Source organism: Enterococcus sp. DIV0561 (genome assembly GCF_050539875.1).
In the GTDB taxonomy this organism is placed as follows: Bacteria; Bacillota; Bacilli; order Lactobacillales; family Enterococcaceae; genus Enterococcus; species Enterococcus faecalis.
The window spans coordinates 2231273-2461958 of record NZ_CP172927.1; the positions used below are offsets into that span (position 1 = coordinate 2231273).

At 37.9% G+C, this 230686-nt stretch carries 225 protein-coding genes, 1 tRNA gene, 3 rRNA genes, 1 pseudogene, 2 riboswitches and 1 other annotated feature (2 of these 233 cut by a window edge); of the genes and pseudogenes, 52 read left to right on the forward strand and 178 right to left on the reverse strand.

The window, feature by feature from the left end:
- The 13 genes from IGM13_RS10655 to groES form a co-directional block, all read right to left on the reverse strand.
- Positions 1-204 carry the 5' portion of an alpha/beta hydrolase gene (locus IGM13_RS10655; RefSeq protein WP_002382646.1) on the reverse strand. It extends 570 nt beyond the left edge of the window, so only the first 204 of its 774 coding nucleotides appear in the window; the start codon lies at positions 202-204; its stop codon lies off the left edge, out of view.
- A gap of 145 nt (positions 205-349) precedes the next feature.
- On the reverse strand, positions 350-586 hold the full coding sequence (secG, locus tag IGM13_RS10660) for a preprotein translocase subunit SecG (RefSeq protein ID WP_002356546.1): 237 nt from the start codon (positions 584-586) through the stop codon (positions 350-352).
- Positions 587-753: 167 nt separating this feature from the next.
- Positions 754-1029 carry a GNAT family N-acetyltransferase gene (locus IGM13_RS10665; protein WP_002356545.1) on the reverse strand — a complete coding sequence of 92 codons (276 nt, stop codon included), beginning with the start codon at positions 1027-1029 and terminating at the stop codon, positions 754-756.
- Positions 1019-1303: a (4Fe-4S)-binding protein gene (locus IGM13_RS10670; RefSeq protein WP_002382645.1), complete on the reverse strand. Its 285-nt coding sequence runs from the start codon at positions 1301-1303 to the stop codon at positions 1019-1021. Before IGM13_RS10670 ends, IGM13_RS10665 begins: the two co-directional genes overlap by 11 nt.
- A gap of 91 nt (positions 1304-1394) precedes the next feature.
- Positions 1395-3224 carry a heavy metal translocating P-type ATPase gene (locus IGM13_RS10675; protein WP_002367160.1) on the reverse strand — a complete coding sequence of 610 codons (1830 nt, stop codon included), beginning with the start codon at positions 3222-3224 and terminating at the stop codon, positions 1395-1397.
- A 323-nt stretch (positions 3225-3547) separates the two neighbouring features.
- On the reverse strand, positions 3548-4375 hold the full coding sequence (nadE, locus tag IGM13_RS10680; RefSeq protein WP_002367161.1) for an ammonia-dependent NAD(+) synthetase: 828 nt from the start codon (positions 4373-4375) through the stop codon (positions 3548-3550).
- A 2-nt stretch (positions 4376-4377) separates the two neighbouring features.
- Positions 4378-5862 (reverse strand): nicotinate phosphoribosyltransferase, encoded by a 1485-nt coding sequence (locus IGM13_RS10685; RefSeq protein ID WP_002356538.1) that lies wholly within the window; start codon positions 5860-5862, stop codon positions 4378-4380.
- A gap of 77 nt (positions 5863-5939) precedes the next feature.
- Positions 5940-6350, reverse strand: a complete 411-nt coding sequence (locus IGM13_RS10690; RefSeq protein WP_002367164.1) for a GtrA family protein — start codon at positions 6348-6350, stop codon at positions 5940-5942.
- 219 nt (positions 6351-6569) lie between these two features.
- Positions 6570-8117, reverse strand: a complete 1548-nt coding sequence (locus IGM13_RS10695; RefSeq protein ID WP_002419478.1) for a glucosaminidase domain-containing protein — start codon at positions 8115-8117, stop codon at positions 6570-6572.
- 16 nt (positions 8118-8133) lie between these two features.
- The gene (locus tag IGM13_RS10700; RefSeq protein WP_002419477.1) at positions 8134-8844 is read right to left on the reverse strand and encodes a hypothetical protein; all 711 of its coding nucleotides are present in this window, start codon (positions 8842-8844) and stop codon (positions 8134-8136) included.
- A 23-nt stretch (positions 8845-8867) separates the two neighbouring features.
- Entirely contained in the window at positions 8868-9587 is a 720-nt protein-coding gene (locus IGM13_RS10705) for a response regulator transcription factor (protein ID WP_002419476.1), read from the reverse strand.
- A 303-nt stretch (positions 9588-9890) separates the two neighbouring features.
- Entirely contained in the window at positions 9891-11516 is a 1626-nt protein-coding gene (gene groL / locus IGM13_RS10710) for a chaperonin GroEL (RefSeq protein WP_002362559.1), read from the reverse strand.
- A gap of 57 nt (positions 11517-11573) precedes the next feature.
- A complete protein-coding gene (gene groES, locus IGM13_RS10715; protein WP_002356531.1) occupies positions 11574-11858 on the reverse strand; it encodes a co-chaperone GroES in 285 nt (94 codons plus the stop codon).
- A 232-nt stretch (positions 11859-12090) separates the two neighbouring features.
- Between groES and IGM13_RS10720 the strand changes: the two genes are divergently transcribed.
- Complete coding sequence (locus IGM13_RS10720) at positions 12091-12267, forward strand: hypothetical protein (RefSeq protein WP_002356530.1); 177 nt, start codon at positions 12091-12093, stop codon at positions 12265-12267.
- A gap of 18 nt (positions 12268-12285) precedes the next feature.
- On the forward strand, positions 12286-12939 hold the full coding sequence (locus IGM13_RS10725; protein WP_002356529.1) for a CPBP family intramembrane glutamic endopeptidase: 654 nt from the start codon (positions 12286-12288) through the stop codon (positions 12937-12939).
- A gap of 42 nt (positions 12940-12981) precedes the next feature.
- On the opposite strand, the gene IGM13_RS10730 is transcribed toward IGM13_RS10725, so the two are convergent.
- Positions 12982-13632 (reverse strand): redox-sensing transcriptional repressor Rex, encoded by a 651-nt coding sequence (locus IGM13_RS10730; protein WP_002356528.1) that lies wholly within the window; start codon positions 13630-13632, stop codon positions 12982-12984.
- Positions 13633-13845: 213 nt separating this feature from the next.
- Between IGM13_RS10730 and abc-f the strand changes: the two genes are divergently transcribed.
- From abc-f to IGM13_RS10750, 4 genes are all read left to right on the forward strand, one after another.
- Positions 13846-15792 (forward strand): ribosomal protection-like ABC-F family protein, encoded by a 1947-nt coding sequence (gene abc-f, locus IGM13_RS10735; RefSeq protein WP_002367169.1) that lies wholly within the window; start codon positions 13846-13848, stop codon positions 15790-15792.
- 14 nt (positions 15793-15806) lie between these two features.
- Positions 15807-16439 carry a GntR family transcriptional regulator gene (locus tag IGM13_RS10740; protein WP_002356525.1) on the forward strand — a complete coding sequence of 211 codons (633 nt, stop codon included), beginning with the start codon at positions 15807-15809 and terminating at the stop codon, positions 16437-16439.
- Positions 16440-16638: 199 nt separating this feature from the next.
- On the forward strand, positions 16639-17829 hold the full coding sequence (locus IGM13_RS10745) for a quaternary amine ABC transporter ATP-binding protein (RefSeq protein ID WP_002388977.1): 1191 nt from the start codon (positions 16639-16641) through the stop codon (positions 17827-17829).
- On the forward strand, positions 17822-19531 hold the full coding sequence (locus IGM13_RS10750; protein WP_002419475.1) for an ABC transporter permease/substrate binding protein: 1710 nt from the start codon (positions 17822-17824) through the stop codon (positions 19529-19531). Before IGM13_RS10745 ends, IGM13_RS10750 begins: the two co-directional genes overlap by 8 nt.
- A 282-nt stretch (positions 19532-19813) precedes the next feature.
- Here IGM13_RS10750 and IGM13_RS10755 read toward each other — a convergent pair whose 3' ends face one another.
- From IGM13_RS10755 to IGM13_RS10805, 11 genes are all read right to left on the reverse strand, one after another.
- The gene (locus IGM13_RS10755; protein WP_002419474.1) at positions 19814-20548 is read right to left on the reverse strand and encodes a YcjF family protein; all 735 of its coding nucleotides are present in this window, start codon (positions 20546-20548) and stop codon (positions 19814-19816) included.
- A 119-nt stretch (positions 20549-20667) separates the two neighbouring features.
- On the reverse strand, positions 20668-21570 hold the full coding sequence (locus IGM13_RS10760; RefSeq protein ID WP_010715400.1) for a diacylglycerol/lipid kinase family protein: 903 nt from the start codon (positions 21568-21570) through the stop codon (positions 20668-20670).
- Positions 21571-21692: 122 nt separating this feature from the next.
- A complete protein-coding gene (locus tag IGM13_RS10765) occupies positions 21693-22706 on the reverse strand; it encodes a CdaR family transcriptional regulator (protein WP_002419473.1) in 1014 nt (337 codons plus the stop codon).
- A gap of 141 nt (positions 22707-22847) precedes the next feature.
- On the reverse strand, positions 22848-23996 hold the full coding sequence (locus IGM13_RS10770; RefSeq protein ID WP_002419472.1) for a glycerate kinase: 1149 nt from the start codon (positions 23994-23996) through the stop codon (positions 22848-22850).
- Between the two features lie 21 nt (positions 23997-24017).
- Positions 24018-25310, reverse strand: a complete 1293-nt coding sequence (locus IGM13_RS10775) for a GntP family permease (protein WP_002359581.1) — start codon at positions 25308-25310, stop codon at positions 24018-24020.
- Positions 25311-25419: 109 nt separating this feature from the next.
- On the reverse strand, positions 25420-26103 hold the full coding sequence (locus tag IGM13_RS10780) for a TVP38/TMEM64 family protein (protein ID WP_002419471.1): 684 nt from the start codon (positions 26101-26103) through the stop codon (positions 25420-25422).
- 149 nt (positions 26104-26252) lie between these two features.
- Positions 26253-27326, reverse strand: coding sequence for an ABC transporter substrate-binding protein (locus IGM13_RS10785; protein ID WP_002359578.1), 1074 nt, complete (start codon positions 27324-27326; stop codon positions 26253-26255).
- Positions 27323-28159: an ABC transporter permease gene (locus IGM13_RS10790; RefSeq protein ID WP_002356512.1), complete on the reverse strand. Its 837-nt coding sequence runs from the start codon at positions 28157-28159 to the stop codon at positions 27323-27325. Before IGM13_RS10790 ends, IGM13_RS10785 begins: the two co-directional genes overlap by 4 nt.
- Complete coding sequence (locus tag IGM13_RS10795; RefSeq protein WP_002356510.1) at positions 28159-28965, reverse strand: ABC transporter permease; 807 nt, start codon at positions 28963-28965, stop codon at positions 28159-28161. The genes IGM13_RS10790 and IGM13_RS10795 overlap by 1 nt, the downstream gene beginning before the upstream one ends.
- An 18-nt stretch (positions 28966-28983) precedes the next feature.
- Positions 28984-30069, reverse strand: a complete 1086-nt coding sequence (locus tag IGM13_RS10800) for an ABC transporter ATP-binding protein (protein ID WP_002356508.1) — start codon at positions 30067-30069, stop codon at positions 28984-28986.
- Positions 30070-30094: 25 nt separating this feature from the next.
- On the reverse strand, positions 30095-30637 hold the full coding sequence (locus tag IGM13_RS10805; protein ID WP_002356507.1) for a helix-turn-helix domain-containing protein: 543 nt from the start codon (positions 30635-30637) through the stop codon (positions 30095-30097).
- 263 nt (positions 30638-30900) lie between these two features.
- On the opposite strand from IGM13_RS10805, the gene IGM13_RS10810 reads away from it, so the two are divergent.
- From IGM13_RS10810 to IGM13_RS10825, 4 genes are read left to right on the forward strand one after another with little or no spacing between them, the layout of a single operon-like run.
- The gene (locus tag IGM13_RS10810) at positions 30901-31893 is read left to right on the forward strand and encodes a YhdH/YhfP family quinone oxidoreductase (RefSeq protein WP_002419469.1); all 993 of its coding nucleotides are present in this window, start codon (positions 30901-30903) and stop codon (positions 31891-31893) included.
- A gap of 15 nt (positions 31894-31908) precedes the next feature.
- A complete protein-coding gene (coaB, locus tag IGM13_RS10815; protein WP_002382627.1) occupies positions 31909-32682 on the forward strand; it encodes a phosphopantothenate--cysteine ligase in 774 nt (257 codons plus the stop codon).
- Positions 32679-33233, forward strand: a complete 555-nt coding sequence (coaC, locus tag IGM13_RS10820) for a phosphopantothenoylcysteine decarboxylase (protein ID WP_002359573.1) — start codon at positions 32679-32681, stop codon at positions 33231-33233. The genes coaB and coaC overlap by 4 nt, the downstream gene beginning before the upstream one ends.
- Positions 33234-33236: 3 nt before the next feature.
- Complete coding sequence (locus IGM13_RS10825; RefSeq protein WP_002356501.1) at positions 33237-33872, forward strand: ECF transporter S component; 636 nt, start codon at positions 33237-33239, stop codon at positions 33870-33872.
- A 55-nt stretch (positions 33873-33927) separates the two neighbouring features.
- Here IGM13_RS10825 and IGM13_RS10830 read toward each other — a convergent pair whose 3' ends face one another.
- Together IGM13_RS10830 and IGM13_RS10835 are read right to left on the reverse strand one after the other, a co-directional pair.
- On the reverse strand, positions 33928-35133 hold the full coding sequence (locus IGM13_RS10830; RefSeq protein ID WP_002419468.1) for an aminoacyltransferase: 1206 nt from the start codon (positions 35131-35133) through the stop codon (positions 33928-33930).
- Positions 35134-35370: 237 nt separating this feature from the next.
- Positions 35371-35877, reverse strand: a complete 507-nt coding sequence (locus IGM13_RS10835) for a QueT transporter family protein (RefSeq protein WP_002356499.1) — start codon at positions 35875-35877, stop codon at positions 35371-35373.
- A gap of 262 nt (positions 35878-36139) precedes the next feature.
- On the opposite strand from IGM13_RS10835, the gene IGM13_RS10840 reads away from it, so the two are divergent.
- A complete protein-coding gene (locus tag IGM13_RS10840) occupies positions 36140-37099 on the forward strand; it encodes a diacylglycerol/lipid kinase family protein (RefSeq protein WP_002419467.1) in 960 nt (319 codons plus the stop codon).
- 66 nt (positions 37100-37165) lie between these two features.
- Here IGM13_RS10840 and recD2 read toward each other — a convergent pair whose 3' ends face one another.
- The 4 genes from recD2 to IGM13_RS10860 form a co-directional block, all read right to left on the reverse strand.
- The gene (gene recD2 / locus IGM13_RS10845) at positions 37166-39775 is read right to left on the reverse strand and encodes an SF1B family DNA helicase RecD2 (protein ID WP_002419466.1); all 2610 of its coding nucleotides are present in this window, start codon (positions 39773-39775) and stop codon (positions 37166-37168) included.
- A 26-nt stretch (positions 39776-39801) separates the two neighbouring features.
- Positions 39802-40446 carry a histidine phosphatase family protein gene (locus tag IGM13_RS10850; protein ID WP_002419465.1) on the reverse strand — a complete coding sequence of 215 codons (645 nt, stop codon included), beginning with the start codon at positions 40444-40446 and terminating at the stop codon, positions 39802-39804.
- 217 nt (positions 40447-40663) lie between these two features.
- Positions 40664-41170, reverse strand: coding sequence for a tRNA (uridine(34)/cytosine(34)/5-carboxymethylaminomethyluridine(34)-2'-O)-methyltransferase TrmL (trmL, locus tag IGM13_RS10855; RefSeq protein ID WP_002356493.1), 507 nt, complete (start codon positions 41168-41170; stop codon positions 40664-40666).
- Between the two features lie 312 nt (positions 41171-41482).
- The gene (locus tag IGM13_RS10860) at positions 41483-42328 is read right to left on the reverse strand and encodes a methyltransferase domain-containing protein (protein ID WP_002419464.1); all 846 of its coding nucleotides are present in this window, start codon (positions 42326-42328) and stop codon (positions 41483-41485) included.
- A 129-nt stretch (positions 42329-42457) separates the two neighbouring features.
- On the opposite strand from IGM13_RS10860, the gene cutC reads away from it, so the two are divergent.
- Positions 42458-43087 carry a copper homeostasis protein CutC gene (gene cutC, locus IGM13_RS10865; protein ID WP_002359565.1) on the forward strand — a complete coding sequence of 210 codons (630 nt, stop codon included), beginning with the start codon at positions 42458-42460 and terminating at the stop codon, positions 43085-43087.
- Positions 43088-43204: 117 nt separating this feature from the next.
- Here cutC and mgtE read toward each other — a convergent pair whose 3' ends face one another.
- From mgtE to IGM13_RS10885, 4 genes are read right to left on the reverse strand one after another with little or no spacing between them, the layout of a single operon-like run.
- Positions 43205-44566: a magnesium transporter gene (gene mgtE, locus IGM13_RS10870; RefSeq protein ID WP_002362548.1), complete on the reverse strand. Its 1362-nt coding sequence runs from the start codon at positions 44564-44566 to the stop codon at positions 43205-43207.
- A gap of 30 nt (positions 44567-44596) precedes the next feature.
- Entirely contained in the window at positions 44597-45490 is an 894-nt protein-coding gene (locus tag IGM13_RS10875; protein WP_002362281.1) for an RluA family pseudouridine synthase, read from the reverse strand.
- Positions 45491-45497: 7 nt separating this feature from the next.
- Entirely contained in the window at positions 45498-46295 is a 798-nt protein-coding gene (locus IGM13_RS10880) for an NAD kinase (protein WP_002356486.1), read from the reverse strand.
- Positions 46296-46307: 12 nt separating this feature from the next.
- Complete coding sequence (locus tag IGM13_RS10885; protein ID WP_002356484.1) at positions 46308-46982, reverse strand: GTP pyrophosphokinase; 675 nt, start codon at positions 46980-46982, stop codon at positions 46308-46310.
- Positions 46983-47178: 196 nt separating this feature from the next.
- Between IGM13_RS10885 and IGM13_RS10890 the strand changes: the two genes are divergently transcribed.
- Positions 47179-47757: a CYTH domain-containing protein gene (locus IGM13_RS10890; RefSeq protein WP_002356483.1), complete on the forward strand. Its 579-nt coding sequence runs from the start codon at positions 47179-47181 to the stop codon at positions 47755-47757.
- A 63-nt stretch (positions 47758-47820) separates the two neighbouring features.
- On the forward strand, positions 47821-48480 hold the full coding sequence (locus IGM13_RS10895) for a ClpXP adapter SpxH family protein (protein ID WP_002356482.1): 660 nt from the start codon (positions 47821-47823) through the stop codon (positions 48478-48480).
- Positions 48481-48571: 91 nt separating this feature from the next.
- Here IGM13_RS10895 and pepF read toward each other — a convergent pair whose 3' ends face one another.
- The 4 genes from pepF to spxA all read right to left on the reverse strand — a co-directional run bounded on the left by pepF (position 48572) and on the right by spxA (position 53101).
- Entirely contained in the window at positions 48572-50383 is a 1812-nt protein-coding gene (gene pepF, locus IGM13_RS10900) for an oligoendopeptidase F (protein ID WP_002419462.1), read from the reverse strand.
- Between the two features lie 47 nt (positions 50384-50430).
- A complete protein-coding gene (locus tag IGM13_RS10905) occupies positions 50431-51609 on the reverse strand; it encodes a competence protein CoiA (RefSeq protein ID WP_002419461.1) in 1179 nt (392 codons plus the stop codon).
- Positions 51610-51697: 88 nt separating this feature from the next.
- A complete protein-coding gene (locus IGM13_RS10910) occupies positions 51698-52360 on the reverse strand; it encodes an adaptor protein MecA (protein ID WP_002356478.1) in 663 nt (220 codons plus the stop codon).
- Between the two features lie 342 nt (positions 52361-52702).
- A complete protein-coding gene (gene spxA, locus IGM13_RS10915; RefSeq protein ID WP_002356477.1) occupies positions 52703-53101 on the reverse strand; it encodes a transcriptional regulator SpxA in 399 nt (132 codons plus the stop codon).
- Between the two features lie 359 nt (positions 53102-53460).
- Between spxA and trpS the strand changes: the two genes are divergently transcribed.
- A complete protein-coding gene (gene trpS / locus IGM13_RS10920) occupies positions 53461-54471 on the forward strand; it encodes a tryptophan--tRNA ligase (RefSeq protein WP_080348959.1) in 1011 nt (336 codons plus the stop codon).
- A gap of 43 nt (positions 54472-54514) precedes the next feature.
- On the opposite strand, the gene IGM13_RS10925 is transcribed toward trpS, so the two are convergent.
- Entirely contained in the window at positions 54515-56230 is a 1716-nt protein-coding gene (locus IGM13_RS10925; protein WP_002416861.1) for an ABC transporter ATP-binding protein, read from the reverse strand.
- A 327-nt stretch (positions 56231-56557) separates the two neighbouring features.
- On the opposite strand from IGM13_RS10925, the gene IGM13_RS10930 reads away from it, so the two are divergent.
- Positions 56558-57271 (forward strand): HAD family hydrolase, encoded by a 714-nt coding sequence (locus IGM13_RS10930; protein WP_002356474.1) that lies wholly within the window; start codon positions 56558-56560, stop codon positions 57269-57271.
- Between the two features lie 52 nt (positions 57272-57323).
- Here IGM13_RS10930 and IGM13_RS10935 read toward each other — a convergent pair whose 3' ends face one another.
- The 4 genes from IGM13_RS10935 to IGM13_RS10950 are packed head-to-tail and all read right to left on the reverse strand — an operon-like array spanning position 57324 to position 65629.
- Positions 57324-60521, reverse strand: a complete 3198-nt coding sequence (locus IGM13_RS10935) for a DEAD/DEAH box helicase (protein WP_048945234.1) — start codon at positions 60519-60521, stop codon at positions 57324-57326.
- 19 nt (positions 60522-60540) lie between these two features.
- A complete protein-coding gene (locus tag IGM13_RS10940) occupies positions 60541-63678 on the reverse strand; it encodes an SbcC/MukB-like Walker B domain-containing protein (protein WP_002419458.1) in 3138 nt (1045 codons plus the stop codon).
- A 4-nt stretch (positions 63679-63682) separates the two neighbouring features.
- Complete coding sequence (locus IGM13_RS10945) at positions 63683-64951, reverse strand: exonuclease SbcCD subunit D (protein ID WP_002382530.1); 1269 nt, start codon at positions 64949-64951, stop codon at positions 63683-63685.
- Between the two features lie 51 nt (positions 64952-65002).
- Positions 65003-65629, reverse strand: coding sequence for a lysophospholipid acyltransferase family protein (locus IGM13_RS10950; protein ID WP_002367188.1), 627 nt, complete (start codon positions 65627-65629; stop codon positions 65003-65005).
- Between the two features lie 188 nt (positions 65630-65817).
- On the opposite strand from IGM13_RS10950, the gene IGM13_RS10955 reads away from it, so the two are divergent.
- Complete coding sequence (locus IGM13_RS10955) at positions 65818-66552, forward strand: tRNA1(Val) (adenine(37)-N6)-methyltransferase (protein ID WP_002356457.1); 735 nt, start codon at positions 65818-65820, stop codon at positions 66550-66552.
- Entirely contained in the window at positions 66542-66808 is a 267-nt protein-coding gene (locus tag IGM13_RS10960) for a GIY-YIG nuclease family protein (protein WP_002356455.1), read from the forward strand. Before IGM13_RS10955 ends, IGM13_RS10960 begins: the two co-directional genes overlap by 11 nt.
- Before the next feature lie 67 nt (positions 66809-66875).
- Here IGM13_RS10960 and IGM13_RS10965 read toward each other — a convergent pair whose 3' ends face one another.
- The 3 genes from IGM13_RS10965 to IGM13_RS10975 are packed head-to-tail and all read right to left on the reverse strand — an operon-like array spanning position 66876 to position 68464.
- Positions 66876-67571, reverse strand: coding sequence for a 5'-methylthioadenosine/adenosylhomocysteine nucleosidase (locus tag IGM13_RS10965; protein ID WP_002356454.1), 696 nt, complete (start codon positions 67569-67571; stop codon positions 66876-66878).
- 15 nt (positions 67572-67586) lie between these two features.
- Complete coding sequence (gene macP, locus IGM13_RS10970) at positions 67587-67883, reverse strand: cell wall synthase accessory phosphoprotein MacP (protein WP_002356451.1); 297 nt, start codon at positions 67881-67883, stop codon at positions 67587-67589.
- Entirely contained in the window at positions 67880-68464 is a 585-nt protein-coding gene (locus tag IGM13_RS10975) for an NUDIX domain-containing protein (RefSeq protein ID WP_002367189.1), read from the reverse strand. Before IGM13_RS10975 ends, macP begins: the two co-directional genes overlap by 4 nt.
- 401 nt (positions 68465-68865) lie before the next feature.
- On the opposite strand from IGM13_RS10975, the gene IGM13_RS10980 reads away from it, so the two are divergent.
- From IGM13_RS10980 to IGM13_RS10995, 4 genes are all read left to right on the forward strand, one after another.
- Positions 68866-69546 carry a 5-bromo-4-chloroindolyl phosphate hydrolysis family protein gene (locus IGM13_RS10980; RefSeq protein WP_002356448.1) on the forward strand — a complete coding sequence of 227 codons (681 nt, stop codon included), beginning with the start codon at positions 68866-68868 and terminating at the stop codon, positions 69544-69546.
- 19 nt (positions 69547-69565) lie between these two features.
- The gene (locus IGM13_RS10985) at positions 69566-70753 is read left to right on the forward strand and encodes a toxic anion resistance protein (RefSeq protein ID WP_002356447.1); all 1188 of its coding nucleotides are present in this window, start codon (positions 69566-69568) and stop codon (positions 70751-70753) included.
- 144 nt (positions 70754-70897) lie between these two features.
- Positions 70898-71737, forward strand: coding sequence for an NUDIX domain-containing protein (locus tag IGM13_RS10990; RefSeq protein WP_002384084.1), 840 nt, complete (start codon positions 70898-70900; stop codon positions 71735-71737).
- 16 nt (positions 71738-71753) lie between these two features.
- Entirely contained in the window at positions 71754-72278 is a 525-nt protein-coding gene (locus tag IGM13_RS10995) for a GNAT family N-acetyltransferase (protein WP_002419457.1), read from the forward strand.
- Between the two features lie 44 nt (positions 72279-72322).
- Here the strand turns inward: IGM13_RS10995 and IGM13_RS11000 are convergent, their stop codons facing one another.
- The 4 genes from IGM13_RS11000 to recX all read right to left on the reverse strand — a co-directional run bounded on the left by IGM13_RS11000 (position 72323) and on the right by recX (position 76225).
- Positions 72323-72808 carry a hypothetical protein gene (locus tag IGM13_RS11000; RefSeq protein WP_002356444.1) on the reverse strand — a complete coding sequence of 162 codons (486 nt, stop codon included), beginning with the start codon at positions 72806-72808 and terminating at the stop codon, positions 72323-72325.
- Between the two features lie 137 nt (positions 72809-72945).
- Positions 72946-74070, reverse strand: a complete 1125-nt coding sequence (locus IGM13_RS11005) for an LCP family protein (protein WP_002368824.1) — start codon at positions 74068-74070, stop codon at positions 72946-72948.
- Between the two features lie 180 nt (positions 74071-74250).
- Positions 74251-75435: an A/G-specific adenine glycosylase gene (gene mutY / locus IGM13_RS11010; protein ID WP_002419455.1), complete on the reverse strand. Its 1185-nt coding sequence runs from the start codon at positions 75433-75435 to the stop codon at positions 74251-74253.
- Entirely contained in the window at positions 75425-76225 is an 801-nt protein-coding gene (recX, locus tag IGM13_RS11015) for a recombination regulator RecX (RefSeq protein ID WP_002367194.1), read from the reverse strand. The genes mutY and recX overlap by 11 nt, the downstream gene beginning before the upstream one ends.
- A gap of 131 nt (positions 76226-76356) precedes the next feature.
- Between recX and rlmD the strand changes: the two genes are divergently transcribed.
- On the forward strand, positions 76357-77727 hold the full coding sequence (rlmD, locus tag IGM13_RS11020; protein WP_002382523.1) for a 23S rRNA (uracil(1939)-C(5))-methyltransferase RlmD: 1371 nt from the start codon (positions 76357-76359) through the stop codon (positions 77725-77727).
- A gap of 421 nt (positions 77728-78148) precedes the next feature.
- Here the strand turns inward: rlmD and IGM13_RS11025 are convergent, their stop codons facing one another.
- The 3 genes from IGM13_RS11025 to IGM13_RS11035 all read right to left on the reverse strand — a co-directional run bounded on the left by IGM13_RS11025 (position 78149) and on the right by IGM13_RS11035 (position 83132).
- On the reverse strand, positions 78149-78397 hold the full coding sequence (locus tag IGM13_RS11025; protein WP_002356434.1) for a GlsB/YeaQ/YmgE family stress response membrane protein: 249 nt from the start codon (positions 78395-78397) through the stop codon (positions 78149-78151).
- A gap of 180 nt (positions 78398-78577) precedes the next feature.
- On the reverse strand, positions 78578-81700 hold the full coding sequence (gene ebgA, locus IGM13_RS11030; RefSeq protein ID WP_002419262.1) for a beta-galactosidase subunit alpha: 3123 nt from the start codon (positions 81698-81700) through the stop codon (positions 78578-78580).
- Positions 81633-83132, reverse strand: coding sequence for an amino acid permease (locus IGM13_RS11035; RefSeq protein WP_002359464.1), 1500 nt, complete (start codon positions 83130-83132; stop codon positions 81633-81635). Before IGM13_RS11035 ends, ebgA begins: the two co-directional genes overlap by 68 nt.
- 148 nt (positions 83133-83280) lie before the next feature.
- On the opposite strand from IGM13_RS11035, the gene IGM13_RS11040 reads away from it, so the two are divergent.
- Positions 83281-84111 carry an AraC family transcriptional regulator gene (locus tag IGM13_RS11040; protein ID WP_002356429.1) on the forward strand — a complete coding sequence of 277 codons (831 nt, stop codon included), beginning with the start codon at positions 83281-83283 and terminating at the stop codon, positions 84109-84111.
- Positions 84112-84158: 47 nt separating this feature from the next.
- Here IGM13_RS11040 and rplL read toward each other — a convergent pair whose 3' ends face one another.
- The 5 genes from rplL to lsa(A) form a co-directional block, all read right to left on the reverse strand.
- Complete coding sequence (rplL, locus tag IGM13_RS11045) at positions 84159-84527, reverse strand: 50S ribosomal protein L7/L12 (protein ID WP_002382519.1); 369 nt, start codon at positions 84525-84527, stop codon at positions 84159-84161.
- Positions 84528-84589: 62 nt separating this feature from the next.
- Entirely contained in the window at positions 84590-85090 is a 501-nt protein-coding gene (gene rplJ, locus IGM13_RS11050) for a 50S ribosomal protein L10 (protein ID WP_002382518.1), read from the reverse strand.
- Between the two features lie 129 nt (positions 85091-85219).
- Positions 85220-85349: a sequence feature (ribosomal protein L10 leader region), on the reverse strand.
- Positions 85350-85411: 62 nt separating this feature from the next.
- Positions 85412-86101 (reverse strand): 50S ribosomal protein L1, encoded by a 690-nt coding sequence (gene rplA, locus IGM13_RS11055; RefSeq protein ID WP_002356425.1) that lies wholly within the window; start codon positions 86099-86101, stop codon positions 85412-85414.
- A 111-nt stretch (positions 86102-86212) separates the two neighbouring features.
- Positions 86213-86635: a 50S ribosomal protein L11 gene (rplK, locus tag IGM13_RS11060; RefSeq protein ID WP_002356424.1), complete on the reverse strand. Its 423-nt coding sequence runs from the start codon at positions 86633-86635 to the stop codon at positions 86213-86215.
- A 122-nt stretch (positions 86636-86757) separates the two neighbouring features.
- Positions 86758-88254, reverse strand: coding sequence for an ABC-F type ribosomal protection protein Lsa(A) (gene lsa(A) / locus IGM13_RS11065; protein WP_002419263.1), 1497 nt, complete (start codon positions 88252-88254; stop codon positions 86758-86760).
- Between the two features lie 375 nt (positions 88255-88629).
- On the opposite strand from lsa(A), the gene sdaAB reads away from it, so the two are divergent.
- Both sdaAB and sdaAA read left to right on the forward strand, forming a co-directional pair.
- The gene (sdaAB, locus tag IGM13_RS11070; RefSeq protein WP_002414070.1) at positions 88630-89298 is read left to right on the forward strand and encodes an L-serine ammonia-lyase, iron-sulfur-dependent subunit beta; all 669 of its coding nucleotides are present in this window, start codon (positions 88630-88632) and stop codon (positions 89296-89298) included.
- 22 nt (positions 89299-89320) lie between these two features.
- Complete coding sequence (gene sdaAA, locus IGM13_RS11075; protein ID WP_002419264.1) at positions 89321-90193, forward strand: L-serine ammonia-lyase, iron-sulfur-dependent, subunit alpha; 873 nt, start codon at positions 89321-89323, stop codon at positions 90191-90193.
- A gap of 63 nt (positions 90194-90256) precedes the next feature.
- On the opposite strand, the gene IGM13_RS11080 is transcribed toward sdaAA, so the two are convergent.
- Genes IGM13_RS11080 through IGM13_RS11090 form a run of 3 tightly spaced genes read right to left on the reverse strand, consistent with a single transcriptional unit; the run spans position 90257 to position 93844 of the window.
- A complete protein-coding gene (locus IGM13_RS11080; RefSeq protein ID WP_002419265.1) occupies positions 90257-91102 on the reverse strand; it encodes a M55 family metallopeptidase in 846 nt (281 codons plus the stop codon).
- Positions 91099-92202: a M42 family metallopeptidase gene (locus IGM13_RS11085; protein WP_002356417.1), complete on the reverse strand. Its 1104-nt coding sequence runs from the start codon at positions 92200-92202 to the stop codon at positions 91099-91101. Before IGM13_RS11085 ends, IGM13_RS11080 begins: the two co-directional genes overlap by 4 nt.
- 13 nt (positions 92203-92215) lie before the next feature.
- Positions 92216-93844: a peptide ABC transporter substrate-binding protein gene (locus IGM13_RS11090; protein WP_002419266.1), complete on the reverse strand. Its 1629-nt coding sequence runs from the start codon at positions 93842-93844 to the stop codon at positions 92216-92218.
- Between the two features lie 77 nt (positions 93845-93921).
- On the opposite strand from IGM13_RS11090, the gene IGM13_RS11095 reads away from it, so the two are divergent.
- Positions 93922-94644, forward strand: a complete 723-nt coding sequence (locus IGM13_RS11095; protein ID WP_002407921.1) for a MurR/RpiR family transcriptional regulator — start codon at positions 93922-93924, stop codon at positions 94642-94644.
- 92 nt (positions 94645-94736) lie between these two features.
- On the opposite strand, the gene IGM13_RS11100 is transcribed toward IGM13_RS11095, so the two are convergent.
- From IGM13_RS11100 to rpmG (IGM13_RS11115), 4 genes are all read right to left on the reverse strand, one after another.
- Positions 94737-95624, reverse strand: a complete 888-nt coding sequence (locus tag IGM13_RS11100) for an alpha/beta hydrolase (protein WP_002419267.1) — start codon at positions 95622-95624, stop codon at positions 94737-94739.
- Positions 95625-95734: 110 nt separating this feature from the next.
- On the reverse strand, positions 95735-96280 hold the full coding sequence (nusG, locus tag IGM13_RS11105) for a transcription termination/antitermination protein NusG (protein ID WP_002384070.1): 546 nt from the start codon (positions 96278-96280) through the stop codon (positions 95735-95737).
- Positions 96281-96404: 124 nt separating this feature from the next.
- Positions 96405-96575 (reverse strand): preprotein translocase subunit SecE, encoded by a 171-nt coding sequence (gene secE, locus IGM13_RS11110; RefSeq protein ID WP_002356409.1) that lies wholly within the window; start codon positions 96573-96575, stop codon positions 96405-96407.
- A gap of 20 nt (positions 96576-96595) precedes the next feature.
- Positions 96596-96748 carry a 50S ribosomal protein L33 gene (gene rpmG / locus IGM13_RS11115; protein ID WP_002356408.1) on the reverse strand — a complete coding sequence of 51 codons (153 nt, stop codon included), beginning with the start codon at positions 96746-96748 and terminating at the stop codon, positions 96596-96598.
- A gap of 285 nt (positions 96749-97033) precedes the next feature.
- Here rpmG (IGM13_RS11115) and cbpA point away from each other — a divergent pair, with 285 nt between their 5' ends.
- Positions 97034-97672: a cyclic di-AMP binding protein CbpA gene (cbpA, locus tag IGM13_RS11120; RefSeq protein ID WP_002365057.1), complete on the forward strand. Its 639-nt coding sequence runs from the start codon at positions 97034-97036 to the stop codon at positions 97670-97672.
- A 73-nt stretch (positions 97673-97745) separates the two neighbouring features.
- On the opposite strand, the gene murB is transcribed toward cbpA, so the two are convergent.
- A complete protein-coding gene (gene murB, locus IGM13_RS11125; RefSeq protein WP_002419268.1) occupies positions 97746-98633 on the reverse strand; it encodes a UDP-N-acetylmuramate dehydrogenase in 888 nt (295 codons plus the stop codon).
- A gap of 86 nt (positions 98634-98719) precedes the next feature.
- The gene (locus tag IGM13_RS11130) at positions 98720-99634 is read right to left on the reverse strand and encodes a Gfo/Idh/MocA family protein (RefSeq protein WP_002419269.1); all 915 of its coding nucleotides are present in this window, start codon (positions 99632-99634) and stop codon (positions 98720-98722) included.
- A 206-nt stretch (positions 99635-99840) separates the two neighbouring features.
- On the opposite strand from IGM13_RS11130, the gene IGM13_RS11135 reads away from it, so the two are divergent.
- From IGM13_RS11135 to IGM13_RS11145, 3 genes are all read left to right on the forward strand, one after another.
- Entirely contained in the window at positions 99841-100596 is a 756-nt protein-coding gene (locus IGM13_RS11135) for an exodeoxyribonuclease III (protein ID WP_002419270.1), read from the forward strand.
- A 33-nt stretch (positions 100597-100629) separates the two neighbouring features.
- Positions 100630-101163, forward strand: coding sequence for a 3'-5' exonuclease (locus tag IGM13_RS11140; protein WP_010713133.1), 534 nt, complete (start codon positions 100630-100632; stop codon positions 101161-101163).
- Positions 101164-101283: 120 nt separating this feature from the next.
- The gene (locus IGM13_RS11145) at positions 101284-101874 is read left to right on the forward strand and encodes a hypothetical protein (protein WP_002419271.1); all 591 of its coding nucleotides are present in this window, start codon (positions 101284-101286) and stop codon (positions 101872-101874) included.
- Positions 101875-101973: 99 nt separating this feature from the next.
- Here IGM13_RS11145 and IGM13_RS11150 read toward each other — a convergent pair whose 3' ends face one another.
- From IGM13_RS11150 to IGM13_RS11215, 14 genes are all read right to left on the reverse strand, one after another.
- Positions 101974-103656, reverse strand: a complete 1683-nt coding sequence (locus IGM13_RS11150; protein WP_010827704.1) for an FAD-dependent oxidoreductase — start codon at positions 103654-103656, stop codon at positions 101974-101976.
- A 96-nt stretch (positions 103657-103752) separates the two neighbouring features.
- Entirely contained in the window at positions 103753-104316 is a 564-nt protein-coding gene (gene ahpC, locus IGM13_RS11155) for an alkyl hydroperoxide reductase subunit C (RefSeq protein ID WP_002367212.1), read from the reverse strand.
- 240 nt (positions 104317-104556) lie between these two features.
- Positions 104557-105246, reverse strand: coding sequence for an O-methyltransferase (locus IGM13_RS11160; protein ID WP_002381418.1), 690 nt, complete (start codon positions 105244-105246; stop codon positions 104557-104559).
- Positions 105247-105858: 612 nt separating this feature from the next.
- The gene (locus tag IGM13_RS11165; RefSeq protein ID WP_002356394.1) at positions 105859-106863 is read right to left on the reverse strand and encodes a lipoate--protein ligase; all 1005 of its coding nucleotides are present in this window, start codon (positions 106861-106863) and stop codon (positions 105859-105861) included.
- 32 nt (positions 106864-106895) lie between these two features.
- Positions 106896-107636, reverse strand: a complete 741-nt coding sequence (locus IGM13_RS11170) for an MBL fold metallo-hydrolase (RefSeq protein ID WP_002356393.1) — start codon at positions 107634-107636, stop codon at positions 106896-106898.
- 145 nt (positions 107637-107781) lie between these two features.
- Positions 107782-108573, reverse strand: a complete 792-nt coding sequence (locus tag IGM13_RS11175; protein WP_002381417.1) for a DUF975 family protein — start codon at positions 108571-108573, stop codon at positions 107782-107784.
- Between the two features lie 20 nt (positions 108574-108593).
- Positions 108594-109676 carry a M42 family metallopeptidase gene (locus IGM13_RS11180; RefSeq protein ID WP_002367214.1) on the reverse strand — a complete coding sequence of 361 codons (1083 nt, stop codon included), beginning with the start codon at positions 109674-109676 and terminating at the stop codon, positions 108594-108596.
- 212 nt (positions 109677-109888) lie between these two features.
- Complete coding sequence (dltD, locus tag IGM13_RS11185) at positions 109889-111163, reverse strand: D-alanyl-lipoteichoic acid biosynthesis protein DltD (RefSeq protein ID WP_002419273.1); 1275 nt, start codon at positions 111161-111163, stop codon at positions 109889-109891.
- On the reverse strand, positions 111163-111399 hold the full coding sequence (dltC, locus tag IGM13_RS11190) for a D-alanine--poly(phosphoribitol) ligase subunit DltC (RefSeq protein WP_002356389.1): 237 nt from the start codon (positions 111397-111399) through the stop codon (positions 111163-111165). The genes dltD and dltC overlap by 1 nt, the downstream gene beginning before the upstream one ends.
- A 32-nt stretch (positions 111400-111431) precedes the next feature.
- Positions 111432-112637, reverse strand: coding sequence for a D-alanyl-lipoteichoic acid biosynthesis protein DltB (gene dltB / locus IGM13_RS11195; RefSeq protein WP_002419274.1), 1206 nt, complete (start codon positions 112635-112637; stop codon positions 111432-111434).
- On the reverse strand, positions 112634-114154 hold the full coding sequence (dltA, locus tag IGM13_RS11200; protein WP_002419275.1) for a D-alanine--poly(phosphoribitol) ligase subunit DltA: 1521 nt from the start codon (positions 114152-114154) through the stop codon (positions 112634-112636). Before dltA ends, dltB begins: the two co-directional genes overlap by 4 nt.
- Before the next feature lie 14 nt (positions 114155-114168).
- Positions 114169-114318, reverse strand: a complete 150-nt coding sequence (locus IGM13_RS11205; RefSeq protein WP_002356384.1) for a teichoic acid D-Ala incorporation-associated protein DltX — start codon at positions 114316-114318, stop codon at positions 114169-114171.
- Between the two features lie 203 nt (positions 114319-114521).
- A complete protein-coding gene (locus IGM13_RS11210; RefSeq protein ID WP_002419276.1) occupies positions 114522-116618 on the reverse strand; it encodes an FtsX-like permease family protein in 2097 nt (698 codons plus the stop codon).
- Positions 116608-117375: an ABC transporter ATP-binding protein gene (locus IGM13_RS11215; RefSeq protein ID WP_002419277.1), complete on the reverse strand. Its 768-nt coding sequence runs from the start codon at positions 117373-117375 to the stop codon at positions 116608-116610. Before IGM13_RS11215 ends, IGM13_RS11210 begins: the two co-directional genes overlap by 11 nt.
- Positions 117376-117780: 405 nt before the next feature.
- Between IGM13_RS11215 and nrdD the strand changes: the two genes are divergently transcribed.
- Both nrdD and nrdG read left to right on the forward strand, forming a co-directional pair.
- Complete coding sequence (gene nrdD, locus IGM13_RS11220; protein WP_002382497.1) at positions 117781-119964, forward strand: anaerobic ribonucleoside-triphosphate reductase; 2184 nt, start codon at positions 117781-117783, stop codon at positions 119962-119964.
- A 32-nt stretch (positions 119965-119996) separates the two neighbouring features.
- Positions 119997-120593, forward strand: coding sequence for an anaerobic ribonucleoside-triphosphate reductase activating protein (gene nrdG / locus IGM13_RS11225; RefSeq protein WP_002419279.1), 597 nt, complete (start codon positions 119997-119999; stop codon positions 120591-120593).
- Between the two features lie 44 nt (positions 120594-120637).
- On the opposite strand, the gene dinB is transcribed toward nrdG, so the two are convergent.
- From dinB to IGM13_RS11295, 14 genes are all read right to left on the reverse strand, one after another.
- Positions 120638-121753, reverse strand: a complete 1116-nt coding sequence (gene dinB / locus IGM13_RS11230; RefSeq protein ID WP_023894966.1) for a DNA polymerase IV — start codon at positions 121751-121753, stop codon at positions 120638-120640.
- A gap of 128 nt (positions 121754-121881) precedes the next feature.
- Positions 121882-122640 carry an ABC transporter permease gene (locus IGM13_RS11235; protein WP_002356377.1) on the reverse strand — a complete coding sequence of 253 codons (759 nt, stop codon included), beginning with the start codon at positions 122638-122640 and terminating at the stop codon, positions 121882-121884.
- Positions 122624-123286 carry an ABC transporter ATP-binding protein gene (locus tag IGM13_RS11240; protein WP_002356375.1) on the reverse strand — a complete coding sequence of 221 codons (663 nt, stop codon included), beginning with the start codon at positions 123284-123286 and terminating at the stop codon, positions 122624-122626. The genes IGM13_RS11235 and IGM13_RS11240 overlap by 17 nt, the downstream gene beginning before the upstream one ends.
- Positions 123287-123300: 14 nt before the next feature.
- Positions 123301-124173: a 16S rRNA (cytidine(1402)-2'-O)-methyltransferase gene (gene rsmI / locus IGM13_RS11245; RefSeq protein ID WP_002359438.1), complete on the reverse strand. Its 873-nt coding sequence runs from the start codon at positions 124171-124173 to the stop codon at positions 123301-123303.
- 111 nt (positions 124174-124284) lie between these two features.
- The gene (locus IGM13_RS11250) at positions 124285-124632 is read right to left on the reverse strand and encodes a DNA replication initiation control protein YabA (protein ID WP_002356372.1); all 348 of its coding nucleotides are present in this window, start codon (positions 124630-124632) and stop codon (positions 124285-124287) included.
- Positions 124625-125464 carry a PSP1 domain-containing protein gene (locus IGM13_RS11255; protein WP_002356371.1) on the reverse strand — a complete coding sequence of 280 codons (840 nt, stop codon included), beginning with the start codon at positions 125462-125464 and terminating at the stop codon, positions 124625-124627. The genes IGM13_RS11250 and IGM13_RS11255 overlap by 8 nt, the downstream gene beginning before the upstream one ends.
- Before the next feature lie 116 nt (positions 125465-125580).
- Complete coding sequence (holB, locus tag IGM13_RS11260; RefSeq protein WP_002419280.1) at positions 125581-126531, reverse strand: DNA polymerase III subunit delta'; 951 nt, start codon at positions 126529-126531, stop codon at positions 125581-125583.
- Position 126532: 1 nt separating this feature from the next.
- On the reverse strand, positions 126533-126862 hold the full coding sequence (locus IGM13_RS11265) for a cyclic-di-AMP receptor (RefSeq protein WP_002356367.1): 330 nt from the start codon (positions 126860-126862) through the stop codon (positions 126533-126535).
- Positions 126863-126881: 19 nt separating this feature from the next.
- Positions 126882-127520, reverse strand: a complete 639-nt coding sequence (gene tmk / locus IGM13_RS11270; protein ID WP_002356366.1) for a dTMP kinase — start codon at positions 127518-127520, stop codon at positions 126882-126884.
- Between the two features lie 208 nt (positions 127521-127728).
- Complete coding sequence (recR, locus tag IGM13_RS11275; RefSeq protein WP_002356363.1) at positions 127729-128325, reverse strand: recombination mediator RecR; 597 nt, start codon at positions 128323-128325, stop codon at positions 127729-127731.
- Positions 128326-128500: 175 nt separating this feature from the next.
- Entirely contained in the window at positions 128501-129163 is a 663-nt protein-coding gene (gene tenA / locus IGM13_RS11280; RefSeq protein ID WP_002362330.1) for a thiaminase II, read from the reverse strand.
- A gap of 11 nt (positions 129164-129174) precedes the next feature.
- Entirely contained in the window at positions 129175-129828 is a 654-nt protein-coding gene (locus IGM13_RS11285) for a CbiQ family ECF transporter T component (protein WP_002419281.1), read from the reverse strand.
- Positions 129819-131177: an ABC transporter ATP-binding protein gene (locus IGM13_RS11290; protein ID WP_002419282.1), complete on the reverse strand. Its 1359-nt coding sequence runs from the start codon at positions 131175-131177 to the stop codon at positions 129819-129821. Before IGM13_RS11290 ends, IGM13_RS11285 begins: the two co-directional genes overlap by 10 nt.
- Positions 131174-131737, reverse strand: a complete 564-nt coding sequence (locus IGM13_RS11295) for an ECF transporter S component (RefSeq protein ID WP_002419283.1) — start codon at positions 131735-131737, stop codon at positions 131174-131176. Before IGM13_RS11295 ends, IGM13_RS11290 begins: the two co-directional genes overlap by 4 nt.
- Positions 131738-131841: 104 nt before the next feature.
- Positions 131842-131932: riboswitch (TPP riboswitch) on the reverse strand.
- Positions 131933-132110: 178 nt separating this feature from the next.
- Between IGM13_RS11295 and IGM13_RS11300 the strand changes: the two genes are divergently transcribed.
- Both IGM13_RS11300 and IGM13_RS11305 read left to right on the forward strand, forming a co-directional pair.
- The gene (locus IGM13_RS11300; RefSeq protein ID WP_002419284.1) at positions 132111-132896 is read left to right on the forward strand and encodes a TraX family protein; all 786 of its coding nucleotides are present in this window, start codon (positions 132111-132113) and stop codon (positions 132894-132896) included.
- A 163-nt stretch (positions 132897-133059) separates the two neighbouring features.
- Entirely contained in the window at positions 133060-134421 is a 1362-nt protein-coding gene (locus IGM13_RS11305; RefSeq protein WP_002419285.1) for an MFS transporter, read from the forward strand.
- A 68-nt stretch (positions 134422-134489) separates the two neighbouring features.
- On the opposite strand, the gene IGM13_RS11310 is transcribed toward IGM13_RS11305, so the two are convergent.
- The gene (locus IGM13_RS11310) at positions 134490-135662 is read right to left on the reverse strand and encodes an MFS transporter (protein ID WP_025188634.1); all 1173 of its coding nucleotides are present in this window, start codon (positions 135660-135662) and stop codon (positions 134490-134492) included.
- A gap of 144 nt (positions 135663-135806) precedes the next feature.
- On the opposite strand from IGM13_RS11310, the gene IGM13_RS11315 reads away from it, so the two are divergent.
- Positions 135807-136163: a winged helix-turn-helix transcriptional regulator gene (locus IGM13_RS11315; RefSeq protein ID WP_002356348.1), complete on the forward strand. Its 357-nt coding sequence runs from the start codon at positions 135807-135809 to the stop codon at positions 136161-136163.
- A gap of 92 nt (positions 136164-136255) precedes the next feature.
- On the opposite strand, the gene thiD is transcribed toward IGM13_RS11315, so the two are convergent.
- The 8 genes from thiD to galE form a co-directional block, all read right to left on the reverse strand.
- Positions 136256-137086: a bifunctional hydroxymethylpyrimidine kinase/phosphomethylpyrimidine kinase gene (gene thiD / locus IGM13_RS11320; protein WP_002419287.1), complete on the reverse strand. Its 831-nt coding sequence runs from the start codon at positions 137084-137086 to the stop codon at positions 136256-136258.
- The gene (gene thiE, locus IGM13_RS11325) at positions 137083-137718 is read right to left on the reverse strand and encodes a thiamine phosphate synthase (protein WP_002419288.1); all 636 of its coding nucleotides are present in this window, start codon (positions 137716-137718) and stop codon (positions 137083-137085) included. Before thiE ends, thiD begins: the two co-directional genes overlap by 4 nt.
- A complete protein-coding gene (locus IGM13_RS11330) occupies positions 137715-138533 on the reverse strand; it encodes a hydroxyethylthiazole kinase (RefSeq protein WP_002397896.1) in 819 nt (272 codons plus the stop codon). The genes thiE and IGM13_RS11330 overlap by 4 nt, the downstream gene beginning before the upstream one ends.
- A complete protein-coding gene (thiW, locus tag IGM13_RS11335) occupies positions 138517-139005 on the reverse strand; it encodes an energy coupling factor transporter S component ThiW (protein ID WP_002356342.1) in 489 nt (162 codons plus the stop codon). Before thiW ends, IGM13_RS11330 begins: the two co-directional genes overlap by 17 nt.
- Positions 139006-139145: 140 nt before the next feature.
- Positions 139146-139234, reverse strand: a riboswitch (TPP riboswitch).
- Positions 139235-139381: 147 nt separating this feature from the next.
- The gene (locus tag IGM13_RS11340; protein WP_002419289.1) at positions 139382-139696 is read right to left on the reverse strand and encodes a YbaB/EbfC family nucleoid-associated protein; all 315 of its coding nucleotides are present in this window, start codon (positions 139694-139696) and stop codon (positions 139382-139384) included.
- Positions 139697-139716: 20 nt separating this feature from the next.
- On the reverse strand, positions 139717-141477 hold the full coding sequence (gene dnaX / locus IGM13_RS11345) for a DNA polymerase III subunit gamma/tau (RefSeq protein ID WP_002419290.1): 1761 nt from the start codon (positions 141475-141477) through the stop codon (positions 139717-139719).
- 71 nt (positions 141478-141548) lie between these two features.
- On the reverse strand, positions 141549-142799 hold the full coding sequence (locus IGM13_RS11350; protein ID WP_002419291.1) for a UDP-glucose--hexose-1-phosphate uridylyltransferase: 1251 nt from the start codon (positions 142797-142799) through the stop codon (positions 141549-141551).
- Entirely contained in the window at positions 142780-143772 is a 993-nt protein-coding gene (galE, locus tag IGM13_RS11355; RefSeq protein ID WP_002388439.1) for a UDP-glucose 4-epimerase GalE, read from the reverse strand. Before galE ends, IGM13_RS11350 begins: the two co-directional genes overlap by 20 nt.
- Before the next feature lie 267 nt (positions 143773-144039).
- On the opposite strand from galE, the gene IGM13_RS11360 reads away from it, so the two are divergent.
- Complete coding sequence (locus tag IGM13_RS11360) at positions 144040-144207, forward strand: DUF3042 family protein (RefSeq protein WP_002356337.1); 168 nt, start codon at positions 144040-144042, stop codon at positions 144205-144207.
- A gap of 162 nt (positions 144208-144369) precedes the next feature.
- Here the strand turns inward: IGM13_RS11360 and IGM13_RS11365 are convergent, their stop codons facing one another.
- The 8 genes from IGM13_RS11365 to IGM13_RS11400 all read right to left on the reverse strand — a co-directional run bounded on the left by IGM13_RS11365 (position 144370) and on the right by IGM13_RS11400 (position 150437).
- On the reverse strand, positions 144370-146208 hold the full coding sequence (locus IGM13_RS11365) for an FAD/NAD(P)-binding protein (RefSeq protein ID WP_002419127.1): 1839 nt from the start codon (positions 146206-146208) through the stop codon (positions 144370-144372).
- Positions 146209-146221: 13 nt separating this feature from the next.
- The gene (locus IGM13_RS11370; RefSeq protein ID WP_002362343.1) at positions 146222-146572 is read right to left on the reverse strand and encodes a DUF488 domain-containing protein; all 351 of its coding nucleotides are present in this window, start codon (positions 146570-146572) and stop codon (positions 146222-146224) included.
- A gap of 121 nt (positions 146573-146693) precedes the next feature.
- On the reverse strand, positions 146694-147092 hold the full coding sequence (locus IGM13_RS11375; protein ID WP_002356334.1) for a rhodanese-like domain-containing protein: 399 nt from the start codon (positions 147090-147092) through the stop codon (positions 146694-146696).
- A 15-nt stretch (positions 147093-147107) separates the two neighbouring features.
- Positions 147108-148079 (reverse strand): ROK family glucokinase, encoded by a 972-nt coding sequence (locus IGM13_RS11380; protein WP_002356333.1) that lies wholly within the window; start codon positions 148077-148079, stop codon positions 147108-147110.
- Entirely contained in the window at positions 148080-148298 is a 219-nt protein-coding gene (locus tag IGM13_RS11385; RefSeq protein WP_002356332.1) for a YqgQ family protein, read from the reverse strand.
- A gap of 17 nt (positions 148299-148315) precedes the next feature.
- Complete coding sequence (locus IGM13_RS11390; RefSeq protein WP_002362481.1) at positions 148316-149026, reverse strand: rhomboid family intramembrane serine protease; 711 nt, start codon at positions 149024-149026, stop codon at positions 148316-148318.
- A gap of 10 nt (positions 149027-149036) precedes the next feature.
- Positions 149037-149579 (reverse strand): 5-formyltetrahydrofolate cyclo-ligase, encoded by a 543-nt coding sequence (locus IGM13_RS11395; protein ID WP_002382474.1) that lies wholly within the window; start codon positions 149577-149579, stop codon positions 149037-149039.
- Positions 149580-149666: 87 nt separating this feature from the next.
- On the reverse strand, positions 149667-150437 hold the full coding sequence (locus IGM13_RS11400) for an alpha/beta fold hydrolase (RefSeq protein WP_002356329.1): 771 nt from the start codon (positions 150435-150437) through the stop codon (positions 149667-149669).
- A gap of 165 nt (positions 150438-150602) precedes the next feature.
- Here IGM13_RS11400 and IGM13_RS11405 point away from each other — a divergent pair, with 165 nt between their 5' ends.
- The 3 genes from IGM13_RS11405 to IGM13_RS11415 all read left to right on the forward strand — a co-directional run bounded on the left by IGM13_RS11405 (position 150603) and on the right by IGM13_RS11415 (position 153907).
- Positions 150603-151178, forward strand: coding sequence for a DUF805 domain-containing protein (locus IGM13_RS11405; protein ID WP_002379789.1), 576 nt, complete (start codon positions 150603-150605; stop codon positions 151176-151178).
- Positions 151179-151268: 90 nt separating this feature from the next.
- Positions 151269-152822, forward strand: a complete 1554-nt coding sequence (locus IGM13_RS11410) for a membrane protein (RefSeq protein WP_002419128.1) — start codon at positions 151269-151271, stop codon at positions 152820-152822.
- Positions 152823-153175: 353 nt separating this feature from the next.
- Complete coding sequence (locus IGM13_RS11415; RefSeq protein WP_411860152.1) at positions 153176-153907, forward strand: DUF4950 domain-containing protein; 732 nt, start codon at positions 153176-153178, stop codon at positions 153905-153907.
- 277 nt (positions 153908-154184) lie between these two features.
- Here the strand turns inward: IGM13_RS11415 and IGM13_RS11420 are convergent, their stop codons facing one another.
- Entirely contained in the window at positions 154185-155249 is a 1065-nt protein-coding gene (locus IGM13_RS11420; RefSeq protein WP_002419130.1) for an FUSC family protein, read from the reverse strand.
- Between the two features lie 372 nt (positions 155250-155621).
- On the opposite strand from IGM13_RS11420, the gene IGM13_RS11425 reads away from it, so the two are divergent.
- On the forward strand, positions 155622-156137 hold the full coding sequence (locus IGM13_RS11425; protein ID WP_086269696.1) for a hypothetical protein: 516 nt from the start codon (positions 155622-155624) through the stop codon (positions 156135-156137).
- A gap of 211 nt (positions 156138-156348) precedes the next feature.
- On the opposite strand, the gene rpmG (IGM13_RS11430) is transcribed toward IGM13_RS11425, so the two are convergent.
- The 6 genes from rpmG (IGM13_RS11430) to IGM13_RS11455 all read right to left on the reverse strand — a co-directional run bounded on the left by rpmG (IGM13_RS11430) (position 156349) and on the right by IGM13_RS11455 (position 164060).
- Positions 156349-156498, reverse strand: coding sequence for a 50S ribosomal protein L33 (rpmG, locus tag IGM13_RS11430; RefSeq protein ID WP_002356321.1), 150 nt, complete (start codon positions 156496-156498; stop codon positions 156349-156351).
- Between the two features lie 125 nt (positions 156499-156623).
- Complete coding sequence (locus IGM13_RS11435) at positions 156624-158762, reverse strand: penicillin-binding transpeptidase domain-containing protein (RefSeq protein WP_025188628.1); 2139 nt, start codon at positions 158760-158762, stop codon at positions 156624-156626.
- A 164-nt stretch (positions 158763-158926) separates the two neighbouring features.
- Complete coding sequence (thrS, locus tag IGM13_RS11440; protein WP_002359397.1) at positions 158927-160864, reverse strand: threonine--tRNA ligase; 1938 nt, start codon at positions 160862-160864, stop codon at positions 158927-158929.
- 396 nt (positions 160865-161260) lie between these two features.
- Positions 161261-161440, reverse strand: a complete 180-nt coding sequence (locus IGM13_RS11445) for a 2-hydroxymuconate tautomerase (RefSeq protein WP_002356318.1) — start codon at positions 161438-161440, stop codon at positions 161261-161263.
- Positions 161441-161604: 164 nt separating this feature from the next.
- The gene (locus IGM13_RS11450) at positions 161605-163050 is read right to left on the reverse strand and encodes a L,D-transpeptidase family protein (RefSeq protein ID WP_002382467.1); all 1446 of its coding nucleotides are present in this window, start codon (positions 163048-163050) and stop codon (positions 161605-161607) included.
- A 146-nt stretch (positions 163051-163196) separates the two neighbouring features.
- Complete coding sequence (locus IGM13_RS11455; protein WP_002419136.1) at positions 163197-164060, reverse strand: aminoglycoside 6-adenylyltransferase; 864 nt, start codon at positions 164058-164060, stop codon at positions 163197-163199.
- 121 nt (positions 164061-164181) lie between these two features.
- Here IGM13_RS11455 and IGM13_RS11460 point away from each other — a divergent pair, with 121 nt between their 5' ends.
- The gene (locus IGM13_RS11460) at positions 164182-164763 is read left to right on the forward strand and encodes a YdcF family protein (RefSeq protein WP_002419137.1); all 582 of its coding nucleotides are present in this window, start codon (positions 164182-164184) and stop codon (positions 164761-164763) included.
- Between the two features lie 157 nt (positions 164764-164920).
- A complete protein-coding gene (locus IGM13_RS11465) occupies positions 164921-165865 on the forward strand; it encodes an endo-beta-N-acetylglucosaminidase (RefSeq protein WP_002382461.1) in 945 nt (314 codons plus the stop codon).
- A 427-nt stretch (positions 165866-166292) separates the two neighbouring features.
- Here the strand turns inward: IGM13_RS11465 and IGM13_RS11470 are convergent, their stop codons facing one another.
- From IGM13_RS11470 to IGM13_RS11630, 33 genes are all read right to left on the reverse strand, one after another.
- Positions 166293-167123 carry a DUF6287 domain-containing protein gene (locus tag IGM13_RS11470; protein WP_002419950.1) on the reverse strand — a complete coding sequence of 277 codons (831 nt, stop codon included), beginning with the start codon at positions 167121-167123 and terminating at the stop codon, positions 166293-166295.
- A 424-nt stretch (positions 167124-167547) separates the two neighbouring features.
- Positions 167548-168267, reverse strand: a complete 720-nt coding sequence (locus tag IGM13_RS11475) for a YebC/PmpR family DNA-binding transcriptional regulator (protein WP_002356305.1) — start codon at positions 168265-168267, stop codon at positions 167548-167550.
- An 86-nt stretch (positions 168268-168353) separates the two neighbouring features.
- Entirely contained in the window at positions 168354-169541 is a 1188-nt protein-coding gene (locus IGM13_RS11480) for a nucleotidyltransferase (RefSeq protein ID WP_002419391.1), read from the reverse strand.
- 80 nt (positions 169542-169621) lie between these two features.
- A complete protein-coding gene (locus tag IGM13_RS11485; protein ID WP_002356302.1) occupies positions 169622-170362 on the reverse strand; it encodes a class I SAM-dependent DNA methyltransferase in 741 nt (246 codons plus the stop codon).
- A gap of 1 nt (position 170363) precedes the next feature.
- Positions 170364-170702, reverse strand: a complete 339-nt coding sequence (gene rsfS / locus IGM13_RS11490; protein ID WP_033072556.1) for a ribosome silencing factor — start codon at positions 170700-170702, stop codon at positions 170364-170366.
- 46 nt (positions 170703-170748) lie between these two features.
- Positions 170749-171339 (reverse strand): bis(5'-nucleosyl)-tetraphosphatase (symmetrical) YqeK, encoded by a 591-nt coding sequence (gene yqeK / locus IGM13_RS11495; protein ID WP_002356300.1) that lies wholly within the window; start codon positions 171337-171339, stop codon positions 170749-170751.
- Complete coding sequence (locus IGM13_RS11500; RefSeq protein WP_002365150.1) at positions 171317-171976, reverse strand: nicotinate-nucleotide adenylyltransferase; 660 nt, start codon at positions 171974-171976, stop codon at positions 171317-171319. The genes yqeK and IGM13_RS11500 overlap by 23 nt, the downstream gene beginning before the upstream one ends.
- A 17-nt stretch (positions 171977-171993) precedes the next feature.
- Positions 171994-172305 carry a ribosome assembly RNA-binding protein YhbY gene (gene yhbY / locus IGM13_RS11505; protein ID WP_002376442.1) on the reverse strand — a complete coding sequence of 104 codons (312 nt, stop codon included), beginning with the start codon at positions 172303-172305 and terminating at the stop codon, positions 171994-171996.
- A gap of 23 nt (positions 172306-172328) precedes the next feature.
- Positions 172329-173438, reverse strand: a complete 1110-nt coding sequence (yqeH, locus tag IGM13_RS11510) for a ribosome biogenesis GTPase YqeH (RefSeq protein WP_002381381.1) — start codon at positions 173436-173438, stop codon at positions 172329-172331.
- Positions 173435-173962: a YqeG family HAD IIIA-type phosphatase gene (locus IGM13_RS11515; RefSeq protein ID WP_002356296.1), complete on the reverse strand. Its 528-nt coding sequence runs from the start codon at positions 173960-173962 to the stop codon at positions 173435-173437. Before IGM13_RS11515 ends, yqeH begins: the two co-directional genes overlap by 4 nt.
- 221 nt (positions 173963-174183) lie before the next feature.
- The gene (locus IGM13_RS11520) at positions 174184-174972 is read right to left on the reverse strand and encodes an acetyl-CoA carboxylase carboxyl transferase subunit alpha (RefSeq protein ID WP_002362363.1); all 789 of its coding nucleotides are present in this window, start codon (positions 174970-174972) and stop codon (positions 174184-174186) included.
- Between the two features lies 1 nt (position 174973).
- Positions 174974-175840 (reverse strand): acetyl-CoA carboxylase, carboxyltransferase subunit beta, encoded by an 867-nt coding sequence (gene accD, locus IGM13_RS11525; RefSeq protein ID WP_002356293.1) that lies wholly within the window; start codon positions 175838-175840, stop codon positions 174974-174976.
- Between the two features lie 94 nt (positions 175841-175934).
- Positions 175935-177305: an acetyl-CoA carboxylase biotin carboxylase subunit gene (locus IGM13_RS11530; RefSeq protein ID WP_002367303.1), complete on the reverse strand. Its 1371-nt coding sequence runs from the start codon at positions 177303-177305 to the stop codon at positions 175935-175937.
- Between the two features lie 7 nt (positions 177306-177312).
- On the reverse strand, positions 177313-177738 hold the full coding sequence (gene fabZ / locus IGM13_RS11535; RefSeq protein ID WP_002356286.1) for a 3-hydroxyacyl-ACP dehydratase FabZ: 426 nt from the start codon (positions 177736-177738) through the stop codon (positions 177313-177315).
- 3 nt (positions 177739-177741) lie between these two features.
- On the reverse strand, positions 177742-178230 hold the full coding sequence (gene accB, locus IGM13_RS11540) for an acetyl-CoA carboxylase biotin carboxyl carrier protein (protein WP_002419392.1): 489 nt from the start codon (positions 178228-178230) through the stop codon (positions 177742-177744).
- Between the two features lies 1 nt (position 178231).
- Positions 178232-179467 (reverse strand): beta-ketoacyl-ACP synthase II, encoded by a 1236-nt coding sequence (gene fabF / locus IGM13_RS11545; protein ID WP_002382453.1) that lies wholly within the window; start codon positions 179465-179467, stop codon positions 178232-178234.
- Between the two features lie 18 nt (positions 179468-179485).
- A complete protein-coding gene (fabG, locus tag IGM13_RS11550; RefSeq protein WP_002356283.1) occupies positions 179486-180223 on the reverse strand; it encodes a 3-oxoacyl-[acyl-carrier-protein] reductase in 738 nt (245 codons plus the stop codon).
- Positions 180224-180226: 3 nt separating this feature from the next.
- Positions 180227-181156 carry an ACP S-malonyltransferase gene (gene fabD / locus IGM13_RS11555; RefSeq protein ID WP_002419393.1) on the reverse strand — a complete coding sequence of 310 codons (930 nt, stop codon included), beginning with the start codon at positions 181154-181156 and terminating at the stop codon, positions 180227-180229.
- Positions 181157-181188: 32 nt separating this feature from the next.
- Positions 181189-182145, reverse strand: coding sequence for an enoyl-[acyl-carrier-protein] reductase FabK (fabK, locus tag IGM13_RS11560; RefSeq protein ID WP_002356279.1), 957 nt, complete (start codon positions 182143-182145; stop codon positions 181189-181191).
- A 136-nt stretch (positions 182146-182281) separates the two neighbouring features.
- Positions 182282-182509 carry an acyl carrier protein gene (locus IGM13_RS11565; RefSeq protein ID WP_002356278.1) on the reverse strand — a complete coding sequence of 76 codons (228 nt, stop codon included), beginning with the start codon at positions 182507-182509 and terminating at the stop codon, positions 182282-182284.
- 52 nt (positions 182510-182561) lie between these two features.
- Positions 182562-183527, reverse strand: coding sequence for a beta-ketoacyl-ACP synthase III (locus IGM13_RS11570; RefSeq protein WP_002362374.1), 966 nt, complete (start codon positions 183525-183527; stop codon positions 182562-182564).
- A gap of 15 nt (positions 183528-183542) precedes the next feature.
- Positions 183543-183983 (reverse strand): fatty acid biosynthesis transcriptional regulator FabT, encoded by a 441-nt coding sequence (gene fabT / locus IGM13_RS11575; RefSeq protein ID WP_002362455.1) that lies wholly within the window; start codon positions 183981-183983, stop codon positions 183543-183545.
- 389 nt (positions 183984-184372) lie between these two features.
- Positions 184373-184603 (reverse strand): YkuJ family protein, encoded by a 231-nt coding sequence (locus tag IGM13_RS11580; protein ID WP_002379802.1) that lies wholly within the window; start codon positions 184601-184603, stop codon positions 184373-184375.
- 100 nt (positions 184604-184703) lie between these two features.
- A complete protein-coding gene (locus IGM13_RS11585) occupies positions 184704-185594 on the reverse strand; it encodes an NAD(P)-dependent oxidoreductase (RefSeq protein ID WP_002359377.1) in 891 nt (296 codons plus the stop codon).
- 72 nt (positions 185595-185666) lie between these two features.
- The gene (bgsB, locus tag IGM13_RS11590) at positions 185667-186890 is read right to left on the reverse strand and encodes a cell wall glycolipid biosynthesis glucosyltransferase BgsB (RefSeq protein WP_002389260.1); all 1224 of its coding nucleotides are present in this window, start codon (positions 186888-186890) and stop codon (positions 185667-185669) included.
- A 46-nt stretch (positions 186891-186936) separates the two neighbouring features.
- Positions 186937-187941: a cell wall glycolipid biosynthesis glucosyltransferase BgsA gene (gene bgsA, locus IGM13_RS11595; RefSeq protein WP_002416427.1), complete on the reverse strand. Its 1005-nt coding sequence runs from the start codon at positions 187939-187941 to the stop codon at positions 186937-186939.
- A 192-nt stretch (positions 187942-188133) separates the two neighbouring features.
- A tRNA-Asn gene (locus IGM13_RS11600) sits at positions 188134-188207 on the reverse strand.
- A 6-nt stretch (positions 188208-188213) separates the two neighbouring features.
- A 5S ribosomal RNA gene (rrf, locus tag IGM13_RS11605) occupies positions 188214-188329 on the reverse strand.
- Positions 188330-188425: 96 nt separating this feature from the next.
- Positions 188426-191338: ribosomal RNA gene (locus tag IGM13_RS11610) — 23S ribosomal RNA — on the reverse strand.
- 226 nt (positions 191339-191564) lie between these two features.
- A 16S ribosomal RNA gene (locus IGM13_RS11615) occupies positions 191565-193125 on the reverse strand.
- The 16S, 23S and 5S rRNA genes sit together here with 1 tRNA gene alongside, the layout of an rRNA operon.
- A 434-nt stretch (positions 193126-193559) precedes the next feature.
- Positions 193560-193808: a hypothetical protein gene (locus IGM13_RS11620; RefSeq protein ID WP_002415841.1), complete on the reverse strand. Its 249-nt coding sequence runs from the start codon at positions 193806-193808 to the stop codon at positions 193560-193562.
- Positions 193792-194163, reverse strand: coding sequence for a hypothetical protein (locus IGM13_RS11625; RefSeq protein ID WP_002385270.1), 372 nt, complete (start codon positions 194161-194163; stop codon positions 193792-193794). The genes IGM13_RS11620 and IGM13_RS11625 overlap by 17 nt, the downstream gene beginning before the upstream one ends.
- A gap of 64 nt (positions 194164-194227) precedes the next feature.
- Positions 194228-194596, reverse strand: a complete 369-nt coding sequence (locus tag IGM13_RS11630; protein ID WP_002365178.1) for a CvfD/Ygs/GSP13 family RNA-binding post-transcriptional regulator — start codon at positions 194594-194596, stop codon at positions 194228-194230.
- A gap of 183 nt (positions 194597-194779) precedes the next feature.
- Here IGM13_RS11630 and IGM13_RS11635 point away from each other — a divergent pair, with 183 nt between their 5' ends.
- The gene (locus IGM13_RS11635) at positions 194780-195946 is read left to right on the forward strand and encodes a MalY/PatB family protein (RefSeq protein WP_002419151.1); all 1167 of its coding nucleotides are present in this window, start codon (positions 194780-194782) and stop codon (positions 195944-195946) included.
- A 33-nt stretch (positions 195947-195979) separates the two neighbouring features.
- Here IGM13_RS11635 and IGM13_RS11640 read toward each other — a convergent pair whose 3' ends face one another.
- Both IGM13_RS11640 and IGM13_RS11645 read right to left on the reverse strand, forming a co-directional pair.
- Positions 195980-196186, reverse strand: coding sequence for a DUF3955 domain-containing protein (locus tag IGM13_RS11640; RefSeq protein ID WP_002355151.1), 207 nt, complete (start codon positions 196184-196186; stop codon positions 195980-195982).
- A gap of 164 nt (positions 196187-196350) precedes the next feature.
- Positions 196351-196941, reverse strand: coding sequence for a peptidylprolyl isomerase (locus tag IGM13_RS11645; RefSeq protein WP_002361120.1), 591 nt, complete (start codon positions 196939-196941; stop codon positions 196351-196353).
- Positions 196942-197145: 204 nt separating this feature from the next.
- Between IGM13_RS11645 and IGM13_RS11650 the strand changes: the two genes are divergently transcribed.
- Both IGM13_RS11650 and IGM13_RS11655 read left to right on the forward strand, forming a co-directional pair.
- Entirely contained in the window at positions 197146-198156 is a 1011-nt protein-coding gene (locus IGM13_RS11650) for an NAD(P)/FAD-dependent oxidoreductase (protein WP_002419150.1), read from the forward strand.
- Positions 198157-198304: 148 nt separating this feature from the next.
- On the forward strand, positions 198305-199267 hold the full coding sequence (locus IGM13_RS11655; RefSeq protein WP_033591561.1) for a phosphoglycerate dehydrogenase: 963 nt from the start codon (positions 198305-198307) through the stop codon (positions 199265-199267).
- A gap of 64 nt (positions 199268-199331) precedes the next feature.
- Here IGM13_RS11655 and IGM13_RS11660 read toward each other — a convergent pair whose 3' ends face one another.
- The 19 genes from IGM13_RS11660 to efrA all read right to left on the reverse strand — a co-directional run bounded on the left by IGM13_RS11660 (position 199332) and on the right by efrA (position 219897).
- Positions 199332-200885: a bifunctional metallophosphatase/5'-nucleotidase gene (locus tag IGM13_RS11660; protein ID WP_002419148.1), complete on the reverse strand. Its 1554-nt coding sequence runs from the start codon at positions 200883-200885 to the stop codon at positions 199332-199334.
- Between the two features lie 97 nt (positions 200886-200982).
- The gene (locus tag IGM13_RS11665) at positions 200983-202263 is read right to left on the reverse strand and encodes an extracellular solute-binding protein (protein WP_002359172.1); all 1281 of its coding nucleotides are present in this window, start codon (positions 202261-202263) and stop codon (positions 200983-200985) included.
- 23 nt (positions 202264-202286) lie between these two features.
- Positions 202287-203576: an MBL fold metallo-hydrolase gene (locus IGM13_RS11670; RefSeq protein ID WP_002359171.1), complete on the reverse strand. Its 1290-nt coding sequence runs from the start codon at positions 203574-203576 to the stop codon at positions 202287-202289.
- A complete protein-coding gene (locus IGM13_RS11675) occupies positions 203560-204378 on the reverse strand; it encodes a carbohydrate ABC transporter permease (protein ID WP_002355144.1) in 819 nt (272 codons plus the stop codon). The genes IGM13_RS11670 and IGM13_RS11675 overlap by 17 nt, the downstream gene beginning before the upstream one ends.
- Before the next feature lie 4 nt (positions 204379-204382).
- A complete protein-coding gene (locus IGM13_RS11680) occupies positions 204383-205258 on the reverse strand; it encodes a carbohydrate ABC transporter permease (RefSeq protein ID WP_002355143.1) in 876 nt (291 codons plus the stop codon).
- Complete coding sequence (locus IGM13_RS11685) at positions 205258-206391, reverse strand: ABC transporter ATP-binding protein (protein WP_002385276.1); 1134 nt, start codon at positions 206389-206391, stop codon at positions 205258-205260. The genes IGM13_RS11680 and IGM13_RS11685 overlap by 1 nt, the downstream gene beginning before the upstream one ends.
- A gap of 146 nt (positions 206392-206537) precedes the next feature.
- On the reverse strand, positions 206538-207476 hold the full coding sequence (locus IGM13_RS11690; protein ID WP_002355141.1) for a glycosyltransferase family 2 protein: 939 nt from the start codon (positions 207474-207476) through the stop codon (positions 206538-206540).
- Between the two features lie 203 nt (positions 207477-207679).
- Positions 207680-208009: a HesB/YadR/YfhF family protein gene (locus IGM13_RS11695; RefSeq protein ID WP_002355140.1), complete on the reverse strand. Its 330-nt coding sequence runs from the start codon at positions 208007-208009 to the stop codon at positions 207680-207682.
- A 54-nt stretch (positions 208010-208063) separates the two neighbouring features.
- Positions 208064-208729: a potassium channel family protein gene (locus tag IGM13_RS11700; protein ID WP_002355139.1), complete on the reverse strand. Its 666-nt coding sequence runs from the start codon at positions 208727-208729 to the stop codon at positions 208064-208066.
- A gap of 103 nt (positions 208730-208832) precedes the next feature.
- Positions 208833-209465, reverse strand: coding sequence for a response regulator (locus tag IGM13_RS11705; protein ID WP_002355137.1), 633 nt, complete (start codon positions 209463-209465; stop codon positions 208833-208835).
- Positions 209440-210543, reverse strand: coding sequence for a sensor histidine kinase (locus tag IGM13_RS11710; protein WP_002419147.1), 1104 nt, complete (start codon positions 210541-210543; stop codon positions 209440-209442). The genes IGM13_RS11705 and IGM13_RS11710 overlap by 26 nt, the downstream gene beginning before the upstream one ends.
- Entirely contained in the window at positions 210540-211271 is a 732-nt protein-coding gene (liaF, locus tag IGM13_RS11715; protein ID WP_002381168.1) for a cell wall-active antibiotics response protein LiaF, read from the reverse strand. Before liaF ends, IGM13_RS11710 begins: the two co-directional genes overlap by 4 nt.
- 150 nt (positions 211272-211421) lie before the next feature.
- Positions 211422-211901 carry a transcription elongation factor GreA gene (gene greA, locus IGM13_RS11720; RefSeq protein WP_002355133.1) on the reverse strand — a complete coding sequence of 160 codons (480 nt, stop codon included), beginning with the start codon at positions 211899-211901 and terminating at the stop codon, positions 211422-211424.
- A 260-nt stretch (positions 211902-212161) separates the two neighbouring features.
- On the reverse strand, positions 212162-213547 hold the full coding sequence (gene mltG / locus IGM13_RS11725) for an endolytic transglycosylase MltG (protein WP_002419146.1): 1386 nt from the start codon (positions 213545-213547) through the stop codon (positions 212162-212164).
- A 207-nt stretch (positions 213548-213754) separates the two neighbouring features.
- Positions 213755-214432 (reverse strand): HAD family hydrolase, encoded by a 678-nt coding sequence (locus tag IGM13_RS11730; protein ID WP_002415851.1) that lies wholly within the window; start codon positions 214430-214432, stop codon positions 213755-213757.
- Positions 214433-214504: 72 nt separating this feature from the next.
- Positions 214505-215656, reverse strand: a complete 1152-nt coding sequence (gene wecB, locus IGM13_RS11735) for a non-hydrolyzing UDP-N-acetylglucosamine 2-epimerase (RefSeq protein ID WP_002415852.1) — start codon at positions 215654-215656, stop codon at positions 214505-214507.
- A 13-nt stretch (positions 215657-215669) separates the two neighbouring features.
- Entirely contained in the window at positions 215670-216161 is a 492-nt protein-coding gene (locus IGM13_RS11740) for a gamma carbonic anhydrase family protein (protein WP_002415854.1), read from the reverse strand.
- Positions 216162-216403: 242 nt separating this feature from the next.
- Positions 216404-218173, reverse strand: coding sequence for a multidrug efflux ABC transporter subunit EfrB (gene efrB / locus IGM13_RS11745; protein WP_002419145.1), 1770 nt, complete (start codon positions 218171-218173; stop codon positions 216404-216406).
- On the reverse strand, positions 218170-219897 hold the full coding sequence (gene efrA, locus IGM13_RS11750) for a multidrug efflux ABC transporter subunit EfrA (RefSeq protein ID WP_010707113.1): 1728 nt from the start codon (positions 219895-219897) through the stop codon (positions 218170-218172). Before efrA ends, efrB begins: the two co-directional genes overlap by 4 nt.
- Positions 219898-220125: 228 nt before the next feature.
- Between efrA and IGM13_RS11755 the strand changes: the two genes are divergently transcribed.
- The 3 genes from IGM13_RS11755 to rnjA all read left to right on the forward strand — a co-directional run bounded on the left by IGM13_RS11755 (position 220126) and on the right by rnjA (position 222716).
- Positions 220126-220512, forward strand: a complete 387-nt coding sequence (locus IGM13_RS11755; protein ID WP_002355126.1) for a YbaN family protein — start codon at positions 220126-220128, stop codon at positions 220510-220512.
- A 304-nt stretch (positions 220513-220816) separates the two neighbouring features.
- A complete protein-coding gene (locus IGM13_RS11760) occupies positions 220817-221029 on the forward strand; it encodes a DNA-directed RNA polymerase subunit epsilon (RefSeq protein ID WP_002355123.1) in 213 nt (70 codons plus the stop codon).
- Position 221030: 1 nt separating this feature from the next.
- The gene (gene rnjA, locus IGM13_RS11765) at positions 221031-222716 is read left to right on the forward strand and encodes a ribonuclease J1 (protein ID WP_002355122.1); all 1686 of its coding nucleotides are present in this window, start codon (positions 221031-221033) and stop codon (positions 222714-222716) included.
- 105 nt (positions 222717-222821) lie between these two features.
- Here rnjA and IGM13_RS11770 read toward each other — a convergent pair whose 3' ends face one another.
- From IGM13_RS11770 to IGM13_RS11785, 4 genes are all read right to left on the reverse strand, one after another.
- Positions 222822-223022, reverse strand: coding sequence for a cold-shock protein (locus IGM13_RS11770; protein ID WP_002355121.1), 201 nt, complete (start codon positions 223020-223022; stop codon positions 222822-222824).
- A gap of 153 nt (positions 223023-223175) precedes the next feature.
- A complete protein-coding gene (gene radC, locus IGM13_RS11775) occupies positions 223176-223874 on the reverse strand; it encodes a RadC family protein (RefSeq protein WP_002419144.1) in 699 nt (232 codons plus the stop codon).
- 56 nt (positions 223875-223930) lie between these two features.
- Positions 223931-224590, reverse strand: a complete 660-nt coding sequence (locus IGM13_RS11780) for an HAD family hydrolase (protein WP_002385286.1) — start codon at positions 224588-224590, stop codon at positions 223931-223933.
- On the reverse strand, positions 224574-225896 hold the full coding sequence (locus IGM13_RS11785; protein ID WP_002419143.1) for a bifunctional folylpolyglutamate synthase/dihydrofolate synthase: 1323 nt from the start codon (positions 225894-225896) through the stop codon (positions 224574-224576). The genes IGM13_RS11780 and IGM13_RS11785 overlap by 17 nt, the downstream gene beginning before the upstream one ends.
- Before the next feature lie 248 nt (positions 225897-226144).
- Between IGM13_RS11785 and IGM13_RS11790 the strand changes: the two genes are divergently transcribed.
- The 3 genes and pseudogenes from IGM13_RS11790 to IGM13_RS11800 form a co-directional block, all read left to right on the forward strand.
- The gene (locus IGM13_RS11790; RefSeq protein WP_002419142.1) at positions 226145-228709 is read left to right on the forward strand and encodes a YfhO family protein; all 2565 of its coding nucleotides are present in this window, start codon (positions 226145-226147) and stop codon (positions 228707-228709) included.
- Positions 228702-229301 carry a TVP38/TMEM64 family protein gene (locus tag IGM13_RS11795; protein ID WP_002355114.1) on the forward strand — a complete coding sequence of 200 codons (600 nt, stop codon included), beginning with the start codon at positions 228702-228704 and terminating at the stop codon, positions 229299-229301. The genes IGM13_RS11790 and IGM13_RS11795 overlap by 8 nt, the downstream gene beginning before the upstream one ends.
- Before the next feature lie 73 nt (positions 229302-229374).
- Positions 229375-230686, forward strand: a pseudogene (locus tag IGM13_RS11800) (IS3 family transposase) (it continues 91 nt past the right edge of the window).

A 230686-nucleotide genomic window follows, 5' to 3' on the forward strand; every position in this document is an offset into this window, starting at 1 on the left:
ATCTAAAATATCTTCAGGAACTAGCGTGCCATGTCCTGAAAAATTAGGCGAATAGACAGTATAATTTTCTTTTTCTAAACGTCTGCTTAACATCCGTACATCATTACTGCTGCCAGAATAAGCGTGTAATAAAAGGACCGCCCGTTTTCCTTTTTCTGAAAATAACGGCTTCGGTAAATTGATTTTTTTTGCCACTTCGCTCACCTCAGCTTCATTCTATCATATTCTCAAAAGAAAACCTTCCGAAATGATAAGTTTCAAAGACTTTTTCAGAAAGAAAAAGAACAGAAAAATAAGTGTCCGCACTCATCTCTCTGTTCTAAACTTGTCATTTTAAAAGATTACGTACTTATTTTGAAGATAAGAACGCCAAAACAAATAATAAAATCATCCAAATTGCGCCAAGAACTGCTGTTGAGCGTTGCATAACAGCTTCAAAGCCGCGCGCTTTTTGCTTCCCAAATAATTTATCTGCACCGCCAGTGAAGGCACTTGCTGCACTGTTTTGTTTGCTTGGTTGCATCATAACAGTAATGACGATTAAAACAGATAAAATGATGACCAACGTTAAGATTAGATTATACATGCGTTAATTCTCCTTTTTATACAAATATGCGAAATTCATCTACTTTAATGTAGCATATTTTATCTGTAAACACCAGTGAAATTTAATGTCTTTCCTTATTTGTCTCTAATAGCAACAGCCGCAAGTAGGAATCAGATTTCTACTTGCGGCTGTTGCTAACTTATTTTTTATTTTCTCAATACGTCTCCGTATTCAGGTTTAGTATCAAATTCTTTTTTGGCAAATGGACATAGCGGAATAATTTTTTTATGCTCTTTTCTCGCTTTTTCAACACCGGCTAAAACAAGTTTTTCAGCTAATTTTTGTCCACGATAAGTTGGATCAACAAACGTATGATCAATAATCATCATGCTTTCGCCAGCATCTGACCAAGTCATTTCACCAATTTCTTGGTTTTCATCGTTATATAGAGCAAAACGATTGTTTTCTTCTTTAATTTGCATATTCGTTCCCTGCTTTCCGAATATATTTTAGAGCACCACTTGGACATGAATCTACCACAATCATGTCATTTTCAACACTTCCGTTATCTGGAATAATCCATGGTTTCCGACCAACTTCAAAGACTTCTGGATTTCCGCGAACACAATTACCAATATGTTCACAAATATCTTTATTATAAAAGATATCAATTCCTTCCCCAGTATATTTACGGTAGCCTTCTTTTAATAGTTGTTCTTCCGTGACTGGTTGCCCATCTATTTGGTTTCCTTCCATTGCACAATCTCTCCCCTGTAACTTATTAATATTAAAAACGTACCTTTATTTTACCACTAAGCTGGACATTCAGGCAATTAATTGTTCCACCTTACTTGCCAATTCGACGAGCTCGCAAAGCAGATAAGATTGACACAGTGTCCACAACTTCTTGTAGCATAGCCCCGATTAGCGCCGGAATGATCCCGGTACTAGCAATTAACATTAGTAAAACGCAGATAAAAATTCCGATTAATACAGATTGTTTGGCAATTTTCATGGTATCTTGGGCAATTTCGACCGCTTGGCTGACTTTACTTAAGTCATCTTTTAAAATAACAACGTCAGCAGTTTCACTAGCCGCAGTAGCTCCATGAGCGCCCATAGCAATACCTACGTCTGCAGCGGCAAGCGAAGGTGCATCATTTACACCATCTCCTACCATGATGACTGGATGGTTTTCTTTGGGCAATTCTTTTAGAATAGTTAATTTATCTTGTGGTAAACATTCCCCATGTACTTCGGTAATTCCTACTTCTGCAGCAATCGTTTCTGCGACGGATTCTTGATCCCCCGTCAGCATTAAAATTCGTTGAAGATGTAATTGGTGTAATTTTTCCATAGTCTCTTTTGCTTCTGGGCGTACAGTGTCTGTAAAAGTAATTCGGCCTAAATATGTGCCATTACGTGAAATATGAATAGTCGTTTTATCAATTTTTTCAGTTGCTTGAGACTCTTGTGTCACAAAATTCTTTTTACCTACCCGTATCTCAGCACCATCCACAAATGCCTTCACGCCAGCACCAGAAACTTCCGCTAGATCTGTAATATTTTTTAATGGAACATCTTGCTTTCTGGCATAAGCAACAATTGATCTAGCTAAAATATGACTTGATTCTTGTTCCACGCTTGCTGCCAATCCCACTAATTCAGCAGCAGTTATTTCAGCATTGATTGGTTGGACTTGATCAACAGAAAGTTGTCCTTGCGTAATCGTGCCTGTTTTATCAAACGCAATCGTTTTTGCAGAAGCTAATTTTTCGACCATCGTTCCCGATTTAATAACGACCCCATGACGACTTGAACGACCCATCCCTGCCACTAAAGCAATTGGGGCAGATAGAATTAAAGGACACGGCGAAGCAACAACTAAAACTTCCGCAAAACGTGTCGGACTTTTTGAAACAAACCAAGCAACACCTGCAATTAGGTAGGCAACTAGTGTAAAAGGTACCGCATAGCGGTCTGCTAAACGTACAAAATGAGCTGGACGTGCCGCAGATTCTTTCACTAAGTTCACAATCGTTTGATATTGACTGTCGGCTACAGTTTTTTCAGCAACCATTTTCAAAGAGCCATCACCATTCACGGAACCCGACATTAATTCATCACCAGGATTTTTTTCAATTGGTTTTGATTCTCCTGTTAATGAAGATTCATCGACTGTTGATGTCCCGGTTTTTACCAAGCCATCAACTGGAACTAGTTCCCCTGGTTTTACTACTAATTCATCGCCAACATTGATTTCCTCAACAGAAACATCTTCTAAATTTTCGCCATTCAAGCGATGAGCTTTTTGTGGCGAGTTATCCAATAATGACTTCAGCTCTTGGTTAGCTTTTCCAGCGGCATAGTCTTCTAATGAATCACCACCAGTCAACATAATTAAAATCATCAAACTGGCCCAGTATTCTCCCACAGCTAAGGTCGCGACGATAGCGGTAATCGCTAAAATATCGACACCATATTTTCCTTCACGTAAGGTTTGAATCATTTCCCAGAACATCATTAACGCCATTACAGAACCTGTTATTAAAATAATGCCATACGCCCAATTCGGCTGATGTAAAATAAATTCAAATAATAATGCCAAAACTCCTGTTATAATTGTAATCCCCAATTTTGTTACATGCTTCATCTCTTTTTCTCTCCTATCATTCACTTTACATTATTGAGCGTACCTTTTCTGTTTTGAAAAAGAAAGTGAAAACGCCTAAATGAAAACGACTTTCATTATCATAGAATAGAGGTCGGGACAGAACCGTTTAGCTCCGAGAAATAAGAAGAAATTTCCGAAAATTGCTCTTTAATTTTTAGAGAATTTCGGCTTATTTCCGAAGGAGTTGGTTCTGTTTCCGCCGTTTATCAGGTTTTGATCCTGGAGCAAAAATCCAAAGTGATTTTTGTTCTAGGCTTGTTTACTTTCTAAAAAGTAGTTATGTAAAAAAACACAGACCATCGTTCATTCGCCGATGGTCTGTGTTTTTATTTCCAAAAATCATCAAAAATTGTAATGGGTAAATGCCGTTTGTGTTGTCCTTTTTTATACCAGTTTTCAATTGTTTGTTGATCTGCTTCCGAGACTTTTTTGCCTTCCAAATAGTCATCAATGGCATCATACGTGACACCTAAGGCAACTTCATCTGCAACTAACGGTTTGTCATCTTCTAGATCAGCTGTTGGTATTTTTAGATACAAAGCTTCTGGTGCCCCAAGTTCTTTCAGCAAAGCTTTTCCTTGGCGCTTATTTAAACGAAATAACGGTAAAATATCCGCTCCGCCATCGCCATATTTGGTGAAGAAAGCTGTCACATTTTCGGCTGCGTGGTCTGTGCCAATTACTGCGCCAGCATTTTCGCCAGCTACTGCATATTGTGTAATCATACGTTGACGTGCTTTCATGTTCCCTTTATTAAAATCGCTAATTTGAACACCAGCGTTTTCTAGCGAACCAACCATTGCATCCACTGCTGGTTTAATATCCACTCGTAAAGAAACATCTGGCTGGATAAAGGCAAGCGCGGCTTGTGCATCAGCTTCATCTGCTTGCTCACCGTAAGGAAGGCGAATCGCAATAAATTGATACGACATATCTCCTGTTTCTTCGCGCATTTCGGTCATCGCTAATTGTGCTAAGCGTCCAGCTAATGTTGAATCTTGTCCGCCACTAATTCCCAAGACAAAGGTTTTTAAAAAAGGATGTTTAGTTAAATAAGCTTTCAGAAAATCAATACTTTTACGAACTTCTTCTTTTGGATCAATTGTCGGTAAAACACCTAACTCTTGAATGATTTTTTCTTGAAGTGTTGTCATTTCTAGGCCTCCTTATTCACCGTTTCCGTTAAATGTTTAACGTCTTTACGCACTTTTTCCAATAAATTCATTTTGTGGTTCCAACAATCTGTTGAAAGGTCCACTGGATATTTTTGCGGATTCAAGTCCCGCTTGTATTCTTCCCAAAGTGAATCTAAATTTTCTTTTGCATATTGTTTAATTTCATCTAAAGTTGGTAATTCGTACACACGTTTTCCTTCAACGAAAATATCTTGGAGTACTGGCCGTGCTTCAAAATCACGGACATACTTATTAATAAAGGTATGAACGGGATGGAACATATAAATTTCTTCTTCTTGGCGAGGATCTTCGTTCCAAAGTGTCACATAGTCCCCTTCTGACTTTTTATCAGATTTACGTGTAATACGCCAAACTTGTTTTTTTCCTGGTGTTGTCACTTTTTCAGCATTGCTAGATAGTTTAATGGTATCTTTCATTTGACCATCTTCACCTTCAATTGAAACTAATTTAAACACCGCTCCTAAAGCCGGTTGATCATAGGCCGTAATCAGCTTGGTACCCACGCCCCATACATCAATTTTTGATTTTTGCATTTTTAGATTCAAAATCGTATTTTCATCTAAATCATTCGATGCATAAATTTTTGCTTCAGTAAAGCCAGCTTCGTCCAGTTGTTCACGAACTCGTTTAGAAATATAAGCCATATCGCCACTATCAATCCGCACACCTAGGAAATTAATTTTATCCCCCATTTCTCGAGCTACTCGAATTGCGCTTGGCACTCCCGCTTTCAAAGTATCATACGTATCAACAAGGAAAACGCAATCCCGATGTGTTTTGGCATACGCCATGAATGCTTCATAATCATTTCCATACGACTGAACCAATGAATGGGCATGAGTCCCACTAACCGGAATACCAAAAATTTTACCAGCACGAACATTACTTGTCGCGTCCGCCCCACCAATATAGGCGGCTCTTGTGCCCCAAATGGCAGCATCTAATTCTTGTGCCCGGCGTGTTCCAAATTCCAATAAAGGATCATCGCCAATCACAGATTTAATTCGAGCCGCTTTTGTCGCAATTAATGTTTGGAAATTCACCATATTTAGCAAGGCAGTTTCTACCAATTGACATTGTGCCAAAGGACCTTCAATTTGAATTAACGGTTCGTTATTAAAAACCAAATCCCCTTCTAAAGCAGAGCGTACAGTACATTTAAATTCAAAATTTGCTAAATACGTCAAGAAATCTTCTGGATATTCTTCAACTTCTCGGAGATATGCAATATCAGATTCTGTGAACGTTAAATTTTCGAGATAATTGACTAAACGTTCTAAACCTGCAAAAATTGCGTAGCCATGATTAAAAGGCATCTCTCTAAAGTAACATTCAAAAACAGCATGTAAATCTGCTCTCCCTAATTCCCAGTATGTTTGCATCATATTGATTTGATACATATCTGTATGCAATGTCAAACTATCATCTGCATATGTATAGTCCATCGTTTTCTACCTCTATTCTTTGTATTAAAAACTTGTTTATATTATAACAAAAAAATTTTTTTTAGCCTAAAATCTGCTTAGACCTCTTTTTCTTTAAAAATGAAAAATTTACTGAAGAAATAATTTAAAATCACTACTACAACTTGTGTAATCATTTTCGCCCAAAACGATGAAAAATGAATGCCATCAATTAGGAGAATCATTAAACCCATATCAGCCACAAAAGATAAAATTCGGTACCAATAAAATAAGCCCATTTCTTTAAAAAAACCAGCTATGCTTTCATGCTTACTTGCGAATACCCAATATTTATTCGTGAAAAAGGCAAATAGAACAGATAAAAACCAACTAATTGCGTTACTTATCTTGTAATCCAGCCCTAACACGTTTTGACAAACAAAAAACACAACTAAGTTGACGACCGTCGTTGCACCACCAAAAAATAAATAAGCCAGTACTTCTCGGTATTTACGAAATAATTCTTTCAATTTTCACGCATCCTTTCAACTAATCATTTTATCAAACTTCGGCAAGAAAACCTATCTATTTTGTGTAAAGACACAATTCTCTTGCTAATTTTACTATTTATTAAGGTATTTATGAAAAACAATAGTAAGAGAAGAGGAGAAGTTCATCCATGGATGAACTTCTCCTCTTCTCTTCGTCTAATAATATATGACTCCATCGACCAATAAGTTAAATCAGCATTAGTCCTTTAGCTTAGGAAGTGCTATCGTTTGTCCTTCGGTTAATACAGAATACGTTAAGTCATTTTCCTGCTTGAGTGCGTTTAAGGAATAGCCCGTTTTTTTAGCAATTTTTGCGAGTGTCTCTCCTCTTTTTACTTCATAATACTCAGTAGACTCTGTTTTTGAGTCATTCGCTGTACCATTTGATTGCTCTGCTGTTTCCAAAGCATTAGTCACCGATTTACTGATTATTAGTGATTGAAGTAACGCTTGTTCTTTCGGTTCTAGAGAAGTCGCCGCTGTATGCTGAGGAATCGTGATTTTTTGGCCAATATAAAACATTTCTTGAATCTTTAAATTTTGTTTTAAAATGGCTGTTGCTGACACACCAAACGTCTGGCTAATGGTGGCGAGAGAATCTCCTTTGCTTACTTCATAGATGACTGCTTCTTTTTTTAGCTGTTCTTTGACTGCTTCCTTATCAAACGAAGGTTTCTTTTCTTCTGCCAAATTAGTCACTACTGGTTTCTTCTTTTCTTGATCGTATTCAGTTAATTGATAGGTTTCAATCAACGCGTTTAATTTTTTATCGTAATATGTATCCGTTGCATAACGACCTGTTAAAAATTTTGTTGCCTGCTGATAATTCGTCGTGTTTGCTTTCAAAACGCCGTGATAAAAAGTTGGATTACCCGCCAGCCCATTGATGATTAATTTACTATAGTCTGTTAATGACTCTTTATAGGAAGGATACTGACGAAAATCGGCATGAATGGTGGTCATCTTCCCTTTACCATCATCTTCTTGTGTGGGAAAGCTGACACTTTGACCTTGATAAGCGCCTTTAATGCCAAACAAATTATAATTAGGCGGCGCGGCTAACGCACTATTGCCCGAGCCACTTTCTAAAATAGCTTGAGCTATCATGACAGAAGCGTATAGATCATGCCACTGACCAATAACTCGTGCTTCTTCACCGATTTTTCTAATAAACTCAGAAGTAGAAGTATTCTCTTGGACAACAAAATTTGCCTCGGCTTGTTGTTGAATTCCTGCTTGCTTTTCCTTTTCTTGACTATTGTCTATCTCTGAATGTACCAACGGCTCTTTGGTCTTTTCAGTTAATGTAGAATTTTGTGGTTCCTGATTATGAGGCGGCTTTTCAGTGAGTGCTTTACGCTCTTCAGACGCTGGTTGCTCACTTTGTAACGATTCGGTTGGTTTAGTACTAGCAATTGGCTTTTCTTGTGGCGGTAAACTATTTTCAGATTCTGAAGGTTCCATATTATTTTCCTGATGGTCACCGCTGTCATTTTGTATTGAACTTTCTTGTTGTTCAGACGAACTTATTACTGTTTCGTTCAGCGTTGAAGAAGTAAGAGTTCCTTGGTCTTGATTGACTTGGTCCGCTCTTTTTTCTTCCAGTACTAGCTGTCGGCTTTCGTGACTCGTTTCGGTCTCCTCTTGAGCGATTAATGGTTCCGAATTGTAGTAACTGGCACCCGCATAAGTCCCTAAGACTCCAAGACATACCAACTTCAAATATCTTGCCTTTCTTTTTTTCATCGCATTTCTCCTTCATTTACCTCTTTATTTCTGCTAATAATTGCTCTATCTGTTGGTACATTCCTGTTGATTCATTCTTGATGGTTAGCATTTGTTCACAATAAGCTTGGTACTCTCTTGCCACTTGCTTCATGCGTGTTAAAGTTGCTAAACGTTGTTCCATCTCTTCATGAACTGTTGCAACTTGTTGGTTAGCTTGGGCAATTGTTTCTTTTGCTTGACGTTTGGCTTCTAATAAGACTTCGCCAATTTCTTTTTGAGAAAGCGTAACGGCTGTGTCTAAGTTCTCTTCGCTAGTCTGTTTCTGTTGTATCTTTGCTTCAGACAATTGTTTCTGTAAAGAAGTGATAGTTGCTTCTTTATCACTTAACGTTTCTTTAACATCTTTAAGTTGAACATCTTTTTCGACTACTTGTTTTTGTAATGCTTCCACTTCATTGGTTTGCATTAATAATTGCTCCGTTAGTTTTTTTATGGATTGCTGATATATTTGATTTTCTTCTTCTAGTTTTTCAGCAAAAGAAAACGATTCTTCCGACAGTTCAGTCGGCACTTCTTGCTTGACCTGCTTAACTTTTGCAGCTTGCTCTTTTGCATAAACGACCTCGTCATCAAAGATTGCTTCCTCTGTTACCTTCGGTTGTGCTTTCCCCGATTGTTCATTTTCAAAATCCGGCATCTTCTCATACTCCTCATCTTCATTGTTTTTAGTCAAAAATTGCCACATTTGTTTCTCCTCCTTCGTACCTTTTACACCGTTAACATATAGCCTTTTGAGCGAATTGTTTTGATATATTGTGGTTTGTTCACATCTTGTTCAATTTTTTTACGCAAATGGAAAATCACATTAGCGACACGATATTTTCGTTCATTCGCACTATCTTTCCAGACATTTTTATAGAGTTCTTCATATGTAATTGTTTGTCCTGCGTGTTTGTATAAATACTCTATTGTGAAAAATTCCAATTTTGTTAAAAGAATTTCTTCTCCACTTCCCAAGCAAACACTCAAATTTGGCGCAATTAAATACAATCTCTCAGAAAGATTCTTAGTAACGGTTTGTTCCTCGTTTGCACTAACTAATTTAGGATAAAAACGTCTTTTTACACGTTGCAATAAATTACTCATGCTTAACACGCATTCTTGGCGATCATAAGAATGATCAAAAACGCCATCTGCGCCTAATTGTAAATAAATAATTCGATTGACTTTACTAATTGCTTCTGTCCGAGAAAATAACCAAATTGGCAAGTCTGACTGCTTGCGAATTGTCATTAATAACTCACAACAAGTATTTACTTGCTGGTGATCAGTAACTTCAATCACTAATCCATCAATATGGTGCAAATGAAGAAGTATATTTGTTCCTTGGATGATCTGACATTCTACTTGATTACTAACAAACCAATTTTGACAGTATTCTTTTGTTTCAATTGTCAAAGGGACGACACCAATTGTATATTTTTCCATTTTTTTACCTCAATCTTCCTAATATTCTCCTTCAAAATATAATAATTTTTATTTATATTCTATTAATAAATAAAAATCACCAACTACTAATTTTTCAAAAAATGATTGTTATTACTAAATTTTATCGAATAAAAACAAGGCTGTCTAGCTAAAACGAAGCCTTTAAATTATCATCTTTTTTGTTAAATGAGTAAATATTTGAGAAAACACTACAAGCAAAGATATTATTCAGATTATTTATTCTTTATGTAAAAAAAAGCTTACGATTTTTCAATCGTAAGCTTTTAGAATACTTTTTTATTTTTACATCATACCGCCCATGCCCATTGATGGATCCATCATAGGAGCTGGTGCAGCTGGTTCTGGTTTGTCTGCAACAACTGCTTCGGTTGTTAATAATAAAGCTGACACAGAAGCTGCATTTTGTAATGCAGAACGAGTTACTTTTGTTGGGTCAACAATACCGGCTTCAACCATGTTTACCCATTCACCGTTAGCTGCATTGAATCCGATACCTAAGTCAACATTTTTTAGTTTGTCAACAATCACTGATCCTTCATAACCAGCATTTTCAGCGATTTGACGGATTGGTTCTTCTAATGCACGAACGACAATCTTGATCCCTGTTGCCACATCGCCTTCAGCTTCCAACGCAGCGACTTTACCAATTACATTGACAAGTGCGGTACCACCACCTGAAACCATACCTTCTTCTACAGCGGCACGTGTTGCGTTTAACGCATCTTCAATTCGTAATTTTAATTCTTTTAATTCTGTTTCAGTTGCAGCACCGACTTTAACGACAGCAACCCCACCAGCTAATTTAGCTAAACGTTCTTGTAATTTTTCACGATCAAAATCAGACGTTGTTTCGCCGATTTGGTTTTTAATTAAATGAACGCGGGCATCAATGGCTTCTTTTGAGCCAGCACCTTCAACAATTGTTGTGTTATCTTTGTCGACAACTACTTTGCTAGCATTTCCTAAGTTTTCAATGGTTGTGTCTTTTAACTCTAACCCTAAGTCGTCAGTGATTACTGTACCACCTGTTAAAATAGCAATATCTTCAAGCATCGCTTTGCGGCGGTCACCAAATCCTGGCGCTTTTACTGCGACAACATTAAATGTACCACGGATTTTGTTCAACACTAATGTTGGTAGAGCTTCTCCATCAACATCATCCGCAATAATCAATAGTGGACGGCTTTGTTGTAGAATTTGTTCTAATAAAGGTAAGATATCTTGAATATTTGAGATTTTTTTGTCGGTAATTAAGATATATGGATTTTCTAAAACAGCTTCCATTTTATCGTTGTCAGTAACCATGTATTGAGATAAATAACCGCGGTCGAATTGCATTCCTTCAACCACATCTAATTCTGTTTCAATCCCTTTTGATTCTTCAATGGTAATTACGCCATCGTTACCAACTTTTTCCATTGCATCAGCAATTAATTGGCCGACTTTTTCAGAGCCTGATGAAACAGCAGCGACCTGTGCAATCGCTTCTTTTGAATCAACTACAGATGAAATATTGTGTAATTCTTCTACTGCTGTTTTTGTTGCTAATTCAATCCCACGACGAATACCTAATGGGTTAGCTCCAGCAGTTACGTTTTTTAAGCCTTCACGAACAATGGCTTGTGTCAAAACAGTCGCTGTTGTTGTTCCGTCACCAGCAATATCATTCGTTTTAGAAGCAACTTCTGAAACTAATTTTGCGCCCATGTTTTCAAAATGATCTTCTAATTCAATTTCCTTAGCAATTGTTACCCCATCGTTAGTAATTAATGGTGAACCAAATGATTTTTCTAAAACAACGTTACGACCTTTAGGGCCTAATGTCACTTTCACTGTATCTGCTAATACATCTACTCCGCGTAGCATTGCTGCACGTGCATCTTCTGCAAATTTAATCTCTTTTGCCATGATTTCTTCACCTCATAATTTTTTTCTTCTATTATATTATTCTGTAAAAGTTGTTTATTATTCAACAGTGGCAATAATGTCTTTGGCTGATACAATTAAGTATTCTACGCCTTCGTATTTCACTTCTGTTCCTGAATATTTTTCAAACATTACTGTGTCACCAATTTTTACTTCCATCGGAACTTTTGTGCCATTTTCAAGCACACGACCTTCACCTACTGCGATAACTTCACCTGTTTGTGGTTTTTCTTTTGCAACGGATGCAAGAACAATTCCTCCAACAGTTTTTTCTTCTTCTTTCGCGACTCTAATTACGACGCGATCGCCTAATGGTTTTAACACAATAAATCCCTCCAAATAAAAAGTTTTCGCTTATTTTAGCACTCGATACACAAGAGTGCTAACTCACACTATTTATAATACTCATTTCACTCTAAAAATGCAAGTCTTTTCTCTCTTTTTCTTGTCAATTATAAGATACGCATTTTTTATTGCGTATTCTTTTTTCATGGAATGTTTTTCCAATCCTTTAATTCATGGTAAAATAAATTGACTACGATTGGAGGCGAATAAAATGAAACAACGTTTACTTACAGCACTAATAGCAACATTCGTTTATTTTGTGATAGCGAATTTAGGAAATCTTGTTTTCAGTGTCACAGAAGGAATTGTTTCGACACTTTGGGAATCTCTTTTCTTTTTCTTATTCGTTTTTCTTTTATTAGGATATCGCAATAATCGTAAAAAATAATTATAGAAAGGATTAACCATGACCTTAAGAAAATCAAGTTTATTTATTTTAGTCACATACATTATCGCTTTTTTCGGGCCGTTACTTTTTTCGGGTATTTCTCCCAATGCAGCGATTAATGTGACAACTGCTCTCTACATTATTGGTGCCCTTGTAATGATTGGCATCTTTTTAAAAACAACAGAACCTTCTCCTTTAGAGGAAACAGCAACCTTGAAATCACCTATTTTTATTTTTTTACTAGGTGTTAGTGGGATTTTCATTGCCATGCTGATTCAAGGCGTTACTTTCGCCATTGAAGTAGCCATCACAGGAGAACAAGCTACTTCTCAAAATACACAAGCTATTGTAGCGGTGATTTTGGCAAATCCTTTATTTATTTTGGCAACTACTATCGGTGGCCCGATTATGGAAGAATTCGTCTTTCGTTATGCATTTATCCATTTAATCCAGCCTTTTACAAATTTCTGGATTGCGGCTACTGTTAGTTCGGCGATTTTTTCACTCGCACATGCCGATGGTCACTTTTTTGTTTATTTCTTTATGGGATTTTTCTTTGCTCTTTTGTACAAGCAAACTGGAAAAATTTGGACCTCAATTATTGCCCATTGTGGCATGAATACGATTGTGATTATTGTTCAATTACTTTTGCATAATGGTGCAATTCAATAAGAAAAGGGCCTTCGTCTAAACGACTAGGCCCTTTTCTTTTGCTTATTCTTCTTCGTCAATCAATTCGTTGTCATGATGTAAGAAATAAATTAATGTTTGTAATTCGTTGGTTAAGTCAACATTTTGAATTAATACTTCAGGTGGCGCTACTAAACGCGCAGCTGTAAAGTTTAGAATTCCTTTAACCCCTGCTTCGGCAAGTTTGTTTACAACTTCTTGCGCTTTGCGAGCTGGAATAGTTAAAATAGCTACTTCGATTTGTTGAACACGAATTTGTTCCATCATATCTTCCATTGGATAAACCGGAATACCGTCAACAATGCGTCCCACAATATCTTCATTCACATCAAATGCGCAACTTACACGAATACTGTTGCTTTGATGGAATTTGTACTTTAATAAAGCACTTCCTAAATTACCAACCCCGATTAATGCGACATTGGTTAACTCATCTTCATTCAATGTTTTTGCAAAAAAGTTCATTAAGTTTTCAACATCATAGCCGTACCCACGTTTACCTAATTCACCAAAATATGAAAAGTCACGACGAATAGTCGCACTGTCTACTTGTACCGCTTCACTTAATTCAGTTGATGAGACTTTATTTTTTCCTGTATCATGTAACATTCTTAAGTAGCGATAATATAAAGGAAGGCGTCGCGCCGTTGCTTTTGGAATAACTTGATCTTTCACAATTGGACCTCCAATACTTTCACTTAAATCTTATCCATTAACATAATAGCAGTTTTTCACAATAAAAAGCAATTCTATGGCTCAAAAATAGCATTTTTCTTCAAAAGTTTGTGATAAAAGGTATAAACCTTCACAAAGCATTTTTTGATACGTGCTATTTTAGCAGATTTTATGCTACACTAAGGGCAATGAATTTAGAAATGAGGACTACTGATGATTTTATTACAAGCAAATCAAGTTGCCCGGCATTTTGGCTCGGAAACATTGTTTGAAAACATACATTTAGAAATTGCAACAAAAAGTCGGATTGCCTTAGTTGGTCGTAATGGTGCTGGAAAATCGACTTTTTTAAAAATCATTGCAGGCATTGATGCTCCCGATAGCGGAACCATTGCCAAAAATAAAACTGCTACGTTAGGTTATTTAGCTCAAAATACCGGCTTAGAATCAGATAAAACCGTTTGGGAAGAAATGACAAAAGCCTTTGCTGACATCCTAGAAATGGAACAGCGTATGCGAGAATTAGAAACCAAAATTAGTGAAATGGAGCCAACCACTTCCGTTTATGAAGGAATTTTAAAAGAGTACGATCAATTGCAACATACGTTTTCTGAAAAAAATGGCTACGGCTATGAAAATGAAATTCGTTCAGTCCTTCACGGCTTTGGCTTTGATGAATCCTTTTACACGAAAGATATTCAAACCTTATCTGGTGGTCAAAAAACCCGACTTGCATTAGCGAGAATGCTTTTACAAAAACCAGACATTTTAATTCTGGACGAGCCTACAAACCACTTAGATATCGAGACGCTTTCTTGGCTGGAATCTTATTTGCCAAGTTATGCCGGCGCACTATTGATTGTTTCCCACGATCGTTATTTTTTAGATAAGGTAGTTAATGAAGTTTATGAACTGAGCCGCAAAAAAATGACTCACTACAAAGGAAACTATTCCAAATACTTGGAGTTAAAAGCAGAACAATTAGCCAGTGAATGGAAAGCGTATGAAAAGCAACAAGAAGAGATCAATAAGTTAGAAGATTTCGTTGCCAAAAATCTGGTTCGTGCATCTACAACGAAACGTGCGCAAAGTCGCCGAAAAGTATTAGAAAAAATGGATCGTTTAGACCGACCTCAAGGAGATGAAAAATCGGCGCATTTTCTTTTCGATAGTGAAAAAGTCTCGGGAAATGTTGTTTTACAAGTCGAAGATGCCGCCATTGGTTACGACCAAGAACATGTTTTATCCGAACCTATTCACTTGGATATTCGTCGCAAAGAAGCCATTGCCTTAGTCGGACCGAACGGAATTGGTAAATCCACTCTCTTGAAATCAATTATTGACCGCATTCCTTTCATTAAAGGAAGTAAAACTTTTGGCACCAATGTTTCTGTAGGTTACTATGACCAAGAGCAAGCCAATTTACATGGCAATAAAACGGTCTTAGCGGAATTATGGGATGAACACCCAACCACACCTGAAAAAGAGATTCGAAGTATTTTAGGCGGCTTTCTCTTCAGTGGAGATGATGTTGAAAAAACGATTCCTTTATTAAGCGGTGGTGAAAAAGCACGTGTGGCATTAGCAAAATTAGCGATGGATCGTGACAATTTCTTGATTCTCGATGAGCCAACCAACCACTTGGATATTGATAATAAAGAAGTTTTAGAAAATGCGCTGATTGATTATGAAGGAACCATCCTCTTCGTTTCCCATGACCGTTACTTTATCAATCGAATTGCAACAAAAGTTGTTGAGCTTTCTGAAAAAGGCAGCAAACTTTATTTAGGCGACTATGATTATTATTTAGAAAAGAAACAAGAGGAAGAAGAAATCGCTGCCCTCTTAGCTAATGAAGAAGCGGCGAAAAAAACCGAACCAGTTACAGCCAAAAATACCTTTTATCAAAACAAGGAGCAACAAAAATTACTCCGTACTTTGCAGAGAAAAATAACACAAGTCGAAGAAAATCTTGCTCAGTTAGATACGACAATTGCACAATTAGAAGCACAAATGAGTCAACCAGACATTCTAGAAAATCATGTTGAATTGCTGGCTTTAAACCAACAATTAGATGACGCTCGTCAGCAACAAGATGAACTACTTGAGCAATGGGAAAATTTCAGTTTAGAATTAGAAGAAATGGAAAATAACAATTAACGGAGGGATTCACTATGGCTTCCAAAAAAATCAGTTTAACGAAGCCCAAATATCAACAAATCGCCGTTGATGTTGCGGAAAAAATTGCAGAAGGCAAATTACATGTTGGAGATAAAATCCATGCCCGTTCCACCCTAGCTAACCAATACCAAGTGTCGCCAGAAACAGCCCGCAAAGCCATTATCGTTTTAGTTGATTTAGAAATCGTTAAAGCCAAACACGGCAGCGGCTTCTATGTGGCATCAAAAGAAAAAGCGCAGGACTTTGTGACACAATATCAAGACGTTCAAACGATTGCTGAAATTAAAGAAGAATTGCTAGATAGCGTAGCGAAACAAAAAGAAGAACTTACTCATTTTTCTAGCATTCTAGATACTCTTGTTGAACAAACAAAGCGTTTTGATTCTTTCAATCCAATGAATCCTTATTCATTAGTTTTAACAGAAGAAGCTGCTTATCTTGAGGCGACGATTAGCGAAATGAATTTTTGGCAAAACACTTCGGCAACGATTATCGCCATCAAACACAAAGAAGAACTTCTGGTCTCACCTGGTCCATATGCAAAGATTTCGTTGAACGACACACTTTATTTTGTTGGACATGACGAATCAACGTTACAACGAGTCCAAAATTTCTTTTATCCTTAAACAAAAAAGTGACTACTTATCTTGCGGTAAATAGTCACTTTTTTTATTTATTATTTCTATTTTTCATAAAAAACCACTATAAAACCTAGTTAAAATACTGTTTTTCTTCATTTTCAGAAAGATTTTCATCTAATTTGACAAAGTGACAACTTTATAGTAGTCTGATGTAGTCACTTTTTTAATGAGGAGGAACAATGATTTGCCAAAAGTAAAAGTAAATCACCTTACCAAAATCTTTGGTAAGAAAACCAAACCGGCACTTGAAATGATTCGTGCCAACAAAAGCAAAACAGAAATTTTAGAAAAAACGGGTGCCACAGTCGGTGTTTATGATGTAAATTTCGAAGTTGAAGAAGGCGAAATTTTCGTTATTATGGGGTTATCAGGAAGTGGGAAATCAACATTAATTCGTTTATTAAATCGTTTGATTGAACCAACTTCAGGAAATATTTATATTGATGGACAAGATATTTCTTCTTTAGATAAAGAAGGATTACGTGAAGTACGTCGAAATAAAATGAGCATGGTTTTCCAAAACTTTGGTCTTTTCCCCCATCGAACTATCTTAGAAAATACGGAATATGGTTTAGAAATTCGTGGTGTTCCTAAAGAAGAACGCCAAGCAAAAGCTGAAAAAGCCTTAGAAAATTCTAGCTTAATTGCTTTCAAAGACCAATTACCAAGTCAATTATCTGGTGGGATGCAACAACGTGTCGGCCTTGCTCGTGCCTTGGCTAACGATCCAGAAATTTTATTAATGGACGAAGCGTTCTCTGCTCTTGATCCGTTAATTCGTCGTGAAATGCAAGACGAACTATTAGATTTACAAGAAAATGTCAAAAAAACCATTATCTTTATCACACATGATTTGAATGAAGCTTTACGAATCGGCGACCGGATCGCCTTGATGAAAGATGGTCAAATTATGCAAATTGGGACTGGAGAAGAAATTTTAACCAACCCAGCCAATGAATATGTGCGAACCTTCGTGGAAGATGTGGATCGTTCAAAAGTCTTAACTGCCCAAAATATTATGGTACCTGCTTTAACTACTAACATTGAAATTGATGGCCCAACTGTTGCTTTAAAACGGATGCGTCAAGAAGAAGTGAGTATGTTACTTGCCGTGGATAAAAAACGCCAACTAAAAGGCGTGGTACGCGCAGAAAAAGCTTTAGAAGCGCGTAAAAACGGGACTTCTCTTGTAGAATGTGTGGATCCAGAAATTCAAACAATCGACAAAGATATGTTAGTGAATGATATTTTCCCACTGATTTATGATGCACAAACGCCTCTTGCCGTGACTGATAACGGCAAACTATTAGGCGTGGTCATACGTGGTAGCGTACTTGAAGCACTTGCAGAAACAGAGGTGAACGAACATGAATAAGTATCAATTACCTGTCGCGTCTTGGGTTGAAAGTTTTACTGATTGGTTAACTTCAACATTTGCTGGATTATTCAGCTTTTTACAAACAATTGGTCAAAGTGTAATGGACAACATTACTGCCTTACTAACAGCCGTACCACCACTTGTGCTGATCGTGCTATTAACGATTGCTGCTTTCTTTATTTCTAATAAAAAAATCGGCTTAAGTTTATTCACGTTTATCGGCTTAATGTTTATCTATAACCAAAACTTATGGAACGATTTAATGAGTACCGTTACGTTAGTTTTACTTTCTAGTGTTATTTCCATTATCATTGGTGTGCCACTGGGGATTTTAATGGCGAAAAGCGAAAAAGCCAAAAGTATCATTACACCGATTTTGGACTTCATGCAAACAATGCCTGGTTTCGTTTACTTGATTCCAGCCGTTGCATTCTTCGGAATTGGTATGGTTCCTGGGGTCTTCGCCTCTGTTATCTTCGCTTTACCACCAACCGTGCGCTTTACGAATTTAGGAATTCGACAAGTACCAAATGAACTTGTTGAAGCAGCTGATTCTTACGGTAGTACTGGCTGGCAAAAATTATTCAAATTAGAATTACCTTTAGCCAAAAACACGATTATGGCTGGTGTTAACCAAACAACCATGCTAGCTCTATCAATGGTAGTTATTGCTTCAATGATTGGTGCGCCTGGATTAGGACGTGGCGTCCTTTCTGCTTTACAACGTGCGCAAGTCGGGAACGGTTTCGTAAATGGTGTGGCTTTAGTTATTTTAGCGATTATCATTGACCGTTTTACTCAACATTTAAATAATAAAAAAGCAGCCCCTAAAGCAGCTGGTGCCACCTCTAAAAAGAAAAAATACGGGATTATTGCAACGGTTGTTGTAATTGTCGCTGGCTTAGTTGGTGCTTCAATTTTTACAACAACAAATGATAAGCAAATTTCCCTTTCTTATGTGGAATGGGATACCGAAGTAGCCTCCACACATGTGGTTGCCGAAGTCTTAAAAGATATGGGATATGATGTTAAAACGACTCCTTTAGATAACGCAATTATGTGGGAATCTGTAGCTAAAGGTGAAACAGATGCCATGGTTGGTGCGTGGCTACCAGGAACTCACGCAGAGCAATATAAACAATATAAAGATAAATTAGACGACCTTGGTGAAAACCTTAAAGGCGCGAAGCTAGGAATTGTCGTCCCTTCTTATATGGATGTTGATTCTATCGAAGATTTATCTGATCAAGCTGGGAAAAAGATTACTGGAATTGAACCTGGGGCTGGTGTTGTTGCAGCAGCAGAGAAAACTAAAGAAGCTTATCCTAATTTGAAAGATTGGTCTGTTGAAACTTCTTCATCAGGTGCCATGACTGTCGCCTTAGGACAAGCAATTAAAAACAACGAAGACATCGTTATTACTGGCTGGTCTCCTCACTGGATGTTTGCAAAATATGATTTAAAATATTTAGCTGATCCAAAAGGCACTATGGGCGGCGAAGAAGCGATTCACACAATGGCTCGCCAAGGCCTAAAAGAAGATCAACCAGAAGCTTACAAAGTGTTAGATAATTTCCATTGGACAACTAAGGATATGGAATCTGTCATGTTAGAAATTAACGAAGGCAAAGACCCACAAGAAGCTGCACGTGATTGGGTTGATTCACATAAAGACCAAGTAGCAGAATGGAAAAAATAATTCTTAACAAATGACTTCCCCATCTGTTAAAAGAGGGCGTTGAACAAATTGTTCAACGCCCTCTTTTTTCGCAAAAAAACCACTCAGTTGGGTAGACTGAGTGGAAAGGAGTTATTTTTACTTGAGGAGTAAAAATGAAAAGTGTTTATGTTGGGTGTTTTGTTGGTATGCTTATATATTAACGAGAACCTGTGAATAATTTGTGACGAAAACCTTGGAAATTTGCTACGAATTACTTAAAAAAGTTTAAATGTGTCTCATCCTAGTTAATCGATACAGTAATTATTTCTTTTTAGTATTTTGGATGGCTTTAAATAATGTTGAAAATTGTCCTTTGAAAGACATCACATCATCAAAGATATCAATACCATCGTTTAACATTTTGACGGTCACCCAGCCAAGCGCTTCCGTAATTGCTACCGCAACTGAAGCATTGACCATGCCACCAGTCACAGTTCCGACAACAGGAATCACTTTTAGAATATTCCCGACTGCGCTCTTACCTAAACTAACCACTACTAATTCTTTGGTTAAACTTTTCCCTAAGCTTTCAGACCAAGACTGACCAAAAATTTTATGCAGCCGTGACATCATAGTTAATTGAACAGGTACCAGTAAAAAAGCATCCGAAAATGGAATTGGCGAAAACCCAATAATTGCTGCTGACAATGCAGCAAAATGAATCGTTTGATGACTTTTCTTTTTCACGTCAGGTGAAACACCAGCCAAAAATTCATCAAATACTTTGTCGAGTTGTGTTTGACTGTTCGTCACTAATTGTTCTGCTTTACCTTTAGAAGTTGCGAAAGCATTCATTATGGCCGTAGACGTTTTTTGTGGAAATTTTTTCAAGACATCTTGAAAAAAAGAACGAAATTCTGGGTCTTCGATTTCTTCATTCAATTGCTTAGTTTCTTGTTCTGCTAATTCTTGTTTTTCAATCTCTTCAAAAAGTTCTTGTTTCTTTTTGTTTTTATGTTTTTTTCTTCTCATCTCATTAACTCCTTTATCTATCAATATGTAGAAACAAAGTATAGCATATCCCCTGATTGATTCTCTTTTAGATGATTTGAAAAGCCAGAACTTATCTGTTTTTTAAACAAATAGAAATGTTCCAGCTTTTCTCAAAAAATCAGCTATTTTGTTTGTTCTTCACCGCAATACACCGTCAAGTGTTTAGGCAAAATTTTCAGCGTAATTGGCAAAGCAGCTCCTTCATCACCATCCACATTAGTGGTTAATTCTTCTTGGTTTTCTAAGGAGATTGTTCCTTCTTTAAAGGTTAGGTAAGCTAAATTATCAGTGGACTGATCGACTCCTTTTAACAAATCTGGAACGGCTTTTACTGCATCCCACAATGATTGATCTTTTAAATAAACTAAATGAAGTTTGCCATCATCCACTTGGGCCTCTGGTAATAATGTTTCAAACCCACCGATTGAATTCGTTAAACCAACTAAAACGGTACTACTTTCAATGGTTTGTTCTTTTTGATCCAAGCTTAAATGAAAAGGATACGTTTGAGCATTCGCTAAATGTTTGGCACCTGAAATAAAATAAGCGAGTTTTCCTAACTTCGTTTTTTGTTCAACGTCCACGTCGTTAATTGACTCTGGAATCGTCCCAATCGCAACGACATTCATAAAGTAGTCGTCATTGATTTTCCCCACATCTAAAGCACTGGTTTTTTCTAAATCTAATTGTTGAATCGCTTCTTCAGGATCCATCGGTAAATTCAAGGCTCGCGCTAAATCGTTCACCGTTCCTAAAGGAAAAAAGCCAAATTTAGGGCGGTATGCTTGCTCTGCCAACCCGCTAATTCCTTCATTAACGGTTCCATCTCCCCCCATTACGAAAACACTGTCGAAGTGACTTTCCGCAGCTTCACGGGCAAATTGTTCTGCATCGCCGCCTTTTTCTGTTTGTTTCACTACAACTTCATCAAATAACTGCTTTAATTTTTCTTCTGCTAACGTTTCAAATTCTTTGGCTTTTTCACCACCAGAACTGGGGTTAACAATTAAAACTGCTTTTTTCACTGGCACCACTCCTCATTGATATCTAAATCGTTTGATTCCTTACAATTATTATAAAAGATATTTTTGATTCTGGCGAAAAATATGCTGACACTTGCTTAACAAACAAGCATTCCTGCTCCTCACTACTTTTCAAAACGTTCTTTAAAGCAATAGGCAAAATAATAGAACAATTTCCAAAAATCTTGCCAAACTTTTGGATCCATCCCCGTCAATTCATGAATTCGTTTCAAGCGGTAATTCAATGTATTTCGATGGATATGTAATACTTGTGAGGTTTCATTGATGTTTAAGTTATGATTGGCGAAAAAAATAACGGTTTCATAGTATTCATCATAAATCGTCTGGATGGTTTCAAAAAAATCCAATTCAATATGAAAAGGAAAATTAAAAATTCCTTGAATGAAAAAATCTTCTGCTTGGTAAAACTTAGCCTTTTCTAATTGGAGAAACGATAGAAGTAAATACGTGTTTTGTGCCTCTTGGACCATTTGTTGAATCGTGGCTTTTTCCGAACTTATCACAAGGTATTCTGTTACTGGCTTTGTTATCTGAGGTGGTTCAGAAGTAATCACCAGATAACAATTTTCCCATTCAAATATTTCATGGCCAGGATAATAACTGGATAATAAGCGCTTGTCCTTGGTCAGTACACAATGATTCTGGTCATCTAATTGAAGGTTATATAGTTCCAACGCTTCAAGTTTTAAGGCTTCTGAGTAAGCAGAATCAACATGCACTAAGTGCTGGATAAACTGATTTTTTTGTTTCTTCTTTTTTTCGCGTTCTTGCTGTGTATTTAATTCTTCTGTCAGTAAAAGAACAATCGAGCGCACAAGCTTGGTAAATTTGCGCACCTCGTCTGGTTCTCCTGAAATGCCTACGACACCTAGAATGTGATCATTCAAAATAATCGGTTCATTGGTGCCTTTTTTCTCTAGAGAAGTATCTTTATAAATTTCAATATTTTTTCGTTCATTGATGGCTCTTTCTGCGCCACGATGGCGCTCCCCAATTCGAGCAGAATCTCCACTCGCAATAATTTTTCCTCGTTCATCCATAATATTGATGTTATAAGGAATATCTGCCATCAACTTTTCAACAATTTTATTTGCTTGGATTTTGTCTAATTTTAACATTGCTATCGCCAACTTTCTAAAAAGCGAGTAGCGTTTGGGACATAAGCCGCAATGACTTATGTCCCAAACGCTTAATTCTTCAGATCAACGACTGAACATTTTTATTTCAGCTTTCATTACTGATGATACCATGGTTAGTTCTTAGTCACAAGGCACCAGCTGTAATGTACGAGCAATATTTTCAACGGTTCTTTCTAAGTTAACTGGTCCATTTTTCAATGCTGCTTCCAACGGTTCGGCTTTGGCCAAAATTCCAAAAATAGCCGTCATCCCTTCTTCATAGAGGACATCCACATCTTTGCCGATATAGCCAGCACAAGCGAAAACCGGTTTTTGATACTTCTTGGCCAAACGTGAGACGCCATAAGGGGCTTTGCCGAATTTTGTTTGAAAATCCATACCGCCTTCACCAGTAAAGACATAATCAGCGGCTTTTATTTTTTCTTCTAATTGATTCACTTCTACGACAATATCAATCCCTGGGCGTAACTGAGCTTTCGTGAATGCTAGTAACCCTGCACCCAAACCACCAGCAGCTCCTGCGCCTGGCATCATCTCAACATCAATGCCGATTTCTTTTTTGATGATCGCTGCATAATGGGCTAAGTTTTTATCTAATTGAGCCACCATTTCTTCTGTCGCACCTTTTTGCGGACCAAAGACATGAGACGCCCCTGTTGGCCCTGTTAGTGGGTTATTCACATCACTTGCTACTAGAAATTCGGTAGCAAAAATACGTTGATCAAACTGTGTTAAATCGATCTGCGCCAGTTTATCTAATGCACCACCGCCACGTGTCAATTCTTGCCCTTCCTTGTCTAACAAACGCGCACCAAGTGCCTGAATCATACCTGCACCCCCATCATTTGTCACGCTACCACCAATGCCGATAATGATTTTTTTTGCCCCATGATTGAGCGCATGTTGAATCATTTCTCCTGTACCATAAGTAGAAGTGATCAAGGGATTACGTTCTGCTGCTTTGACCAATTCAATTCCGTTAGCTTTCGCCATTTCAATGACCACCGTTTCTTGGTCACCTAATAAGCCGTAATAGGTTTCAACGATTTGATCAGGAAGCGGTCCTGCCACACGCACTGGTATTCTTGTGCCTCCTGTTGCATCCACTAAGGAATCCACCGTTCCTTCCCCGCCATCTGCCATCGGGACATGTTGAATGTCTGCATCTTTAAATACAGCTAAAATCCCTTTTTCCATTGCCAGACAGGCTTCTTTTGCACTCATACTTTCTTTAAATGAGTCTGGAGCCAAAACAAATTTTTTCGTCATCTTTTCGCGCCTACTTTCCAACTAGTTTAAAATAAAGCCATATAAAATGGTTGCAACAATCGTCATTACCCCACCGACACACATTTCATAAGGAATCACTCGAATTCTTTCTTTAATCGTCATATTCATACTTTGTGCCGTAATATGGAAATAATTGCCTTGAGGAACACTATCAATCACAGTTGCCCCAGTATGCACCATGACTGCTGCTGAAAGTGAAGATGTGCCCATATCTAAAATCGCTGGTCCAAAAGAACCTGTCGCTAAAATAACCGCTGTGGATGTTGAACCAACTGCTAAGCCCATTAAAATACCAGAAATCGGTGCCAAGAAGGTTCCAGAAATTCCCATAACAGAAATTAAGTGGACAATTTGTGTTGATAAATCAGAAACAGAAATTAATCCAGCAATTGCACCTGCACCAATTAAAATTAAAACGGTATCGGTTACTCTCTTCAAGCCAGAAGATGCATAAAAGGCCAGTTGTTTTGTTTGCCCAATCGCAATTGTCCCAACAACTGAGGCGAACGGCAAAATATACAGAGCATCAATATTCAAACTTTTGATGAAAGAAATATTTAAAACGGCGCCAATCGGATTAAGTAATAATAAGACAATCGCTAACACTGGCGCGATCAACGCCTTTTTCAAAGGTAATAATTCTTTTGTTTGTTCCTCTACAAGATCCGTTTCTTTGACCATTGATCCTTTGCTTCTCATGATATTTGCAAGAACAACAGCTGTAATTAAACCAAATACGGCTGGAATAAATCCAGCAATCATAACGTCACTTAAAGGTAAATCAAAGCCGTTCGCCGCTGCAATAGTATTTGGATTAGGCGAAATAATATTACCCGCTTTGCCGCCACCTGATAAGGCAATCAATAATGATAACTTACTGATACCCGTACTTTTCCCAACGGATAGAGCAATCGGGGCAACAATCAACACTGCAACAGGAATGAATACGCCCACAGCTGTAATTACCATTGTGGATAATGCCAAAGATAAAATAGCTTTTTTCTCGCCAAGTTTTTGTACAATGGCGTTGGCAATTGATTCTGCCGCACCGGATTCCATCATCACACCCGCCAACATGCCGGCTGCTAAGACACGGATTGCGGTTCCCATAATACTTTGTGTTCCGTTTAATAGAACAGCGACTGTATCTGACAGGGAAGCGCCTCCAATAAGACAACCAACAATTGCACCAAAAAACAAGGAATACACAGGATTAAATTTTTTCAAAATTAATACTATCGCTACAACTAATCCTAAAATTGCAGCAACCCAAGATATTGTAATATCTGGCATTCAAAATCAGCTCCTTAAATTGTTTACGCTTTCATTTTATCAAAGTCCTTTCTTTTTAAAATTGTAAATTTAACAGGATTTATTGTTCAAATGCACAAAAAAACCGTTCTTAAAGAACAGTTTTTTGAAATCTTTTTCTATCTTTCTTAATAATGACCACCAATCCAACGAACAAAAGAACACTCACAATTAACAATACTGCCGTTTTATTATATCCATGAAATAGTGCTTCGCCTCCACATGCGTAAAGTATTGAGGAAGGAATCACACCAACGACTATCGCGGCTATTAAATTTTTTAATGGCAACTGCATAGTATCCGCAGCAAAATTAATCACAGAAGAAGGAATAATTGGAATCATGTAGCCCACCATAATCCCAATTTTTGGATGCTTCATCCGTCGAATGGACTGGACCCAATGATTGGTCTCCGTTTTTTTATCTAAAAATTTTATATGATGCATCAAAAAGATTGCAACTAAATTTCCCAAACTATTCCCTAAAACGTTAATGAGTGTGCCACTAAATGGACCAAAACTCAATCCTGCAATCACACCAATTACCGAGGTTGGAATCCCTGGTACTGCACACATAATTACTGTCAAAAAAACTAACCACAGCGCTGCTGAAAAACCATGTGAACGAATTCGCTCTAATAATTGTGTCTTACTGGCTTTAGGATTCAAAAATAATTGAATATCTGTTTGATATTCTAGATACAAACGGTAACCAACCAGCAGGATTAAAATAAGACCGCTACTGATTAGTAGTATTCGGATTGTTTTCCTCTTCATTTTATTTACTCCTTTTATGCTTTACACAAAGTGTAGCACAGGATTCTTTGTGCCTCAATTAGAAGCTTGTATGAATAAAAGCCGACCCTAAAAGTTAGATTTTTTAATCTAACTTTTAGGGTCTATTCGAAAGTTACAAAGGTACTTTTTTATTTCCGATACATCTTAAACTCCAAGAACAGATCATTATAAATTCCTAAGTATTCTTGACCTAAGTCTTGGTAAACTTCTAAATGTTTGATGGTTTCATCATCTGGATAAAATTGTTTATCTTCGGCAACTTCTTTTGGTAATAGTTTTTTAGCTTCTTTGTTTGGTGTGGAATAACCAATATATTCTGCATTTTGTGCCGCATTTTCTGGTCGTAACATAAAGTTCATAAATGCATAGGCGCCGTCTTTATTTTTGGCTGTCTTAGGCATCACAATGTTATCAAACCAGAGATTAGAGCCTTCACTGGGAATCACATAATGTAGATGTTCATTGTTTTCTAGCATTTCAGCAGCTTCACCAGAGAAAGTTACAGCAACTGCACTTTCTTCATTAGCCATGTACATTTTGATTTCATCGGCAACAATTGCTTTGACATTGTTCGTTAATCGGTTTAACTTATCGGTAGCCTGACGTAATTGTTGGTCGTTTTTACTGTTTAACGAATAGCCTAAACTATTCAAAGATAATCCTAACACTTCGCGAGCGCCATCAATCAGCATGACATTATTTTTTAATTCCGGGCGCCATAAATCATCCCAATGTTGGATCTGACGGCCGTCAATAAATTTATCATTATAAATAATCCCCAACGTGCCCCAGAAGTACGGAACGGAAAACTTATTTTTGGGATCAAAGGATTGATCTAAAAAGCGTGCATCAATGTTTTCTAAGCCTTTTAATTTGCTGTGATCAAGTGGTAAAAGCATCTTCGCTTTCATCATTTTTTGAATCATATATTCAGAAGGAATGGCAATATCATAGGCTGTACCACCTTGCTGAATTTTTGTATACATGGCTTCATTAGAATCAAAGGTTTCGTAATTGACTTTATAGCCTGTTTCTTTTTCAAATTTCTTAATCAAGGCCGGATCTATATAGTCTCCCCAATTGTAAATGGTTAAGGTATCTGCTCCTGCCATGCCACTTGCTTTCTCCAATTGGCGCACGCCAAAAAACAAGATGACAATAATAGCGATAATTCCAATAAAAAGTGACTGTAATTTTTTCATTTTAACTTGGCCACCTCACTTTGTTCCCGACGCATTTTCTTTAAACGTTTTGGTGTATTGTCTTTACTGATAAAGTAATAACCGACAACTAGAATCATTGAGAATAGGAACACTAACGCACTTAAGGCATTGATTTCTAAACTAATTCCCTGACGTGCTCGTGAATAAATTTCAACAGATAATGTTGAAAAACCATTGCCTGTCACAAAGAATGTTACGGCAAAATCGTCCAACGAATAAGTAAAGGCCATAAAGTAGCCAGCAATAATTCCTGGCGCTAAAAAAGGCAAAATAATATTTTTAATCACTTGAACATTATTGGCCCCTAAATCCCGTGCCGCATCTACCATAGAATCGTTCATCTCTTGTAGTTTTGGTAAAACCATTAAAACAACAATTGGAATACTAAAGGCAATATGCGACAATAATACACTTGTAAAACCTAAACTGATAAACCCTACTGCTGTGAAGAAAATTAAGAAACTGGCTCCAATAATAACATCTGGTGAAACGAGTAAAATGTTATTAAAGCTAAGCAACGTGTTCCGGTTTTTACGACGTTTTGTATAATAAATCCCCATCGCGCCAAATGTTCCAATGATGGTTGCTATTAAAGCCGATAAAAAAGCTAACAAAAACGTATTCAGAACAATGGTTAACAAACGTGTGTCTTCAAAAACGTTCCGATAATTATCTAACGTAAAACCAGTAAACTGATTCATCGTTTGCGTGTCGTTAAACGAATAAAAAATCAAATAAAAGATTGGTGCGTACAGTAGCGCAAAGACAACGAATAAATACACATAAGACCATTTAAACTTTTTCTTTTGCATTATTTGCCACGCCCTTTCTTCTTCTCACCCGTCAGCAACATCACAATAAACATGGCAACAATTAAAATCACACCAATTGTTGAACCCATGCCCCAGTTTTGCGTTACTAAGAAGTGTTCCTCAATCGCCGTTCCCAACGTAATCACCCGATTGCCACCAATTAAACGTGTTAACATAAAGAGCGAGAGTGAAGGAATAAAGACAGCTTGAACACCACTTTTCACACCGTTTAGGGAGAGAGGAAAAATGACACGGCGGAATGTTTCCGCACTGCTAGCTCCTAAGTCCCGACTAGCACTAATCAATGAAGGATTCATCTCTTCTAAGGCATTAAAAATCGGCATAATCATAAACGGAATTTCTATATACGTTGCGACAAATAAAAAACTAAAATCTGTAAACAGAATCTGGTGCGTGCCCAAACCCATAAAACTCATAAACTGATTGATACTCCCATGAATACTGAAAATCCCAATAAAGGCATAAGCTTTTAATAATAAATTCACCCATGTTGGTAAAATAACCAGCATTAACCACAACTGTTTATGCTTGAGCTTTGTCAAAAAATAAGCCGTAGGATAACTTACCAATAACGTAAAAATGGTAATCAGAAAAGCATACCACACTGAATTAATGGTCATACTTAAATACGTTCCTGATGTAAAATACGTTTGGTAATTCGCCAAGGTAAACTGGCCATTCATATCGAAAAATGATTGATAAATAATCATTAGCACTGGCGCAATGACGAATAAAAGTAACCACATTACATAGGGAATCGAATAAATTCGACGCATTGTTTTCATTTTATTTTCCCCTTTCGTTTACTCGTCGTAACTTTCTAAACGGGCATCAAAGTCTTCTTCTGATTCATTGAAGCGCATCACGTGAATATCTTCTGGCTCAAAAGAGAGACCTACTTGAGCACCTTCTTTGGCTTTTCGAGTGGAATGCACCATCCATTCGTTTCCTTGTTCATCAAAACAAATAATTTCATAATGAACGCCGCGGAATAACTGCGTGTCCACCGTTACAGTTAGCTTGCCTTTTTCAAGCGTGGTAATCGTTAAGTCTTCTGGACGTAAAACGACTTCTACAGGTTCATTTTTCCGCATGCCGCCATCGACACATTCAAACTTTTTGCCCACAAATGAAACTAAATTATCTTCCAGCATCACGCCGTCCACAATATTACTTTCCCCCACAAAGTCAGCAACAAAGTGATTAATCGGTTCATCATAAATATCAACTGGTGTGCCACTTTGCACGATATGACCTTTATTCATGACAAAAATTTCATCACTCATCGCTAATGCTTCTTCTTGATCATGGGTCACAAAAATAAAAGTAATTCCTAAACGTTGTTGTAAATCACGTAGTTCATATTGCATCGCTGTGCGTAATTTCAAATCTAAAGCGGATAACGGCTCATCTAAAAGCAATACTTTTGGCTCATTGACAATCGCTCGTGCAATTGCGACCCGCTGACGTTGGCCCCCAGACATTTCACTAATTTCACGTGTTTCGTAGCCCGGTAATTGAACCAAACGTAATGCCTCTTTCACTTTTTTTTCAATTTCTGCTTTGGATAGTTTTTTGATTTTTAAACCAAATGCAACATTATCAAAAACATTCATGTGAGGAAACAAAGCATAATCCTGAAACACGGTATTGACTTGGCGTTTATTGGCAGGTACATCATTTATTCTTTTACCATCAAAATAAACATCACCAGAAGTCACGTCATTGAATCCCGCAATAATACGCAAAATCGTGGTTTTGCCACATCCTGAAGGTCCTAATAAGGTATAAAATTTTCCTTCTTCAATTTCAAAGCTGACATTTTTTAATACTGGTTCATCGTCAAATTGTTTGACAACATTTTCAAATGAAATCACATGGTTTCTCACTGGATAAACTCCTCCATTTCGTCCTTTATAAATACGATTCTGTCGCCACAATTAACGCACGACTTTTTCCTCGACCATTGTTGCTAATTTGGTGAGGTTCTGTTGCTTGGTAATACATGGTTTGACCTTTTTTAGCAATATACGTGGCTTCCCCTAATGTCAAACGAATGGAGCCATCAATCACATAAATAAATGTTTCCGATAGAGAAGGTTCAAACGTTTTGTATTCGCCATTTTTATCAAAAGTAATAATGACAGGTTCCATTTCTTTTTCATTTGAGGCTGGAATTAACCATTTTAGTTCATAGCCATGTTCTTCATCATAATAGAGGGTACTTTCTTCTTCATTGTAGACAATTTTCTGTTCAAGCGGTTGCTGACTAAAAAACTGCTCTGGCGTCACGCCTAGTACTTCTAAAATTGAGAAAAATGTTTCCATTGATGGTGAGCTTAAATCCCGCTCCAATTGGGAAATATAGCCTTTGGATAAATCCGTTCTTTCGCCTAATTCTTCTTGTGTTAAATTTTTCTGAATGCGTAAATTTCTCAACTTCTCACCAATTTCCATGGCACACCTCGTTTCTATTTTCAGCTAATCTTTTCAACAAAAGTTTTGTAATACTAAACTTACAGTTTAGTTTTACCTTTTTTAGTATACGAACTTTTTGAAAAATTTCAACCATTTTTCTTTATTTTTCTAGTCTAATTGTCACACAATCTTTCTTTTCTGTATAACTTACTGTTTATAAGAAGAAAAATGATACGAAAAAATCAGAATATGATAAAATAAGACGAGTTGCTTTTTTACATAATTGGAAGGAGCGTTTTTATATGAATTCATTTCAAGCATTTACGTTAAGAGAACAAGATACATCTGTTATTGGTCAACTAGAAACCATTACTTTAGACGATTTATCAGAAGGCACTGTAATAATCAAAGCAGCCTACTCCTCAGTTAACTTTAAAGATTCTTTAGCTTCAAAAAAAGACGGCGGTGTGATTCGCAATTATCCAATGATTCCAGGAATTGATGTCAGTGGCACTGTTGTCGCATCAGAAGATCCTCGTTTCAAAGAAGGCGATAAAGTGATCGTAACAGGCTATCAATTAGGGGTTAGTCATACTGGTGGTTATTCTGAATATGTGCGTGTTCCTGGCGATTGGGTAGTTCCACTTCCTGAAAAAATGAGTCTCAAAGAAGCAATGATTTTCGGAACTGCTGGCTTTACGGCAGGATTATCTGTCACAGCTTTAGAAGACGATGGCTTACGCGACGACAAAGAAGCCCCCATTATTGTAACTGGTGCGACAGGCGGTGTTGCGACATTGTCTATTGCGATGTTGCATCAATTAGGCTACACTTCAATCACTGCATTAACTAGAAAGCCAGATTCTTTTGAGCTTTTAAAAGAGTTAGGTGTTAGTGAATGCTTATTAGTAGAAGATTTCTTAGCAACTCCTGTTAAAGCATTGATGAAACAGCGTTTTGCTTTTGCAATTGATACCACTGGTGGGGAAATTACTTCTGCTGTTTTACCACAACTTCGTTATGATGGCCGTTCAGCCATTTGTGGCCGCGCTGCTGGAATTACATTAGAGACAACCGTTTTACCCTTTATTTTACGGGGCGTTCATTTATTGGGCATTGATTCGGTTAATGTTGGTATGGACAAACGAAAAATAGTTTGGCAACGTCTTGCCACTGATTTAGACATCACTGAAAAAGCTGTGTATCAAGAGATTACTTTAGAAGAACTTCCCCCTGTTTTTGAAGCATTACAAGCAGGCCAACATATTGGACGGACCATTGTCCGAATTTCTTAAGGAGGCGTTTTGATTATGGATGTTTTAGTTACTGCTGGCGGAACGTCAGAACCGATTGATAATGTTCGTTCGATTACCAATCATTCTTCTGGCGGACTAGGAAAAGCAATTGCTGAAAGTTTTTTAGCTGCTGGACACACCGTAACCTACGTAACAACCAAACATGCATTACGTCCAACCCAACAATTGGACTTATCAATTAAAGAAATAGAAACAACGGTTGAATTAGCCACTACGTTAGAACAACTCTTTGCTGAAAAGCAATTTGATGCGATTGTTCACGCAATGGCAGTCAGTGATTTTACGACGGAAACCGCGCAAACGGAAGAACAATTTATTGATTCTTTTGCGCAACAATTAAGCGAACAAACATTGCCAAAGACCAAAGAAGCCTTGGTAACTATCGTTCAAAACACATTGAATCAGATTGCTGATATTCCTCAAACAGCAACAAAAATTTCATCTGATACGGATCGATTATTAATTTTTCTAAAGAAAAATCCTAAAGTCATCCAAATGATTCGTGACAAGCAACCCCAAACTGTTTTAGTGGGCTTTAAATTACTTGTCGACGTTTCACAAGCAGAACTTGTCCAAGTTGCACAAGCCGCTTTGGCTAAAAATCGGTGTGACTTTGTCTTAGCCAATGACTTGATGAATGTTCATGAAACAGAACACGAAGGATTATTAATTAACGAAACGGGCATTGTCCAAGAAGCTTGTTCAAAACAAGGGATTGGTTCAATGATCGTTAAAAATGTTGAAAAGAAATGGAGAGAACAACAATGAAAACTATTTTGTTAGGCGTCTCTGGCAGCATTTCTGCATATAAAGCAGCAGATATTACAAGTCAACTAGCTAAGCTTGGCTACAATGTGGAAATTTTAATGACTAAAAGCAGCACAGCGTTCATCACTCCGCTGACGTTACAATCACTTTCTAAGAATCCAGTGCATACGGATGTCATGATGGAAATTGATCCCAGTAAAATTAATCACATTGAGTTAGCTAAAAAAGCGGATCTATTTTTAGTAGCACCTGCTTCGGCCAATACAATTGGGAAATTAGCCCATGGGATTGCCGACGACTTATTATCAACAGTTGCTTTGGCACTTTATCCTGAAACACCAAAAATTATTGCGCCCGCGATGAATACGTATATGTACCAAAACCCCATTGTCCAACGAAATATTGGCATTTTAAAAGAAGTCGGCTATCAAGAAATAATCCCACGTGAAGCTCTATTAGCTTGTGGCGATTATGGTCGTGGCGCACTTGCCACTGTTGAAGATATCCTTCAAACAGTGATGAAAATTTTAGCATCTGATAACAAGGAGTAATTTATGAATAACACGAAAAAATTTACGTTAACAGCAATGTTCTTAGCTATCTTACTTTTACTGGCTTTAACCCCGCTAGGATTTATCACATTAGGTCCTTTAAATTCGACCACGATGCATATTCCTGTAATTATTGGTTCCATTGTTTTAGGGCCAAAAATCGGTAGTATGTTGGGCGGCACGTTTGGGATCATTAGCTTAATTAAAAATACGACAGCACCAACACCTTTGTCGTTTGTTTTTTCTCCATTTATTCCTGTGATTGGTACCGATCATGGTAGTTGGAAGGCTCTTTTAATTGTGCTCATTCCGCGGATTTTAATTGGGGTCGTTCCTTATTTCGCTTACAAATGGCTAAATAAATTAACGAAGGAAAAAGCGCAACCTGTCTCCTTATTTGTGGCTGGTGTTTTAGGCTCAGCAACGAATACCATTTTAGTCATGAACATGATTTATTTTCTTTTTAATTCAGCTTATGCTGAAATTATTGGTAAAGCTGGAACTGCTGTTTACCTAGCTATTATTGCGACGATTTTCAGTTCTGGTGTGCCAGAAGCTCTTGTTGCTGGTGTAGCTGCTTCAGCAATTGCTAGCGTTTTGCTTCGCTTAATGAAACGGAATGCAACGCAAAAATTATAGAAAAAACCACAGGGGCTAAAAATCAAGTTTGATTTTTAGCCCCTGTGGTTTTTATTTATTTTTTTTGTTTTCGTAATTTATAGGCATATTCACTGGCTTTAAATAATAATTTATTAACCGGTAAATCGAATTCCCCAATAAATTCATTAATCGTTGGGTTGAAGTTCGCTTTAAACTTGATTAAGCCATCATTTAAACTACCTTCTAAGCCGCCCATATTACAGCTTTCGCAGCCACGGTTAAAACATTCTTGAATGGCATCTCGCCAAGTCACATAAGTTGGCATGTAGCGTTTATAACGATCATCTAAGCCAGCATAAAGGATTTCACTTGTTGGACCAAATGTTACAGCCAAGGCGCCAGCAACCGTGACGATTTCACCAGCTTCTGCGATATTTTCTTCTAATTCTTTTAGTTCCCGAGTCAAGGAAGCATCTAATTCTTCTAAATTATGGCGCTTTTTCACTTGATTTTCTTTCAAATTACTCAAGTCTTTTTGATTTTTGTCATAGCGTTGTTGCGTGCTATCTAAGCGTTCCTTTAAATTGACTTGCGCCAGCATAATAAAGGAGTCTTCTGGGTAAATGTTCAACAGCTTCTTAAAGTAATCACTATTCCGCAAAGAAATATGTTGGCGTTCCATGGTTGATTGAATGACTTTTTCAAATTCATCAACAAAGTCAACATGCCCTTGCTGCACAACTACCCCTTTTTTTTCAGCTGTTTTAATCATTTTCTTGGTACTTTTTGACAATTGTTCCTCACTAAAATCTTCACGATAAATATTCGCTTGGAAGCGGGGCTGGATGGTGGCCCCCATATCCATTGTCAGTCCTTGATATTTGGCCCCTGCTTTTTTCAAGGTCTCAATAATAGATGTCGCTTCAGCATGCGGTTGATGTTCTTCTCCCAAATGGAAATCTTGATAGTGAACCGCAGGATCCATTTTTATAAATAAAGCTCGTTTTTTCTTGCCAAATTTTTTCAATTCAGCCATAAAGTAGTTGACCAAACGTTCATTTGTATAGTCCATTACTGGACCTCTTGGTGTATATAACATCGTAAAACCGGCTGGTAATGGTTTGATTAAAACTAAACTTGATGCAACTAATGTATCCTTTTCATAAACCCCAACAATTTCAGAACCCCAGTTATCCTTGACTTTTGCCCATGAAGATGACTGTAGTAAATTACATAATGGGTGATTTTTAACAAATGTATCGTGTACTTCTGCCGGAATACCGATTTTAAATGTGTACATGTTCAAACTCCTCTGCTGTGACTTTCCAATAGTCCGTTTATCTTACACTATCATAGTGTATTCCAACAGACTAGTAAAGTTTTACATGAAAATTTTTAGAAAAAATGTAGATCTTATTCTTTATGTAAAAAAGACGAGGTAGAAACAGTTCATTCTATCACTTAGTTCACTAATAGCAACGACACTTTTCTTCACTGCCATTCAAAGGATGAATCATTTCTATCCACATCTTTTCAATTAAATACGTGTTTCAAATTTTAATGACTTGTTGATAAAGTACATGATTGGTGCTGAAATCGTCATAATAATCGCTTCACTTAATGCTAACCAACCATAAGTTGTCCAAAATGCTTGACCGCCACTTGGTACTAGCATAAAGGCAATAAAAAACATACTTACAGTGAAAAATAGACTATTTAGACACATTCTAACAGGAATACTTGGTACCTTTTTTTGTAAAAAAGCTGTTAAGCTCAACGCAAATAATGTTTGTGCTCCACCAAACAGAGCATCCATTACACCGAAACCAAAAAATAAGTTAAAAAAGATAACGCCGCCTAAAACACCCCACATCAATTTGCGATTGAAAACGACTAGGTGATTCAAACTTTCTGAAATTCTAAATTGAATCATACCAGAAGAAACTGGCCGAACCAATAAAGAGAGGACAATATATAAGCCCATAATGATACCATTGGCTAAGACTGTTCTTAGCTTTCGATTGGCTTGAAACGAATTTTGCATACTTTTTCCTTCTTTCTCCGAGTTTTTTTACAAGGGATGGTTGATGAACCTTGGTTACAATTGCAACAGTTCACATTCTAATATGGAAAGTCAAAATAGTCAATGAAAGCCCTGTTTTACTTTGCACTTATTTGCAGTTTTCACCTCTCATGCATTGTTTCGTGCCTTTTTCTAGTCATTTTTTACTTTTTTAAGCAATCTTTATTCGCAGAAGTTCCTCCCTCTGGTATAATGGACAATAGCGATTCAAAGGAGGAGCTCAATGAACATTCACTACTATCTTATTATCAACGAGCAAGCAAGTAGCGGCAATGGCCGAAAAGTCGCTAGAAAAGTGATTCAACAACTCAAGCAACAAGAACTTAAATATACGGCTCTTTACACTGATTACGCTGGACATGAAAAAGAATTGACGAAGGAACTTGCAGAAACAACTTTACTTCCTTGGTCTGAAGACTTAGACGTTTCAACTTTTCCAATCCTAGTCGTGCTAGGCGGCGATGGCACACTACATAATGTCATTAATTCATTACTTCCATATGATTCAGCTATTCCTTTAAGCTATATTCCATGCGGCTCTGGAAATGATTTTTCACGAGGGGTGGGATTATCAAGAAATATTGATAAAGCATTGCATCAAATCCTGCGCACCAGACGACCAAAAGAAATTCAAACGATTCATTATGTAGAAGCCAACCAAGAAGAAATCGGCTTAGCCACCAATAATGTTGGCTTAGGATTAGATGCGGCAATCGTGGAAAAAACCAACGAATCGTCATCAAAAAAAGCCTTAAATAAATTTAAGCTTGGCTCGCTTTCCTATATTTCTTCAATCATTCATGTCTTTTTTAAACAAAAAGGCTTTCCAATTTTAGTTGAAATGAATGGTAAACAATACACATTTAATCGTGCTTTCCTATGTACGGTCACAAATCATCCTTATTTTGGCGGGGGCGTATCAATTATGCCGACGGCCAATCCTCGCAAAGCAGTCGTGGACTTAGTTGTCGTGGAACGAATCAATATTTTTAAAATTTTGTGGCTTATTTTCCTATTGCTTCGTCAAAAACAAGGGAAATCTAAGCATTTTCATCATTTTCAATCAAGTAAAATTCGAATTGTTTCGACGATTCCACAAACCATTCACGCAGATGGCGAGATTTTAGGCAAACGAAGTATTGATATGGTTTATACCACACAAAAACGTTTGTTTTGGTTTTAACTGAGTCCCTTAAGGTTGAAAAAGAGTGCCATAAGTCAAAACGACTTATGGCACTCTTTCCTTTTCTCACATAAATTGATAAGGCGTCGTATCCTTCATTCCAATCATTGGATCAACAGCATTTGTTTGAATAATTTCGACTGTTAGTCGTGGTTCTTTTGGTAATGATTCTTCGACAACTTTTGTCGCTTTATTTACTGTTTCTGGGGTTGATTCTTCCCCTTCATCAGCAAATAGTGAAACTTCTTGTACAGTTGTTTCAGCTAATTGCTCGTCTGTTTCTTTTATCTGATCGGCTTTCGTTGATTGCTGTTCAGTTTCATAAGAGACAGCTTTTGTTTCCGTTTCAGTAAATGGATGGTCTGCCGTTAAACCTTCTTCATAGGCTTCTAACTGGGTTCTAGTCGTTAAGGTCATTTGTTCTGCGTTCACGATTCGTTCTTTTAGCATCGTCATGCGACTAGCCGATTCGTTTTTGACACATGTTTCAAAAGCAGAAACCTCACCTAATAGAATTAATAATTCTTTACTACGTGTCACTGCTGTATACAACAAATTTCGTTGCAGCATTCGGCTATACTGATGAACCATTGGCAGTAACACCATGCGGAATTCACTACCTTGCGCTTTATGAATCGAACAACAATAGGATAACGTAATTTTATTCCATTCATTTCTTTTATACGTTACTTCATTATTATCAAACTGTAAAACCAACTCGTCCACTTTGTCCTCTGAGTCTTTGGCTAAAGTAATTCCGACGATTTCTCCCATATCTCCATTGAACACATTTAATTCTGGCGTATTGACTAGTTGCAAAACTTTGTCCCCAATCCGATAGACGGTGTCATTCCATTTGACTTCTTTTTTCTTACCATCATTTGGATTGAAGATTTCTTGCATCATCTTATTCAAGGCATCAATGCCGGCTACGCCACGATACATTGGCGCTAAAACTTGGATATCTTGTGGCGTAAACCCTTTTGCTTTTGCCTTTGTGACGATTTGTCGAATGTATTCTTCGATATGACCAATATCACTTGCAAAGAACGAGCGATCCTTTTGATTTTTTTGAAAATCAGCAGGCAACTTTCCTTCTTTAATTTCATGGGCAAGAGGAATAATACTTGAACCGTCTCCTTGACGATAAATTTCGTTTAGCTCACATTTGGGAATTTCGTTAATTTGCAATAAGTCATGTAAGACTTGACCTGGACCGACAGACGGTAGCTGGTCCTTATCACCAACAAAAATCACTTGCATGTTTGTCGGAATAGCTTTTAATAACGTATTGGCTAACCAAGTATCCACCATTGACATTTCATCTACAATTAGCAAACCGCCTTCTAATTCTTTGGCGGTTAAACTCGGATTTTTTTCACGACCTGTCAAGCCTAACAAACGATGGATGGTACTTGCAGGTAAACCTGTCGTTTCGTTCATACGTTTCGCTGCTCGCCCAGTTGGCGCCGCTAGCAAGATTGGAAACATCTCCTGCGTGTAGTCTTTGAGATCTAATGAAAGACCATTTAGCTCCGCAAACAACGAGACAATCCCATTAATAACAGTTGTTTTCCCTGTTCCGGGCCCTCCAGTTAAAATAAATAACGGCGATTTAATCGCTTCTTCAATCGCTGCTTGTTGCGAGTCGCCATACTGAATATTTAAACGTTTCTCAATCATTCGGATATTTTTTTGGACTTCTTCTTCCTCGTAATGAATTTCTTTTTTACGAGAAAGTAAACGCTGAATCGAAGTACCAATGCCCCATTCAGAAAAATAGAGACTGTTCTCAAAAAGTTTAGTCTCTTCTTGTTGGATTTTTCCATGTTCGACTAACGTAATGATTTCATTGGCCACTTGATCAGGTGAGATTTCCACTGGGCGACTTGCTTCCAAGGTCCGAATCGCTTCTTCTAATAAAACATCTGCTTGAACATACGTATTGCCTGAACGAATAGAGTGTTCAAACACTTCATGTAAAATCGCCGCTCGAATTCGAACAGCAGAATCCGCCTGAATGCCGATTTGTTCAGCAATATTGTCCGCTCGTTTAAATCCGACTCCCTCAATATCTTCAACTAACTGATAAGGATTTTCTTGAATCACAGAAAGGGTTTCTTCTTGATACGTTTGATAAATTGAAAAAGCTAACTGACTACCGAAGCCGTATCGATTTAGTCCCACAATCACTTGCTCCATCCCGTGATTCAAGCGAATTGTTTCGACGATTACTTGACGTTTTTTTTCATTTAAAACAGTAACTTCTTCCAAAACACTCGGGTCATCAATAATTCGGTCAATCGCACTTTCCCCTAATACTTCAACAATTTTTTCAGCTGTTCGTTTACCAATGCCAGGAAATTTGTCACTTGATAAATAGTTAACCACCCCACTAGCCGAAGTCGGTCTTTCTTGCTGATAACTATCCACCTGAAACTGTCTGCCATAACGAGGATGGTCCACAAAATGACCAAAGAAACGATAGGGTTCCTCTTCTTGAACTTGGCCAAAACTTCCAGTTACTACAATTTCTTTTTCTAAATAATCTGTATTTGTATCGGTCACATTTACAAGAACGACTTTATAAAAATTACTGGGATTTTCAAAAAAGATTGCTTGTACAGTCCCAACAATAAAGGCTTTTTCTTCGTCCTCACCAAAAAGTGTTACCACTACAAGCCCTCCTTTCTATTGTGCGCTTATTGTGCTTTTTCTTTAGCTAAAAAAGACGTATCATTCCATAACGTTAAGTCGTACGGCATGTTCCTTGATGCCTCTTTGGTTTCAAGGATTGAAAGGCTATTGTTTAACAGCCCGCCCATTGTCCGTAATTCTGATAATGGTTTACCAGCCATCGCTTGGATTGCCGCTGTCAAGGCTGCTCCGTGTCCGACAAATAGAACTGGACCTTCGTGCTGCTTCGCCGCTTCAGCAACTGTTTCTGAAATCCGTTGAATCGCTTGCTCGATTGGTTCACCATCAAAAATTGTTGGATCATACAAATCTAAACGATGCCGTAAATGATCTAATTCTTCTCCATAAAAATTACGCATTTCTTCAATATATTGTCCTTCTAGACGCCCTAAACCTAATTCTTTTAAGGTATCTGTATAAACAATTTCAACTGGATGAGTCAATTCTTGTTGAATTCCCCGCGCAGTATTTTTGGCACGTAATAGCGGACTAGAATAAATTTTTTCAAACGGAATATCTTGTAAATATTGGCCTAATTGTTTAATTTCGTCATAACTAGTTGATAATAACGGCGAATCTCCTGTCATTCCTTGAAATCGTTTCTGTTGATTCCATTCAGTTTTTCCATGTCGTGTAAAATATAATTTCATGTAACTTCTCCAAACTTCTTTATCTCTTCATATGTCTTTCTAGTTTATCACTTCCCTGCGAAAATATCCATGGAAGTTTCTAGTAATCCAAGCAAAATAAGCCTAGAACAAAAATCTAAATTGTTTTTTGTTCTAGGCTTGAAAATTGGGCAACAGTATAAATAAAGCCACTTTCTTCTGACATTTTTGAAAAAAAGCGTTACTGTCTTAACTTTTTTTAATCCAATTTATCATTTTCATAATGATGCGTCAGTTCTAAGTTCGGAAAATTTTGCTGACGTAAGGCTTCATAAACAATTAGTGCGGCAGTGTTAGAAAGATTCAGTGAGCGCACATGTTCATCATTCATAGGAATTCGGATACACTTTTCTTCGTTTTCTCGCATAAACGTTTCTGGTAAGCCCGTTGTTTCTTTTCCAAAAAGGAAATAATGGTCCTCGCCATCATTATAATTGACCTCACTGTATGTTTGGTGAGCAAATTTGGTTACTAAATGCAAGTGTTTGCCTGCCACATGGGCTAAAAAGGCAGCCAAATCTTTATGATACGTAATATTTACATCATTCCAATAATCTAATCCGGCACGTTTTAAGTGTTTATCATCTGTTGAAAATCCTAAAGGTTCAATTAAATGCAACGGTGTATTCGTCGCTGCACATGTCCGTGCAATATTTCCAGTATTTGCTGGAATTTGTGGTTCAAATAAAACAATATGGTTCGTCAACTATCTTCAGCTCCTCAAATATCAATCGTGTTCATTTTAGCATAAATTCAAAATAAATAGCGCCCACAATACTTATTTTCAAAAAAAAACCGCATGACGCGATGATGTCAGGCGGCAGCTATTCTAACCAATAAAAAAAACGTACCGTCTCGGTGTCTAGCACGGCGAGTCGTTACGTTAGTGAAGGTCTCTTCACTAACTTTTATCAGAACAGGACCCTGATAAAAACCAATGAAAAAACAACTTGTAAGTAATATAACACCAATGTCACTTTATTGCAAGACTTTTTTAGGATTTTCTTCACAAAAAAGTCTATCTTTTACGACCTACTAACAAGCGGACGTCAATCGTGATTTTTTCCAATGGTCGCTGTTGTAGCTCGGCTTTAACTTCTTGAGAAACTTGCCACTCTAATGGCGACATTTCTAATAAATCCAACCGTCTTTCCTCGGGAATGTCAAAGCAATAAGTTATTCGTTCATCTACTTCCACAGCTAATTCCTCTGCAAAACGTTGGACTACTTTTTGATTGGAATAACTTTGTTTCTTTTCGTCATTGGGATAAAAAGCCGCTCGTAATTCCTTTAAATAATTCTCTTCAGGAATAATTTTAATCACAGTCCCGTCAGATTTTAGTACTCGCCGAAATTCTTGATAATGTGAAGGAGAAAAAATATTTAAAATCGTATCAAGCCCTTCATTCGCAAATGGCAAATTCGTTAAATCCGCCACACACCAAAACGCATCAATTGGCTGATTACTTGCTAAATAGATTCCTTCCTTTGATAAATCAAACCCGATTTTCAGTCCAGATAAGCCTGCTTGACTTAACTCAGCTAGAAAACTCCCTTCACCACAACCAACATCGACTACTGTTTTATTTTGAGGAAGATAGTGCATAATTTTGTTTAAAACAGACGCGTACATGCCACTTTGAATCATTTTTCCTCGAGAAGTAAACATTTTTTTATTATATTCTGTCTGAACGCCATGATTTAGAAAGTATAGCGTGCCTTTCTTGGATAAATCAAATTGATGCCTCTGTTGACAAATCAGACCAACCCCTTCTACATGCATTGGTTCATGACAAGTTGGACAGCGAAATACGGCTGCTTCTTTTTTCAATAATTGTTGTGCTCGTTCAATTTTCTTTAACATTTAAAACTCCTTACGTTCATCAAATGAACATTTTCTCTTATAAAAAGTTGCACTCTTTTTTTCAGGGCTATGGTAGTAAGCAGAATTATGGTACAATGCCTGTGAAGAAAAAGCAAGGAGCGATAAGAAATGATTAAAGAATTCTGTGCCGAAAATTTCACTAAGATTCCCCAAGCCATTCAAAAAGGTGCGAATCGCATCGAATTATGCGATAACTTAGCCGTAGGTGGAACGACGCCAAGTACTGGTGTTATTGAAGAAGTCTTAGCATACGCTGGCGAACATTCTGTACCAGTGATGACAATCATTCGTCCTCGTGGCGGCAATTTTGTCTATAATGATATTGAATTAAAAATTATGCATACCGATTTAATCGAAGCAAAGAAATTAGGAACCGACGGCATTGTTATTGGCTGTTTAACTGAGGACGGTTGGTTAGATGAAGAAGCTTTGGACTTATTCATTGAAACAGCTGAAGGCTTGCAAATCACTTTCCATATGGCTTTTGATGCCTTGTCGAAAGAAAACCAATTTAAGGCGATCGACTGGTTAGCTGAGCGTGGTGTGACGCGTATTTTAACTCATGGTGGGCCAGCTGGTACCCCTATCGAAGACAACTTTGATCATTTAAAAGAATTAATTGCCTACGCAGATCAACGGATTCTTATTTTACCAGGTGGCGGTATTTCCACAGAAAACGTTCAAACTGTGATGGACACTTTAAAAGTCACAGAAGTCCATGGCACAAAAATTGTTTAATTTCTTGTATCTAAAAAAGTGAGGTAGCCGTCGTAGCAACGGCTATCTCACTTTTTTGATTTCAAGCAAACCAACGAATCCTTTTACCTCAGTCTCATGATAAATAAGTGCAATTTTTTAAACAAAATAACGCATAAACATGCTGGCAATATTGAAATAAATTAATACACTGGTTAAATCACTTAAGGTCGTAATAAACGGGCCACTGGCAACTGCGGGATCAAACCCTAATTTATCCATTAACATTGGGATTAAACTCCCTGCTAAATTCGCCACAGTAATTGCACAGAGCATTGCCATCCCAATCACAAATCCAAGCGGAAGATTATGTTGCCACACACCAACCACAATCATAATGGTTAAACCTGTCACAGCCCCCGTCACTAGTCCCGTGAGCACTTCACTTAAGATTAAGCGACCAAAATTACTATCCTTTTCATCTTTCATAGCCAAACGGCGTACCGCGACCGCCAATGATTGTGTCCCGGCATTGCCGGCTGTTCCGGTAATTAAAGAAATAAAAACGGCTAAAATACTCGCTTCGCTAACTAAAGACTCATAATTACTGATTAACGAGGCCGTAGACATCCCTAAAAACAGCAGCGTAATTAACCAAGGTAATCGTTTAGAAGCGGCTTTTAAAGGGTTCTCACTAACTTCCTCAACGTCGACCCCGGCTAAACCAGAGTAGTCGCTAGCGGCCTCATCATCAATAACATCAATAATATCATCAACTGTTACAATCCCCAACAAATGATCATCATAATCTGTAACTGGCACAGCCAAGAAGTCATAGTCACGAATTGTTTGCGCGACATCTTCTTGGTCATCGCCAACATGAACTGAAATAACCCGTTCATTCAAAATATCAGCAATCAAGGTATCATCATCATTAACAATTAAATCCCGCAACGAAATAACGCCGACTAAATGATTTTCTTGGTCGACTACGTAAACGTAATAGATTGTTTCTGCCATGTCCGCTTGATTCTTTAAGACGTACATCGCAGAACGCACTGTTTGATTCGCCACAATCGAAACAAATTCGGTGGTCATAATCGCCCCAGCAGTTTCATCTTCGTAATGAAGTAACTCTTTAATTTCACCTGCTTCTTCACTACTTAACAAACTAAGATATTTCGCCTTTTGACTTTTATCTAACATATTTAGTAAATCCACCGCATTATCGGTATACATCTCAGCTAACATATCTGCTGCATAACTTGGGCGCATTTCAGCTAAATAATCTTTCATATTCTCATTATCTTCTTCGATAACATCAAACATATCCGCTAGTTCTTTCGGAGATAGGTAATTGTATAAATGTTGTCGGTCTTTTTCATCTAACGATTGGTAAAATTGTCCTTGTTCATAAATGTGTAACGCTAAAAATAGCTCACGAAATTCGTTCATTTGTTGATTTTTTAGCGTTTCTAAAAGAAGGGCAAATTGCTCTTCCATTTCTTGGCCTTCATTCATCTTACACTTTCCCCTCCTGCCTCTTTATTATTATAACGTATCATCTACACTTTTCATATCCTCCGCTAGTGGGGAAATCAGATGAACCGTTTCTTTGGTAAAAGGATGAGTAAAAATCAGTTCCATGCAATGCAACGCTTGCCGCTCAATTCCTTGATCCATCTTTCCATGATACATCTCATCCCCTAACAATGAACAGCCAATTGCTTCAAAATGTACCCGAATTTGGTGTGTTCGTCCTGTATGAAGCTGAATGCGCACAGCTGCTGCTTGGGCTCCTCTTTTTGCGAGCCAATATTCTGTACTAGCAAATTGACCCGTTTCGATAACTTGACGTTTTAATAAAGAGGACAAGTCGCGCCCAATTGGCTTTTCAATCAATTGATGCTCGTTTAACTGCTCAATCGCTCCACCAACAAGAGCATAATAAATTTTTGTCACCTTTTTTTCTCGTAATTCTTGATCAATTAAAGCATGAGCAAAGCCGTGTTTCGCAAATAACATCAGCCCAGAAGTATCTCGATCTAAACGAGTCACGACATGAATAACTTGATTCACGTAATTTTGACGCTTGTAATAGCCCTTAACACGATTCGCCATCGTTCCTGAAGGATGATACTGAGCAGGTATCGAGGCAATGCCAGCGGGCTTATTAACTACTAAAAAATGATCATCTTCAAACACAATTTCAATCGGTTCATCATCTGTTAATAATGTCTCATGTTCCGCTTCATCTGGAATCGTCATTTTAACGACATCGCCAGTTTGTAAAGGATAGATGGCATTTTGAACGGTCCCATTCACTTGGATTTTACCACCTTGAAATTTCACCTTAGCTAATAACCCTTTTGAAACGCCTTGTTCCTTTAAAAAATATTTCACTTGTTGTGTTGTTTCTTTGTCATATGTCCATTGAAATTCCATCGTTTAATTAATCCTCACCAATAAAGGCATCTTTCACTCGATGCCAGAAATGCATGTGCCGATAAGAGGCAAAATGAATCCGTTCGTCTGCAATTCGATAGCAGACAGAAGCGATATTTTCTTGATAAATATCTAATTGGTCCACCGTGACAAAATAATCATCGCTTTCCTGTAATTTAATCTCCAGCCACTCCGTATGTGCGATTACAATCGGTGAACCCAATGTTCGAAAGACACGATTGTTTAAGGAGGCGATTTCGGTTAACTGAAACGCATTAATGCTAGGATGCAAAACAGCTCCACCAATACTTTTATTATACGCAGTAGAGCCGGTTGGGGTCGAAATCGACAACCCGTCACCACGAAATCGTTCAAACAGTTCGTCTTTAATAAACACATCGCCCACCATCGTCCGGTTTCCTCGTTTAATTGTCGATTCATTTAATGCTAAAAAATGTTTATCTGGTTTCCCATCTCTAAACCGAATCCGCACATCTAATAATGGATAACTTGTACTTTTTTCACGATGAATACATAAACTTTCAACTAGTTCTTTTAATTCATAATCACGCCAATCTGTATAGAAACCCAAGTGTCCGGTATGTACACCTAAGAAACTTACTTCGTTTAACAGATGATTAAATCGATGAAAAGCGGAAAGAAGCGTACCATCTCCGCCGACTGAAATCACAAGTTCAGGTTGACGATTGTCTATTTGAATTTGGTTTTGCTCTAATAGTGTTGTCAGTTGTTTTGTGACTTGTTTCGATTTTTCTTCCGAGTTATGAACAATCGCCACTTTCATAAGCAGACTCCTTTACTGATTTTCTGGTGTTTCGTTTTTAATTTGCTTATAGTATTCGTTTTCTAGCAATCCACGGCCATGAGAGAAGTAATGTTGTGCTTCTTGAATTTCTTCACGAATAGATGACATTTCTTCATCTAATAAATAGGCTGCCTCTGCCGCTCGCTGAAGGCGTTCTTTCATTTCTTCAGGAAAGACACCTTGATATTTATAATTCAAAGAATGTTCAATCGTTGCCCAAAAATTCATGGAGAGTGTCCGAATTTGGATTTCGGCCAAAATAATCTTTTCCCCGGTGACTAATTGCACAGGGTATTCCACCACCACATGGTACGAACGATAGCCACTTTCTTTTTTATTTTCAATGTAGTCCCGTTCTTCCACAATTTTTAAGTCTTTACGATTTCTTAAAAGTGCGACTACCTGGTAAATGTCTTCCACAAATTGGCACATAATCCGCAAACCAGCAATGTCTTGCATTTCTTCTTCAATCCGATTTAAAGGAATATGCCGAATAGCCGTCTTTGTCAAAATACTATCTACTGGTTTCACACGTCCTGTAACGAATTCAATTGGTATGTGTTTATCTTGCTCCCGAAATTGTTTACGAATACCTCGTAGTTTTACTTTTAATTCGCTGACCGCCTGTTCATATGGCGCTAAAAACAGCTCCCACTCTCGTTCCATGGTAGATCCCTCAATTTCCTTGAATTTCATTCACTGATTATTTTACCACAGTCCTCCCTAAAATAGGGTGTTATTCGCTATTTGATTTCCAAACGCCTTTCATTAGAAAAAATTTTCACAGAGAAGACCACTTTTCTTGACGGAAACCTATATAATATGTGAAAATTGGAGTGATTTAAGAAAGAGAGAGAACCCCATGAGTGAGCACTTAGAAATTGAATTTAAAACATTAGTTAGTCCGCAAGATTTCAAACGATTAATCGACCATTTTGCTATTCAAAAAACGGACTTTTTTACGCAAACAAATCATTATTTTGATACGGACGATTTTCAATTAAAAGCACAACGAATGGGCTTAAGAATTCGCGTATTAGCAGATCGTGGTGAGTTAACCTTAAAAGTTCCTGCGCCAGAAGGATTATTAGAAATCAATGACCCTTTATCGCTTGAGACGGCGAACCACTTTATCAAGAGGAATCACCTCCCTACTGAGGGGGCTGTGGCGAAGAAATTACAAGAATTAGGGATTGAAATCGCCTCGATCCATTTGATTGGTTCATTAAAAACAGCACGTGCAGAAAAACAAATTCCTCAAGGACTACTTGCGTTAGACGAAAGTTGGTATAACCAACAGCACGATTTTGAATTAGAGTTAGAAGTTACTGAAGCTGAAAGCGGCAAGCAAGCGTTTCAAACATTAATGGCTGATTTGAACATTCCCATTACGCTTGCACCTAACAAGATTCAACGCATGATGCGGACCACTGCCCCTTAGTATTCGAAGCACTGACGTTCTGGCACCTGTATTTGAAAAAGCATGGCATTGGAGGAAGTATGAATGGTTGAAATTTATTTGTTCGTCAATCCTTTAGGCGGCGTCTGTTTAGAAATTGAAAAAGAAATTATACAATTGTCTGTTAACGACAAGAAGAAAATACAATTGCGCTTTATCCCTTTATTAAACATGAAAACGATCAATGAATTTTTGAGTCGTCAACATATTCCGATTAATGACATTAAACGACGGAATCGAATTTTTGAAGATTTATACTCAGCCGCTCTTGACTATAAAGCAGCACAGTTACAAGGCCGAAAAAAAGGCCGACAATTGTTGATTGGCCTACAAAAAGCAGTAGCTGAAGACGGTCTAGCATACTCTCCTGAGTTATCAGAAGAACTACTTCTAGCGGCCGGCGGGGATATTGATATGTATCGTAAAGACCGACAATCCGATTTTGTCAAAGAATCTTTCCAAACCGACCAAAAAGTTGCTCGAGAAATGGGGATTAAACAACATCCTACCGCAGTCGTTTACAACTATACTTGCGAGAACGATTTCGGCATTTTAGTCGAAAATTTTGAAAACATGGATGAAATTAAACAACTTTGTCGTGTCCATCCACATAACGAACCGTTGCTGGACCAAGGTGACGCAACCTTTGAATTTAAACGTCGCTCCAATTATCATTTTCCAAATGGACATTTACATTTATTATAAAAAAGATGCTGCGAGAAAAGCGGTTAACTGATTATCTTAAGAGTTAAAAAGTGGGCTATAAGTCATTTCGACTTATAGCCCACTTTTTTGTCTATAATTTTTCAACCAAAGCTTCTAATTCCGTTAAACGTTCTTCAAAAACTTTCATTGCATCTTCGATATACGCGGCTTGTGTCATATCCACGCCCGCTTTTTTCATCACTTCAATTGGGAAGTCACTACTTCCTGCTTTCAAGTAGTTAAGATAGTTCTCTAAAGCTCCCTCTTCTCCAGCTAAAATATGTTTAGACAATGCCGAAGCGGCTGAGAAGCCAGTTGCATATTGATAAACATAGTAATTGTAATAAAAATGGGGAATTCTCGCCCATTCGTAACTGATTTCTTCGTCTCTAACTACTTCTGGTCCATAATATTTAGCATTTAGCTCGCCATAATACTCACTCAAATATTCACTCGTTAATGGCGTGCCTTTAGCATCTTCCGTGTGAATAAAATGTTCAAATTCCGCAAATTGCGTTTGACGGAAAATGGTTCCCTTAAAGCCGTCTAAATAGTGATTTAAGACATACGCACGTACTTTAGGATCTGTTTCTGTTTGTAATAAATATTCTGTTAAAATATTTTCATTTGTGGTTGAAGCAATCTCAGCTAAGAAAATTGAATAGTCGCCATAAACATACGGCTGATTATTTCTTGTATAGTAACTATGAACACTATGGCCCATCTCATGGACTAATGTAAATAGTTGATCCAAACTATCATGCCAATTCATTAAAATATATGGGGCTGTATCATAAGCTCCTGAAGAATATGCGCCGCTTCGTTTTCCTTGATTTTCAATCACATCAATCCAACGACTTGAAAAAGCTTCTTTAACAATAGATAAATAGTCTTCACCTAGTGGTTTTAAAGCCTCAATTGCTTTTTCTTTTGCTTCTTCATAGCTGTAACGAATTGGTGCTTCACCTAGCAAAGGTGCATACAAGTCGTACATGTGTAATTCTTCTACGTTTAATAATTTTTTTCTTAATTTTACATAACGATGTAGCAAAGGTAAATGTTTATTTACTACAGCTACTAATGTTTCGTGAACACTTTCAGGGATATGATTACTTGCTAAAGAGGCTGCCCGAGCAGAATCATAATTTCTAATTTTTGCTTTATAATTATGCGTTTTAACATGTGCACCTAAAGTTGAGGCTAATGTATTTCTAAATTGTTTGTATACTTTGTACAACCCTTTAAATGCTGCTTCACGAACAGATGGATCGACACTTTCCATTAATTGACCATAAACGCCATGAGAAAGTTGAATCGTTTCGCCTTCAGCATTTTGCACAGTTGGAAATTCTAAGTCTGCATTATTTAAAATTGAAAATGTATTACTTGAGGCACCAAAAATTTCACTAGCCCCCGCCAGTAAAGCTTCTTGTTCCATCGATAAAACATGGGGACGTTCATCTAAAATATTTTGAATATAGTGACGATAAACAGCTAATTTCGGCTGCTCTTCAAAATATCCCCAGATTTGTTCATCACTTAATGTTAAAACCTCTGGGTCAAACCAAGAAACAGCTTCACTAACTTGTGCATATAAAGAACTAGCTCTGGCATATAAAGCTTGGTAAGCTGTATTTGTAGTGTCTTGATCATTTTTTAAATGAGAATAGACATATAATGTTTCCACTTTTCGATAGACATCTAAAACGTATTCTAACGCAGCTAGAAAAGCTTCTGCGCCATTCCCTAAGGTACCTTTAAATGACTCTGCTTGTTTTAGCTCCTCTGTCAACTGATTATACGCAACATCAAAAGCAGCATCATCTTTAAAAATTTTGGTTAAATCCCAAGTCAATGGAGTTGGAACTTCATCACGTGTTGGTAATTGTTTAATTTCGCTCATAGTTTACTCTCCTTTAAGAAACGTTTTACTCATTATACTATCATAATTTAACACGTGTGACTAAAAAAATGTTGTTTTTTCACTTTTTTTAGCCAATGAACGAGCTTTTCAGGATCTTCTCTTAGGAAAATACTAGTTATTAGGTACTTATTGTTTACTTTAATTAACACATAACATTCTTGTAACCAGCTCAATAAGCTATTCCCCACGATTTTAAAAAGCTTTTTTAAGCCAATATTCGGCAGTGGTTGCCAAACAAAGTTCCCTTCTTCCAAAAAACTAGCTTCCAAGATACGCCATAGTTCCTGTTTGGTCACTAAACGCCCTTCTTTGGTTTTTAGTGCTTCCCAAACAAGCATTTTTAAATGAATATCTTCTTCAGAAGAAGGTAATAGCTTCAATCCAGGATAGTAAAACCAAGGAGGTAACTGGAGAAGGTGACAACCTTTCGTGTATAAAAAGCTTTGTGTTCTAAGCAACTGAGCATTTCTGTAACCAAGTTGTTGAGTCAATTTTTGATAATAATCATGCATCAATTGACCAGTATGCTGTCTACCTGGCAGTAAATTTAAATTAGCAGTCGGTAGTTGGATGATTTCTAGTAATTTTTTTTCGTAAAAATCCCATGATTGTTTTCTTCTATAAAATTGTTGACATTGACTCTCTTCAATATGACAAAGTAACTCTATTCGTTCTTGTTTCTTATTGGCCGTCCATAAATAAAACCCCAAGGACTCCGAAAAGTAAAGAAATTGTTTCGTTAATTGCGTGAGCTTGTCTTTAGGCACTAATCGTTCACCTAAAATCCAAACAACTTGATAGCCATGAGTTTGATAAGTCTCCGTCCGTTCCACCAAACGTTTAATTGGCAATGGACTACATTGAATTTCAATGGCTATCTTCCCAATGAGTAAATCTGGGCGTTGCTTCAAGGTGGGTAAGTATGCCTCAACTTGAAAGGACAGCTTTTCGCGTAAACACTTTTCCGCAAAAAGCTGCTTCAAGCGGAGGTGTTCTTCTGTTTCAGCTTCTGCTTCGTACCAACAACTATTCTTTTTACGATGAGCAAAATGGGGTATTTTAATGGGGCCTGCCTTCAAAATGACCGATTGATGACACATTGGACACACAAAAGCTTGTTCGCTTCGTATCTGTGTTAATTCATCAATCGAGCAATCGATTAAAGAAAATAATTCTTGGTTGTCTGCCGTTAAAGCTGTTAACATGATTTTCACCTCTCATAAATAAACTACGCAAAGTTTCTTAATTTTCATCAAAAAAAAAGCAAAAACTCGAAAGTTTTTGCTTTTTTGCTTAATCATTAAAGTAATAACGTGTTAATTCCAGCGCACTGCGTTCCATAATACAAGTGCCATATTCGACTAAAGTATCCTGAGTGACAGTTGTTTTATGAGCAAATTCTAAAATCTGTGCAATTTCATTGTCAACATTTGTTTTTTCTAATTCATCGGTTAAGAACAAAACTTGTAAGTAATAACGATCGTTGTACGTGTATAAGTTAGTCAAAACAGATTGCATGAAGACTTCTTTGGATAATTGGATCATCGCTTCAAAATTATCTAATTCAAAGATTACATTTCTGTTTGTTTCATCTGTGGCTTCCATCTCATCAAGTTCATCGGCGGCTGCTTTGTCTGCTTCAATTTGTTTGCGAATTAATTCGCTAACATCTGCATTGACTTCGCTCAGACCTTCTAAGGAAGACAAGTCGTCCATAGCGACATTTTTACTAATAAACAGTTCTAAGCCATCATTTTTAGGCAAGACTTGGAAAGTGACTGCTTCACTACCTTGGAATTCATCTTCGACATCAACTTCTTCTAAAATACTATAAAAGAAATTTTCAACATCTTTGTGGTTTCCTAGTAAGTCAAGAAAAGTAATCCCTCTATCCGCCAGGTCTTCGTTGCCAATTAACACACGAATCGTATTTTCATTAATATGTTCCATTTCCATAGCGCTACACCTCTCTTTGCTTCAATCAGGAAACTTCTTACGTTCATTGTAGCGAAAACTACACAAAAGTAAAGTGGAAAGTCTGTAAATCCTCGAAAACTAGCGAACGTTTTATAAACTTTGAACTTTTTTAACGATTGGTTTTTCGCTCCTTCTACCTCTTCATCTTAACGCAGTCTCTCCAAAAAAGATACTATTTTTCCTTGACCACGTTCTGCCAAATCAAATGAATACAAGTTCTAAATATGTATTAAAAAGCCAGAGATAAAAATCCCTGGCCCTAAATTCATATGAATCGTTCTTTATTACAATTAACAAATAAAGAACAAAATTTTATATTTTTTATAAACCTGCCATTAATTGTGCTTGGCGCAATTCCAGTTGTCGAACATCTCTTGGTAAGAATCGACGAATTTCATCTTCGTTAAAACCGACTTGTAATCTTTTCTCATCAATCATAATTGGCCGACGCAACAATCCAGGGTTTTCTTGAACCAACTCTAATAAATCTTGAAGTGGAAGCTCGTCCAAATCCATATTTAATTTTTGGAAAACTTTAGAGCGAGTAGAGATAATCTCTTCTGTTCCATCTTCTGTCATGATTAAAATTGCTTTTAATTCCTCAATATTTAAAGGTTCAGAAAAAATATTTCTTTCTTTAAAAGGAATTTCGTGCTCTTGCAACCAGGCTCTAGCCTTACGACATGACGTGCAACTCGGGGAAGTATAAAGTGTCAACATTGTGCATCACTCCTTTTCGCGAATCATCGCGTTTCTGAAACAGGGAACTGTACTGTTCCTCTATTTAAAACCAGTATACCTAATTTCTAATAAAAATACTAGGGGTTTTTAAACATTTTTTATTAACTTTGTTTATTTTTCCTTCATTACATCCGTGTAAAATTAGGGTTAATTTTTATGAAATTTTATGGATATTCGTTATGATTCTGTAAAAAAGTAATACAGCTTTCTATTTTTATGGTTGCTGTTATAATTTACTTCTCTTGGTGATTTTTCAAGAAGTTCCCATGTATTTTTTTCTAATAAAATGTATAATAGAACTATTCACTATCTTAAGTCTAAAGTCAGGTGGTTATTTAATGAAAACAATTTTTTCTGGTATTCAGCCCAGTGGTACTCCGACAATCGGAAATTACATTGGTGCAATGAAACAATTTATCGAATTACAAAATGAATACAATTGTTATTTTTGTATTGTAGATGAACATGCCATTACCGTTCCCCAAGAACCGCAAAAGCTACGCCAGCAAATTCGTAGCTTAGCAGCTCTTTACCTAGCGGTTGGTTTAGACCCACAAAAAGCAACAATTTTCATACAGTCTGAAGTGAGTGCGCATGCAGAAGCTGGTTGGATCATTCAGTGCAATACTTCTATTGGTGAGTTAGAACGAATGACACAATTTAAAGATAAATCGCAAAAAAATGGTCGTGCTGGCGTAAGCGCTGGTCTTTTAACATACCCTCCATTAATGGTTGGTGATATCGTGTTGTACAACGCTGACTTAGTGCCAGTCGGAGATGATCAAAAACAACATTTAGAATTAACACGTGATTTTGTGGAACGCTTCAACAAACGTTACGCCCCAAAAAATCAAGAAATTTTAACGATGCCTGAAGTAAAAATCGCTGAGCAAGGTAGTCGAATTATGAGCTTACAAGAACCAACGAAAAAGATGAGTAAGTCTGATACAAATGTGAAGGGCTTTATTTCAATGCTTGATGAGCCAGCAGTGATTCGCAAAAAAATCCGCTCTGCTGTAACTGATTCAACTGGTGTAATTGAATATAATAAAGAAGAAAAACCTGGCATTACTAACTTACTAAATATTTATTCTGCTGCGACAGGTCAAACTGTTGAGGAGCTTGTTCAAGCTTACGAAGGCAAAGGCTATGGAGACTTCAAAGCAGATTTAGCAGAAGCAGTGGTTGCCTTATTAGAACCTATTCAAGTGCGCTACCAAGAGCTTCTAGCTTCAGAAGAATTAGATATGATTTTAGATGAGGGCGCAGAAAACGCTCGCCAGGTAGCCAACAAAACACTTCAACGAATGAAAAATGCTGTTGGTTTGGGAAGAAAAGTTCGGCGCTAACTAAACATAATAAAAACCCGCGAATTTTTATTCGCGGTTTTTTTTATGTTCTAAATTGAGCATCGTACAGCCGACGATAATGGCCTCTTTGCGCGTACAAAGTTTCATGTGTTCCATCTTCTAAAATTCCTTGGTCACTAACCACGATTATTCGATCAGCATGTTTAATCGTTGCCAGTCTGTGGGCAATAATTAATGTTGTTCGCCCGTCAGCTAACGAGTTTAATGACTCTTGAATCACTTGCTCTGTTTCTGTATCTAATGCAGAAGTCGCTTCATCTAGAATTAAAATCGGCGGGTTCTTCAAGAACATTCGCGCAATTGCCACTCGTTGCTTTTGACCGCCCGATAATTTCACGCCACGTTCGCCAATAATTGTGTCCAAGCCATCTGGCATTAGCTGAATTACATGTTCTAAATGTGCTAATTTCACCGCTTGTTGAATGTCTATTTCTGTAGCATTTAAATTCCCATAAGCAATATTTTCTCGTAATGTTCCAGGGAATAAAAACACATCTTGTTGAACAATTCCAATTTGCTTACGTAATGAAGCCAAGGTCATTTGCTGGATATTTCTACCATCGATCGTAATTTCACCACTACTGACTTCATAAAAACGAGGCAACAGATTACACAAGGTCGTTTTTCCTGAACCACTTTGTCCAACGAAAGCAACGGTTTCGCCAGGTTGAATTTTTAAATTGATATGGTCTAAAACTTTTGTGCCATCTTCATAAGCAAATGAAACATCTTTATAGGCAATCATTCCTTCTAAATGCGAAACAGCAACAGCTCCTGGCAAATCTTTGATGGCCGGTTGTTTGTCCATTTCTTCCGTAAAACGTTTAAAACCAGCAAATCCTTTGGGATAACTTTCAATCATATTGTTGACTTTTTCAATCGGCCGAATAAAAATATTGGCTAATAAAATAAATCCTACAAACTGACCTTCTGTAATTTCTCCTTTAATTGTATAATACGCACCAAAAATTAATGAAAATAAATTTATCAGACGAATTAATAAGTAATTATAGGCGGAACTGACACCCATCACCTTATAAAAATATAATTTCGATTTTCGATACATTTGATTTAAATAATTAAACTGTTTTCGTTCAAATGGTTCATTTGCAAAAGATTGCGTGACACGTATCCCACTTACTGACGCTTCAATCCCAGCATTAAATTCACCTAAATTATCGTAAATATCCGTATTCGCTTTTGTCATTTTTTTATTAAAATAGCCTAACGCAATCGTGATAAATGGCAATAAAATAAACGTAGCGATGGCTAATTTCACGTGAATGGTTAACATTAATAAAAAAGAACCTGCTAACGTCATAATCGTAATAAAGACGTCTTCTGGACCATGATGCGCCACTTCCGAAATTTCAAAAAGATCAGTGGTCAAACGGCTCATTAATTTCCCTGTTTTTTGATTATCATAATACTCAAACGGTTGTGTTTGAAGATGCTGATATAATTCTTCACGCATATCTGTTTCAATATTCACGCCTAACATATGACCAAAATAAACCACAATAAATTGTAAAAACGTATTGATTATATAAAATGCAAATAAGCCCGCACTAGCTAATGCAATGAGGCGAAAATCTCCTTTTGGCATAATCTTATCAATTACTTGGTTGACTGCTACTGGAAAAGCCAACTCTAACAGCCCCGCAAAAACGGCACACCCAAAATCCAAAATAAATAATCGACGATAAGGTCGATAATACCCAAAAAAACGCTTTAACATAACTCCTTAACTCTCCCCCTTCATTCTCACTCATTATACGGAAAAAGACGGTCTCTTGCAAAATTCTAACTTCTATCAGAACGCATGTTATTTAAGTAACTTTGACTCAAAATCATTTTCACAAACTTTTCATTATCAGAATATTTTTTCATTTATCGTTTCCATTTTTTCGGTAAAAATAACTATAATTGTCTTTTCCCGCAAGGCTTTGATTTCTGCGAAAAACCTTGAAATACAGTGAAAAATACTCTATTTATTTGTGAAAATATCAGCTACAATATAACATATGAAAAGTTTTGTAAAAAAGTTAAGAGGTGCACTTGTTAAATGAGAACCATTGTTTTTGATGTTGATGACACGCTGTACGATCAGCAACAACCCTTTCGAAATGCGATGACTAAAATTTTCCCGAACGTTGCGACAGAGGATATGCATGAATTGTATCTTCGTTTTAGACACCACAGCGATGAAACGTTTCCGAAAGTTTTAGCCAATGAATGGTCCCTAGATTTCATGCGGTTTTTCCGGATGAATGAAACATTAAAGGATCTAAACTATCCAGGAATTTCACAAGAAGAAGGAAAAATTTTCCAACAAGTTTATGAAGAAGAATTGGATAATATTACGATGCATCCAGAAGTTACTAAGCTTCTTGATACTTTACAAGAAAAGGAAATTCCGATGGGGATTATTACAAATGGTCCAACAGACCATCAATTTAAAAAAGTTAAACAATTGAATCTTGAAAAATGGGTTCCAAGCCAAAATATCATTATTTCTCAAAGTACGGGTTTTCAAAAACCTGAAAAGGAAATTTTTGATTTAGCCTGTAATCAATTTTGTATGGAACCTGAACATACTTTATATGTTGGTGATAGTTATGACAATGATATTGTAGGCGCACGTAATGGTGGCTGGCATTCTCTTTGGTTTAACCACCGCTCTCGTGAACTACCAAGTTGCCAACCTGCATCACACCTTGCAGAAGTCACTTGTTTCACTGAACTTTGTCCGACTGTGGAGAAATTATTTAATCTTTAAAAATAAAAAAGCCTAACTACGCTTCAAATTTGAAATGTAGTTAGGTTTTTTTCTATTCTCCAATGCTTAAAATTGTGCGAATATCTTCTTCCGTCATTTTCGCTAATTGCTCTTCATTTCCTTGAATCACTTTTTGGAACAGCTCGCGTTTCTCTTGCTGTAAGGAATTCATTTTTTCTTCAACCGTTCCTTCTGCAATCATCCGCCACACTTCAACAACCTTTTTTTGTCCCATGCGGTGTGCCCGACCAGCCGCTTGTTCTTCGACTGCGGGATTCCACCACAAATCGTATAAAATAACTGTATCTGCACCAGTTAAATTTAGTCCGGTTCCCCCTGCTTTCAATGAAATTAAAAAGACATCTTTTTCTCCTTCATTGAAGGCATTCGCCATCGTTAACCGATCTTGGGGCTTCGTACTTCCTCGTAAATAGAACGTCTCTAAACCTAATTCATTCAATTCTTTTTCTAAGATAGAAAGCATGCTTGTGAACTGAGAAAATAATAGAACACGACGATTGTTTTCTTTTGCAGCCACTAAAAAGTCTTTGACTTGTTCCACTTTGCCAGAACCTCCCGTGTAATCCTCAATAAACAAACGCGGATCGCAACAGATTTGTCGTAAACGGGTCAAGCCTGCTAAAATACTCATACGATTTTTCTTGAAGGTTGCCTGATCCATTTGACTAACATCTGCTTGCATTTGTTTTAGATAGGCCAAATAAACCGTTTTTTGTTCTTCTGTTAAGACACTGTACATATTATTTTCAATTTTTTCTGGTAAGTCTGCGAGCACCGTTTTCTTGTCTCGTCGTAAAATGAATGGTTGAATCATTTTGGCAATTTCTTCCGGCTTAATTTCTCGAAAGGCTTTTTTGCCTGGGAACAATCCCGGTAAGATCATTTGGAAAATTGACCACAGTTCATCTAAATTATTTTCAATTGGTGTGCCACTTAATGCAAAACGTTGCGGTACTTTTAAACTTTTTAAGGCTTGCGCCGTTTTGGTCCCACTATTTTTAACCATTTGAGCCTCATCTAGAATCAAATAGCCGACACGCATTTCCTGATAAAGCTGAACATCTTGTCGCATACTTGCATAAGAAGTAATCAGAATATCTTCAGTGCTATTTTGTAAAAGCGCTGCTCGTTCTTGGCGGTTGCCAGAAACCACTTGAACATTTAAGGTTGGCGCAAAACGTTTGACTTCGGCTAACCAGTTATAGGTTAAACTTGCAGGTGCGACAATCAAAGCTGTCCCTTTCAAGCGCTCTTCTTCTTTTTCCGAAAGTAAATAGGTAATGGTTTGCAGTGTCTTCCCTAAACCCATTTCATCAGCTAAAATACCGCCAAATTGATAATGGCTAAGCATTTTCAGCCATTTATAACCTGTTTCTTGGTAATGGCGTAACGTTGCTTGTAAGGTTTTGGGGACTTGCGCTTCAAAGTTTTCTGGATGCGTTAAATCCGTGACCATTTTTTTAAAGGAATCTGAAAAATGTGCCCGCTCGTTGTCTTCTAATAAACTTTCGATCATGAGACCTTGATTTTTGGGCACATGAATGACATTGTCTTCTTGATGCATATTTTTTCGCAGCTTCGTTAAAATTGCACTTGTATGGAAAAATTCCTCTGAGTCAAAAGCAAGAATTTCACCACTTTTTAACGTATAAAAAGCATCATTACGTAGCAGACTAGTCAATACTGCATCGATTTCGGTTTCATCAATGCCAGTGACATCAAACCGAATATCTAACCAAGAATCCCCTTCCGCAACTTCAATCGTTGGTTGATGATGCTGGGCATCTAAATACAATTCCCGTAATTTCCGTCCCATCCGAACTTCTCCTAATTGACGGAAAGCTGGAACTTCGGCTTTAAAGAAATAATACAAGGACTCTCCAGCAGGTAAGACTTTTTCAAAGCCTGTGGTTGTTTGCTGATAGGCAAACTGTTGAAATTGCTGCTTAATTGCTGTTTCTTTTGCTTTATCTCGAACGATTTCTTGATTAACTTCAGGTAATTGAGCATATTTCGGGTTTGTCGAGAAAATGACTTCTCCATAGTGATAATCAATCCGAGCGTTAATCCGACCTTTAATTTTCTTAAAAATAAAGACTGCTTTTAAAGGATGATGGAGGACTAATTCTTCAACTGATTCTTCAACAGACACTCGACCAATTTTTTCCAATAATGGTAACACTTCACTAAATAAATCAGAAACTGTTTCTTTTTCATAAATAATGGACGGCTCTTCCAAGCGTTTCATCAATTGAAGTAACGTGGTGTAGATGGCTTCCTGCTCTTCTGTTAGTAAATAAACCGTTTGATCCGCAATCGCCCAGTGATAGTGGGCTAGAAATGTTGTAATAGGATTCTGAATAGTTAATTTGAAGCTTTGTTCCTCGGTTTTTTGCACTGTAAACGTAAGTGGCAAACTGGTTTCTTTGAACGTTAGATAGCGATACTTATGAGTTTGATTGGTCAATATAAACTGACCCGTTCGATTCATTTTTTCAACTAACGATTGACTGCGATCAATTGGTAATAATAGATAACGTTTGTCGATTTTCCCTTTAACTTGAATACCGTTTGCACCTAATAATTGGCTGGTATGATAAATTGCCGCAAGTTCTGTTAAAATTTCTTGAATCTCCATTGAAAAAGAATCATGTAGCAAAGTAAATTGGTGTTGTTTATTCACCATAAAAGTCATTTCTTTTTCATATGCTTGTAAAAAATCACCAATATTTTTCACAATATATGTTTTAGGTTTGGTGCCTTCCAAACCAATTTTTAAAGAAAGACCAATCGTTGATAATTCTGGATAGTAATTATTCGTTTCAATCACATCTAAATGAAATTCTAAACGTAAAGGCTGCAAGGGAACTTCGGCAGAAGCTTTGCTTAATTTGGCAAAGCCTTTTGTAAACATTTCAGCTGTTGATCGATTTGTTTTCTCAAAACTGACTGTTTGATTCGCTTGAATAATTCTTGACACGCCTCGTTGTTTCAGTGCCAGTTCAACTGCCACTGTATGCTTGCAATAGCCATGTTCCATCCAATATTGACATTCACAAACATCTTGTTCTTTGGCGGTACCATCCAATTCAACAAGATAAAGTTCTTCCCCTAAAACCTCAGACAACCAGATCCTTTTTTCTGGATTTTGAACGATAGATAAGACCCGGCCTTCTTGCATATATTCGCGCCCTTGTTCAACGATTCGCTCTGGAATACTCCATTTCATCGACTCACCTCCTCTTCTACTAAGCTAGCTGATAGTGAACGGTACTTTGACCATTCCCATTGCTTTTTATTTGTAATTGTTGTGGAATTCGTGCTTTTAATTCGCCAATATGACTAATAATCCCAATCATGCGGCCTTCATTTTCAATCGTTTCTAACGCCTCCATTGCCATTTCCAATGCTTCTTCATCTAAGGAACCAAAGCCTTCATCAATAAACAACGCATCAATTAAGACTCCGCCTGCTTGTTCTTGAATCACTTCTGCTAAAGAAAGTGCCAAAGCTAACGCTGCTATAAAACTTTCCCCGCCTGATAACGTGTGAGCGCTGCGCACCGTCCCTGAATTGTCATCATAAATATTGATTTCTAGCCCCGTTTGATTCCGATAACTGCCTGCTTCGTGATTCAATTCAAATTGATAACGACTATTGGTCAGGCGGTCTAAACGCTGATTAGCGACTGTCAGCACTCTTTCTAAATACGTTTGTAACATATACCGTTCAAAACTAATTTTTTTAGAATTATTGCCATTCACCGTATCTGCCAACTGTTGTAGTGCAGCAACTTCCTCAAACTTGTCTTCAATTGTTGTTCTTTGCGCATTAATTTCTTGAACCAACTGTTGGTTGTTCAGCATTTTTTCATGCAGTTGATAGTATTTTTTTTCTTGTTCTTCAATTTGTTGTGTTATTTGTTCAATTTCTGTGGTGATTAAAGATAATTCTGGGAACGTATCACTAGATAATTTTTTCTCAATTTCAGCGAGTTGGATAGTCAGTTGGGTTTGCTCTTGTTCAAATAAAGAAATTTGTTCTTGCTGACTTTCTAGTGTCGGTACCTCTTTCAACCACTCCGTCAATTGGTCCTCTGTCACTCCTTGTTCCGTTAAAATTGCGTTTAACTGACTCTCAAGTTGCGCGACTGTTTGTTGAAGTGTTTGTTGTTCTTTCTCCAAATGCGTCAAGGTACTTTCAAGGATCATTTCTTCTTTCTTCAAGGTTTCTCCTTGTGTCGTCACGGTTTCTTTTTGACGTTCAAATGCAGAGAGTTCTTCTTGAAGCAAAGTTTGTTGTTTGGTCATTTCTTCGTATGTGACGGTTGCATCCAATAATTGGCTAGCAATCATTTGCTGCTGGATAGTGATTCTTTCCAGACTTTGTTGCATTGTTTCTACTTGTTGTCGGAGCACTTCAAAGCGTTGGGAATTTTCAGCTACTTGTTCTTCTAGTTCCGCTAGATGGTCCTTTTCGACTGAAATTTCCGTTAGTTTTTGTGCTATTTGTTGTTTTTCTTTAGCTAATTGCGACTCAACTTCCGCAATTTCTGCAGGTGTTACTTGTGAAAAAGTTAGTCCTGTTAACGGCAACTGCAAGTCAGCAAACTGGGCTGCTAATTGTTCTTGTTCCTCAGTATACGCAGCTTCCTGTTCTTGTAATTGGCTTTCTTTCTGTTGCTTTTCCGCCCCTAATGCAGAGAGCGTTTCAGTAAATCGTTGAACCGTTTTTTCAACTTCCGTTAATTCCCGTTCCGCTTGATCAATCTCTTCTAGGGAAACTTCTTGATGAGTTTGTTGCTTTGGATGTTCTAAAGAGCCACAAACTGGGCAAGGCGCCCCCTCTTCAAGTAACAAGCTTAATCGTTGGATTTGTAAAGAGGCCCATTGACTTTTCTTTGTCTGCAACTTCGTTTCTTCGGCGCTTTTTTGTTGCTGTTCAACTGCAAACCGTTGTGTCAACTCGTGCAATTCCGCTTGGTTTTGACTAATTTTTTGCCAAGCTTTTTGATTTTTTTGCCAACGTTCTACAAAATTTTGCCAATGATCTGCTACACTAGAACATTCAAATTTTGCTTTTTCAAGTGTTCCTTCTTGTTCAATAAATTGTTTGGTTGTCGCCACTTTATCCTCTAATGTTATTTTTTCCTGTTGGCAAGATTCATACTCTTCTTGAACGGCTTGATAATTGGCTTGTTCTGCTATTTGTCGTTGGGCTAACTGTTCATATTCTTGGTATTGTGGTAATTGACGTTGAATCGTTTGAAGACGTTCTTGTTTTTCAGCAATCAATGGTTGTTGTTCTTCCAACTCACTCAGGATTGCTTGCCAATCCGTCAATGCTTGTTGCGTTTCCATGAGAGCTTGTTGTTTGGACTTTGTTTCTTGCTCTTTTTGTTGTTTTTCGCTTCGTTTTTCAAAGACTTTTTCAGCTAAAGATTGCTGTTTTTGGCTCCATTTTAATTGCTGAATCTGTTTCTTTAGCCGCTCAATGACGGTTTCCTGTTCAGCTTGTTTTGCTTTCTTTTCCAGTAATTCTTCTTTTTGCTGTTGCAAGTTTTGCCGTTCTTCAATAGCATAACGAACTTGCTCTTTTGCTTGTTTGGCTTGTTTTAAGGTTGCAATTTGTTCTCTTTCAACTAATAGTTGTTGCTGAGCCTCTTGTTGTTGGCTTTCTAATAATTGAAGTTTTTCAAAAAGTGTCATTGTCGGTTCAGGTTCTTCTGACCAATGCAACTGTTCTGTTTTCAGTTCAATTTTTTGCTGGGTTTCTTGAATCTCTTGATTGGCAATTTTTAAGCGTTCTTTTAAATTTTCGCTGAACAACTGATACAATTCTGTTCCGAATAAATTACGCAAAACCTTTTCTTTTTCATCACTTTTAGCAATTAAAAAAGTCCGAAACTCTCCTTGTGGTAACAATACAATTTGAGCAAATTGATTGGCGTTTAAATGCAATAATTCTTGAATGAGTTCGTCCACTTCACGTCTTTTAGAATAGGCTCGTAGTTCTTTCCCTTGAGCATCTTTGACAATTAAAGAAATTTTGGCACTTTGTTTACGGACTCCTGTGCCACGTTTTTTAAAAAGTTCTTGTTCGGGAAGGCGGTTCAGTTCATAGAGATACTCGTTATGTTTAAAAAGCAAAGTAACTTCAGTGGCTTCTGAGGGGTCAGCAAATGTGGAACGCATTTCTTTGCCTAAACGTAATTTTCCAGAACTTTCACCAAACAAAGCATAGCTCATTCCATCAAAAATCGTTGTTTTCCCAGACCCTGTTTTTCCACTAATTAGAAAAAGTGAAGAATCTTCAAACTTCGTAAAATCAATGGTTTCATTAATATACGGTCCGAAGTTTTTCAATGTTAAAGATAATGGTTTCATCCTGTTACTTCCCTCTTTCTAATTGATTAAGTGTACTCAGTTCTTCTTGGACCCATTGTGCTTGTTGTTCTGTCAAGGCCTCTCCTGTCACATCGTTAAAAAAGTCATGCAGATGTTCTTCTGGTGAACGTTGTTCTATTTGTACCACTTTTTTCTGATTTCCGTTGCTTGTTTCTCGACCATTCAAACGTTCCAACCCAATAATTTTGGGGTAAATTTTTCGCAATTGATTCATCATGTTGGGAATGATCGCTCGGTCGGTTAATTGGACATGTAAATAATTTTCCCGATTCACTTCTTGATAAAAAGCGGGATCCGTTAACTGCTGAAACGAGCCCGTCAATTGTTGAATGTCTCGTAATGGTTTCAAAGCACGGAATTGAAAATGAACTTCAGTTTCTGTTTCAACAAGCCAAACACCCTTTTCTTGTGTCATTTCTGATAAAGAAAATTTTACAGGCGAACCACTGTATCGAGCATTAGGTGCCTGCAACGCATTTTTTCCATGTAAGTGGCCCAACGCGACATAATCAAAAGGCTCTAACAAAGCCGTTGGAACAACATCCAAACCACCCACTGTTAATTTTGTTTCAGAATCAGTTTTTTCACTGCCAGCGACAAAAAAATGACTAACTAACACTTGTTTTTTGTTGGGGAGAAAAGATTCCTGCATTTTCGCGACAACTTTTTCCATCGCCGCCTGAATCGTTCGAATCGTTTCATCTTCAAAATATAAGCGAGCCGCAATCGGTTCAAAATAAGGCAACAAATAAAATTGGGTATTGTCGATTTCAATTGGTTGAAAGGCTTGTTCTAAACGCGTATTCAAATGAAATTGCGTTTGGTTAAACCAAGGGCCTCCTGTTTCTAAACGAGTACTGCTATCATGGTTTCCCGAAATAGCTAACACGGGGAAATGCTCTTTGAGATTCATTTGAATCATCATTTCATTAAAAACCTCGACTGCTTCAACCGCTGGAACAGAGCGATCATACAAATCTCCAGCGATCACAACAGCATCCACTTGCTCTTCTTTCGCAATTGCTAAGATTTGTTTAAAGGCTTCTCTTTGTTCTGCCAACAAATCAAAACCATGTAATTTTTTGCCAATATGCCAATCTGCTGTATGTAAAAATTTCATTTTTTCACCGCCTAAAAAAGTCCTTCTTATTATTATAACAAATTTCTGGTATTTTTTAAGAAAATCGGACAGAAGAATTAGATTTTTAACAAACTTTTTTCTTAACGCAAGAAAAAAGACAGGAAGCATCATCTTTTGATGAGACTACCTGCCAGTAACATACCTATTCTATAGCGGTTTGTTTTATTCTTTTTCTGTTGAATCATACTTAAAAGTTGGATCAATTTCTTTATCTAACTGATCAAATGCTTCTTGCATCCGACGTTCCACTTCAGCTAAACCGTCTTTATCCATTTTTTTAATATCGCTAATATCGATTGGGTCCCCAAAACGAACCGTTACTTTTTTACGTTTAAACAACTCTTTTAAAGTTAACGGACCTTGATAAACAGATGGCACGATAGGTACTCGACCCATTTTAGCAATCAAGGCTACCCCACCTTTTAATTCTGAGGAATGACGCGTGCCACTAGGGAACATAATCAAACTTAAATCAGAATTTTTTAAAATTTTGACAGGTGTTTTAATCGCGCTGGGACCGGGCTTCTCACGATCCACCGGAAACGCATTCGCATGTTTTAAAATGAAACGTAAAACAGGATTTTTAAACAACTCTTTTTTTGCCATAAAGCTAAACTTCTTAGGACTGCCAGCAACAGCTAAATACAGCGGTTCCCACCATGTTCGATGCGGCGCAACTAAGACATAGTTTTGGTCTTTTGGTAATTTTTCTTTATTTTCATAATGTGCATTTCCATTAATCACAAATAAAATGACGCGAACCACGCCACGCATAAATGTAAAAAACATAATTTTCTTCCTTTCTTCTCTCCGCTTTCTAGTATGCCGAAAGCTCTACCTTTTGACAAGCTTTTTTTACTTCTATCAATCAGAGAAATAACATGCCCCCACTAATCTAGGGAACAGATTTTGTCATACGGGTTTAAAAGTAGTATAATACATGAACAATCAGATGAAAAGTTGGAGGTTCTTAATCTATGTTATTATCCGGCGAACGGATTGATCAATTATATGCGGATGATATTCAAATTATTCAAAGCAAAGAAGTCTTTTCTTTTTCCATTGATGCAGTCTTATTGGCTAATTTTCCGCAACTACCAAAAAAAGGCAAGATTGTCGATTTGTGTGCTGGCAATGGCGCGGTCGGCCTCTTCGTTAGTCGGAAAACAGCTGCAAAGATCGACCAAATCGAATTACAACCTCGTTTGGCAGATATGGGTCAACGAAGTATTCTATTAAATAAATTGGAAAAACAAGTAACGATGTATGAACGTGATTTAAAACAAGCGACAGAGGTCATCAAAAAAGATTCTGTCGATTTAGTACTATGTAACCCCCCATACTTTAAAGAACGACCAACTAGCCAAAAAAATCCAAACCCGCACTTAGCGATTGCCCGTCATGAAATTCACACGTCTCTTCAAGAAGTGGTCACTGTGTCGGCGGATTTATTAAAAACAAATGGTCGCCTCGCAATGGTTCATCGTCCTGATCGTTTCCTGGATATTTTACATGCCATGGAAAACGCCAATATTGCGCCGAAAAAAGCTCGGTTTGTTTATCCGAAGCCAGGCAAAGAAGCTAATGTTTTACTAATTGAAGGCATTAAACAAGGCAAAAAAGACGGTTTTCGTGTGTTACCACCTCTTTTTACATACAATGAAAAGAACGAATACGAAGCAGAAATGAAGGCTATGCTTTATGGAGAATAAGAAATCCCATTATTTTTATGTTTTACTTTGCCAAGATGGTTCCTTTTACGGTGGCTATACAACTGAGCCAGAACGTCGATTAACCGAACATAATAGCGGAACTGGTGCAAAATATACTCGATTAGCCAAACGACGGCCAGTCAAAATGATTCATACAGAGAAATTTGAAACACGTAGCGCGGCCACCAAAGCCGAAGCCGCCTTTAAAAAATTAACGCGTAAACAAAAAGAACAGTATTTAAAAACCTTCCATTAAATGACAATAACTCAGAAAGAAACAGCCATCATTTCATTGATGAAATGATGGCTGTTTCTTTCTCTTTTTAAACTAAGTTTTCGACAAAATGAATAACCATTTCGGCTGATTTTTTCCCAGCTTCATCGATGAATTCGTCAAAGCTTTGAGTTGCTTCGCCATCTGCTGTATCACTCATTGCCCGTACAACTAAGAATGGAATATTGAACTGTGAAGCCGCTTGGCCAATTGCTGCGCCTTCCATTTCACAAGCTAAGGCTTCAGGAAACTCTTTCTTAATTTTGGCGATTTTCTCAGCGCTATCCACAAAAGTATCTCCAGTAACAATCAATCCTTTACGAATAGCTAAACCAGTTTTTTCAGCAGCTTTCGCAATTTCCATCCGCAAGTATTCACTTGTTTCAAAATACAAAGGCACACCACCAGGCAATTGTCCATAGGCATAACCAAAACCAGTGACATCAACATCAAAGTAAGCTAATTTGTCTGCAATGACTAAATCGCCGACTTTTAGTCCTTCACCGATACCACCAGCAGAACCTGTATTAATCACCATATTTACGCCATATTGATGAATCAATAAAGTCGTCGTCACAGCTGAGGCCACTTTACCAATTCCTGAACGAACCACAATCACCTCATGTCTTCCTAACGAACCAGAAACAAATAAAGCGCCTGCTCGTTCCCATGACATCGTGTCTGTCAATTTTTCTTTTAGAATTTTGACCTCTTGATCCATTGCTCCAATAATTCCAATTTTCATAGTGATTCCTCTTTTCTATAAATTCAAAACGATATACGCCACAACGGCTAATAAAATCGCTACAATAATAATTGCCTTGTTTAACCAAGTACTCCGTTCTCGACGCTTCGAGTATTCTCCTACTCGTGACTTGTTGATTGGTTTTTGTTTTTTCTTTTCTTTACGATAAAACGTCGAAATTTCTTTTTCTTTTCGCTTATACGCTTTTTCCGCCAGCTTCTGTTCTTCCTGCTGACGACGTTCTGCTTCTTTTTCTTCTGCTTCTCTGCGTTTGCGAAGTTCTGTCCGAGTGACTAACGGACCTTTGCTCATTGCGTGTCCTCCTTAAACTGTCTCTGCAGTAAATACAATTCCCAGTATTGTATAGCAAAAAGTGTTTTGGCATCACAAATCGTGCCCTTTGCCACTTCTGCTTTGGCTTCAGCTATTGTTAGCTCGTAAAGTTCCAAGATTTCATCTTCATCTTGAGGACGCGGATTTTCGACTTTCTGCAAATCCGTTGCCAAATAGAGAGCCAATTTTTCGTTAGCAAATCCTGGTGACAGATACATTGAATTTATGTAGGTGAGCTGACCTGCACGATACCCAGTTTCTTCTTCTAATTCCCGCATAGCCGTCATTTCCAATTGATTTTCTTCTCCAGGATCAATTTTTCCCGCCGGAATCTCTAAAATCACTTGTTCCAAGGGTTTTCTAAATTGTTTAACTAAGACGATTTTTCCTTCTGCGGTTAACGGAATCATAGCTACTGCGCCTGAATGAAAAACCAATTCACGTTTAGCTGTGCCGCCTGTCGGTAAAGCCACGTCATCCAAAAAAACATCAATAATCTTTCCTTTAAAAATTTCTCGACGTTGAAGTGTTTTTTCTTCGAAGTCCTCATAATTTAACATATCTTTCACCAACCTTTCTTGTTTATCATACCCTAAAATGATAAAAATCGCACCCCTTCTTCTCTAGTTAAACCCTTTTCAAAGAAAAAAATTTATTGCTTTAGAAAAAAATTACATTTTCGAAAAAAAATAGACATAAAAAATTCACAACTTCCTTGTATTATTTAAGCATACCAACAAACAACCCTAACAAAACACTTTTTCATTTTTAACTCCTTTCCCGTCCTACCCCCAATTAGGACGGGTCTTTTTTTGCGTTTTATACTTTTTTCTTAGGATTTCACTAAATCATAAAATACATCTTCCGCTGTATGTCTTTTCTCTCACAGAGTATGCTAAAATAACTATTGTAACGAGAGCTGACTCTTTCGAGGATTAGATAGATAGGAGGAACTATATAAATGAACAAATTAAATACAAAATTACTGATTGGCTATATTCTTTTAGGAGCCTTAATCATTGCTGTCGCTAGAGAATATGGCTTCTTCGCTTTTGTGATTCTGGTAGGCTTTTTAGTATTCGTTCTCTATCGAAAAAAGAAAAATGCCGCCGACAAGAGCGATCAAATGCCTTACTTAACGAAAGATAAAGAAGCCCATTATCGTGAGTTGGGGTTATCTCCACAAGAAATTGATTTTTTCAGAAGTACAATGAGCACAGCCAAAAAACAAATCATACAATTACAAGAAAACATGAATCGTTCAACTAAATTACGGGCGATTGACTTACGTAATGATACAACGAAGGTTTCTAAAGCTCTGTTTAAAGAGTTAGTGAAAGAACCTAAAAAGTTACACTTAGCCAATCACTTTCTCTACACACATTTACCAAATATCGTTGACTTAACAAGTAAACATTTAGAAATCGAACAACATGAAGTAAAAAACAAACAAACGTATGAAAAATTAGAAGAAAGCGCACAAATCATTGACCAATTGTCAAAATTAGTTAAAAATGATTATGAGGAAATCGTTTCCGATGACTTAGACGATTTAGATGTCGAAATGTCGATCGCTAAAAGCAGCTTGTCGCAAAAAGCTGCAACTGAGGAATCACCTCAAGTAAACGAAGACCAGCAATAATCATTAGGGAGGAAAAAAAATGACTGAGCAACAACCCAAAGAAACAACATCTGTAACCAATACATTGGACGATTTATTAAGTAATCCATTTTCATCAATGGATGAACTAACACCAACGCAACAAAATGAACTATCTGAGTTAAAAGAACAGCAAGCAGCTCCTCGTTTAATTGATAAATTACCACAAGAACGTCAAGCCCAAGCAAAAGAGTTAGCTTCAAAAATTGACGTTCAAGATTCACAAGCAGTAATTACCTATGGTTCAAATGCCCAAATCAAACTTGGCGAATTTTCGCAAGCGATGTTAAACCACGTTCAAGCACAAGACATTGGTCCTGTTGGTGATTCACTGACCGATTTAATGTTTCGTTTAAATGAAGCCAATCCCAATGAATTACGTGCTGGCGAAGGCAACTTTATTCAAAAAATGTTAGGTAAAGTCAAACAATCCGTTTACGAAATTACCGCCAAATATCAAAAAATTGGTGCGCAAATTGACAAAATTGCTGTCAAATTAACCCATGAAAAAGATGGTCTTTTAAAAGATAATGCCATGTTAGATCAATTGTATCAAAAAAATAAAGATTATTTTGATGCCTTAAACATCTATATTGCCGCTGGGGAATTAAAAGCAGAAGAACTACGGACGCAAATTATTCCTGAAGCCATGAAAAAAGCGGAAGAATCTGGGGATCAAATGGATGTCCAAATTGTTAATGATTATAACCAATTCCTAGACCGTTTAGAAAAAAGAACCCATGATTTACGCTTGGCTCGTCAAATTACGATTCAACAAGCCCCACAAATTCGTTTAATCCAAAATACTAACCAAGCTTTGGCTGAGAAAATTCAATCATCGGTGAATACAGCGATTCCGTTATGGAAAAACCAAGTAGTCATCGCCTTGACCTTACTCCGTCAAAAAGATGCTGTGACTGCTCAACGTCAAGTCTCTGAAACCACCAATGACTTACTGAAGAAAAATTCAGAAATGCTAAAAATTTCTGCAATTGAAACAGCAAAAGAAAACGAACGTGGCCTAGTCGATATTGAAACATTACAAAAAACACAAAATGATTTAATTGAAACTATCCAAGAAACATTACGTATTCAACAAGAAGGAAAAGAAAAACGCCAAGCTGCCGAAATCGAGCTTGGCCATATGGAAGAAGATTTGAAAAATAAATTATTAGAATTAACACAATAAACAACGTTTAGAACAAACTTCTTATAGTACAAGCCTGGGACAAAAATCACTTTGGATTTTTGTCCCAGGCTTGCTTTTCTTTTTACGCTTGAATATTGTATTTCAGCCACTTAATGATACAATAAAAGAAAACCATGTTTCTTTTTGAAAGGAGGAGCAATTGTGCCACAATTTGCTTCTAAAGCCGAAGAAAAAAATTATTATGAACGCCAAGCTAGCTTAGCAGAGTTTTTAACTTGGTATCATCAACAAGAATTACCTGAATATGAAAAACCCTCTTTAACCGTTGATATGGTTCTTCTTTGTTACAACAAGGAAGCCGATCAATTAAAAGTCTTACTGATTCAACGTAAAGGTCACCCCTTTAGAAACTCATGGGCGCTTCCTGGCGGTTTTGTTAATCGTAACGAATCTACTGAAGATAGTGTTTTAAGAGAAACAAAAGAGGAAACTGGTGTGGTGATTTCTCAAGAAAATATTGAACAATTACACAGCTTTAGTCGCCCAGATCGAGATCCTCGTGGCTGGGTCGTGACAGTTAGCTATTTAGCCTTTATTGGTGAAGAACCTTTAATTGCTGGCGACGATGCCAAAGAAGTCCACTGGTTCAATCTTGAACGGCATGGTCAACACATCACGTTATCTCATGAAGATGTGGAAATTACTTTAGACTTGAAAACAGCGGCCTCTCTTGGTAAAGATACATTAGCCTTCGACCATAGTGAAATTATAATTAAGGCGTTTAATCGTGTTGTTGATAAGATGGAACATGAACCGCAAGTGCTTCAAGTCTTAGGAAAAGATTTCACCATTACGGAAGCCCGTAAAGTTTTTGCAAAGTTCCTCGGCGTTGATTATCGCAGCATTGACCATTCAAATTTTAAAAAAGCCATGACACAATATTTTGAAGAGTTAGGTGAACGTCCCGTTGGCATTGGCCGCCCTTCAAAAATTTACCAATTGAAAACAACGACAGGGTTCTAAGAGGAGGGAATATTTTTTGACTGTTTACTTAAGAAAAGCAGAACCTTCTGATTTGCCTGACATCCTTGCTGTCATTGAAGATGGACGCCGCACCTTACAAAAAAGTGGCATTCTCCAATGGCAAAACGGCGATGGCCCGAATCAAGAAATTTTAGCAAAAGATATCGACCAGCAAACTTGCTATATTTTAATGGTTGATAATGCCTTGGCAGGCGTTGGTGTTTTATGTTCGGAGATTGATCCTGCTTATGAAGCGATTTTTAATGGTTCTTGGCAACCTCATTCCCAAGCTACGTATACAGCAATTCACCGTGTTGCTCTAAAAAGTTCCTTTCAAGGTCAAGGACTGGCCTTGGTGCTTTTGCGCTTACTGATTACAGCCGCTCGTTTGCAAGGTGCTACTGATATTCGAATCGATACACATCCACAAAATCTCGCTATGCAGCACCTGATTAAAAAAGCTGGCTTTGTTTATCAAGGTGACGTGATTTTAGATGTTAACGATGGCGAACGTTATGCTTATCAGATGATATTGAAATAAAAAAGTTAGGGATAACTGCCAGATTGACAGCTATCCCTAACTTTTTACATCTTATGAACACTATGAGCGCTTTGAATGCCCTCACAGGCTTCTTTACAAGCTTGATTAATTAATAAATAAGAGGATTCTTTTTGGCGGATTCCTAATTGATATTTCAATTCATCTGTCACTTGGCAAGATTCACTTAATGCCTCTAACCAGAAAAATACTCCTTCTTTATACGTATCTAATCCTTCTAGCAAGATTTTCGTTGCTTCTTTATCATAATACGGCTCTAAATTTTTACGAAACATCATTTCTTCTGTAAAAAAACGATTCACATTATTTCGGCAAAACATATAAGTATCACGGCCTCTCCGATGTGCAGCCTGATTACAACCGTATTCTTGAACTTCTTTAGAGATGGCTTTGAAAATTTCGTTGTATACTTCAATTCTTTGCATAATTGACAAAATGGTATCTGTATAACTAAACATAACTCCTTGCTCCCTTCCCCTTCTAAGTAACAAAAATTTGCTTGTTACTTTCATTATAAAGGGAATGTTGGGTTTATATCAAATGATACGCTGTTTTCTTGCTAAAATCCTTCGTTTTTTCCTTAGAAGAATAATAAGTAAGCGGATTACTTAATCTGTTATGTTCGGATTTTCTAGACTTGGAAAATAAATTATTTTATAAAGCCATTTTCCGTTTTAACTGATGGCAACGGGCCAGTCTGTGTATTGCCAGGAACACCAATATACGTATTGCCGTTGATGGAAGTCATTTCGTTTTCCTCAGCTGCCTCATCTTGAACGGTATAATCACTTTGATATAAAAATTCACCGTTCGTATGGAAGACATAGCCGTCTTGATCTCGTTCATCTGGCTTTTCTAAATTTAAAGACACGCGTAATTGATGACGGACATTTTCAATACTATCTGGATATAGTTCAACCATACTGCGCCCTTCATTACTAAAAGTGCGCCAGTCAAAAGAAAGCTGTTGTTTATCATAATTGGTCCAAGTCAAACCTTCTTTGACTAAATGAGTCAATTCATTGGAATCCACATCAGTTTGAATGTTTCCATTTAACGAATCAATAATGTCCATTATTTTCATGATTGATTGACCAGATTTCAACTTGTCTTCAACTGCTTGAATAATTTCTTGTTGTCGGAATCCACGCATAATATCGTTATCGCTATGTCTTTCACGGGCATAAGATAAAGCTTTCGTACCATCTAAATGCTGTTTCCCTGCATCAAAATGAATGGATCCTGGCCCGTCTTTGGTGACACCATCAAACGCCTGCTTGACATTGACATCTATGCCGCCAACTGCATCAATTAACTTAATAAAAGATAAAAAGTTAAACACAACGTAATGATTGATTGGAATATTCAATAATTTCTCAACTGTGTTAACAGAAGCTGTTGGTCCATCGTAGGTATAGGCGGCTTCAATTCGCTGCATCCCTTGGTAATTTTTCGCATCAATTTGAACAAAACTATCCCGTGGCAAACTTAAATAGGTTATTTTCTTCGTCTTGTTATTCACGGTAATCACCATCATAGCATCAGTCCTAGTTGTGCCTAATTTCCGTTCAATTGTATTGTCTAGACCCATGACCAAAAACGATTGACTATCTTTATTTTGCGCTTCAGTATAATCATTTTTTATGGGAACGTAGCCTTTATCAATCGTTTTCTTTAAATAGCTACCCGCTACAGCAAAGTATGCTGAGCCGACTGTGACAAAAAACAAAATGATGACTAAACTAATTAAGCTGATTTTTCGCTTCCTACTCATTGGCTGTACTTCCTCTCTCTTGAAAAGTCTCCACCATCATTACTACTCCTCTAAGCAGACAAGAGACAAGTCTATCTTACCAGTCCCCTTCAAAACTAAACATAGCAGAATTTATATAGGGGTATAACCTAGAGGAAACAAAAAAGAGGGGCTTGTTTGTTTAAAAGCCTCTCTTTTTTGTTATTTATTTTTGTGTTCTTTTTTGAACAATTCCACCATTTTTTGCTGTGGTTTTGGAAAAACATACTCTGAAAATTGTTGTGCTGCCGCCCATCGCTGCGACTCTAGTGTGGCTAATTCGCCTGTATTTCGGCCATAAAAGACTAAGATATGCCATTTTAAATGACTGAAAATATGAACGACTTCGCCTAAGGCACGTTTTTGCCAGACAACTGTTTCATAGTCAGCAAAAACATTGACAGGTTCTTCAGCGACCAAAGGCTCTGTTACAGGCTCTAACTCTAAAGTTAATTGTTTTTCCGTTTCTGCTGGTTGCGCCATTTTTTGCAATTGTTGAAATTGTTTTTTGCTAATTTCTTCAATCGGAAACAGCCACATATTGGCTAACAAACCGGTTTCAGGGCGTTGTTCTAATAAAAATTCTTGCTTTTTATTTTCAATAATAGTGCCGACATAATACACATCTTTCGGCTTAACTTTTTTTGATTTAACTGGATAAGCGGTCATTTTATCTGCCTGATAGGCCGCACAATATTGCTGAAGCGGACAGCTTTCACACTTAGGTGAAGTTGGGGTGCAGACGGCTGAGCCTAGATCCATTAAGGCTTGATTAAAATCCCCTGGACGCTCACGATCGATGATTTTAAGCATCGCCGCTTCAAATACTTTACGATTACTCGCTTTTGCAATATCTGCATCAATTTCAAATAAACGGCTCACTACCCGCATGACGTTACCATCAATTGCTGGTTCGGGGAGATTAAAAGCAATGCTGCCAATTGCACCAGCCGTATAGGGGCCGATCCCTTTTAAACTCCGAATATCTTCGATTGTGTCAGGCATTTTCCCACCAAATTCTGAAACAATCTGTTGCGCTGCCACTTTTAAATTACGTGCTCGTGAATAGTAGCCTAACCCTTCCCAAGCTTTCAACAACTTATCATCTGGCGCTTCCGCTAAATCTTGAATCGTCGGAAACCATTCCATAAATCGATAAAAATAATCAATGACTGTATCTACGCGAGTTTGTTGTAGCATAATTTCAGAAATCCAAATACGATACGCATCTGTATTCGCTCGCCAAGGTAAATTGCGTTTTTCTCGTTCATACCAAGCTAAAAAATCTTCCTGGAATGAACTAACTTTTTCGGGACTCCACGCCTCCCAAGGCTCTTTATTCGTCATGTTCTACTTCCTTTTCGCTAATAAATTGCTGAACCAAATCATAGTCAAACCCTTTTTGGAATAAGCTTTGTTTGACTTTTTGGACTTTTTTAGAAAAATCAAATCGCTGATTAGCACGCCATAAACGTTCGCCTTCCTTGTTTAACGCTTGTTGTTCTTGTTCTTCGTCCTTTTCAAAAGCTAAAGATTCCAAAGCTAGATCAATGATTTCATTTGTAAAGCCCTTTTGCATCAGATGCAGACGCGTTTTCTGTAGTGCATCTTTAAAACTTTTAGTTCGATAGCGTTTCATGGCCTTTTCTGCAGTTGCTGTGGCAACATTAAGCTGTTCATCTAACGTATAAAAGGTCAAGCCATGCTGAATATCTTCTTCACTAATGCCTTTTTGCTTTAATTGTTGTGCCACATTTCGTGGTCCCTTATCACTGGTTCGCATAGCTGTCCGCACGTAACTTTCACTAAAAATTGCATCATCCAACAACCGCAGCTCTTCTAAACGTTGAACGATTTTTACTCGATCTTCAGGTACAATTTCTTTCTCTTTTAAATAAGTAAAAATCTCTTTCTTTGAACGTAATTGATAGCTTAAGTAATTCATCGCCATTTGTAACCCGACATCATAAGAACTGGCTTTTTTTATTTCTTCTATTAAAGTATCTGATAACTCTTGGCCTTTTAGCAGACGCTGCCGTACTAAAATATCTTCCGAGACACGCAGTTTTTCGCCTGAAGATAGCCAAAGTAGGTAAAATTCACCTTTATCTTTACTAATTCGTGTGATTGTTGTCATCTTATTCTCCTGCCCCTCTAAATCAGAACATATATTCTACTATACCATAGAATCCTTGGAAGCCAAATAAATAAAAATGTGCTAAAATGGGAGGAAGTGAAAAATGTGAGATGACTAAAGGATGAAAGAATATGACCCAACAACTAGTAAAAAAAGGCCAACAAATTTCTTTAAAAATTAAACGATTAGGAATTAATGGCGAAGGTATCGGCTATTATAAAAAATTAATTATTTTCGTTCCTGGGGCGCTACCCAAAGAAGAAGTGACTGCCACGATCACAAATGTTACACCCAAATTTGCTGAAGGAACCCTTCAATCTGTCAAAAAAGCTGCTAAAGATCGCGTGGTCCCTCCTTGTCCTGTCTATGAAACATGTGGCGGCTGCCAACTACAACATTTAGCCTACAAAGCACAATTAGACTTTAAAAAAGATTTATTAAAGCAGGCGCTTAACAAATTTAAACCAGTCAATTATCAAAACTATGAACTACGAAAAACAATTGGGATGGAGAATCCTTGGAATTATCGAAATAAAGCCCAATTCCAATTACGCCAAATCGATGGCCAAGTAGAAGCTGGTCTCTATCAAGCTGATTCACATCAATTAGTACCGATTGATAACTGTTTGGTCCAACAGCCTGCGACAACCAAGGTGATGAATACATTAGTTGATTTATTGAATGACTTTCAATTACCAATTTATGATGAACGTAAAAATAGTGGTATCTTTCGAACATTAATGGTTCGAGTGGGCATCCAAACTGGCGAAGTCCAAGTAGTGTTCATTACACAATCGCAGAAATTTCCACAAAAAGAAAAAATGGTTCGCGCAATTAATGAACAATTACCAGAAGTTGTTTCTATTATGCAAAATGTTCAAAATAAAAAAACCTCTCTAGTAATGGGTGATGATACCCTTCACTTATGGGGCAAAGAAAGCATTGAAGAACACATTAACGACGTTGTCTTTGATTTATCGCCGCGAGCATTTTTCCAATTGAATCCAGAACAAACGGAAATTTTATATAATGAAGGAATCAAGGCCTTAGATTTACAACCAAATGAAACTGTTGTTGATGCTTATTGTGGCGTCGGGACCATTGGCTTAAGTTTAGCGAAACAAGCGCATCAAGTTCGTGGTATGGATACCATTCCCGCCGCAATTGACGATGCTAGATTCAATGCAAAACGACTTGGTGTTACGAACACACATTATGCTGTTGGAACAGCTGAAGACTTATTACCTAAATGGTTCAAAGAAGGCTTTAAACCTGATGCCATTGTAGTTGATCCCCCACGGACTGGTTTGGATCGTAAATTATTAACGGCCCTTTTGAAACAACCACCTAAGAAAATGGTGTATATTTCTTGTAATGTATCCACGTTAGCACGTGATTTAGTTCAATTAGCCAAAGTATATCAAGTAAACTATTTACAATCTGTTGATATGTTTCCACAAACCGCTCGTTGTGAAGTTGTCGTCAAATTAACGAGAAAATAAAAAAAGGAGCGTGGGACAAAAATCACTTTGGATTTTTGCTCCACGCTCAAAAACTGATAAACGGCGGGAACAGAACCAACACTACGCGTTGCTCCGATCTCAACAACTTCTAAGAGCTAAAGCTCTAAGAGTTGAAGGTCCTTCGGAAATAAGCCGAAATTGTTGAGAATCACGAAGAACGTAGTGATTCGATGATGAACAATACCTACTTGGTCTCCAAAAATTAAAAAGCACCGGGTAGGTATCATGCAACATCAACTCGTTCCTCGTTGTGTTTTATGATAATTTTCGGAAATTTCTTCTTATTGCTGAGAAACACTATTTGCAAAGCAAATAGATGTTAAACAGTACCTACTTGGTTCTCGGAGCTAAACGGTTCTGTCCCGACCTCCTTTAACTAATTAAACAATTATTTACTTAATTAGCTATTTTTTCGTCCGAAGAAGAATGAAACCACAGCAACTAAAATTACTGCCCCAATAATTGATGGCACAATTGCCATACCTGCTACGTGAGGACCCCAGCTACCTAAGATTTTTTCTCCGATAAATGAACCAACTAAACCGGCAACGATATTCGCAATCCAACCCATTGATTGACCTTTGCTTGTAAGCGCGCCAGCGATAGCACCGATAACAGCACCAACGATTAAAACCCATAAAGTATGCATAAAATAATTCCTCCTAAATGCTTTATCTAGCGAATAATTCGCTATGTTACTATTATGGACTACTTTTATTAGATAACAAAATAGTTTGCTCGTTTCCATGAAAAAAAAGCAATAATTTCTGATAATTTCATTAAAAAAGCTCAGAACAGGAGACAGAAGTGCACTGTTCTGAGCTTTTATTTAAGAAATCGTTGGGCGTTTTACTCGTTCATGTGCGACATCCGTTGCTTGAATCTCTTTATTATTAAAAGGTGTTAAGCGGAATGCCAATTGGAATTCTTCAAACGTAGTCCGGTATTTTTCTAATTGCCACTGGCCACAAGAGTAGCTACCTAGGGCGTTTTGTTTGTAATCGATATTTAAAACAACATAATCACTTTCTTGTAATTCATTGGTATGCTTAGCAACATCTAGCGCTTGTTCTTCAAAATAAGAAACACTAAAATTATATGAATCAGCCGCTGTTGCTACTACTCCTTGGCCGCGATCATCCGTGAATGCGGACCATTTAGTCGCCATGTGATTACCATTGGCTTGTGGAACAACATAATTAGTGAACATTTCCGCCACTGTAGCATCATAAACGCCAAGTAAACCAGCTTCTTGTGAATCTACATAGTTTTCTCTCGGCCCTTTACCGAAATATTTTACTTCTGATAGAGACTTGTCTAAATGGAGAGTCACACCCAAACGTGGTAACATATCTGGCGCATTTTCAATTTTACCAGCAGGACTACCTTTTAAGTCGAAGAAAATTTCGCCATTTGGTGCAATTAAATACTGATAGGTACATTGATAATGCCAAGCACTGTTAGTCGTTCCGTTAATTGTTTTTACGATGACTTGGATAAAATCATCAACTTTTTTCCATTCAAAAGAACGGACAATTTCATGCTCTAAATGTAAGAAATATTTCTTCTTCATTTCATCAATAATTTCCATATCATTACTGATTGGTGCCCGCCAAAATGTAAATTTCGGCCCTTTATGCAATAATTTTTTACCATCTCGTGTCACATTCGTTAAGGCACCCTTCACTTTATCAAAATTAATTGAAAAGTTTGGTCCTTCAATGTATAAATGAGGGCCAATTTCCTTTGCCATCAGCGAGCCAACTGGTGTGATCTCAATCCCTGGTGTTGCAATTGGCAATTCAAACTGTGCGGTAGCTAATTCATGACCAGCAGATGCATAGGCGGTCGTTTCTTTCAATTGATATGAAAGAGTTAAATAATAGGCGGCTCCTGCCTTTTTAGGAAAATCTAAATGATAAGGTAAGTGCAGTCTTCCTTCTGCTCTAGCAGCAATTGCTGGCACTGCTACTGTCCCTGATTGAATCACTGTTTGATCTTCAGTAATTGTATAAACCAGCTTAAAGATAGCCAAGTTTTCAAAGTCAAACCGACTCAATAATGAGAATTCACCTGACAGAACGTCAATAGCGCTAGTTGTAATGGGTTCAATGACTTTTTTGTATTCATACAAGCTAGGAGATGGCGTACGGTCAGGCATCAACATCCCATCAATACAAAAATCTTTGTTACTTGGATCATCGCCGAAATCGCCGCCATAACGATAATAAACTTCACCGTTATCTGTTACCGATTCAATGCCATGGTCAAACCATTCCCAAATAAAGCCACCTTGTAATTTATCATGAGCATAAAATAGCTCTTGGTATTCTTTTAAATTCCCAGGGCCATTCCCCATCGCATGACAATATTCACATAAAATATGCGGTTTTTTTGAATTTTCAATAATCGTATTCATCAGTAATTCTCTAGTTGGGTGTTCCAACCACGTATACATTGTAGAATAGACATCCGTGACCTCTGCTTCAAAATCACCTTCATAATGGACCAAGCGTGTCGGATCCATTTCTTTGGCAATACGGGCCATTTCAATAAAGTTATGACCAAACGCAGATTCATTTCCTAACGACCAAAAGAGAATTGATGGATGATTTTTATCCCGTTGAATCATCCGTACCATCCGAGAAACATAAGCCGTTTCCCATTCTGGATCGTTGCTAATCCAATCATATTCTCCAGTTAATTCAAAGCCGTGACATTCCAAATCAGTTTCATCAATCACATACATTCCATATTCATCGCATAAATCATAGAAATAAGCAGATGCTGGATAATGACTGGTTCGAATGGCATTAATATTAAATTGTTTCATTAAACGAATATCTTTTTCAATTTCTTCACGACTAACCACTCGACCATTTTTCGGATTATAATCATGACGATTCATTCCTTTTAGTTTAATGGCCACACCATTGACTAAGAAAGTCTCACCAGATACATGAATATTTCTGAAACCAACTTTTTGCGGAATAACTTCGACGACTTCCCCTTCAGAAAAAACAGTGATAAATAGCTGATACAAGTATGGTTTTTCCGCTGACCAAGCAGTGACAGACGGTAAACTTACTGAAAATTCAACCGTACCTTGATTTCCTGCGACAGTCTCTTTAAGAACCGTTTTTCCCTGCTGATCCATCAACTCCAATTGAACTTGTTGTCCTTTGTCTTGCCAAAATTTACCGGTAATTGCCAAGTGGCCATTTTGATACGAATCATCTAAATCGGAAATAACAAAGAAATCTTCCAGCCCATTTTCTGGTACACCGAGTAATTCAACATCACGAAAAATACCACTTAACCACCACATATCTTGATCCTCTAAATACGTACCATCTGACCATTGATAGACTCGCACCGTTAAATCATTTGTTTCACCAATTTTAGCGTAAGGCGTAATGTCAAATTCTGCTTCATTTCGTGCACCTTTACTGTAGCCAACTTCATGGCCGTTCACCCAAACATGATAAGCTGAATCTACGCCACAAAAGCGTAAAATGATTTTTTTATCGTGAAATGTTTCATCTATAGCAAATGTCCGTTTGTAAATACCTGTTGGGTTTTCCGTTGGTACATACGGCGGATTAATGGGAAAATTGTACCATAAATCAGAGTAATGCATTTTGCCATATCCTTGGACTTGCCAATTTCCAGGAACAGTGATTTGATCCATTTGGCTTGTATCAAAGTCCGTCGCAAAAAAGTTTTCTGGGCTGTATTCTGGCGCTTCTAAAAAAAGAAAATGCCAGCGTCCGTTTAAATTTTTGTATGCTTGTGTATATTTATTTTCATTTAGTAAGGCTGTTTCTTTCGAAGGAAAGCTCGAAAAATGTGCTCGTCCAGGCAACCGATTGATACTATCTACTTTATAATTTTCCCAAGTCTTCATAATCCATTTCTCCTTTACCAACTTCATTTTTTTCTTTTGTTTCATACCGTTTCCAGCAAATCCAAGCAAAGCCCATAAAAACAATTAAACCAATAATGTTATACGCCAACATGCCCAGTGGACTAGCGGTTCCTTTCGGTAACGTGCCATTGATTTCTTCCATGATTAATTTTGGATCCGGCACAGTTGACATAAAGAATACAAAGATAAAAATGGCTAATAAGAAAATCCCCGCAATTAAGCCAAAGGTTCGATTACCAAAGCGGAAACTTCTCGGCATTGTTTCTTTTTTCCAACGAAGCCCAATATAGGCGATTAACAAGAATAAGACAGGCACTAGTGACGTAGAAGCTGTCATATTAATTAACGTTTCTAAAAAGCTATCCATATTTCCAATTCCTAATGCTGGAATGGCAACTAAAATCGTCACAATAATTCCTTGAACTAACAAAGCATTGGTTGGATTTCCCTCTTCGTTCGTTTTCACTAGCCACTTACCGAAGACCCCATCAGGAATTTCTGAGAAAAATACTTTAACTGGTGCTGCCGTCCACAGAGCCAAAGAACCAAGACTTCCGACAAATAAGATAATTCCTACTAAGCGCACCATCATTGCTGCGGGAATATGGAAATACGTACCTAAAATTTTAAAGATATCAAAAATACCATTTGAAAAATTTCCTTTTAAGACGTCCGTTGGCACTACCAAACCTACAGCAACGGCACCAAGAATATACATGATACCGACCGCAATCGTTGCACCAATCATCGTGCGGACAAACGTTTTATTGCCGCCTTTAACATCCTTAATGTATACGCCGATACTTTCACCACCGCCAACAGCTTGTAAAATCCACGCCATCGTCATGAAAAAAGTCCAATTAAAAGTTGGCATAATTGACGTCGTGGTAAATTCTTGTGCTGGCTCATTGCCAAAACCAAACACGACGACAAAGGCTAAAACCACAAAAGCCACGCCCATAAATAAACGAGCACCACCCGCTAAGCTAGTCACTTTCGAAATCCACGAAACCCCTTTAATACAAACCCATGTCATTAACCAAAATAACAGAATAGAAATCACTGCAATTATTTTAGTACTATGGTTTCCTTGAAAAACGTTTTGACCTAAAAAAGCGTATGAACCATAAATCAATGTATTCGGTAGTAATGAACAGAAGAAAAACAAGTTGACAAAGAAATATGACCAAGCGCCTAAAAATGCCCATTTAGGTCCTAACACAGATTCCAACCAACTGTGAACACCTGATTCATTTTCAGAATTAGCAGAAGCAAATTCTGCAATCATTAGAATAAATGGTAAAAAGTAAAAAATAGAGCCGAATAAATAGCCTGGAATAGTTGCTAGGCCAATCTGAATACTGTTGTTAACAATGCTGGGAAAGGCAAAAACCGCTGAAAAAGTCATGAGCATCAATGCGACAGAACCTAATCGTTCCCGTGAATGTGTTGCCATTTTACTACATCCTCTCTTTATCAAATTAATTAGTACTCACACATTGTAAAACGCTTACAGTTTTTTAAAAATAAAAAATGTTGCCTATTTCTTGTAAAGATGTTGACTTTTAGAAAGCCTTTACATACTCTTATAAAGAGGTGATAGCATGCAAAATGTTTTTACAAATAATGTCAGCATCCTGATTAATGATCAACCTATTAGCCAAGAATTTCATCTTTATGAAGCTGGCTATGAAAAATGCCGCCCGACAAAACCAACTGAGTTTGCCCCCATTAATTATTGGGTTTTGCATTATTGTAGCGATGGTGAAGGCTATTTTTCAACACCCTTTATGGAAAAACAACACATTACCGCTGGCGATTTGTTTATGATTCCAGCCAATTGTCGCAATATTTATTATCCTAATCGGCAAAATCCTTGGACCTATCATTGGGTCGGTTTTGTTGGAGATCTTTCGTCTCAGTATTTAGAAAAAATAGGCCTGACTACCGAAAATTGTATTTTAAAAGGAACTGTTGATAAGAAATTAGAAAGTTTATTTAAAAATATTTACCAAGAAGCGAAGAAACATAATCATTTTGGCAGTTTAAGTGAAAGCTTTCAATTGTTGAATTATCTAGAGCATCATTCCGTTACACAGCACGAAAATCAAAGCCAACAATTATTTAACCAAATTAAAATGGCTATTCACGAAAATTTTTCAAACAATCTTTCAATTAGTCAATTAGCTTCTGAGTATAACATTGATCGTAGCTATTTATTTAAGCTATTTCAGCGTTATGAACAAACAAATCCTAGTATTTATGTACAAAACTTAAAATTGCAAAAAGCCTGTTCTCTGTTAAGAAAAAGTTCCTTAACCATCACGGAAATCAGTTTTGAAGCAGGTTTTTCTTCACCTTCTTATTTTTCAAAATTTTTCTTCCAGAAAAAAGAGATGACACCTCGACAATATCGTCAACAGTTTTTAACGTAAAAAACCTCTTGCTAAGCAAGAGGTTTTAAAATTATTCAATGAATGAATTATTTTACTGTTACTGAAGCGCCAACTTCTTCTAAAGCAGCTTTTAAAGCTTCTGCTTCTTCTTTAGAAACGCCTTCTTTAACTGGTGCAGGAGCGCCATCAACTACAGCTTTAGCTTCTTTCAAGCCTAAGCCAGTTGCTTCACGAACTGCTTTGATAACTTTAACTTTTTGATCGCCAGCTGCTGTTAATTCAACAGTGAATTCAGTTTGTTCTTCTGCTGCTCCACCTGCTGCTGGTCCAGCTACTGCTACAGGAGCTGCTGCTGATACGTCAAATTTTTCTTCGATAGCTTTAACTAATTCGCTTAGTTCTAAGATAGTTGCTGTTTCTAACTCAGCAACGATGTTTTCAATGTTTAATGCCATTTTGAATTTCCTCCATTTAAATTAAAATTGTTTGTTTTTTATTTGTTTGAATTAGACTGCAATTAAGCAACTTCTTCGTTTTTCTCTGCCACTGCTTTGACAGCGTAAGCCACGTTGCGGACTGGCGCTTGTAATACAGATAATAGCATAGATAGTAAACCTTCGCGGTTTGGTAGTTTTGCCAACGCAGTAATTTGTTCCACTGAAGAAACTTTTCCTTCGATGACGCCACCTTTGATTTCTAATGCTTTTGCATCTTTAGCAAATTCGTCGATGATTTTAGCTGGTGCTACTACATCGTCGTTGCTGAATGCGACAGCAGTTGGGCCTGTAAAGACTTCGTCTAAGCCGTCTAAACCAACTTTTTTAGCTGCACGAGAAAGGATTGAGTTTTTGATGACTTTCATTTCTACGCCTGCTTCACGTAATTGTTTACGTAAGTTAGTGACTTCTTCTACTGTTAATCCACGGTAGTCCACGATTACAACTGATGCTGCTGATTCAAATTTCTCAGCGGCTTCTTGAACTAGGCTTTCTTTTTTAGCGATTGCTGCTTCACTCATTTATTTCACCTCCTGATTTTGATGGTGGAGTTGTACTGGTTTACGATATGTAAAGTAGAAGAATCAAATGAAACTTCGCTCACTTCGTTCGCCAAGTATTGTTTTACATCGGCTTTTTATCAAAAAGTCGTGTAAAACAACAAAACTCCATGCCACCGTAGACATAGAGGGACCGAATTGTATATAACTCAACAATTGTCCTCGGTAGGAAATTAAGACTTGCGTCACCTACTGTCTTCGGTACAGTTAATTATTAACCTCACTCACTTTACCATAGGGTAAGTGAGTGAGTCAAGAATTTTTTAATTATTTTCTTTCAAATTAGAAAGAAGCTTGGTCAACGTGGATTCCAGGTCCAAATGTTGTTGTTACTGAAATGTTTTTGATGTATTGACCTTTAGCAGTTGATGGTTTAGCTTTCAATAATACGTCGTTAATTGTGTTGAAGTTTTCAACCAATTTTTCGTTATCAAATGAAACTTTACCGATTGGTACGTGGATGTTACCAGCTTTGTCAACGCGGTAAGTTACTTTACCAGCTTTAACTTCTTCAACAGCTTTTGTAACGTCCATTGTTACAGTACCAGTTTTAGGGTTTGGCATTAAACCTTTTGGTCCTAAGACACGGCCTAATTTACCAACTGTAGCCATCATGTCAGGAGTCGCAACAACTACGTCAAAGTCGAACCATCCACCTTGGATTTTTGCAACCATGTCGTCGTCGCCTACGAAATCTGCACCAGCAGCTTCAGCTTCTTTAGCTTTTTCGCCTTTAGCGAATACTAAAACAGTTTGTGTTTTACCAGTTCCGTTTGGAAGCACAACTGCTCCACGGATTTGTTGGTCTGCTTTTTTAGGGTCAACGTTCAATTTGTAAGCAACTTCAACTGTTGCGTCAAATTTCGCGATGTTTGTGTCTTTTGCTAAAGCTACTGCTTCTTCAACTGAGTAAGCTTTTGTAGCATCAACTTTTTTCAATGCTTCTTGCATTTTTTTGCTCTTTTTAGCCATTTTGTTTCCTCCTTGATTGTGGTTATAACGGTTGTACCTCCCACGTCTTTCATATCTTTAAATATGAAACGAACTGAGAAGCTACTTCTTTGAGTAAGTGTGGAATAAAAATTATTCTACGATGATACCCATGCTTCGTGCAGTTCCTGCAACCATGCGCATTGCTGCTTCAACGTCAGCGGCGTTTAGGTCTGCCATTTTAAGTTCAGCGATTTCTTTCACTTGATCGCTTGAAACTGTTGCAACTTTAGTTTTGTTTGGTTCACCTGAACCTTTTTCGATTTTTGCAGCTTTTTTCAATAAGACTGCAGCAGGTGGTGTTTTAGTAATGAATGTAAATGAACGATCTTCATATACAGAGATTACTACTGGAATAATCAAGCCTGCTTGGTCAGCTGTACGAGCATTGAATTCTTTAGTGAATCCCATGATGTTGATACCTGCTTGACCTAACGCTGGACCTACTGGTGGAGCTGGTGTTGCTTTCCCCGCAGGAATTTGTAATTTAACGATTTTTTCTACTTTTTTAGCCACGAAAATACCTCCTTAAGTTCTCGTGCGTGGTTAATGGGGTTGAGATTTCCCCTCCCACTCAACGTACATTTAAAACATACCCTATTACTATACAGGATTCCCTTTACTTTTTCAAGATGTTTTTATGATTTCAAGGCAATTTTTTTATCTGTTATTTTCTTCATGAAATGTGCATCATGCTCAATCACTAGCATTGCAGGCTTCACAGATAAGATTAGCGCTTCTAATTGTTGATGATTAAACACATCCAAGTAATTAAGGGGTTCATCCCAAATATAAAGTTCAGCTGATTGAGACAATGATTTGGCTACTTCGACTTTTTTCCGTTGCCCCATACTCATTTGTTCAATTCGATTAGTGAAAACAGCGCGCTCCATCCCAAGTTTTCGTAAGTTATTTAAAAATTGGGTGTAATCTAACTGATTTTTCTCTGCAAATTCGGATAAAGTTCCTTGATTGTCTTCATAATCTTGGCGCACATAAGAAATGGTTAATTGGTGAGCCAAAGTGGCTTCGCCTTCTGAATCTCCAGAAAAATCCCCCAACAAATACTGAATCAAGCTCGATTTTCCTGAGCCATTTTTTCCTGTTATTCCGACAATTTCTCCCGCGTTTATTGAAAAAGAAATTGGCGTAAATAGCCAATTTTTCTCGTAGCCCAGACGAAGCTCTTCCACCGTCAATAATGTTTTGTGATGCGTTGGCTGATAATCCATTGACAAAGGATCAATATACTCAAGATCTTTTAATAGTTTTTCTTTTTCTGCTAATTGTGTTTCGGCGCGTTGTTGAATGTGTTTCGAACGCTTCATTACGCGCGCAGCCCGGGCACCAATGGCTCCTGTATCAAAAATCGCCCCGCTTCCTTTTTCCTTAGCATTGCCGTACTTATCACCTTCACGGTTCATCGACCATTCCGCTTTTTTACGAGCGGTTTCTTTCAAGCGATTGACTTCTTTTTTGATTTTTTCATTTTCTGCCAGTTCAAAAGCATCTCTTAATTTTTTTTGCTCTTCATAAATAGAAAAATTCCCTTGATACAGTGTCAATTGACTTTTTTCAATCGCCAAAATATGATCAACTACTTCATCAACAAATGCCCGATCGTGGCTGACTAAAATAAATCCGTGTTTCTTTTTCTTCAAATATTCAGCCACTTGTTGTCTGCCAGCTAGATCTAAATGATTTGTTGGCTCGTCAATTAAAGGAAAGGCATTTTCTTCAATAAAAAGAAGACCTAATAAAACTTTCGTCTTTTCGCCGCCTGATAAAGAAGAAAAGGGCCGCCATAGAACTTCAGGATCAACGTTTAAAAGCGTTAATTCTCGTTCTAATTTCCACTGTTCAAAAGAAGTCACCTCTTGTAAGACATAATAAGTGAGCTGTTGTTCTTCTGCAACTGTTTGTGGAAAATAGACGAAATCGACTTGATGAAGAATCTCTCCTTGGTAATCCAACTGCTTTTGTAACAATCTTAATAAGGTTGTTTTCCCACGGCCATTGCGGCCAATCAATCCTAATTTCCAATTGGTATCCATCGTGATATTTGCCTGATCAAAAAGCAATACTTCTTGATTATCATAGGCAAAAGATAGTTGTTTTAGTTCAATTTTCGACATAAATATACCTCCATAAAGCAAAATTGATGCAGCTTTACGGAAATCAGCGGCATCAATCCAAGGTATACAAAAAGACCCGTGGCTGAATTCTTTAAGCTAATTTCCGAAAATCCGCACACTCCACCCGTTATATTCAGGCAAAGTTATACAGTTTCTCTAAAAAATTAACTTAAATTTTCAACGCACGAATCCCTCTTTTCGTCTTTTATTATCTAGAATTTAGCATCTCTTCACTGATTTGTCAACGAAGGCCCCTTGCTTTCATTCTGATAAAAATTTAAATTATTCGCTAAAACACAAGCGATTGCCTAGTTCCCCGCCATTTTTTGTGTTAGACTTCCAATGAAAACATATTCTAATGAAGAAGGTGCTGAAATGGAAGAGTTACGCTTTAATAGTGTTTTTGATATTATCGGACCCGTTATGATTGGTCCAAGCAGTTCTCATACAGCTGGAGCGGCAAGAATTGGAAAAGTGGTTCGCAGTATTTTTGGACAGCAACCTGATAGCGTTGACATTTATTTATATGAGTCTTTTGCCAAAACTTATCGTGGTCACGGAACAGATATCGCCTTAGTTGGCGGCCTTTTAGGCATGGAACCAGATGATGAGCAACTAGCCAATTCTTTGGAAATTGCCTATGAACAAGGAATGGAAGTTTGTTTTATTCCTAAAAGTGAAAAAGCAGACCATCCTAATTCCGTTAAAATTGTGGTTTCTTCTGGCGACCGAAAACTATCTGTGACAGGAATTTCAATTGGTGGTGGAAACATTCAAATTTCTGAATTAAATGGCTTCAAATTGTCTTTAAGTATGGGCACGCCAACATTTATTGTTGTCCATCAAGATGTTCCTGGCATGATTGCTAAGGTGACCAACATCCTTTCAGCTAGCGATATCAATATTAGTACAATGACCGTTACCCGAGAATCTAAAGGGGAAAAAGCGATTATGATTATTGAAGTTGATCAAGCCGAAGTCGGTGACATTGTCATGCAATTAGCTGAAATCCCTCATATATATAGCGTTAACTATTTTGACTAAATGAACGTAAAGGAGTAATACGATGTTTTATTCAATTGAAGATTTGGTAGCTCAAGCGAAAGAGTACCCTTCTGTGAGCGAATTAATGATTGCAACAGAAATGGCTCATGGCGGGTATTCTCGTGAACGAATTATTGAAACAATGGAAAAAAATCTAGCCGTTATGAAACAATCTGTCGCTGAAGGAATCGCTGGTGTTACCTCAGTAACAGGGCTAACTGGTGGCGATGCAACCCGCTTAAATGATTACATACATTCAGGCAACTTTTTAAGCGGTGAGACCATTTTACAAGCCGTGCGAAATGCGATTGCTGTTAATGAAGTTAATGCAAAAATGGGCTTGATTTGTGCTACACCAACCGCAGGCAGTGCCGGAGTAGTTTCTGGCGTCTTGTTGGCAGTTATTGATCGCTTAAAGTTAACGCATCAGCAACAATTGGAGTTTCTATTTACAGCTGGGGCTTTTGGCTTAGTGATTGCCAACAATGCCTCAATCAGTGGTGCCGAAGGTGGTTGTCAAGCTGAAGTCGGTTCTGCTAGTGCAATGGCCAGTGCCGCTTTAGTTGCGGCTTCTGGCGGTACGCCTGATCAATCTGCTCAAGCTGTGGCCATTACGATAAAAAATATGATGGGCCTCATTTGTGATCCTGTTGCGGGACTTGTTGAAGTCCCTTGCGTGAAGCGAAACGCATTAGGTTCTTCTCAAGCCTTCATCTCAGCTGACATGGCTTTAGCGGGGATTCGAAGTGTCATTCCACCAGATGAAGTCATCCACGCAATGTACCAAGTGGGTCGCCAAATGCCACAAATTTTCAAGGAAACCGCTGAAGGCGGTCTTGCGGTGACACCAACTGCACAACGTTTAAGCAAAGAAATTCTAGAGAAACAAAAATAGAAATAACTATAGCAAGAAGCTTACAGAAAAAACGTCCATTCGTTTTTTCCGTAAGCTTCTTCTTTAATAACTTGTTCCGCCTAAACCAACCACAGCGACAATTCCATTCATGACATCTTTCATCGTTTCACCCACAAATGAAACGGTTCTACCATCAATGCGTTTAATCATTGGTAACATTTCAATGCGATCTGCTTGTGCTGTCGTCACACATTGCAATTTTACAGTTGCAGGTGTTTGTAAGGCATATCGGGGTAATTCAGACAACGCAAAGGAAGTTAACACCTGACTTGTAGTTGCTACGATAGCTTCCCGAACTTGTTGCATGGGTCTATTTTTGATTGCATAACGTCCCAGAGATTCTTTGGTGGAAACAAAGGGGACTTCGGGCATCATTTTTTCTTGAAAAAGTTGTTCCTCTAAGCCTGATTCACCGATAATTAAACCAACAGGGACACCTAATTCGCTAGCGTAAGCTGCATTAATTGTCGTTTCATTCATCGCTAATTCGTTTATTTTTAAATCATAAGCAACACTAGCACTATACCCATGATCCATATTCCCTTTTTGTTTACCAATACCAGCATGATAACCTAAGAAAAAGACTACATCATAGCTACTATCCAAGCCACTCATCATATAATCCATGCGAGGAAAGCCGCTCACTAAGGAAATTCGTTCATCCATTTCTGCTAAGCGCGCATAAGCTAAATTCAATCCACGGCTATGCGAATCGGCAATAGTAATTTCTGTAATTTGTTCATTTTTAGCACTCTTTTGAATCCCTTCAATCAACCAAGCCACATGTTGGTGATATAATTCTCGGAATAAAACGGTATCCTCTTTTTCCATATCAAATGTCGCAATACCTGCTAATCCTTCAATATCGCATGATACATAAATCTTCATTTGTTCCACTCCTTTGACAATGGCTGAACCAGTGCTTGAATTTTGTCAGCATCTAAATTTTTGATTAATTGAATGACTAATTCTTTCGCCGCTTGGTAATCTTGAAAGTCCACATAGCAATGGGGTGTGTGTGCGTAACGGACAGGAATTCCTACAACAATCGTCGGGGCTCCTTGAACTTGTGTAATCGCCATGCCATTGGTTCCACCACCACTTCGAACAGAAACTTGAACAGGAATTTTGTGTATTTTAGCAATCTCTAGTGCATACTCTTGAAATTCCGGATTCGTAATCATAGAAACATCAAAATAGCGTAACATCGGTCCTTTTCCCATTGCTGATTGAATCATCTCTGGCGTTTCTGCCGTATCATCAGCAGGGCAGCCTTCGAAAACAATAGCTAAATCAGGATTGACTTGCTTTGCGGCAATAAGTGCTCCTCTTTCGCCAACTTCTTCTTGTGCAGTTACTGTCGCAACTAACTTGAATGGAAGTGTCTCTTCTTTCAACTCCTCCATGACGTCCACTAAGCAAGCACAGCCAATGCGACAATCAAAAGCTTTTCCTAAAAAAAGATCTGTCTGTTCGTTGTAACAACACGTCACATCTGGAATGACCGGTGCACCAAGATCGATTTTGTACGTTTCAATTACTTCTTCTTTTGAGGTAGCGCCAATATCGATTGTCAAATCAGCAATGGTTAATGGCCGCTGACGTTCCTCTGGTGTCATAAAATGAGGGGGCCGACTAGTAACTACGCCTGGCAGATAGGTGCCTTCCCGGTTACGAATCCGAACTTTTTGTGCAGAAATCGTATTAGGGACCCAGCCACCTAACGGAAGAAAACGCAACAAGCCGTTTTCTTTAATTGCTTGAATCATAAAACCCACTTCGTCACTATGAGCATCAAAAAGCACAACTGGACCTTCACTTAGATTATTTTTCTTCTCAAGATATAAATTTTTAATGGCATCTAGCCGTTGAATAGTAAAATCCGCAGTTGCGTGTTGAAGGATTCTAACGACTTCTGTTTCAAAGCCTGAAACACCATTAGCATTTGAAAGTTCCTGAATTAATTGAACAGCTTGACTTTTTTTCATTTTTTCCCAACCTTTACTTGTCACCGATAGAGACTGATTTGTAATAGCCTGAACCTAATGGGCCATAGACTAAATTTTGGACAGAATCGTCCACTAAGCGTGCTTCTGTTAATTGATAAAGAGGAACTAGGGGTGCTTCTTCCGCAACCAATTGATCCGCTTTTTGTAATGTTTTCCAACGTTCTTCATATTTATTTGCATAAGTTACGTTTGCTTCTTGAAGCAACTGATCGAAGGTCTTATTAGACCATTTACCAAAATTATTGGAATTTTTTGATTGCAATAGGTTTAAGAAATCGATTGGATCAGCATATACTGGCGTCCAGCCACCAACCACAATGTCGAAATCTCCGCTGCGACTTTTTTCTAAACGATTATTAAAAGGAACTGGCGAAACATTGACTGTTAAATTTTCTAAATTATCTGCTAAAGCTCCTTGAACATACTCACTGATTTTTTTAGCATTTTCTGTATCCGAACTTAAAATCGTTAGCTCCGCTTTTTCAATTTCTAATTCTTTTTTAGCCGTTTGCCATAACTCTTTCGCTTTTTCTGGTTCACTAGGATTTAAATCTCCTAATTCCTCTGCAAAATCTTTTTGCGTTTCTTGATTAGTGAAACCTGTTGGCACGAAGCCAAGTGCTTTTTTTGAGCCATCATTTAAAACATTTTTAGCTAAACGTTCAGAATTCAATGATAATGCTATCGCTCGACGTGCATTCTTATTTGCCAAAAGATTTTTTTGCGTATTTAATTGGATATAATACGTTCCAGGAATTTCACGAATTTTTAAAGCTGCATTGCCTTGTTCTTGTGCAACAATTTCTCCAGAAATTTTTACAACATCTAATTCTTTCCCTTCGAAAAGATTTTTCCCAGTATTGACTTCTTTAACGACTTGGACATCCACCTTATCCAGCGAAACATTCGCTTGATCCCAATAATTTTTATTCTTCACATAGGACCAAGTATTATTCGTGCCATCCCAACCTTCCAATGTGAAAGCGCCATTGTAAAGTGTTGACTCAGCTGATGTACCATAGTTTTTGCCCGTTTTTTCGACAAATGCTTCATTTAAAGGATAAAAAGCTGGCACCGCCAATAATTGTTGAAAATAACTCATAGGATAGCTCAGCTCTACTTCCAAGGTATGGTCATCAATGGCTGTTACCCCTAGCTCTTCTTTAGATTTGCCACCGTCAACAATAGCACGATAATTTTTTATCCCTTCAAAATAATACGCTTGCGGGGAAGCTGTTTTTGGGTCTACTGTGCGCTTCCAAGAATATTCAAAATCATTGGCTGTGATTGGCTCGCCGTTACTCCATTTTGCATCTTTTCGAATCGTAAAAGTATAGATTAAACCATCATTAGAGGGCTGTACTTTTTCAGTTGCCAATGCTGGTTTAGCTTCTCCTTTTTCGTCAAAGGAGAAAAGTCCCTCTCCTACTTGACTCATTACATCTGCTGCTGTATTATCCATTGCCAACGACACGTCTGCCGTTGATAATTCCGAATCAATCCCGACCCGTAATACCTGTTGTTCTTGCTTTTTGGTTTCTTTCCCAACATTTCCACAGCCCGAGAGAAGTAGAACTATGATTGCTGCCAAAGACAGCCTTTGCTTTGTTGCCCTTTTCATAAAAACACCTCATTTTTTTATTTTTTGATACCTTTTTCCCACAAAATTATTTATAATCTGATAAAGGAGGTTTGCTCATGAACTTAGATTACTTAAAAGAAACGTATCATTTAACGAAAACAGAAAGTCAGATTTTGTATTATTTGGATCAACAAAGTACGAACGCGGCCGATTTAAGTATTCGAGAAGTTGCCAAACACTGCTTTTCTTCGCCTAGTTCCATCATTCGTTTAGCCAAAAAATTAAATTTATCAGGTTATAATGAACTTATTTACAAATTAAAAGAAGCCCATTTTTCTCAGCCAATCCCTTTTGAAACAGCGCCTTCATTTGAAACAACCAACGAGTTTTGTCGACTGCTTGCCAAACACAAGAGTCATTTATTTGTTATTTTAGGTCATGACTTTTCACGACATTTGGCGGCTTACATTAGTGAAGTTTTCAATTTTCATGGCATCCCCAGTATCACAACAGCCCATACTCATTCGATAAATAGTCAAAATAATCAGAATTTTCTTTTTATCATTCTTTCACATTCTGGTGAAGAAAAATACCTAAAAGAAACAGCTCTGCTTGCGAAAGAGAAAAAACATCCTATCATTTCTTTTGTTGGTGCCAAAAATTCAACTCTTGGTCGACTGGCAGATCTCGTTTTTTCAACTGACTCTTACAGCCCGTTTTCAACAAGTGTCGCTCAGCCACAAATGTTTTTTGGCCAAACATTAATCACCTTTGAAGCCTTGATTTGTGCTTATTTAAATCATGAGGATTACATTCCAATATCTCCTAAAAATAAATAATTTTATTTATTATAGCTGAAAAAAGCTATTTCGCTAGCCCAAGTATAGAAAAAGGCACATGTTCCATTTTTTATGGAACATGTGCCTTTTTGCTATTTTTTACTCGGCCATAGAAATTCAATTAGCAATTGATCTACTTCAGGATTTTCATGTAATTGGCTATGTTGTGCATTTTCTCCTTTAATAATCTGGCTAGTGACTTGAGTTCCTCGCTGTCTTAGCAAGGCGTTGACTGCTAAGGCACTAGATAACGGTACCGTTCCATCACTTAAATCTGTTGCACTTAATTGACCACCAATTAATAAAATGGGCAGTTTTTCTGGAACAACATTAATCATCTCTTGATAATCCAAATAGCGGCTACTTTTTTCTGTGGGGCCATTTTCTAGTTCCGTTTCGATGGTTTGCTGTTGACTCGTATCAATAAAATCATTGAAAGGTGCTCCAATGCTGACAAATTTTTCAATTTTAGGTAACGATGTGTCTTGCCCATAGGTTCCTAAATAACGTAAACCACTAACACCACCCATAGAGTGCCCGACAATATTGGCTTTGTTCACTTGATAATTTTTTTGTAAATAGAGTAATGTGTTTTTTATCCATTCTGTTTGATTCCATTCATTGTTTTTATTATCTTCAAATAGAACTTGAACACTGGGATTCGTCGCTTTGCCACTTAAAGCTCCTCGCTCTTTAACCACGGTCCCATCAGGTTTAACGAGTAGCACTAATTCTTGAGTTGTGGCACCTTGTTTCTCCAAGCGATGCAGTAACGAGCCAAACGAATTTTTAGTTCCTGCGTAACCATGAAAAAAAAGTGTTGGTGTTGTTGTGCGGTTTAACTCAACAGTTGCTTCTTTTGTGGCGGCTTGATTGTCATTCTTCGTGGTTGCCCCAATTTGGCAAGCACTTAATAATAGAACAAGACCCATTAGCAAAGAAAAATAACGATATTTTTGGGCATGTTTCATTTTTTTCATTCCTTTCTGCGATGAACTAAAAAAGGGCTTGGGAAAGAAGTCAGTTGACTGCTTTTCCAGACCCTACAATCTGTATCAATCAGCTGAACAATAGTTTGTCAGCTTGTTTATTAATCAATGTTATCGACTTGTTCAAAGTCTAATTCTGTACTTGTTTCACGACCAAACATATCGATGTTTACTTTTAATTTTTGTTTTTCTTCATCGATTTCTGTCACAACACCTTCAAGACCAGAAAAGGCACCTTCGATAATTTTCACTGTATCGCCTAGCGCTACTTCTAAGTCTGATTGACGGGTGCTCATGCCAATTGAACGTAAAATGTGGTTAATTTCTTCTTGTAATAAAGGAGCGGGTTTACTACCGGCACCATGTGAGCCTACAAAACCAGTTACGCCTGGCGTATTACGAACAATATACCAAGAATCATCGGTCATAATCATTTCCACTAACACATAACCAGGGAAAGTTTTATGAACGATTTCTTTTTCTTTACCATTTTTGACTTCTTTTTCTGTTTCTTCTGGTACAACGACACGAAAAATATAATCGCCCATCCCCATGCTTTGTGCACGTGATTCAATGTTTGCTTTTACTTTATTTTCATAGCCTGAATAGGTGTGCAATACGTACCAATTTCTTTCAAAAGTTTCCATTACTGATTCGGCTCCTTTAAATGTTTTAGTTTATTTTTTTCGAGCAAATAAAAAAAGCTCAGTTTCCCGAAGCTTTTTCTCGAATACTATTATAGCACCCCTCGTCGGGAAATACTAGAATTAATTATTTTAAAATCCAGCCAAATGCCGTTTGGATAACAGTATCCATGATAAAGAACAATGCTGCAAATAAAATAGATGTTTCAATTACAACTAATGTATCTTTACGCAATTGTTTTTTTGTTGGCCAAGTTACTTGCTTCATCTCATCAGCAACGCTGCGGAAAAATTTCATGTTGATACCCTCCTCTAAATCTATTTCGTTTCTTTATGTAACGTGTATTGATTACAATATTTACAGAATTTATTGATTTCTAAGCGTTCGCCACGTTTACCTTCACTAACGGATTTAGAATAGTTGCGAGAGCCACAAACGGAACAAGCAAGAGCTGCTTTCTTTGTTGCCATGTTCTTCGACCTCCTCTATTCACAAATTTACTTCTTAACAGTACCATTATTCGAAAAAGTTGTCAAAGTTTAATTTACTTTTTAAAGAAGCGCCGTGCCGATTCTTACGTAATTTTTCACCATTATCGCGAATACGTGCTTGATTTCTTTTACAAAATATCTGATTTTTCTTTATTTTCTATTTATTTTAACAAAATTGCTTTTATTCTGAGGTCTCAGCTATTGTTTTCTGCTAAGTTATGATATGATAAATTTATTAAAAATGAACCCTTAGGAGGCCTGTTTATGTTATTAAAATCTGTAGTTATTAAAAAAGATAATTTAACAACCGTCAATGAATCTTGTACTCTAGAAGAAGCTCTTTCTATTTTAGAAGACTCAGGTTACCGTTGTGTCCCAATTTTAGACGAATCTGGAAAAATTTTCCGAGGAAATATTTATAAAATGCATATTTACCGCCATAAAGCAAACGGTGGCGATATGAGTTTACCTGTTACCTATTTGTTAAAAAATGCCACAAAATTTATTTATGTCAACACTTCATTTTTCAAGGTATTTTTTACTATTAAAGAACTACCTTACATTGCTGTTTTAGATGAAAATAATTATTTTTACGGCATTTTAACACACAGCACCTTATTAAATATTTTAGCGCAATCTTGGAATGTAAAACAAGGGAGCTACGTTTTAACAATTGCTTCAGTTGGTCAACAAGGCGACTTAGCAGCCATTTCAAAAATCATTGCCAAATATAGCAGCATCGCCAGCTGTATTACATTGGATGTTGATAGTGAAGAATTTGTTCGTCGCACACTTATTACTTTACCAGCCGGCACAACTGCCGAAACGTGTACAGCCATTGTAGAACATTTAGAGCGGAAAAACTTTAAAGTTGTAGAATTGGAAAATTTAGAAGACGAGTAAAATTTACGATCTTTATCTTAGGATTTAAAGCTAGGGAGGCAAGTCAAAATGACTTACCTCCCTAGCTTATTTTTTAGACTTCTTCACCAATAATTCGAACTTCCGTTTGCAATTCAACATCAAATTTTTCTTTAATCACTTCTTGGATATGTGCAATTAATTCCACATAATCTGTTGCGGTTGCATGATCGATGTTAACAATAAATCCCGCATGCTTTTCGGAAATTTGAGCACCGCCCCATTTTAAGCCTTGTAAGCCAGCGTCTTGGATTAATTTCCCTGTAAAATGACCAACAGGGCGTTTAAAGACACTGCCACAAGAGGGATACTCTAGCGGTTGCTTCAGTTCACGAAGTTCCGTTAATTCATCCATTTGGGCTTTAATTTCTGCATGGTTTCCTTTTTCTAAAGCAAACGTTGCTTGCAAGACAATGCAATGTAATTCTTGAATTTCACTATGACGATAACGGAAATCCAGGTCTTCTTTCGTCATTGTTTGGATAGTTCCATCTGCCAACAGCACTTCTGCAGACTGGAAAACATCTTTAATTTCCCCGCCATATGCTCCAGCATTCATATAAACAGCACCGCCGACACTTCCTGGAATGCCACAAGCAAATTCAAAACCAGTTAAATCAGCTGCTAAGGCTTCGTAGGTTGTATCAATCAGCTTGGCACCAGCATCCACAATCATGGTGGTACCGGCTACTTTGATTTCTTTCATTTCTGTTAGCATAATCACGACATCGCGAATACCGCCATCACGAACAATCAAGTTGCTAGCATTGCCTAATACTAACCATGAAAGTCCTTGTTCTCGGCAATACGCCACAATCTCTTCGACTTCTTTTTTTGTTTTGGGTAAGGCCAACACATCAGCTGGGCCGCCTGTTTTGGTAAAGGTTACGTTTTTTAATGGTTCATCTACTAATAAAGTAATTTCGTTTAATGTTTCTAACATAGCTTTAGTGTTCACGAAAGTTAGTCCTTTCTTTTCAAAATATCTGTCTTATTCTAGCATGATAGAAAGAAAGTTGCTAGTCCTCTTTAAAGAACATGCCGTTGTTGTTGGCGTAGCATTTCTTCACATAACGCATGACTTTCATAGACTTTTTCTTGTTTTAACTCTTGCTCTTGCGGTTTTTGAATGGCCTGGATGAAAGCAGTAACCATTTGGTAAAAACCTCTTTTTTCCAATGTTGGCGTCCAATCTCCCATCTCTTTTACTTGGTATTCTTCTTCTGTTTGGATGGTCAAATGCGTTAAATTTTCCAAGCGATAAGTACCTGTGGGGCTGGTGACTTCAAAAGTTTCAGTATTGGCCCCAGAGTGTAAATCCATGGAACAAACAATCGTTGTCTGTTCGGTTTCTAATTGTAAAATTGCTCGTTTTAAATAACCGTTTTCTTCCACTAATTTTGACTGCACCACGTGGAGCGGTCCTTCCGCTAAATAAACTGCGGTATCAACGACATGTAAAAATAAATCATACATCATAAAACTTGTTTCTCTCGTTGTATTGATGCGGTTCTTTTTAATAAAAATAGTTTGTTTTTCAGGAATATTTTTCAATACTTCCGTATAAGGGGCAAAACGACGATTGAAACCAACCATCAGACACAGATTTTTTGCTGCTGCCAATGCTTGTAATTCTTTGACTTCAGCAAGCTCTTCACTTAAAGGTTTGTCCACAAAGACGTGAATACCAGCCTGTAATAATTGGCGAACGACTGCACCATGCACTTTTGTGGCTACATGGACAAAACAAGCATCAATCTTTGCTTCAATCAATTCTTCTATGGTCCCAACGGTTTCTGTAAAGCCATACTGATCAGCGATTTTTTGTCGTGTTTCTGGGTTTCTAGTTGCTAACACAAACTCTGCCAAATGGCGGCATTCACTATAAGTTGGCAAATACGCTTTTTGTGCAATATTTCCTAAACCAATGACTCCAATTTTCATTCGTTTGTCCTCATTTCTGCTCTTTTTACTATTTTATCATAGACTACTTCTTTCCAAAAATCAGTCATTTTCTCTTTTTCTTTTCAAGTATTTAAAACTTCTTTAAAAAGTATTAGAATAGAAGAAAGCACCAAGCGACCTTTTCTTTGGTTCTGGTTTGCACTGAAACGAGCAAAAGCGTTTCTTATTTGAAAGGAGTTTCAACAATGAAATGTATTTCTTGGAATGTCAACGGCTTACGAGCGGTTGTTAAAAAGAATTTTATGGATGTTTTTAATGAATTAGATGCAGATTTTTTCTGTTTACAAGAAACAAAATTACAAGCTGGGCAAATTGATTTAGAACTTCCTGGCTATCATCAGTATTGGAATTACGCCGAAAAAAAAGGCTATTCTGGCACAGCAATTTTCGCTAAAGAAGAAGCGTTAAGTGTTCGCTATGGCTTAGGTATCGAGGCTCACGATCAAGAAGGCCGCGTGATCACTTTAGAATATCCAGAATTTTTCATAGTCACTTGCTACACACCAAACTCACAAGCTGAACTAAAGCGTTTAGCTTATCGAATGACATGGGAAGATGCTTTTAGTGCCTATTTAAACGAATTAAATCAAGAAAAACCCGTAATTCTTTGCGGTGATTTAAACGTAGCTCATCAAAATATTGATTTAAAAAATTGGAAAACCAATCAAAAAAATGCGGGGTTCACGCCTGAAGAACGGCAAAAATTTACTGATTTATTAGACAGTGGTTTCACTGATACATTCCGTTATTTTTATCCAGAAGCTGAGGGCATCTACTCATGGTGGAGTTATCGCTTTAATGCACGAAAAAATAACGCAGGTTGGCGGATTGACTATTTCGTTGTGTCAGAATCCTTGAATGAGCGTTTAGTCAGTGCTAAAATCCATACAGATATTCTTGGTAGTGATCATTGTCCAGTGGAAGTTGTACTTGATTTTTAAGTGTTACTCAACGCGTTGAAAGGAGTTTTTTTAATGAACTTTTACGCTTTTGACTTTGAAACAGCTAGTTATGATAAACATAGTGCCTGTTCCATTGCAATTGTTAAAGTAGAAAATAGTCGGATTGTGGATGAATTTTACACGTTAATCAAACCAGAAACACCTTTTTTCTGGCGAAATACGCAAATTCACGGCATTCATGAATCAGATGTTGCCAATGCGCCCAAATTCCCTGAAGTATGGCAACAAATTCAGCATTGTTTTCAGCCAAATCGGTTAGTGGTCGCTCACAACGCAAGTTTTGATTGTAGCGTTTTGGCTGGCTGTTTAGATTACTATGGCTTAGAACAACCTAATTACCTTTCTTTATGTACTGTCAAAACGAGTCGCAAACTGTTTCCTGAATTTCCTAATCATAAATTAAATACCGTTTGTGAAAACCTCAATATCACTTTAAATAATCATCATGATGCTTTAGAAGATAGCCGTGCTTGTGCCGAAATTCTTTTACAGCAAGAACAACGATTTGGGGTTGAACCTTTAAAAAAATTAGTATTGGTGAAATAATCCAGTTCTTGTTTCCAGCGAAGGCGTTATCTCTTTCATTGGCTAGTTGGCTGGAGATAACGTCTTTTCTTTTACATAACTTTTCCGCTAAAACAAAAATTTTTCAGAAAGGACGCGATGATGTATTCGATTCTTTACTTATTCACAGACTCTCTCAAAAATGCGTGGCGCTCAAAAAACCAATTTAGTACGTTGATTCTTATCTTTATTATTAGTTTTCTGACTTTTTCTGCTCTATTATTGACTTTGTTGTTTTCTCGATGGCTTTCACAAATGATTCTTCTTGATAATTATGCAGTGATTCCTCCCTTGAAAATTTTCAGAGGTTTGGCTGGAATCAGCACTGGAACACTCTTTTTCTTCCTGATTAGTTATATTTGCCGAGCTTTCTTCCTAACTTTTTTAGAGCAAAAAAACGACTTACTGATCTTAGCTCTTTTAGGTACGACAAAATTACAAATTTTAATTAGCTATGCCTTACAACCCCTCTATTATTTGATTTTTATTTTGCCTTTAGCCGCTTTTCTAGCTAATAAGTTCATTCAACAGTTTATCCATGATTTTTTCAGCGAGGTGCCTGGTTTAATGCATATCGATAGCTACATGCAAGGTATCTTTTTACCACTAACAGGAAGCCTATTGTTCATTTGCTGTTGTGTCTTTTTAATTCTTTTTAGGAAACTCAATCGCTTAATCAAAAAAGGTACTTGACTAACTATGCGAAAAAAGTGAGAAATACATCATCTCGACGTATTTCTCACTTTTTTGAATGACTTAGGTCTTTAGGCTATTTACTTTTTTCCGCCTCTTTTAAGCCAAGGCTTCAATAATTTCGGTCATTGTTTTTGAACCAAAAATCATTTGTTCGCCATCAATCAGCATTGCTGGAACGCTCATAATTTTCTTTTCTTTTTTCAACTCTGGAAATAGACTAATGTCCACCATTTCTGCTTCAACATGAGGATTAATTGATGCAATCCGTTGGCAAGCGGCCACGACATCGGGACAGAAATGACATGTTAGTGAAACAAAGATTTCTATTTTTCTTTTTGGCAATGCAAGTATGTTCTTTTGCAGACTTGCTTCTAACGGCTGTCCCTCGCTGCCGACATTATAAACTGCCAAAACCAACGAGTTTACTTCATGGCCACTAGGAATACCACTAAATTTAATTCCTGTATAGTTTCCTGCCGCATCTAAGAGCACAACGCTAGGCATTTTTTCAATCCCATACAGCAATTCTTTGGCTGGCTCAGTATCTTTCAAAATCGTTTCTAAAGTAATCTTCTGATCCAGACTTGCAAATTCTGTTAAGAATGACTGAAGTTCCAATGATTTTTCATCACTTGCATCCAAAAACTGAAGCAATGTCACTTTTTTGGTTAGTTTAGCGAAAATACCGCTTAATTGTTGGCGCATACTTTCTGGGAACCACTGATGCTTACCAGTAACTTTCGCTGGCTGTTTTTCTTTTGATTGCTGACTGTTTGTTTCAGGGGCAGATTGATTAGCTAATCGTTCAGTCATTCGCTTCGTTACAATCGGTTGGCCCGCCTGTGTTTTTTGTTCTGTCACGTAACGTTGCGCATGAGTGGCGGCAATTGCACCGTCTGCAACCGCCGTCACAATTTGACGTAATTCTTTTATTCGTAAATCTCCTGCTGCATAAACGCCAGGAATATTGGTTTCCATATTCTCAGTTGTTGGCACATACCCACGGTCTAAAGCAATTTTCCCTTCAAAAATTTCTGTACTTGGTTTATTTCCAGCAAAAACAAACAGACCAAATGTACTGTCTTTTGGTGCTTCATAAACCGTTTCTTCTCCCGTCTGGTTATTGACAAACACAGCTTTCCGGACAAAATCATCTCCCGTAATTTCTTTCACTTCTGTGTTATAAACAATCTTAATTTTCGGGTGATTTTTGGCCGCCTCCGCAGTTAATTTTGCACATGTAAAATCAGGTTCTCGGATAATCATCGTTACTGATTTACCGTAACGTGTCAAATAAACGGCCTCTTCCGCTGCTGCATAACCGCCACCAATCACAAAAATATCTAGGCCTTGGAAAAACTCCCCATCACAAGTAGAACAATAGGCCACGCCGCGTCCTGTAAATTCACTTTCACCAGGGAAACCAATTTTACGAGCAGAGGCCCCTGTCGCAATCAATACTGCATATGCTTGGTAGGTTTGACTCGCCGATTGAACAGTTTTTATCGTTTGACTAAAATCAACATCAATAATCTCGTCTTTTGTAAAAGCTACACCGAAGTCTTGTGCTTGAATGCGCATTTCTTCCATTAGTTCTGGACCTGTTGTGTGACGAATCGCTGGATAGTTCACAATTTCAGAAGTCGTCGTTACTTGTCCGCCAATTTTGTCTTTTTCAATAATTAAGGTATCCATCATTGCGCGACCTGCATAGATACCTGCAGATAAAGCAGCTGAGCCCCCACCAATAATAATCAAATCGTAGATTTCTTCTGTCACTTGCTTCTCCTCTTTCTTCTGTGTTTCAGAAAAAGAGCTGAACAAAACATTTTCTCTGTTTTATCCAACTCTTTGACCTCTATTTACAAAGCGAATTTAAATTTTACCAACTAAATCTAAGCTTGGCGCAATTGTTTCTTCTCCTGGTTGCCAATTGGCTGGACAAACTTTATCACCATGTTCTGCTACAAATTGAGAAGCTTCTAATTTACGAACAAGTTCTTCAGCATTACGACCAATACCCATGTCGTTGATTTCATAAGATTTGATGTCACCTTCTGGACTCACAATAAATGAAGCACGGTAAGCCATTCCAGAAGCTTCATCTAAAACGCCAAAGAAACGAGCAAGTTGACCGTTGGGATCGGCTAACATTGGATATTTAATTTTTCCAATCGTTTCTGTAGCGTCAGCCCATGCTTTATGCACATAATGACTATCTTCTGAAACAGAGTAAACCTCACAATTTAATTCCTGTAAATGCGCATAATGCTCTTGCATATCCCCTAATTCCGTAGGACACACGAAAGAAAAATCAGCTGGATAAAAGAAGAAAATACTCCATTTTCCTAAAATATCTTCTGTTGATACTCGTGTAAATTCACCATCGTGATAGGCATCACATTCAAAGTCAAAAAGTTTTTGATTAATTAAATTCATTGTCGTTCCTCCTCTGTTTTTTTACTCTTTAAGGATAACAGTTTATAATTATTCCGTCAATAGAATAATTATAAACAAACAAGGTTTTATTAACACATAATACTGTCCTATTGAGAATTTTATGATTATCATTCTCAATTAGAAATAGTGAGATAACTTTTTAAATAACATAAAAAAGAAAGCGAATCATTAAAAGAACTTGCTTTTTAATGATTCGCTTTCTTTTTGTGAAGACATTCTTTAACTATCTAAAATAATCGTTTCTTTCTCTTTGGTAATTAAAATAACTCCATCACCAAGAGGAACTAAAGTAGAAGTTAAATCAGGATGCGCCATGACTACATCTAAAAATTGGTTTAATTTACGATGAATCGCTCGATTTTTTTTCGGTACTTCCTCAGCAGGGTCTAAAATTGTCCCAGCTTGAAATACATCATCCACCATTAAAACGCCGCCAACTGGCAGCAACCGTAAACATTCAGGTAAAAATTCAATGTATTTTGATTTGGCACTATCCATAAAAATAAAGTCATAAGGTCCTTCCAACGTTGGTAGAATCTCAGCTGCTTGTCCTTCTAAAAGAGTGACCTTTTCTTCTAAGTCTAGGCGTTGGTAGGTTTTCTTCGCTTTTTTTATCATTACGTCAAAACGATCAATCGTGGTCACGTGACCATCTTCACCAACAAATTGGGCCATCAAGCTTGAAGAAAAACCAATTGCTGCCCCGATTTCTAAAATATTTTTAGGCTTTAGTTGTCCTAGCAAAAATTGTAGAAAAACTACTGTTTCGTGCGGAATAATCGGCACCCCTGCTTCATTGGCTTCTGCCTCCACGGCACCTAATTCTCCGGGAAGTTTCTTTTGTTTTGTACGCATATACTCAACCAATTCTGGTTTAACGACTGGTCGATGCATCATTTCGTTTCTCATCACTTTCGCTCCTTTTCGTCCCTTTATTATACGAAGTCCTTGTTCCTCTGTAAAGGATTGAAATAGGATTCTTAGTATTTGTTTGAAAATAACCTACACATTCTTAACTTCCTAGCTAAGTGCGGATTACTTTTTGTAAGCACATTTTTTCTTTGTTTCCGCTATTTTTTATTAAGTTTTAATTAGAAAACGTCAAAAAGTAGCCCTCAAGAACATACTTATTGATTTTTTCTCGTTATTTCTTATAAAAATACTTCTACATATGTTAATATTTTCCCTTAAATCACTCTCAATTCTTGCTATTTCAAGCCCCAAAACAAACCTATAACCTTGCTAAAATAAGAAACGTCAAATTTTACTACTTTGTCTGTAAAAATTTGGTATCACAAAAGAAAGGAAATCTTGTATACTCTTTACAGATAGTGATTTATAGTGAAGCACATAACCAAATTCCCGGACTTGACTTGGTTCAAGTACATATGCAGGCGAGCTATTTGATAGTTCCCTGATAAAAATCGTTTCGACGATTTTGCACATAGTACTACCTTTCTAAAAGCTAAAAATTATTTTTTAGCTAGAAAAAAGACAACCGTTTGAAACGGCTGTCTTTTTTTAATAAATTAACCCAAGCAAATCTTCTTTTTCGATATTGCCAAAGTATTTTTTAACGTCAATTTGATCAATGGCTTCTTCTAAAGAAGCTTTATCATATTTCACGCCGGTTAAAATATCTTCAACATCTTTAATTTCACCAAGCCCAAAGAAGTCCCCAAAGATTTTAATTTCTTGAATGGCACCATCTGCCACATTCATTTTCATTTCAATTGAACCAATTGGGAAACGATGGCGACGTTCTAAGTTAAATGCAGGTGATTTACCATAATTCCAATCCCAATTGCGATAGTATTGCTCTGAAATTTTGTTAATAGCCGCCCAGTCTTGATCAGTTAATTCATACGTTTTAACTTGGTCGATCGAATCTACGCCGAAAATTTTCAAAAGAATTTCTTGGCGGAATTCTTCCGTTGTCATCTCTTGTTTATCTTCAGATAAAAATGGTTTAATGTTTGTTACCCGTGAACGAACAGACTTGATACCTTTAGATTCGATTTTATCTTTCCGTACTTTCAATGTATTTACAACTTCATCAATATCACTATCAAACATTAAGGTTCCATGTGCAAACATGCGGCCGTTGGTAGCGTACATCGCATTTCCTGAAAACTTCATATCATTAATCACTAGGTCATTGCGCCCTTTTAATTCGGCACCTTCAACGCCTAAGTCGTGCAATGCTTGAATAATTGGTTGGGTAACTTTCGCAAAATCACGGAAAGAGTTGCCGTCATCTGGCATAATAAAACTAAAATTCAAATTACCATGATCATGATAAACGGCGCCGCCGCCACTTAAGCGACGAACAACATGAATGCCGTGCTCATCTACATATTCTTTGTTAATTTCTTCAATTGTGTTTTGGTTACGGCCAATAATGATTGACGGCTCGTTAATGTAAAATAAAAGGATGGGCTCATCTAAAGGCATTTCTGTTAACAAATATGTTTCAATTGCTAAATTCACTCGTGGGTCATTATTTTCATTCGGTACAAAAATCACAATCGGTTCTCTCCCTTGGTATAGTTACTTTTTTAAATCTCAACTGTTAAATCTGGTTGGGCTAATGTCACTGGAATTTCCGTTCCAGCATAGTTTTGCGCTTCTTCACGTAGTTGTTCCAATGACCCATGTTGTGGTAAATGGGTCAACATCAATTGTTTGACTTGTGCGGCTTTGGCAATTTCACCTGCTTCTCTTGACGTAAAATGTGCATGATGTCGTTCATTACCTTCAAATAAGTACGTATCCGCTAAGAATAAATCCGCGTCTTTTGCAAAGTCTTCAAAACTTGCTAAGTAACCAGAGTCTCCTGTAAAGACAAAGACTTTGCCGGTCGCTTTTTCAACAATCCGCATCGCGTAACAAGTGACAGGATGAATCGTTTCCATGAAAGTAATTAAAAATGGTCCTACTGCCAACTCTTCTGCTTCAAAATACTCTTTCCCTTCGGAAACGTTAGGAAGCGTTAGTTCTTTGAAATGCATTTGATCTTGTGTATGGCCATATATTGGCAAAATAGGAGTCGGTTCCAGCGTTGGATAAAGCTGACGATAATATTGTAAAACACCTAAATCTGCGATATGGTCATGATGATAATGCGACAGAATGACAGCATCTAATTTCAATGGATCTAGATAGTTTTCTAAACGCACTAATGTCGTACTGCCTGCATCAATAAGCAAATGAAAGCCTTCAGATTCTAACAAATAGGAACTCGTTCCTTCTCCTTTGTATGGATAAGCACCTAAACAGCCTAAGACAGTCAATTTCATGTGTGGACAACCTCCTTCAATACGATACTTCCATGTTACCATAAAATAACGGAAAAACGAGGTTAAAACGCTTAAATTTTCACAAAAAGACCAAAGAAAAAACCTGAATCCTTTGTCGAGATAACAAAGGATTCAAGCTTCTTTTTTATTCTTCGGCTAAACCTTTTTCTTCTAAGGCAGTTTGATAAAAACTAGCTAACGCTACATGGTTATAAGGAATCACCCATAATAGACCGATACCAATAGCTAAAAAGCCCACAATATACCAACCAATAAAAGAAAATTGTAAACATAAATATTGCCAAAAACGATTTTTCATTAAATATAACGCCTGTTTCAACGCCATCATAATTGGCAGTTCTGGATTATCAAAACGTAGCCACACAGCAAATTGAAAAACGCCACTCACAAACAAACCAATTAAAAAGATCAAGATAGTGGCAACGCCAAACGCTAGGAAAAAGGAAAAATCATTTAAGAAAAAGGTTTGGATTTCCTCTGGTGTAACTGTACTAAACATCAATTTGAAATACAAGGTTGTCCCTGCACCAAATAAAATTGGTAACAAAAATAACAAACCAATTACACGTTCAAGTACTTTTTGAAGTAGGTTGACCACGAATAGCGGACCATAATATTTTCCTTGAAAAACACTCATTAAAATATTGACCCGCACCTTTTCACCACGCAACACCTTCAAGGCTGCGTAATATAGCGCATAACTTAACGCGAATAAAACAAAAATTTGCAGTAATACTGCGGCAAAACTACTTTGAAAAACTTGATTTTCACCAGAAAATAAATTTTGCACAATCGATGTTAAAAAGCTCTGTAAAACCACTCCTAAGAAAGTTAACCAAGCCATGATCCCCCATTGCCCATCAAGGGCTCTGCGAGCATTGGCACGATGTTGCGAATTTGTTACTAAACTTTTCATTCATTCCATCCTTTCTGAAACTAATAACTAGTCAATTTAGCGACTGTTTCTTTATCTAGACGTTTCACCACTTCTGTGACTAATTTGACTGTGTTGAAATAATCATCTTCATGAATAACTGAGGTATGTGAATGCAGATATCTAACAGGCACCGTGATGGCTAATGATGGAATCCCGTTGCGCGTTAAATGCATGCGGCCAGCATCCGTACCTCCCCCTGTAATCACTGTATATTGGAAGGGAATGTTATTTTCTTCCGCCACTTGAATAACAAAATCACGTAATTTTTTATGCGGAATCATTGATGCATCATAAATCAAAATTTGTGGCCCTTCACCTAAAACAGAGTCGGCTTCTTTAGGTGTCATTCCTGGTGTGTCACCAGCTGTTCCTGTGTCTAAAGCAAACGCTATGTCTGGATTCACAAGATGCGTACTTGTTTGCGCACCGCGTAGCCCGACTTCTTCTTGCACATCACTGCCTGCAAATAAAATATTGGGGTGCCCTTCTGTCGCTAAATTTTCTAAAACTTTTAATGAAACGGCCGTACCAATTCGGTTATCCCACGCTTTTGCCAATAAAAATTTTGTATCATTCATGCGACGATAGTCAATATATGGTGTCACCATATCCCCTGGATGAATCCCCCATTCTGCAACTTGTTGATCGCTACTTGCACCAATATCAATAAACATATCTGCAATCTCATAGGGTTTGTTACGAACTTCCGCTGTTAACACATGCGGTGGTTTAGACCCAATGACACCATGGTAAACCTTACCAGTCGTAGTTTTAATCTGAACTTGTTGGGCCAACATCACTTGCCCCCACCAACCGCCAACGGTTTGAAATTTTAAAAAGCCTTTTTCTGTGATTTGGGTAACCATGAAACCGACTTCATCCATATGCCCAGAAATGTAGACTTTTGGTCCTTCTTTATCACCAACATTTTTTGCAATAATACTGCCAAGGCCATCATATAAAAATTTATCCGCATACGGTGCTGCATACTTTTTAAATAACGAACGTACTTCGTCTTCATTCCCAGCAATCCCTTTAGCACTTGTTAAATCAATTAACATTTTTTCTTCTTTTGCATCCATAAAAATAACTCCCCTCAAAAACCAATTTTATCCATTATACCACGAACTAAAAAAATACTTACAAAAAATAAATTGAGCAACGTTCTCCACTAAAAATAAACGAAAAAACAGCCTGCACGCTCGTTATTCAACGGCAGGTACAGGCTATTTTCATTGTTACGAAGCGCTTCTAGTCCGCTTCAAATACTTGGTACTTAATCCATCTTGCCTTCTTAAAATTGAGGTAAGACCAATGGATTTTGTTGTTGCCAATCTGTCTGATAAAAACGATCATCAATTTGATACGCTAACTTTTTAGACGCAGGTTGTTTCATAAATTCATCTACTTGACGATCAACAGCGAGCCAACCACGCCAACCTAAATGAATCGTGTCCGCCATAAAGTAACGTTCATTACTACATGTTGAGAAGTCAGCAATGTTAGTAAAGCCTTGCTCTTGAAGTTGATATTTCAGCTTGCGTGCTACTTGTTGCAACATATCTTGTGACAAGCCCGTATAGTCCGACCAACGTTTGTTAACAGGTGGGATTACAAATAAAACATCGACATTTTTTTCTGCTAACTGTTCTAACGCAGCTTGGAAATCACCATATTCTGGAGAAAAACGATAATCCCATTTCTTTTGTGAATGAGCTAATTTCGGTAAAACTGGTTTAATCCGTTGGCGATAAAAACCATTACTAATTTCAAATTTATTATTATTTATGGCTTTTGCCGCAATTTTTCCAGCTAGCTGATCTAATTCATTAAAATTATACGTAGCGGGTAATTGTTTCATATCTTTTTCAACAATTGGTTCTCTGCTAACCATGCCAATTTGGCTAAACAATTCATCCTCACGATTCAAGAAACGGAGATTCATTATAAAATAATCTCGTTGAGAGCGTTGGGGAAGTTGCCCTGCCTGCAGATTTGCCAAAGTTTCCATTAAGACTTTGTCTTTTTGAACAACTGGAAATTTGGTCAAACGTTGTGCTAGATATTGGTCACCGCTGGTTAATTCGGTTAAATTAGCTAACCATTGGTAGGTTTGTAATTTTGAATAGTGTGCACCAAAACTATCATTAGGTACACCCTTTTTGACAAACCATTGCGGAGATAAAATAAAGACCGCTTTTTTATTGGCAATCGCATCGCCCATCGAATGAATGACCATCGCTTGGGTTAATGACTGTGTGCCCGCTTCTCCTAGTAAAAACGGTCGGTAGTTCCGTTGATACTTTTCAGAGAGCACACTAGGGTGGAAAGCACTAAATCGACTTAATTCAGAAGAGCCAAAAAAAGGAACATATTTACCAGAAGCCACTGCTTTGTTTTTAATCACATTGCCTTTTAAAACGTTCGGTGCCATTGACGTTGATGCTTCCTTCAACGTTTTTTCGGAAGTTAAATTGATTCTGAACGGTGCAAAAAAGAACACTGCAACCAAGACCGCTGAACAAAGCACTGGACCTAAGATTCTGATTAGTCGTTTTTTTCTAGACATTATTGTAAAGCTTCCACTTGTTGAATGATTTGTTTTGGTGTTCCCCATACTTCACGGTCAAAGTCTGATACAGGAACTTGGATTCCTAATTGTCCTTCAATTTCTACTAATAATTGAACCGTTGCTAAAGAGTCCAATAATCCTTCTTCAAATAATTGAATGTCTTGATTGTTCACAACTTCGTCTGTTCCTGTAATATCTTCTAAAATGTTTAATACTGTTTCTTGAATGTTCATTGTAAATTGCCCCTTTATATTTTTATTTTTGTTTATTTAAACCATAGTTTGTCTAAAAATCCTGAGAAAATCAGGAAGCTGACACAAACCGCTTGGAAAGTTAAAAAGACTGCAAATGCATGTGTAAATTTGTTTGATGGTATCTTGTCTTTATGTTTTTTCTTAAAACGTAGCCAAGCATCTGTCACACAAATTAGTGTTGCATGGTAGAGCCCATAAGCGATGTAGAACCACGTTAATCCATGCCAAATGCCCATGATTAAGAACAACGCAAAGTAACCAATATTAGAAGTCACAATCCGACTCTTAAAGACTTTCTTTTTCATTAAGAAAAACATTAAGCGCATGTAAATGTAATCACGGAACCAAAAAGATAAGGTCATGTGCCAACGATTCCAGAATTCTTTAATATTCCAACTTAGGAACGGTTTGTTAAAGTTCATTGGTGTATCATAGCCCATTAAATAACTTGTGCCAACGGCCAGTAAACTATAGCCTGCGAAATCAAAGAATAGATACAAACTGTAATTATACATATAGCCGACTGTCCACCAGGATAAACCACCTTGTGCCAAGGCCATTTTTTCCACATGTGGTAAAAAGACACCACCAAGATAATGACTGATAATAAACTTATATAAAAATCCTAGAAATAAATAAAAAATTCCTTTTTCTAAAAAGTCTAAATATTTCTCCGCACTCGGCGGGTTTTTCAAATCTTTTTCAAAGCGCCGATAACGATCGATGGGTCCTGAAGAAATAGTCGGGAAAAACAAGAGAAACTGAATGTAACGAAACGGATGATATTCTTTCATTACGCCATCCCGTAAATCCATGACCACTTGGACCGCTTTAAAGGTTAAATAAGAAATCCCTAAAAAGCCAAGTAAGGTTGTTTTGCCTGTCATGAAGGGAGAAACTTTCACCCAAACAAGTGGTAATATAGCTAAAAAGACAGCCAGATAAAAGACCCAACCTGCATTTTTATTTTTTCGATAAGCCGCATAGCCCCACGTTAGTAACGTTTGATAAATAACATATACAATCAGAGCGACTCCTTGTTGCCAAAATTCGCCACCAAAACTGATATATAGAAAGACCAGTGTCACGAGCGTTTGGTACCAAGGCCAACGTGTCCCTTTAATGGCTAAGGTTAAAATCATTGGCAACAAGGCCGTAATTAGCAGAACAAAGTAATACGGTGCATTATAGGGAATCATATGAGGAAAATTCATCATGTGGCATTCACCTCATTCATCAACCCTTTCCGATCAATTTTGCCATTACTTGTCAAAGGTAATTGTTCAACATATACAAATTTTTGTGGAATCATATAGTCCATTGTCAACGTGGCTAATTCTTGTTTAATTGCCTTAGTTAATTGAAAATCACTTGAAAATTCATGTGCTTGCGGAACGACATAGGCAATTAATTGTTGGACTTTATTTCCTTGATATTTCGGCACAACAACTGCTTGTTTCACGTAGGAAACATTCGTTAAGTGATGATCCACTTCTTCTAACTCAATGCGGTAGCCATGCAACTTAATTTGAAAATCTAAGCGTCCCTCATACTGCAATAGGTTATCGACTAACTTTCCAGCATCGCCTGTGTGATAAGCTGGTATGCCATCTAATTGGAAAAAAGCTTCAGCTGTTTTCACAGGATTATTTAGATAGCCTTTGGAAACACTTGGTCCAGCAATGACGATTTCACCAATTTCACCTGCAGGTAATTTTGACATGCCTTCCATAATATAAATTTGCGTATCCTCTTTCACATACCCGATTGGTAAACGTTGGACACTTTTTAAAACTTCTTGAGTGATTTCAATGGCACTAATCGCTACAGTCGCTTCTGTCGGCCCATACGTATTATAAATATGCGCAGTTGGAAAACGAGCGGCTAATTTCTCAGCCGTTGGTTTTGGTAATTCTTCTCCACAGAATAAAAACGTGCGCAGTGCTGGTAGATGTTCACCATCGAAGCTTGGTTCCATTAGACACAATTCAATAAATGACGGTGTTGAAACCCAGACGTCGATTGTTAATTGTGGCAAACGCGTAAATAATTGTTTAAAATCGTTAATGATTTCATTGGGTAACGGAGTTAATGAGCCGCCTAACGCCAATGCGGGATAAATAGACATCACCGATAAATCAAACGAATAAGGTGCCTGTGCTAAAAAGCGGGCCCCTTCTTCTAAACCAAAATCTTGCAACAACCAATTCGTAAAGCTAACTAAATTATCATGGCTGATTTGCACACCCTTTGGTACGCCAGTTGTCCCTGAAGTGAAAATGATATAGTAATTACTTGCTCCTGTGACAGGCGTCAACGCAGGCGCATGTCGAGGTGCATGCATCATCATTTCTGTTAATTCTTCCGCCGTAATTACTGGCACTTCGGTGGCTAACTCAGGCCATTCATGCACAGCAATCACTGCGGTTGGTTTGGCTACGTTTAGAATTAGTTCAATGCGTTCTTTTGGTGTATGTGCATCAATGGGGATATAGCTAAAACCAGCTTTCGATGCGCCTAGAAAACTCACAATCATTTCAAAATCTAATTCTCCGTATACGACAATCGCTGACTTGTCCGTTTTCAGCTCAGCTAAATAAGCGGCTAGATTGTCTGACTTTTCTTTTAACTCTCCATACGTAGAGACTTTTTCTTCGGTTAAATAAACAGGACGTTGGGGTTCTTTACGTGCCCATTCATCAATCGTTTGAATCATATTAATTACTTTTTCCATATATAGCCGCCTCCTTAAAACTCGTTATAAATGAAGGTTCCTCCATTGATATTCTTGTAATGATAAAGATAAATTAATGCAATGACAATGAAAGAATAAAATAACGTTTTACCGATGAATTTAAGACTTTCGTTATTGAGAATTTTCTGAAAAGTTGTTTTCATTATCATTCACCTCCTAAGGTTAATCGCTATCCATTATTTTATGCTATATTTCAGCAAAGTCCATTGAAATTTCTTACAATTTAATAAAAAAACTAACAATTTCGTCACTTCTTAAATTTTCATGATTTTCATAAAGGGAACTCTCATAATTTTTTCGCATAAAGAAACTGTAAAAACCGCTTCACAACGGCTTTTACAGTTTTTTAAAAATGGATGTGTCGAATCATCCGCGCATAAATGGCAGACGTTAAAATATAAAAAATTAGATAAACAATTATTAAGATTCCACAAGAAAGATATACTAACAAATATCCTGGACTCTTAATAAATTGGCTTAACAAATAAATAGCAAAGGTGGTATGCAAAATCCCAATGACCATCGGCGGAAAGAAAATCAAACTATTCTGTCGATAAATTTGCTTAGTTATCGCTTTACTAGAAACACCCATCCGTTTTAAAGTCACGTAATCTTGACGCTCACTTACAGCTGAAAACAGTTGTCGTAACATCAAAATACTGCCCGTAATAAACAACGCTAAAATCGCCACAAACATGGAGACATATAAAGTCAAGCCGTTAATTTTTCGTTCATAGCGTAAAGAGGCGTAGCGATCATTCATATTTAGCCGCCAAGTTTCTGTGACATCATCTTGCGTATTCTTTGCCTCTTCGTTAGGCATTTGTTTGGCAAAACCACTCAACTGCTGGTTGTTTTTTTCATACTTATACAAAATTGGCGTTTGCCATTCTGTGGCAATCTGTTTATTTACGGCTTCATAAAGTTTTTCACGGCTTTTCGTGTCAACATTTACGGCGTTAATCTGATATTGAATGGAATTTTTTGTCACTTTCTGATAAAGGGCATCGGAAACGACAATCGTTGGTAAGGAATATTGCAGTAAAAAATTGCCTAAATAGTTTGGCAGCACTTGTTGTAGTTGTGCCGTCTCTCCTTCAACAAATTGCAGTTTCGCGCCATAACGAGACATACCACTTAAGATATTGGTAAAGCTATCCATATAGATTACACTTTGGTCATTTTTTAAATGCAGATCTTTCAAATAAGGATTAATTTTTTGATAGTTACGATAATTGGAGAAGGATAAAACATTAACTGCTTCAATCGTTTCTTGTTCCTCTGGCGCTTGACCAATTCGCAAGGTGCGTTCAATTCCAGTAATTTTATAAGAAAGTGTCACTTCATTTTTTATTTTGGTGTCCTTCGCTTCATCGAGAACTTTCTTCAATTTAGGATAGCTTTCCTGTGAAACTAAAAAGTCCACGGGGCCATCACTGTTGACCGTGTGCATACTAATCGTATACACAAAAACCATCACGCCGATTCCACTCAAGGCTGTCGCAATTAACAAGGTCAAACCAGTGAGTGTTTTGCTACTTTTAAATAAGTAGCGTTTGGCATTGCCTAAAGTAATCATGCGTAAATCTTGGTAATACCATTTTTTTCTATGATTAAATAAGCGAATGATAAAATACATGGTATAACGGAAAAATAAATAAGTTCCCACCACACATAGACCCAAAATGATAAAAGGGGTCAACGTAATAATCATTGGAATCGAGATATCCAATGAATCATTTAATTGTTTATACACAATACCTGTCGCTAAATTACGAAAATCAAACGCAATAAAATAACCGGCCAGTAAACAAATAGGACCTAAAATACCTAGAAACTGCCGCCGTTTCGTTAAACGACTATAATTAATTTGACCAATTTTTTCTTGGTGCATAAGCTGCGACAATGGATAACGATAAATCATCCAAATACTTCTTAAGCAGACAATCAGAATCATAAATGCAAAAGCTACACCGGTTTCAATAACGGAACGCCAAGAAATATAGAAGAAACTGGGCACTTCTAAAAACATAACTTTGGCTAAAATCATTGAAAACAACTTGGTGAAAATCACTCCTAAAATAATCCCATTAATTAGTGAAACAAAGCCTAAAACTAAATTTTCCACTAAAAAAATTAGTGAAACTTGGCTCTTTCTCAAGCCAATTAATCGATACAATCCAATTTCTTGGCTACGTTTGCCTATAAAAAAGCGATTTGCTGCCAACATAAAGCCTAAAATAATAATGGTGACTAAGGTACTACCGAGTCCTAAAGATCGCTTAATTTCGATATCACGGCCTGCACCTGCGACAAGAGGCTGGTTGTAAGCAATCGCACGGAAACAATAATAAACGACCGCTGCAAAAGTCATACTAATGTAATAAACTAGATAATTAGGTACATGAGCTTTTAAATTTTTTAATGATAGTTTAAAAATCATTTGCGCGCCCGCCTCCACCAATCGTTGCTTGCATATCTATCACACGATTAAAAAATTCCTTACGTGATCCTTGACGAACAACTTCTGAGAAAATCGCACCGTCTTTAATGAATAAGATGCGATTGCAAAAACTGGCCGTGTACGGGTCATGTGTCACCATCAAAATTGTGGCATCATCATGTAGATTAATTTCAGCTAAATATTTCAACAATTCTGTTGCTGATTTTGAATCCAGCGAGCCAGTTGGTTCATCTGCAAAAATAATTTTAGGGTTCGTAATCAAAGCACGAGCAGCTGCTACCCGTTGTTTTTGTCCCACAGATATCTCTGGTGGATAATCAGATAAAAGCTCCTGAATCCCCAAAATCGAAGTCACATGTAACAAACGTTTATCCATTTCTTCTAATGAAACTTTTTCTACAGCTAAAGGCAACAGAATATTGTCCTTCACATTTAACGTATCAATTAAGTTAAACGATTGAAAAATAAACCCCATTTCGTTTCTCCGAAAATCACTTAATTGATTATCTCGCATTTTCAAAATATCTTGTCCGGCGATGCGCACGATTCCTGCGGTTGGCAAAATAATCGAGGATAAGACATTCAACAGTGTCGATTTCCCGGCACCACTGGGACCCATAATCCCCACAAATTCACCTTCATCAACGGTAAACGAAATATTATCTAATACTTCTGTTTTATTATTTAAACGACCATATGTCTTGCTGACATGGTTTACTTCTACAATTTTTTTCATTTTTCTCGCTCCAACGTTTTATTATTACTCTTATTTTACCAAGAAAAAATCTGAATGAACATCGTTTTATCTTACAATATCGTTCGGTAGTCAAAGAATAATTGGCATTTCGTGAATAAATCTGCAAACAATTATTATTTAATAATTGTTATTTTTTAGTGTTGCTTTTAGCAATTTGGCAAAAAACTCTTTGCTGTTTTTTAATTTTGACAAAGAATTTTTTTCACGCCAAAAAATTTGCTCAATCCTTTTCTTCATTTGTTTTCATATTTTTTCAAAACAGCACAAGCACAATATATAGTGTTTGTCTAGTGGTATTTTACTAAAAATACGCAATATATCGATTGAATTTAGCCGACCTTTGTATTAGGATAGTTACTAACGAGATATAAGGAGCTGGATAAAATGATGAAGATTACTGATGAAAAAGCCGAGGATGTTAATCTCTCAACAATTAAAGTCGTCAAACGAGATGGTCGTTTAGTGACTTTCGATGATCAAAAAATATACGACGCTTTGATCAAAGCTGAACAAAAAATACATGACCAAGTCACTCCTTTGACACATCAAAAAGTCCAATCGATTGTTGCCGATGTCAATCGAGAAATTGCCGAACGTTTTACCAATAACGTAAAAATTTATGAAATTCAAAATATTGTGGAACATACTCTACTATCCAACAATGAGTATGCCTTAGCCGAAGAATACATTCATTACAGAACCCAACGTGATTTTGAGCGTAGTAAAGCAACTGATATTAATGTATCTATCGGCAAATTAATTAATAAAGATCAGACTGTCGTGAACGAAAATGCCAACAAAGACAGTGACGTTTTTAATACGCAACGTGATCTAACCGCTGGGATTGTTGGAAAATCAATTGGTTTAAAGATGTTGCCTTCACACGTGGCTAATGCCCATCAAAAAGGCGACATTCATTACCACGATTTAGATTATCATCCATATACGCCCATGACAAACTGCTGTTTAATTGATTTTAAAGGCATGCTAAACAATGGCTTTAAAATTGGGAACGCTGATGTCGAATCACCAAAATCAATTCAAACGGCCACTGCACAAATTTCTCAAATTATTGCCAATGTAGCTTCCAGTCAGTATGGTGGTTGCTCTGCCGATCGGATTGATGAATTATTAGCGCCTTTTGCGGAACGTAATTATGAAAAACATTTAGCAGATGCGCAAGAATGGATTGAAGGAGAAGAACGCCAAAAAGCATTCGCTCAGAAGAAAACGAAAAAAGATATTTTTGATGCCATGCAAAGTCTTGAGTATGAAATTAATACCTTATTTACTTCCAATGGACAAACCCCTTTTACTTCTCTGGGATTTGGTTTAGGTACCAACTGGTTTGAGCGAGAAATTCAACGGGCGATTTTACAAATCCGAATTAATGGTTTAGGGATTGAAAAACGAACAGCTATTTTCCCAAAACTGATTTTCACAATTAAACGAGGCGTCAATGCGCAACCTACTGATCCAAACTACGATATTAAACAACTGGCACTGGAATGCGCAACGAAACGCATGTATCCTGATGTTTTAAACTATGATAAAATCGTTGAACTAACAGGTAGTTTTAAGGTACCAATGGGCTGTCGTTCCTTTTTACAAGGCTGGAAAGACGAACAAGGTGAAGAAGTAAATGTTGGCCGAATGAATTTAGGCGTTGTGACCTTGAACTTACCAAGAATCGCTTTAGAAGCGCAAGGAAGTCAAGAAAAGTTCTGGCAAATTTTAAATGAACGTTTAGCGATCGTTAAAGATGCTTTGGTTTATCGTGTTGAACGTGTTAAAGAAGCTAAACCAGCGAATGCACCGATTTTATACATGTATGGTGCATTTGGAAAACGTTTAGCTACACAGGATGCCGTAGATGAACTGTTTAAAAACAAACGTGCCACGGTTTCACTTGGCTATATTGGCTTGTATGAAGTGGCTTCTGCCTTTTACGGCGGTGCTTGGGAGGACAATCAAGAGGCCAAAAACTTTACACTGGATATTTTAAAAGAACTGAAAAAAAATGCCGACAACTGGGGCAACGAATACGGCTATCATTTTAGTGTCTACTCTACACCGAGCGAAAGCTTGACTGACCGTTTTTGCCGTTTAGATACTGAAAAATTTGGCATCGTCGAAAATATTACAGATAAAGAATATTACACAAATAGTTTCCATTATGATGTACGCAAAAATCCAACGCCTTTTGAAAAACTTGATTTTGAAAAGGATTATCCAAAATACTGTTCTGGTGGTTTTATCCACTACTGTGAATACCCCATGTTACAGCAAAATCCCAAAGCACTTGAAGCTGTCTGGGATTACGCTTATGACAAAGTTGGCTATTTAGGAACCAATACGCCAATTGATCATTGTTATGCCTGTGGTTTTGAAGGGGACTTCCATCCAACTGAACGTGGCTTTGAATGTCCAGAATGTGGCAATCATGATCCTAAGACTTGTGATGTCGTTAAACGGACTTGTGGTTATTTAGGTAACCCGCAAGCTCGCCCAATGGTACACGGTCGTCACAAAGAAATTTCCTCTCGTGTGAAACATTTAAAAAATTAAACTCGATTATTCTATAGAAAGAAGTTTTGCTGATGCGTAATCCGAAACCACAAGAATGGAAAACCGAAGACTACAGCAAAAAAAAGATTGCCGATTACAAAGCGTTCAACTTTGTTGATGGCGAAGGTGTACGCAATAGTTTATATGTGAGCGGCTGTCTCTTTGCTTGTGAAGGTTGTTTTAACAAAGCTGTCCAAAATTTCAATTACGGTACGCCGTTTACAGAATCTTTAATGAATCAAATTATTGAAGATTTGTCCCATGACTATGTCCAAGGTTTGACTCTTTTGGGTGGTGAACCTTTTCTGAATACAGATGTTTGTCTTAGTGTAGTCAAACGTGTGCGGGAAACATTTGGCTCAGCCAAAGATATCTGGTCTTGGTCAGGGTATACCTTTGAAGAACTACTTTTAGAAACGCCTGATAAGCTTGAACTACTCCATTCAATTGACATTTTAGTTGATGGGCGCTTTGAACTGGCAAAACGTAATTTAAATTTACAATTTCGTGGCAGTAGTAATCAACGGATTATTGATGTACCCAAATCACTTGCTGCTGGCAAAGCTGTTATTTGGGAAAAATGTCATGACGCCGAAACGTCTTATGAACAAATCAAAAAATCAATTTAAAAAGGTTAGCCCTTTAGCCATCTCTTGAGGATGTGGCTAAAGGGCTAACTTTTTTCCCATAAAGGTAAAACAATGTTTTCATACGCTAGTGGATCTAAATTCGTTAAAGTAATGCCTAATAAACGGATTCCTTGTTCTAAACCTAAAATATCTTCCCAAATTAAATTCGCTTGATAGAAAAGTTCTTCTTTTTTTGAAATATATTCAGGTAATGTCACACGTTTCGTAATCGTCGTATAGTCAGTATAACGAACTTTCAGGACTACTGTTTTGCCATGCTTTTGCACTCGTTGCAATGCACGCTCAACCCCTGCTGCTAATTGTCTCAATTGAGCCGTAACCTGCTCTTCCGTCGTTAAAGGGGTGCCGTAAGTATGTTCCTTGCCTACCGACTTACGATCTCTAGTCACTTGAACTGGCGCATCATGGATACCACGGACTTTACGATACAATGAATAACCCATTTTACCGAATAACCGAATCAACGTCATCTCATCTTGCTTGTATAAATCTGCTCCAGTAAAAATCCCTAGTTCATGCATTTTGGGCACTGTTTTTTTGCCGATTCCGTGGAAATCTTCAATCGGTAATGCTTTCAAAAAATCTTCGGCCTCTTCTGGTAAGACAACCGTCAGGCCCTTTGGTTTCTGGAAATCTGATGCTAACTTGGCTAAAAACTTATTGTAACTAACACCTGCCGAGCAAGTTAACTGCAATTCATGCCAAATATCATATTGAATCATTTTCGCAATTTTAATAGCCGACTTACTGTTGACCTTATTTTCAGTTACATCTAAATACGCTTCGTCAATAGATACTGGTTCAATCACATCTGTATAGCGGCGAAAAATTTCACGGATTTCTTGAGAAATTTCACTATATTTCTGATAATTACCTGGCTTAAAAATGGCACTTGGACATAGTTCATACGCCTTTTGAGCACTCATAGCCGAGTGAATACCGTACTGTCGAGCAATATAATTCGCTGTGGTCACCACTCCTTTGCCCCCAGTATCACTTGGATGGCGCGCAATAACTAACGGATGTCCTACTAACTCTGGATGATCTCGTTCTTCAACTGAAGCAAAAAACGCGTCCATATCTATATGTATAATTTTTCTCGACGTATCTTTTTTTAAGGGAAAACGTAATTCGCTCATCATTTTGATTCGCCTCCTGCCTCCATTATATACGAACGTCCGTTCTTTTTCAAATTGAAACTTCTTTATTTCAACCAGAAAAAACTGAAAATCCGTGAAGTTATAAACACAGATTTCCAGCTTTTTAATTAAACGACCAATTGTTTTTGTTGATTATAGTAGCCTTTATAGGCAAGATAAGTTGCAATTACTGAACCAATACTTGTTGCTGATAGCAACATAAAGGTCACCATAATCTGATATTTTATCGCATGGACCGGATCAACGCCCGCAAAAATCAAGCCTGACATCATCCCAGGCAAACTAACAATTCCGACAGTTTTGGCAGAATCAATCGTCGGCGCCATCCCGGTTTTCACACTTTGTTGGATGATTGGTAAAGAGGCGAGTTTGATAGTTGCACCTAATGCTAGTTTCTCCATTACCGCTTGCCGTTGGTTTTGAAAAAGAGTATCTAAATTGCGATAGCATAAACCAATTGCCACCATCGAATTGCTGGCAATCATCCCACTGATAGGAATGATTTGAGAAGGAATAAATTTAATAGAACCAGAAAAAATCAAAATACCAATGGTAATTCCTGTACTACAACCAATCGCAATGAAAGAAATCAAAAAGCCCTTTTGTAATTGCTGGCTGCGTTTTTTTGCATTAAAGGCTGCGTTGGAAACAATCACCAAAACCATGATGAGCGTTAAAATCAGGTTATTGACTTGAAAAACATATTTTAATAAATAGCCGACTGCGACTAATTGAATGACTGCTCGAATCACACTAATAATAATATCTTTGGTAAAACCTAATTTTTCTTTAGTACTAATAATTAATGCGACCACCACTAGCATGGCTGAAAAAAATAAGGATAAATTATTAACTGCTAAATCCATCTGTCGGCGCCACCTTTCCTGCTACAATACGAATCACTTGCTGTGCTTGCTGAATTTCTTCGGTATCATGCGTAACACGAACCAGCGTGACTCCTTGCTCTTTGTTTAATTGGTTTAACAATTGATTGACAATTTGTTTGCTTTCTTCATCTAATCCCGTTGTAACTTCGTCTAATAATAAAACATCTGGTACAAAAATAATGTTTCGTAGCAAAGCAACCCGTTGTCGCTCACCACCAGAGAGTTCAGCTATTTTCTTTTCAAGATAAGCAGCGGGCAATTTCACTTGTTGGAGCAATGCCACGACTTTTTCCTGATTAAACGCTTCTTGTCTGACGGTAAATGGAAATAATAAATTATCATACACGGTTTCACCAAATAAAGTTGGCTGCTGAAAACAATAAGAAACCTTTTGGCGGTATGTTTCGATTGGCATTGTAGTAATTGGTGCTTCTTGATAAAAAATTTCGCCTTCTGTGGGACTTAATAATGAAGATAAAATTTTTAAAAATGTACTTTTCCCGCTACCTGAAGGACCAACAATTGTTGTATTGCTACCTGTTTCAAATGACAAATCAATATCAGAAAGAATGCTACGACCATTTACTTGATAAGACACGCCTTCTGCACGCAATAAATTACTCATGTTTCTCTCCTTTTTTAAATGGAATGATATTCTTTATATACTTCTTGTTTTTTTACATTTCTCAATTTGGCCACTTCTTTGATCGCCTCTTTTGAACTCCGTCCCTCTTCCTCCATTAAAACTTGTACATGTTCTTTGAGGGAAATAGCTGGCATTGCTGCTATTGTCTCTTTCTCACCAGTAAATCCGCTAACTAATAAACAACACTCGCCTTTTAGCGTATTTTCTGCTAAATATTCTGTTAGTTCTCCTAAGGTACCTCGTAAATACTCTTCGTGAAGTTTCGTTAATTCTCGACAAATCACAGCAGGGCGTTCTTGACCATAGACTTCAGCAAACGTTGCTACCGTTTTAGCAATCCGATAGGGGGACTCATAAAAAATCTGTGTCGGCCGTTCTTCTTTTAATGCTGATAACACGTCTTTCTGTTCCTTTTTCTTTCTTGGTAAAAAACCATAAAACGTAAATGGCTGTGGTAAAAGACCCGAGGCAATCAAGGCGGTCATTCCTGCCGTAGGTCCTGGCAAGGCAATCACTGCCAGTTCTTCTTCAAGACATGCTGTAACCAATTCATGACCAGGATCACTAATTGAAGGCATACCTGCATCGCTAACTTGGGCAATCGTTTCACCATTCAGCAATCGTGTAATCAGTTGAGGAATTCGCTCTTTGTAATTATGTTCGTGTAAACTAATTTGTGGTGTTGTAATCTCAAAATGATTTAGCAATTTTTGTGTGTTTCTTGTGTCCTCACTAGCAATCACCGTTGCTTCTTTCAATATGTTTAAACAACGAATACTCATATCTTCTAAATTGCCGATCGGTGTTGGGACAAGATACAATTTTCCTTTTGTTGTTTGCTTATCAAAACTTTTCTGTTTTTGCATAGCGCATCCCTCATTTTCCTTTTTCGTTCTATAAATAGATAAAGGTTTGATTTGACAATCGATTGACTGTCAAACCAAACCTTTCCTTTTTATTTGCAGTGTCCACTAGACTTAACGCGTACGTTCCCCATAAATAACATCAAGACAAAAGGCACATTCTTCATCATTTTCACGTCTTGAACCATATAAAATATTGCAGACATGGAAGCCCTCTTCATAAAGTTTTTCCAAATTCATACGTGATTTTGATAGCTCTTGTTTTTCAGTTTCAGTTGTATTTCCTGCTAACTTATTCAGTTCTTGGAGATGCTCCCGTAAGCGTTGGTTTTCGATTTCCAACGTGGTATTTTTTTCTACCAACTCATGGAGTGCTGCTTTAATTTCTCTTAATTGTGTCACGGAACTGTCTAAATCAGTTTCCAACGAATTTAATCCATCATAGAGCGAACGTTTATCCATTTTGATCACCTTTTTCAGCAGCAACTTTCGCAGTAGCTTCTTTGATTTCTTCGTAATCATAATCCGCTGCGATTTCACGACCATGCAGACGAACTTTGACAATCCGACTTAATAGATTCAACCCGACGACTTTACCTTTGCCATCTGGTGTTATTACTTCTTTTCCATAATCTGGTAATTCTTTTTTAGCGGCTTCATATTCGTCGTTTTCGTATTTCAAACAACACATTAAGCGGCCACATAATCCCGAAATTTTGACAGGATTTAAAGATAACCCTTGATCTTTAGCCATTTTGATTGAAACTGGCATAAAATCTCCTAGAAATGTTGAGCAACATAGTTGTCTGCCACAAGGGCCAATGCCACCTAATATTTTCGCTTCATCTCGGACACCAATTTGACGTAACTCAATTCGCGTCCGGAAAATAGCCGCTAAGTCTTTGACTAATTCACGAAAATCAATTCGCCCATCTGCCGTAAAGTAAAAAATCATTTTGCTACGATCGAAGGTATATTCTACTCGCACTAATTTCATTTTTAAGTCATGAGCTCGAATTTTTTCATTGGCAATGCTTTTGGCAGCTTCTGCATCAGCCAAATTTTTTTGTTCTTTTTCTAAATCATTGGCTGTTGCTTTATTTAAAATGGGTTTTAGGTCCTCTGGTAAATCGTCTGAATCGACTGTTTTTTTAGGAATAGCAACAGTAGCTAATTGTTTTGACTGTTGAGATTCAACGAGTACTTTCTCATTATAAATATACTCAGATTTTCCAGGAGCAAAATAATAGATATGACCGGCTTCACGGAAGCGAACTCCTACTACTTCTACCATTTTATTCCTCCTAATCTAGTTCAAGTGAACGTCGCTTCAATCGGTTAAGGAACTTGCTGAAACAGCTAAGTTCCTACTATATTATGAAACTGAATGCCACTTGGCACTTTTTTCCTTTATGATTTAGGGTGAATCATTTGGATAACTAATTGTTCACAAACATTTTGCCAACTAACATTGGCAGTCCATTTTTGGCGTGCTTTCAAAATTAGCGCCAACCGTTCCGCCTGCTCTTCCGTTACTTTTTTGGCTTGCTGTGTCGAAACACTTTCTTCCAATAATTGACGGTAATAAACCATGAGCAAGTCAAAGCTAAGCGCTTGTTGTTCTTTTTCCTTAAATACTTTGACCATTTTCTTCTGAACGTAGATAAATGCCTGTAAATCATTACTTTTTAGATAATTAAACCATTGCAAAATGATTTCCCTAGCTTCATTAAACCATTCATCTTGAGAGATTTCAACTGCTTTCTCAAAACTATTTGTCAGCTCAGCTAAAAGGGTTGCAGTCTTTTCACCAACCCCCTGTTTGATTAAGCGATCAATTAATGTTTTTTTGACTAATGGTTGAAAATGTAAGGTTTGGCATCGTGATTGAATCGTTGGTAAAATTCGAGAAAGCGAAGTGGTTTCTAAAATAGCTAAAATTTGTCCTTCTGGTTCTTCTAAAAATTTTAAGAGACTATTGGCTGCGCCGGTACTCATTTTATCTGCTTCTTGAATTAAGAAAACTTTTTTAGCAGTCTCGACCCCACTTTTAGAAAACTCCGCTTTTAATTCACGGATTTGGTTCACTTTGATGGTTTGCCCATCTGGCGCAATTCTTAAAACATCTGGATGTTCATTTTCATTAATCCGCACACAATTATGGCATTCGTTACAAGGCTGTTGATTTACTAAATTCGTACAAAAGACATGTTTCGCCATCCATAAGCCAAATTCTTGTTTTCCAGTTCCTGTATCTCCTTCAAAAAGATAAGCATGGGCAAGACGACCATGCTCAAAACTTTTTTGGAGTTGCTTGTACAGCAAAGGTTGCATTTGCTGTAGCTGTTGTGCTTCATTCATCTTAATATTGATGGAATCCTTCAACTGGTAAGACGAAGCAAGTAGCGCCGCCTACTTCAACTTCCACAGGATAAGGAATTTGGCCATCCATTGTGATATCTAAAGTCACAGGTGTTGAAACATATTGTTTTCTTGATTGACATGTTTCTTTAATTAAAGCTAATGTTTCGTCGACACGTTCATCATCAATCCCAATAATAAATGTGCTGTTTCCCGCTTTTAAGAATCCACCTGTTGAGGATAATTTTGTAGCACGAATATTGGCATCAATAAATTCGTTGGCTAATCGGTTACTATCTTTGTCTTGTACAATGGCTAAAATAATCTTCATGGTCTACACCTTCCTATAATTAAAAGTTTTCTGGATAACGTTCAATAATCGCCTGATACGTTGCTTCTACGACAAGTTCTAAACTCATCCGTGCATCAATCTTTTTGATACGTTGTGGATTTTCTTCTGCTAATTTCAAATATTCATGACGAACACGTTGATGAAATTCTAATCCTTCTGAATCTAAGCGATCAATTTGCTGTGTTCGATTTTCTTGAATCCGCCGTAAGCCAGTATCTGAGTCAACGTCTAAATAAATTGTAAAATCTGGTGAGACACCTTCTGTCGCAAACGCATTAATTGAAGCAATGGGGGCAATCCCAATTCTACGCCCAGCGCCTTGGTAGGCTAATGAGCTGTCAACAAAACGATCACATAGGACTAAATGACCCGCTTCCAAAGCTGGCAAGATTTTTTCCACTAAATGTTGACGACGAGCAGCTGCGTAAAGTAAAGCTTCTGTTCGCTCATCCATTCTGTCATTTCTTGGATCTAAAATAACTGTTCGAATCTTTTCGGCAATCGGTATGCCGCCTGGTTCTCTTGTGGTGACAATTTTTCGTTTTGACTCTTTAGCTAATCTTTCAGAAACTTCCTTCAAAACACTGGTTTTGCCAGCGCCATCTGGACCTTCAAATGTGATAAAAATACCCTGCACGTGCGAAAACTCCAATCAATTTTTACTTGTATCTATTATACTTCATCTTGCTCTATCAGTCTAATTGAAATCCTTATGTCCTATTTAAAGTGATACATCCGCTGAAAAAAAGAAACTGAAAAAGAAGTACGGAAAAGCTTGAACTGCGACATTTTCTCACAGAAACGACCTACTTCGATTTCAACCTCTTTTTCCAACGATGTTTCTTTTAAATTTCTCGACGCCCTTCGACTGCTTTTAGCAAGGTTATTTCGTCTGCATATTCAATATCGCTGCCGACAGACAAGCCGTGTGCCAAACGAGTAACGGTGATTCCAGCTGGTTTAATGAGCCGTGATAAATACATCGCCGTCGCTTCTCCTTCAGTGGTAGCATTGGTTGCTATAATGACCTCTTTCACTTCATCATCGTGCAATCGTTTGATCAAAGAGGCAATATTAATATCTTCTGGTCCTGTTCCTTCCATCGGTGAAAGCACCCCGTGGAGCACGTGATACAAGCCCTGATATTCACGCATTTTTTCCATTGCCATAACGTCTTTTGGCTCTTCCACTACTAAAATAATACTACGGTCACGATTTTTATCTTGGCAAATTTCACAAGGATCTTCTTCAGTAATATTTCCGCAAATACTACAGAAATGGAGATCTCTCTTGACACTAATTAGCGCTTTTGCAAAAGCATTAGCATCTTCTTCTTTCATATCAATTGTATAAAAAGCAAGCCGTGTCGCTGTTTTTTGACCAATTCCTGGTAATTTCATATAACTTTCAATCAATTTTGCAATCGGTTCTGGATAATTCATGAGGCTTCTACAGTCCTTTCTTAGCAAGGCGTTTCTGTTATTACTGAGCGAGTTACAACAGATTTTGCGTCACTGAATATCTTATCACGCCCTGTCAAAAAAGCAACTGACAATTACTGCTTTCTAATACAAAAACAAGTCGTTAGTTACGATCACTAAACGACTTGTTTTTGTATTAACCAATCCAGGTTTCGTGTGTATAGGCCATTTCCCAAAAAGCGTATTCCATCTCACTGCTGATAACAAAAGCGGTGATCATAGCTGCTTGTTCTTGTGGTGAACTTTCTTCATATAATTGGTCTAACAGTTGGCGTTCCTCTTGGACGTGTTGGTACGCTTCCTCCCCAGCATAGGTTTCAATCCAACGTTGGTACAGTGGCTCTGGTGAGTGTTGTTTGACTAACTGTGCACCAATTTCTTGATAGAGCCAAGAACAAGGCAACATACTTGCTGCGGCCGTCTTAGGCGTTCCTTCAATAAGTTGGCGATACATATGAGAAACATAGTGATACGCGGTTGGTGCAATCGGTGTCGCTGCAACCTCTTCTTCCGTAATCGCTAGTTCTTCAAAAAAAGTTTCACGAATAGCTAATTCGCCCAACGCGAGATTTTCCGCATTTGTTAAGAGTAATTTTTTCAATCGAGGTTGTTGCGTTTGTGCCGCAATCAAGCGATAAAGTTGACTAAAGTGTTTTAAATAGTAATGATCTTGAATTAAATAGTAGCGAAAAATCGTTGGACTCAAGGTTCCTTCATGTAACTCTGTGATAAAAGGATGCTGAAAACTTCCTTGCCAAGAAGCTTGCGCTTGTTCTTTGGCTTGTTCTGTAAATGTCATAGGTTTCTCCTTTACGTTAGAAAAATAAACAAATTTGTAAAAATGATGATCAAAATAGCAAGCCCAAGACTGACTTTTGCTGACACAAAATGCTCTTTTCGACTTCTGGTGGCTCCTTCTTCATAGCCATGGGCGGACATTGCTTCCGTATATTTATCTCGCCAAGAAACAGCAACGAGCAGTGTTTTAACATAAAGCATCGGCGACCAAAAATGAAACGTTTTGCCACGGAGTAGGCTTGCTTCTTTTAAATCATTAATTTCTCTTTTCACTTCCGGTAAGGCGTGAACCACCACTAAAATTCCATAAACAAAGTTTGGTGCTAGCCCCTTTTGTTCCAATAACAACAATAATTCTTCAAAATCAACGCCTACAGCAAAAGCTAGTCCTAAACCGGCAAAGGCATACGTTCGACTAAACAAAAGCCAGGCTTGTTGACTACTCGTACCATGCAAATAAATAGACCAAAACGTCCCGATTGCTGGTAAAAGTGGCAAGAAAAATAACCAAAGCAGTAAGCGGGATTTTCGCTGGCCTATAAAAAAAATGATACAACCCATAAAAACCGCCAAATTTGCCAAAATTGACTGAGAAAAAGATAATTCAAAGGTCAAAATAAGAATCAAAGAAGCATAAATTGCTGCATTTGTTTGCTTTATTTGCATGTGGTTCCCTCCTGCCAGATAATCAGTTGTTGATGCAGCAATTCTATTCGGTAATTGCTCACGCCAGAGAGAGGTTCTAGCCGATGCGTGACGATTAGAAAATCTTGTTGCGCACTTTTTTCTTTGATCCATTCAACAAAATAATTGCATGCTCGCTCATCTAATCCAGCAAAAGGTTCATCTAAAAGTAAACAGTCCAAATCTAAGCTCAGCAAACTAATTAATTGCACCATCTTTTTTTGCCCTTCACTTAGTTGAAAAACACTGTGCTCTAGTTTTTCTTTTAAACCTAAAAAAGTTAAGGCTTCCTCTTGTTTTCTTCTTTTTTCTGCTGTCATGTTCTGACCAAACAAAAGCTCTTCTCGTAAAGTCAACGTGACAAACTGACGATTGGCTTGTTGCACCGCTAATGTCATGTGTTGATACAATTTTTTTGAAGCCCGCAAGCGGCGGCCCGATAAGAACATTTTTCCTTGATATTTTTGTCTCTGAACGATGGCTTTTAACAAGGTGGATTTCCCCGCCCCATTTGGCCCCGTCAACGTGGTAATTCCTTTAAAAAAAAGCGCTTCTTTTTCTTCAAGTAGCACTCGTTTCCCCTGAGACAAACGAAAATTTTTCAATTGGAGCATTGGTTGTTTTACCACAGAATTTGTCAGTTGAAATGTCTGCGGTTTTGTTTTGATAAACGTCAACGGTTGCTTTTCAAACTGGCCATTTTTCAACGTGACGACTTGGTCCACAACATCAGCGTAATCGCTGAAATCGTGGTCGCACACCAAAATCGTTTTGCCTGCTTGATGGAGTCTTGCTAAGATTTGAATAAATTGTTTTCGAGAGGTTGGATCAATGCTTGCAAAAGGTTCATCTAATAAAAGAATATCTGGGTTCATTGCTAGCAGAACTGTCAACGCCGCTTTTTGTTTTTCACCACCAGATAACGTCGCTAATTCTCGTGTGAATAAGGTTTGAGTCTGCACAAGTTGAAGCGCTGTTTGGATTTTTCGGTTCATTTCTTCAGGCGAGATTCCTAAATTTTCTAAAGCAAAAATCAGTTCTCGTTCCAAGGTTTTCATTGTAAATTGTTGACTGGGGTTTTGAAACAGCATGCCAATTTTTTGCGCCTTTTCACGAGTTGATAATTGTCGGCGCTCCATTCCTTCAATCAAAATTTCTCCTTGGTAATCAAGCGGAGCAAATCCGGCAATCAATCGTAAGAGCGTTGATTTTCCACTACCACTATCGCCAATTAATAAGGAAAACGTTCCTTGAGGAATTGCTAAATTTGTCTTTTCAAACAAGGGTTGTTCTCGTGAAAAGGACACAGCTTTTAATTGGATACTATTCATTTTGCCTTCACAGCTAACCCTTGCGCAGACTGATACATTCGTAAAATAACTTTCGTTAAGAAAATACCAAAGAAACAAATGGAAACGAACCGAACGCTAATTAAAGCAATGTTCATCCCCAGACCGTAATTGCCATAACCAAACTTAAAGTATTCATACACATAACTAAAAATAGTCGTCCCAATCGCACTATAAAATAACGTGAGTGTATCGTACCGTTTGTAGCGTGTCACAAAAAAGCCACTTTCACTACCTAGGCCTTGAATCACACCAGAAATTAATACACTAGGTCCGAAATACGAACCATAAAGCATTTCTGCCAAAGCGGCTAAAATTTCCGCCAAAACAGCACTTCCCGCTCGTGGAATCAGCATCGCTGCAATTGGTGCCACCATGGTCCACATTCCAAATAAAAGCTCATTGGCAAATGGACTCAGTCCTAATGGTAACAGCGCAGCATTCAATAACGCATAGAGGAACCCTGCCCCCATAAAAACACCGCCAAACAAAAAGGCTAAAAAAGCGAGTAAGACGACTTGTTGCAATGACCATTTTTTCAATAAAAAAACTCCTTTCTCTTAACAAAAAGCAAAAGGAGTGACTTAAATAAACCCTGATAAAAGAAAACACACTCATCCTAGGACAGAATGAGTGCGTGAAAAATCAAAGTAAATCGGCATTTCCCTGCGACAGTACTAACTGCATCAGGTTCAATGGGTATCATCTCAGCCATAACAGCACCCCAAATGTTTTTTATTAAAATGTACTTTTACTATAGCATAGAATAATTATAAAAACTAGTCTTGGCACTTTTTTCTTTCATCAAAAGCTGAAGAAATCAAACAATTTTGTAAGATAACTGTTAGGCAAATAAATGGTTGGTTGTTCTGGACTTTGTTATATTGTTCTTTATGAAAGAGAGGCGTTTATACTATGGGTAAAACATTAACTGGCTTTCATTTGAAAGTCATTGGGGTTATTTCAATGGTCTTTGACCATCTATTGCAATTTTTTAGTTTTTTAGGCGTGCCTGGTTGGTTCGGATGGATTGGACGAATTGCTGCACCTATTTTCTTATTTGAAAGTTCTGAAGGCTTCATTCACACAAGCAATCGGCGAAAATACATGTTCCGGTTATTGTTAGGCTTCTGGATTATGGGGATTCTGAACGGCATTTTAAATGCGTATTTTTCAACAGGTGGCTTAATTATCAATAATATTTTTGGGACGTTATTTTTAGGTACGGTCTACATGCAGTCTATGGACTATTTTAAACAAAAACAAATTGGTAAAGGGCTTCTTTGGTTTATTGTGCCTTTATTAATCAGCGCTCTACCTTTCGTTGTTTTTAGTTCTCCAGACATATTAAGCAATCCTGCTATCTTAATTGGTTTCCAACTTTTCAATCTGATTGTGCCATCACTAATGATGTCAGAAGGTGGATTTTTATTTGTTCTCTTGGCCGTGGCTTTTTATTTATTCCATGGCAAAAAGTGGTTACAAGTTTCAGCGATTGGCGTTGTTGCGTTGATTTCAGCAGCCAGCTATAATTTCCAAGAACTATTCGGGGTGAACCACCAATGGATGATGATTTTAGCAGCGATTCCAATTGTTCTTTATAATGGTGAAAAAGGCCGTGGCATGCGGAATTTCTTTTATATTTTCTATCCAGCTCACATTGCTATTTTTGCAATTATTAGTTTCTTCATGCAACGTTAATTATTTTCTGCTTGACGATTGCCTAAAAACTGTTTACAATGCAACATGTAAACAAATCGTACAGATAACACGCAAGTTGCGTGTCGAGAGAGAGGCGGTTTCTATTCTTATAGAAACTGCTTCTATTTTTTTACGAAAAAATGAAAACTATAGAGGTGATTAAATGGAACAAAAAAACGTACGATTATTCCCTGCCGTTTTAGCGACAGGAATTATGTCTTTTGCTGGCGTATTAATTGAAACAGCAATGAATGTAACCTTTCCGACATTAACAAAGGAATTTGGTGTTTCCACCGGTACCGTGCAGTGGGTGACAACGATTTATTTATTAGTTATTTCTATCATGGTGCCCTTATCCAATTATTTATTAAAAACCTATTCACTAAGACGCTTATTTATCGTTGCGAATCTTTTCTTTTTGATTGGTTTAGCGATTGATGTCTATTCGCCATCTTTCAGTATCTTGTTATTAGGCCGACTCTTCCAAGGGGCTAGCACTGGGATTGCTTTGCCACTGATGTTTCATATTATTTTGAACTTTACCCCGCTGGAAAAACGGGGAACGATGATGGGGGTAGGCACATTGACCACTTCAATTGCTCCAGCCATTGGTCCAACGTATGGTGGAATCTTAACATCTTCCCTGTCTTGGCACGCCATCTTTTTATTCTTAATTCCTATTTTACTACTTTCTTTGTTTATGGGATTATCGGCTATTCCAGAAATACCTGTTAAAAAAACCACCACTCTTGATTTGGTTAGTTTAATTGGTATTGCCCTGTTATTTAGTGGTTTGTTGATGTTTTTAAGTAAAATTGGCAAATTGTTTGGCTGGCTTTCACTTCTGGCAGCCGTTATTGGCTTTGTTATTTTTTATAAACGAGCAACGACCGCTGAACAGCCACTAGTTCGTTTGACAATTTTAAAAAATCCCGCCTTCGTTTTATTTTTATGTGGCTTTTTAGTTTGTCAATTCTTATTGTTAGGTATTTCCTTTGTCTTACCAAACTTTGTTCAAATCGTCCTTGGAAAAAATGCGTTTGTAGCTGGGCTAGTCATGTTGCCAGGTGCTACAGTCGGGGCCATTTTGGCACCACTTTCTGGACGAGTGTTGGATCAATACGGCGCTAAAAAACCTATATTATTTGGCTTAAGTTTGGCGACAATCGGTTGGCTAGCTTTAACAATTTTACTAGAGATGCCTGTTTTATTAGGGTTCGTCGCTGGACATGTTACCTATATGATTGGTCTAGGTTTTGCATACAGTAATATGATGACGACTGGTATGAGCTTGTTAGAGGAGAAAGATTTTGGCGACGGTAATACGTTATTTAATACACTTCAACAATTTTCTGGCGCTATTGCGACGGCCATTGTAGCGACGATTATTAATATCGCTCAAGACCACGCAGATAATTTTGCTCAGGGGACAACGATGGGCTCACTCATTTCTCTGATTTTCTTGTTAACCTTATTAGTAATTGTTTTAATTGCTTGCTGGAATTATTTCCGCAAAAAAGCTTAAAAAAAGCAGCTGGTCCGTTCCGTAGTGACCAGCTGTTTTTTTCTAGTTTTCTAAAGATAGTTGTTTTTTTATGCTTCTTGCTTCCGAATATATAGTACGAACAAGACGGCAATCAACACGATAAAGCCACCAAAAATCGGTGTATATGTTACTGATAAATGATCTGTGACCACCCCACCTGTCATTGAGCCGACGGTAATCCCAATATTAAAGGCTGCAATATTAAAAGCTGAGGCCAAAGTGATATCTTCTGGAACATACTTTTCCGCTAATTCTACAACATATAGTTGTAAACCAGGTACATTCATAAAGGCAAATAGACCCAACATCAAACTTGCTAATAAGCCTAGAAGACTGTTATCCATTAAAACAGTAATGAATAAAAAGACTAAGGACAGAATTAATAAGCTAAACATTTTTACTAACGAATCTAAAGGTTTTTTATTTGCCCAGTGACCACCTACTGTATTGCCAATTGCAACCATTACGCCATAAACAACTAAAATAATCACTACCGCATTGGCTGAAAAGCCTAAATTTTCCAATAACGGTGACAAGTACGTATATGCAGCAAACGTTCCACCATAACCAAAAGCAGTAATTAGAAAAGAGAAAACGAGGGGTTTGTTCGTAAAAATCCGCGTGATTCCTTTTAAGTCAACCTTCCCTGGTATCGGTAAATTTTTGGGAACTAAAAAATAACTAGCAATCAGTCCCACCAAGCCAATACTGGCTATAAAAAGAAAGGACATATGCCAAGCTGTTTGTTGCCCAATAAACGTCCCTAAAGGTACGCCAGTCACTGTTGCAACCGTTAAGCCCGTAAACATAATAGCAATAGCGCTAGCTCGACGTGACGGCGGCACAACATCTGCGGCGATGACAGTCGAAACAGACATGAAAATACCATGCGCCAATGCAGAAAGTATCCGCCCTACCAATAAAATAATAAACGTTGGCGCAAACGCAGCAATTAAATTCTCACTAATGAAAAGAAGCATAATCCCCAGCATTAATGAGCGACGATTCCATTTTCCTGTCAAAATTGTTAATAACGGCGCCCCAATCGTCACACCTAAAGCGTATAAAGAAACAGTCAAACCTGCTTGGGAAAGACTAATATGAAAACTTTTAACAATCATTGGTAATAAACCCACACTAATAAATTCTGTTGAACCGATTGCGAAAGCATTGATAGCTAATGCAAAGAGCGTTAAATTTGGTGAAATTTTCTTTTCCATTCTCTTCCTCCTAAAAAACATTTGAATTTCAACAAAAATTACTATATACTAAGATTGAAATTTTGATAAGTACCTACTTTTTTGTATCATAGGTACCTTTTAGTAACTTTTGTTTATTATCAACCTATTAAGGAGGAATGTTTTTTGGAAACTCGTACATATGCGATTGGTGTCGAAGCAACGATGGATGTTATTGGCGGCAAATGGAAACCAATTATTCTGTGTAATTTACGGCACGGCGCCATGCGCCCCAGCGATTTAAAACGCGGCATTACTGGCATTAGTCAAAAAATGCTGACACAACAATTACGGGAACTCGAAGAAGACAACATTATCGAGCGGAAAGTTTACAACCAAGTTCCACCAAAAGTCGAATATTATTTAAGCGATTATGGTCAAAGCCTCTCTGCTGTCTTAGATAACTTATGTAATTGGGGAGAATCCCACGTGGCTCATTTGCAAGAACAAGGCCAAGAAATTTATTTAAAATGTGAAGATTAGTGAACAAAACGTTTATAAACTATATTAAGAGGGAACTTTAAGCTATTTAAAGCCTGGGGAAAAATCATTTTAGATTTTTCCCCAGGCTCTTCTTATGCTTTAATAACTTGAATATCTTGCGTTAATTGGGCCCAATGATTAGTGGGTCCGTGGCCATGTCCAACAGAAATTGCTTGGCTAATGGCCCCTTGTATAAACTGTTTGCCAATCACAATCGCCGCTTCTAACGGCGTACCTTTTGCTAATTCGGCTGCGATACACGCTGAAAAAGTATCTCCTGTTCCATGAGTATTTTTTGTTACAACTCGCGGTGCACTTAGCCAAAAGCTCGAACCGTCTTCCATTAACACATAATCAGCCGCTTGTTGATTTGTGCTATGTCCGCCTTTCATAATAATATTTTTTGTGCCCAATTGCTGTAATTTTTTTGCTGCGGTCTGCATTTCTTGTTCTGTCTTGATGGTCGTCTCTAGTAAAACTTCCGCTTCTGGTAAATTAGGTGTCACGACCGTTGCTAATGGCAACAGTTGCTCTTTAATCGTTTGAACTGCCTCGGCTTCTAACAAATGGTGTCCACCTTTAGCCACCATTACAGGATCGACAATCAACGGACCAAAATCAACTTTCTGCAAATTGCGAACAACAGCTTCGACACGCTCACTATCTGCTAACATCCCCGTTTTCGCTGCCCCAATTTTAAAATCAGCCGCCAGTGATTGGAATTGTGCATCAATAAATGAACTAGGAATCGGCAAACTTTCTTGTACGCCATACGTATTTTGTGCCGTCAATGCAATGACAATATTTAAGCCAAATGCCTGCCGCGCTTGAAATGTTTTTAAATCTGCTTGCATGCCAGCTCCCCCACCAGAATCAGAACCAGCAATCGTGACTACTTGTGGGGTCAAATTATATTCGGTCATTTTCTCGCCTCCAACATTCGCTCCGTTACACGCATCAACCCTTGAACTTTCTCGGTTATCTGTTCAGCCAGCATAATTTCACTGACCAGTGAAACACCAGCCACTCCCGTTCCCATAAGTTGTTCTATATTTTCTTCTTTGATCCCACCAATCGCCACAACAGGAATCGTGACTGCTGCAGCAATTTCAGAAAGTGTCTGCAAAGAAGTTAACGGACTGTCCTTAGTCGTTGTGGGGAAAATTGCGCCCACACCTAAATAATCGGCGCCCTCGTTTTCCGCTTCAACTCCTCGTGCCACCGTTTTGGCTGAAACACCTACGATTTTTGTGGACCCAACCAGTTTTCGCACAAGAGCAACCGGTAATTCATCATCCCCTATATGCACACCTGCCGCATCCACTGCCAAGCAAATATCGACACGATCATTAATAATCAACGGAATCTGATACGCATCTGTTACCGCTTTAACTTTCACTGCTAATTCGTAAAAACGCCGTGTTGACACTTTCTTTTCGCGCAGTTGGACCAATGTCACTCCACTGCGACAAGCAGTTTCAATTCGTTTTAAAAATTCAGTATCACTAAAATCATACCGACCTGTCACCAAATAAACTTTCAATTGTTCTCTCATAGCACTCGTCCTTTCACCGCCTCAAACCAATCCTTCTCCTTCATTAAAAGAGATAACTGATTTAACGTATTTTGGCGAAAATCGGCCAGCCCTTGGCTCTTAGTCTTGGCTTTTTCTCCGCAAAGATTAAAATAGCTCACTGCGGCTACTGCCGCAGTCATTGGCGCGTTGCCTTCACCTAATAAAGCGGCAACTAATGCGCCGACTAAATCGCCCGTGCCAGTGAAACAATCCAACTCAGGAACACCATTTTGTAAGACAATCACTTGCTCTTGGCTAACCAAGACATCTTGAATCCCTGTTGCTAAAAATACCGTCTGGGGAAACTTTTGCGTTTGTTGACGTAAAGCCTGAATCAGTTCCTCAATTGCTTCTTCACTTTGATCCAAAGGGCTGCCATCCACTCCTCGGCCATGACTCACCAACTGGCAAAAAGTCCGCATTTCTGAAAGATTCCCTTTCACAACGGTTGGCTGATTGTGCACCAGCTTTTCCCCAACTTCATTGCGAATATCACTGGCGCCATAACCGACTAAATCGACTACGGTCGGTTTATTCACTTGCCGAGCATAATCACTAGCTGCTAACAAGCTCTGCTCTCGTTCTTGTGATAAATGGCCTAAATTCAAAACCAAGGCACTGGTTTGCTGAAACAACTGCGGAAATTCCCGGGGATCATCTGCCATAATGGGTTTAGCATCAATATAAAGTAATGCATTCGCCATAGACTCACACGTAATTTCATTCGTAATGCACTGAATTAATGGTGCCGTTGTCAGTGGAAAAATCGTTTCAAACTTAACGCTTGTTTTCATAAAAGTACCCTCCCAAAAATAATTCCTGTGTTTGTTTAAATACCCGAGTTTCTTTCAGTTTTACTAAGACAAGCCAAGCAATCACTGAACCAATCAGTGTGGCACCAATAAATCGTGGCGTATAAATGAACCAATAAAAATTCTGCTTACTGCCAGTAAACCAAACCATTACAGGATAGGACAATAACGAGCCAATGATGCCTGTACCAAAAATTTCTCCTAGCATCGACCAGCCTAATTTTTGTCCCCATTGATAAAATAAACCAGCAAAAAACGCGCCAAAAACGGCACCTGTTAACGCTAATGGCGGAATACCTAAGAATGTCATACGGATTAAGCCGCAGACAAGTGCCATGAGCGTTCCGTAAAGAGGACCTAATAAAACTCCGGCAATAATGTTCATGACACTGGACATAGGGGCCATTCCCTCAATTCGCATTAACGGCGATAATACAACGTCCATCGCAATCATTAAAGCCAGTAACGTAACTCTGTGGATTCGATTTTTTTCCACGTAAAAAAACTCCTTTCTGCGAGAAGCAAAAGGAGGCGCGACTGAAAAAGACAGAAAAACCCAACCACAAATAAACGTAGTTGGGTGCAATAATCGGTCAAAATTTCAAGACATTTCCCTGCGCCAGTCCTAACTGTTTCAGGTTCCATGGGTATAATCTCAGCTAATAGCACCCCAAATGTTTCTCTTTAATTGGCTTTAGTATAGCATAGTTTTTTGGAAGCGACTACTAAAATTGCCAAAGAGTTTTCCCACAAAAACAGAAAAAACATCATGCCCAAAAAGTTCGATTTTTTGGGCATGACGTTTTTCATACTCTCGTTTGTCTTATTTTTTAGAATCCTGGCATTCCTTTAGTGTATTTACCTAAAGTTGCTTCGGTTTCTTTTTCAATTTTTACTAACGCATCGTTGACAGCCATAATGACTAAATCTTGTAACATATCAACGTCTTCAGGATCAACCACGTCTTCTTTAATGGTCAAATCTTTCATTGTGCGATCACCAGTAAAGGACGCTGTCACAAGTTGATTGGTTGCTTCACCGATAAATTCTTTTTCATTTAGCGCTTCTTGCGCTTTGGCCATTTCTTTTTGCATTTTTTGTACTTGTTTCATCATGCCTTGCATGTTGCCCATTCCTCGCATCATAATTCCTCTACTCCTTCGTATTAATCATCTAGTACTTCGACAAGCTCTTCACCAAACATAGCGATTGCTTCATCTACTACTGGATTTTCTTGTGAATGTTCATTTGTTACAGGCGGTTCGTCCGCTAGACGAGCCATTTCATTTTCAGGTTCAGAATGATTCAAACTGCCCTGATTTTGGTTAATAAAACTTTGTCTTAGTTTTGGCCAGCTTTCTCTAGTAATGCAGACCATCTCTGGTGTATAGTCCATCAAACGGCTTAAATTATTATTGAAAGCTAACTGCATCTCTTCATCGTCTGTTGCACGAGCACAAACAATCTCATAGTCAAATGCCACCACGATCCCCTTAGGACTCGCTGCGACAGGTTCACTAGCCTTTAGCATCGCTCGTTGAGTCACAGATAATGTTTGCAGTAAGTCTTCCCAAACATTTTTCACATTCATTAAATGTGTTCTAGTCGCTTCGTTTAAGACTTGATATACCCGTTCTGTGGGTACACGGAACGAACTTTTTGGCGCTTGTGGTCGTGCTTGTTGACGTGGAGCATCTGCTTCTTTAGCAGCTACACCGTGTTTCTTTAATTCAGCCAGTTCTTTCTTCAGTTGCCCGATTTGATTTTGTAAATCTGCTAATTCTGGATTTCCCTCTGCACTACCACCTTGATTAGTTGTTTCTGGCGTGTTGTGTTTATTAGATTGCACCGTTTTAGCTAATTTGACAGTGGCTACTTCCAGATAGATATTCGCATTGTTGGTAAAGCGGATCTCATTTTGTGTGTCACTTAAAATTTGGATTAGTTGATATATTTTTTCAGCAGGTGTTTGTGTAGCTAGTTCCTTAAATGCTTCTGTCAAAGTTCCTGCTTTTTCTGCTAATAACTTCGGTGCTTGCTGATACATCAGCAAATCTCGACAATATAATAACAAATCTTCTAAGAAACGGCGCGCTTCTTTGCCTTCGCCTAAAATACTTTCCAAGCTTTCTAATGCTCGTTCAACATCACCGGCGACACAACACTGAATATAATGATCCATCATTTCATAGGTTAGGCTGCCTGTCACTTGCATTGCATCTTCCAGTGTTACTTTTTCATCACTAAATGAAATCGTTTGATCCAAGATACTCAAGGCATCTCGCATCCCACCTTCCGCAGCACGCCCAATCACATAAAGGGCTTGTTCCTCATAATCGAGAGCCATTTCCTGCATGATATGGGCCATATGATCGACGATATCTTGCGTACTAATTCGCTTAAAATCAAAGCGTTGCGTCCGTGAGATAATCGTTAACGGAATCTTGTGTGGTTCAGTCGTTGCTAAGATAAAAATAACATTTTGTGGCGGTTCTTCCAAGGTTTTTAAAAGTGCATTGAACGCGCCTGTTGATAGCATATGAACTTCATCAATAATATAAACTTTGTACTCGGCTTGCGTCGGTGCATACTTTGCTTTATCACGAATATCACGGATTTCTTCCACGCCATTATTACTCGCTGCATCAATTTCAATGACATCATTTAAACGACCTTCCGTAATGGCTACACAGGTTTCACAAACATTACAAGGTTCACCATCTTGACTATGTTTACAGTTAATCGCTTTAGCGAAAATTTTTGCGGCACTGGTTTTACCTGTACCACGAGGGCCAGTAAATAAATAGGCATGAGATGTTTTCTTTTGCACTATCGCATTTTTCAGTGTCTGAGTAATTGCTTTTTGTCCTACTACGTCATCGAAACGTTGTGAACGCCAGACCCGATAAAGTGCTTGATAAGCCATTTTTTACCCTCCCTTATTTTTCATTCTTATCTATTATACGTGATTTTTAGTCATTCGGCATCTTTTTTCTTTTAATGAGTCACTGGCGCAACCATTGCTAAAAAAGCCGCTTTTCCTTCACTTGTTTCTGCAAACGCACTGGCTTCTTTTAGTCGCTGTTGATACGCTGAAGCGACCGTTTCAAGCGCCTGCGTTTTCTGGTTGCTCCAAGTCGTTAAACCTTGGACTTCCGCTAACGTTAACGAAAGCTTTGCTTGAGGTCGACTAAAAATTAAGTCCATGACATATAAAAGTTCTTTTCGTCGTGCAACGATTTGTATCTCATCCGTTGGCAGTTTCAGCGTTTGCCATTGCTCAAAAATATCATTTGCGGCTTGGGCAACTTCTGACGCATTCGGTCCCTCTAAGCGAAATGTCGCAACTGGCCAATTCACCATTCCTGCGTTGATTAAAGGATAGTTAGCTAACTCAACATATTCTGAAATGCTCGCTTCGGCTAATGGAAATTGTTGCAAACCCGTTTGATAATAGACATGCTCATTTTGTTCAAAGACAGCATCAATCCCAGCAAAATAATGAGGAAAGACCTCAACAATTTTCAACAATTGCTGAAAAGTCTTAACTGAACGTTTCGCTGCCTGATGTTTTTCAAACGCAATCACACCTTGTTGCTGATATTGTGCCTGTTTTACAAAGGAAAACCCCCAGCTTTCGCCATCTAAGTTCATTCGAATCACTCGATGGTTCGTAGTCGCAGGAAATTGCTGACTTCCCTGGTAGCCTTCTGTTGCCATGCACCATTCACAGCGGGGATATCTTTGTGCAGAGAGCGTTGCTTTTGGCGCCTCACTGTGGACCTTATTTGCTAAAAAATCACCATAGACTGTTGAAAAAACAACAGGTTCTTCCTGTTCAATGACCGTACCGTTTTTTTGACAAAGTTGGTAAAAATACTCGGTAGCCTCTTGTGGCTCTTTGGCATAATGTTGTGCAAAAAAAGCATTAACCACAGAAGGTGGCGGTGTCAACAAATCCATCAATTGCACCACGAACTGTTCTTTTTGTTGCTCTGTTTTTACAAGTTGATTGGCACTCGCAATTTGACACAATTGTTCCGCCAAATCAGCGGCGGGTGTTGCCACAGGCCGTATGTCTACTTCGCCTAATTCTTGTTCACCAATCATTGATAATAAACGGTTCTGAAGATATAAGCGATCCAATTCCATCCAACCACCTGCTTGAATAGCAAGTGTGGTAAAATCGGCAATCATTTGACTCGTGGTCATCGATTCATTCCTCCTATTACTTTTCTTGATATCCATGTGGATGAGCTTGGTGCCATTGCCAAGCGGTGGCGATAATGTCCTTGACCTCAGTTACTTCTGGTTGCCAGCCTAAAACTCGTTTGGCTTTTTCACTAGAAGCAATTAATGTACTAGGATCCCCTGCTCGGCGTGGCGCGATTGTCGCAGGGATTTCTTGACCTGTCACTTCACGTGCAGCATCTAACATTTCTTTAACAGAATAGCCGTTGTTGCTACCCAGGTTAAAGACGTCACTTTCGCCGCCATTTTTCAAATATTCTAAAGCCAAAATATGTGCTGCAATCAAGTCTTCAATATAAACATAATCTCGAATGCACGTGCCATCTGGTGTGTCATAGTCATCCCCAAAAATACTTAGCTCTGCTCGTTGGCCCAATGCCACTTGTAAAATAATTGGCACAATATGCGTTTCTGGCGTGTGATCCTCACCAATTGAGGCATCTTTTTTTGCTCCTGCAACATTAAAATAACGCAAAGCAACATATTTCATTCCATAAGCGTTGTCGCACCATTTCATGATTTTTTCCATCATTAATTTACTTTCCCCATACGGGTTTTTAGGATTCGTTGGGGTTTCTTCTGTAATAGGCATTGCTTTTGGTTCGCCATAAGTGGCCGCTGTGGAAGAAAAAACAATATGTTTCACTCCAAATTCTTGCATGACTTCCAAGGCAATTTGCGTGCCGTGAACATTGTTATTGAAATACATTAACGGTTTCTCCACGGATTCTCCTACTAAAGAATTGGCCGCAAAGTGCAACACCCCTTCAATTGATTCCTTTTCAAAGACACTACGTAAAAAAGCTTTATCACGAATATCGCCTTCATAGAAAGTCGCTTGTTCATGAACTGCTGAACGATGTCCCGTTAATAAATTATCAACAACCACAACGGCATATCCTTTTGAAATTAATTGATCGACGGCATGTGAGCCAATGTAGCCTGCGCCACCTAATACTAAAATAGACATAAATACGCTCCTTTTACTCTCTAATTTCTTTTTCTATTGTACCATTAAATAAGGTCTACTTCTGAATTATTTCATTTTGTAAACAGGATTTAATTTGGCCATTTCTCCTTATTCATTTTTCCTATCAAAATACAGAAAAGACTTGGTAAATTTTAACAAATCTCTAAATTAGTCGTAGAGTTTATGAAAAATCATTGTAACTATTGGATTTTTTTGCTTTTTTCCGTCATAATAGAAACAAATACAATTTGAAAGAAGGAATGAACGATGAAAAAATTTGTATCAGGTATGTTAGTCGGTACTGCTATCACAGTTGCTGCTTTAGCCGGTGTGGCTACAACTATTAAAAAAACAGTCATTGATCCAATTGAAGAAAAAGAAGATATGATTGAAGAAAACCGTAAAAAAGCGATGCGTAAACGTATTGCACGTTAAAAAATAGCTGTGACATTGAGATAAAAAATCTAACGCCAAGAAATCAACAGGAGCGCTTCTGGCTCGGTTGATTCTCTTAAGCATAACAAGTGGTCATCCATCAAAGCGATGGATGACCACACGTTATGCTTTCTTTTTTACCAAAGGAGCTGACTATTTTTCTTAACTATTAAAAATAGTGGCAGCAATCCGATCCATATCGCGCATATTCCAAGGATCCACACCAGGACGAGCTGCAGCGGCTGTTAACCAATGAATCCCTTCTGTTGGAATACCACAACTAAAAAGGCCTGTCGCCACCTGTCCATCTTTTGTGATGACTTGATTCGTGGCAGGCACAATCAAGAGTGCACCTGTTTTGACTATTTGACCATCAGCTAATGCCAGTTGATGGAGCGTAGCTAGCTTATCGGCTAACAACTGCCTCGTTAAAGGATTCAAACTTTTTTCATTATTAACTTTGGGAATGCGTGCTTCAATTAAAAAGTGACTATTATACCGATTTTCCGGAAACAAATTAGCATAAGTAATAAATTGACCCGCTCTCATTTCGACACGCATTTCTGGCCCCAGAATCGTGACTAATCCCAGTTCAACTAACGCCTGTAGCTCTTCTGTTCTTTCAACAGAAGGTCCCACTGACAAAAAGGTATTCAACGGGGTAAACCAATGCCACAACCACTTTTGACTCTCGTCATTCGTTAATAACCCTTCATCCAAAACAAAGCGAATCTGATCTCTTAAATCTTTTAAACTGTCTAAAGCAGTGGTCAAAGGACCGCTAAGATTGCCTTTCTCTGCTTCTTGAATATCCCATTTTAAATACTCTAGTAAAAACGAACGAAAACGTTCATGAGTGGTTTTCTTTGTTTCAGGATGTTCTAACACTTGCCAATCAAACCAATCTTGTTTTTCAAAGTGGGCTAAGCTTTTCGGCGCTCCCTTGGTTTGAATAAACAGCTGTTGAAAGGCCTCTTTAGAAAGATGCGGATATTTTTCTTCGATTAAGCAAGTGTAATACACATATTCCACTTCTTTTTTTAAATACCCAAAAAACTCTGCGCCTGTAACCTGTCCTTTTTTACGACATTCAGCTAAATACGTTTCGGTTAAAAAAACAGGCTGATAGGTTTCCCCGTAGCCTTTTTGATTATTCCCTCGAGGATGAGAAGGAAAACCGCGACCAGAACCAGCAATAATAATAGGCTCTCTTCCAGAAGGTTCATAACGTAAGCGGCCATTTTGACGAGAAAAAACACCCCCGCGGCCAATCGTCAAGGCAGATAAATAGTCAAAAAATGCCAAACCTAAGCCTTTTAACACAACAGGTTGTTTTGCGGGTATATTGGCAAGTGCCAATAAAGCATCCGCCGCATTTTTAGGGGAAGAATAAAACAAACGATGCTCCTTGGCGTAGTCCGCAAGCTCTTGTTCAACAGTCGTTAATTCATTTTCTTGGTGACCCATGGCTAAAATTACTTTGTCTGCCGTAAACTCAATGGATTGGGTGTACACATAATAGTTATCCTCTCCTGCCCGTACAGCAGTTACTGGCTCTTTAAAAAACGTCAGCGATGTTTGTTCGTTACATCGCGTGGCTAAATACGTATAAAACCATTTTTGGTACATGCCATAAAAAGCCCTCGAGCAGTGATCATTCGGTCCAAGGCGATGACATTCTTTCAACAACTCAAGATAATTATAGGGTTGTTGCTGTTGAATGTACTGCGCAGCTTCTGTTTGGGTCCATTCATAGAGAGTGGGTCCCTTGACAATTGGTCCTTCGCCACTAAAAGATTCATCTGTAAATAAAGTGACTTGACTAATCACGGTGTTCATTAATAAATAATTAGGTTGCTCTGCTCGCCAAATTTTCCCACCTGGACCGTATGGATCAAACAACGTGAGCTGAACATTTATTTCCGTTTTACGAGCCCATTCAATGACTCGTTCTGCAGCTGATAAGCCTCTGGGTCCAGCACCTACAATTGCAATTTTCATCCAATCACCTACTCTATTTTTCTAATAATTCTTTTAAGACAACCGCTTGATTATGCACTGTATCTTTCGCCCCATAGACCAGCGTGACTACTGGCTGATTTTTTACAATTGTCTGTAACTGCTTAAACGCTGTGGCAGTTGGCTCATGTTTCAATTCTTCTTGGTATTTTTGTTTAAACTCAGGATATTTATTTGCTTCATGATTAAACCATTTCCGTAGCTCTGTACTTGGGGCCACTTCTTTGAGCCATTCATCTAACTTTTCAGATTCCTTGGATTTTCCTCGTGGCCAAACACGGTCAACTAAAACACGGTAGCCATCTTGCTCTGTCGGTGCTTCATATGCTCGCTTGATTTGAATCATCTGCCTTCACCTCTTCTCTTTATTGTAGCTCAAAAAGTGAGGACTGACAAAAAGCAACATCTCTATTAAGCTTTCCTATACAAAAAGAGTTGGTCTCAATGAAGACCAACTCTTTTTGTTATTAACTATTTCTCTTTTTCACTTTCCCAGTCCAGCCATCATAGCCGCCTTTTAAAATATAAATATCAGTATAGCCATTTTTGCGTAATAAATTAGCTGCTCGGATACTTAAAGCTTTCTTCTGATCATAAAGATAAACAGGTTGATCCTTACGAAGAGAACCAATTGTTGTTTTTAACATGCTGTATGGCATGCTGCGCGCCCCTAAAATATGCCCAGCATCAAATGTATCTTTCTCACGAACGTCAATCACTTGTGCTTTACGCATTGTTTCTTTAAATTCTTCTTCCGTCAGCATTTTTGCTGAACGTTTCACCATAATTTTCAAATATAATTCATTGAATACCATCGCTAGTACAATAACTAGCAAAATGCCATTGATTACCCATAAAATACTCATTCTAAAAAGCCCTCTCTATTTCTCTTTTGAAAATTGTAATGCTAGTGAAGCGGCACCAATCACGCCGGCCTCATTACCTAGCTCTGCTAATTTGATTTTTGTACTATTTCGAACTTGCGGGAAGGTAAATTCTTGGAAATATTTTTCGACACGACTACGTAAAAATTCTCCTGCTGCAGAAACACCTCCACCGATAACCACGCTATCTGGATTTAACGTGTTGCCTAAGTTTCCTGTGGCTAAACCTAAATAGAAGCAAACACGATCCACAACCATTAAAGCAAAATGATCGCCTTTTTCGGCAAATTCAAAAACGTCTTTACTTGAAACATCCTGTCCATCATCAATCGCTTGTTTCAGTTCAGAGTCACCTGCAAACTCTTCTGATAAATGACGTGCAACACGAACGACACCAGTGGCACTAGAAACAGTTTCTAAACAGCCACGTTTCCCACAGGTACAGTCAAAACCGTTAGGATCAACCGTCACATGCCCAACTTCACCAGCACAGCCAGCAACACCGTGGAGTAATTCTCCTGCTGCAACAATGCCTCCGCCGACACCTGTTCCTAAAGTAATAAAAATCACGTCGGGATTGTTTTCCCCCGCGCCCTTCCAACGCTCACCTAAAGCGGCAACATTGGCATCATTATCTAAGGCAAACGGAATTCCTAAAGCAGATTCGATTTGTTCTTTGACAGGCTGTACAGTCGTCCAGTTTAAATTATAGGCACCTACAACAGTTCCTTTTTCAATGTCGACACTTCCTGGTGTTCCCATACCAATTCCCACAAAATCTTCTTTTTTCATATTATAAAGATCTATACGGTGACGAATACTTTCAATAATTGATGGCACAATGTGCTTGCCATCTTCTAAAATATTCGTTTCAATACTCCATTTTTGTTGAACAACGCCATCGGTTGTTAAAATAGCAAATTTGATGGTCGTTCCACCTAAATCAATCCCAATAATCTTCTTATCCATTTAGTCGATTCCTTTCTGCTTCCCTCTAGATTCTTCTATTCGATGCTCTCTTTGCAAAATATGCCGGGCCTGTAAATACGTATCTCGGTCTACCAATTGACCTTCATACAATTTTTTTAATTCAATCATCATTAACTCAATATCATAAATCCGTGCACCGACATAAATATACATCCCAAACTGTTTAAAAAGTTGTTGTACATCATATAACGTTTCCATACGAAAACACTTCCTTATTATACAGGTAAACCGTATTTTTTAAAACCCAATAACAGACAAATTACGACAAGAAAAATAAAAATTAACGTGGCCATAATTCGCTCGTGCTTATTAAATGCTTCTTCACGATTTGGAACAGCAAAAGCCGTCGCGACTAATAGTCCACCGATTAGACCGCCAACATGACCCATCATATCTACAGAGCTACTAAACAAGTTAAATAACAAATTAATCACAATAAACATTGAATAGCGTTGCACCATATACATAATCGCTGGATTGTCTCTAAAATGGCGTCCTAAAATAACAAATGCGCCAAACAAACCAAAAAGCGCTGTACTAGCACCGGCTGAGACACTGTTGGGTGTCCCAAAGGCAAAACTGGCGATATTTCCAGCAATCCCACTCAATAAATAAATTCCCAAATAGCGCCAATGCCCATAAATTGCCTCAACCTGTGCGCCGATATAATAAAGAGTAACCATATTCAAAATAATATGCATAAACCCAATGTGAAGAAACATTGGCGTGATAAACCGCCAGTATTCATGATTTTGAGCTACCAGTGGACGAACCATTGCTCCCCAATTAACTAAGTTTAAAATATTTTCTGATCCTCCAGTTAATTCCAATCCAAGGAAAACAATGATTGAAATACCTAAAAGGGCATACGTAATGAACGGCTGATTTTTTAGCCGTTTCAATTTCATTTCTGTTTGATAATTCATTCCATTCCTCCTATTGTATAAATAATTGTTCGATTGGCTGATCAAACGCTTCTGGTTGCCATTGTTCATGGAGTTGTTCACTAAAAACTAAACTACATGAATGGCCCGAAAAATGTTCCAAATAACGATCATAAAAACCACCGCCGAAGCCTATTCGATAGCCAGCCCGATTGAAAACAATCCCTGGCACAATCAATAAATCAATCGCTGTAGCTGTTATTTCTGCCGCTGTTAACGGAGGTTCTTCTACGCCAAATGCACTGGTGTCATAAACCGTCTCTGGAAAGACTTGATAAAAGTGCATTTTGCCTCCTTTAAATGTTCGCGGCACCGCCACTTGCTTGCCCTCTTGCATGGCCCGTTCGAAAATTGGCTGTGTTGATAATTCTAGCGGTAACGACCGAATCATTCCGACTGTTTGTGCTTGTTGCCATTGCTGACTAGCAAACAACTGTTCATAGAGACTTGATTCTTTATGTTGTTTAATTTCTGGATGTTGTTTTAGCCATTCCAGGGCAGTTAAGCCCACTTTTCTCAACTTGTTTTTCTCCATGTACACCTTCAACCCCTTTTCTGTTAAGTTTATAGAAAGTGTTCTTAAAAAACAAGCTGATTCCCCTTTTCTCTTTGAAAAATCCCGTTATTTTTCTAACGTTTTTGACGCTTCTTTAAAAAAGTCAACAACCAAATCCATTGTTTCCCCTTTCACTAAATGCCGCTCACCGATTTCCGTTATAAATTGCGTATTTCTCGCATACGTTTTCCCAGACACTAATTGTTCAAAATCAGCCATATCTTCATAGGGAATTTTTTCATCTTCCGTTCCATGCCAAAACAGCATCGGTCGTTCTTGCAGTCTTTCTGGCGTTTGTGATAAATCGTATTGATGCACCCAACTTAGCAATAGTGGCAAGTCTTTAGGCACAAAAATAGCAAATTCTTTCGCCCGTTGAATCACTCGCTGAATATAGCGCGCCGGATAGGGTGTTCCCATTAAGCAAGCAGCAGCTTGAATCTCAGGATGTTGGGTCATAAGAGCGCTGGTAGTAATACCGCCCATAGATACACCACCCACGCCAATCCAATTTTCTTTAATCAACCCTAATTTATGAAAATGATGGATAATTACTGGAAATTCAATCAAATTATATTGAATGCTACTCCAAAATGTAATCGATGGAATCGTGGAAATAGGTCCTGTTTTTCTTTCTCCGTGGTTCATGGCATCTGGTAAAATGACCCGAAACCCCTCGTGTGCTAATTTTCTTGCTTGTGTTAAAGATAATTCTTTAGCTGATTGCCAACCATGATAGTAAACAATTAAAGGTAATGCTTCGTTTTTTTGCTCTTCTGTTGTCACTTCTAATGCTGGAATTTTTGCTATGTAGCGATGTCTAATACTGATTTTCATTCATGATTCCTCCATTATAAAATATCTTCTCTTATTTTACCGTTTTTTGATAAAACCTGCTCTTTATATGATTTATCAAAAAAACCACAAAATATGCGAATTCGCATTTTCCTATTTTATTACTTTCCGTTATAATCATTTTATTAAATACAAAGGGGTGTTTTTATGGTTAAAATTGAGGAAAAAGGTAAAGTAACATTTGGACAAGCTTTTAAAGATTATTTTCGTGGATATGTTGATTTTAAAGGTCGGACCACACGTGCTGGTTATTGGTGGATGACACTGGTATTAAGCATTTTAGCACTTATTTTTTATATTGCCATTGTCGGCAAAGCCGTGTCAGCAATTTTAGCAGCTGAATATTTTGAAACCTATGATTTTGGGAACTTATTACCGTTGATGCTTTTTGCACTTGTTTTATGGTTAGCTTTATTATTACCAACGTGGGCAATGTGTGTACGTCGTTATCGTGATGCTGGGATGACAGGTTGGGGCGTGCTTGTTTTATATCTACTTTCTATTGCCTGTAGCTATACACAAGTTTTCTCTGTTATGTCAACTTTTAAATATGACGTTCAAACAGATACTGTGATAACAGGTGGCAGTCCCGTCTTCTTATTTTTCACTCTTGTGATTAGTCTGTTTTTCTTCTTACTAACAGTCTTACCGACAGATAAATTAACAACAACTAGCCAAAATAGCGTCTTACGCTTCTTCTTCCGTTACAAAGAAGTGAAGTAAGGAAAAGTTTTAAGCCTTTCTTTTAAAAGAAGGGCTTTTTTCTTATTTTAAAATCTTTATGATAAAATAAGAACTAGTCTAGCTAAAAAAATGGAAGGAGAAAATATGGCTACTTTTAAACGGATTCTGAATCTAGAAAATTATATTTTTACTTTTTTTATTTTATTTGTCTTTTACGGCGCAATTAACTCTCCCTATTCGCTGGTAAAAATTCTTTGGGAAAAGCCTAAGCACTTGCTTGTTTTACTTCCCCTATTAATTATTCTATTGTTGATTATTTATAAAAACAAAAAATTTCTTTACACTAAGATTCAAGCGCTCTGGCACTTAATAAGAGCCCATGATCGTGTGGTTATTATTGGTAGTTTGATCAGTTTATTTTTATTGCAACTTTTACTCCTGACGCAGATTACTGTGCCGATTGGTTGGGATGTTTTTGACAACTTTCATAGTATTACCACTGAAAATAGGAATTATTCAAAAATCGTACTTTCTTTAAACCCCAATAACGAATTTTTCTTTTTCATGATGTATTACCTTAATAAATTTTTGCGTTTCATTGATGTAACAGAGAGCTGGAGCAATACTTGGTTTAGTTGGCAAGTGGTTAATTGCTTGTTTATTAATAGCAGTTTATTTCTCTTTTATCATGCCTCTAAACGTGTCTTTAATCCACTAACGGCCTTCGTTGCTTACAGTTTATTTTTTCTTTCTTTCGGATTATCTCCATGGTTACTAACGCCTTATACAGATACGGCCGTCTTATTGTTCATCAACCTAGTCTTTTTTGCATATAGCCTTTTTGACCAGGTTTCCCCTCCCTTCGTAAAATATTGTTTATTACTGTTTATTGGAATTGGCTTAGCTTGGTGTTTTTTAATGAAACCTTCGTCTATTATCTTTTTTATTGCATTTAGTTGTATAAAAGTGCTGCAACTTCTTTTAAAACAGTCTATCGTAAAATTAACCGTGGTTGCTCTCTTTTTACTGACTGGTTTCGCCAGCGCATATTATAGTTTTCAATTTTTTGTGGAAAAACAAACGATTACGGAAATCGATAAAGAACAAGCCAAACCTTGGACACTTTTTGTAATGATGGGTTTGACGGGAACTGGCGGTTACAATGATGCAGATACACAAGCAGTAAATCAGTTGCCTACACAAGAAGCCAAAAAAGCTTATACCATAAAAACGATTCAAGACCGTTTAAAAAATAAAGGATTCTTCGGTTATCTCCGTTTTCTGGCTCAAAAAAATCGTCATAATACTGCCAATGGTGATTTTGACTGGGGTTGGGATGGCGGTGATTTAATTCCAGAAACACCTTCTAAAAATCGTTGGCAAGAACACTTGCGGTCACTGTATTATCCGCAAAATCCCAAAAGTAACTATCTACGAATTTATATGCATTTTTTCTATTTACTCACATTACTAGGTCTATTGTTCAGTATCCCTCTAAAAGATTCAAAAAATAACTACGCGATTTTAAAATTAGCTTTCATTGGAGCTATTCTGTATTTATTGCTCTTTGAAGGCGGCCGCTCTCGCTATCTAATCCAGTTTATGCCGTTTTGGTACTTATTATCAGCGAGTGGTTGGCTGGGGTTGAGAGAGATTCGAAGATACAAAAAAATAGTAAAATAGAAAAGAGGATTGAGTTAAAAATGAAAAAAAGTTTACTGGGGTTGATTGTTTTTTTATCCTTACTGACCCTTACTTCTTGCAGAAATAAAGTGACCACAAAAGAGCTAATGGCAAACGAGTGGGCCGTAAACTCCAACGTTGATGAAGTAGTAATGATTGTATCATTCAGCGAAGATACCGCTACTTTCAAAATCAATACAGATGAACACACATCAACTGCAAAAAATGATTTGGAAAAAGCAGGCGAAGAATTAGGTAAACAAATTGCAAATAAAATAGAATACAAAGTCAAATACCATCTAAAAAACAATCAAATTCGTTGGGAAAATGAAGGAAAAGAAGTAGCTTACAAGATAAAAAAAGAAAAGCAAAATCTACTTTTCACTCCTACTAAGACAAACAATTCTGATAACCAAGCAAAACTAGTTTTGAAACCTTACACAAAGAAAAGTATTGATTCTTCCACTCAAAAAGATAAAACGGAAGAAACCAACTCTAATTATCAAAACGTCTCATCTGAAACAAACCAATCTACCTCTTCATCTACTACTAAAGAACCGCTACCACAAGTTAGCTTAGCTGATTTTATAGGCGGTTGGGGTATTCCTCAAAGTGATAACTTATTTTTTATAAATGCTGACGGAACACTCACTAGCATTACTCAATCGAATGTTCCTCTTCAAAAGGTAAGTTTTTCTGTGGATGAGAATGGTAATCAAACAATGACGTTTCTTTTGAATAATACGCCCCGAACAGTAACGAAAAATAATGATGGTACTTTAACTGTTAATGGACAAATATACACTTATCTAGGTAATATTACGTTGGAACAATTAATTGAAAGAAATAATCAAACTCAGCAAGTTTTTGAACAATCTGAACAGCAACCACCACAAAACTCTGATTCTAGTGAACAAATACAAAATTCTAAATCAGACCAACCTATATACGATACGGTACGAAGTGGTGAAGGTGGGCGACAGTTAGCCGAAAGAAATGGTTTAACCTTAGAAGAATTATTAGCATTAAATCCAGGCATTGAAACTTCTGTTTTTTATCCTGGTCAGTCATTACGAATTAAATAGAAATTTAGGTATACTAATAGATAATAGTCTATAAAAGTAGAACTGGACCATCTACCATTTACTTTGGGATACCAGTTGATGGCAATCAGTTTGACGAAGTGGAACTAGACCTTGTACCGACTGACTCAGCAAAAATTGCGACATTGGATATAGCAGTTGGTCATTGATTAATAGCATATATGGAATATACGCTAAAATGAAACTTTCCCCATTCTCTATAATTAAAGTAATGTCTAAGGAGCCTAACATTCTTTCAAGAAAGAATGTTAGGCTCCTTTTATTCAGAAAATTTCAGCCACTGCTTGCGATTGCAATAGGACATAGTTTTTACAAAGACAAAATGATAAAGCAAACCGTAAGCTAGCCCCAACATATTTAACAAAATTCTTAAGTAAAGACTTGTTTCTAGCCCAAATATCATAGAAGCTGCCATGATAGCACCAACACAATTGAAAATCGTTTTACTTTTATAAGATGTGCATAAGCCTAAACAAAGTCCACCTAAAATACCAAGTAGGTTCGTTGGTAAATAAAATAACAAGATAGCCGATACTAGAGAACCAATAACGACCCCTATTATTCGTTCTTTTGCTCGTTCAGACAATTTAAACGTATCATACCCAGAAAATAATGACGAACTAGCAAATGTTGCCCACATAAAGCGGTCAATCTGAAGGTGCGTTCCTATAAAAAGTAATAAGCTAATGCCTAAAGCGTAATAACCAAACCAAATATTTCTTTGATTAAAAAAACCATTTTCTGTAACCATCTGTATAAAAGTAATCTCTTGATCCAATTTTTTATGTTTCACATGATAAACAAAAGCTAAAAGTAGATAAGCAAACACTAATACAAAGAAAGTTTGTTCTAATTGCTGAAACGATTGATAGTGAACCGTGCCAACTAAATATAAGTAGGAGAACGTATACAAGCCAGGATTACCCATTTTAGGGTTTTTACCAGTTAAGAAAAACAATGCCAGCAAGCAGATAAAATGAAGGCCCAATTGTAAAAATGATACAGAAATCAGTGAAATTAATGGACTAACACCTAGAATTGTTAACACGATTCCTAAACTAAGCAAGGCCTGTTTTTCCCTGTAGCCATATGAGACGAAACGGATACTCAACAGCAAACAAAATAATACAATTGAAAAAGGCGCTACAGCTTTTCCAAAGAAAAAAGTAATCGTCGACACCCATAAAATCGCAAACGAAACTAATAAGATATCCCTTATTAACAAGGCGCGCCAAAAATATCTCCGCTGTTTTTTAGTGTCCGCTTGATGAATTTTTTGTTTTAAAATAAATGGATCTAACTGCAATAATTGATAAAAAGTCACCTAAAATCATCTCCTAAAAATCGACTCTTCTCAATTCATTATTCCAACTTTTCCTTCTATGAAATCATAAGAAAAGTAGTTGTGACGAACATTTTACTACAACTTTTTTTCTGAATCAATACATGCTTTATTTCTTAATTCAATACCTCTCCCGATACGATTTGCTTACTTCATAAAAAATAAGCCTAGAAAAAATCAAAACGATTAATTCTAGACTCAAAATTAAATAACTGTTGAACAAAAGCTAGCGCTTTTTTATGTGCGTACATTTTTATACAAATATAGCTAAAAAATTTTTTTATATCAAAAAAAATATTGATAATAAGTATAGAGTATGATTTAATTATAATATAAAGAAAAGGAGGTTTTTTTATGAAAAACAAGTTTAAAGTTGTTGTTATTGGTTTGTTGTATGCTAGCTTATCATCTTTTGCTTCTAACGTTAATGCAGTTGCTATCGGTGGAACAGAAAACTTCAAGGTTAATGAAAGCGATAACAAAAAAGCATTAGAGTTTGTTGAAAATACTAGTGACTTAAAAAGTTCTCCCGTACCTATTAAAAATTTGACTACTCAACAGCCCGTCTCATCATCTAATATTTTATTACGAGCTACTAAAAAGTTATACACCTCACAAGACAATAGTCAATATCCAGCAATGTTTCGTATCAATTACCTTGTCCCTGTAGGATTTAACTGGCACGAAAATGGTATACCTGCAGCTGCAGTAACTATTACTTCCAATCATAAGTATCTTTATTTTGTTAATGTTCAGGATACAGGTATAGGAGGTTATGGAACTGGAGGCTATTATTGGCGTTATTTCAAAACCAGCAATAAATACTATTGGTTGTCCGCTTGGAATTACAACCATTTAGTTTACGGTTAAAAATATCTATAGATAGAATAGGTCGAATCAATAATTTAAAACTTACCAAACAAAGTTGGACCAATAGTCTAACCTTGTTTGGTTGTTGATGCTTCTTTTTACTATGATGATTTTCAAAAAAACTACATCAATAACTAAATTAACAATTACTGATAACAAAAAAAGCCTAGAATCCTTGTTGGATAAGGATTCTAGGCTCTATCTAACTAAATTATTTAGTTTCACGATGTAAAGTAACTTTTCTTTCACGTGGGCAATATTTTTGTTTTTCTAAACGATCAGGATTGTTACGTTTATTTTTATTTGTTAAGTAGTTACGTTCTTTACAAGAAGTACACTCTAAAGTGATGTTTACGCGCATGTTTTCCCCTCCTACTAATAATTGATCTTTCCAAGAGATTTCTTAGACTTGAATATCATACCATTTTTTTTGTCATTTGACTACCCTTTTGGGCAAATTTGTAAAGTAGTTCTACTTTACAAATTTTATTTTTTGTACATTTCCATATACGCTTCTAAAACTTCTTTGGCAATCGTTTGGTTTGGTTTGGATTCTTCGTCATTTAAGTGTGGTAAAACAACGCTAATTGCAATTTCAGGGTTTTCGTACGGCGCATAAGCCACCAAGTTACTATTAACCGTTGTGTGAACAACTCCGTTAGCATCCGTTGCTTGCGTTTCGGCGGTCCCTGTTTTAGCAGCAATCGAAAACTTGTCTGATTTTAAACCCGGTGCCGTAGTAAATTGACTAGTTCCATGTACCACATTATAGAAACCTTGTTGAAGAATTCCTATCTGGTCTTCAGAAATATTCACCTTATTCAAAACTTTTGGTTCGATTTCTTTCAAAATTTTTCCTAAAGCTCCATTTTCATCATTGCCATAGATTCCTTCTACCACATGGGGTTGCACGCGGATACCATTATTTGCGACAGTGGAAACGTACTGTGCTAATTGTAACGGTGTGTAGTTATCATATTGTCCAAATGATAAATCTAATAGATTTCCGCCTTTAGGCGCTTCAGCAGGATCTTTGAAATCTTTATTTACATATCCAGGACTTTCACCAGGTAAGTCGATGCCTGTCTTAATCCCCATTCCATATTCAGCATAAGCATTTCTTAGCTCTTTGAAAACTTTATCATCGCCAATTTCATACGGAAAGACCATATTAGGATAGTAATTTACACCCATTAGTTTAAACACAACTTTCATCATGTAGGCATTAGAAGAGTACTCTAATGCTTGCTCAGCAGTTAATTGCATTTGTGCATTACGACCACCACTATTCCACCAAGAAGCTTTTGGATTTGTACCAGCTAAAATAATTGGTTCATCTAATAGAGTATCATTTCCTTGTAATACTTTCGCCTCATAACCAGCTGTTAAAGTGCCTGCTTTCACAACAGATCCAGGTACCTCAAAGTTTAAAATAGGCCCTAAAGGATTAGGTGTGACTTCTCCTGTCTGTAAATCATGACTAACTCCGGACATTGCTAGAATAGCTCCTGTTTGAGGGTTCATAGCAACGACATACGCATTTTCTGAGTATGGTCCAATGGTTTTGACTATTTGTGAATAGTTTCGTTGTAAAATTTCATCAACTTTGTTTTGGAAATTTGAATCAATCGTTAATTTTAAGTTGGAGCCTTTTTCCCCTTTGGAAATTGGGGTTTGTGAAACAATCTTTCCGTTATTGTCTAAAACGACTTCTGATTTTGCTTTTTTACCTTGTAGAACGTCTTCATATTGTTTTTCTAAATAGCTAGTTCCAACACGGTCATTTCGTGCATAGCCTTTTTTCAAATATTCATCGACTTCTTCGGCTGGCAATCCTTGTTTTTCAGTTGAAACGGTACCCAACAGGCTACGTAATGCACCACTTTGAGAATAATCACGCGTCCAATCAGTCCCTGTTGAAACACCAGATATTTCCGCTGTGTGTTCACCAATTGTCGCAATTTCACCTTCTGTCACACCTTCATTCTTGATGAAGACCGTGTTCATTTGTGACGCTGCATTCATTCGTTTAAAAATCGTCACTGCTTGTAAGGTTCGGTCATCAAATGCAATTTCTTCAGGGGTGACTTTTTCAACTGCTCTGGCATATAATGTGCCTTCGTCCGTAATTTTGTTGCCTTTTTCATCTTCTTTATCTTGATCGGTTAAACGGCCTTGGGCTGCTTTTAAATTTTCAGGATTCGCTAACCAATAATCTTTTTTATCACGATCCGTTAAGTTTGGATCAACTGGAACGTTAATAAGTTCGTTAACTTTATTCGCAATCGGTAAAATATCTTTTCCTTCAATATTTTTTCCTCGTGTGTAAGTGATTGCTAAATTGGCTTTGTTAGAAACCAAGACTTTTCCTTGTGAATCATAAATTTGTCCTCGAGGGGATGGTGTCGTGATTTGTAGTGAAGAGTTGGCAGTGATTTTTTTGTTAAACTCTTCTCCTTCTACAATCTGTAAATACCCTAAACGGACAATTAATGAAACAAATAAAGTAAATATCACAAAAAATAATAAGTTCAATCGAAAAGGAATATGTGGCTTTCTACCTCGTTGACTCTTTGCTGCGGCATCTGTTTTTTTTATTTTATCTATAAATGAGTTTTTCTTCATACCTCTAGTCCCTTCACTAAAAAGTTTCGCATTCTCATTGTAACAAAAATTAGTCAAAAAATCAGGATTATTCCCAGCTCTAAGGAAATATTTAATTATTTTTTTGTTAAAAAAAGTCAAAAGGACTTCTGAATTCAGAAGTCCTTTTGACTTTTTCTCTTTTTTTAACGGCTGTAATTGTGAACTTCAGCAGCCATGCTGTCAATGAAAATTGATAAATCTTCGACAGACGTTTCTTTGCTTCCATAACGACGGACGTTCACCGTTGCGTCTTCCATTTCTTTGTCCCCGACCACTAATTGATAAGGTACTTTTTGGGTTTGAGAGGCCCGAATTTTGTAGCCCATTTTTTCGTTACGATCATCGACTTCAACACGTAAGCCTTGTGCTTGTAAACGTTCTTTGATTTCATAAGCATACTCAGAATGCGCTTCTACAGAAACTGGGATAATAGTTGCTTGAATTGGTGCTAACCAAGTAGGGAAAGCGCCTTTGTAAACTTCTGTTAAGTAAGCCACAAATCGTTCCATTGTTGAGACAATACCACGGTGGATAACAACTGGACGATGCGTATTTTCACCATCTTCGCCAACATAAGTTAAGTCAAACCGTTCTGGTAATAAGAAGTCTAATTGGATGGTTGATAATGTTTCTTCCATTCCTAAAGCTGTTTTTACTTGAACATCTAACTTCGGACCGTAAAAGGCAGCTTCGCCTTCTGCTTCAAAGTAATCTAATTCTAATTCATCCATGGCAGCTTTTAACATCGCTTGCGCTTTTTCCCACATCGCATCATCATCAAAATATTTGTCTGTATTATTTGGATCACGATAGCTTAAGCGGAAACGATAATCCGTAATGTTAAAGTCAGCATAGACTGCCACCATTAACTCCAAAGTACGTTTAAATTCGTCTTTAATTTGGTCAGGACGAACAAAAGTATGGCCATCGTTTAAAGTCATTTCACGAACACGTTGTAACCCTGATAATGCACCAGATTTTTCATAGCGGTGCATCATCCCTAATTCAGCGATTCGAATTGGCAATTCGCGGTAACTATGAATGTCATTTTTATAAACCATCATATGGTGTGGACAGTTCATTGGACGTAATACCAGCATTTCGCCATCGCCCATATCCATTGGTGGGAACATATCTTCATGGTAATGATCCCAGTGACCAGATGTTTTGTATAATTCCACATCTGCCATAATTGGTGTATACACATGTTGGTAACCTAAGCTAATTTCTTTGTCCACAATATAACGTTCAATTGTACGACGAATGGTTGCGCCTTTTGGTAACCAGAAAGGTAACCCTGAACCAACTTCTTGTGAAACCATAAATAAATCTAATTCTTTTCCTAATTTACGGTGGTCACGTTCTTTGGCTTCCTCGCGCATTTTGATAAATTCTTTTAAATCTTTTTTATCGAAAAAGGCAGTGCCATAAATCCGTTGCATCATATGATTGTCAGAGTTTCCGCGCCAATAAGCACCAGCTACTGAAAGTAATTTAAAGACTTGAATCCGTCCTGTTGAAGGGACGTGAACACCACGACATAAATCAACAAAATCGCCTTGATCATAGACAGTGATGATTTCATCTTCTGGTAAATCTGTAATTAATTCAACTTTGTAAGGATCATCAGCAAATAATTCTAACGCTTCTGCACGTGAGATTTCTTTACGAACGATTGGGTTATTTTCCTTCACAATTTTCATCATTTCGGCTTCAATTGCAGGTAAATCTTCCGCTGTCACAGGGGATTCCCCATTATCTGTATCATAGTAGAACCCAGAATCAATCGCAGGACCTACGCCAAATTTAATGTTAGGGAAAAGACGACGTAAGGCATTAGCCATTAAATGAGCTGATGAATGACGTAAAATTCCTAAAGCATCTTCATGATCAGGTGTCACGATTTCAAGCGAACCATCTTCTACGATAGGACGATCTAAATCGATTAAAACACCATTGAATTTACCAGCTAAAGCTTTTTTGGCTAAACTGTTGCTAATACTTTTAGCAACATCAAATGTTGTAACCCCAGAATCAAACGGTTTAACAGCGCCATCTGGAAAAGTAATGTGAATAGACATAATAAAATTCTCTCCTTTTAATTTTTTTGATTTGAAGCGTTTCATTGTGTTCCTGTTTTTCACAATGAAACGAAACAGCCACCTGTTCCCCTTGTTAAAAAACAAAAAGTCCTAGTATTCTAACGAATACTAGGACGAAAATATCGTGGTTCCACCTAATTTTGAACACAAATAATCTGTGTTCCTCTAGCGTGTTAACGGTGCGACCGCCTTTGTTTCAACAAAGGTTTCGAAAGTGGTCATCCCTTGTGCCAATCTGGAAAATTTTCAGCCAAGATTTTCCTCTCTAATAGATCGCGGGCAAGTTCAGTTGTCTTTCTCATCAATCATTTATGCACTTATTTAACCACTTATTTTCAGAAAAAGCAAGTGATTCAACAGAAATTCTCTGAAAACTTATTTTTTCCATTCGCCGCCTTGTGCATAGCGGTCTTTTTTCAATTCATTGACAATCACATGGATATTCTCTTTTGGTGCACCAGCGTTTTTTGACACAGCTTCTGTAATATCTTTGACCATATTAGTTAACTGTTCTTCTGTGCGGCCTTCAATTAATTCTACATGTACAAATGGCATCTTCGTTCCCCCAATTTAAATTGCTTGTTCTGTTTGTATCATAGAGCGGGTTATGACGCTTGTCAATAAAAAATTGGGGACGTCAGTCGTTACGCTGACGTCTCCAATTTTTACTTTTCAGATACATCGCTGGACCAAAGTACGGTCTTACCTAATATCTCTTTTTATACTTCTTCGCCGTAATCCACAGGTTTATCAAATTCACCTGGTGCATCATCATAGATATGTCCGTAAATAATTACCGGCATTCCGTCATAGGATACATCAAAGATTTTTGAAACTTCTGTTCCTGGCGTATTGATACAGCCATTACTACCAGCATCGGTTTTAAAGGCTTCTTTATCGCCATACTTATCCAATTTATGGTCGGAGTCATGAATCCCAATTTGTGTGACAACGCCCCCTTGACTTAATAACGGCATCCAATATTTTACTGGCACACTGTATCGAGAACCATCGAGCATTTGACCTTCTAAATTCACATCGGTTGTCCGATATAAAATTGTATGGAATCCTGGTACTGTTGCGGTTCCTTTGTTATATCTGCCAGTAATGACATCTGTGGTGACTATTTTTTTGCCATCAATGAAACAATACATTTTTTGATCTTTTAAATCAATTTCAATGTAATTATTGGCTATTTTACTATTTTCTTTGGTATCGCCAACCAACGGAGCAGTGATTGCATTCGTTTGTTCTTGGCTATTCAGCGCGTTTACTAGTAGTTCTTGCGTTTTGGCCCCATCAATCGACCAGCCATAACTTCCGTTGTTTTTAAAACGACGTGTCGTGCCGTGAACATCTGTAAATAAAACTGGTTGATTAGCAGAACCATATGTTGTTTCTAATTGTGTCACCCAAGTAGTTAGTTTTTCTTTGTTGATTGTGCCATCATCATTCAGCACGTTTTGAATTTGTGTTTTATCAAAGGCTACTTTTTCACCATTAATATCAACTGTAATTGTTTTATTTAACTTGTTATTGAGCGTTGTCAATGTTGCCTTTAACGTTTGATCCTCTTTTGTAATTTCAGGGGCTTTATAAAAATCTTTGGCATTGTATTGATAGTTGCCTTTTCCCGCTTCAACATCCGCAATAATCTGCTGATTTAAGCGCTGTGTGTCCACTACTGTGCCTTGTTCTTCGGGAACAATTTCAAAAGTGCCATTGCCTCGACGAATACTCGCATTTTTGCTTGGTTTCCCCTCTGGAAAACTTAAAGTCGCTAATTTGGCTTCTAGTTCTTTTTTGAATGCCTCGTTTAACGGTAGCTTCACCTTGCTACTGTGTAAATGGTCTTTTAAAAATTTTTGATCCAATTGGTATTTTTTAGGAAGTTGAATTTTTTCTTCTTTTGCACCCGTTTGAACCACAACTTCTTCGGTTTGATTAACTTGCGCTAATTTTTCTTCCGCGGCATTTACATTTAACCAGCCTACAGAAACTCCATTTACTTTTGTGGTTGGTAAAAAGTGACTTTGAAAATAAACATAGCTGCCCCCAGCAACCAGAGCTAGTCCAACCAAAGAAGTAATAATTACTTTCTTTTTATTATTTTTTCCTGATTTTTGACGACGTGTATTACGCACTTGCATTTCTTCTTTTTTCATTTGTTCATCCTTTATATCAATAATTTTAGGTTTATTTCTTAGAGTCTAGGCAACAAACAACTGCGGTGATCTACAATCAAAAAAAGTTCCCTTTCTCTCGCAGATTAATTTTTTCAATTATACACTATTTTTACGTTGTTTTCAGCTTATTTTCCTTGTAAATCCTTTAATCTTAAAGAATTTGTATACTCTGTGACTTTTTTTGCTTCTTGTAAATAATACGTAAACTGGGCCATTTTAGCAAAATCCTGAGCGACGACGTCAAAAAAGGCTTGTGTCTTTATTAAGCTGTTCCAACAAGCTTCTTTACTAGAAAAATCCAGCAACGATGCTAATTGATCCATCGTGTCAGGAGTGACATAATTTTTCAGATACTTAAATTGTTTCCCAACAGAAATTGGCTCCGGTTCCTGCCAAGCCGCTTGCCAAGAAAGCAAGCGCAACAGTTCCTGCTGACAATATTCATAGAGATGTGTGACAGCGTAAAATAGTTCATTCCGACAAAGCCCCTTAACTACATACGTACTAACCCACCAAAATTCATTGCAACAATCGTTAAATTGCTGCTGATCCGGAGCTGTTACTGTATAATTTTTATCAGATGCTACAGGTAAAGGTGGCAAATTTTCATCTTTGTCTAACAAGATAATTGCTAAAGAATCGCCTTCATGCCAATTGTCTTTTTCTGCGAGAGGACACAACGTTAAATCGATACGTTGACCATCTTCAAATAACATTAAAAATGTTTCCCGCGTCTTCGGTTCTGTGGGAAATAAGGTCATTTCCTTGGGACGTTGCATAATTAATGGTTGACCAAATTTTGCTGTCCACGTTGCTGTTTCAAAAAACTCAGCACATGGTTCTATAATATAAACAATGTCGAAATCTTGAAAACTATCTTTTGGCACTTTCACATTCGTGCGAGAACCCACCATTCCCACGGCTCGAATGTGTTCTTCTTGTTTTGCTACATCCATAATAAGTTGAAACATTTCTTCTTCTGTACGCATTCACTCGCTCCCTCTCTTCAAAAGTTTCTATTAAAACATAGATTTTTTTATAAGTCTTTTGTTTTCTATCGCTTTTTCTATGGTACTTCGTATACACTAACATTACAAGGAGGGATGTTTCATGCATTGGTTAAAAATAACAAGTTTATCCATTGTCAGTTTTGGCTTTTGTATTCTTTTGATTTTAGGTCTACTTATTTTTACTGGCAAAAATACGCAACCCACCGATAAACCAGATGCTATTTTAATTTTAGGGGCCCGTGTTTTAGGAACGTCTAAAGAAACCGCACTGCCCAGCCGTGTTTTGCAAGCTCGGTTAGATGTGGCTATCCCCTATATTAAACAACACCCCGAGACACCCGTTATTGTTAGCGGAGGGCAAGGAGCAGATGAGCCGGCTACGGAAGCCACGGTTATGAAACAATACTTGCTAAATAAAGGTGTTCCAGAAAAACAGATTCTCTTAGAAAATCGTGCCACACGCACCAAAGAAAATATTGTCAATTCACAAAAACTCCTTTCTTTTAAACGGCTAGTGATTGTTACTAGTGACTTTCACATGTATCGCTCGCAACTTTTAGCCAAGCGAGCAGGTATCTCAAATGTTTCAGGCATCACTGCGGCTTCTTCTTTTCCAAAAGATATCAAAAATTTTGGTCGAGAGCTGCTTTCTTTAGGCTATGCCTTACTCTTTGATTGGTAAAAGTGCGTCCTTCGCAAGATCATTTTGCGAAGGACGCTTTTTTATTCTGTGGATTTGCTCACTTTTGTTCTCTTCTTCTTGTGTTTAAATTATAAAAATGATAACATATCTTTGTTAGCGCTTACAAATAATATTTATTTTATAGGAGGAGAAAGTTATGGGGCATCAATTGAGCACTCATTTTTTTAACAAGAAAACAGGGATTATTTCAACTTTTTTAAGTTTGATCCTTTTAGTCGGTGGGTTATTATTTGCACTACCTGCATTTGAAGTACAAGCAGCATCAACTGTTACACCTAAAACAGTCATGTATGTAGAAGTAAACAACCACGATTTTAACAATGTGGGAAAATATACTTTAGCTGGAACCAATCAACCTGCTTTTGATATGGGGATTATTTTTGCAGCCAATATTAATTATGATACGGTCAATAAAAAACCTTACTTATATCTCAATGAACGGGTCCAACAAACTTTAAACGAAGCTGAAACACAAATTCGTCCAGTTCAAGCACGCGGCACTAAAGTCCTATTGTCTATTTTAGGCAACCATGAAGGCGCTGGCTTTGCTAATTTCCCAACTTACGAAAGTGCGGATGCCTTTGCAGCTCAATTAGAACAAGTCGTTAATACGTATCATTTAGATGGTATTGATTTTGATGATGAGTATGCTGAATACGGAAAAAATGGGACGCCTCAACCAAATAATTCTTCGTTCATTTGGTTACTTCAAGCCTTAAGAAATCGCTTAGGCAATGATAAATTAATTACTTTTTATAATATTGGACCAGCGGCTGCGAACTCTTCAGCTAATCCTCAAATGAGTTCTTTAATTGATTATGCTTGGAATCCTTATTATAGTACCTGGAATCCACCACAAATTGCGGGGATGCCTGCTTCTCGTTTAGGTGCTTCTGCCGTTGAAGTTGGTGTCAATCAAAATCTAGCTGCGCAATATGCTAAACGTACAAAAGCGGAGCAATATGGTATTTATCTAATGTATAACCTCCCAGGAAAAGATTCATCTGCATATATCTCGGCGGCGACACAAGAACTTTATGGTCGAAAAACGAACTATTCACCAACTGTTCCAACACCTTAATTATTATCTCGGGTCTACAAGCGCCAACATGTAATGAGTTAAAGAGGTCGGGACAGAAGCGTTTAACTCCGAGAAATAAGAAGGAATTTCCGAAAATTGTTCTATAATTTTTGGAGAATTTCGGCTTATTTCCGAAGGAGTTGCTTCTGTTCCCGCCGTTTATCAATTTTTAAGCCTGGGACAAAAATCCAAAGTGATTTTTGTCCCAGGCTCTTTTGGTATCTTGAGCGAATCGTTTTACACAAAAAAAGACCCGCCCTTTGGGTAAGGACGGGAAAGGAGTTAAAAATGAAAAAGTGTTTTGTGTTGTTAAGGTTGTTTGTTGATATGCTTTATATCTTACAAACTAAATATGAAGATTTTGTGATCATTTCATTCTTATTTTGCTACTTTTATAGGAATTAAATAGATTGCCACGAGACTATCTTTAGTTGCCTCGTGCATCCGTTATTCTGACTGCTCCTTGTGGTGATACTCTGTAAAAACCGACAGTCCCTGTCCCTCCATTTGCAACCATCTGTTTCGATTGGGCTCTAAAAAAGAAGTCATTTCCATTCATACCCAAAAATCCAAGGTTCGTATCATTATTTTCTGCATCGGTCAGTGTCTTTCTAATATATGTCTCTGCTTTTTCTTGTGTATCGATGATTTTTGCCTCTTCATTTTGGTCTTGATTTTCCTCTTCAGAAGAACGATAGTAATACTCTTCCGCAGGATAATTTCCACTATCTTGAGTGATTAACAATCGCGGTTTCGTCTTATCAGATTGGTCGCCGTTAGGATTTTCAACACCAATTTTATATAATAATAACGCAGCACCAGTAGGCCCCCACCTAATACTTAAGCTTGTAATTGGTCGCGACTCATCAGTAGGTGAATCCTTCGTAATCATTCCTCCGGTATTTGTGCTACCATCAGGATGAATGATCAAACTCTCTCCTTTACCATTTTTCCATGTTCCAGCTAAAGTAGTAAAATCGCCAGCATTAATCGCTGTAGTATCTAAATCAGCTACAGTTAGCTGACTATTGTTTTCATCAGCTGTCGGCTCTTCATTTTTCACTGATTCGTTAGACTCGACACTGCTGCTCACTTGTTCGTTTGTCTTATCAATTGTTTCACTCGTTTTTTCATTCGTCTCTTCAACTTTAGAGGATGTCTCAGTTGAAGCGGTTACTTTCTTTTCTTTTGGTTCCCGACAAGCAGTTAATGATAAAACCGCTAGCCCGACAAAAAACGCTAGCATTCCCTTTTTCACGCCTATTCACCCCGTTCAATGATCTATCTTACTAGACTATTGTACTATTAATTCAACTGTTTAGACAAATATTTATGGAACAGACAAAAGTTAATCCTGTCATTGAATGCTTTGTGTCACATGGACCTATCAATCAACTTTCTTTTTTCTATGTATTATATGAAAAAAAGAGCCTGGGACAAAAATCACTTTGGATTTTTCTCCCAGGCTTAAAAATTGATAAACGGCGGGAACAGAAGCAACTCCTTCGGAAATAAGCCGAAATTGTTGAGAATCACGAAGAACGTAGTGATTCGATGATGAACAATACCTACTTGGTCTCCAAAAATTATAGAACAATTTTCGGAAATTCCTTCTTATTTCTCGGAGTTAAACACTTCTGTCCCGACCTCTTTCTAAATCTTAAAACAAACGAACAAATGGATTATTCAGGTAAATCTACATTATGATGAACTTTTTGAACATCTTCTAAATCTTCTAAAACGTCTAACATTTTTTCAAAGTTCGCCAAATCGTCGCCTTCTAATGTTACTTCGTTTTGTGGAACCATTTCTAACTCAGTAACCGTGAATTCTTCAATGCCTTTTTCTTTTAACGCTTCTTGTGCATGGTGGAAATCTTCTGGTTCTGTGTAAACGATAATTTGACCGTCTTCTTCAACAACATCGCGAACATCAATGTCTTTTTCCATTAAGTATTCTAAAATTTCATCCGCATCGTCACCAGCAAAGCCAATGATACCTGTATTATCAAACATGTAGGAAACAGCACCGCTGACACCCATGTTTCCGCCGTTTTTACCAAATGCGGCCCGCACATCTGCTGCTGTTCGGTTCACGTTGTTCGTTAAAGCATCAACAATGACCATTGAACCATTTGGCCCAAATCCTTCATAGCGTAATTCAGAATATTGTTCATCTGCTGAACCTTTTGCTTTTTCAATAGCGCGATCAATAATATGTTTTGGTACATTGTATGTTTTGGCGCGTTCGATTACAAACCGTAATTTTTGGTTTGCATGAGGATCAGGGTCTCCTGACTTCGCTGCTACGTAAATTTCAATCCCGAATTTTGCATAAACACGGCTATTGTTTGCGTCTTTGGCAGCTTTTTTCTCTTTAATATTTGCCCATTTACGGCCCATATTCTCACTTCGCTTTCTCTGATTTGTTGTTAGTATCTTATCCCTTGTTTATTATACTGGGGAAACTGATTTTTGTTAAGTATTTTTTAGGTATCTGGCGAAAATCGTAAGGGAAACCGACCAAAATTTTGTTCTTTTAAAGAAGAATCTCCCATCTGGTATAGTTGATTGGCGCGAATATCTAACGAAAGCATTGCGCGGTTTTCTTTAGATACTTTGGAAATTACCGGCAATTGAATCTGTGCTTTGGTTTCTTTTAGATAAGCTTGTCCCTTTGGCGTAAATCCTAGCACATGGAGATAACTGTTTTGCCAAACAGTTTCAACTTCTTCTTTGGTCATATTTAACAATATATAAGTTGCTAATCGTTGCAATCTTGTCCAAGTATAACGCTTCGTTTTCATACGTTCCATTAATTCGTGAAAAGAACCTGCTGCTTGGATTTGATCTTTTAGTCGATATTCAAGTCCTTCCGTCATTTGGTAAATGGCTTGTAATTCTTCTAACGAGGATTGAACAATTTTATACTTTAGGAAGGGCCAATAATTTTCCCATGAAATCATTGCTTGTGTTTGTAAATGTTGTGCGGTTATAGAAGGAACCGTTGGCAGCACTTGCGTTATTTCTTGTTGAAAAACACTTTGCCTAATCGCCGTGGCGCTAGCAACTTTCCCAGAAATCGTTGCATCATGAAAGCCCGCTTGTTTTCTAGCAATTGGGTAGAGCGTCATCGGGGTTGGATACGTGGCATTCTCTTTTGCATAACTCATCCCCAAAATATGATTAGGCGAAGAAAAATCGAACCTGCTTTCAGGATATACTTGACGAAAAACAGCAGTCATTTTTTGTGGATAACTCAATTGTTTGTCTGTCAATGCGTGGAACGTTTGATCAATTAAGGATTGATTTTCTTGGACAAACTGGCCGAAAGCCGCATAATCAATTGCGCTTGTACTATCTGTTCCAAAACATAAGCTCTCACATTGCAACGCCTGCAATAACTTTATACCGCCTTTTGCAAAGTAATCCGCAGACTGTACCGACCAAGCTGTCGGTAATTCAATGACTAAATCAACACCATTTTGCAAAGCTTCTTCTGCTCTGGCCCACTTATCTAGTAAGGCTGGTTCTCCTCTTTGTAAAAAATTTCCACTCATTATAGCAATCACTACTTCAGCTCCGCTTTGTTGGCGAGCTTGTTGGGCATGATAGCGATGTCCATTATGAAAGGGATTATATTCCACGATAATGCCACAGGCTTTCACTCTAGCCACCTCCGTTATAAAAAAATGGACTTATCAGCAAAGAGACCAACGTTTTTAAGCGCTGTCCCAAGCTCATAAGCCAAATCTTATTAATCTCTTTGACAAACAAAGAACCAGCGTTCACTTGTTTCAGTTGGTGCTTCATCTGTAAAATCTGCATAAACTTTGACATTCATGAAACCAGCACTTTCTAACATTCGTAAATAGTTATCTAACGAATAGGTTCGTTCTTGATGCAATTCATCATACCGAACAAAGTGCTCATCTGTTTCTTGTTCTTTCACAAAAAATGTTAAGAAATGTTCTATGCTGTGTTCTTTTTCACCAGCGTAACTATCCCATAGAAAAGCAAACTCTTCTGTTTGATAATGATAGCTATATTCCGGAAAAACTGAATCAATTTTGTAAGTAGAATGAACATCAAAAATGAACGTTCCTTCCTCTTCTAACGCTTGATAAACTTCATCGAACACTTGTTGTACTTCTTGGCGATTAGCCATGTAGCACAGTGAATCAGAAAAACAAGTGATGGCTTGGTATTGTCCCACTTCAGATAAATCTAGCATATTTCCCTGAACAAATTGAACTGGCACTTCTTCTTCAAAAGCTCGTTCACTAGCAATCATCAACATTTCTTCTGATAAGTCTAAGGCCGTCACATCGTAACCACTTTTTGCAAAATCAACTGCTAAAGCGCCTGTACCACAAGCCATTTCAAGAATTTGTTGGGTTCCTTGTGGGAGATGACGATTGGAAAAATCCAACCATTTTTGGTATAGGCTTTCGTCCATCACTTCGTCATAGACGAAAGCAAACGTTTCATAGGCCATTTTAGTCGACCCAAGCGCTTAGATCAACCATTGGGGCATCTGACCATAATTTTTCTAAGTTGTAAAAGGCACGTTCTGAAGATTGGAATACATGGACAATAACATCGCCTAAATCAATTAAAATCCATTTTCCGCCTTCTTTACCTTCCACACGTTTGACTTCTACTTGATTTTTGGCTTCTTGTTCGTTAATTTCATCAACAATCGCATTGATTTGACGTTCACTATTGGCTTGGCAAATTAAAAAATAATCTGCTAATAATGAAATCTCTCTTACGTCTAATGCGACAATTTCTTCTGCTCGTTTTGAATCTGCTGCTTTGACAGCAATTTCTAAAATTTTCTGGCTATCTATGATAGTTCCCTCCTAGTAATTCTTTCTTCTTTTATTTTTGATTAACGACCCATTGATTGTAGGTCTCTAACGTTTTTGGATAAATTTTATGTTCTTGTTCAATCAAATGTAACAAGGTATGTTTCGTTTCATAAGCAACCGCTGCATCTAAGTCAACAAGGGCAATTTCACGGGCTTCTTTCACACCTGGAAAATCACGTCCTGGTTCAATGTAATCTGCGACATAAATAATTTTATCTAGCAAGCTCATCTTAGCAGCCCCAGTTGTATGCACACGAATTGCCTGCAAGATTTCTTCGTCATCAATGGCTAATTCCCGTTGAACAATATCCGCCCCAACTAAGCCATGCCAAATTTCATTGCCATAGTTTAATAAAGCCAAATCAAAACCATCTCGGCGAATAATCAACTCGAATTCATCGTTTGGACGTTCTTTGGCGTAATCATGCGTCAAAGCAGCAATACTGGCTTTCGCTTCATCGGCACCATATTTCGCTGCCAAGGCCACAGCTGTTTCCTCGACCCCTAACACATGGCGAAAGCGACGTTCACTCATTTGCATTTGAACTTTTTGCATTAATAATTCACGTTGTGCAGCATCATAATTTGTTATCCAGCTCATCTTGATACAGTCCCTTCTCTTGAATATAGTTTATCACATTCTCTGGAAGAAGATAGCGTGTTGAGCAACCACTTTTGACTTTTTGTCTAATCAAAGTGGAACTAATCGCCATCTGCGGAACATCGACCCAAATAATTGGATAGGTAGATTCCGTTGGATAATTAGGACGCCGAATGCCGACAAATTGAACTAAATGGAGTAAGTCATCAATCCGATGCCATTTGGGCAAGTATTCCACCATATCTCCACCAATTATAAAATAATAATCAGTATCTGGATTGGCTTCTTTTAAAGCTTTCATCGTATCATACGTGTAACTTTTGCCTTTGCGAATTAATTCAATTGGCTCAATATCTAAGCAGGGATTATCAGCCACTGCTAGTTCTAACATCGCTAACCGATGTTCACTGCTAATTGTTTTCTTTTCGTCTACATGTGGTGGTAAGTACGTAGGCATTAAGTAAACTTTGTCCAAACCTAGTTGATTTTGAACTTGATCGGCCATGACAAGATGTGCTAAATGAACGGGATTAAAATTACCACCTAACAAGCCGACTTGCTTTCTTGTTTGAAAACGTAACGGTTCCTCTTGCAAGAGAACGTCCGCTCCTTGACGCGCTTGTCTTTTTTCTCCCATTGTTCATCCCTCCAATATTAAATTTCTTTGACTGCTGCTGAAATTTTTTGATATTTTTCTTTACTTGATGGCTTGAATAAGACCAACACGCGACCAATAATTTGTACCACATCGCAATGAATGGCTGCTGTTAGTTCTTCTGCAACCTCTTCTGCTATTTCATCTGTATTTTGTAATAACGTAATTTTAATCAATTCACGTTTTTCCAACGCTTCATCAATTTGTGTAATCATTGCGTCATTCAAACCACCTTTGCCTACTTGAAAAATAGGTTGTAAATGGTGTGCCTGACTACGTAAATAACGTTTTTGTTTTCCTCTAAGTTTCAAATTGTTTGCCTTCTCTCTAAAATTTAAATTAATGCTTTTCTACGTAAAACATCGACACCTTTAGGCGCCCAACCAGCGACTACACCAGGTTCTGTGACAGTAATCCAACCTAGACCAGCAAACACAATATCCGTTTTTTCTTTCACGGAAAATTCAAAGCGCACTAATTCAGGAAACTCAGCGACTTCATCGGCACGTGGAGGCTGCAATAAGCCACCAACATGTTTTTCATAAAAAGCATCGGCGGTTGCTGTTTTTGTTCGGTGTAAATTTAAGTCATTGGAAACGTAGGCAATGAAGGAACTTTTAGCACCTTGGACATAATCAAAGCGAGCCAAGCCACCTAAAAACAAGGTTTGTTCAGCATTTAATTGGTAAACTTTTGGTTTGATTTCTTTTTGCGGTGCAATAATTTTCAAGTCTTTTTTACCTAGGTAATGTGCCATTTGATGACGGTGAATAATTCCTGGCGTATCGATTAAGAAGTGGCCATCGTCTAATGGAATTTCAATTTTATCTAGCGTTGTTCCAGGAAATTGTGATGTCGTAATCACATCTTGAACACCCACTGTTTGTTGAATGATTTGATTGATTAATGTTGATTTTCCAACATTGGTCACACCTACGACATAAACGTCTCGGCCTTCACGATATTTTTCGATCGTATCTAATAACTCTTGCATTTCTTGTGGTTTCTTGCCGCTTGTTAGTAAAACATCAACAGGGCGTAATCCTGCTTCATGGGCCCGTTCTCTCATCCATTGAACCATTTTAGGTTTTTTTAATGATTTAGGCAAAATATCCACTTTATTGCCAACTAACAACACAGGATTATCTCCGATAAAACGATGTAGTCCTGGAATAAGAGAGCCATTAAAGTCAAAAATATCCACTACGTTCACAATCAGTGCATCTTCTGTTCCTAAACCATTCAATAAACGTAAAAAGTCATCATCTGTTAATTGGACATCTTGAATGTCATTATAATGTCTTAAGCGAAAACAACGTTGGCAATAAACTTCCCCTGTTTCCATTCCTTTTTCGAAAGCTGTTTTTGGTGTATAGCCTAATTCATGAGGATTTTCCGTTTGGATAATCGCACCACAGCCAATACAATGAATTGCCTCTGTCATTCTAATCCGCCTCTCCATGTCATTTCTGGATGTTTTTTTGATAAGTATTTCATAATTTTCCGTTCAAAGAACCGATTGATTCTAGTATTCCAGCCATCTGTATCGACAATCGGTTGAACTAAAACATTGCGTATACCCGCTGCGTTAGCTCCCCGAATATCTGTCATAATCTGATCGCCGACCATTAACATTTCAGATGGCTTCAAGCCTAATTTTTTTTCTGCTAATTTGAAGCCACGTGCGGTTGGTTTCAAGGCACGTGCTACATAATCTAAGTCAAACTTTTCAACAACGCGTTTAATCCGGCTGTCTTTGTTGTTTGAAACAACGAGGACAGTAATTCCTGCATTTTTCATTTCTAATAACCAAGTTTTTAATTCTTCTGTTCCATCGGGATTATTCCAAGCAATTAACGTATTATCTAAGTCAGTTAGTACTGCCTTAATCCCCAGTTTTTTTAATTGTGCGGGGGTAATTTTATAAATCGCATCAATCATCCATGTCGGTTTATATTTTGAAAACATCGTGACTCCTCTCACTGACACTATGTAGTTTCTTCGATTTTAAGAGACTGAAACATAACTAAACAATTATGCTTCAGTCTCTACCTATTGTATTATACTGCATTTTACTGAAAATTTCTATAAAGGACGGTCGTTCCTTGTAAAAGAACAAGTAAAATAAAAGAAAAAATAAAAAAAGCCACCCATCAACCCCTGAAAAGTTCGTTGATGAGTAGTAACTTCTAATATTTGCGAAAACGTTGGTATCTTTTTTCTAGTAACGTTTCCGTATCTAATTTAGCTAATTCAGTTAATTTTGAAATGAACGCTTTTTGTAACATGCGATTAATTTTTGCTTGTTCCAGAGGCTGACCGTTCATAACTTCCGGAATTACTTTATCTACAATAGCTAATTCCTTCAGCTCTGTCGCTGTGATTTTCATCAATTCTGCTGCTTCTTTCGCACGACTGCCATCTTTCCACAAAATAGAGGCGAAACCTTCTGGCGAAAGAACCGCATAAATCGTGTGTTCCAACATCCAAACTTCATCTGCGACTGCTAACGCTAAAGCACCGCCACTGCCACCCTCACCAATGATGACTGAAATGATTGGCACTTTCAAATCAGACATTTCTAACAGGTTTTGCGCAATGGCTTCCCCTTCTCCCCGCTCTTCGGCACCAATCCCACAATAGGCACCAGCAGTGTTCACAAAGGTAATGACTGGGCGATTAAATTTTTCCGCTTGTTTCATTAAACGTAACGCTTTGCGATACCCTTCAGGATTAGGTGAACCAAAATTACGTTCAATATTTTCTGGTAGATTTCGACCTTTTTGGATACCTACCACTGTAACTGGTTTCCCTTGCAAAGTAGCAACACCACCGACTACAGCTAAATCATCGGCAAAGTAACGATCCCCATGAAATTCTAAAAAGTCCTCAAAAATTGCTTCTATATATTCTAAAGTTGTCAAACGATCTTGGGCTCTTGCCAAGGTAACAACATCATTGGCTGTTTTCTTTTCCATGTTAGCGCCACCCTTCCAAAGAATGTAAACGTAACAAGTCGCTCAATCGTTGACGCAAAAGATTTCTTGGCACAATCTGATCTACAAAACCATGTTCTAAAAGAAACTCGGCCTTTTGAAAATCATCTGGCAACTCTTGACGAATCGTTTGTTCAATTACACGGCGGCCAGCAAAACCGATTAAACTCTGAGGCTCTGCCAAAATAATATCGCCATCCATCGCAAAACTTGCGGTAACACCGCCAGTCGTTGGATCAGTCAATACCGTAAGATACAGCAAGCCTGCTTTGTTATGCCGTTGCAAAGCGGCCGAAATTTTCGCCATTTGCATCAATGAAAAAATTCCTTCTTGCATACGGGCACCACCAGATGCAGTGAAAATCACCACTGGTAAATGCTTTTCTGTCGCCCGCTCAAACAAGCGTGTGATTTTTTCACCAACAATCGTTCCCATACTGCCCATGATAAAATTAGCATCCATGATTCCAATTGCAACAGCTTGTCCTTCAATTGTTGCTTCTCCCGTTAAGACAGCTTCATCTAGCCCAGTTTTTTCTTGCATTTTTTCAATTTTTTCAAGATAACCAGGAAAATTTAGTGGATCTTTTGTCACTAATTCACTGTCCCAATTGTGGAAACTTTTTTCATCAACGGTTATCGCTAATCGTTCCCATGCACCAATCCGAAAACTATAGCCGCAATGCGGACAGATTTTTTCTGCACCCATTTCTTTTGTATACAGTGTTCGCTTACAAGAAGGGCATTTTGCCCACATATTATCTGGAACAGAAGGCTTCTTTGATGCATCATTTGCATCAGCACGATTTGGATTAATGCGAATGTAATTTTTCTTTTTAAATAATGCCATTTGCTTACTCCTCGTATTTTAGCGGCAAGAGCTCAGCTCCTTTCAAAAGATCACTGATCTTTCCAAGCAAGAGAGCTCTTGCGGCGTTCTTTCTTTAATGATTGCTTTCTGGCTCCCAATTTGGTAGAAATGTTTCTTGTAAAAAGCTTGTGTCATAGTCACCTGTCAAAACATTGTCATGTGTAATTAAATCCAATTGGAATTCGGCATTCGTAATAATACCTTCTGTTACAATTTCATTTAAAGCCCTTTGCATTTTCATCAAGGCATCAAAACGATTTTCACCATGTACGATGACTTTCGCAATCATTGAATCATAATAAGGTGGAATTGAATACCCTGAATACATAGCGCTGTCTACACGCAAGCCCATTCCACCACTAGGCAACAAGAGATTTTGAATTTTACCTGGTGAAGGAGCAAAATTAAAGGCAGGATTTTCAGCGTTAATTCGGCACTCAATCGCATGCCCAGTCATGGTAACATCCTCTTGGGTATAGCCTAAAGGTTCACCTGAAGCAATTTCTAATTGTGCTTTGACTAAATCAATCCCTGTTACCATTTCCGTAACTGGATGTTCGACTTGGATGCGGGTATTCATTTCCATGAAATAAAAGTCGCCAGCTGGATCCATCAAAAATTCAATGGTTCCGGCATTTTCATAATGCACAGCTTGTGCCGCTCGAACGGCCGTTTCGCCTAACATCTGACGCTTTTCTTCAGAAATAGCAATCGATGGTGATTCTTCTAACACTTTTTGATTATTTCTTTGTAGTGAGCAATCACGTTCCCCTAAGTGAATCACATGCCCATATTGATCACCTAGAATTTGCACTTCGATATGACGTGCTGGATAAATAATTTTTTCTAAATACATATCATCATTACCAAATGCGGCTTTAGCTTCTTGCTGCGCTGAAGTAAAGTGTTTCGGTAACTCTTCTTTTGAAAGAACTTTACGGATTCCTTTTCCGCCACCACCAGCAGCTGCCTTTAACATCACTGGGTAACCAATTTCTTCAGCAATCGTCAACGCTTCTTCGACAGAATCAATGACGCCATCACTCCCAGGAATAACAGGTACCTTGGCTTTTTGCATCAGTTGACGTGCGTTTATTTTATTGCCCATCGCATCAATCGTTTCTGCTTTAGGACCGATAAAAGTAATGTTGCATTCTTCGCACATTGAAGCAAATTGACTATTTTCAGATAAGAAACCAAACCCTGGATGAATCGCTTCAGCATTGGTAACAATCGCTGCACTTAAAACAGCTTGAACATTTAAATAAGAATCAGTTGCTTTCGCCGGTCCAATACAAATGGCTTCATCTGCTAACTGTGTGTGTAACGCTTCTTGATCCGCTTCAGAGTAAACAGCAACTGTTTGAACGCCTAATTCGCGACAGGCACGAATAATACGAACAGCGATTTCTCCGCGGTTTGCGATTAATACTTTCGAAAACATTTTTCACCTATCCAATCATAAAGGTTAATTCAGCCTCGGCAACTTTTTTTCCATTAACTTTTGCCACACCTTTACCCATTCCAGCAGAAGCGCGGACTTTTAAAAGTTCAACCTCTAAAATTAATGTGTCGCCTGGTGTTACCTTTTGTCTAAATTTTGCTTTATCTAATCCACCAAAGTATGCCGTTTTCCCTTTGAATTCAGGCATTGAAAGTAATGCCACGGCGCCTGCTTGAGCCAACGATTCAATAATTAAAACTCCTGGCAAAACAGGATTCCCAGGAAAATGACCTTGAAAAACTTGCTCATTAACCGTTACATTCTTTTTCGCTACAACGCGTTCCCCGGGAATGACTTCTTCAACACTATCTAATAATAAAAAGGGATAGCGATGTGGTAAAATTTCTTGAATTTCTGTAATTGTTAATTTCATGTTTTATTCTCCTTTAGCAACTCGGAATAGCGGCTGACCAAATTCAACCACATCTTCATTGTTGACTAATATTTCAGTAATCACACCGTCAACTGTCGCCGTAATTTCATTCATTAATTTCATCGCTTCAACGATACACACAACGTCACCCGTTTTAACAGTGTCTCCTACTTTGACAAAGTTTTCTTTATCTGGTGCTGGTTGTAAATAAACGATTCCTACAATGGGTGACGGAATTTCTTCTGTCTTTTCATTGGCTGTCGGTGTATTAGTTGGCGTTTCTTCAACGACAGAAACTGTTTCAACAGGCGCTGACACACCACTAGCGGCTACTGGTGTTTCTTGTGGTTGCGCCACTGGTTCTACGGCACTTCGTCCAGAAGCTGTATTTTTATTCATATATAATTCAAACGAGCCTTCTCGTAAATCGAATTCGGTTAAAGTTGATTGATCAAATTGTGTTAATAATGCTTTTACTTCTTCTAACTGCATGTTAATCCTCCCAGCGTTTTAAGCAAATAACTGCATTGTGGCCACCAAAGCCTAGCGAGTTACTTAAAGCATAATCAAATTTATGCTCTTTGCTTTCGTTTAAAACAACGTTCACCGTAATTGCTTCATCTTGATTTTCCACATTAATGGTTGGCGGAATAAATTGATGTTGTAAAGCATTTAGGGTAGCAATTCCTTCAATCCCACCAGCGGCGCCTAAGAGATGTCCCGTCATACTCTTCGTACTACTTACATACGCCGTTTTTGCGGCATTACCTAAAGCCAATTCAATAGCTTTAGATTCTGCACTGTCATTGGCTTGTGTGCTTGTTCCATGGGCGTTAATATAGCCAATTTTTTCTGGAGAAATCCCCGCTTCTTCCATTGCTAGTACCATGGCTTTCGCTGCGCCGCTCCCATCTGGTGTTGGTGATGTCATATGATAGGCATCGCAATTAGCACCATAGCCAACCACTTCACCTAAAATAGTTGCGCCTCGTTCTAGAGCATGATCTAATGATTCTAAAATAAAGACACCCGCACCTTCTCCCATCACAAATCCACTACGTTCTTTATCAAAGGGAATTGAGGCTTTTTCTGGGTCAGTCGCCTTTGTTAAAGCGGTCAAGGAAGCAAATCCTGAAATACCGATTTCTGTAATAGGCGCTTCTGCTCCACCAGCAATAATGACATCGGAGTAGCCATGTTTGATATTGCGGAACGCTTCCCCAATTGAATGAGTTGCACTAGCACAAGCTGTCACTGTTGAAGTACAAATTCCTTTGGCACCAACACGTAAAGCAATATTTCCCGCCACCATGTTTCCAATCGCCATTGGAATAAATAACGGTGCCACACGTTCAGGTCCTTTGTCGTGCATCCGAATTACTTGATTTTGAATTGTTTCCAAACCACCAATCCCGGAACCCACCATAACGCCAAACCGATCCACATCTAGTTGACTGGTATCCAAGCCACTCATAGCCATTGCTTCTAAGGCCGCATAAATGCCAAATAACGAAAACTTATCCATGCGTTTGCCATCTTTTTTAACAAAATATTTTTCCATTGGAAAGTCTTTCACTTCAGCTGCTAAGGTGACACCTGTTTCACTAACATCAAATTTACTAATCGGTCCGATACCATTTTTCCCTGTTTTCAAACTTTCTAAAAAAGTCTCAGGTTCATTGCCAATCGGCGAGGTGACACCGTAACCAGTAATAACTACTCGATTCATCCTTTTGACTCCTTTCGTTTATCCGTGCATGACTAAGCCGCCATCAACATTCACGACTTGCCCAGTAATATAGGGACTTTTAGCTAAGAAAATCGCTGTAGCTGCGACATCTTCGACTTGCCCAAACGTTTGTAAGGGAATTTGCGCATTCATTTGTGTTTTAACTTTTTCCGATAAAACATCCGTCATTTCTGTTTGGATAAACCCTGGTGCAATCGCATTGCAGGTAATACCGCGCGGCGCAACTTCTCGTGCCACCGATTTAGTAAAACCAACGACACCTGCTTTACTCGCAGCGTAGTTTGCTTGACCAACATTTCCCATTAAACCAGAAACGCTAGCCATATTAATAATCCGACCACTTCGTTGTTTCATCATACGTTTAACCGCTTGTTGGGTCATGTTAAAAGTTCCTACCAAGTTAATATCTAAACAGGCATTAAAATCCTCTTTTGTCATTCGTAATAATAATTTATCATTCGTAATCCCAGCGTTATTCACCAGAATATCAATCGAGCCTAATTGGTCAACAGTTGCTTGAATCATCTCACCTGCTGCATCAAAATCGGAAATATCTCCAGAAAGGCCAATACATTTTACCCCAAAGGCTTCAATTTCTTGTCGTTGTTCTGGCGTAATCTCACTCCGACCGTTTAAAACAATATTGGCGCCCTCTTTCGCAAAAGCCAACGCAACTGCTTTGCCAATCCCGCGAGTGCTTCCAGTAATAAATACGTTTTTCCCTGTTAATTCCATTTTTTACCTCCCAGTAAGTGCTGTTAACGTTTCTGTTAATGTTGCAACATCTTCCACACGGTGCATTTCAATTGTTTTGTCAATTTTTTTAACAAAACCAGTTAATGTTTTCCCTGGACCAACTTCAATCATCGTTCCTACGTTCATAGCCTTCATCGTTTCGATACTGTCTTCAAAACGTACCGCAGACATGACTTGCTTTTCCAATAACGCTTGAATTGCCTCTTGGGGCATAATTTCGGCAGTCGTATTACTAATGACAGGAATTTGCATCGTTTGAAAGTTCAATTTTGCTAAATCCTGAGCCAACTTTTTTGATGCTGGTTGTAACAGTGCCGTATGGAAAGGGCCACTCACATTTAACGGAATCATTCGCTTCACACCAGCTTCTTTGAGAAGTGTCATCGCTTGATCAACAGCAGCAACCTCACCACCAATCACGATTTGTTGTGGTGTATTATAATTTGCTGGAGCCACAATTCCGAAAGCACTGGCTTCTTGACAGGCTTTTTCAATTACTTCACGCTCAGCATTCATGACAGCAACCATTTTGCCAGTTCCTTGTGGTGCTGCGTCTGTCATGTACTGACCGCGCTTTTGGACCAAGGCCACTGCTTCTGAAAAGCGCAAAGCCCCGCTGGCAACCAAAGCACTATATTCCCCTAAGCTTAAACCCGCTACGACATCAGGCGTTAGTCCTTTTTGTTGCAAAAGACGGTAAAATGCGACACTGACTGTCAAAATAGCAGGTTGCGTATATTCTGTTTCATTTAAACGTTCATTTTCAGTAAAACAAAGTTCTGCCATCTCATAACCTAAGATATGACTTGCTTCATCGAAGGTTTCCCGAACAATCGCTTCTTGGTGATATAATTCTTCACCCATCCCTTGATACTGGGCTCCTTGTCCACTAAATAAAATCGCTGTTTTCATACGACACCTCATTTTTTGTTAAAATTATTCACTTAGCCCCAACGCTGATTCATCTTATGTACAATCGCTTTGCATTCAGACATGAGTGAATCAATGATTTCTTGGGCTGTTTCTTCTTTTTTTATTAACCCGGCAATTTGTCCCGCCATGACGGAACCGTAATCCATATCCCCGTCAACGACAGCTTTGCGTAAAGCGCCCTGACCAATTTTTTCAAACATTTCTAAATCAGGCACTTCTTTTTGGAGTTCTTGCTTTTCTAATTGATTATATTGAGCAGTTAATTTATTTTTTAAAGTACGCACTGGATGGCCAAAATGTTGACAGGTAATTACTGCATCTAAATCACGTGCCTTTAAAACTTTCTGTTTATAATCTGGATGAACGTTGCATTCTTTGGCAATTAAAAAACGTGTGCCTAACTGGACTGCTTCAGCACCTAACATAAAGGCCGCAGCCATACCACGACCGTCACCAATCCCACCTGCTGCAATCACAGGAATTGACACAGCGTCAACGATTTGCGGTAAGCCACTCATAGTGGTTAACTTGCCAATATGTCCACCAGCTTCCATTCCTTCAAAAATGACAGCATCGGCACCAATCTTTTCCATTCTTTTTGCTAAAGCAACAGAAGGAACTACTGGTATTACTTTAATGTTATGTTCTTTAAAACGAGCCATGTATTTGGCTGGATTGCCCGCACCTGTCGTTACGACAGGAACCTGTTCTTCACAAACCAAATCGACAATTTCATCGGCAAAAGGTGAGAGTAACATGATATTGACACCAAAGGGTTGCTCCGTTAATTCTTTAACTTTTTTAATTTCTTTTTTTACGACTTCTTTTGGGGCATTGCCGCCAGCAATAATCCCTAATCCACCAGCGTTTGACACGGCACTTGCTAATGAAGCATCGGCTACCCAAGCCATACCGCCTTGAAAAATGGGATAATTAATTCCAAGCAACTCACATAACTGTTGATTCATTGATTTTATACGTCCTTTAGTTCTAAGATAAGTACACTTCATTCAAGTAAAAAAGGATTTTTCCAGCTTATTTACTTGTTTTTTTAGGGACTGGGTCATTTAGCAATTAAATGTCCCAGCCCCCTATTTTCATGTATTAGTTTGCTTGTTGTTTTTCTACATATGTTACTAAATCTTGAACGGTTTGGATGCCATCTTCTGTTTCGATTTTCACATCAAATTCATCTTCGATTTCGTTAATGATTTGGAATAAATCTAAGCTATCCGCGTCTAATTCTTCTTGAATGTTTGTAGTTAATTGTACCTCTTCAGCATCTTTTCCTAATTCTTCTACGATAATTGCTTGAATTTTTTCAAATACCATGTGTATATTCCTCCAAAATAGTCATTTTCTTCATTTATATGTGAACAGTTTTTTACAGCGTTAGGAGCAGTGAGCCCCATGTTAAGCCGCCGCCAAATCCTGTTAGCACCACGCGTTGTTGGGAACCTAAAATTAAGGTCCCATTTTCAACTGCTTCATCCAACAAGATGGGAATGCTAGCAGCTGAGGTATTGCCATATTTATCCATATTCGTTAAAAACTTCTCGCGGGAAATCTTCGTCTTACGTGCAATTTTATCGATAATGCGCACATTTGCTTGATGTAGTAGAAGATAATCCACGGTTTCGTCCGTCACGAGGGATAAAATATTTTGTGAAACATCTTTAATCGCAAAATCAAAAATACTACGTCCTTCCATCTGTAGCGTCTTACTAGCCTGCTCATGCCCCTGATAAAAAGGACTTTCGTTGATCGTGTAGCCTGACGTTAAAGCCGCCCACCGTTGTCCATCTGCTTGTAATTTTTCATCTAGAAAATGCGGTGTCTCAGCCGCTTCAATCAAGACGCCGGCAGCCCCATCACCGAAAAGCACCGCTGTGGAACGATCGGTCCAATCCAACATTTTGGAAAATGTTTCGCCACCAATTACTAGACCTGTTTGATAACGACCACTTAAGACTAGTTTTTCTGCCATGCTTAAGGCATAGACAAAACCAGAACACGCTGCACTGATGTCAAAAGCAAAGGCCTCAGTGGCGCCAATTGCGCCTTGCACTTGGCAAGCAACAGAAGGCATATTGAAATCTGGTGTCACTGTTGCAACTAAAATAAAGTCAATCTCACTTGCTTGCTTTCCAGATTTTTCCAATAACTGTTTTGCGACTTGATGACATAAATCAGACGTATTTTCTTGCGTAACGATACGACGTTCACTAATGCCTGTTCGCGAATGTATCCATTCATCAGAGGTATCCATCATTTCACTCAGTTGGTGATTCGTGACACAATTCTCTGGAACATAACGGCTTGTACAACTAATTCGTGCATAATTCTTCATGGGGATCCTCACTTTTTATTTGTATTCTTGCAAGAAATCATGAAGATTTTTTAGTGCTCTTAACAGCGCTTGTTCTTCTTCTTGCTCCATGCCTTTCAAAATGTTTTTAACCATTTCACGATGAAAATGCTGATGGACTCTAAAAAGTAATTTTCCCTTTTTGGTTAAGCCAAGCTTTACTACACGTCGATCATCTTCACTACGCAAACGTTCAACATAGCCTTTTTTAACTAAGTTGTTAATCGCTACAGTAAGTGTTCCAACGGTAATTGACAGTTCCTTGGCTACTTCTGAAGACGTTTTTTTCTTGTACATACCAATTGCTTCGATTGTGTGCATCTCCGTAATGGATAAATCATTAAATTGTGATTTTTTCAATTCAGATTCTTCAATCGTTAAGATGTCATTAAAGACACTGACTAAGTAATCGTTGACTGTTTCTAAATTAGGTTCCATTCTGTGCACCATCCATATACTTTGATTATCAAAACATTTGATGTTCAAACTATATCGTAAATAAGCAAAGAATGCAAGAGAATTTTCTATATTTTTAATGAAATATTCTTCAAACATTTCAAAAAAGGCGCATTTTCAAGGGACGAGGCTTTTAAAAAAAGGATCAATTACTTTGATACCCAAACTATTTTCACAGAAAAAGGAAAGAAGTGCAACTAAAAAGCATCACTGGCACTCCCCTGATTGAGAAGTGCCAGTGATTTTTGTTATATAATTCTTAAACTCCCACTAAGCTATTGCTACAACTTGACTGGATAATACGAGAAGAGAGTGAACCAGAAGCTTTGGTGCTTCTACTCCACTCCCTTATTAAAATGTAGGACGATTAATTATTGAATTAAGTCGTAAATTTCCATTGCTACAATATCGATGTTATCGAATTGATAGCTTTGGTGCGTATCAGATTCTGTTAATTCAAATGTTTCTGTTGATTTATCAAAACTTACAATACATTTCTCTACGCCTTCACGTTCAAAGCGGCGTACTTGTACTTCATTATCTGCTGCTTCGATCATTGCTTCCAGTCTCTTAATAATCGCCACAAGTTGTGAATGTTTCATCAGTGGGCCTCCTTTTGCAAACTAGTTCTGTACCATTGTAACAAAACATTGCCTAACTTGCATGATTTTTCGTCATTTTTTTTGATTTTTTTGTTGTTCTTTAATTTTTATTCGTTGGTTGCTTGCCATCTGTCCACCAAAGCTTAATTAAGGCCTGTGTGCCATCATTTTCAAACCCTTTATCTGCAAGGCTTTCATATAATTCTGTCGCTTTTTGCGTCGCTGGTAATGGAAGGTCAAGTTTTTTTGCTTCATCTAACGCAATCTTTAAATCTTTGATAAAATGTTTAACAAAAAAGCCTGGCGTATAATCTTCTTTTAAAATACGTGGTCCATAATTACTTAATGACCAGTTTGCAGCACTGCCACCACCGACTGTTTCCAGAACTTTTTCTAAAGTTAATCCTGTCGCATTTGCGTAAACGAGCATTTCAGTCAAACCGGTCATTGTGCCTGCAATCATTAACTGATTCGCCATCTTAGTGTGTTGCCCTTTTCCAGCTGAGCCATGTAGCATAAATGTTTTACCAAATGTTTTGAAAATTGGTAAGACGGTCTCATAACTTTCTTGATCGCCACCAACCATAATTGTTAAAGTACCATTTTTAGCACCTAAGTCACCACCAGAAACTGGCGCATCCAACGCATGAGCACCCACTTCTGCTGCTTTTTTGGCAATCTTTTCAGCCAAGGTGGGCGTACTTGTGGTTAAATCTACTACTATTTTACCTGTAAGATCTGCTTGAAAAATCCCTGTTTCATTAAAATACACGCCTTCAACATCTGAAGGAAAGCCAACCATTGTAAAAATGATATCGCTGGCTTCCGCAATTGCTTTTGGCGTATCATACCAAACTGCTCCTTCAGCAACTAAATCATCTGTTTTACTTTTTGTTCGATTATAAACATTGACAGATAAATTGTTTTTCATCATATTACGAATAATTGATTTCCCCATGACACCCGTTCCAATAAAGCCGATTTTAGACATAGTAGCTTCCTCCGTTCTTAAAATAAAAAACTTTCCTCCTTCAGTATAAACGAAGGAGGAAAGTTTTGCAGTTTATTTTCTTAAAGATGTAAATTTTACTTTAATTTTTTTTATTGAGTCCGCATTTTCTTTTTCCATTTGAAGTTGATCAAAGTAAATCAATGTATCTTGATAAAATTCAATCATTTTATTGCCAAAGTTTGTAGAAGAAATTTCAAATAATTTTTCATCTAAAATAGTTTGGTCCATTTTAATATTTGCTTGTATATAGTCAATCAATGTTGGGGCAAAATCACTGTCTGTCTTAAAAGTTTTGCCTAAGCTTTCATGATCAAATAAATTATTTAAATAGGCGTTCCCTTCTGCAACACATTGAACGCCAGCAGCCATCGCTTCTGTATAAGTTAAGCCTTGTGTTTCCGACGTTGAGGCGCTGACAAAATAGTCAGCAGCTTTATAATAAATGGCGACTTCTTCATTTGGCACTTCACCCGTAAATTGAACGTATTCACTGACTTCTAGTTCTTCTGCTAATTCTTTTAAATCCTCTAGATAGGGACCATTTCCAACTATTACTAAACGAGTTTGTGGTAATTTTTCAATAATTTGTGGTAACCCTTGAATAATTGCTTGAATATTTTTTTCATAAGAAATTCGACTTAACGATAACAACATAATCTGTTGCTCTTCAATACCTAGTTGTTGACGCATTCCAGCGATCATTTCCTCAGTAATATCGGGACGTAAAAACTTATCAATTTCGATCCCTGTTGGAATAATTCTCATTGGTGCGGTCACTCCATAATCCCGTAATTTTTCTATTACACGTTCACTGGGACAAACAACACCTGTCGTATGATTTGTAAACACTCTTGAAAAGAATTTAACATGTGATGGACGGACAACTTTTCCTTTAGCAATATAATGTAAGTAATCTTCATACATCGTATGATACGTATGGATGACAGGAATTTTCATTTTTTTCCCAACCATTTTCCCTAAAATACCCGCACCAAATTCAGTATGTGTATGAATTAAATCTAATTCCAATTCTTTGGCAATTAAATAGGCGTACCACATGCCGCGAACCACTACTCGGCGATCTTTAAAAGATACAAATGGCACACTAGGCATTCGTATGACATCTTCTTCAAAATCAGTCGCGTTAGGATCGGTTGTCGTAAAAATATACACTTCATGGCCGTGCTTTTCTAATTCATCTTTTAAGGTCTTAATAGAAGTCGCTACCCCACTCACTTGCGGGAAATACGTATCAGTAAAAAAACCAATTTTCACTCTCATTACCTCCATTTCATCTAACAATAACTGTCTTCAATATTTGTTAAGATAAGACTGTTTCGTAGACTTCTTTTAACTCGTAACCAATTTGCTTGATACTTCTTTGCTCTGCTACTTGATAGCCTGCTTGTCTAGTGCTAGGTATTTTCCCTTCTAATAAGCCTTCAATATATTTTTTAAATTCTTCAATAGAATGACCCATATAACAATTTTCATTAGCCACTAGCCAGCCTTGATAAACTGGAATATCACGCACCAAGACTTGTTGCTGACTAGCTAATGCTTCTAAGACAACAATTCCTTCCGTTTCTTCACGCGAAGGGAAAAAGAAGAGATTCGCTGCCGCATACGCCCCTTCGATGACATCTCCTTTAATATAACCTGGGAAAATAACATTTTCTGGATGATCTTCTTTAACTAATTGTCGGATATTTTTAGGGATAGAATACATTGGTGTATCACCAAACCAGATAAATTGATACTCTGGTAACTGTCGTGCAACTTCAATAAAATCAGTGATTCCTTTGCGTTCAAAAAATAATCCCACACAAATAATTACTTTTTTCTCTTCATCTATTTTAAAATATTCTCGGAATTTTTGTTCCTTTTCTTCTGAAGGATAAAAACGTGATAAATCAATACCATTTGAGATCGCCGAAATAGGCACTTTAATGCCATAACCTTCCAGCAATGTTTTAGAATACGGTGTTGGTGTAATTAAATGATCCGCTTTGGAATACAAACTGATAAGATATTTTTTTACTAATGGTGCTAGTTGATTAGACCCAATAAAGGAATTACGAAAGTCTTCTTCTGTCGAATGGGCATGATAAATAACTTTTTTTCCTAGTTTGCGTGCTTTTCTGACCATACGATGGCTATTTATGCCATATGTATTAATATGCAATATATCATAGTCACTGCAATCAGCATCTAATGTATATTCTATTCCAACTTCAGAGAGCGCTCGTTTCTGGTGATCTAATGCTCGACCAATGCCTGATTTAGCTAAGATTTTCTCACCTTCAAAATATAACAATATTTTCAAACCCGCTCCTCCTTTTCTGCTTTACTAACTATAATAAACACATTATACCATAGCTAAAATTTGATGTATTCATTCTTCGGTAGGATCCTTTTAATCTTATAAATGTTTTTAAAGTCCCTTCTTCAAGCTTATCAAAAAATAGTGAATAAAACAAAAAAAGCAAAAACCAAGTTGGTTTTTGCTTTTGCTCAACTCCGGCAGTAGGACTCGAACCTACGACATCATGATTAACAGTCATGCGCTACTACCAACTGAGCTATGCCGGAATAATCGCGTGGCGACGTCCTACTCTCACAAAGGGAAACCCTTCACTACAATCGGCGCTAAGAAGCTTAACTTCTGTGTTCGGCATGGGAACAGGTGTATCCTTCTCGCTATCGCCACCACACTGGGTGTTGTTTCTTATTGAGTTGAATCTTCATTCACTCAAAACTGGATTGAAGTTTGAATCAAAATAACCAAGTTGCTTTTACTTATCCATTCTTTGGTTAAGTCCTCGACCGATTAGTATTGGTCCGCTCCAACTATCACTAGCCTTCCACTTCCAACCTATCTACCTGATCATCTCTCAGGGGTCTTACTTTCTTAAAGAAATGGGAAATCTCATCTTGAGGTGGGCTTCACACTTAGATGCTTTCAGCGTTTATCCCTTCCCTACATAGCTACCCAGCAATGCCCTTGGCAGAACAACTGGTACACCAGCGGTAAGTCCATCCCGGTCCTCTCGTACTAAGGACAGCTCCTCTCAAATTTCCAACGCCCGCGACGGATAGGGACCGAACTGTCTCACGACGTTCTGAACCCAGCTCGCGTGCCGCTTTAATGGGCGAACAGCCCAACCCTTGGGACCGACTACAGCCCCAGGATGCGACGAGCCGACATCGAGGTGCCAAACCTCCCCGTCGATGTGGACTCTTGGGGGAGATAAGCCTGTTATCCCCAGGGTAGCTTTTATCCGTTGAGCGATGGCCCTTCCATGCGGAACCACCGGATCACTAAGCCCGACTTTCGTCCCTGCTCGACTTGTAGGTCTCGCAGTCAAGCTCCCTTCTGCCTTTACACTCTTCGAATGATTTCCAACCATTCTGAGGGAACCTTTGGGCGCCTCCGTTACCTTTTAGGAGGCGACCGCCCCAGTCAAACTGCCCATCTGACACTGTCTCCCACCACGATTAGTGGTGCGGGTTAGAGGGTTCATAACACAAGGGTAGTATCCCACCAGCGCCTCCTCCGAAACTAGCGTTCCGGTCTCATCGGCTCCTACCTATCCTGTACATGTGGTACAAACACTCAATATCAAACTACAGTAAAGCTCCATGGGGTCTTTCCGTCCTGTCGCGGGTAACCTGCATCTTCACAGGTACTAAAATTTCACCGAGTCTCTCGTTGAGACAGTGCCCAAATCGTTACGCCTTTCGTGCGGGTCGGAACTTACCCGACAAGGAATTTCGCTACCTTAGGACCGTTATAGTTACGGCCGCCGTTTACTGGGGCTTCAATTCTGAGCTTCGCCGAAGCTAACCCATCCTCTTAACCTTCCAGCACCGGGCAGGCGTCAGCCCCTATACTTCATCTTACGATTTTGCAGAGACCTGTGTTTTTGATAAACAGTCGCTTGGGCCTATTCACTGCGGCTGACGGTCGTCAGCACCCCTTCTCCCGAAGTTACGGGGTCATTTTGCCGAGTTCCTTAACGAGAGTTCGCTCGCTCACCTTAGGATACTCTCCTCGACTACCTGTGTCGGTTTACGGTACGGGCAGTTATTTTCTCACTAGAAGCTTTTCTTGGCAGTGTGACATCAGGAACTTCGCTACTATTATTTCGCTCCCCGTCACAACTTGTCCTTAGAGAGTAAAGCATTTAACTCTACTCAAGACTCATTGCTTGGACATGCACTTCCAATCGCATGCATTCCTTAGCCTACTGCGTCCCTCCATTGCTCAAACAAAAACAACTGGTACAGGAATATCAACCTGTTGTCCATCGCCTACGCCTATCGGCCTCGGCTTAGGTCCCGACTAACCCTGGGCGGACGAGCCTTCCCCAGGAAACCTTAGTCATACGGTGGACAGGATTCTCACCTGTCTTTCGCTACTCATACCGGCATTCTCACTTCTAAGCGCTCCAGCCGTCCTCACGATCGACCTTCAACGCCCTTAGAACGCTCTCCTACCACTACACCTAATGGTGTAGTCCACAGCTTCGGTAATATGTTTAGCCCCGGTACATTTTCGGCGCAGGGTCACTCGACTAGTGAGCTATTACGCACTCTTTAAATGGTGGCTGCTTCTAAGCCAACATCCTAGTTGTCTGTGCAACCCCACATCCTTTTCCACTTAACATATATTTTGGGACCTTAGCTGGTGGTCTGGGCTGTTTCCCTTTCGACTACGGATCTTATCACTCGCAGTCTGACTCCCGGATATAAATGAATGGCATTCGGAGTTTATCTGAATTCGGTAACCCGAGATGGGCCCCTAGTCCAAACAGTGCTCTACCTCCATCATTCTCAATTCCGAGGCTAGCCCTAAAGCTATTTCGGAGAGAACCAGCTATCTCCAAGTTCGTTTGGAATTTCTCCGCTACCCACACCTCATCCCCGCACTTTTCAACGTACGTGGGTTCGGTCCTCCAGTGCGTTTTACCGCACCTTCAACCTGGACATGGGTAGATCACATGGTTTCGGGTCTACGACTACATACTCATTCGCCCTATTCAGACTCGCTTTCGCTGCGGCTCCGTCTCTTCGACTTAACCTCGCATGCAATCGTAACTCGCCGGTTCATTCTACAAAAGGCACGCCATCACTCATTAACGAGCTTTGACTTGTTGTAGGCACACGGTTTCAGGATCTATTTCACTCCCCTTCCGGGGTGCTTTTCACCTTTCCCTCACGGTACTGGTTCACTATCGGTCACTAGGGAGTATTTAGCCTTGCGGGATGGTCCCCGCGGATTCCGACGGAATTTCTCGTGTTCCGCCGTACTCAGGATCCTCCTAGGTGTTGTCAGCATTTCGTCTACGGGGCTTTCACCCTCTTTAGCGGAATTTTCCAAATCCTTCAACTATACTAACAGACTACCATATTGGAGTCCTACAACCCCAACAAGCAAGCTTGTTGGTTTGGGCTCTTCCCGTTTCGCTCGCCGCTACTCAGGGAATCGAATTTTCTTTCTCTTCCTGCAGGTACTAAGATGTTTCAGTTCTCTGCGTCTACCTCTAATCAGCTATGTATTCACTGAAAAGTAATATCCTATAAAAGATATTGGGTTCCCCCATTCGGAAATCTCTGGATCATAGCTTACTTACAGCTCCCCAAAGCATATCGGTGTTAGTCCCGTCCTTCATCGGCTCCTAGTGCCAAGGCATCCACCGTGCGCCCTTATTCACTTAACCTTATCAACCTTACGGTTGGGTCTTGATCACTTCTTCTAGCGATAGAAGGTTAATCAATAAATAAGCAATTGAACTTATTAAAAAACTCATTCAACGCGGTGTTCTCGGTTTGTTTTGATTCTTTTTACTTCAATATCCAGTTTTCAATGAACGAATGTTTTGAGAGTAGACCTCTCAAAACTGAACAAAGTAAAGACGAAATGTGTATTTCCGTAATATTCCTTAGAAAGGAGGTGATCCAGCCGCACCTTCCGATACGGCTACCTTGTTACGACTTCACCCCAATCATCTATCCCACCTTAGGCGGCTGGCTCCAAAAAGGTTACCTCACCGACTTCGGGTGTTACAAACTCTCGTGGTGTGACGGGCGGTGTGTACAAGGCCCGGGAACGTATTCACCGCGGCGTGCTGATCCGCGATTACTAGCGATTCCGGCTTCATGCAGGCGAGTTGCAGCCTGCAATCCGAACTGAGAGAAGCTTTAAGAGATTTGCATGACCTCGCGGTCTAGCGACTCGTTGTACTTCCCATTGTAGCACGTGTGTAGCCCAGGTCATAAGGGGCATGATGATTTGACGTCATCCCCACCTTCCTCCGGTTTGTCACCGGCAGTCTCGCTAGAGTGCCCAACTAAATGATGGCAACTAACAATAAGGGTTGCGCTCGTTGCGGGACTTAACCCAACATCTCACGACACGAGCTGACGACAACCATGCACCACCTGTCACTTTGTCCCCGAAGGGAAAGCTCTATCTCTAGAGTGGTCAAAGGATGTCAAGACCTGGTAAGGTTCTTCGCGTTGCTTCGAATTAAACCACATGCTCCACCGCTTGTGCGGGCCCCCGTCAATTCCTTTGAGTTTCAACCTTGCGGTCGTACTCCCCAGGCGGAGTGCTTAATGCGTTTGCTGCAGCACTGAAGGGCGGAAACCCTCCAACACTTAGCACTCATCGTTTACGGCGTGGACTACCAGGGTATCTAATCCTGTTTGCTCCCCACGCTTTCGAGCCTCAGCGTCAGTTACAGACCAGAGAGCCGCCTTCGCCACTGGTGTTCCTCCATATATCTACGCATTTCACCGCTACACATGGAATTCCACTCTCCTCTTCTGCACTCAAGTCTCCCAGTTTCCAATGACCCTCCCCGGTTGAGCCGGGGGCTTTCACATCAGACTTAAGAAACCGCCTGCGCTCGCTTTACGCCCAATAAATCCGGACAACGCTTGCCACCTACGTATTACCGCGGCTGCTGGCACGTAGTTAGCCGTGGCTTTCTGGTTAGATACCGTCAGGGGACGTTCAGTTACTAACGTCCTTGTTCTTCTCTAACAACAGAGTTTTACGATCCGAAAACCTTCTTCACTCACGCGGCGTTGCTCGGTCAGACTTTCGTCCATTGCCGAAGATTCCCTACTGCTGCCTCCCGTAGGAGTCTGGGCCGTGTCTCAGTCCCAGTGTGGCCGATCACCCTCTCAGGTCGGCTATGCATCGTGGCCTTGGTGAGCCGTTACCTCACCAACTAGCTAATGCACCGCGGGTCCATCCATCAGCGACACCCGAAAGCGCCTTTCACTCTTATGCCATGCGGCATAAACTGTTATGCGGTATTAGCACCTGTTTCCAAGTGTTATCCCCCTCTGATGGGTAGGTTACCCACGTGTTACTCACCCGTCCGCCACTCCTCTTTCTAATTGAGTGCAAGCACTCGGGAGGAAAGAAGCGTTCGACTTGCATGTATTAGGCACGCCGCCAGCGTTCGTCCTGAGCCAGGATCAAACTCTCATAATAAAAGTTAGAACAATCTTGCGATTGTTAAGCTCAATTTGTTTGCTAGCATATTGCTTGCTTGTTAAAAATGTTTGTTGTCTTGAATTGAATCAAGACGCCCTACACATTTGGTTCGTCTATTCTTTGTTCAGTTTTCAAAGGTCTACGTTACCTCGCAGCAACTTTTATATCATAACAAACTTTCGTTTGAATGTCAAGAACTTTTTTAAAAAAGTTTTTTCAAGTTGTTTTGCTCGGTCGTTGTTGTCCGTTGCGACAACTTCTATATCTTATCATCTCGTTTGTTATTTGTCAACAACTTTTTTGTCGTTTTTTCAAACTTTTTTCGAGAGATTTGAAATCAAGAATTGTTATTTAATTATTGATTTCTGAATCGCTCAGCTGTGTGACTCGCCTTGCGACATGTAATAATATATCAAGATTTTTATGTTTGGTCAACACTTTTTTTCAAAAAAATTAAAAGAAGTTTTCAATCTGTTTTCATTCTTTTCAATTATTTCGTTTTTAAACTTTTTAAATCCTAATTGTCTATCAAAACAGTTTAATCCCTTGCTAAAAATCGAACAATCTGAATCATATATTTGAAATAGTTCGATTAACTTTTTTACGTACAACATAAAAAAAGAAAGAATCTGTTCGATTATCGACAGATTCTTTCTTTTTTGTTTAAAACATTGGAACACCTTCAATATGATATTTTGACCAAATCGTTTTTAATTCTGCAGGTGCTACCCATGTATAGTCTTTATCCATTTCATTTTTAAGTGCTTGTTCATCCATCTCGAAGACAAACAGCGGAACATTTTCTTTATTGATATGCGCGTTAGTTAATTCTACTAAGCTAATTGAAGTAACGTCCAATTGAACCTCTTCTTTGAACCATTGTAGCATACTAGCTAAACCCGTCATCTCATCAGAAACTTTTGCCATCGCAAACTCAATCGCTTCACCTATTGGATGCATCAAAAATTTTTTACTACCATCGTTTAAGTTCAGTATGATTGTTCCAGCGACTTTTTTGTTAGACACGACATCCACCTCAATTAATTTTTAGATTCACTAACCAAAGAAATTGTAACACACTTTCTGAAAAAATACAGAATTATTTTTCAAGCAATTTATCCATTGCTTCATCAATCCATTCTGGAAGTTCTTTGTCTAAGGTTGCAAAGCCAATTTTTTTATTCTTATCCGTAAAATATTTTTTGCGTCGATGATTCACTGAATGAACTTTGTCTTCAAGGGTCCGTAAAGATAAGCTAATCTTTTGAGAATATTCATCAACATCAATAACTTGAACGGTTACTTTTTGTCCAACGGTTAAGAGTCCATGGATATTTTTGGTAAAGCCAGCTTGTACTTCCGAAACATGAATCAGTCCCTGTGTTTCTTCGTCTAAAGAAACAAATGCGCCATATGGTTGAAGTCCGGTAATTGTGCCAGAAAGTACCATACCAATTTTGTACTTCATCAAATTTCCTCTTTTCATACGATAAATTTCTTTTTCCGTTTCTACTCATTTAAAATAATAGCATTTTTTCAACGTTTGTGCATTATTTCTTCCCTAGTTGTTAAAACTATTGTTTCATCTTTTAAGCAAAATCTACTATACTATAGGAAGTAAGACTTTATATAGAAGAAAAGGAGTTATCTTATGTTTAATTTTAATGAAACCATTGATCGTCGCCACACGAATTGTGTTAAATGGGACACCGTTGAAACGAGTTACCACGAAAAAGATTTACTACCTTTATGGGTTGCTGATATGGATTTCAAAGTGCATCAGCCTATTCTTGATGCTTTGTCACAAGTTATTGAACAGGGTATTCTAGGATATGCAGTGGCACCTAATGAACTGTATCAAGCAATTCAAGATTGGCAACAGCAACACCATCAATTGATTGTTGAAAAAGAAGAAATTTTATTTAATAGTGGCGTGGTACCCAGCTTGGCCACAGCCGTTCAAGCGTATACAGCACCTGCTGATTCTATCATGATTTGTGATCCAGTCTACCCCCCTTTTGCAGATGTGGTAAAACAAAATGAGCGTAGACTTGTGCGACATTCTTTACTAGAAGTTAACGGACATTATGAAGTTGATTTGGTTAAAATGGAACAACAGATAATCGAAGAAAAGGTGAAGCTGTTACTTTTTTGTAATCCCCATAATCCTGGTGGACGTGTTTGGACAAAAGAAGAATTGCTAGCAATTGGCCGTTTATGCCAAAAACACCAAGTAACTGTGGTTAGCGATGAAATTCATCAGGATTTGATTTTCAAACCGCATACCTTCACTTCCTTCACCGTTGCTGATGAAGCATTTAAGGAATTCACTGTTACCTTAACAGCGGCAACGAAAACCTTTAATTTAGCGGGGATTAAAAATTCAATGCTGTTCATTCCTAATGAAAAACTACGGCAATCTTTCGTATCTTTACAAGACAAAAATCATCAAGGCGGTATCAATACTTTTGGCTACGTGGGAACGGCAGCTGCCTATCAAACAGGGGAAGAATGGCTAACGGCGTTACTTGATTATTTAAAAGAAAATATTGATTTTGCCCTTTCCTTTTTCCGTGAAGAGATGCCTAGCGTTCGTGTAATGGAGCCTGAAGGAACCTATCTTTTATGGTTAGACTTTAGTTCTTATTCGCTAACGGATCGGGAACTTCGCGATACCTTAATTCATAAGGGGAAAGTGGTTCTAAATCCAGGAATTAGTTTTGGTCCCCAAGGTTCTCAACACATGCGTTTAAACTTAGCTTGTTCAAAAGAAACTCTCGAAGAAGGCCTTTTACGTATCAAAAAAGCCTTTAATTAAAAACAGCTGTCCTAGTTTTTAGGACAGCTGTTTTTAATTCTTTCTTTTGCGTTTAGCTAAATAAACTCTGACGAACCAGATACCTGAAAATAGAAGTAAAATTTCTCCAATTATTATTGTATAAAATCCTGGTTCATGAACGATTCCTTGCTGATCTACATACGTAAAAAACGTTCCTATAAATGGGAGTATTACTGCAAACAAAGCCAAGGCCATTGGATATCTGTATTTTTCTAACAAATTTGCTTCCTCTCCTTCTATTCTTTCACTCAGTATCCTATAAAGACTTCATTAAAAGAAGCGATTTGGGTGCTTTTAAAAAAAAGTTAGTCGTTTTAAGAAAAAAATAAAGAGTACCAACGAATTTGTCCCTCGTTGATACTCTCTTTTTCAATTAGTTAAACTTATTCACCAATGATTTCAACTGTGTCCATCACAACATCAAATGTTGGACGGTCTTGGGCATCCCGTTGGACTCCACCAATTTCATCCACTACATCCATACCATCAACCACATGACCAAAAACAGTATGACGGAAGTCTAACCAAGGTGTTCCGCCTTGTTTGTAAGCTTCAATAATTTCTTCTGGAAAACCAGCATCTTCTAACTGACTCATCATTTGAGCTGGAACATTTTGATTAGTAACAACAAAGAATTGGCTACCATTTGTGTTAGGACCAGCATTTGCCATTGATAATGCGCCACGCAAATTGAAAACATCCCGAGAAAATTCATCCTCAAATGCTTCTCCATAAATACTTTCGCCGCCCATTCCTGTTCCGGTTGGATCACCGCCTTGAATCATAAAATCAGGAATCACACGATGGAAAATAACGCCATCATAGTAGCCCTTTTTCGCTAATTCAACAAAATTTTCAACCGTTTTAGGCGCTTGTTCTGGGAATAATTGAACAGTGATGTCGCCTCGGTTTGTTTTAATGACCGCTTTTGGGCCTTTAGCATTTTCTAAATCTAATTGTGGAAATTGTGACATGAGAATGTCCTCCTAGATAATTATTTTATAGTTCCATCATATCGAAAAATGCCAAAAATTGCTATGATCTTTTTCCAATGATTAAAGAATGCTTTGATTCGTTAGCCAAACTTGCTTTTTTCGAAAAGCCGTGCTATTTTGTGAAGTGTTCGCAAAACGATCAATAGTTGTCTCAACCCTAAATGAATTAGGAGGAATTTTCAAATGTCTGATGAAAAAGATATTTATGATTTAACGATTATCGGCGGCGGTCCTGTTGGATTATTTGCCGCTTTTTATGCGGGAATTCGTAAAGCAAAAACGAAAATCATTGATAGCCTGCCGCAATTAGGTGGTCAGCTAACAATGCTGTATCCCGAAAAATATATTTATGATATTCCTGGATTCCCTGCTATTAAAGCCGGTGAGTTAATTGCCAATTTGGAAAAACAGATGCAGCCATTTCAGCACGATGTTTGCTTGGAAGAAGAGGTCACACACCTTGCACAGGAAGCAGATGGACTTCTGCGCTTAGACACAACTAAAGGCACACATTACTCTAAAACGGTTATCTTTGCGATTGGTAACGGCGCTTTCCAACCTCGACGTTTAGCTATCGAAAATGTTGAAGCCTTTGAAGGTGAGTCAATCCATTATTATGTGACTGACATGAAAAAATTCGCTGGCAAAAAAGTTGCGATTGCTGGTGGCGGCGATTCCGCAATTGATTGGGCTTTAATGCTAGAAAACGTCGCAGAAGAAGTATCTATTATCCATCGTCGCCCACAATTTCGCGGCCACGAACATAGCGTGGAACAACTGGAAAAATCTAGTGTTTCTATCAGAACTCCTTATATCATTAGTGATATTTTAAAGGAAAACGAAACGTTCACAGGCATCCAATTAACGGAGACAAAAGGTGACCAAACATTGGATCTCCCTCTGGATGATTTAATTATCAATTATGGCTTTACTTCTTCTTTAACACACCTCAAAGAATGGGAATTAGACGTTTCTAGAAATGCTATTAATGTTCATTCCGATATGTCAACTAACATTCCTGGTGTATACGCTGTAGGGGATATCTGTTCCTATGAGGGAAAAGTGAAATTAATCGCTACAGGCTTTGGTGAGGCACCTACTGCCGTAAATAATGCTTTACATTACTTACGGCCCGATGCTCGACGTCAACCAGTTCATAGTACAAGTTTATTTGAAAACGGCGTACCTAAATAAGGTTAGCACTGGACTTTAGCAGTTTTTAAGCCAAGGACAAAAATCTAAATCGGATTTTTGTCCTTGGCTTTCTGCTTTACTGAAAAGCCTTTCTTTTTCTCTTTTAAATTTATTTTTGATACAATAAAAAGTGCTAGGAGGAAGAAAGATGAACCAACCAATTATTTATTTAAATGAAGTATTCAACGAAGAACAACTGGAACAAGTCAAAGCTGTGGCACCCAATTATCTAGTTAAAACATCTACCGATTATTTATCCTCTGCTGAAGAAGAGGCCATCGAAATTATGTTAGGCTGGCATAAAGAAATTGGTCCGCGTTTATTAGCCTCTGATACTAGTCAGCTAAAATGGATTCAGCTCATTTCTGCTGGTGCTGATTATATGGATTTTGATAAATTAAGAGAAAAAGGCATTCTGTTGTCTAATGGTAGCGGAATCCATAGTGTTTCTATCTCAGAACATGTTTTAGGCGTTTTATTAGCACATACCCGCGGACTGCAAGAAAGTATCCAACAACAAATGCAACACACATGGAATCAAACAGCCCCTTCCTATCAACAACTTTCTGGGCAAAAAATGTTAATCGTAGGCACTGGGCAAATCGGACAACAATTAGCTAAATTTGCTAAAGGTTTAAATCTTCAAGTTTATGGCGTGAATACCTCTGGACATGTGACGGAAGGCTTCATTGAATGCTATTCACAGAAGAATATGAGTAAAATTATCCATGAAATGTCCATTGTTGTGAACATTCTTCCTTTGACTGAAACAACAAAACATTTATACAATCAGGCACTTTTTGAAAAAATGGCTCCTGAAACAATTTTCGTAAATGTTGGTCGCGGCGCCTCAGTAGCAACGAACGATTTAATAACTGCCTTAAACAATAAAACCATTGCTTTTGCTGCCTTAGATGTCTTTGAAGAAGAACCTCTTCCCGAAGATAGCCCTTTATGGGAGATGCAGAATGTTTTATTAACACCTCATATTTCTGGCATGACACCGAAGTTCAAATCAAAATTACTGGCGATTTTTATTCCAAACTTAAATCAATTTGTGACGGATCAGACCCTCGTCAAAAACCAAGTTTCCTTAAAAAAAGGCTATTAACTCAAAAAAGGCCTTCAACCATCTTTCAAGTAATTGCATGGTTGAAGGCTTTTTTTGCTTTTTTTTACCAGATAACCTTGAAGTTATCATTTGTCGATGCTTGAATGATTGGATGTTTTTTCAAATATTCTGCAATCAGTTCCGTCATATCAATTTGGATTTCTCGAATAATTTTTTCAGGTTGGAACATTTGATAGTTTCCGCCACCGACTGCTCGGTATTGATTTGTCACGATTTCCAAAACATCTTCTGCTTGCACTGCTTTACCATGATAATTAAGTTTCGTCACTCTTTCACCAAACGGTTGTCTTAAATCCAGCGTATACTCAATACCTTCATACATATCATAATTATAGTATTGTGGTTTTGGATCGACATATTTCGGGTTAAAAATTGGTTGGCCTTTTTCTAACACAAAATAAGTAGCGCTTTGTTCTAACGCTTCACGGAGGTCTTGTCCAGTGACACGCAATACAGCCAAGGTATTTGGATAAATGTAGTTGGTAATGATATCGCGCATCGTAATTTGATTATTAAACCCTTTGCCTTCATTGTTAAAAAGTGCAGTCCCTGAAATATCCGTTCCGCTTGAAGCCATTTGGACGTTATTAATAAATTCTATATATGGATGTTCTTTGAGGCGTACGGCATTCGGATTTTGAATCGTCATATCCCCTTCCACATTTCCCACTGGTTGGTCAAGCCACTCTTCTACCTCGTCATGTAACGCTGTTGTCAAAGCTAAAACTTCTGCATCTGGTTGTTCGTTTCCAACAGGATGAATAGCTGCGTCACTTCCAATAACGCGATAGCCTTTAGCCATAGGTTCAATTTCTAAAGTAATTTCTCCAACGAAAGCTCCTCGAAAACCTGGTTGAATCACAGGTATTCCATTCAGTTTTGTAGCAATTTCTCGATGTTGGTGACCAGTGACTAAGGCATCAATCCCAGGAACTTTTTCCAATAAATCGTAGCCTTCATTTTCTCCTGTTAGTAATTCCGTGGGTTCCCCTGTTTCTAAATCTTTTTCAAAACCGCCATGGTAAGCGACAACAACTAGGTCTGCTTCTTCCCGCAGTTTTGGCACGTATTCCGCCGCTGTTTCAACGACACTTTTAAACGTTAAATCTTTGACTGTTGCCGGCTGTTCCCAATGAGGAATATATTGAGTCGTCACGCCAAGGATGGCTACTTTAACTCCTTGTTTTTCTATGATGACATACGGCTGACCGAAATAAGGTTGTCCATCTTTACCAAGAATATTGGCAGCTAAAACTGGCTGTTGATAACTGGCAATCGTTTCCTTTAAATAATCTAAACCGTAATTAAATTCGTGGTTACCTAAAATGCTAACATCATAATTCATTTGATTAATGATTTTAGTGATGGCTTCCACTGAATGTGTTTCTGCTTTTCTTACGTAGTAACTAAGCGGCGAACCTTGAATAAAATCCCCATTTTCAATTTGAAAAACTGGTCCTTTGGCAGACGCACGTAACTTTTTCAGCATGGTTGCTGCTTTTGCGGTTCCAAAAGGCAAATCCATCTTTTTTTCACTATAACTTGTTGGCATAATATACCCATGCATATCACTTGTTGCTAAAATTTTTATTTGCATTTTGTTTCTCTCCTTCTTCCGCCCAAAAGAACAGGAAGGTTAGAACACGAGCCATAACGACTCAGATCCCAACCTCCCACGTCTGTTTATTTATTGATTATTGGTTCCATGCTTGTTCAAATTGTGACGTTGCATCTTTCAATAATTTTTTCGTGTCTTTATTTGATGAAGCAAAAATACTTTCCATAATTGTCCGCATTTCATTATAGGCTGAATCAGCATTCTCTTCTACTGGGATAGCGAATAAATCTTTTACTGCGTTTTCAAGTTGTGCAGGTACTTTGGTTGTCTTAGAGTTTTTGTACTCATCACTGTGTAAAACAGATTCTAAAATTGGCATATAACCTGTTTGTTGTGCCCAGTACAATTGTGAATCAGGCGTTGCTAAGAATTTCATGAATTCAAATGCCGCTGTCCGTTGTTCTGGCGTAGCACTATCGAACATATAAATATCTGTTCCTTGTTGTAAGTTGATTTTTTCAGGACGTGGTGCAACACCGTATTCATAGCCACCAGCTTCAGCATCTTTTTGAACAAAACCAGCACCAGCAATACTACCGACAAACATTGCTACCTTTTTGTTTGCAAATGGGCCAGATAAATATTTATCTGAACCAGCTGTGCGGAAGTAACCTGCTTCGATACCATCACGGTAATAGTCCACGACTTCTTGTGAATCTTTGCTTGTTAAATCTAAGTCTTTATTAAAATCAACGCCTTTGTTTTTCATTCCAATTGCGTAATAGTTATTTAACGAGTCAAAACCAGCACCAACGACTTCTTTGTTGGATTTTTCGTAAATTGTTTTAGAAGCTTCTTTTAATTCCTCTAATGTTTTCGGTACTTCAACACCATATTCTTTCAACAAATCAGCATTATAGAATAACATTTCTGTCGATTTATTAAATGGAATGCCGTATTGTTTGCCGTCGATTTTGGCGCCGTCTAACAATACTTCACGAATTGGCTCTGCATCTTTCCAACCGATTGTGTCATCATCCATATATGGTTTTAAGTCCACTAACATTTCATCTTGTGCAGCATTCCATAACCAGCCTGGGTACGCTTGCGTAATTGTTGGTAAATCTTTTGGTGAAGTTAAAGTCGAATTGATTTTGGCTTGTAAATCAGGGTAAGCAGATTGATTTTGTAATTCCACTTTAATTTTTGGATTTTCTTTCATGAAGTCTTTCGTTAATTTTGTTAACGCTTCTTCTTGAACCCCATTCATGGCATGCCAGAAAGTGATTGTCGTATCTTCCTTCACTTCTTTCACAATATCGTTTGATTCTTTAGCCCCATTACCGTTACCACAAGCCCCCAATGCGAAAATAGCTGCGGTTGCTAACACTGTTGTTGCTAGAGTTTTGAACTTCATTTTTTTCTCTCCCTTAAAAAAATTTATAAAACAATTTGTTCGCCACGTTCTGGCAATATTCTTTCACCATACGGGTTTTCCAGTTTTTCTGGTTTTAACGTATGGATTGGAACCAATACTTGAGGTTCAATCAATGCAATAATTTTATCCAGATCTTCTGGAATTGCATGTCCTGAACAAGCTAAACGGACAAAAGTAATGTCTTTTTTAGCCAACAAATCTAAAAACACGCGATACTGTGGATCAAAGTCTCCTAACGGTTGCGCATCACTGTGAATGTATAAACTACCTTCTTGGAGGTTGTCAAACTGGTTCACAACTTGCCACAAATAGTCTGTTTTGTCCTTTAGTAACGTGTCATACGGGATTTCTAACGCTGGATTCAATTCTGGTATTTTACCAGATTCAGCATAATAATAACGAACTTCTATTCCAAATACTTCAAGTAACAACGCAGCCATATTTGCTTCTAAAACGACTGTACGTGGTGACTTTTCAATAATCTTAGCAAAACGTTCCACGTTTGCTGGATAACCATTAAAGGTAATTTGTCGATTCGGGTTTTCTAGTTCTAAACGAACCAAGTGCTGAACAAGATCTTCTTCACTGACAACCGCTATTTGCGCTGGATCTGGTTCACGTTCTGGGAAGCTAATGCTTACGCCTTCCATCATTAATAATTCAGTATGTTTGGCTTTTTCACAAAAAGCTAAAGTCTCTTCACGATTATGGCCATGTAAGCGCAAATCACCTGTGTATGTGATGAAATGGTCAGGCGTGCGAATCAGTAATGCCGAAGCACCGTACGCATCATGATCAACAGGTACGATTTCCACTGAAATTTCGCCAACTTTAATCACATCGTTTTTATTAAGACCAATCATTTCTCGGGTAAAATTCTTTTCTTCAAACGGTGATGGAATCAAAAAATCACCTTTGCGATTTAAACTATTTAGAATCATTTTCGTTTCTTTTAGGGTGTACAACGGAACAGCTGGGTCTAAATAATTAATCATGCGTGAATGATCTAAATGGGCATGAGATAAGAAAACAGCTGTGTGTTGATACTCTTTGTCTTCTGCACCATGATATTCATAACCTAAACGTGGATCATATAAGTCTTTTAATTCTGGCACTAAACGATTATTAATTAAGGTTTCAATGTGATCATCGGGCAAATCTAATTCTGGTCGAAATTCTGTACCAAAATCAAAGAAGATGTGGGCATCTTTATACGCCACTTCAATCACGGTTCCTCCAATTGTTAAAATGCCACTGTGAAAAGTCACAGTTGTTTTAGCCTTTGATTCCATTTTTTGCAACTCCTCTGATAATTTCTTTTCTGAAAATCAAGTAAATAATTAAAATTGGAATAACGGTTAATGTTGCAGCAGCCATTTGTAAATGTACGTCACTACCGCTCTCTGTCGCAAAGGCCGATAGTCCATTATTCAATAGACGGTATTTTTTCTCGTTCGTCACCAACAATGGCCACAAGAAAGAATTCCAACTAGAAATGAATGTTAAAATCCCTACTGTTACTAACGCTGGTTTTGACATTGGTACTAAAATACGCCAAATATATTCTAAATCACTAGCACCATCAATCTTGGCAGCCTTGTAAAAAGTATCAGGAATACCTTTTAAATACCCGTTTAAATAGTAAATATAAAAAATACTAGTTAAAAATGGAATAATTAAGGCGCTGTAAGTATTTAACAAACCTAATTGCGCAATTGTTTGATAATTGGTAAAGATAATAGATTCATATGGAACCATTAACAACGAAATCATCAAAGCAATGACCACATTTTTAAAACGGAACTTCAAACTCGTTAACGCGAATGAAGCTAAAACGGCGGTGACTACCGTAGCAATCGTTGTAACACCTGAAACAAAGACTGTGTTCAAGAAATACCGAAGAAAGGGTGCTTTTTGAAAGACCTCTGTGTAGTTTTGCCATTGTGGTTGTTTCGGAAACATGGTTGGCGGCATGCTGGTCGCTTCAGAATAACTCATTAAACCAGCTAAAATCATATAGACAAATGGAAATAACGTAATAACGGCTAAAATGCCTAAGAAAACAAATGCGATAATCGTTAAAACTTTTTTCATTGGCTTATTGCCCCACTTTCTTTAAGAGTTTATTTTGTAAGAAAGTGACCACTAAAATAATCACAAATAAAATCACTGTGGCGGCCATCGCAATTCCGGGACGCCCTGCAATGTGGAATTTGTCATAAATATAGTACACTGCGGTTGTGGCACTATTGGCAATCCCCGCACGACCACCGAATAAAGCATAAACTTGTGTATAAACTTTAAAGGCGCCAATTAAATTGACCGTTAATAAAAAGGCAATGGTCGGGACTAGTTGCGGAAACGTAATACGTCGGAAAATTTCGCCGTCTGAGGCACCAAACATTTTCGCTATTTTAAAGTGTTCTTCATCAATATTTCTCAAGCCCGCCAACAAAATAATAATATTAAATGCTAAACTCGTCCAAACCCCAAAAATAATCAATGTCGGCATACTCATTTGAACATTATCTAGCCAGTTGACAGAAGGAATGCCGAAAAAGCCTAAGACGTAATTGACAATTCCATAATCGCCATTAAAGAAGTAACGGAAGACAATCCCAATGGCAATCGTACTCGTTACATAAGGCATAAAGAAAATCGTTTCAAAGAAACTCTTATGTTTAACTTTTTCAAAGATAATCCAAGCAATTGCTAGGGAAATTATCAAGGCAATCGGTACCACAGCAAATGCATAGAGCGCTGTATTTTTTAACGCTTTATAGAAGATTGGATCATTCAATACACGTTGATAATTTTCTAAACCAGCGTAGCGTTGGTTAATTAAGGAACCTTTTTGGAAGCTCATCCACAAAGAACGAAACAGCGGATAAACGCTAAACAGTAAAATGATTCCTAATGATGGCAGAAGGAAGAGCCATGCTTTTGGTTGATTTTCTGGATTGTATTTTTTCATTAGTAAACCCGGTCTCCCGCTTCGTTAAAGATAAATACTTTTTTATATGAAAAATCAAAAGATAAAGTGTCTCCTTCTTCAATCGCTTCTTCTACACTTACAATTGATTTCACTTGTTCATTTCCTAATGTAAATCGTAAAATACGTTCTCTACCAATCAATTCCACTAAATCTGTCGTTGTGGTAAAGAGACCTGTTTCAGTTGGTACCACATCTTCTGGACGAGAAGCAAACGTATATTTCCCGTCAGTCATTGGCATTTTAAAGCGTGCTTGCTCAAAACGCTCAAGCGGAATTTCAAAACTTTCGTGGTACATTTTGCCGTCTTTCACTTCAACAGACAATAAATTAATAATTGGGTTACCTATGAACTGAGCAACAAATAAGTTATTTGGTTCTAAGTAAAGGTTTTGAGGTTCATCATTTTGTTGAATAACCCCTTCGTTTAATAAAATAATTTTATCACTGATTGATAGCGCTTCCTCTTGGTCGTGCGTTACAAAGATTGTTGTAATCCCTACTTCTTTCACCAAGCGGCGGATTTCTTCACGAATTTTCAAACGCAAACGTGCATCCAAGTTACTTAAAGGCTCATCTAATAATAAAACATCTGGTTTTTGAACTAACGCCCGGGTAATCGCAACACGCTGTTGTTGACCACCAGAAAGTGTGCCTGGCTTTTTATGGCTTAACTCTTCAATATTCGTTAGTTTCATATATTCTTCGGCAATAGCTTGTGCCTCTGCCTTGGGAACTTTCTTACTTCCTACCGTCAAAGGAAACATTACGTTTTCTAAAACAGTCATATGTGGATATAAGGCATAGTTTTGAAAAACGAACCCGATGTTCCGATCTTTTGGTGCTGTTTTGACAACCGATTGCTGTCGAAACTGAATATCTCCATCACTTGGATGTAATAAACCTGCAATTAAGTTTAAAATTGTGGATTTCCCACACCCACTTGGTCCTAACAAACAAACCAAGTCCCCTTGCTCAATCGTAAAATTGACCGATTTTAACGCTTCAAACCCATTATCGAATACTTTTTTCAAGTCGATAACTTCTATCATGACCCAACCTCCAAAAAAACATTTAATAGCATACCTTTTGATTTTAACATTTATTTCTTGCAACCGCGAGAGCAAAGCTGTTTCATTAAGATAAAAATAGGTAAAGTTAATGTATTTTTTATGTAAAAAATGTTGTTTTTCTGAAAAGCCTGTTTACACTTTTTTTAACGCATAACAAAAAAGCAGAGAAAAATTCTCTACTTTTTTGGTTATTTTTTAGAATCTTTTTCTGATTCCTTTACAATATAAATTGGTCGTTTTTTCGTTTCTAAGAAAATTTTGCCGATATATTTGCCAATAATTCCTAAACATAATAGTTGCAAGCCACCTACAAAAAGTACAATACAAACCATTGAAGGCCAGCCGCTTGTTGGATCACCATTAACTAATGTTCGAAAGATAATCACTAACATTGCTAGTGCAGAACCAATACACGAAAAGGCGCCAACGTATGAAGCAATATTCAATGGTGTTTCTGAAAAATTGACAATCCCGTCAATTGAATAACTTAATAGACTCCAGAAAGACCAAGAGGTTTCTCCAGCAATTCGTTCTCGATTTTTAAATTCAATATATTCTGTTTTAAAGCCGACCCAACTAAAAATCCCTTTTGAAAAACGATTATACTCAGATAACTCTAAAATCGCATCGACCATTTGTCGGGTCATGACACGGAAGTCACGGGCACCATCCACCATTTCTGTCTCAGCAATTCGATTAATGAGTTTATAGAACATCCGAGCAAAAAAGCTACGAATGGGCGGTTCGCCGTCTCTTGTTATGCGTCGTGTGCCAACACAATCTAAATCTGTACTGGTTTCAATCATCTCAATCATTTGAGGTAATAACTCAGGCGGGTCTTGTAAATCAACATCCATGACTGTCACCAAGTCACCTGTTGCTTCTTTTAAACCAGCGTATAAACCTGCTTCTTTCCCAAAATTTCGTGAAAAAGAAAGATAACGGACCTTCTCTGGATGTTCGCGATAAAGCTGTCTTAAAACAGCTAACGTCTTATCTTTTGAGCCATCATTCACAAATATATATTCTACTGAATGAGACAGTTGCTGGCTAATTTTTTCTACTTCTTCAAAAAACAGCGGAATCGCTGCTTCCTCATTATAACAAGGGACAACAATTGATAACATTTTATTTCCTCCACACTTCAGTTAATTATCATTATACCATATAATAGCCTTATTAAATAACGATATCCAACTAAAAATAACTTAAATAGAAAGAACCTGAGAAAAAATCCAAAACGATTTTTTCTCAGGCTGACTAGCGGTTAAACGAAAGCAACAGAAATAGTCCTACGCACTATTTCAGCCTCTTTTGTTTAGCACTAAAATTATTTTGTTAAATCTTCTTGGTTTGCTTCAAATTGATAACGCGGTTCATCATTCTTTTCATCATAATCAACAATCAAATCATAGCCTTTAAAGAACCAATCATCTGTTTCTTCAATAAAATAGGTAATCCCATCTAGGTTCTCTTTAATCATTGGCTCATCTGGCGCTTCTACAGACATCGCAATGGAAAAACCATCATGAACAGGTGTTTTTCCGTAAATTTTTCCGAAAAAACGAATGCCTGTCTCAGGCTGAACCCCGGTTTCTTCTTTAAACCATTGTTGGGCTTTCGGTGTCACTTCTAATTTCATTCTTTGTTCCTCCTTCACATCTCTGTCGCCATTTATTGTAGCACAGCGCAGTGCTTTTAGAGAATAAAGTGCTTAGCCATTCATTTTTTCATCTAATAAATCAACATCTGCGGTATCACCGATAACTAATAAATTATCGTTTTCTCGAACAATTTCAGAAGCATCTGGCGAAGCAATTACTTCTGTTTTCGAGCGGCGAATCGCTACCACAGTTAAACCAAATCGTTGACGGAAATTTAATTCTGCTAAGGTTTTATTGTAAAATTTAGGATTGGTGACCCTAACCTCAGCTAATGAAAATTCGCTAGATAATTCAATATAATCTAAAATATTGCGTGAAACAAGTTTGTGAGCAATTCGAATACCCATATCTCGCTCTGGGTGAACGACCATGTCTGCCCCAATTTTATCTAAGACACGGGCATGATATTCATTGACTGCTTTGGCTAAGACATTGGGAACCCCCATCTCTTTAACCATTAGCGTCACTAAAATACTCGCTTGAATATCTTCACCAATTGCCACCACTACGTGATCAAAATTCCGAATCCCTAAAGAACGCAACGTCATTTCATCTTGGGCGTTAGCCACCACTGCATGCGTTGCAATATTCATATATTCATTGACACGGTCTTCACTGCTGTCAATGGCCAAAACTTCTTGACCAGCTTCCACCAAAGTTTGGCATATGCTGCCGCCAAAACGTCCTAAACCAATAATTGCAAAATTTTGTTTCATTTCTTCTGACCGCTCCTGTCTGTTCGTTAAAATTAGTATAACAAATCCATAAATAAATTCCTAGAAGGATTTCCTAGAATTTATTTATGGATTTATCTGATATTTATTTGGCTAAACCATGTTGAAAAGCATAAATCGCCGCTTGGGTCCGATCATCCACATCTAGTTTTGCTAAAATGTTTGAAACATGTGTTTTAACTGTTTTCAAAGTGATAAAGAGTTCATCAGCTATTTCCTGATTACTTTTACCTTGTGCAATCAACATTAAAATTTCGTGTTCTCGATTTGTCAAATCTTCATGCAACACCGGCTCTTGTTTTTTTGTTAACCGTTCCATCATCTTATGCGTCACTTCAGGTTCCAACACACGCTCTCCGCGATAAGTCGCCCGAATTGCATCAGCAATCTCATGTGCTGTTGATGTTTTTAATAGGTAGCCCGCTGCACCAGCTTCAATCGCCGGATACACTTTCTCATCATCAATAAAACTCGTCACAATAATAATCTTGGCTTCTGGCCAATCTTTCAAGATCGCTTTTGTTGAATCAATGCCGTCCATTTCTTCCATTACCAAATCCATCAAAATAACATCTGGACGTAGTTCCAATGCTTTTTCATAGCCAATCTTACCGTTTTCTGCTTCGCCTACGACTTCTATATCCTCTTGAATAGATAAATATGATGAAACGCCTAAACGGACCATTTCATGGTCATCCACTAACATTACTTTGATCACTTGCAGTTTCCTCCTTTATGACAGGAACTTTAATTTCAACGCTGGTTCCCTGCCCTTTAAAACTAATAATTTTAACTGTACCGCCCATGCCGACAACACGTTCTCGAATATTATTTAAGCCATAACTACCGGCTTTATTACTTTGTTCCTTCATATCAAAGCCGACACCATCATCAACAATACGCAATAACACGTTTTTATCGACTTGGTGTAAGTATACCTCTAATTCCTTTGCTTTGGCATGTCTTAAGGTATTGGAAAGTAATTCCTGCACAATTCGGAAAAGATGATCCTCAATGCTGCTATTTAAATGAACATCTTCAACATCCCAAATCAATTCAATTTTAATTTTTGTTTGTAGTTCTTTTAGTAATTGTTCAATACCTTTACGCAAACTTTTTCCTTCTAGACTGATAGGACGCAAGTGCAATAGTAACGCGCGCATTTCCGATTGGGAGGCATTAATGATTTCTGCCACCATGGCTAGTTGTTTACGATATGGTTCCGGGGTTTCTGTTCGTTGTGCTTGTTCATTTAAGGTAGACAACATCATCATGGCTGCAAAAAGTTGTTGACTGACTGAATCATGCAACTCCCGCGCCAAACGATGCCGCTCGTTCTCTAAAATTTCTTCTTTTGTTTGCCCATCCATTAATTGCGGCCGACTGTTTAATAATTGCAATTCTTTAGACATCTCTAATAATTTATTTTTAATCGACCAAATATCTTGTTCGACTTCGGTTAGATAATGGTCTTGATTTTCACTGGTCGTTGGTTTGTTTAAGACTGGACTTTCATAATTACCGTTGGCCAATAACCGAAGTTTTTCTTCAATCCGTCCATATTGCCCTTTTTGAACCAATGAAATCAGTAAAAAGGTCAATAAGCCTATTAGTAAGGATATGAGAACAATGTGCACAATTAGTGGTAGATAAAAGACTTTTCTCTGAAGAAGCTCTAATAGCCACCGGTTTTGTTTAATCGAATGAAAATATGAAAACAATGTAATTAAGATAACAATAAAGGTGCTAAGGGACGCATATAATGAAATCATGCGTCTTGAAATCCGATCGGTCATACACGGATCACCTCAACATCTCCTACTAAAGTGTTCGTCATAATTTTCAAACGACGAAGATTGGTATCATAATCATTGCTGTAAATTTTTAATGATTCGTTTTTCAATTGATATTTTTCTTCTTCAAAACGTACCGTTCCGTAAAAAGTTGAATGTTCTAACAAAATAGCTACACCTAACGGCACTAGAATTCGCGTGCGGCCAAAACCTTTACGAATAATAATAATATTGTCTTCTTTCGGTAGTAGCGTATTACCTAAATCAATAATGGTGTCCCCAGAGATTAAATCAATATTGATGTCATCCCATTCATAGATATTGTTACCAATGCGTTCGTTGGCAAACCAGCGGCGTTTAAATCGTTTGCCATTTTTAGGTTCTTTTGCCGCCGTCTCTACCATAATCATTTGTTTTTTACGCCAAGGTGCTCGTTCAGCTATATCCACGCCTGAAATCTCAAAGCCTTTTAAGCCGATAAAGAGTACGCCAAAAATCAACATAAACCAAACAGCCGTGCTGTTCATTGCACCAATGACAATAAAAACAACGCCGAGGACGAATTGAAAGTTGTTAAAATGTGTTTTAGATGCTTTCCTGGAAACGTAGGCCACAAGTAAAACGCCAATTGTTAATAAAACAGCTAATCCAGGATTATGTACAATTTGCCATAACGCCAGAATAAAAAGTAATGCTTCTGCGACGATAAAAAAGCGCCAAGGGTTATTCATAGATTTGCCTCCTCCCTCTGTCATTTATTTTACTCGTTTATTTTATTTAATCATAGTGGTTTGCGCCTCAGGTTACCATAGGACTTTAGCCCTAAATGTCATAGATTGCGAAAGGACAGGCCTTGGAAGCTGCCTGCCCTGCTCAATTATTTAGTTTGCTTCAACTTTTGTAATTTTAACTGTCATGTCGCCACCAGGGGTTGCAATAATCACTTGATCGCCTAATTGTTTACCAATTAAGGCTTGCGCAATCGGTGAATCGTTAGAAATTTTACCAGAAAATGGATCGGCTTCGGCACTTCCTACGATTGTGTATTCCTCTTCTTCTCCATCAGGCAATTCTTGGAAAGTAACTGTTTTACCGATGGAAACTTCGTCTTGGTCCACGCCATCATTGTCGATGATTTCTGCAAAACGAATCATATTTTCTAACGTTGTAATACGTCCTTCAACGAAAGCTTGTTCATCTTTAGCTGATTCATACTCTGAGTTCTCTGAAAGATCCCCAAAGCTACGAGCGATTTTAATACGCTCTACGATTTCTTTACGTTTAATTGTTTTTAATTCTTCTAGCTCTTGTTCTAATTTTTCTTTTCCTTCAAGAGTCATTGGATATACTTTTTCTACCATGTTAATTCTCCTTTTTCGCTTAACGATACGTAGTTCTTGGTTGGTTATTGAAAAAAATTCCGCTTTCAATCCACAAAAGAGTACCACGCTTTTTCTAAATTGTAAATATAATTATTGAATTTTTGTGATTTTGCTAAATTTTATTTATATAAATTTCTAGTTGCTACTCTTTCCCTCTGTTAAACAGATTACTTTTTGAGTATCTAAAAGCTTGGTGAATCATACAAAATTGATTCACCAAGCTCTTTTATGTTTTCATTTTATTCACTACTTGAATTATTGACATACTGATCTACTAATACTTGATGTTCTTCATATGTTTTTGAGAAGTATACTTTTCCTGTAGAAATATCTGCTACAAAGTATAAATAGTCACTTGGTGTCGGATTCAAGACTGCTTTAATTGACTCCTCACTTGGGCTATCTAATGGTCCTGGTCCATAACCAGTATTTTTATACAAGTTATAAGACGAGTCCACTTCCAAGTCAGCATACGTTACAGTTTCTTTGTGTTCTCCTAGAGCATACAAAATAGAAATATCTGATTGGATTGGCATATCGGCAGCCAAGCGGTTAAAGAATACTTGCGCAATTTGTTTGCGGTCTGCTTCTTTGACTCCTTCTTTTTCAACCAATGAAGCTAACGTTAAGACTTGCTGATTGGTTAAATTCTTTGCATGAATTGTCGGCGTATATTGTTCCATTACTGTGTTCATTTTAGCAACCATCTGTTCGACAAATTCAGGAAGTGTTGCTTTTTTGTAGTAATCATAAGTCGCTGGGAATAAATAGCCTTCTAAGCGATAACGAACACCTTCTGCGGTTGCAGCACTTTCAAGTAAATCAGGATACTTAGCCTTCATTTGATTGAAGAAGTCCTCGTTTTTCATTAATGCAATGAAATCTGCTTTCTTGAAATCCGTATTTTTTTCAATGGCTTCGCCAATTTTATCTATATCGTAGCCTTCAGGAATCGTTACTTTGCCATCTGCGATTTTAGTTGGTTCTGGCGTGCCTCCTTCTTTTAGCATTTCACCAATTTCATCGAGTGTCATGCTTGGAGACATTTGATAATAGCCCGCTTGAAAATCTGTTAAGTTTTTAAATTTTACGTAGTAGTTAAAAACCATTCCGCTTTTAATGACGTTGCTTTCTTCTAAAACCGCAGCAATTTGCTTATTAGAAGATCCTTCTGGGATATGCACTTGAACAAGCTTCTTATTGTTCTTGTCTAGTGGTTGTAGCCCAGCGTCTACATATTTATAAAAAGTAAACCCAAAGATTGCCATCATTAAAACCAATACAGAAACTACAATTAACACGATACGACCGACTAAACGATCTTCTTTTTTACGTGTTTGTTTTTTTGTATTTGTTGGCTTTTCGTCTGTTTCAATCAGGGTTGGCTCTTCGACTGTCTGTGTTGTCTTGTCTTTCCCACGTCTTCGAGCAGCTCTAGAACCTGCACGTGTTTGTGTTGTGCGGCTCGCTGTTTCTTGTGATTCATCAGATGAAGGTTGGGGAGACCTATCATTTTTTTCAGAGGAATCAGGTTGATCGCCATCATTTCTACCTTTTAAAGACCCAGTTACTTGATCTCTAAGCGAAGATTTGGGATCTTGGTTATTTTGGTTATCATTAGCCAAAACTAACCCTCCTTACTATTCTATCGTTTATGACTGAAACTATTATACATGAAACCTCTTTAAAATTAAATGTTTTTAATAAAAAGACCGTCATTCCCCGATAAAAAATTCATCATTGACAACGTTTAAAGCCTATGATGGCGCTTTTCTATTGAAACGATAATAAATCTTAAAATCCTCCTAAATTTATCGAAAATCCATTTTCTATTAGGAATTTTGTAGCAAAATAGCACCTAAGTCTTTAGGCGATTGTACTAGGAATGTCGCTCCCGCCTCTTGTAACTCTGTTTCTTCACCAAATCCATACAAGACACCTATACTATCTAAGCCATTTTGTTGAGCACCAAGAATGTCATGATTACGATCACCAACCATGATAATCGCTTCTTTGGTTGGGTCTAATTGAGCTTCCGTTAATGCATACTGAATCACATCTGCTTTTTTAGAACGATGACCGTCCATACTCGCTCCATAGATGCCTGTAAAATAACGATCTAAATCAAAATGAGTAATAATCTTTTTAGCAAATTCTTCTGGCTTGGAAGTCGCAATGTATAACTTTGCTCCCGCTTCCTTTAACCTTGTTAGTACCTCTTGGATCCCTGGATACACATGATTTTCAAACATACCTTTTCTCTGATAATACGCTCGATAATGACTCACGGCTTGTTGCGCTGCTTCAGCTGAAGGCGCCATGTGCAAAAACGACTCATATAAAGGCGGTCCTATGAAAGAACGTAATGTCTCCTCGCTAGGAGCTGGCCAGCCTAATTGTTCTGTTGCGTACAAAATAGAACGCATAATGCCGCTACCAGAATCCGTAATTGTGCCATCTAAATCAAATAAAATCGTTTGATACATCTTCACTTCACTACTTTCTAGCATTTTTGTCTAATTGATTCTTCAAAATAAGATACGCAAAAGAAGCACCTTTTCAGCGCTTCTCTGCCTTTTTATTTATTTTGCTGTAAACGTATCTGGTTTTTTATCTGACTGCTGCATTTCATAGGCAATGGCTTCAACGATTCGATGGCTAGCTTGACCATCCCCATACGGATTTTGTGCATGCGCCATCGCGTGGTAAGCATCAGAATCAGTCAATAATGTTTTCGCCTCTTGATAGACTACTTGTTCGTCTGTACCAACCAATTTCAATGTTCCTGCCGCTACGCCTTCTGGACGTTCCGTTGTATCTCGTAAAACTAAAACTGGCACACCTAAGGAAGGGGCTTCTTCTTGCACACCGCCAGAATCAGTTAAAATTAAAGAACTTTTTGCTGCAAAATTTTGAAAATCTTTGACGTCCAATGGTTCAATTAAATGCACACGAGCTAATTCACCTAAATGTTCCGCTACTATTTCACGGACTTTGGGATTTTTGTGCATAGGGAAAATGACTTCAATTTCTGGATGTTCCATTACAAGTCGACGAACAGCTTTAAACACATTTGCCATTGGCAGGCCTAAATTTTCACGACGATGCATTGTAATTAGCACGATGCGTTGGTCTGTAGGGATTTTTTCCAATAAATCATTTTGATAGTGGGCATCAACAGTGTACGCCATCGCGTCAATCGCTGTATTGCCAGTTACATAAATATGTTCTTCTGGATGATTTTCTTTGATTAAATTGTCCTTACTTTGAGTGGTTGGGGCAAAATAAATATCAGTTAACACATCTACCAGTTGACGATTCATTTCTTCCGGAAACGGAGAATATTTTTGCCAGGTCCGTAATCCTGCTTCCACATGTCCCACCGGAATCTGTTGATAAAAAGCAGCCAATGCAGCCGCAAATGACGTGGTTGTATCGCCATGAACCAAGACAATATCCGGCTGTTCTGTCACAAGAACCTCAGTTAATAAATTCAAAACACGACTTGTAATATCTGTTAAGGTTTGCCCATCTTTCATGATATTTAAATCATGATTCGGTGTAATTTGAAAATCTTCTAACACTTGATCCAACATTTGGCGATGTTGCGCTGTTACGACTACTACAGAGTCAAATCCTTCACTTTGCTCTTCTAAAACTTTGATTAAGGGCGCCATTTTGATCGCTTCTGGCCGCGTTCCAAAAACCGTCATTACTTTAATTTTCTTCATCATTTTCCTCCTAATTCTATGTTAGTTTCGGGTATTTTTGTTGGCGAAATTCTTCTGCTCGTTGAACGTAATGTAAGGCGTTCGTATGATTACTGGCTATTTCTGTTGCCGTTAACGGACGGATAACCTTCGCGGGTCGACCAAATGCTAAAACATTTGGCGGGATAATTTTGCCTTCCGTCACTAAAGAGCCCGCACCAATCAGGCTGTTTTCTCCAATAATAGCGTTATTTAGAATGGTTGAACCCATGCCAATCAAAGCACCATCACCGATTTTACAACCGTGTAACATGCATTGATGACCCACTGTTACATACTTGCCTACAATTGTCGGGGCATCTTCATCAACATGAATAATCGTGCCATCTTGAATATTACTACCTTCACCAATGGTAATTGTGTTACTGTCACCTCTTAAGACCGACTGAAACCAAATATTACTATCCTTCGCTAGTTGTACGTTTCCATAGACATCTGCACTAGCAGCAATAAAATACTCTTTTTTCAAACCCTGTCACCTCTTTTCATTAAGTATAGACAAGAATTACTCACTTTCATAGTAAAAAAGACAAGAAAGAGGTCGGGACAGAAGCGTTTAACTCCGAGAAATAAGAAGGAATTTCCGAAAATTGTTCTATAATTTTTGGATAATTTCGGCTTATTTCCGAAGGAGTTGCTTCTGTTCCCGCCGTTTATCAATTTTTAAGCCTGGGACAAAAATCCAAAGTGATTTTTGTCCCAGGCTCTTTTTTATTCCTCATAGTCGCCTTCTTCAGCGAATTGACTATTGTATAGTTTTTCATAGAAGCCACCTTGTTCCAGCAACTCATGATGCGTACCTTTTTCAATGATTTCTCCTTGTTTCATAACAAGAATTAAATCAGCTTCACGAATAGTTGATAGGCGGTGGGCAATAACGAAACTCGTTCGTCCTTCCATAACACGATCCATTGCTTTTTGAATTAAGGCTTCCAAGCGTGTATCGACTGAACTAGTCGCCTCATCTAAAATCAAAATTTTCGGATCAGAAATTACCGCTCGGGCAATGGTCAACAATTGTTTTTGACCAAGGGAAACGTTATCTCCCTCAGAATTGATTTCCATTTCATACCCGTCTGGCATTGTCCGAATGAAGTGATCCACATTGGCCGTTTTCGCTGCATCCACAACTTCATAATCCGTGGCATCCAACTTCCCAAAACGAATGTTATCTGCAATGGTACCTTTATACAACCAAGCATCTTGCAATACCATTCCAAATACAGATCGGACATCACTACGGTTCATTTTTTTCGTGTCAATACCATCAATTTTAATGGCGCCTTCTGTTACATCATAAAAACGCATCAGTAAGTTGATTAAGGTTGTTTTCCCAGCGCCAGTTGGTCCCACAATCGCAACCATTTGGCCCGCATCAACTTTAAAGTTCAAATTACGAATTAACGGTTTTTCTGGGTCATAACTAAAGCTGACATTTTCAAATTCAACAGAGCCTAAAATAGGTTCTGGCAAAGGAACATCTTGATCGTTAAGTTCTTCTTCTGGTTCATCTAGGATTTCAAAAATCCGCATGGTCGAAGCTGAAGCGCTTTGTAAAGCTGCAGACAATTGCGTAATATTCCCCATTGGTTGGCTAATTTGCCAAATATATTGGATAAACGCTTGTAATTGCCCCACTACGATCACACCAGCAACCACATAGTAACTACCAAGGACAGCTACCCCGATATAGGTCCCATAAGCGGTCATTTGAACCAATGGCAACATTAATCCTGAGATAAAGGATGCTTTGAAACCAAAACCATTTAAGCGATGATTGACTTGTTTAAAGCCTTCAAGGGTTTCTTTTTCCCGACCATATAGTTTTAAGACACTGAACCCAGTCATATTTTCTTGAACATAACCATTTAAGTCTCCTAAAGAATTTTGCATTCCTTGGAAATATTTCTGGGAGATTTTAACAATTGTTCTGGAAATAATCAGCGACAACGGAATCATAATCACTGAAAAAATCGCCATCAGCGGATTGATTAAAAACATCATCACTACCGCCATCACAATACCTAAGACTGCCGAAACAATATTGATAAAACTTTGTTGCATCGCATTGCTGACAGCATCCACATCGTTCGTCACCCGTGACAAAATATTTCCTTGTTGGTTCTTATCAAAATAAGAAACTGGCAAACGATTGATTTTTTCTTCAATATCGCGACGTAAATCGCGCATGGATTGTTGAACGACATTCGTCATTAAAAAGCCTGACAAAAATTGTGCCACACAATAACCTGTTCCCACAACTAAAATCCAAATTAAACATTGGATTACATAATCAAAGTTGATTGATTCGCCGGCCGCAATATTACGGCTAATTTCTGTCGTTGGTAATCCAGTCAAATAAGGCAACGCTGCATTAAAGGCAACGGTTAATATTGTAAATAAAATAACTAAATAAAACGTCACTCGGTACGGTTTAATATAGCGACCGATTCGTTTCATAGAAGAAAAGGCGTGTTTCATGCTAATTCCTCCTCTGACAATTGAGAAGCCGCAATATCATAGTAAATTGGACAAGTCTCAAGTAATTCACGATGTGTGCCAATTCCGACCACGTCGCCTTCGTTTAAAACAACAATGCGGTCCGCATGCATAATTGTTCCAACACGTTGTGCCACAATTAAAACAGTGGATTCTGTTGTTTCTTTTTTCAGACGCGCTCGTAAATTTGCATCTGTTTGATAATCTAACGCAGAAAAACTATCATCAAATATATAAATTTCCGGATTGCGAATAATCGCCCGTGCGATAGCTAAACGTTGTTTTTGACCACCAGAAAAGTTCGTGCCACCTTCTGAAAGAGGTTCATCATAGCCTTGCGGTTTTTGTGAAACAAATTCTGTAGCTTGAGCAATGTCAATTGCTCGTTCCATTTCTTCTAACGTCGCATCTTCCTTACCGTAGCGAAGATTATCAGCAATTGTACCAGTAAAAAGTAGCGCTTTTTGTGGAATATAGCCAATCTTATTGCGTAATGCACTAAGTTGGTAATCTTTTACGTTCACTCCATCGATTAAAATTTCACCTTCTGATACATCATAAAACCGTGGAATCAATTGAATTAATGTTGATTTCCCACTACCTGTGCTCCCAATAAAGGCCACTGTTTCACCAGGTGACGCCTTAAAACTTACATTGCGGATAACTGGGCTTTCCGCATGTCCAGGATAGGCAAAGGTTACATTTTTAAACTCTAGATAGCCTTTAGTAGCTGTTTCTGTTACGCCTTCTTCTTCACGAATAGCTGGTTCCATGTCTAAGGCTTCTTGAATCCGTGAAGCCGAAACCGCAGCCCGAGGATACATCATAAAGACACTGGCAAATAACATAAACGAGAACAGCGCATGGAAAATATATTCAATAAAAGCTATTAAATTCCCAACTTCTAAATCCCCGTGGCTGATTTGAACAGTCCCGCTCCAAATGATTAAGACCATCACAATATTAAATAAGAAAAAGAAGCCTGGTTGGGCTGCTGCCATTAAACGAAACAAACTTTTTGAACTTTTAGTGTAAGTTTCATTGACTTTATTAAAACGAGATTCTTCAAATTTTTCATTAACAAATGCGCGTATTACCCGCAATCCAGAAAGATTTTCTCTTAAAATCCCATTGATTCCATCTAAGTTCTTTTGTTGCTTTTTAGATAACGGTTCTGACAAACGAGCAATTCCGACAACTGCTAGCAGCAGAAAAGGCAAGGCACCTAAAACGTACATTCCTAACGACGGACTCGTTCGCATCACCATGTAAAGACTGGCAATAAACATCACTGGCGTCATAAAGCCAAGACGTAAAATATTTCCCATGAAGAGCATAATTTGGTATGCATCATTGGTAGTTCGCGTAATTAAGGAAGAAACCCCAATACTTTCATATTCACTGTGTGAGAAAGTTTGAATCTTTTCAAATAAATCATCACGAATATCACGAACAATGTTTGTTGTAATTCTGGCACCAAAGTACCCCAGCAAAATATTCATTGCGACACCAATAATCGTAATTACAACCATCCAAATCCCTTGCTGATAAATATAGTCCATATCTTTAGGAATAATTCCTTTGTCAATCATTCGTGCTAAAATGGTCGGCAAGCCTAATTCAATCAAAATAAAACCAAACACACAAATAAAATCAGCGAAAAGTAATTTCTTATAACGCATTGTGTAACGCCACATTAACTTCAATTAATCATCTCCTTCTTATCTTACTTTAAATTTTCTAGTACTCCCACTGTATCAAAAAGAAATCGGTAATACAAGCTGTCTGGCTAGAAAAAACAGCCTTTCTCTTTCTATCCTTTCTCTTTTAGATTTTCTAAAAAATAGATAATTTTAATGATTTACTTATACGATTAAAATTGCTACTTCCTTTTGATTGTGCCATAATTGGGAAAAACTGAAAGGACCCTTTGAATGAAAAAATTATTCTTCATTTTTCTCGGTTCCTGTACGTTTGCTTTAGGCACGTTAGGAATCTTTTTGCCGCTTTTACCCACCACTGGTTTTTATTTATTAACGGCCTTTTTTTGGATGCGTAGTTCAGATAAACTTTATAACAAATTTTTAGCATCTTCTTATTATCAAAAATATATCCAAGAAGCCTTCTTTGAGAAAAAAATTACTCGTAAAGGCAAATGGAAACTATTTATTTCCATGTTTCTTTTATTTGCCATTCCGTGTTTAATTGTCCGAAATACGTTGATGACTACGACTTTAGCGATTGTTTATTTAGCTCACGTGATTGGCTTAAGTTGGTATTGGCGTCCTAAAAAAAAGGCACTCGAACTGGATCAAGAATAAGGTGAAACAAGAAGTTTGTTTTTTTTAAAAGTCCAGTGAGTGTTTCTATACTTCCTTATCATTCTATGATAAAATAAGCTTAATTGTTGTTATTCACAACACACGGGACGGTTGAAAAAGAACACATAAAATCAAATACCCAGAATGAAGCAAAGTCGAGGCTTCATTTCATCATTAACAGATGTTTTTGATGAGCATTCTTTTTTAGGTGATCAGCACCTCGTTTTGTTGTGTTTAATTTTCTGTCTTAAAATGAAAAAAACTATAAATTGCTACTATTAGTAGCTGAAGGAGAAATGAATCGATGATTTACAAAGTATACTATCAAGAAACAAAAATCAGAAACCCAAAAAGAGAAGACACAAAATCTCTTTACATGGAAGCCGATAGCGATGTAATCGTGCGCCAATTAGTTGAAGAAAATACCCCATACAATATTGAATACGTTCAATTATTAGACGAAAAACATCTTGCTTATGAGCAAGAACATGCGGACTTCACTCTAACGGAGTTTTAACATGAAAGTAAACATAAAAAATAACGAAACTGGCGTTTTTGCAATCGGTGGTTTAGGCGAAATTGGAAAAAACACATATGGGGTACAATTCCAAGATGAAATTATCATTATTGATGCTGGGATCAAATTCCCAGAAGATGATTTACTTGGGATTGACTACGTGATTCCAGATTATAGCTACATCGTTCAAAATTTGCATAAAGTCAAAGCACTCGTTATTACCCACGGTCACGAAGACCATATTGGTGGCGTTCCTTATCTTTTACGTCAAGCGAATATCCCAATCTATGCGGGACCACTAGCCTTGGCTTTAATTACCAACAAACTAGATGAACATGGTTTATTGCGAGAAGCGGAATTACACGAAATTAATGAAGATACGGTGATTCGTTTTAGAAAAACAGCGATTAGCTTTTTCCGGACGACTCACAGTATTCCTGATGCCTTGGGCGTTGTGGTTAAAACGCCTTCTGGTAACATTGTCGCAACAGGTGACTTTAAGTTTGACTTTACACCCGTTGGTGAGCCAGCCAACTTACACAGAATGGCAAAATTAGGTGAAGAAGGCGTCCTTTGTCTTCTTTCAGACAGTACCAATGCTGAAATACCCACCTTTACAAAATCCGAAAAAACAATTGGGACCTCTATTTTAAAAATCTTTGAAAAAATTGATGGTCGGATTATCTTTGCCAGTTTTGCTTCAAACATTTTCCGTTTACAACAAGCTGCTGATGCAGCCGTGAAAACCGGTCGCAAAATTGCTGTTTTTGGTCGTAGCATGGAAAATGCCATTGTCAATGGCGAACGCTTAGGCTACATCAAAGTGCCAAAAGGAACGTTTGTCGATGCGGCGGAACTGAATCAATTGCCAGCAAATGAAACAATGATTTTATGTACTGGCTCTCAAGGAGAACCTATGGCCGCGCTTAGTCGGATTGCTAACGGTACACATCGCCAAATTAGTATTCAACCAGGCGATACGGTTGTTTTCTCAAGTTCACCAATTCCTGGGAATACGACAAGCGTTAACCGTTTAATCAACTTATTATCTGAAGCCGGTGCAGAAGTTATCCACGGAAAAATCAATAATATCCATACTTCTGGTCACGGTGGACAAGAAGAGCAAAAATTAATGCTTCGCTTGATGAAGCCTAAATATTTCATGCCTGTTCATGGTGAATTTAGAATGTTAAAAATCCATGCTTCGCTCGCTCAAGATACAGGGGTTCCTGAAGAAAATTGCTTTATCATGGGCAACGGCGATGTCTTAGCTTTAACGGCTGATAGCGCACGTCCTGCTGGTCACTTCAACGCTAACGACGTGTACGTTGATGGAAATGGTGTCGGCGATATCGGGAATGTTGTTTTACGGGATCGTCGTATCTTATCTGAAGAAGGTTTAGTTTTAGCGGTAGCAACAGTTGATATTAAAAATAAAGAAATTATGGCTGGTCCAGACATTCTTTCCCGTGGTTTTGTCTACATGCGTGAGTCTGGTGATATGATTCATGAAGGCCAACGTCTTTTATTCAATGCTCTACGTGAAGCAATGAAAGATAAAAACTGTACCGAAGCAAAATTAGGCGAAGCTATGACGACCGCTTTACAGCCTTTCTTGTTTGAACAAACAGAACGTCATCCAATGATTCTGCCAATGATTATGACTGCCACAGTTAGTGATCAATAAAGCTCTCATTTAATAGAGAAGAAAAATGCTTGTCCATTTTTCTTCTCTATTTTTTCTAACAAAAAAACACCTAACATGCGTTAGGTGTTTTTGGATTATTTTTTATTAGTTTTTTTCTACGTTAACTGCTTGAGGGCCACGGTCTGAATCTTCAACATCGAAAGTCACTGCTTGACCTTCTTCTAAAGTTTTGAAACCATCACCTTGGATAGCTGAGAAGTGTACGAATACGTCGCTTCCGTCTTCGCGTGAGATAAACCCAAAACCTTTTTCTGCGTTAAACCATTTTACTGTTCCTTGTTCCATTCTTTTGTTCCTCCTCGTGCATTTGCACATAAATAGTCGTAACTTTGCTCGCTTCCAATAGAATATTTAAAAAAATTTAAAAAGTCTACATAATTCCAAACAAGATTACCCTTTCATTTTACACGTGATAAAATATTTTTGCAAGAATTGTCCTCATTCTGAAGCAAAAAAATTCTCTTCTCTCAAACTAATGTATCCGCTATCACCAACAATAATATGATCCAACAATTGAATCCCCATCATTTCGCCACATTCTTCCATTCGTTTGGTAAATTGAATATCTTGTGGTGACGGTGTCGGATTGCCAGATGGATGATTATGAGCTAATAGTATACGAGCAGAAGAATATTTAACCGCTTCCCGAAAAATTTCGCGTGGATGAGCAATACTTTGATTCAGTGATCCTTTGAAAATCGTTTTCTGTTGGATAATGTCATTCTTGGTATTCAAGTAAATACAAATTAAATGTTCTTGTTGCAGCCCCTTCATCTCTTGGAGTAATCGTTGAGCGACTTGTTGACTGGACGTAACTTTGCCAAATTTGATTTGACTACTTTGATAAATTCGACACCCCAATTCAATAGCCGCACGTAATTCAATGGCTTTCACTTGGCCAATGCCTTTAATAGCCATTAACTCGTTCAACGTGGCTTGCTGCAAATAAGAAAGTTGCTTAAACTGTTTTAATAGCGTTGCGGCAACAGTCATCACGTCTGCTTCTTTTGAGCCAGTTCGTAACAGAATCGCCAACAACTCTTGATTCGATAATGCTTTTTCTCCTATCGCTAAGAGCCGTTCTCGTGGTAAACAATCACTCGGCATATCGCGAATAAACAGATCCGATACTTGCATAAAAAAAACCTCCTTTGCTAGTCATTAATAAACTACGCAAAGGAGTGTTGTTTTTATTATTTTAAATAATGTGGCGCTTGATGTAAACTCTCCAAGACATGTAATGTTTTCTCTTGGATAACTTCAGTTGGTTGCAATAAATCAGGTACCATGATCACTGGAATGCCCGCACTATGAGCCGCACTTACCCCATGAAATGAGTCTTCGAAAATCAAGGTTTTCGGGGCTTCTGTTCCTAAAAGTTGACGAGCTTTTTGAAAAATTTCTGGGTCCGGTTTTGCTCGTTTAACATCCTCTGCTGAAACGATCCCTACAAAACGATCCTGAATCCCAGCATGGCTTAATAACATTTCAATTGCTGGACGGACGTTACTTGAAGCAACCAATCGAGGAATTTTTTGATCATCTAAAAAGTCGAGAAATTCCACCACCCCTGGTTTTAAAGGGACGTTACCAGATCGAAACTCTTGCAAGGTATCATCATAAGAACGGCGGATAAATTCTTCCACTGTGTCGTGACCATAAGATGCATAAATACGTCGGTAATTCTCTTGTACTTCTTCATCGGAAATCCCAACATAGTCTAAATAGACTTCTTTACTATATGGTAACCCCATTGCATCTGCTACTTTTTGAGTAGATGTATAGTAAATCAACTCCGTATCAAAAAGCAACCCATCCATATCAAAAATTACGCCATCAAATTTCTTCATCATTTCCTCCTATAGTTAAAAGTAATTCTCTTACTTGAGAAACAAAATATAATGAACCTGTTACTAATAATAAATCATCTGTCGACATTTTTTCTAAAATTTCGCCTAAGCCAAATTGCCATAAAGACACAATTTCTGTTAAATCGTCTTCATATTTTTCCATTTCTGTAAGTGCAATAGCTTTAGGATAATCGAAGCTAGTTAAGTAAAGATGCGCATTCGATACTTGCTTTAAGTCCTGAATCATCTCATCCACATCTTTAGTTGCTAAAGCTGAAAATAAAATATGAATCGTGTGTTGTGGAAACTCTTTGCGCAAGTTTTCAACTAAGCGTTTTACTGCGTGATCATTGTGGGCACCATCTAAAACAATCAACGGTTCATCACTAAGACGTTCCATTCGAGCTGGCCATTGCGCTTTAGCTAACCCTTGAGTAATGTCTCGTTCTTTAAACGGCAAATGTTGTAGTTGGCAATACTTGTCAAATAATTGAATAGCTACCGCCGCGTTTTCTACTTGGTGACGCCCCAACAAGGGAACTTTAATCTTTGTCAGTTTGCCCATTTCTCCATAGAAATTAAATATTTCCCCCCATTGTGTGTCAGGATGTAGATATTCCACTTGATACTCTTTGCCAAAACGAAAAATTGGACTCTGTTTTTCTTGTGCGACTTTTTCAATGACTGCTAGCGCATCAGCACAAATATTGCCTGTTACTACTGGGACTTTTTCTTTAATAATACCCGCTTTTTGATAGGCAATTTCAGCAATTGTTTCACCTAAAATTTCTGTGTGATCCTTCCCAATTGTCGTAATTCCCGTCAATAATGGCTTCACGACATTGGTGCTATCAAGTAATCCACCTAAGCCAACTTCAACAACGGCGATATCCACTTGTTCATTCACGAAATAGTCCAAGGCCATTCCTGTCAATGTTTCGAATTCTGTAATTCCAGCCACTTCAGTGATTTGGTCTAATTCTTTAATGATTGGTTGATACTTTTCCACATAGGTAATCAATTGTTCGTCTGAAATTGGTTGACCATTTATCGCAATTCTTTCATTAAATGATTCAATATAAGGAGAGGTAAAGGTTCCGACTTTCAAGCCCATTTCTTCTAATAGACAGCGTAAATATGTCACGGTTGAGCCTTTACCATTGGTTCCTGCGATATGAATCGTTGACACTTTGTTTTCTGGATGATCAATTTTTTCTAATAACGCATTAATCCGATCCAAACCAGGTCTTGAACCAAAGGGTAACCGGCTATGAATCCATTCAATGGCTTCTTCTATTGTTAATTGCATCTTGTCCAACTCCTTGTCTTCTTCTACATTATAACTAAGTTAGGTGACTTTTTCACTAATAACCAATTGAAACTTTTTCTTGAAAACTTTTTGTATTTTTCATAATTTTGCGTTATTAGCGGATACATTAATGAACTTATGGTAAACTAACATTCTGGATGGTTCGTTCCAGCCAGCCAATTAAAAACTATTTTTAGAGCGTTCAACACGCTTATTCATGATTTTTTTATAAAGGTGGACTTATTTTGATGAAAAACAAATCGAAGCTTTTATGGTTAGGAAGTTTTTTCTTGCCGTTTTTACTTCTGTTGCTTGTATGGATGACATTACAACTTGCGCCTTTTGGTGACAACAACTTATTAGTTAGTGATTTAGGCACACAATACATGCCTTTCTTGAGTTTTTTAAAACGCTCTTTTCACGAGGGAATAACTACATTCTACTCTTTTTCCAATGAGATTGGTGAGTCGATTGTTCCTTTGGCAGCCTATTACTTACTGAGCCCTTTTAATGTGTTGGCTTTCTTTTTTCCTTATGAACAATTACCTATAGCAATTTTATGGATTATTACCTTAAAACTTGCCTTGATGGGTACTACGATGTTTAGCTATTTAAAATACACCTATCAAAAAGTTGATGGCACCACGTTACTTTTTTCAACCTCCTATAGTTTCTGTGGCTTTGTCACCGTCTATAGCCAAAACTTTATGTGGTTGGATGCACTGATTCTATTCCCGCTTATCTTATTGGGACTCCAACGTTTATGGGATCAACGCAAATGGGGCTTATACAGTATAACCCTGTTTTTAGCCATTGTGACGAATTACTACATGGGTTATATGATTTGTCTCTTTGCTGTTTTGTACAGTATCTATTGGTTCTTTAAAAAGAATACCCAAGCCCATGCTATTCGGCAATTTTTTAAACAAAGTCCGTTATTCATCCTCGTTTCTTTTTTAACAGGAACTGCAACTAGCTTTTTATTATTACCTGCAGCAGAAGGGATGCTCTATACAAAAAAAGCAGATTTTGATGTCTCGACGTTCTTTTTAACGCCTAAGTTCAACACTTCGTTCTTCTCGCAATTAGGCTTAGGTTCTATTAATTATGAGTTGCGTTTAGACCATTTACCAACTGTTTTTGCTGGATTATTTGTGACACTCCTCTGTGTTGCCTATTTTCAAACGAAACAAATTGCGTTAAAAGAAAGAATAGCTTCAGCAATTCTTTTATTCATTCTCTTTTTAAGCTTTTGGTTAGAAGCCTTTAACACTGTGTGGCACATGTTTCAAAGCCCAGCTGGGTTCCCTTACCGAAATGTCTTTATCTTTAGCTTTTTATTGATTGTCTTTGCCTATGAAGCTTGGCTTAAAAGAGTGACCATTCCTTGGTCCGCACCTATTATTTTTAGTCTGCTGTTAGTCATTGGCTACGGATCTTTGTATTATGGTCCACAAAAGAATCTCTTAATTTCGATCAATTATTTATGGCTAAGTTTACTTTTTATTTGGTTGATTTTCGTTTGCTTGCGTTTAGCACACAAAAAGGCCTTAAGAAACTATGTAGTCGTGGCTTTATTCTTACTTGTCAGCACGGAATTAACAACGAATTTCTGGATTTCTTTTAAACATATGCCCTTTGGTAGCCAAGCAACATTTGCCCAAGATTACCGAAAACACAGCCAATTAATCGATGAAAAAATGGCCTCAGCACCAGAACTTTATCGCATGAAACAAGTCATTCCTTCCAAAGAAACAGGGTTCCGTGAAATCAATAACGGCTACAACAATCCTTTACTTTATGGCTACGCTGGCGTTTCTAGCTATACTTCGACTTTAACTGCCACTACCCAAGACACATTAAGTGCGCTAGGTTTGTATCGAAAAAATGATCGCCGGATTGCTTATGTGGATAATTCACAACTAACCAATTTACTTTTAAATGTGAAATATGACTTTTTACCAATTGAAAAACCTACGAGTGAAAAATTGCTAAAAACAGTTGGTTCCACGAAAATCATGGAAAATGATGAAGCGATCGGTATGGGCTTTTTGGCGCCAACCGCATTAACCAAGTTAAAATTAGCAAAAAATAATCCTTTAGATGCCCAAGAAGAACTCCTGCAAACGCTCGTGCCGACGGATAAACCTTACTTTAAAACAGCTTCGTTGATAAATGAACCTCATCATACCAACGAAACAATTGAAGCAACCTTTAAAGTGAATAGCACTGGTGACTTGCATCTTTATATTCCGAATTTAAAATGGAAAAAAGTTACACAATTGAAGGTAAACCAACAAGTTATCTCGACGCCGATTTATATTGCAACCAATCAACTGTTCAATTTAGGGCATTTTGAAAAAGGAACTACCGTGACCCTGTCACTAACTGCTGAACAAGTGGTTGATTTAACCAATTGGCAACTTCAAACATTAGACCAAACAGCCTTTAATCGTGCGGTTGACAAATTACGCCAACAAGCTCTTCACGTGAATGCAACTAAAAAAGGCCATTTAAATGGCGCACTGAATGTACCTGGAAATGACACTCAGTTACTGTATACGTCCATTCCTTATGACCAAGATTGGCAAGTCAAATCGTCGCTACAAAAAGAACCCTTAAAAACACAACGCATTCTAGGTGGCTTTTTAGCTATTGAAGTCCCAGCTGGCAAACAGCAGTTAACCTTTGCCTATCATCCAAGAATGATTTATCTCGGTACTGCCGTCAGCGGAACGATTTTACTGGGAACGGCTGGTTATCTTGGGTTTAAAAAATACCGTCGAAAACGTCAGGAGGCCACTCATGACTAATCAGAAAAAATTTTTAAATGGACTCATTCGGTGGTTACCCCTAGTTGGACTGGTGCTTTTCTTCGGCTTAATTTTATGGGGATATTCCAGAGGAATTTTTCATTCTGTTGCTTCCTTGCAAGCTTTTATTAAACAGTTTGGTAACTATGCGGTTCTGTGTTTCATTCTTTTACAAATCGTCCAAGTGATTATTCCTATTCTACCTGGAGGAATCTCTTCTGTTGCAGGAATGTTGATGTTTGGCAATTTGCAAGGCCTTTTGTATAGCTATCTTGGGTTGATTATTGGTGAGTTTATTGGCTTTTTACTGGTTCGTTACTATGGACGTAGCTTTGTAAAAATAATCCTTTCACCCAATAAATACAAAAAATTTGAAGAGATTTTAGACAAAAATGAACACAATGTCAAAAAGCTCTTAATCTTTACTATGTTAGTCCCCTTCGCTCCAGATGATATTGTTTGTTTAGTGGCGGGAATTACAGATATATCTTTAAAGGAATTCATGAAAATTGTTCTTTTATTGAAATTCTGGTCTGTGGCTACTTACAGCTATTTAATGTTGTATTTGTTTCAATTATTTGGCAAATTATAATAAAAAGACAACAAAACCTGAGCCGACCCCCAAAAGTTAGACCTAGAAATCTAACTTTTGGGGGTTTTTTTGTATGGCAAAATACAGTTTTGAATTTAAACTTAAACTTGTTCATGACTACTTATCTGGTCAAGGAGGTCTAAGGTTTCTCGCAAAGAAGTATGGGTTTAAAGATAGTTCTCAAATAAGCAAATGGATAAATGCCTATAAAGAACTTGGTGAAGAAGGCCTACTTCGCAGTCAAAAAAATAAGAATTACTCTGTTCAATTTAAGCTAGATGCGATAGAGTTATATTTAACAACAGAGTTGTCCTATCAAGAAGTAGCTAATCTTCTAAAAATGAACAATCCATCATTGATTGCGAATTGGCTTAGAACGTATCAGAAGTTTGGTATAGAGGGACTCTCTAAACAGAAAGGACGTCCACCTACCATGCCTAAGAAGAAACAAAAGGAAAGCCAACCATTACCAAGTGAACGATCTCAAGTAGAGAAACTAGAAAAAGAAAATAGAATGTTAAAAATTGAGAATGCCTATTTAAAAGAATTGAGGAGACTGCGTTTAGAGGACGAACAAAAAATGAACGAATCGCACGAATCATTCACAGTCTCCGAAGACACTTTCGATTAAAAGATATTTTGGAAACCCTAAGGTTTCCAAAATCTACTTACATGTACTGGCAAAAACGCCTCGACAGAACAGCTTCAACACAAATCATTGAAGAAGAAATTCAAGCGATTCGTAAAAAACATCAACATTATGGCTATAGAAGGATGACCCAAGAATTGAAACGACGTGGATTTCAAGTGAATAAAAAGAAAGTCCAGCGATTAATACAAAAGTTAAAGTTACAAGTCAAAGCTTTTACTAAGAAATCCAGAAAATATAATTCCTATAAAGGAACCGTTGGTAAAATCGCTAAAAATTTGATTCGTCGCCGATTTAAAACCTCTGTTCCTCATCAAAAAATTACAACTGATACAACTGAATTTAAGTACTTTGAAGCAGATAACGCAGGCATCTTTCGTCAGAAAAAACTATACTTAGATCCATTTATGGATATGTATAATAGTGAAATTCTAAGCTATAGCCTTTCTACTCAACCAAATGGTAAAACAGTTATGGAAGGTCTGAAAGAAGCAATTTCTCAAACAAATGATTGTCCCTATCGGCGCACCTTTCACTCTGATCAAGGCTGGGCTTATCAAATGAATGTCTATATACAAACATTAAAGGACAATAATATCTTTCAAAGTATGTCTCGAAAAGGAACCTGTTTAGATAATTCTCCTATGGAGAATTTCTTCAGTATCCTAAAACAAGAAGTGTACTATGGAAAAATCTATCAAAGTCAAAATGAATTGAGAGAAGCAATTGAGAACTA

What these genes read in the sequence shown, in the direction of transcription:
- IGM13_RS10705 (WP_002419476.1), bottom strand. Translation starts at nt 9,587, where the DNA reads ATGGAAAAATATACAATTGGTGTCGTCCCTTTGACAATTGAAACAAAA.
- IGM13_RS10945 (WP_002382530.1), bottom strand. Translation starts at nt 64,951, where the DNA reads ATGATGCTTCCTGTCTTTTTTCTTGCGTTAAGAAAAAAGTTTGTTAAA.
- IGM13_RS10925 (WP_002416861.1), bottom strand. Translation starts at nt 56,230, where the DNA reads ATGTTAAAGCGTTTTTTTGGGTATTATCGACCTTATCGTCGATTATTT.
- fabK (WP_002356279.1), bottom strand. Translation starts at nt 182,145, where the DNA reads ATGAATCAACAGTTATGTGAGTTGCTTGGAATTAATTATCCCATTTTT.
- IGM13_RS11240 (WP_002356375.1), bottom strand. Translation starts at nt 123,286, where the DNA reads ATGAGTAATTTATTGCGTGCAGAAGGCGTGTCTTATCAAGTAAATGGT.
- IGM13_RS11460 (WP_002419137.1), top strand. Translation starts at nt 164,182, where the DNA reads ATGCATTGGTTAAAAATAACAAGTTTATCCATTGTCAGTTTTGGCTTT.
- accB (WP_002419392.1), bottom strand. Translation starts at nt 178,230, where the DNA reads ATGCAGTTAGAAGAAGTAAAAGCATTATTAACACAATTTGATCAATCA.
- IGM13_RS10875 (WP_002362281.1), bottom strand. Translation starts at nt 45,490, where the DNA reads ATGGAATTTCAATGGACATATGACAAAGAAACAACACAACAAGTGAAA.
- trpS (WP_080348959.1), top strand. Translation starts at nt 53,461, where the DNA reads ATGAAAACAATTTTTTCTGGTATTCAGCCCAGTGGTACTCCGACAATC.
- IGM13_RS11570 (WP_002362374.1), bottom strand. Translation starts at nt 183,527, where the DNA reads ATGAAGAATTATGCACGAATTAGTTGTACAAGCCGTTATGTTCCAGAG.
- IGM13_RS10785 (WP_002359578.1), bottom strand. Translation starts at nt 27,326, where the DNA reads ATGAAAAAATTACAGTCACTTTTTATTGGAATTATCGCTATTATTGTC.
- IGM13_RS11180 (WP_002367214.1), bottom strand. Translation starts at nt 109,676, where the DNA reads ATGGATGCAAAAGAAGAAAAAATGTTAATTGATTTAACAAGTGCTAAA.
- yqeH (WP_002381381.1), bottom strand. Translation starts at nt 173,438, where the DNA reads ATGACAGAGGCAATTCATTGTATTGGCTGTGGTGCGATTATCCAAACG.
- fabG (WP_002356283.1), bottom strand. Translation starts at nt 180,223, where the DNA reads ATGGAATTAACAGGGAAAAACGTATTTATTACTGGAAGCACTCGCGGG.
- IGM13_RS10725 (WP_002356529.1), top strand. Translation starts at nt 12,286, where the DNA reads ATGACCTTAAGAAAATCAAGTTTATTTATTTTAGTCACATACATTATC.
- IGM13_RS11630 (WP_002365178.1), bottom strand. Translation starts at nt 194,596, where the DNA reads ATGAAGTACAAAATTGGTATGGTACTTTCTGGCACAATTACCGGACTT.
- IGM13_RS10975 (WP_002367189.1), bottom strand. Translation starts at nt 68,464, where the DNA reads ATGTTAAATTATGAGGACTTCGAAGAAAAAACACTTCAACGTCGAGAA.
- IGM13_RS11310 (WP_025188634.1), bottom strand. Translation starts at nt 135,662, where the DNA reads ATGGAAAAGAAAATTTCACCAAATTTAACGCTCTTTGCATTAGCTATC.
- IGM13_RS11235 (WP_002356377.1), bottom strand. Translation starts at nt 122,640, where the DNA reads ATGGATTTAGCAGTTAATAATTTATCCTTATTTTTTTCAGCCATGCTA.
- mutY (WP_002419455.1), bottom strand. Translation starts at nt 75,435, where the DNA reads ATGACGAATAAAGAGCCTTGGGAGGCGTGGAGTCCCGAAAAAGTTAGT.
- IGM13_RS10775 (WP_002359581.1), bottom strand. Translation starts at nt 25,310, where the DNA reads ATGCCAGATATTACAATATCTTGGGTTGCTGCAATTTTAGGATTAGTT.
- IGM13_RS11080 (WP_002419265.1), bottom strand. Translation starts at nt 91,102, where the DNA reads ATGAAGATTTATGTATCATGCGATATTGAAGGATTAGCAGGTATTGCG.
- IGM13_RS10840 (WP_002419467.1), top strand. Translation starts at nt 36,140, where the DNA reads ATGAACATTCACTACTATCTTATTATCAACGAGCAAGCAAGTAGCGGC.
- fabF (WP_002382453.1), bottom strand. Translation starts at nt 179,467, where the DNA reads ATGAATCGAGTAGTTATTACTGGTTACGGTGTCACCTCGCCGATTGGC.
- IGM13_RS10895 (WP_002356482.1), top strand. Translation starts at nt 47,821, where the DNA reads ATGGTTGAAATTTATTTGTTCGTCAATCCTTTAGGCGGCGTCTGTTTA.
- IGM13_RS11025 (WP_002356434.1), bottom strand. Translation starts at nt 78,397, where the DNA reads ATGCATACTTTATGGGTTTTAATCGTTGGTGCTGTTATCGGTGCTATC.
- ahpC (WP_002367212.1), bottom strand. Translation starts at nt 104,316, where the DNA reads ATGAATTTAATTAATCAAAAACTTTTTGACTTTGAATGTGATGCCTAT.
- greA (WP_002355133.1), bottom strand. Translation starts at nt 211,901, where the DNA reads ATGGTAGAAAAAGTATATCCAATGACTCTTGAAGGAAAAGAAAAATTA.
- dnaX (WP_002419290.1), bottom strand. Translation starts at nt 141,477, where the DNA reads ATGGCTTATCAAGCACTTTATCGGGTCTGGCGTTCACAACGTTTCGAT.
- IGM13_RS11390 (WP_002362481.1), bottom strand. Translation starts at nt 149,026, where the DNA reads ATGAATTATCAAACAGAAATGAAATTGAAACGGCTAAAAAATCAGCCG.
- IGM13_RS11370 (WP_002362343.1), bottom strand. Translation starts at nt 146,572, where the DNA reads ATGATTCAAATCAAGCGAGCATATGAAGCACCGACAGAGCAAGATGGC.
- IGM13_RS11670 (WP_002359171.1), bottom strand. Translation starts at nt 203,576, where the DNA reads ATGGAATCAAAGGCTAAAACAACTGTGACTTTTCACAGTGGCATTTTA.
- cbpA (WP_002365057.1), top strand. Translation starts at nt 97,034, where the DNA reads ATGTTATTAAAATCTGTAGTTATTAAAAAAGATAATTTAACAACCGTC.
- IGM13_RS10805 (WP_002356507.1), bottom strand. Translation starts at nt 30,637, where the DNA reads ATGGAAATTGGTGAGAAGTTGAGAAATTTACGCATTCAGAAAAATTTA.
- IGM13_RS11690 (WP_002355141.1), bottom strand. Translation starts at nt 207,476, where the DNA reads ATGTTATCAATTGTTGTCCCTTGTTATAATGAGGAAGCAGCGATTCCG.
- dltD (WP_002419273.1), bottom strand. Translation starts at nt 111,163, where the DNA reads ATGTCTAGAAAAAAACGACTAATCAGAATCTTAGGTCCAGTGCTTTGT.
- IGM13_RS11795 (WP_002355114.1), top strand. Translation starts at nt 228,702, where the DNA reads ATGACTAATCAGAAAAAATTTTTAAATGGACTCATTCGGTGGTTACCC.
- IGM13_RS11095 (WP_002407921.1), top strand. Translation starts at nt 93,922, where the DNA reads ATGAACTTAGATTACTTAAAAGAAACGTATCATTTAACGAAAACAGAA.
- dltA (WP_002419275.1), bottom strand. Translation starts at nt 114,154, where the DNA reads ATGGAAAAAGTAATTAATATGATTCAAACGATTGATGAATGGGCACGT.
- rsmI (WP_002359438.1), bottom strand. Translation starts at nt 124,173, where the DNA reads ATGCAAAAACAGAAAAGTTTTGATAAGCAAACAACAAAAGGAAAATTG.
- IGM13_RS11145 (WP_002419271.1), top strand. Translation starts at nt 101,284, where the DNA reads ATGTATTCGATTCTTTACTTATTCACAGACTCTCTCAAAAATGCGTGG.
- IGM13_RS10765 (WP_002419473.1), bottom strand. Translation starts at nt 22,706, where the DNA reads ATGTTAAAATTAGACAAAATCCAAGCAAATAAAATTGTTGAAAAGTTG.
- IGM13_RS11780 (WP_002385286.1), bottom strand. Translation starts at nt 224,590, where the DNA reads ATGATGAAGAAATTTGATGGCGTAATTTTTGATATGGATGGGTTGCTT.
- secE (WP_002356409.1), bottom strand. Translation starts at nt 96,575, where the DNA reads ATGAAATTTTTCCGCAGCGTTGCTGATGAGATGAAGCAAGTAACTTGG.
- IGM13_RS11700 (WP_002355139.1), bottom strand. Translation starts at nt 208,729, where the DNA reads ATGAAACAAAATTTTGCAATTATTGGTTTAGGACGTTTTGGCGGCAGC.
- IGM13_RS10770 (WP_002419472.1), bottom strand. Translation starts at nt 23,996, where the DNA reads ATGACGAAAAAATTTGTTTTGGCTCCAGACTCATTTAAAGAAAGTATG.
- IGM13_RS11035 (WP_002359464.1), bottom strand. Translation starts at nt 83,132, where the DNA reads ATGGCAACACATTCACGGGAACGATTAGGTTCTGTCGCATTGATGCTC.
- IGM13_RS11680 (WP_002355143.1), bottom strand. Translation starts at nt 205,258, where the DNA reads ATGAAAAAATACAATCCAGAAAATCAACCAAAAGCATGGCTCTTCCTT.
- IGM13_RS10890 (WP_002356483.1), top strand. Translation starts at nt 47,179, where the DNA reads ATGAGTGAGCACTTAGAAATTGAATTTAAAACATTAGTTAGTCCGCAA.
- IGM13_RS11300 (WP_002419284.1), top strand. Translation starts at nt 132,111, where the DNA reads ATGGGTAAAACATTAACTGGCTTTCATTTGAAAGTCATTGGGGTTATT.
- IGM13_RS11395 (WP_002382474.1), bottom strand. Translation starts at nt 149,579, where the DNA reads ATGGAGAAAAACAAGTTGAGAAAAGTGGGCTTAACTGCCCTGGAATGG.
- IGM13_RS11340 (WP_002419289.1), bottom strand. Translation starts at nt 139,696, where the DNA reads ATGATGCGAGGAATGGGCAACATGCAAGGCATGATGAAACAAGTACAA.
- IGM13_RS10835 (WP_002356499.1), bottom strand. Translation starts at nt 35,877, where the DNA reads ATGCAAAATTCGTTTCAAGCCAATCGAAAGCTAAGAACAGTCTTAGCC.
- IGM13_RS11445 (WP_002356318.1), bottom strand. Translation starts at nt 161,440, where the DNA reads ATGCCATTTGTACATGTAGAATTAATTGAAGGCCGCACAGAAGAACAG.
- IGM13_RS10930 (WP_002356474.1), top strand. Translation starts at nt 56,558, where the DNA reads ATGAGAACCATTGTTTTTGATGTTGATGACACGCTGTACGATCAGCAA.
- IGM13_RS11580 (WP_002379802.1), bottom strand. Translation starts at nt 184,603, where the DNA reads ATGAAACATTCACAACTTGTGGCGATTATTAAGAGACTGGAAGCAATG.
- IGM13_RS11255 (WP_002356371.1), bottom strand. Translation starts at nt 125,464, where the DNA reads ATGGTAGAAGTAGTAGGAGTTCGCTTCCGTGAAGCCGGTCATATCTAT.
- IGM13_RS11760 (WP_002355123.1), top strand. Translation starts at nt 220,817, where the DNA reads ATGATTTACAAAGTATACTATCAAGAAACAAAAATCAGAAACCCAAAA.
- galE (WP_002388439.1), bottom strand. Translation starts at nt 143,772, where the DNA reads ATGTCTATTTTAGTATTAGGTGGCGCAGGCTACATTGGCTCACATGCC.
- IGM13_RS11465 (WP_002382461.1), top strand. Translation starts at nt 164,921, where the DNA reads ATGGGGCATCAATTGAGCACTCATTTTTTTAACAAGAAAACAGGGATT.
- IGM13_RS10825 (WP_002356501.1), top strand. Translation starts at nt 33,237, where the DNA reads ATGAATAACACGAAAAAATTTACGTTAACAGCAATGTTCTTAGCTATC.
- IGM13_RS10810 (WP_002419469.1), top strand. Translation starts at nt 30,901, where the DNA reads ATGAATTCATTTCAAGCATTTACGTTAAGAGAACAAGATACATCTGTT.
- recX (WP_002367194.1), bottom strand. Translation starts at nt 76,225, where the DNA reads ATGACAACAATCACACGAATTAGTAAAGATAAAGGTGAATTTTACCTA.
- fabZ (WP_002356286.1), bottom strand. Translation starts at nt 177,738, where the DNA reads ATGAAATTAACAATTACAGAAATTCAAGAAATTTTACCACATCGCTAT.
- IGM13_RS11100 (WP_002419267.1), bottom strand. Translation starts at nt 95,624, where the DNA reads ATGAAAAAAATGAAACATGCCCAAAAATATCGTTATTTTTCTTTGCTA.
- IGM13_RS10985 (WP_002356447.1), top strand. Translation starts at nt 69,566, where the DNA reads ATGACTGAGCAACAACCCAAAGAAACAACATCTGTAACCAATACATTG.
- IGM13_RS11160 (WP_002381418.1), bottom strand. Translation starts at nt 105,246, where the DNA reads ATGAGAAACGAAATGATGCATCGACCAGTCGTTAAACCAGAATTGGTT.
- dinB (WP_023894966.1), bottom strand. Translation starts at nt 121,753, where the DNA reads ATGAGCGAATTACGTTTTCCCTTAAAAAAAGATACGTCGAGAAAAATT.
- IGM13_RS11365 (WP_002419127.1), bottom strand. Translation starts at nt 146,208, where the DNA reads ATGAAAATTGCAATTGTAGGTGCTGGACCCAGAGGCTTATCAGCTGCA.
- IGM13_RS11635 (WP_002419151.1), top strand. Translation starts at nt 194,780, where the DNA reads ATGTTTAATTTTAATGAAACCATTGATCGTCGCCACACGAATTGTGTT.
- IGM13_RS11730 (WP_002415851.1), bottom strand. Translation starts at nt 214,432, where the DNA reads ATGCTAGAAAGTAGTGAAGTGAAGATGTATCAAACGATTTTATTTGAT.
- liaF (WP_002381168.1), bottom strand. Translation starts at nt 211,271, where the DNA reads ATGAATAACCCTTGGCGCTTTTTTATCGTCGCAGAAGCATTACTTTTT.
- IGM13_RS11140 (WP_010713133.1), top strand. Translation starts at nt 100,630, where the DNA reads ATGAACTTTTACGCTTTTGACTTTGAAACAGCTAGTTATGATAAACAT.
- IGM13_RS11090 (WP_002419266.1), bottom strand. Translation starts at nt 93,844, where the DNA reads ATGAAAAGGGCAACAAAGCAAAGGCTGTCTTTGGCAGCAATCATAGTT.
- IGM13_RS11455 (WP_002419136.1), bottom strand. Translation starts at nt 164,060, where the DNA reads ATGCGTACAGAAGAAGAAATGTTTCAACTTATTATGGATGTAGCAAAA.
- IGM13_RS10665 (WP_002356545.1), bottom strand. Translation starts at nt 1,029, where the DNA reads ATGCAAATTAAAGAAGAAAACAATCGTTTTGCTCTATATAACGATGAA.
- IGM13_RS11710 (WP_002419147.1), bottom strand. Translation starts at nt 210,543, where the DNA reads ATGACCGATCGGATTTCAAGACGCATGATTTCATTATATGCGTCCCTT.
- wecB (WP_002415852.1), bottom strand. Translation starts at nt 215,656, where the DNA reads ATGATGAAGAAAATTAAAGTAATGACGGTTTTTGGAACGCGGCCAGAA.
- IGM13_RS10935 (WP_048945234.1), bottom strand. Translation starts at nt 60,521, where the DNA reads ATGAAATGGAGTATTCCAGAGCGAATCGTTGAACAAGGGCGCGAATAT.
- sdaAB (WP_002414070.1), top strand. Translation starts at nt 88,630, where the DNA reads ATGGAAGAGTTACGCTTTAATAGTGTTTTTGATATTATCGGACCCGTT.
- IGM13_RS11500 (WP_002365150.1), bottom strand. Translation starts at nt 171,976, where the DNA reads ATGGGAGAAAAAAGACAAGCGCGTCAAGGAGCGGACGTTCTCTTGCAA.
- IGM13_RS11485 (WP_002356302.1), bottom strand. Translation starts at nt 170,362, where the DNA reads ATGGCCTATGAAACGTTTGCTTTCGTCTATGACGAAGTGATGGACGAA.
- IGM13_RS10965 (WP_002356454.1), bottom strand. Translation starts at nt 67,571, where the DNA reads ATGAAAATTGGAATTATTGGAGCAATGGATCAAGAGGTCAAAATTCTA.
- IGM13_RS11520 (WP_002362363.1), bottom strand. Translation starts at nt 174,972, where the DNA reads ATGGAAAAGAAAACAGCCAATGATGTTGTTACCTTGGCAAGAGCCCAA.
- rpmG (WP_002356408.1), bottom strand. Translation starts at nt 96,748, where the DNA reads ATGGCAACAAAGAAAGCAGCTCTTGCTTGTTCCGTTTGTGGCTCTCGC.
- secG (WP_002356546.1), bottom strand. Translation starts at nt 586, where the DNA reads ATGTATAATCTAATCTTAACGTTGGTCATCATTTTATCTGTTTTAATC.
- accD (WP_002356293.1), bottom strand. Translation starts at nt 175,840, where the DNA reads ATGGCATTATTTAAAAAGAAAAATTACATTCGCATTAATCCAAATCGT.
- IGM13_RS11215 (WP_002419277.1), bottom strand. Translation starts at nt 117,375, where the DNA reads ATGAAAAAAATTGTAGAAGTAAACCATGTCAGCAAGACATATGGTCGT.
- rplL (WP_002382519.1), bottom strand. Translation starts at nt 84,527, where the DNA reads ATGGCATTAAACATTGAAAACATCGTTGCTGAGTTAGAAACAGCAACT.
- IGM13_RS10685 (WP_002356538.1), bottom strand. Translation starts at nt 5,862, where the DNA reads ATGGACTATACATATGCAGATGATAGTTTGACATTGCATACAGATATG.
- IGM13_RS11265 (WP_002356367.1), bottom strand. Translation starts at nt 126,862, where the DNA reads ATGAAGATTATTTTAGCCATTGTACAAGACAAAGATAGTAACCGATTA.
- IGM13_RS10720 (WP_002356530.1), top strand. Translation starts at nt 12,091, where the DNA reads ATGAAACAACGTTTACTTACAGCACTAATAGCAACATTCGTTTATTTT.
- IGM13_RS11170 (WP_002356393.1), bottom strand. Translation starts at nt 107,636, where the DNA reads ATGAAATTGACTGTCTTAGGCTGTTTAGGTGCTTATCCATACAAAGGA.
- IGM13_RS11655 (WP_033591561.1), top strand. Translation starts at nt 198,305, where the DNA reads ATGAACCAACCAATTATTTATTTAAATGAAGTATTCAACGAAGAACAA.
- rlmD (WP_002382523.1), top strand. Translation starts at nt 76,357, where the DNA reads ATGACCCAACAACTAGTAAAAAAAGGCCAACAAATTTCTTTAAAAATT.
- IGM13_RS10880 (WP_002356486.1), bottom strand. Translation starts at nt 46,295, where the DNA reads ATGAAAGTGGCGATTGTTCATAACTCGGAAGAAAAATCGAAACAAGTC.
- mgtE (WP_002362548.1), bottom strand. Translation starts at nt 44,566, where the DNA reads ATGAATGAAGGCCAAGAAATGGAAGAGCAATTTGCCCTTCTTTTAGAA.
- IGM13_RS11790 (WP_002419142.1), top strand. Translation starts at nt 226,145, where the DNA reads ATGAAAAACAAATCGAAGCTTTTATGGTTAGGAAGTTTTTTCTTGCCG.
- IGM13_RS11000 (WP_002356444.1), bottom strand. Translation starts at nt 72,808, where the DNA reads ATGAAAGTAACAAGCAAATTTTTGTTACTTAGAAGGGGAAGGGAGCAA.
- IGM13_RS10670 (WP_002382645.1), bottom strand. Translation starts at nt 1,303, where the DNA reads ATGGAAGGAAACCAAATAGATGGGCAACCAGTCACGGAAGAACAACTA.
- spxA (WP_002356477.1), bottom strand. Translation starts at nt 53,101, where the DNA reads ATGTTGACACTTTATACTTCCCCGAGTTGCACGTCATGTCGTAAGGCT.
- IGM13_RS10910 (WP_002356478.1), bottom strand. Translation starts at nt 52,360, where the DNA reads ATGGAAATGGAACATATTAATGAAAATACGATTCGTGTGTTAATTGGC.
- coaB (WP_002382627.1), top strand. Translation starts at nt 31,909, where the DNA reads ATGGATGTTTTAGTTACTGCTGGCGGAACGTCAGAACCGATTGATAAT.
- IGM13_RS11085 (WP_002356417.1), bottom strand. Translation starts at nt 92,202, where the DNA reads ATGAAAAAAAGTCAAGCTGTTCAATTAATTCAGGAACTTTCAAATGCT.
- IGM13_RS10980 (WP_002356448.1), top strand. Translation starts at nt 68,866, where the DNA reads ATGAACAAATTAAATACAAAATTACTGATTGGCTATATTCTTTTAGGA.
- nadE (WP_002367161.1), bottom strand. Translation starts at nt 4,375, where the DNA reads ATGACAACACTTCAAGAAAAAATCATTCAAGAGTTAGGTGTTTTACCG.
- IGM13_RS11665 (WP_002359172.1), bottom strand. Translation starts at nt 202,263, where the DNA reads ATGAAGTTCAAAACTCTAGCAACAACAGTGTTAGCAACCGCAGCTATT.
- IGM13_RS10905 (WP_002419461.1), bottom strand. Translation starts at nt 51,609, where the DNA reads ATGTTAACAGCTTTAACGGCAGACAACCAAGAATTATTTTCTTTAATC.
- IGM13_RS11475 (WP_002356305.1), bottom strand. Translation starts at nt 168,267, where the DNA reads ATGGGCCGTAAATGGGCAAATATTAAAGAGAAAAAAGCTGCCAAAGAC.
- pepF (WP_002419462.1), bottom strand. Translation starts at nt 50,383, where the DNA reads ATGAGCGAAATTAAACAATTACCAACACGTGATGAAGTTCCAACTCCA.
- dltC (WP_002356389.1), bottom strand. Translation starts at nt 111,399, where the DNA reads ATGAACATTCAAGAAACAGTATTAAACATTTTAGAAGATATTACAGGA.
- IGM13_RS11400 (WP_002356329.1), bottom strand. Translation starts at nt 150,437, where the DNA reads ATGAAAATCAGTATTAGACATCGCTACATAGCAAAAATTCCAGCATTA.
- sdaAA (WP_002419264.1), top strand. Translation starts at nt 89,321, where the DNA reads ATGTTTTATTCAATTGAAGATTTGGTAGCTCAAGCGAAAGAGTACCCT.
- rnjA (WP_002355122.1), top strand. Translation starts at nt 221,031, where the DNA reads ATGAAAGTAAACATAAAAAATAACGAAACTGGCGTTTTTGCAATCGGT.
- holB (WP_002419280.1), bottom strand. Translation starts at nt 126,531, where the DNA reads ATGAATGAAGCACAACAGCTACAGCAAATGCAACCTTTGCTGTACAAG.
- IGM13_RS10850 (WP_002419465.1), bottom strand. Translation starts at nt 40,446, where the DNA reads ATGAAATTATATTTTACACGACATGGAAAAACTGAATGGAATCAACAG.
- IGM13_RS11375 (WP_002356334.1), bottom strand. Translation starts at nt 147,092, where the DNA reads ATGAGTATTTTATGGGTAATCAATGGCATTTTGCTAGTTATTGTACTA.
- IGM13_RS11040 (WP_002356429.1), top strand. Translation starts at nt 83,281, where the DNA reads ATGCAAAATGTTTTTACAAATAATGTCAGCATCCTGATTAATGATCAA.
- IGM13_RS11675 (WP_002355144.1), bottom strand. Translation starts at nt 204,378, where the DNA reads ATGAAAAAAGTTTTAACGATTATCGCATTTGTTTTCTTAGGCATTTTA.
- IGM13_RS10750 (WP_002419475.1), top strand. Translation starts at nt 17,822, where the DNA reads ATGAATAAGTATCAATTACCTGTCGCGTCTTGGGTTGAAAGTTTTACT.
- IGM13_RS11515 (WP_002356296.1), bottom strand. Translation starts at nt 173,962, where the DNA reads ATGTTTTCAAAATATAAACCGACATGGATGATTGATGCGATTTATAAA.
- IGM13_RS11175 (WP_002381417.1), bottom strand. Translation starts at nt 108,573, where the DNA reads ATGAAAAGTTTAGTAACAAATTCGCAACATCGTGCCAATGCTCGCAGA.
- IGM13_RS11385 (WP_002356332.1), bottom strand. Translation starts at nt 148,298, where the DNA reads ATGGAAACGTTATATGATGTACAACAACTTTTTAAACAGTTTGGGATG.
- coaC (WP_002359573.1), top strand. Translation starts at nt 32,679, where the DNA reads ATGAAAACTATTTTGTTAGGCGTCTCTGGCAGCATTTCTGCATATAAA.
- thiW (WP_002356342.1), bottom strand. Translation starts at nt 139,005, where the DNA reads ATGATTGCGATGGACGTTGTATTATCGCCGTTAATGCGAATTGAGGGA.
- IGM13_RS11330 (WP_002397896.1), bottom strand. Translation starts at nt 138,533, where the DNA reads ATGAAAACAAGCGTTAAGTTTGAAACGATTTTTCCACTGACAACGGCA.
- macP (WP_002356451.1), bottom strand. Translation starts at nt 67,883, where the DNA reads ATGAGCAAAGGTCCGTTAGTCACTCGGACAGAACTTCGCAAACGCAGA.
- radC (WP_002419144.1), bottom strand. Translation starts at nt 223,874, where the DNA reads ATGCAAGTATCGGATCTGTTTATTCGCGATATGCCGAGTGATTGTTTA.
- IGM13_RS11785 (WP_002419143.1), bottom strand. Translation starts at nt 225,896, where the DNA reads ATGCAATTAACAATAGAAGAAGCCATTGAATGGATTCATAGCCGGTTA.
- thiE (WP_002419288.1), bottom strand. Translation starts at nt 137,718, where the DNA reads ATGAGAGAACAATTGAAAGTTTATTTGGTGACAGGTCGGTATGATTTT.
- recR (WP_002356363.1), bottom strand. Translation starts at nt 128,325, where the DNA reads ATGAATTATCCAGAACCGATTGCAAAATTGATTGAAAGTTATATGAAA.
- IGM13_RS10960 (WP_002356455.1), top strand. Translation starts at nt 66,542, where the DNA reads ATGGAGAATAAGAAATCCCATTATTTTTATGTTTTACTTTGCCAAGAT.
- IGM13_RS10860 (WP_002419464.1), bottom strand. Translation starts at nt 42,328, where the DNA reads ATGTTAAAGAAAATTGAACGAGCACAACAATTATTGAAAAAAGAAGCA.
- IGM13_RS11350 (WP_002419291.1), bottom strand. Translation starts at nt 142,799, where the DNA reads ATGGATATCAAGAAAAGTAATAGGAGGAATGAATCGATGACCACGAGT.
- IGM13_RS10740 (WP_002356525.1), top strand. Translation starts at nt 15,807, where the DNA reads ATGGCTTCCAAAAAAATCAGTTTAACGAAGCCCAAATATCAACAAATC.
- IGM13_RS11285 (WP_002419281.1), bottom strand. Translation starts at nt 129,828, where the DNA reads ATGCAAATAAAGCAAACAAATGCAGCAATTTATGCTTCTTTGATTCTT.
- IGM13_RS11130 (WP_002419269.1), bottom strand. Translation starts at nt 99,634, where the DNA reads ATGAAAATTGGAGTCATTGGTTTAGGAAATATTGCACAAAAAGCGTAT.
- IGM13_RS11450 (WP_002382467.1), bottom strand. Translation starts at nt 163,050, where the DNA reads ATGAAAAAAGAAGAAATGCAAGTGCGTAATACACGTCGTCAAAAATCA.
- efrB (WP_002419145.1), bottom strand. Translation starts at nt 218,173, where the DNA reads ATGAAACACGCCTTTTCTTCTATGAAACGAATCGGTCGCTATATTAAA.
- IGM13_RS11585 (WP_002359377.1), bottom strand. Translation starts at nt 185,594, where the DNA reads ATGTCTAAAATCGGCTTTATTGGAACGGGTGTCATGGGGAAATCAATT.
- IGM13_RS11435 (WP_025188628.1), bottom strand. Translation starts at nt 158,762, where the DNA reads ATGAAGAAAAACTCATTTATAGATAAAATAAAAAAAACAGATGCCGCA.
- IGM13_RS11380 (WP_002356333.1), bottom strand. Translation starts at nt 148,079, where the DNA reads ATGGATAAGAAGATTATTGGGATTGATTTAGGTGGAACGACCATCAAA.
- fabT (WP_002362455.1), bottom strand. Translation starts at nt 183,983, where the DNA reads ATGGAACCTAATTTAGAAACAGTCAACGATTACTTAGTCAGTGTCTTT.
- nrdG (WP_002419279.1), top strand. Translation starts at nt 119,997, where the DNA reads ATGCGTAATCCGAAACCACAAGAATGGAAAACCGAAGACTACAGCAAA.
- IGM13_RS11250 (WP_002356372.1), bottom strand. Translation starts at nt 124,632, where the DNA reads ATGGATAAACGTTCGCTCTATGATGGATTAAATTCGTTGGAAACTGAT.
- IGM13_RS11650 (WP_002419150.1), top strand. Translation starts at nt 197,146, where the DNA reads ATGTCTGATGAAAAAGATATTTATGATTTAACGATTATCGGCGGCGGT.
- IGM13_RS10795 (WP_002356510.1), bottom strand. Translation starts at nt 28,965, where the DNA reads ATGAAAACAATGCGTCGAATTTATTCGATTCCCTATGTAATGTGGTTA.
- IGM13_RS10950 (WP_002367188.1), bottom strand. Translation starts at nt 65,629, where the DNA reads ATGTTTTTTACATTTATGCGTGGCGTGGTTCGCGTCATTTTATTTGTG.
- abc-f (WP_002367169.1), top strand. Translation starts at nt 13,846, where the DNA reads ATGATTTTATTACAAGCAAATCAAGTTGCCCGGCATTTTGGCTCGGAA.
- ebgA (WP_002419262.1), bottom strand. Translation starts at nt 81,700, where the DNA reads ATGAAACAAAAGAAAAAAATGAAGTTGGTAAAGGAGAAATGGATTATG.
- IGM13_RS11565 (WP_002356278.1), bottom strand. Translation starts at nt 182,509, where the DNA reads ATGGTATTTGAAAAAATTCAAGCAATTATCGTAGAAGAATTAGGAAAA.
- rplA (WP_002356425.1), bottom strand. Translation starts at nt 86,101, where the DNA reads ATGGCTAAAAAGAGCAAAAAAATGCAAGAAGCATTGAAAAAAGTTGAT.
- IGM13_RS11290 (WP_002419282.1), bottom strand. Translation starts at nt 131,177, where the DNA reads ATGAATAGTATCCAATTAAAAGCTGTGTCCTTTTCACGAGAACAACCC.
- nusG (WP_002384070.1), bottom strand. Translation starts at nt 96,280, where the DNA reads ATGGAAACTTTTGAAAGAAATTGGTACGTATTGCACACCTATTCAGGC.
- IGM13_RS11205 (WP_002356384.1), bottom strand. Translation starts at nt 114,318, where the DNA reads ATGAAAACAACTTTTCAGAAAATTCTCAATAACGAAAGTCTTAAATTC.
- IGM13_RS10955 (WP_002356457.1), top strand. Translation starts at nt 65,818, where the DNA reads ATGTTATTATCCGGCGAACGGATTGATCAATTATATGCGGATGATATT.
- IGM13_RS11005 (WP_002368824.1), bottom strand. Translation starts at nt 74,070, where the DNA reads ATGAGTAGGAAGCGAAAAATCAGCTTAATTAGTTTAGTCATCATTTTG.
- cutC (WP_002359565.1), top strand. Translation starts at nt 42,458, where the DNA reads ATGATTAAAGAATTCTGTGCCGAAAATTTCACTAAGATTCCCCAAGCC.
- rpmG (WP_002356321.1), bottom strand. Translation starts at nt 156,498, where the DNA reads ATGCGCGTAAACATCACTTTAGAGTGTACTTCTTGTAAAGAACGTAAC.
- tenA (WP_002362330.1), bottom strand. Translation starts at nt 129,163, where the DNA reads ATGACATTTACAGAACAAGCCAAAGAACAAGCGCAAGCTTCTTGGCAA.
- IGM13_RS10940 (WP_002419458.1), bottom strand. Translation starts at nt 63,678, where the DNA reads ATGAAACCATTATCTTTAACATTGAAAAACTTCGGACCGTATATTAAT.
- IGM13_RS10780 (WP_002419471.1), bottom strand. Translation starts at nt 26,103, where the DNA reads ATGAAGAGGAAAACAATCCGAATACTACTAATCAGTAGCGGTCTTATT.
- thrS (WP_002359397.1), bottom strand. Translation starts at nt 160,864, where the DNA reads ATGTCTATTCACATTACTTTTCCAGATGGCGCTGTTAAACCGTTTGAT.
- IGM13_RS10885 (WP_002356484.1), bottom strand. Translation starts at nt 46,982, where the DNA reads ATGGAACGAGAGTGGGAGCTGTTTTTAGCGCCATATGAACAGGCGGTC.
- rplJ (WP_002382518.1), bottom strand. Translation starts at nt 85,090, where the DNA reads ATGAGTGAAGCAGCAATCGCTAAAAAAGAAAGCCTAGTTCAAGAAGCC.
- IGM13_RS11210 (WP_002419276.1), bottom strand. Translation starts at nt 116,618, where the DNA reads ATGATTTTTAAACTATCATTAAAAAATTTAAAAGCTCATGTACCTAAT.
- IGM13_RS11660 (WP_002419148.1), bottom strand. Translation starts at nt 200,885, where the DNA reads ATGCAAATAAAAATTTTAGCAACAAGTGATATGCATGGGTATATTATG.
- IGM13_RS11405 (WP_002379789.1), top strand. Translation starts at nt 150,603, where the DNA reads ATGGTTAAAATTGAGGAAAAAGGTAAAGTAACATTTGGACAAGCTTTT.
- IGM13_RS11305 (WP_002419285.1), top strand. Translation starts at nt 133,060, where the DNA reads ATGGAACAAAAAAACGTACGATTATTCCCTGCCGTTTTAGCGACAGGA.
- thiD (WP_002419287.1), bottom strand. Translation starts at nt 137,086, where the DNA reads ATGACCGAATATAATTTGACCCCACAAGTAGTCACGATTGCTGGTTCT.
- IGM13_RS10830 (WP_002419468.1), bottom strand. Translation starts at nt 35,133, where the DNA reads ATGTACACATTTAAAATCGGTATTCCGGCAGAAGTACACGATACATTT.
- fabD (WP_002419393.1), bottom strand. Translation starts at nt 181,156, where the DNA reads ATGAAAACAGCGATTTTATTTAGTGGACAAGGAGCCCAGTATCAAGGG.
- IGM13_RS11360 (WP_002356337.1), top strand. Translation starts at nt 144,040, where the DNA reads ATGAAAAAATTTGTATCAGGTATGTTAGTCGGTACTGCTATCACAGTT.
- IGM13_RS11755 (WP_002355126.1), top strand. Translation starts at nt 220,126, where the DNA reads ATGAAAAAATTATTCTTCATTTTTCTCGGTTCCTGTACGTTTGCTTTA.
- IGM13_RS10695 (WP_002419478.1), bottom strand. Translation starts at nt 8,117, where the DNA reads ATGAAAAAAAGAAAGGCAAGATATTTGAAGTTGGTATGTCTTGGAGTC.
- murB (WP_002419268.1), bottom strand. Translation starts at nt 98,633, where the DNA reads ATGTTAGAAACATTAAACGAAATTACTTTATTAGTAGATGAACCATTA.
- groL (WP_002362559.1), bottom strand. Translation starts at nt 11,516, where the DNA reads ATGGCAAAAGAGATTAAATTTGCAGAAGATGCACGTGCAGCAATGCTA.
- IGM13_RS10700 (WP_002419477.1), bottom strand. Translation starts at nt 8,844, where the DNA reads ATGTGGCAATTTTTGACTAAAAACAATGAAGATGAGGAGTATGAGAAG.
- yqeK (WP_002356300.1), bottom strand. Translation starts at nt 171,339, where the DNA reads ATGAGCTGGATAACAAATTATGATGCTGCACAACGTGAATTATTAATG.
- IGM13_RS11135 (WP_002419270.1), top strand. Translation starts at nt 99,841, where the DNA reads ATGAAATGTATTTCTTGGAATGTCAACGGCTTACGAGCGGTTGTTAAA.
- nrdD (WP_002382497.1), top strand. Translation starts at nt 117,781, where the DNA reads ATGATGAAGATTACTGATGAAAAAGCCGAGGATGTTAATCTCTCAACA.
- IGM13_RS11530 (WP_002367303.1), bottom strand. Translation starts at nt 177,305, where the DNA reads ATGTTTTCGAAAGTATTAATCGCAAACCGCGGAGAAATCGCTGTTCGT.
- IGM13_RS10790 (WP_002356512.1), bottom strand. Translation starts at nt 28,159, where the DNA reads ATGCAAAAGAAAAAGTTTAAATGGTCTTATGTGTATTTATTCGTTGTC.
- IGM13_RS11425 (WP_086269696.1), top strand. Translation starts at nt 155,622, where the DNA reads ATGAAAAACAAGTTTAAAGTTGTTGTTATTGGTTTGTTGTATGCTAGC.
- dltB (WP_002419274.1), bottom strand. Translation starts at nt 112,637, where the DNA reads ATGATGAATTTTCCTCATATGATTCCCTATAATGCACCGTATTACTTT.
- IGM13_RS11645 (WP_002361120.1), bottom strand. Translation starts at nt 196,941, where the DNA reads ATGTCACAATTTCCACAATTAGATTTAGAAAATGCTAAAGGCCCAAAA.
- IGM13_RS11770 (WP_002355121.1), bottom strand. Translation starts at nt 223,022, where the DNA reads ATGGAACAAGGAACAGTAAAATGGTTTAACGCAGAAAAAGGTTTTGGG.
- IGM13_RS11410 (WP_002419128.1), top strand. Translation starts at nt 151,269, where the DNA reads ATGGAAGGAGAAAATATGGCTACTTTTAAACGGATTCTGAATCTAGAA.